The following is a 224459-nucleotide window of genomic DNA, read 5'->3' on the forward strand; positions in this document are numbered from 1 at the left end:
AATCGTGGCCTCAACCCGCATATTCGCGATGTCGCCCGCCGCATGGCGCTGGAAGGTTTCATTGTCCTGGCGCCGGACTTCCTGTCGCCGCTCGGCGGCACGCCGGAAGATGAGGACAAGGCGCGCGAGATGTTCGCCAAGCTCGACGCGGCGCTGACGGTTGCCAATGCCGAAGCGAGCCTGGCCTACCTCTCCAAGCTCGACGGCTCCAACGGCAAGGTCGGCGCAATCGGCTTCTGCTGGGGCGGTGGCGTCATCAACCGCTTCGCCACCAAATCACCGGAGCTGAAGGCCGGCGTCGCCTATTACGGCATGCAGCCAGCCGCTGCCGATGTACCCGATATCAAAGCCGCCCTGATGCTGCACTATGCCGGCCTCGACGACCGCACCAATGCGGGTATTGATGCCTATCGGAAAGAGCTGCAAGCCAGCGGCAAGACCTTCGAGATCTTCGTCTATGACGGTGCCAACCACGCCTTCAACAATGACACCTCGGCTGCCCGCTATGACAAGAAGGCTGCCGATCTTGCCTGGGGCCGGACGGTCGATTTCCTGAAAAAGCATCTGGCCTAGCGGCCGGCGGCAAGGGAGTGAACGAGACAGCGGCCGCAGCTATTCCTTCGGCCGTTGACGCCTGTCGCGGCCGTACCCAATACATGACACTTAAAATTGAACTTTTCCCATTTACGCGCATTGAATATGGCTGTGGCATAAAAGCTGGCGTACGTACCCGGCGTCGTTCCGAATTGACAATAAAATGGGAAATGCATGAGCCCGGACAAACCCGACCGCATCAAATTCCGCAAGGAACCCCAGCAGGAGCGCAGCATCCACCGCGTAGATGTCATCCTGTCGGCCGCCGCCCACCTGATTGCGGAAAAAGGGGTGAGCGCCATGAAGATGACGGAACTTGCTGCCGTCGCCGGCGTGCCGATCGGTTCCGTATACCAATATTTTCCCGAGAAGGCTGCGATCGTCACCGCACTGTTCGACCGCCATGCCGATCTCGTTCAGCAAAAGACGACGGAAGTCTTCGTCGCCGTGAAATCTCTTAGTCACGCCGTCGATCTCGTCTGCGGCGTGATCGACTGGTACTATCGCGAATTCCGCGGCGATCCGACCTATATGGGCGTGTGGCTGGGAACGGAGATGGACCAGGATCTCTTGAGGCTGAATATTCAGCACAGCAACCGCGTTGCCGAAATCTTCCTGAAGGGCATCGAACCCCACATTCCGGCTGGCAGTCAGATCGACCTGCAGGCTCGCGCCCAACTCTTCAGCCACTTGATCGGTGCCTCCGTTCGCCTCGCGATCATGAGCGACAGAAGCCTTGCCATCCGCATGCTGAGTGAATGGAAACAGGTGATCCGCGCGACGCTATTTGCCGAGCCGAGTGGTGAGCCGATGGGCAAGAGGCACTAGGCAAGCTATTCCTCGGAATACGACAACACGGCTTGCGCGGGTCTGCGTCCGAGGAATAAAATACCTTCATGGCTAAGCAGATCATCTTCGTTCAGGGAGCCGGCGAAGGCGTTCACGCTCGCTGGGACAGCAAGCTTGTGGCGAGCCTTGAGCGCGAACTCGGTGAAACCTATGCCGTCCGCTATCCCCAAATGCCTGGAGAGGACGATCCTGACTACGCGGCCTGGCGGGCTGAGCTGATAAGCGAATTCGACCTATTGGAGGACGGAGCAATTCTGGTGGGCCACTCGATCGGCGGGACGATCTTGATCCATGTGCTTGCCGAGCAGCCGCCGAAATTCAGGCCTGGCGGACTGTTTTTAATCGCAGCGCCCTTTATCGGTGAAGGAGGGTGGCCGAGCGATGACATGGACGATCGCAAGGATTTCTCAGAACGCCTCCCGCCCGGCATTCCCGTCTATCTCTATCACGGTGCGGACGACGACATCGTGCCAACCGCCCATGTTCATCTCTATGCGAAAGCACTTCCGCATGCTGTGGTCCGCGTGTTCGAGGGCAGGGATCACCAGCTCGACAACGATATGAGCGACGTCGCGCGGGACATCCGATTACTGGACTAAGCTCAGGGCACGCGGCCAGCTTCCAAAATCACCAGCCTGGCAGAATATGTCCGGCGCGCAGGCGCGGATAGTAGCGCGTGAAGGTCTTCACGTCGCCCTCGAGATCGTCATCGACCGCTGCCGGCGTAATGTTGTCGAGGCAGGCGGAGATGTGGGCGGTGATGGCGTTCATCAGCGACACCGAAAGGCCCGGCCGCTTCATGATGCCGATCTGCACCGGCGGCAGCGGCGGGAAGCCATCCGCCTGGCTCAGTACCTTCATGCCGGTGCGTAGAGCCGATTCTGGCATGACCGAGACCGCCATGCCGGCAAGCACGGCTGCGGCAACCACTGTGCAGGACCAGCTGGTGAACAGAATCTGATAGTCGCGGCCGCCGGCATCGAGCGCCGAGCAGGCAAGTTGACGCCATTGACAGTCGCGCCGCCCGACGGCGAGCGGAATCGGCGCATCGTCGCGCAGCGGATGGTTGGCCGAACCGACCCAGCAGAGCGGCTCGGTGCGCACGACATCGGACATTCTTTCGCGCGGATTGTGGGTCACCAGCGCAATATCGAGCTCGCCGCGATGCATGCGTTCGGCGAGATCGACCGAAGGTTCGCAGACAATATAGAGCTCGACATTCGGATGCGTCTTGGCGAAGCGGCCGATGATCTCGGGCATGTAGCGGTCGGCATAATCGTCCGGCGTGCCGATGCGCAGCGTGCCTTCGAGCCTGTTGTCGTCGAATGCGGCGATCGCCTCATTGTTCAGGCGGATGATGCGGCGCGCATAGTTGAGCAGCTTTTCGCCTTCCGCCGTCAGCCGGTTGCCGCGGCCGTCCTTGATGAAAAGCTGCTTGCCGACGCGCTCCTCCAGCCGGCGCATCTGCATGGAGACCGCCGACTGCGTCTTGAAGACCCGGTCAGCCGCTTTGGTGAAGCTGCCGGAATCCACGATGGCGATGAAGGTCTGCAACTGATCGATATCAAGCGGCGCGGCCATGATCTCACCTATAAAAGAGTTTGATAATTATCATTAGAAACATTCGTTGGACTGATCAATAGGGATTTGGCATCTTCCCAATGCAAATCAGCATACCAATCGACAGACCTCCTGCCGAATTCCTCCCAACCTCGCTCCTTCTCCGGGTCTCCGGGAAGGGGCTTGGCCAGCGTGTGCCTGAACGAAAGGACCATGGAAATGCGCACGACAGATCAGACATTACATCTCGGCCACGCAAGGCCGTCGCTGCCTTTGACGGCACGCCTGACGCTTGCTTTCCATAAGATGGCATCCGTCTGGCGCGCGCTCCGCAACCGCCGCGAGATCAATTATCTGAGTGAGCTGAACGACAGCCAATTGATGGACATCGGCTTGACGCGCCTTGACGTCACATTGGCGCTCAACACGTCGACCTTCTTTGAAGATCCGTCCAGCCATCTGACCAACTCCGCGCGTCGCCGGACGCGCTTCTTCGGCCTTACTCGCTGAGGCCGGTTAAACGTTTCCCCGCAGGGTGATAGCCAATAAGCCCTGCCTCTTACCCGGTGTTCGGTTCCCAACCGACACCGGGTTTTTTCTTTTTGGAGAATTGTTTCGCCCCGTCGAAAGATGATCGGGGAAATTGCCATGTCTTTCGAATGCCTTATGTTACGATCGAGCTAAAATGCGAGGCTGTGGTAATGGCAACGGTGATCCTCTTCCATTCCGTTTATGGTTTGCGCCCGCTCGAACTGGACGCTGTCGAGCGCCTACAGGCGGCAGGGCACAAAGCGTTCGCGCCCGATCTCTATGACGGCTGGGTCGCCAGCTCGATCGACGAAGGCTTCGAGCTGAAGGATGAGATCGGTTGGCCGACCATCTGCGAGCGGGCAGAATGGGCAATGGCCGGCCTGCCGCCATCAACGGTTCTGGGTGGATTCTCCATGGGTGCGGCGGTTGCGGCAAGCCTTTGGCCGAAGCGGCTCCAGACCGCCGGCGTGCTCTTCCTTCACAGCATCGCCCAAATCCCGGAAAACGCCCGCGAGGGCTCGCCCATACAGGTCCATCTTGCCGATCCGGATCGTTTCGAGCCTGCGGAAGATGTTGCCGCGTGGCGATCCGCAGCCGCGCGGTCAAAACTCGCGGCCGATGTCTTCACCTATCCCGGCGCAGGCCACCTTTATACCGACGCCAGCCTGCCCGATTACGATGCCAAGGCGGCCGACCTTACATGGAGCCGCGTTATTCATTTCCTCGACGCTCTCTAACGCTCCACCTTGAACCGGAAGCGGTTACTGCTTAGGTTATCTCCCGTCAGCCATACCAACAGGATGTGTGCCATAATGGATTTCAACCCGATCGCAACGTCATCTCGCCTTGCCATCGGGGAATATCCTATCCATGCCTGCATCCATCACTCTGTCCAATCTTTCATGGTCGACGCCTGACGGCCGGCCGCTTTTCTCCAATCTTGATCTGAGTTTCGGCGCCGAGCGTGCGGGCCTCATCGGCCGCAATGGCGTCGGCAAGACCACGCTTCTCAAGCTTATTGGCCGGGAATGGCAGCCTCAATCCGGGGCGATATCCTTCAGCGGTAGTCTCGGCATCCTGCGCCAAAGCGTCCAGGTCGAGGCCGGCGAAACCGTGGCAGATCTCTTCGGGGCGACCGAAGCGCTGGCGGTTCTTTGCCGTGCCGAAGCAGGCGAGGCGACTGCGGAGGAGCTTGCTGCGGCGGACTGGACGCTGGAGATGCGCATCGCTACCGCCCTCGATCGTGCCGGTCTCGCTGCCGCACCCGAGAGCCGCCTCGAGGCCTTGTCAGGCGGGCAGCGTACACGCGCCGGTCTTGCTGCGCTGATCTTCACCAATCCCGATTTTCTCATTCTGGACGAACCGACGAATAATCTGGATCGCGACAGCCGTAAGGCCGTGATCGAACTGCTCGCAAATTGGCGGGCGGGCGCGATCGTCGTCAGCCATGATCGGGAATTGCTCGACACGGTGGATGCCATTGTCGAGCTGACCTCGCTCGGCGCGACGCGCTATGGCGGCAACTGGAGCCAATATCGCGAGCGCAAAACCTTGGAGCTTGCGGCGGCCGAACACGACCTCGCCGATGCCGAGAAGCGGGTCGCCGAGGTTGCCCGCAGCGCGCAGGCAACCTTGGAACGGCAGGCGCGAAGGGACGGTGCCGGCAAGAGGAAGGCTGCCAAGGGCGGCATTCCGCGTATCATGCTGGGCGGACTGAAAGAACGGAGCGAGATGACGGGCGGTGAAAATGCCCGCCTCGCGGAACATCGGCGCGCACGGGCACTCGAAGACGCCGCCGCCGCTCGCGAGCGCATTGAAATCCTCCAGCCCCTGTCCGTCAGGCTTCCGCCGACCGGACTTCCCGCAAACAAGGTCGTTCTGAAGATGGACGGCGTGACCGCCGGCTATCGCCCAGGCCAGCCGATCATCAGCGATCTCTCTTTTGACATTACAGGCCCGGATCGCATCGCCGTCACCGGTCAGAACGGTTCGGGCAAGACGACATTGCTGGGGCTGATCTCGGGTGAGCTACAGCCATGGGCCGGGACGATTCGGGTCATGACCTCCGTTTCCATGCTCGACCAACGGGTAAGCCTTCTCGATCCGTCGTTGTCGATCCGCGACAATTTCCGGCGGATAAACGCGCAAGCGGATGAAAATGCCTGCCGCGCGGCGCTCGCCCGGTTCATGTTCAGGGCAGATGCCGCACTTCAGATCGTATCCACTCTGAGCGGCGGGCAGTTGCTACGCGCCGGGCTTGCCTGCGTCCTCGGCGGACCGGCGCCGCCGTCGTTGCTGATCCTCGACGAACCGACAAATCATCTCGATATCGATTCGATCGCCGCGGTCGAAGCCGGACTGCGCGCCTATGACGGCGCGCTTCTCGTGGTCAGTCACGATGAGGTTTTTTTGGAGGGCATTAAGATATCGCGGCGGCTGGAACTGCCTGCGGGACTGTCGAGGGAGATCTCGGTCGTAGAATGAGGAAGTGGGATTGGCGTAGGGACGCCCTTGTTCCGCCACGAGCGAGGGCGTCCCCAAACCATTTCCAATTGCCCGTTACGCGGCGCCGACGCTTGCGATCCGGTCCAGCTCCGCGATCTCATGATCCGGCAGCACGAGCTCGGCGGTGGCAAGGTTCTGCCGCAGGTGCTCGAGAGAGGAGGTGCCGGGGATCAAAAGGATGTTTGGCGCGCGTTGCAGCAGCCAGGCCAGCGCCACCTGCATGGGTGTGGCGCCGAGGCGGGCGGCAACATCCGAGAGGGTGGAGGATTGCAACGGGGTAAAGCCGCCGAGCGGAAAGAACGGCACATAGGCGATGCCGTCGCGGGCAAGTTCGTCTATGAAGGCGTCGTCGTCCCGATGCGCCAGATTATATTGGTTTTGCACGCAGACGATCTCGGTAATCCCTTGGCCTTCCGCCACCTGTTTGGCCGTGACGTGGCTCAGGCCGATATGACGTATCAGGCCCTGCCGCTGCAGGTCAGCCAGGATCGTCAATGGCGCTTCGATTGATCCTTCGGCTGGGTGATGAATATCGAACATGATGCGAAGGTTAACGACGTCGAGCACGTCCAGCCCCAAATTGCGGAGATTGTCGTGCACTGCCTGGGTCATTTCTTCGCGGGAAAAGGCCGGAAACCATGATGCATCGCTGCCGCGCAGGGCACCGATCTTGGTGACGATAACGAGATCGTCGCGGTAAGGATGGAGCGCCTCGCGGATCAGCCGGTTGGTGACATGCGGGCCATAGAAGTCGCTTGTGTCGATGTGGTTGACGCCGGAAGCAACCGCTTCCCGCAATACCGCCACCGCCATATCGTGATCCTTCGGCGGGCCGAACACGCCGGGGCCTGCAAGTTGCATGGCGCCATAGCCGAGCCGTTTGACGCGGCGGTCGCCGAGGGTAAAGCTGCCAGATCGTTCGATGTTTGACATGACTATCTCCTTTCAAGATGAAATAGAAATAGATGCCCTCGGAGTGTATGAAAACGGGGTGCAATCCGCACGGGTTGTGCGCAATTGCGAACAGTGGCGAACGGATCGCCTACGAATGGGTTTCGCTCTTCAGCCTTGTTTCGGTGCAGGCTTATCGTTCGCCGGCATATAGTGATCGAAGATCGCTTCCATGTTCTTCTGATAGCTCTTCTGCACTTCCAGGCCACTGTCGAACATGGCGTTGAACATCTCGGTATAGGCGGCCATGTCGACGCCGGGTGTGGCGGGCTTGGCCGGCTTGGCCTTTGGCGCTTCCTTCGGCGGCTCGGAGGGCATCGGGAAGTTGCGCATCATATCCTGGAATGCCTTGGCGAAGGGATTGTCGAGAAAAGGATTGGCGGCGGCGGGCTTTTCGCGCTCGACCTGCTGCGCGCCGAACATCAGTTCCATCGCCTGCGTGAACGGGTTGTCGAAGATGCTCGCCTGCGGCGTCGGCTGCTGCTTCGGTGCAAAGCCGATGGTCTGCAGCCAATTCTGCATCATATCGCCCATCGCCGTATTGAGGAAAGGATTGGCCATCTGAGGCATCTGGCCGCTGGTTTCCTTGAAGAGGCCGCCCATCAGCGTGTCGGCCATGGCGGGGAGCATGCGCTTGTAGATTTCCTGGCCGATGCCGGTCATCTGCGCAGCCTGCTCGGCGATGGCGCGGGACACGTCCTTGGAGCCGAACAGGCGGGCCAGCACGGTGTTGCCGTCGGCAACGCCCTCAGGCGTGAAGGCCTTGCTCATATCCTCGAAATATTTGGCGTAGCTGCCGGAGGTGATGTCCTGCATCACACCCATAAAATTATAGGGGTTCGTCGCGCTGCGCTTGAACCCCGAGGAAAAGGCGGGCATCAGCGCCGCCATGGCTTTCGCTGCCTGTTCCTGCGCGAGATTGAACTGCTTGGCCATCGCCTCCGTGGCGGCGCCGTTCTGTGCCTGCATCATCATGTCGAAGAGTGGCAGCATCGAAGTCCCTTTCCTCGCAATCATGCCGCTTCGGAATCAGAAGGCATGCAATCCTGATAGTATAGCGGGAAAAAAGACGGCGCATACCGGTTTCTGCCGGTGTGCGCCGCAACAATCCAAGCCGAATCCGGCTGTCAGTATTGATATTCCTCGAAGACCGGCTCGACCGATCCGTTCCAGCGGCCGTGATAGAGCATCAAAAGATCATCGGCGAGCGTGCCCTTCTTGGCGAGCACCTCGTCGAGCGGCGCCAGGAAGACCGTTTCGTCCTGGCCATCGCCGTTCACACGGGCGCGGTTCTTCAGGCCGGTGCGGGAAATGCCGACCACTTCGCGTGCCACATCCAGCAGGCTTTGGCCTTTGATGCCGGCCTTCAGGCCTTGCACCGGCACGACATCGCGCAATGCGTTGACCTCTTCGAAAGTCCAGTTCTTGGTGAGCTCATCGGCGGCGGCAAGGGCTGCATCGTCATAGAGCAGGCCGACCCAGAAGGCCGGCAATGCACAGATGCGGCGCCAGGGGCCGCCGTCCGCGCCGCGCATTTCCAGGAAGCGCTTGAGGCGTACGTCGGGGAAAAGGGTGGAGAGATGGTTGGTCCAGTCGCCCATCGTCGGCTCCCAGGCGGCGATCTCGCCCTTCAGCGCGCCGTTCATGAACTGGCGGAAGGTGACATGGGTGCAGTCGTGATAATGTCCGTCACGGACGACGAAATACATAGGAACGTCGAGCGCCCACTTTACGTAGTCTTCAAAGCCGAAATCGTCGCGGAAGGTGAAGTCGAGCAGGCCGCTGCGGCGGTTGTCGGTATCGCGCCAGATGTCGCCGCGCCAGGAGGAGAGGCCGTTCGGCTTGCCTTCGGTGAAGGGCGAGGAGGCAAACAACACTGTCGCCAGCGATTGCAGCTTCATCGATACGCGCATCTTGCGGCGCATGTCCTCTTCCGAAGAGAAGTCGAGGTTCACTTGGATCGTGCAAGTGCGGTACATCATGTCGAGACCCTTCGTGCCGACCTTCGGCATGTAGCGGCTCATAATGTCGTAGCGCGATTTCGGCATGCGCGGCGTCTCGGCCAACGTCCATTTCGGGCTGCCGCCAATGCCGAGGAAGCGGATGCCCATCGGCTCGGCGATTTCGCGCAATGTCGCCAGGTGCTGGTTCGATTCCTTGCAGGTCTGATGGATGGTTTCGAGCGGCGCGCCGGACAGTTCGAACTGGCCGCCGGGCTCTATCGAGATCGCACCCATGCCGGTCGGCTCGCCAAGCCCGATAATATTGTCGCCATCCATGATCGGATCCCAGCCGGACTTTTCCTGCAGGCCCTTCAAGAGCGCGGAAATGCTGGCATCGCCGAAATAAGGCACAGGGCTGTTGTCGGCACGGAAGAACACGAATTTTTCGTGTTCCGTGCCGATGCGGAATTGCTCCTTCGACTTGCTGCCGGCCGCCAAATAGGCCGTCATGTCCGAGACCGAAGAGAGCGGAGTCTGGTCGGTGGTATCGCGCGCCATGGTATTACCTTGATCTCGGAAGGAGGCCCGCGCAAGCCGCAGGCCAATAGGAAGGGTGATTGACGCGGAATGAGGTACGGTGCAAGTGAATTTCTTTCAAGAGCAGTTCAAAAAAATAGGATTTGGGGCCTGGAAGTGACGCTGGGGCGGTAGCCGATATCGGACACGCTTGCACAAGCGTTCAAGACGCCTAGCCACATCGGAAATAGTCTTGCCCCTCTATTGATGACTGAGGGCATACCGATGTTCGAGCTGACCAGCCTTTATCCGATCCTGACGCTGCTTCTGGCGTCCCTGGTCATCATGGGCAGTCCTGGCCCATCCACCATCAGCGCCACGGCAGTCGGCGCCGCCTATGGTTTCCGCCGGTCGATCGGTTACGTCAGTGGTCTCATTGCCGGCACGGTCGTCGTGCTGCTGGCTGTCGCGGTCGGCGTCGTCGCAATCCTGTTCTCGGTGCCGTATGGCGCGTCGGCGCTAACCGTCGTCTCCACCGTGTATATCGTCTATTTGGCCTTGAGGATCGCCATGGCTCCGCCGCTCGCCCGCCGCGGTGATCAGGCCGTCACGCCCGCTTTCACCGGCGGCTTTCTGCTGGCGGTCGCCAATCCCAAAGCCTATCTGGCGATTGCCGCCGTCTTTGCCGGCGTCAGCCTTTTCAAGGATCAGCGCACGCTCGACGTGGTGATCAAGATAACGCTGCTCAGCATGATGATTGTCGTCATTCATCTATGCTGGCTGCTGGTCGGGACCTCGCTGTCGCGGTTCCTTCAGAACCCCACCATTTCGCGCATCGTAAACATTTTCCTGGCGGCTACGCTGATCGTCACGACCGCGCTGGCGCTGGCCGGCTGAAAGGCCGATCTGGACCTGAAGAAGCCCTAGTTCCAGTCCCCGATCGCCGCCTGAATGACCGCCATGGCCGCTACCGCCGCCGTATCGGCGCGCAATATCCGCGGGCCCAAGGGAATGGCGGTGACAAAATCGAGGCTGCGCAGCAGCGCGCGCTCCTCTTCCGAAAATCCGCCCTCTGGGCCGACCAGCAGTGCGAGATGTTTCTCTTTGATCTCCGCCAGGAGCGGCAGCGGGTTCTGTCCGGCATCGCCTTCATCGCAATAGATGATGCGGCGCTCCCTGGGCCAGCGTGCCAGCAGATCGGCAAGCTTTAGGGGCTCCGCCACATCGGGAATGCCGAGAATGCCGCATTGCTCGGCCGCCTCGATGACATTGGCCTTGAGCTTGTCGAGATTGGTGATCTTGCCCTGCACATGCTGCGTCATCACCGGCTGCAGCAGGCCGGCGCCCATTTCCACCGCCTTCTGCACGAGATAATCGAGCCGTCCGACCTTCAGCGGCGCGAAGAGATAGTAGAGGTCGGAAGGGGCTGGCTGCGGCCGCGTTTCCTCGATCGGCGTCAGCAGGATGCGCTTGCGCGAGGGAAAGGAAACGCCGGCCTTCCATTCGCCGTCACGGCCGTTGAAGATCAACAGCTCGGCGCCGTCCTCCATGCGCAGCACATTGGCGAGATAGTTGAATTGATCCCGGTCGGCTTCGATGCCGGCATTCGCTTTGATATCCGAAACCACGTACAGCCGCTGCATGCGGAAATTGGCGCGCATGGGTAATCCCTTAAATGAAGAGCGCGACCATAGCCCAATATACCGCGGCTGCAAGCATGGCCGAGACCGGCACGGTGATGGCCCAGGCGGCGATGATGGTCATGAAATGCGAGCGGCGCACGAGGCGTCGGCGGTGGATTTCGTCTGGATTATGCTCGTCGGCTTCCACCATCTCGCCCCATGCGATGCCCGAGGTTTCCGCCTTCCTTCGCATATAGGCGAGGCGGCGCTTCGAGTGGCTGGTGTACCATTCGCGAAAGAAGCCGACGCCGAAGACCGCGCCGATGGCAATATGGGTGGAGCTGACGGGAAGGCCGAACCAAGAGGCGACGATGACGGTGAGAGCGGCCGACAGCGCGACGCAATAGGCCCGCATCGGGTTGAGTTTGGTGATCTGCTCACCGACGAGGCGGATCAGACGCGGACCGTAAAGCAGCACCCCGACGGAAATGCCGCAGCCACCGATCAGCACGACCCAATAGGGCGCGGTATATCCCGCAGCGCCCCCGACGACACTGAGACTGCCTCCCAGGCTGACGCTGCGTATGATCGCCGCCAGCGGCCCGATGGCGTTGGCGACGTCGTTTGCGCCATGCGCAAAGGACATCAGCGCCGCCGAACAGATCAGCGGCAGGCGGAACAGTTTGCGCAGCGAGCTATTCTTGTTTTCGCAACCGACGGACTGCGCCGCCACCAGCGGCCTTGCAGAAAACCAGATCGCCAAACCGACAACGACGCCGATCGTAATGGTCGAGAAGCCCGCGACGGTGTCTTTGGGCGCGAGCTGCAGTACCAGATAGGCGGTAAAGGCGCCGGCCATCAGGCCGATCAGAATGGGAATCCAGTATTTGGCGGCCGCGATCTTGTCGTCGCGATAGATGATGAAGGTCTTGATGAAAAACAGAATGCCGGCGGCGATCGTGCCACCGAGGAAAGGGGTGACGACCCAGCCGGCGGAGATGGCTCCCAACACGCGCCAATTGACCATCTCCGGCCCGACGGCGGCCGCTCCTGCGCCGACAACGGCGCCGACGATCGTGTGGGTGGTCGAAACCGGTGCTTTCAGCCAGGTGGCGAAGTTGATCCAGAGCGCGGCGGCCAGCAGCGCTGCCATCATCAGCCAGGCGAGCTTGCCGCTGGTGATGATGCGGTCGGTATCGATGATATGCGAGGAGATGGTCTTGATGACCGGTCCACCCGCGATGACGGCGCCGAGAATTTCGAAGATCGCCGCCATGATCAGGGCCTGCGTCATGGTGATGGCACGCGCGCCCACCGCCGCGCCGACATTGTTGGCGACGTCCTTGGCACCGATATTCATGGCCATGTAGCCGGCGAGTGCCACGGCGGCGATGGCCAGCGTCGCGCCTGGCTGGTTCAGCATGTGAATGCCGGCGAAGATCATGGCGAGACCGAGGAAGATCAGGCCGATACCGGGAGCGACCAGCCGTTTCGTGACATGATAGGCCGCATCCTCGACATAGGTGAGTTTGTCGAGGTCCTTGTCTAGCGTCCTTTTTGTCAGTTTCGCCGGTCGGTCGGGCATGCCATTCTCTGAGTCGAAATATATAGTTTTACGCTGCCCGGCAGGCCGCGCAATGTCTGGTAATTATTTCAGTATAGTGTGATGGGAGTATGTTACGGCTTATTGGGCCGCTGCTGTGACAAGTCTTGCCGTCATTCGCCGCTCGAAGGCGAGGATGATGTCGCGCAACTCCGGCTCGCGCACGCGCTGGGCCGCCTCGCTGCAGGAAACCCACTCGATCGTGCGCTCGCCCTTTTCCTTGAAATTCTTGGCGAGATCGCTGACATCGAGCGCATAGACCTGAACCCGGCAGGGCACCTGGATGCCGTCCTTCAGCACCTTGTCATAGCTGAAGGCGCCCAGCGGCTCGGTTTCCACAGTGCCGCGCACGCCCGCTTCTTCGAAGGCTTCGCGAGCCGCGACTTCATGCGACAGCTTGCCCGGCATCGGCCAGCCCTTCGGAATCACCCAGCGACCGGTATCGCGGCTGGTCAGCAGCAGCAGTTCCAACTCACCCGTCTTTTTTCTCACTCGATAGCAGAGCGCGGCATATTGCTGTCGCGGCGGACGCCGGAACATGAGCTGCACATCATTTGCGATACGGGCGAGAATGGCCAAGGGTCGGGTCACCTTTAAAAGTTCGAGTTTAGAATCATCTGCATATTAGCATTACATGGAAAAATTGTGCATTCCATATGACTTTATATGGTATTTCCACACACTTTCGTTGAGTGCTCAATAGATAAAAATATGAGGAATCGGTCCCTGATATTCGCCAGTGATTATGCTGTAAACGACATCGAATGCTATTCCCATGCCGCAGATGGCGTAATCGCTCTATAACTCTTCCTATCATACCGGCAAATAAGCTAAATCTCCGTTATGTCCGAACGTTCTCCGCCGCAACGTCTCCCGCCGATGAACGCACTGCGCGCCTTCGATGCCGTTGCTCGTCGCGGTAGCATTCTGAAGGCCGCTGACGAACTCGGTGTCGCGCGCGGCGCTGTACGCCAGCAACTTGCCGTACTTCAAACATTTTTTGGTATTGATTTGTTCCAGCGTGATGGCCGCCGCCTGGTGCTGACGGAGAAGGGCAGGGCCTTTGCCGACTCCGTCGGCATCGCCTTTGGCATTTTGGCGCGAGCGTCAGCCGAGTTTGCGGCCGGTGAGCGCCGGACCCTTCGCCTCGGCGTTCCCTCCGCCTTCGCCGTCTGGTGGTTGATGCCACGCATTGCCGACCTGCAAGCCGCTCTTCCCGACGTCGATGTCGATATCATCCCCATGGCGACAGTCGAATCGCTGGCGCTCCATCCGGATTTCGACGCCGTGATCATGGGCGGCGAATATCGGCCGGCGCGGGACATCACTGCAATCCGCTTCATGGAAGATGAATTCGGCCCGGTGGCGACGCCGGACCTTGCCGCCCGCCTCGGCCTTGCCGTCGGCGTGGAAGCTCTCGCCGGAGCCGTCGCCCTGACCAGCCGTTCCGCGTCCCGCCTTTGGGACGATTGGTTTGCCGAGAGCGGCCATGTGCCAGCTCGCTTCGCCCGCACTCGCGAATTCGAAGATCTGCTTTTGGCGATCGGCGCCGCCCGCTCCGGCGTTGGTGTCGCCATCGCCCCGCGCACGGCCGTTGTTGACGATATCGATCGCCGCGCGCTGGTGGCGCCCTATGGCTTCATTCGAAGACCCGCCGGATACAGCCTCAGCATCCGCAGTAGCGACGCCAAGGGCGCGGCTTTTGTCAGGCTGGCGGACTGGTTGGTTGGAGCAGGGGCGAGATAAACCTCGTGCATATGGCACTTTTTCTGCCCTATCGCGCATTCCAATGTCCATAGACAGCCTGTCATTTCCCATGAGAGATCGAGGCACGACAGACCGCCGTCAGGAGTGCGTTATGAACCAACCTTCCTCTCTTTCCCGTATCGATTGGGTTACCCGAAGCTGCGGCCTGCTTGCGGCGACGGCGGCGGAATTCCGAGAGACTAGGCCCTTTGCCGGCCTGACGATCGGAACCGGCATCCATCTTGAGCCGAAGACGGTGGCGCTGTTGATGACGCTGCATGCCGGCGGTGCCCGCCTCGTCTGCACCGGCAATCTCAACAGCACCCAGCCGGAAACCGTGGATTATCTGCGTGCGCAGGGAACCACCGTTTTCGCCACCCAGACCACCGATGCCGCCGAGCACGGCGCCAGCCTTGATGCCATCCTGGCGGAAGAGCCGGACCTGCTGCTTGACAATGGCGGCGATCTCTTTGCGCGGGCCGCTGAGCGCCCCTATGCCAAGCTCGTGGGCGGTACGGAGGAGACGACGTCAGGTCGCACCCGCTTGCTGCCGATGCGCGACAGGCTGGCCATGCCGATCCTCGTCATCAATGATAGTCCGATTAAGCAGTTCGCCGAAAACAAGCATGCGGTCGGCCAAAGCCTGTTTGAAAGCTATCTGCGCTTCACCAACCGCTCGACCAATGGCAAGCGTGTCACCGTCTTCGGCTATGGCGCCTGCGGTAAGGGCACGGCCGCCTGTTTCCGCAACGCCTATGCCACCGTCAGCGTGGTCGATATCGATCCGGTGACGACGCTTGAAGCGCATCTGGACGGCTTCGTCACGCCCCTGCGCGCCGAAGCCATTCGCTCCGCCGATATCCTCATCACTGTCACCGGCTATCCCGGCATCGTCACCGCTGCGGACCTGCCACTGATCAAGGATGGCGCGATCCTGATGAACGGTGGTCACTTCCCGCACGAGATCGATGTTGAAGCCTTCCGCACCAGTCCCGATGTCGCCGGCATCGATCGTTACGAAGCCGAGCATATCGAGACCGTCCGCATGCGGGACGGGCGCGCCTTCCACATCCTCGGTGCAGGCCACATGGCCAACCTCGCCGGCCCGCGCCCCCCTTGGCAATACAGTCGAATCCATGGATCTCGGCTTCGCGCTGCAGGCCCGTTGCCTGGAACGCGTGGCAAAGGGCGGTCTCGGCAAGGAAGCCTGCGTCATTCCCGTGCCGACCGATATCGACGCCATGGTGGCATCTGCCTATCTCGATCTGGCGCGATGAGTGCCGAGCCTGTCCGGAATGGGTAAAATAAAAGGATAGAGCGGGAAACCGATTCTATGAAACGCTGAACCGCTCTAAGTCTTCGCCAGCGCATCAGGCAGTAGCCGGTCGTAGAGCTCAGCCATTTCGTCGCCAAAGCAGCAGAAGATAATCTCATCGAAATCGCCGCTCATGCTCTCGGCAACAGCGCTGCGCGTCGCGATCATGGCTGCGGGCTCGGCGGGAAAACGGTAGACGCCGGTCGAGATGGCCGGAAAGGCGATGGTCTTGAGACCGTGATCGGTGGCAAGGCGTAGGCTGTTGCGATAGCAGCTTGCCAGCAAATCGTCTTCGCCGCGCCCGCCGCCGTTCCAGACCGGGCCGACAGTGTGGATCACATGCTTTGCCGGCAGGCGATATCCCCTGGTGATCTTTGCCTGTCCGGTCTTGCAACCGTTCAGCATCCGACACTCCGCCACCAGTTCCGGTCCCGCGGCACGATGGATCGCGCCATCCACGCCGCCGCCGCCAAGCAGGCTGCTGTTTGCCGCGTTGACGATGGCATCGATGTCGAGCTTGGTGATGTCGCCGAGAATGATGGTGAAGCGTGTATTCGAAGCGGCGGAAAGATCGGAGCGGATGGTTTCAAAGGCAGACATGATGACGCTCTCCAAGGGGATGAGGTAGTGGCCGTCTATCGCTCCCAATAGGGAACCGGCCCATAAAGTTCCGCCAGGAAATCGATAAAGACACGCACTTTTGCCGGCAGGAACTGACGGCTGGGATAGACGGCCGAGAGCGTGACGCTGTGCGAGCCTTCATAAGCCGGCAGCACCTGTACCAGACGGCCGTCTTTAAGCTCGGGGCCGACATCCCAGGTGGAGCGCAGCGCAATGCCGAGGCCGGCAATGACGGCTTCGCGGATCACTTCGCTGGAATTGGTGATCAGCTTGCCTTCGGGCCTGAAGGTCAGCGCGCCCTTCGGCCCATCCAGCCGCCAGGGATCGTTATTGTGCGGCGGCAGGCAGGTGTGGCGCCGCAAATCCTCGATATCCTCCGGCATGCCGTGGGCAGCGATATAGGCTGGCGAGGCGCAGAGCACGCGGCGCACCAGCGCCAGGCGCCGTGCCACGAGACTGGAATCGGTGAGCTCCGCAATGCGGATCGCGAGATCGAAGCCGCCGCCGACGATATCGGTGAACTCGTCGGTCAGCACCAGATTGATCGCGAGATCTGGATACGCCTGCATGAATGCCTTGAGATGCGGAGCGATATGCAGCCGGCCGAACGAGGTAGGGGCGGAAATCTTCAGTGTGCCCTGCATCTGCGCGGAACGGCCGGCAATATAGGCCTCCGCTTCCTCCAGTCCGGCGAGGATGGCAAGCACCCGGTCGTAAAAGCCCTGGCCGGCCTCTGTCAGCGAAATCTGCCGCGTCGTGCGCTGCAAAAGCCGTGTGCCGAGCCGATCCTCCAGCCGTTTGATTCGCTTGGAAATCACGGCCGGCGAAAAGCCAAGGACGCGACCGGCGAGCGACATGCTGCCGGTCGTGACGACACTGGCAAAGATTTCAAGATCGCCAAGATTGGTCATCGCGCTATTTGTTCCTATTTTGGCATAAATGCTTATCATTTACGCCAATTTCGGGTAAGTGGTAAGCGTGATATGGCGTTAAAAAGAGGGGCGTCCATATTCGGGTGCAAGAGGAGAACGCCATGGCAGAGGCCATTTCATTTCTGGCGCCGCGCGCCGATGTCCTTGCCCGTCGCCGCGAGATCGTCGCAGACCTCGCTGATCTCCTGCCCCCGGAATGTCTGGTCCATGAGCCGCGCGAGCTCATGCCCTTCGAAACGGACGCTTTCATTTCCTATCGCCGCATGCCGCTCGCCGTCGCTCTGCCGCGCTCGACGACCGAGGTCGCGGCCGTGATGAAATATTGTCATCGCTATGGTATTCCGGTGGTGCCGCGTGGCGCCGGCACGTCGCTCTCCGGCGGGGCTATTCCGCAGGAAGATGCCGTCGTGCTCGGCCTTTCCAAGATGAACCGCATTCTTAACGTGGATCTCGCCAACCGCACGGCGACGGTGCAGGCCGGCGTTACCAATTTGCATATTTCCGAAAGCGTCTCGGCGGATGGTTTCTTCTATGCACCTGATCCGAGCTCGCAGCTCGCTTGCACCATCGGCGGTAATATCGGAATGAATTCCGGTGGGGCCCACTGCCTGAAATACGGCGTCACCACCAACAATCTATTGGGCGTCAAACTGGTATTGACCGACGCCACGGTGATCGATCTTGGCGGCAAGGCCCTAGATGCCGCGGGTTATGATCTGCTGGGACTGGTCTGCGGCTCGGAAGGTCAGCTCGGCATCGTCACCGAAGCGACGGTGCGGTTGATTGCCAAGCCGGAAGGCGCGCGGCCGGTTCTGTTCGGTTTCGACACCTCGGAGCAGGCGGGCGCCTGCGTTGCCGACGTCATTGCTGCCGGCATCATTCCTGTCGCCATCGAGTTCATGGATAAGCCGGCGATCGAGATCTGCGAGGCTTTTGCCCATGCCGGCTATCCGCTGGATGTCGGCGCGCTGCTGATCGTCGAGGTCGAGGGTTCGGAAGCGGAGATGGACGATATGCTGAAAAGCATCGTCGAGATCGCCCGCGCGCATGAGGTGAAGACGGTACGCGAGTGCCAGTCGGCGACCGAGGCTGCGCTGATCTGGAAGGGGCGCAAATCCGCCTTCGGCGCCACCGGCCGCATTGCCGACTATATCTGCATGGATGGCACGGTGCCGCTCAGCCAGCTCTCTTATGTCCTGAAGAAGACGTCTGAAATCATCGATCACTATGGCCTGCGGGTCGCCAACGTCTTCCATGCCGGCGATGGCAACATGCATCCGCTGATCCTCTTCAACGCCAATGATCCCGAGGACGCCGCCAGGGCGGAAGCAGCCGGCAACGATATTCTCCGGCTCTGCGTCGATGCCGGCGGCTGCCTGACAGGCGAGCATGGCGTCGGTATCGAGAAGCGTGACCTGATGCGACACCAATATGCGGAGGCCGATCTCGCCCAGATGATGTCCGTGCGCGCGGCGTTCGATCCCGGCTGGATCCTCAATCCCTCTAAAGTCTTCCCGCTGGATGGGCGCAACGCCGTATGAGAGAATTTCTGCCGAAGACGGAAGGCGAGGCTGCAGCCATCATCCGCGATCAAGCCGCACGTGGCGCAGCATTGGCCATTGTCGGCGGCAACACCCGTGCCGGTTTCGGCAACGCCTTCGCCGCAGAGGCTACGCTACGTTCGTCTGAGCTTACCGGTATCGTTGCCTATAATCCGGGTGAGATGGTGATGACCGCACGAGCGGGGACGCCGGTTGCCGAAATCGAGGCGGCGCTGGTGCAAAACGGCCAGATGATGGCCTTCGAACCGATGGACCACCGGCCATTGATGGCGACCGATGGCGAGCCGACGATCGGCGGCGTCTTCGCCGCAAATGTCTCAGGTCCGCGGCGTTTCGTAAGCGGAGCCGCACGCGATAGCCTGCTCGGCGTCCGCTTCGTCAATGGCAAAGGCGAGATCGTCAAGGCCGGCGGGCGGGTGATGAAAAACGTCACCGGCCTCGATCTCGTCAAGCTCATGGCCGGCTCGCACGGCACGCTTGGCCTGCTGACGGAAGTCACCTTCCGCGTGCCGCCGCGCCCGAAGACGGAAGAGACGATCATCGTTTCCGGCCTCAACGATGCCGAGGCGGCAAATGTAATGGCGGCGGCCATGGCGCTGCCGGTCGACGTATCCGGTGCGGCGCATCTGCCGCTGACCGTCTCCTGGACGTTTCTGGACAACCAATTGCCGGAAGGGGCGGCGACGGTATTGCGCGTGGAAGGTTTGGCTGGCTCCGTCTCGGTGAGGGCAGAGAAACTGGCCTCTGCCATGCGTCGGCTTGGCCCCGTGACGCGGCTTGCCGAAGCGGAGAGCCACCGTCTGTGGCGAGAGATCCGCAATGTGAAGCCCTACGCCGACGACACGATGCGCCCTGTCTGGCGCGTTTCGGTCGCTCCAAGCATCGGCCATCAGCTCGTCGCGGCGCTGCGCCTCGAAGCGGGCGTCGACGCCTATTACGATTGGCAAGGCGGCTTGGTCTGGATGCGCATGGAGGCAGAGCCGGAGGGTGAATTGGTGCGTCGCTATATCCACGCGCTCGGCGGCGGCCATGCCACGCTGCTGCGCGCAACACCGGCCGCTCGGGCGACAACGCCGTCTTTTCAGCCGCAGCCCGAGGCCGTGGCCTTGCTGTCGGCGCGTGTGAAGGAGAAGTTCGATCCTGCGGGGATTTTCAATCCGGGGAAGATGGGATGATGTGGATGGAATCTTTTGCTCGGCACCGCCTCACTTTGACCCTCTCTCCGCGGGGGAGAGGGGATGACCTTGTTTGCAGCGGTTCCTCGATTCTCTCGCCGGCAAAAACGAGGGAGGAAGGCACGTTTCCCCTTCTCCCCGCTGGGGCGAAGGTAGGGACAGCCTGATGCAAACCAACTTCACCCCCGCCCAGCTTGCCGATCCACATGTCGCCGAATCCGAGGCGATCCTGCGCAAATGCGTCCATTGCGGCTTCTGCACCGCCACCTGTCCGACCTATGTGACGCTCGGCAATGAACTCGACAGCCCGCGCGGCCGGATCTACCTCATCAAGGACATGCTGGAAAACGGCAGGCCTGCCGACGCCGAGGTCGTAACGCATATCGACCGCTGTCTCTCCTGCCTTGCCTGCGTGACCACCTGTCCCTCCGGCGTCGACTATATGCATCTGGTCGATCACGCCCGCATCCATATCGAAAAGACCTACAAGCGACCGGTGATGAACCGGTTGACACGCAGCGTGCTGGCCGCGGTCCTGCCGTATCCCGGCCGGTTCCGCCTGGCGCTCAAGCTTGCTCGTATGGGCCAACCCTTCAAGGGATTGATGAAGCGCATTCCGGGGTTGAACCCCTTTGTTGCCATGCTTGATCTTGCACCACGCTCCATCCCGGCGCCGTCACCTCTTGCCAAGCCCGGACGGCACCAGCCGCAGGCGGAGCGGCGTGGGCGGGTGGCGATCCTGACCGGTTGCGCCCAGCCGGTGCTCGATCCCGCCATCAATGAGGCGACCATACGGCTTCTCGCCCGTCTCGGTGTCGAAGTGGTGGTGCCGGAGGGCGAGGTCTGCTGCGGTTCGCTGGTGCATCACATGGGCCGGGAAGAACAGGCGCTGGCCGGTGCCCGCGCCAATATCGATGTCTGGATGCGCGAGATCGAAGCCGGTGGGCTCGATGCGATTATTATCACGGCGTCAGGTTGCGGCACGACGATCAAGGACTATGGCCATATGCTGCGACTCGATCCGGCCTATGCGGACAAGGCCGCACGAATCTCCGCACTCGCCAAGGACATCACCGAATATCTCGCAAGCCTCGATCTGCCCTCGCATATGCCGCGCGGCATCACCGTCGCCTATCATTCCGCCTGCTCGATGCAGCACGGCCAGAGGATCACCATGGCGCCGAAACTGCTGCTGAAGGCAGCGGGGTTTACCGTGCGCGATCCGGCGGAAGGGCATCTCTGCTGCGGCTCGGCCGGCACCTACAACATCATGCAACCGGAAATCTCCGGCGAGCTGAAGGCGCGCAAGGTCAGGAACCTCGAGGCGACAAAGGCTGATATCATCGCCACCGGCAATATCGGCTGCATCACGCAGATCGCGACGGGAACGGACATGCCGATCCTGCACACGGTCGAATTGCTGGATTGGGCCTATGGCGGCGAGATGCCGGCAAAGCTGAAAGGGTTCAAGCTGGCGGCCGCTTAGGACAACAACAGGAAAAGTGGGAAGCGGCCTGCCGACCGATCGGTGAAAAGCCGAAGCGCTTAGTGCAGCCGCCTCGACGGCGATGGCCGATGTGCCCGCCATTCCATCTCGAATTTGTCGGCGCCGATAAGCGTCAGGCTTATCCGGTCCTGCCCTTCCTCAATAAAGACACCGTCGACCAATCCGGCAACGCCGTCATAGAATGAACCTTCAACGAGACTGCTGAGACCCGCCCTGTCGCACATCCGGCCGGAGAGATCGGCAATGGAGAGACATTCCCTGCTGCCGTCGGCAAACACGTCGATAAGCCGAGGAACGTCTCCCTCGGTGTCGACTTCGTAATAGACAATGACCGGCTCCGCGCTTTCCGGATGGATCCAGTCACATCGGTAATAGGAAAAGCTCATGCCCCTATTGTCTACTACAAAAACCCCTAAATCGGAACAGATTTAGGGGTTTCGGCAACTATAGTGGCCACGTTATTTAGAAGTTGAATGACACACCGAAATCGATGGCATGGGTGAAGACATCGGTCTTCAGGTTGGCGCCGCTGTCGATCGGGACGTTCACGAAGTTGTAGTTGCCCTTGTATTCGACGAAGGTCGCCCAATGCTGGCTGAGCTGGTAGCTGATGCCAGCCTGCGCCTGCAGCGATGCGCCGCCGAACTCGTAATCGAAGGTGCGGCCGGAGGCGCGGGTCACTTCGACATGCGGCACGTTGATGCCGGCGCCGAGGCCGACATAGGGCGTCCACTTGCGGCTCGGATCCTGGAAGCGATAGAGCGCATTCAGCGTCAGCATATTGAGGCCGTCGGTGAACTCGAAATGCGACCAGCCGGGCGTATTGCCAAGATCGCCATAGACCTTGGCATGGGTGTAGTCGAGCGAGACACCCCAGTTCGACTGATTGAATTCGTCCAGCCACCAGATGCCGCGGACACCGAAATAGGGCGGCATCTTGAAGGATTTGCCGGACCAGTTGGGATCGAAATCAGCCCCGTCAGACGTCTTGACGTTGTTGCCGGTTGCGCCCTGGAAGCCGCCGTAAGCCGAAAACTGCATCTCTGCCGAAGCCGAGCCGGCGGCAAAGACGAAAGCTGAAATCGCAAGCGCGGCCACAGCCGGCTGCCTGATGCGAAATGCGCGATGCATGTAAAATCCCCAACTGGCAAAGTGTCGCTATCTAAACGTGCTTATGTGACAGTTCTATTGCAACGTCGCCTGATCGGAGTGGCTTAGGCGGGAAAGCTGACACCAAACTGAACCAAAAGGGCAGTTTGCCGGGCGCCGGACGCGATAAGTTTGGGGATGTTACACCTGCGCCACAGTGCGTGTTGTCGGACGAGTACGTTTCGGTCAAAAGGGAGCGACATACGTCACCATCTCCCCCCGAGGTGGGGGAGATGTCACGATAGTGATAGAGGGGGATCAGACGTCCCGCCATGCCGAAACGTCGTGATTGGGAAGTGCGCGCTGCTCAGCCGCCGAATATCGTCCGCAACAGGTCTATGCCGCGATCGTCGTAGCTGACCTCGCCCTGCTTGTTGCCGGGGCCGACGACGATGACCTTGGTGCCGACGGGAGCGCGGTCGTAGAGATCCACCACATCCTTGTTCATCATGCGGATGCAGCCGGACGACATGTTGAGCCCGATGCTCCAGGGCTGGTTGGTGCCGTGGATGCGGAAGGCGGTGTCGTTGCCGTTGCGATAGAGATACATGGCGCGGGCGCCGAGCGGGTTGCCTTCGCCGCCTTCCTGATAGGCGGGCAGCTTATGGCCCTTCTTGGCTTCGCGAACGATCATCTCCGGCGGCGGCGTCCAGCCTGGCCACTCAGCCTTGCGGCCGATTTTGACGACGCCGGACCAGCCGAAGCCGTCGCGGCCGACACCGATGCCATAGCGCCGCGCCCGGTCGTCGCCTTCAACGAGGTAGAGATATTTATTGTTGGTATCGATGATGATCGTGCCCGGTGCCTCATTGGTTACAAGCCGCACGATCCGCCGCTGAAATTGCGGCTTGACCTGTCCCTGCGGCTGCATTGCCACGCGGATCACATCGGTTCGCGTTACCTGTGCGACATGCGGTGCAGAGGCGCTAAAAGCTGCCGCATCCGATGCCGCCATAAGGCACGACATAACCATGCCCGCCGCCGCCACGACCGGTAGTATTGATTTCATCCGTCATTCCCCTCTCGAGTTAGCCGGCAGGAAACTAACGAAACTTGCGATAGGATCAAGATGAAATCGCGGATGACAAAGATCGCGCCGATGGAGCGGCTGCCCGTTCCAGCATCCGAAAGAGCGTTATTGTCGAGTTATATCAATGCTTACAACAGGGTTGCTGCGCCGATCGCGCCGTGCGCAGCAATCTTGGTAGCAATCACATCACTATAACGCGTGTCCCGACTTTTACACGATCGTAGAGGTCGATCACGTCTTCATTGCGTAGACGGATGCAGCCGGATGACACGGCATTGCCGATCGTCCAGGGCGCATTGGTGCCGTGGATGCGGTAGAGGGTCGAGCCGAGATACATGGCGCGGGCGCCGAGCGGATTGGCTTCGCCGCCTTCCATATGGGCCGGCAGATAGTGGCCCTTTGCGGCTTCGCGCGCCAACATTTCCGATGGCGGCGTCCAATCGGGCCATTCCTGCTTGCGGGTGATGGTATGGGCACCGGCCCATTCGAAGCCGGGTTTGCCAACGCCGACGCCGTAGCGCCGCGCCTTGCCGCCGTCCATCACCAGATAGAGGAAGCGATCGTTGGTGTCGATGACGATGGTGCCCGGCCTTTCCTTGGTCGGGTAGTCGACGATCTGCGGCAGGAACTGCGGGTCGATTTGGCCGCGGACCGCCGGATATTGCGGCCGCACGACCGCGACTTGCTGCACGACGGGACGCGAAAACAGGCCGCGCGGCTGGATTACCCGCCGTACCTGCGGATTGACGGCCTGGTCTTCCGCCGGATTGTTCATGGGATTGACGGCCTGGCGCACCATGCGGCGAGAGGGATAGACCGCCGGCTGCACATCGGCGCCGCCGAGCTGCATCACCCAGGGGGCGGTCAGATCGGGGCTGACGATGACAGGCGGGCGCGACTGGTAACGGTCGTCGGCGAAAGCGCCGGAGGCGAGCAGGCTCAAAGCGCCGGCGGCAAATAAAATGCATTGTTTCATCATCGGACAAACTCTCTACAAACGGGCCGAGGATGGGCGTAATTGCGCCCGGTCAGGAACATGGTGCCACTTGCGCGCCAGCGAATGGTAAACATCTATTCATCAAAATGCCGCGAAGCCGATAAACCTTTGTCAGGGTTACCGCTTGGTTTGGAAAGACGGTTTGCAAGTGGTAAACCGTGAATCGGGATGACTTGCCTTCGAATCGTTCTCTCGATCTTAAGTATTTGATTGGCATGATCTTATCCGAGAGCTGCCCGCCAGTTTTCGGGATCGGGTTCTGAAATAGGGGACGAACTGCAACAATGGCCGGAACAGGCATCATCACCGGTGAGGATGGCAAGGACCGTTGCTTCTGGCACGGCAATCTGCCGGAGTATCAGCGTTATCATGATCAGGAATGGGGCCGGCCCGTCATCGACGACATCAGGCTTTTCGAAAAGATCTGCCTGGAGGGGTTTCAATCCGGCCTGTCATGGCTGACGATCCTGCGCAAGCGCGAGAATTTCCGCGCCGCATTTGCCGGTTTCGATTTCGAGAAGGTGGCCGATTTCGGTGAGGCCGATATCGAACGCTGCCTCGGCGATGCCGGCATCATTCGCCATCGCGGCAAGATCGTCTCCACCATCAACAACGCCCGCCGTGCGATTGAGCTGCGCCAGGAATTCGGCTCGCTCGCCCGATATTTCTGGAGCCACGAGCCATCAGCCGAAGAGCGGCCGGCCTTCGTCGATTATCCGACCCTCGTCGCCAATCCGACGACGCCGGTGTCGGTGCGCATCTCGAAGGATCTGAAGAAACGCGGCTGGACTTTCGTCGGCCCCACCACAGTCTATGCCTTCATGCAGGCCATGGGCCTTGTCAACGATCACATCGAAGGCTGCTATTGCCGGAAAGAGGTGGAGGCGATGCGCAGTGCATTGGTACGGCCATGAAACGCGTGATGCTTGCCTTTTCCTTGCTCGCGTTCGCCCTGCTCGGCGGTCAAGCCGCTTATGCGCAGGATACTCAGGACGATGACAGCACCCAGGGCGCTGAGCAGACACCGCTTCCGCAACTCGATCGCGGCGAAACCGTGGAAAAGCTCGGTTTCCCTGCCGTCGTGGAGAAATTGACGGGCTGGACGAAGTTTGGCAAAGGTAAGGTCTACACGCTGCCGCTCAAGAAGGGCCAGCACGTCCGCATCACCTTCAGCTCGAAGAGCAAATACGCCTATATGGCGATCTTCGATCTCTCCTCGAATGATGACGAATCCTTCTTCGGCACCGATGAGGATGGCATGGTCGCCGATGTTACCGTCAACGAGGACACGACCTGGCTGATCAAGCCCTATTACTCCCGCGTTACCCGCCGCCGCGGCCTCGGCGCACCCTACGAAATCCTCATCGATCCCAACCCGCCGGCCACACAACAATCGAACAAGCCGGCTGATCAGGCGCCCGTGTTGTTTCCACCGAAGGCAAAATAAGGGGTGGTGAAGGATGATTAGGACAGCCCCTCGATCACTCCATGTAATTCCCCAAGATGTCCGATCTTCCGAAATCTCGGCGCCTCGGTCGGTTCGTCGATGTGTTCGAAGGCCCAGGTAAGTTCGTGCGGCACGAAGACGCCGTAGCTGCCGGCGGCGAGCGCGGGCACGATGTCTGACTTCAGCGAATTGCCGACCATCATCGCCCGCTCCGGCCCGTCACCGACCTTGGAGAAAATACGGCGATAGGTGGAGGCATTCTTGTCGGAGACAATTTCGATGGCATCGAAGAGATCGCCGAGGCCCGATTGCGCAAGCTTGCGCTCCTGATCAAAAAGATCGCCTTTGGTGATCAGCACCAGCAGGTAATTGCCCGTCAGGGCTTCCAATGTCTCCCGCACATTGGGAAGTGTTTCGACGGGATGGGCGAGCAGAATGCGGCCGATGTCGAGAATTTGCGCGATCACTGCCGTCGGCACTTCGCCCTTGGTGATCTCGATCGCCGTCTCGATCATCGACAGCGTGAAACCTTTGATGCCGAAGCCGTAACGGTGCAGGTTGCGCTTTTCGGCTTCCAGCAGTTTTTGGGAAATATTCTCGCTCTCGGCATAGTCGGCAAGCAGTTCGATGAACTGCCGTTCCGTCAGACGATAGAATTGTTCGTTTTGCCAGAGCGTGTCGTCGGCATCGAAGCCGATCGTGGTCAAGGGTCGTTGCGTCATCGAAATTCTTGCTCTTGCCGATTAAATGGATGTGAGAGTCTATCGCGCGTCGAAATGGAGGCAAGAGTGAAGCGCTGGTAACTGCATCGTGATCGGTGCCGGGTATCGCGTTGAAATCGGATTCCGGTGCATTATGTCGATGTTGTCTTGATGACGGCGGCGCCAAGACCGCTCCTCGATGACCTTCTCCGGACCTCCCCAAGGCAGCGCGAATGAGCGGCTGTCATGCCGAGGTCAATAGCCAAGAGACAAGAATTCACCGGCCGGAAGCCGCCTTCCGGCGGATCACAAGGGATTTCTTCAAATGCGTTATAATCAACTCGGCAATACCGGCATGTTCGTCTCAGAACTTTGCCTGGGTACGATGACCTTCGGCGAAGCCAATCCTAACAGCACCTGGGGTGCCATCGCCGATGTCGATCAGGCGACGGCCGATAAGATCGTCGAAAGCTCGCTCGCTGCCGGCGTCAACTTCATCGACACCGCTGATGTCTATTCCGTCGGGAATTCGGAAAAGCTGCTCGGCCAGGCCCTGAAGAATGTCGGCGTGCCGCGCAAGGACGTCATCATCGCCACCAAGGTCTACGGTGTCATGGGTGACATGCCCAACGATCGCGGCGCGTCGCGCGGCCATATCATGGATTCGGTCCAAGCCAGCCTAGAGCGGCTGCAGACCGATCATATCGACCTCTACCAGATCCATGCCACGGATTCGGTGACGCCGATCGATGAGACCTTGCGTGCGCTCGATGATCTCGTTTCTCGCGGATTGGTGCGCTATGTCGGCGTATCCAACTGGCAGGCTTGGCGTATCGCCAAGGCGCTCGGCATTTCCGAACGCCGCGGCTTTGCCCGCTTCGAAACGGTGCAGGCCTATTACTCCATCGCCGGCCGCGATCTTGAGCGCGAAATCGTGCCGCTGATGGCTGAGGAGAAGCTTGGGCTGATGGTCTGGTCGCCGCTTGCCGGCGGTCTTCTTTCCGGAAAATATGGTCCGGGTGCACCCGGCAACGGCGAAGGACGCCGCGCCAGCTTCGACTTCCCGCCCGTCGATAAGGATCGCGCCTGGGCCTGCGTTGCCGCCATGCGCGAAGTGGCCGAAAAACACGGCGCGAGCGTCGCGACCGTGGCACTCGCCTGGATCCTGGCGAAACCCTTCGTCACCAGCATCATCATCGGCGCCAAGCGTCTCGACCAGCTCGACCAGAATCTGGCAGCGGTCAAGCTGAAGCTCGATGCAGACGATCTCGCCAAGCTGGACGAGGTCAGCGCGCTGGCTGCGGAATATCCCGGCTGGATGATCCCCCGCCAAGGCGCCGCCCGCCGGCCGCAGCCTTTTGAACCGAAGGCTTGATATCCTGCGAAGGCCGTGCCGCCCTTCGCGGCGGCCCGGCTGCTATCAAAGCTCGATGACGATCTTGCCGAAGGCACCGCGATCGAGATGATCGAAGGCCTCCGGAACCTCGCCGAAAGCATAGCGGTGGGCGATGACGGGCTTCAGGCCGATGCTGTCCACCGCACGTACGAAATCTTCAAGCGAGCGGCGATGGCCGACGCTGATGCCTTGCACGACGGGAGACTTCAAAAGCAGCGGCGCCGCCGGACCGGAAATGTCGAAGCCCTCCAGAACACCTATGACGGAAATACGGCCATGAGGCGTCACCGCCTTCAGCGACTGAGCGAAGTTCGGTCCGCCGGCGATTTCAATGATATGGTCGATGCCGCGATCGTCGGTAATGCGATAGACCTCCTCCACCCAATCGCTGGTATTGCGGTCGATGCCGTGATGGGCACCGAGCGCCTTTGCCCGTGCCAGCTTCTCCGGCCCTGATGAGGTCACGAACACCTCGGCTCCCTGGGCGGCGGCGATCTGCAGGCCGAACAGCGCCACGCCACCGGTTCCCTGCACCAGCACGCGATCGCCAGGCTTGATCTTGCCGCGTTCCACCAAGGCGAACCATGCCGTCAGACCGGCGCAAGGCAGTGTGCTTGCCTCGGCGTCATTGAGGCTCTTGGGCGCCGAGACGAGCCAGTCCTGCGGCACGGCGATATATTCGGAGAGAACGCCGGGATAGAAGCCGCCAAGCGTCTTATAAGGAGGATTGCGGGCATCGCCGAGCGGCTTGTCGTCGATCCAGCCCGGGTGGAAGGTCGAAATGACACGATCGCCGGTCGAAAATCTGGTGACATCGTCTCCCACCGCTTCGACGACGCCCGTCATGTCGGAAGCCGGCACGAAGGGAAATTGGATCGGCAGGCCCATGCCGGTCTCGCGAACGAGCTTGTCGCGATAGTTCAGCGAAACCGCCTTGACCCGCACGAGGACTTCGCCGCGGGCAGGCGTGGGAACCGCTGTTTCCGTGAGGTTCAAGGGGGCGCCGACGGCGATTGTCTCGAGGGTCCAGCGCTTCATAATCTTCGTCATCATGATCTCCTGTGAGGAATTGGAAGCAATGGAGCCACTATATCGTTGCCTCTTGATCGTCAGTGGCGATATAAATTCCGCTAACTGGTTCCTATGAGGAAGCAATCGTCATGAATGACATGCTCAACGGCATTCCGGAATTCGTGGAGGCAGTCGAAGCCGGCGGCTTTTCGGCGGCGGCGGCGCGCATGAATCTGTCGCGCTCGGCGATCGGCAAGGCCATCGCAAGACTGGAGAGGCGCCTGAACACTCGCCTGTTTCATCGCACCACGCGCATGCAGAGCCTGACAGATGAAGGCCAGGCTTTTTACGAGCGCTGCCGCCGGGCACTGGACGAGATACAGTCGGGCGAGGCCATGCTGGAATCGGGAAAGCGCGAGGTCACGGGGCGCCTGCGCATCTCCATGCCCGTCCTCTTCGGCCGCCGCTGTGCCGCGCCGCTGCTGCTGGAACTAGCCCGCATGCATCCCAAGCTCGAACTGGATCTCTCCTTCAGTGATCGGGTGGTCGATCTCTTTGAGGAGGGGTTCGATCTGGCCATTCGCAACGGCGTGCTGCGCGATGAAGCCGGCCTTGCCGCCCGCAAGGTCGCCCTTCATCGCATGACGCTCTGCGCGTCGCCGGATTATCTTGCCGCAAGAGGCGCGCCGCAGGCCATCGACGACCTCGCCGGCCATGACCTCATCGTCTATGCGAGATCGGGCGAAACGAAGAAATGGACCTTCCTGCAGGAGAACGGCACGGCCGTTGATTATTTTCCCGAAACGCGTCTGCGCTTCGATGATCTGGAGGTCCTTGCCGACGCGGCGGCGTCCGGGATGGGGATCGCGTGGCTGCCTTGCTGGCTGGTGCGTGACTACGTGGCTGCCGGCACGCTCACGCCGGCGCTGAAGAATGTTTCCAGTCGAGCCGTCAATGTCTACGCGGTTTGGCCGCAGGTGCCGCAGCTCTCGTTGAAGATGCGTGCGGTCATAGACCTCCTGGCGGCACGCCTGCCTGATATTATGAATTGAGTGCAGGCGGAAAAATCCGGCCGTTCCAGTCCGCTTGCGGTCAACGATGCCGAAGCTCTGCTTCAGGCTGCTGTTGCAGGATTAGGGCGCGCGCTCCTGCCGAAAATTCTGGCCGACAATGTCGATGGGCTTTGTCGCGTCGATAGCGGCGACAGAAACCCGCCGACGCGTGGGATATGGCTGCTCATACACGCCGAGCTTCGCCACCTCGTTCGCATCCGAGCCGTTTCCGATTGGTTGGATACTGTATTTCGCCGTACGCATCTCGAACAATGAAAGAAGCGGCATAGAGCCGCCTCCACTCTCTGACTTACTTGCCGTACTTGATTGGGCTCAAGGGCCCCCGGCAGCATAGCGAGGCGCCAGTTTGACCGCGCTCAGGATCTCGACGGGAGGATATCTCACGCAATCGGCAACATCGAACGTCACGGTAAACCTGGCCGGCGTTTCCGCAGCCCAGGTCAGCGCTGTTTCGGCCGATGCCATCGGGATTTTCATCGCGATCGTGCAATGAGGTTGCCAATGGTCGGGACGATAATGCTCATCACATAGGATAGGATCGATTTCTCGGTGAACAGCCTCGTGGGCGTGTCGCAAGGCGCTATCATCGACGGGACGCGCCCAAAGTACCAGCACGTCATGCCTGAAGTGCCGGATGCCTGAGAATTCCACGGACATTGCCGGAATCTCGTGAAAAGCCTTGCGAACGGCCTCGCAGAGACGGTCTGGCGAGATATCTTCGTAGATGGCAAAGGTCAGATGCGGAGGATAGTTCAGCCCTTGCATCGACGGCACGGTTTCAAAGGCGCTGGCCTGCCGCCAGAGATCGAGGACAGGCAACGCCGTATTGTTGGTGGATTTCAGGCTGATCGCATAGGGCATGGTTTCCACGTCCGGGTCGTCCGCTCAAATTCCCACGCACACCGCAGTAAGGGGCGCTCAACGATAGATGTCGCGACGGTTGCCGATTTCGACGACTAACACGACCAGCCGGCTATCCTGCAGATCGCAAATGATCCGATAGTCGCCAACCCGATAACGCCAATAGTTTCCGAGTTTTGCACCTTGCAAAGCGTCGCCGACCTGGCGCGGATCGTGCAGGCTCGGAAGACGCTCTTCCAGAAAGTCCCTTATTCTCCTGCGTGTCTTTGGGTCGAGTTTTTCAACGAATTTGCGAGCAGATCGGGCGTACTCAATCGTCCAGACCACGCCAGAACTCCTCGGAGCTTACGATCTCGTCTTCGCCCTTCTTAATCCGCTCCATGGCCCGCTCAGCCAAATACACGTCCTCCAGGTCCTGCAGATGTGCTTCAATCGCCTGCCGGATATAGTAGGTTGCTGTACGACCGGTGCGTTCGGCCAGAGCCTGTAGGCGCTCATAGGTCTCATCTGGCAAACGGATAGCTGTCTGCTTGCTCATTAAAGTTGGTCCCTGTAACAGTCGGGATGCGTGTATCCCAAATATAGATGCTTCAGGTCCGTCTGTCACTGTCAGTTTTGTCAGATGAGAACATACACAATCCTTGCCGCATCCCGCGCTATCCGCTAGTTAACCGCCACTGTTCCCGTACCGGATTATCCTGCAAATGAGCGATAAACAAAAGAAACCGCAGAAGCTCAAGGCCCGCTTGCCGCGTGGCTTTGTCGATCGTTCGGCGAGCGATATTCGCGCCGTCAACGAAATGACCGCCAAGATCCGGGCCGTGTATGAGCATTATGGTTTCGATCCCGTCGAAACGCCGCTGTTCGAATATACCGATGCGCTCGGCAAGTTCCTGCCCGATAGCGATCGTCCGAACGAGGGCGTATTCTCGCTTCAGGATGACGACGAGCAGTGGATGTCGCTGCGCTACGACCTGACGGCGCCGCTCGCCCGTCATGTCGCGGAGAATTTCAACGAAATCCAGCTTCCCTACCGCACCTATCGTGCCGGCTATGTCTTCCGCAACGAGAAGCCAGGCCCGGGCCGCTTCCGCCAGTTCATGCAGTTCGACGCCGATACGGTCGGCGCGCCGGGCGTGCAGGCCGATGCCGAAATGTGCATGATGATGGCCGACACGCTGGAGTCGCTTGGCATTAAGCGCGGCGACTATGTCGTCCGCGTCAACAACCGCAAGGTTCTGGATGGCGTGCTCGAGGCGATCGGTCTCGGCGGCGACGACAAGGCGGGCCAGCGGCTGAACGTGCTGCGCGCCATCGATAAGCTCGACAAGTTCGGGCCGGAAGGTGTTGCGCTGCTGCTCGGGCCGGGCCGCAAGGACGAGTCCGGCGATTTCACCAAGGGTGCCGGGCTGAACGCCGACCAAATCGAGAAGGTGCTCTTCTTCGTCGGTATCAAGGATTATGCCGAAAGTGCCGTCCGGCTTGCTGAGCTTGTCGCCGGCACGTCCAACGGCAGCGAAGGCGTCGAGGAGCTGAACCTGATCGGCTCGCTCGTCACCAGCGCCGGCTATCATTCCGATCGCATCAAGATCGATCCGTCCGTCGTGCGCGGCCTCGAATATTATACCGGCCCGGTCTACGAAGCCGAGCTCCTGTTCGACGTTACCAATGAAAAGGGCGAAAAGGTCGTCTTCGGCTCGGTTGGCGGCGGTGGCCGTTATGACGGACTCGTCTCACGTTTCATGGGGCAGCCGGTTCCGGCCACGGGCTTCTCCATCGGCGTCTCGCGCCTGATGACGGCCTTGAAGAATCTTGGCAAGCTCGGTCAGGACGAGGTGATCGCCCCCGTCCTGGTCACCGTCATGGACGGCGATGTCGAGGCGATGGGCCGCTATCAGCGGATGACGCAGCAATTGCGCGCCGCCGGTATCCGCGCCGAGATGTTTCAGGGCAATTGGAAGAAGTTCGGCAATCAGCTCAAATATGCCGATCGCCGCGGCTGCCCGATCGCCATCATTCAGGGCGGCGACGAGCGCGCGCAAGGTGTCGTGCAACTCAAGGATCTGATCGAGGGCAAGCGCCTCTCCGGCGAGATCGAGGACAATGCGAGCTGGCGCGAGGCCCGCGTCGCGCAGGAAACCGCGCCGGAAGCCGATCTGGTGACCAAGGTGCAGGAGATTTTGGCGGCGCAGGCGGAAGACCGCAAGAGGGCGGCCGGCAATGTCTGAGTGTGCGGCCTTGCCCCTCACCCTAGCCCTCTCCCCGCAGGCGGGGCGAGGGGACGACCTCTTGTGTCGCGCCCTGTCGATCTTCACGAGGTTGAAGGGCGATGGAAGATGCGTCTATTCCCTTCTCCCCGCCGGGGAGAAGGAGGAGGTACTCCCATGCCCCTGATCAACCTCCCAGATTTTGCCGGCGATCTCCTAGCCGAGTTCGGTGCCCGCGGAACGGAGCGGGTGGATACGCCGATCATCCAGCCGGCCGAGCCCTTTCTCGACATGGCGGGCGAAGACCTGCGCCGCCGTATCTTCATGACGGAGAACGAGACCGGTGCCAGCCTCTGCCTGCGTCCCGAATTCACCATTCCTGTCTGCCTGCGTCATATCGAGACCGCGACCGGTACGCCGAAGCGCTATTCCTATCTTGGCGAGATCTTCCGCCAGCGCCGCGAAGGCGGCAATGAATTCTATCAGGCGGGAATAGAAGATCTTGGCGACCGCGATATCGCCGGCGCCGACGCCCGCCTCATCGGTGATGCCATCGGCATTCTCAATCGGCTGGTGCCGGGCAGGGCGCTATCGGTGACGCTCGGCGATCAAGCCGTTTTCGAGGCCGTCGTGCAGGCGCTCGGTCTGCCCTCCGGCTGGCAGAAGCGCCTGGTGCATGCCTTCGGCAATATGACGCAGCTCCAAACGCTGCTGGCACGGCTCGCAAGCCCGCAGCCGGTCACTGGCCTTGATCCGCATGTGTTTGATTTTCTGACGCGCGGCGACGAGCAGGGGCTGGTCAAGCATATCGACAGCACCATGAAGGCGACCGGCTATTCCACCAATGCCAGCCGCTCGCCGCAGGAGATCGCCCGCCGTCTTCGCGAAAAGCTGGTTCTCTCGGAAACGCGGCTCGATGATGCCGCTTTCGGTGTCCTGGAGGAATTCCTGTCGCTCCGCCTGCCGCTCGCCGAGGCATCTTCCGCGCTGGCCGGCTTTGCCGATGCGGCCGGGCTGAAGCTCGGAACTGCGCTTGAGCGTTTCGATGCCCGCGTTGCGGCCCTTGCCAAGGCCGGCGTCAACGCTGCCCAGATCGAGTATCGCGCCGCCTTCGGCCGTCCGCTCGACTATTACACCGGCCTCGTCTTCGAGGTGATGGTGGAAGGATCGCCGGCAGTGCTCGCCGGCGGCGGCCGTTTTGACCGGCTGCTGACACTGCTCGGCGCCAAGGACCACATTCCGGCCGTCGGCTTCGCGCTCTGGCTCGACCGCATCGAAACCGCGAGGGCCGCCTGATGACCATCACCATAGCGCTTCCCTCCAAGGGCCGCATGAAGGACGATTGCTCGGCGGTCTTCGAGCGCGCCGGCATGCCCATCGTCGCCGTCGGCAATGATCGCTCCTATCGCGGCCGTGTCGAAGGCTGGGACGGCGTCGAGATCGCTTTCCTGTCGGCCTCGGAAATCTCGCGCGAGATCGGCAACGGCAGCGTCGATTTCGGCATTACCGGCGAAGATCTCGTGCGCGAAGGCATGGCGGAGGCCGATCGCCGTGTCGAATTCTGCGCAAGGCTTGGTTTTGGTCATGCCGATGTCGTCGTCGCGGTGCCGGATATCTGGCTCGATGTCGATACCATGGCTGATCTCGGCGACGTCGCCGCCGATTTCCGCGCCCGTCATGGTCGCAGGCTGACGGTCGCGACGAAATATTGGCGGCTGACGCAGCAGTTCTTCTCCAGCCAGCACGGCATCCAGCTCTATCGCATCGTCGAAAGCCTCGGCGCCACCGAAGGAGCACCCGCTTCCGGCTCGGCCGACATCATCGTCGACATCACCTCCACCGGCTCGACCTTGCGGGCGAACCATCTGAAGGTTCTGTCTGATGGGATCATCTTGCGCTCCGAGGCCTGCCTCGTCCGGGCGCGCAAGGAAAGCCATGAGAGCGATCCCTTGGTTCAGCGCATCATCGTCGCCGTACGCGGCGCGCTTTGATATTTGCCGATCTGTTTGACGATACAAAAAACCCGCCGGAAATTCCGGCGGGTTTTTGATGCTTGGGAGGCCTTGAGCGATCAGGCGGCTGCGTAGGCGCCGCGGCGTGCGTCGAGCGAATAGGCGCCCGGGCCATTGGTGGCGAGCATGATGTAGGCGCCAGCGAGCGTGACGTTCTTCAGGAAGTTGACGAAGTTCAGGCCGTTGATCCAGCCATTGGCGGCAGCCGGAAAGTCAGGAACGTTGACGGTCGGCAGGTGGAAGACAATGCCGGTGAAGACGCAGAACAGGGCGAGCAGCCAGCCGACGATGCGGATCTGGAAGCCGACGAGAACGCAGACGCCGGTCACGAATTCGAAGGCACCAGCGAGATAGGTGAGAAGCGTGGCGGCAGGCATGCCGGCGCCGGCAATCATGCCTGCGGTGCTTGACGGATCGGCAAGCTTGCCGAAGCCGGCGAAGATAAACATGAAGGCGAGCAGGATGCGCGCCACAAGGATGATGATGTTATTGGTGTTGGACATGACGGTCTCCTGTAAAGGTGGTGAGTGCCGCGAGCGACAATTTCTGAGACCCGTTATTCGCGATTTTAGTGCGATTGGAAAGATAAACAAGTGCGCACGATTAGTTCACAATTGTTGAACAATCTCCCTGCGGTCGACATCTTCCCATATGCTCCATATCGATTATGTTGGCGCGAATTCATTCGCCAAATCATGATTTTCAGAAGGAAGCCCCATGGCCGATCTGTCTTCATTTCCAATTACCAAGCGCTGGCCTGCCAGCAATTCGGATATTATCCAGCTCTACTCACTGCCGACGCCGAACGGCGTCAAGGTATCGATTGCGCTCGAAGAACTTGGCCTTCCCTATGAGCCACATCTGATTTCCTTTAGCACCAACGACCAGAAGTCGCCGGAATTCGTCTCGCTCAATCCCAACGGCCGCATTCCCGCGATCATCGATCCCAACGGCCCTGACGGTAAGCCGATCGGCCTGTTCGAATCGGGTGCCATCCTCGTCTATCTCGCCGAAAAGACAGGTAAGCTGATGCCCCGGGATGCGGCCGGGCGCTATGAAACATTGCAATGGGTGTTCTTCCAGATGGCCGGCATTGGCCCGATGTTCGGACAGTTCGGCCACTTCTTCAAATTCGCCGCCGACAAGGTCGCCAACAACGCCTATCCGGTCGAGCGATATCGTGATGAAAGCAAGCGCCTGTTGAGCGTCTTGGAAAGCCGCCTGCAGGGCCGCCAGTGGATCATGGGCGACGAATATACCATCGCCGACATTGCCACTTTTCCGTGGGTCCGGGGCGTCGATGTCTTTTACGGCGGCCGGGAAGTTCTCGATTTCGCAAGTTTCCCGGCGGTCACGGATTGGCTTGAACGCGCTATCGCTCGCCCGGCGAGCCAACGCGGGCTGAACATCCCGAAACGGGATTGATCGCGAGTATTTCCGCGCAAGATGCAAGGCCGGTCCGAAAGGATCGGCCTTTTGCGTTTAGGATCTACTGCCGGCTCGCCAACTGGCTGCCCGGCTCGAGCTTGAAACGCGGAAACAGGAAGACGCCCACCATGCTGCCGGCGTGTTTTCCTTCCGTGCCGATGGATTCGCCGACGCAGAAGATCGGTTGGCGGTGGCCCCCGACGCCGAGTGCGGTGGTGGAGTAGCAGAAGCTGGACGAGGCGGTTGCTGCCTGCTCGAACAGGTCGAGGATGCGGGCACGGTCATGGGCGTCGTAGCAATGCATCAGGCTCAACAGGCCGCATTCGGACGAAGTCAACCCGTGCAGCATCGTGCCCCATTGACCGAGCTTGATGATGCCGCTCGATAAATCACCGGTCCATCCCTCGGAGACACAGAACTGCGCCAGAAGATCAGGGTCATGTCCACTGAACTCCAATGACCCCGGAGCGAAAGGTGCAGCAAGATTGGCTTTGGCGATCTTGAACAAGATATTCCCCAGCTTGAGGCGCGGGTTCCCCTGCGCGCGCTTCAATCGAATTCCATGCCTTATTGATCAGAGCGTGGCTCCGTATATTGCACAGCTATGGATCGCGAAGGCATCCTCGCTGAACCCATCCCCCCGGGCGTGCTTCCGGATCGTCAATTGAATGCTTCAAGTCACTTCAAGTAATGATTCTACCTGAACTATCTATCCAAAAGGTTATGACGGTGCTTGCCCGCGGATAAGGTGGGCCGAAATCAAGTAAAATTTGTGTGCTCTGCAACAGTCCCCCCGAACGTCATTGCGCTGCGATTTATAGGAGCTTTTATAAAAACGGCAATGGGGCAATTTGCGTAAATTTGCGCAGTTACAAAATCTGTCGAACCTTGCGCGGCGGCAGGTTCATCATAAATGAAAAGGGCGACCCGAGGGCCGCCCTTCGTCAATTCCGGATGCCGGAACGAACAGTCGCAATAAGGCTGACGCCCTATCACATCATGTCCATGCCGCCACTTCAGGCCGCTTGGCGGCCTGAAGCATCAAAGATGCATGGGCGAAGCTTTATGGACATTCCTGTGATCGGGCTGACGCCCTATCACATCATGTCCATGCCGCCCATGCCGCCCATGCCGCCTGGCATGCCAGCCGGAGCGTCCTTCTTCGGCAGCTCGGCGATCATGGCTTCGGTGGTGATCAGCAGCGAAGCAACCGAAGCTGCGTCCTGCAGAGCCGTGCGAACGACCTTGACCGGGTCGACGATGCCCATGGAGATCATGTCGCCATAGACGCCCGTCTGAGCGTTGTAGCCCCAGTTGTCTTCGTTCTTGTCGAGGATCTTGCCGACAACGATGGAGGCTTCATCACCAGCGTTTTCAGCGATCTGGCGGCAAGGAGCCTGCAGAGCACGGCGGATGATGTTGATGCCGGCTTCCTGGTCGTCGTTTTCACCCTTTGCGGTGATCTTGACGGAGGAGCGCAGCAGAGCCGTGCCGCCGCCCGGTACGATGCCTTCCTGAACAGCAGCGCGCGTCGCGTTCAGAGCGTCGTCGATGCGGTCCTTCTTTTCCTTGACTTCGACTTCCGTCGAGCCGCCGACGCGGATGACGGCAACGCCGCCAGCGAGCTTGGCAAGACGTTCCTGCAGCTTTTCGCGGTCGTAGTCGGAGGTGGTTTCTTCGATCTGGGCCTTGATCTGGGCAACGCGGCCTTCGATGTCGGACTTAGCGCCCGAACCGTCGACGATCGTGGTGTTTTCCTTGGAGATCGAAACCTTCTTGGCGCGGCCGAGCATGTCGAGGGTGACAGATTCGAGCTTGATGCCGAGGTCTTCGGAGATGACAGTGCCGCCCGTCAGGATGGCGATGTCTTCCAGCATGGCCTTGCGGCGATCGCCGAAGCCCGGAGCCTTGACGGCAGCGATCTTCAGACCACCGCGCAGCTTGTTGACGACGAGCGTAGCAAGAGCTTCGCCTTCGACGTCTTCAGCGATGATGAGGAGCGGCTTGCCGGTCTGCACGACAGCTTCGAGAACCGGAAGCATGGCCTGCAGGTTCGAGAGCTTCTTCTCGTGCAGGAGGATGAACGCGTCTTCGAGGTCGGCGATCATCTTTTCCGGGTTGGTCACGAAGTAGGGGCTGAGGTAGCCGCGGTCGAACTGCATGCCTTCGACGACTTCGAGTTCGGTTTCGGCGGTCTTGGCTTCTTCAACCGTGATGACGCCTTCGTTGCCGACCTTCTGCATGGCTTCAGCAATATCGAGACCGATCTGCTTTTCGCCGTTTGCGGAGATCGTGCCGACCTGTGCGACTTCTTCCGAGGTGTTGATCTTCTTGGCCTTGGCCTGGAGATCCTTGACGACTTCAGCAACGGCGAGATCGATGCCGCGCTTCAGGTCCATCGGGTTCATGCCGGCTGCAACGGCCTTGGCGCCTTCGCGAACGATGGCCTGGGCGAGAACGGTTGCGGTCGTGGTGCCGTCGCCGGCGATGTCGTTGGTCTTCGAAGCAACTTCGCGGACCATCTGTGCGCCCATGTTTTCGAACTTGTCTTCGAGTTCGATTTCCTTGGCGACGGTGACGCCGTCCTTGGTGATGCGCGGAGCGCCGAAGGACTTGTCGATAACGACGTTACGACCCTTCGGGCCGAGCGTGACCTTCACTGCGTCAGCGAGGATGTCGACGCCACGAAGCATCTTTTCGCGGGCGCTGCGGCCGAATTTTACTTCTTTAGCTGCCATGTTTGAAACTCCTGAATTCGCGTTGTCCGGGTTTATGGCCCGTCAGCTTTATCGGAAAAGGGGAAATCGGCTGGATTAGCCGATGATGCCCATGATGTCGGCTTCCTTCATGATCAGAAGGTCTTCGCCGTTGAGCTTGACTTCGGTGCCGGACCACTTGCCGAACAGAACGCGATCGCCAACCTTGACGTCGAGTGCTACGACCTTGCCGGATTCATCACGGGCGCCAGAACCGACGGCGACGATTTCGCCTTCCTGCGGCTTTTCCTTGGCGGTGTCCGGAATGATGATGCCACCCTTGGTCTTTTCTTCCGACTCGACGCGACGAACGACGACACGGTCATGAAGGGGGCGGAAATTGGTGCTTGCCATTGTCTAATCCCTCGATCAAATGACATTCACGGATCAGCGGGGATCCGTATGGGGCTTTGTTAGCACTCTGCCTCAGCGAGTGCTAGCGGACGGTGATTTAGGATTGGGCGCTAAACGAGTCAAGAATGTGTCCGTGAATTTTTTCGGACAGCTCTTCGTTGACTCGCCGCAGCTTTTGCCGGAAAATCTTCAATATGGGGTTTGCGAATACCCCACGAGGCGTCATGCCGGAGTTTCGCGTCCATCTCTTTTGGAAGGGACGTAACATGACTTCGTTCAACGCCATCACTCCCGAAAAGCTTCTTCGTCTGCTGGGTACGCCGAAAGCGCCCGCAATACTCGATGTTCGAGACGCCGATGATTTTGAGGCCGATCCTTATCTGCTGCCGGCCTCGCGACGTCGGGATCATGAGAACGTTCAGGCTTGGGCCGCCGAATTTCGCGGCCGCAATGTTGTCTGCCTCTGTCAGCATGGCGGCAAGCTCAGCGAAGGCGTCGCCGCCTGGCTGCGGCTGGCCGGTGCTGCGGCGGAAATCCTCGATGGTGGCCTCGATGCCTGGCGGGCGGCGGGATTGCCGCTGATCCCGGTTTCGATTCTGCCTGGAGCCAATGCGTCGGGTGCGACCGTGTGGGTGACCCGCGCCCGGCCGAAGATCGATCGCATCGCCTGCCCCTGGCTGATCCGCCGCTTCGTCGATCCCGGCGCGTCGTTTCTCTTTGTCACGCCTCAGGAAGTCGACGGCGTCGCCCAACGTTTCGGCGCGACGCCCTTCGACGTGGAAGGGGTATTTTGGAGCCATCGCGACGAGGAATGCACTTTCGATACGATGGTAAAGGAATTCCGGCTCGAACTCCCGGCGCTTCATCATCTTTCCCGCATCGTCAGGGGCGCCGATACCAACAGGCTCGACCTCGAACCGCAGGCGGCCGGCTTGCTTGCCGTCTCGCTCGGATTGTCGCGCATGTATGCTGACGATATTGAACAGTTGGATGCAGGGATGTTGTGTTATGACGCGCTTTATCGCTGGGCGCGCGACGCGACGCAGGAAAAGCATGACTGGGTATCGCATGGAGCAAAAAAATCGTGAGTGAAACCGTTTTGGTTGACGATCTCGCCGCGACCCCATCCCTTAGTGAGGCCACGCGTGTATGGGCGCGCGTTGGCGTATTAAGCTTCGGAGGCCCGGCCGGGCAAATCGCGTTGATGCATCGCATTCTGGTCGATGAGAAGCGTTGGATCGATGAAGAGCGCTTTCTGCATGCACTGAGCTATTGCATGCTGCTGCCGGGACCGGAGGCGCAGCAGCTCGCCACCTATATCGGCTGGCTGCTGCATGGCATCCGTGGCGGCCTGATCGCGGGGCTTCTGTTCATCGTGCCGGGCTTCGCCGTTATCCTGGCGCTATCGGCCTTCTACGCCCTGTTTCACGATACCACCCTGCTTGCGACGGTCTTTTTTGGCATTAAGGCCGGTGTGCTGGCGATCGTGCTGCAGGCGCTGATCCGGCTGAGCGGCCGGGCGCTGAGAACCCGCTTTCATATTGCAGTCGCGATCGCAAGCTTCACTCTGCTTTTCGTCTTCGATCTGCCATTTCCGCTGGTGGTGCTTTTGGCCGGCCTCTCGGGTTATGGCCGGGTTCTCTATCGCGCTTATCATGATGATCACTGGCGGCCGCGACTGCCTCGGCTTGCCATTACCAATATCGGCATCGGAGCGCTGCGAAGTGGCCGCCTGCGGACCGCTGCGGTCACGCTCTTATGCTGGCTGGCGATCTGGCAGGCGCCGCTGTTGCTGATCCATGTCATAAATGGACCCAAGGATATTGTCGCCGAAACGCTAAGTGGCGGCACAAATGTCTTCGGCGCCATCTTCTCCTTCTTCTCCCGCATGGCAGTGGTTACCTTTGGCGGCGCCTATGCCGTGCTTGCCTATGTCGCGCAGACCGCTGTCCAGCATTACGCCTGGCTGCGGCCGGGCGAGATGCTGGATGGTCTGGCGCTGGCGGAGACGACGCCAGGACCGCTAGTATTGGTCCTCTGTTTCGTCGGCTTCATGGCCGGCTTCCGCAATCCCTTCGGCTTCGATCCGTTGACGGCAGGGTTCCTCGGCGCCAGCCTCGCGGCGTGGGCGACGTTCGCACCGAGCTTTCTTTTCATTTTCGCCGGCGCCCCTTTCATCGAGCGTCTGCGCGGTCACGCCGGTCTGTCGGCGGCTCTTGCCGCGATAACGGCTGCGATCGTCGGCGTCATGGCCAATCTGTCGGTTTGGTTTGGCCTGCATGTGCTCTTCGCCGATACCGGGCGGCTCGTTCTTTTGAGCCACCGCGTCAAGATTCAGGGTGGGGACTATGCCAACGTTCCGATCGCCGGCATTGCCTGGCCGGTCTGGACTACGCTTGATGTTTCCGCGCTGCTGCTTTTCATTCTCGCCACTGTGCTCGTCTTCCGTCATCGGGCAGGGGTGGCAACCGTACTCGGCATATCTGCCTTGGCCGGTTGCCTGCTGCGCTTCGCCGGATGAATCGGAAGCGGTCTATGTGCGGTGCAAAAACCTGCGCTCCGCTCTTGTAATTTGCCGGCCGGTTTGCAATGTCAGCCCGTGATTTCTTTGACCACGAGGACTGCATGGGCAAGCGTATCGAAAGCTTCCGCGAGATCGGCAAACTTTATGATGTCGCGCTCTGTGATGTCTGGGGCGTGCTGCACAACGGCGTGTCGGTATATGAGGACGCGCCGGTTGCGCTGGAAGCTGCGCGCGGCGAAGGGCTGACCGTCGTCCTCATCACCAATTCTCCCCGCGTGGCGCCGAAAGTGGTCGAGCAATTGCGCCAGATCGGCGTTCCCGACAGCGCCTATGACCGCATCGTTACCTCCGGCGACGTGACCCGCCGCCTGATTGCCGAGGGTCCAAAAAAGGTATTTCTGCTCGGTCCCGAGCGCGATATCGCCATTATCGAAGGGCTGGATGTAGAACGCGTCGAAGCCGATGAGGCCGAATGCATCGTCTGCACCGGCTTCTTCGATGACGAAACCGAGACCCCCGACGATTATACCGACATGCTGAAAGCCTGGTCGGCCCGCAACGTGCCGCTGATCTGCGCCAATCCCGATCTCGTCGTTGAGCGTGGCCACCGCATGATCCCCTGCGCCGGCGCCATGGCCGCTTATTACGATCGGCTCGGCGGCGAGACGCGTATTGCCGGCAAGCCGCATCAGCCGATCTACGATGCCTCGATCGCAGCGGCCCGCGAAGCGCGCGGCGAATTCCCGATGTCGCGTGTTGTCGCGATCGGTGACGGCATGCCGACCGATGTGCGCGGCGCGCTCGATTACGGCCTCGATCTTCTTTATATAAGCCATGGTATCCATGCCCGCGAATATGTCGTCGACGGTCACACCGACGAGGCAGCGCTTGGCGCCTTCCTGGCGCGCGAACAGGCGTCGCCGAAGTGGTGGATGCCGCGCCTTGTCTGAGGAGAGTGGTAGCCGATGACCGTCTTCCATCGCAATGAGACCCGCGAACCGCTGCCGGACAATCTGAAAGGCGGCGTCATTGCCATCGGTAATTTCGACGGCGTGCATCGCGGCCATCAATCCGTGCTCGATCGCGCGCTGGAGATCGCCCGGGAGCGCGGCGTGCCGGCGCTGGTCCTGACCTTCGAGCCGCATCCGCGGACCGTCTTCAGGCCCGATCAGCCGGTTTTCCGCCTGACGCCGGCGCCGCTGAAGGCGCGACTCCTCGAGGCGATCGGCTTCAACGCCGTCATTGAATATCCTTTCGACCGGGCCTTTTCGCAGCGTTCCGCCGATGAATTCGTCCATTCGATTCTGATCGACTGGCTGCATGCTTCCGAAGTGGTCACCGGCTTCGATTTCCATTTCGGCCATGATCGCCAGGGCGGTCCGGCCTTCCTGATGAATGCCGGCAGCAAGAACGGCTTCGGCGTGACGCTGATCGACGCCTTTCGCGATGAAAATGCCGAAGTGGTGTCATCAAGCCGCATCCGGACGTTGCTGGTGGAAGGCGAGGTCGCGGAGGCTGCAGGTCTGCTCGGCTATCGCTATACGGTCGAGGCAGAGGTCATTGGCGGCGAAAAACTCGGCCGCTCGCTGGGCTTCCCAACCGCCAATATGCGGCTGCCACCGGAAGCGGAGCTGAAGGCTGGTATCTATGCCGTGCGCTTTCGCGCCGCCGATGGCGTCATTCGCGATGGTGTCGCCAGCTATGGCCGGCGCCCGACGGTGACCGACAACGGGGCGCCGCTGCTCGAAACCTTCGTTTTCGACTTCAGCGGCGATCTCTATGGTCAGATCTGTTCCGTCTCTTTCTTCGGTTATCTCCGGCCCGAACTGAAGTTCGACGGCCTCGACCCGCTGGTGGCGCAGATCAGGAAGGATGAGGAGGAGGCGAGGGCGCTGCTCGCCGGCGTCCGCCCGCTCGGGGATATCGACCGGTTCATCGCCTTTTCTTGATTGTCACGCGGCACGGGCCTGATTGGGCGGGCTCCGATTGGCCGCGGGTGGAAGCATCAGCGGCTTTCTATGCCCTGCGGCGGCTGATCCCTCTTTCTTTCCATGCAAAAAACGCCTATGAACCGCCAACCATGACCCAATTTCGGCTGAGCCTATCGATACGAATTATTGGCCCGGCCTTCCGCGCGCTTTAAGCGGCCGGAAGGTCCGGGTTTTGGGCGCCTGTTCCCGAGGCGCTTTCCGCCGCCGAAAAATCCCCATATGGCTGCGCCTTTCCGGCGCGAAACGCCCGAGACGCCGAGGCAATTGTCAGAACAATGACCGATACCGCTGAAAAGATCGACTATTCGAAAACCCTTTACCTGCCCGAGACCGACTTCCCGATGCGCGCCGGCCTGCCGCAGAAGGAGCCGGAGCTCGTCAAGCGCTGGCAGGAAATGAACCTCTACAAGAAGCTGCGCGCTTCCGCCGCCGGCCGCGAAAAATTCGTGCTGCATGACGGTCCGCCCTATGCCAACGGCAACATCCATATCGGCCACGCGCTGAACAAGATCCTTAAGGACGTCATCACCCGCTCGTTCCAGATGCGCGGCTATGATAGCAATTATGTTCCGGGTTGGGACTGCCACGGTCTGCCGATCGAATGGAAGATCGAGGAAAAATACCGCGAGAAGGGCAAGAACAAGGACGAAGTCCCGGTCAACGAATTCCGCCAGGAATGCCGTGACTTCGCCTCAGGCTGGATCAAGATCCAGTCCGAGGAATTCCGCCGTCTCGGCATCGTCGGTGATTTCGACAATCCCTATCTGACGATGAACTTCCACGCCGAATCCCGCATCGCCGGCGAGCTCTTGAAGATCGCCCGCAGCGGTCAGCTCTATCGCGGCTCCAAGCCGATCATGTGGTCGGTGGTCGAGCGTACGGCACTGGCGGAAGCCGAAGTCGAATATGCCGATGTCGAGAGCGATACGATCTGGGTGAAGTTCCCGGTCGTCGAAGGTCCGGCGGCGCTCGCCGATGCCTTCGTCGTCATCTGGACCACGACGCCCTGGACGATCCCCGGCAACCGGGCGATCTCCTATTCGTCGCGGGTTTCCTACGGCCTGTACGAGGTGACGGAAGCCGCCAATGATTTCGGTCCGCGCCCAGGCGAAAAGCTGATCTTTGCCGACAAGCTTGCCGAGGAATCCTTCGCCAAGGCGAAGCTGCAGTTCAAGCGCCTGCGCGATGTGACCGCTGATGAGCTTGGTGCGAGCATCTGCGCCCATCCGTTGGCGTCGCTCGGCTACGACTTCAAGGTTCCGTTGCTCGATGGCGATCATGTGACCGACGATGCCGGTACCGGCTTCGTGCACACCGCCCCAAGCCATGGCCGCGAGGACTTCGACGCCTGGACGAGCCATGCCCGCCAGATTGAAGCGCGTGGGATCTCCTCCCGCATCCCGTTCCCGGTCGATGATGCCGGCTTCTACACGGCCGACGCCCCCGGCTTCGACGGCGGCCGCGTCATGGACGACAACGGCAAGAAGGGCAATGCCAACGATCTGGTCATCAAGGCACTGATCGAGACGAACACGCTCTTTGCGCGCGGACGGCTGAAGCATTCCTATCCGCATTCCTGGCGCTCGAAGAAGCCGGTCATCTTCCGCAACACGCCGCAATGGTTCGTCTATATGGACAAGGACCTTGCTGACGGCACGACGCTGCGTTCGCGCGCCCTGAAAGCGATCGACGATACGCGTTTCGTGCCCGCCGCGGGCCAGAACCGCTTGCGCGCCATGATCGAGCAGCGGCCGGACTGGGTTCTGTCGCGCCAGCGCGCCTGGGGCGTGCCGATCTGCATCTTCGTCGATGACGAGGGCCAAATCCTGCAAGACGAGGGCGTCGATGCCCGCATCCTCGATGCTTTCGAAAAGGAAGGCGCCGATGCCTGGTTCGCCGAAGGCGCGCGCGAGCGCTTCCTCGGCGAAAAGGCCAACGAGCCCTGGACGCAGGTCATGGACATCCTCGACGTCTGGTTCGACTCGGGCTCGACCCATACCTTCACGCTGGAAGACCGTCCGGACCTGAAATGGCCGGCGGACCTTTATCTGGAAGGCTCGGACCAGCATCGCGGCTGGTTCCATTCGTCGCTGCTCGAAAGCGCCGCGACGCGCGGCCGCGCGCCTTACGATACCGTTCTTACCCATGGTTTCACCATGGACGAGAAGGGCGAGAAGATGTCGAAGTCCAAGGGCAATGTCACCTCGCCGCAGGAGGTGATGAAGGACGCCGGCGCCGACATCCTGCGTCTATGGGTCATGACGTCGGATTATGCCGAGGATCTGCGCGTCGGCAAGACGATCATCCAGACCAATATTGATGCCTATCGCAAGCTGCGCAACACCATCCGCTGGATGCTCGGCACGCTCGCGCATGACAAGGGCGAGGTGATCGCCCGTGCCGAGATGCCGGAGCTCGAGCAGCTCATGCTGCACCGTCTTGCGGAACTCGATGAGCTCGTGCGCGAAAGCTATGATGCCTTCGACTTCAAGCGGATCGCCCGCGCCCTCATCGATTTCTCGAATGTCGAGCTTTCGGCTTTCTATTTCGATGTCCGCAAGGATGCGCTTTATTGCGATGCGCCGTCGAGCCTGCGCCGCCGCGCAGCGCTTGCCGTCATCCGCACGATCTTCGATTGCATGGTGACTTGGCTGGCGCCGATGCTGCCGTTCACGACGGAAGAAGCATGGCTGTCGCGTAATCCACAGGCGGTCTCGGTGCATCTCGAACAGTTCGTCACCGTTCCCGGCGAATGGAAGAACGAGGCGCTGGCCGAGAAGTGGAGAAAGATCCGCGCAGTGCGCAGCGTCGTCACCGGAGCTCTCGAAATCGAGCGCAAGGACAAGCGCATCGGCTCCTCGCTGGAAGCCGCGCCCGTCGTCTATATCGCCGATCCGGAGCTACTGAAGGTGCTGGAAGGACAGGATTTCTCGGAAATCTGCATCACCTCCGATATCGCCATCAATGGCGGCGAAGGCCCCGCCGATGCCTTCCGCCTGGATGATGCCGCCAAGGTAAGTGTCGTGCCGAAGCTGGCCGAAGGCCGCAAGTGCGCCCGCTCCTGGCGCATCACCACCGATGTCGGTTCCGATCCGGAATATCCCGACGTCTCTGCGCGTGATGCGGCCGCTCTGCGCGAATTGATGGCTGTCAACTGAAGAAAATTACCGGGTGAATTGCCTTTGAGGCGTTCATCCGGTAAAAGCTGCCTGAAAATGGCCCGATTTTTGCGGCAGTTGCCGTGAAATGGGGTTCTGCGATAGTTGCACCGGCGTAGCTGGGAAGGGTATTCATGAGAGCGATACATAGGATTCGTGTCGGCGTCAGCTTGGCGGCACTCGTGATTGGCTGCGGTCTGATGTCCGGCTGCATGAGCGGCCCGCGCTACGGCACGGACAAGACCGCCGGCGAACAGCTCTTCGATGATATCAGCGACATCGCATCCGTTTCGGCGGCCACGCCGAAGGACAAGGGCGTAAAATATCCGAACCGCCCGGGCCTGGTGCTTCCGGCCCAGAACGACAGGGAAAACCTGACCTCGCCGCAGCAGTCGCTGGCCAGCAAGGATAATCCGGCCTGGCTGGAATCGCCGGAAGATTCGCGCAAGCGCCTGGCGGAGGAAGCCGATCAGAACAAGAACAATGTTAACTATCGCTCTCCGCTCGCTCAGGCCGACAGTGGCCGCAACCGCGTGAGCGAAGCGCAGCAGACCGCCGCCTATCGGGCCGCGCGCCAGGATCAGGACGGCACCTATATCGATCAGCGCCGCTACCTGATCGATCCGCCGCAGCAATACCGCCAGGTCTCCGACGAGGCTGCTCTCAACGATCTCGGCACCCCCGAGAGCAAGAAGGAAAAGCAGCGCAAGAAGGACGCCGAGGCCGCTCAGCAGTCCAGCAACAGCAGTTGGTGGAAGCCTTTCCAATAAGTCTTTCTAGCTGAAGCGGCGGTTAAATCAGCCGCTTTTTAGTCTTCCACGCGTTTTTGTTGGAAGAATTCCCTGAGAATATCGGCCGCATCCCGCTCGGCCATGCCCGAATAGACTTCCGGCGCGTGATGACAGGTTGGCTGGCGATAGAAGCGCACGCCGTTGTCGACGCCGCCGCCTTTCGGATCTTCCGCGCCGTAATAAAGGCGGCGGATGCGGGCAAACGAGATGGCGGCCGCGCACATGGTACACGGCTCCAGCGTTACATAGAGATCTGCACCCGTCAGCCGCTCTTGGCCGAGTGCCTCGCAGGCCATGCGGATCACGGCGATTTCGGCATGCGCGGTGACGTCGTTGAGCTCTCGGGTGCGGTTGCCGGCCTTGGCGACAACGGCATTGTCGACCACGAGGACGGCTCCGATAGGCACTTCACCGCGCGCGCCGGCGCTTCGCGCTTCGGCGAGCGCCAGCTCCATGAAGTGATTTGTATTCACCATTTAAGATTTTCCACTTAACCGCGGGGGCGTGACCTGATAGGAACACGCCTTAAAAATTCAGGCAAACAACAAATGACAATGAATGACAAGCCCAAGCGGCCTGGGTCCAAACCCTTTACCCGCGACAAGCAGACGAAGACGCGCGATGACGCCAAGCCGACGAAGGCTGTGTCCGCCAAAGTGGCGGCAGAGGCAGAAGGCGGGGATGGAAAAGCGGAACGCATTTCCAAGGTAATGGCGCGCGCCGGCGTGGCGTCGCGCCGTGACATCGAGCGCATGATCATGGACGGCCGTGTGAAGCTGAACGGCGTGCTGCTGGATACGCCGGTGGTCAACGTGACGCTCGCCGACAAGATCGAAGTTGATGGCGTGCCGATCCGCGGCATCGAGCGCACGCGCCTGTGGCTCTATCACAAGCCGGCGGGCCTCGTGACCACCAATGCCGATCCGGAAGGACGTCCGACCGTCTTCGACAACCTGCCGGAAGAGCTGCCGCGCGTCATGTCGATCGGCCGCCTCGACATCAACACCGAAGGCCTGCTGCTGCTGACCAACGACGGCGGCCTTGCCCGCGTGCTGGAACTGCCGACCACCGGCTGGTTGCGTCGCTATCGCGTGCGCGCCCACGGCGAGATCGATCAGGAAGCGCTGGACAAGCTGCGGGAAGGCATCGCCGTCGACGGCGTGCTCTACGGCTCGATCGAGGCGACGCTCGACCGCACGCAAGGGTCCAACGTCTGGATCACGATGGGCTTGCGCGAAGGCAAGAACCGCGAAATCAAGAATGTGCTCGGCGCGCTCGGCCTCGAGGTCAACCGCCTGATCCGTATCTCCTACGGCCCTTTCCAGCTCGGCGAGCTTCCGGAAGGCCGGGTGTTGGAAGTGCGTGGCCGCACGCTGCGCGATCAGCTCGGTCCCCGCCTGGTGGAAGACGCCAAGGCGAATTTCGACGCGCCGCTTTACAATAGCTCGGCCGTTGCCGCCGAGGATGAGCCGGAGGCGAAGCCTGCTCGCGCGGCCAAGGAAGAGCGCCCGCGTCGCGAGCGCCCCGAGGATAAGCGCGAGCGCGCCCTGAGCCGTCTCGACACCAAGCGCGATGACCGCCGGGATGAGGGGCGCCGCGAAGCCGGCCACAAGGACGACGACCGGCCGAAGCGCCAGCCGCTGGGTCCGCGTCGGAGCGCGAATGTCTGGATGGCGCCTGGTGCCCGTCCGCTCGGCGAAAAGGCTGCTGCAAAGGCTGCCAAGAATGCAAGGACCGCCGCAAAGCGCGGCGAAGTGGAACGCCCGCAGCGTAGCGGCTTCGATCGCCCGGACGAAGGCCCACGCGTTCGGATCAACCGCGTCGACGAGGGGGATGGCGAGTGGATCCGTTCGAGCGAGGTCGCACCACGCAAGTCGCGCGACGACGAGGGCTTTGATCGCAAGCGCTCCCGGGATGACCGAACCTTTGGTGATCGTCCCCGAGGTGATCGGCCGCAGGGCGACCGTCCCGCCCGCGGGGATCGTTCGTTTGGCGACCGTCCTCGCGGCGAGCGCCCGTTTAGCGATCGTCCGCGCGGTGAACGCGGCTCGCGTCCCGAGGGCGGTGATCGCCCCCGTACGAAATCCTTCCAGGGAGAAGGCCGTTCCGAACGCTCCTTCGGAGATCGTCCGCCCCGTGGAGAGCGTTCTTTCGGCGACAAACCGCGTGGCGATCGTCCATATGGCGATAAACCCCGCGGCGACCGGCGGCCGCGTGCTGAGGGAGACGAGCGTCCGCGGGCCAAGTCTTTCGGCGGCGAACAGCGCTCCGAACGTCCTCGCGGCGATCGCCCGCCGCGTGGTGATCGGCCCACGCGCGGTGATCGGCCCATGGGTGACCGTCCGCAGGGCGAGCGTTCCTACGGGGACCGGCCGGCCGGCAAGCCCTTCGGCAAGAAGCCGGGCGGCGGCAAGTCCTTTGGCGGCAAACCGGGTGGAAAAGGCGGCTCGCGCGGCTTTGGCGGTAAACCCGGTGGCACAGGCCGTCCGTCTGGCGGCCCGGGTCGCGGCGGTCCCGGTCGTGGCGGCCCCGGCAGGGGTGGCCCCAAGGGCGGAAGAGGTTGACGCGCGGTGCGGATCGTCGGCGGTGAATTTCGCGGTCGGTCGCTTGCGGTGCCGAAGTCGAACGACATTCGTCCGACGGCGGACCGCACGCGCGAGAGCCTTTTCAATATCTTGAGCCATGCCTATCCCGAGGCCATCGATGGCACGCGGATGATGGATGTCTTTGCCGGCACCGGCGCGGTCGGGCTCGAAGCCGCTTCGCGCGGTTGCCGCCATGTGCTTTTCGTCGAAAGCAGCGTCGAAGGCCGTGGCCTGCTTTGGGAAAATATCGACGCGCTTGGCCTGCACGGCCGCACGCGCATGCTGCGGCGGGACGCCACCGATCTCGGCAGCGTCGGCAATCTGGAGCCTTTCGATTTTCTCTTCGCCGACCCGCCCTATGGCAAGGGTCTGGGCGAGAAGGCCTTCGCCGCTGCCGCTGCCGGCGGCTGGCTGGTACCGGGAGCCTTGGCAATCCTCGAGGAACGCGCCGACGTCACGGTTTCCGTCGCGCCGGATTTTCTCTTCCTGGAAGAGCGGACCTTCGGCGACAGCAAGATGCATTTCTTCCGTTATCAGCCTCGACAGGCCTAGTGGCGGAAGGAGAGGATCATGGGCGACTATGCCGATTTTGTTGGGAGCGATTATACGCTCGCGACATCCAGCACGCCGAGCGTCGCGGTCGCCTTTGGCTGCGGCGGTGCCCGTGGCCTTGCCCATATTCATATCATCGAGGCGCTAGATGAACTCGGCATCCGACCGGTCGCGATCGCCGGCGCCTCTATCGGCTCGATCATGGGCGCTGCCATGGCGGCTGGCATGAGCGGTGCGGAAATCCGCGACTATACGCTCGCCACGGTGGGCAACCGCCCGGCTGTGCTGAACAAGATGTGGAGTCTGCGGCCCCCGAACATGCGTAGCTTCCGGATCGGCCAGTTCAATCTCGAACGCATCCTGCGCGCTTTCTTGCCTTCAACCTTTCCGGAAGATTTCTCCGAGCTGCATATCCCGCTAAAGGTGGTGACGACGGATTATTATGATCAGACCGAGGTGGTGACCGAAAAAGGCGAGCTTTTCCCGGTCCTGGCTGCCTCCGCCGCCATTCCCGCCGTCTTCATGCCGGTCAAGGTCGGCGACCGCGTCATGATCGATGGCGGCATCATGAATCCGGTGCCCTACGAGCATCTGGCCGGACTTGCCGACATCATCATCGGCATCGACGTTGTAGGCGGGCCGGATGGCGACGGCACCCATATTCCGAACCGTATCGAGAGCCTGTTCGGTGCCGGGCAACTGACGATGCAGTCCAATATCGCGCTGAAGCTGCGGCTGCTTTCACCGCAGATATTCCTGCGCCCGCCAATCGGCCGCACCGGCGTGCTCGATTTTTTGAAGGCCCGCGATATCCTCGCCATGTCCGCCAGCGTCAAGGAAGAGCTCAAATTCGCCCTCGATCGGGTGATCACTGCAAAGAACTAAGCTCGTTCCGGCTCCTCCGCCGGCATGGAGAGATCGTCGTCGTCGCTGAAAACATCGGCGCTGCGTTTTGGTTTGACCAGCGGTTCCGGCCTGACCGGCCGTGAATAGAGCATGTCGCGCCCGGCCTGCAATCCTTCGCTGACCTGCAGCACCAGCCGCTGTTCGTCACGCTTGCGGATATCCTCACCGATCTCGAAGGCGTCGGCTTCGCTGACACCGAGGGCTTCCAGCGTGCGGCGGCCGAAGAGCAGGCCGGATTCCAGCGTTTCGCGCAGCTCGAAATCGACGCCCTTGTTGCGCAGCGCGATCGAGTGAATACGGTCGTAGGAACGGACGAAGATGCGGGCATGCGGATAATCCGTCTGCACGAGTTCGACGATCTTGTCGGTGATTTCGCGCTGATGCGTGCTGACGACGACCAGCTTGGCGCGGTCGATGCCGGCCGAACGCAACACGTCCTTGCGGGTGCCGTCGCCGAAATAGATGCGGAAGCCGAAGTTGGAGGCCTGGCGGATGCGATCGGCGGAAAAGTCGATGACGGTGACATCGCGGCCGCCGGCCAGCAGGATCTGCGCGGCGATTTGGCCGAAACGCGAGAAGCCGATCATCAGCACGTCGGAGCCGGCACCCTCGAAATCCTCGTCCAGCTCCTCATGCCCATCGCCGGTCAGCATGCGCTTCGAAAGCGCTGCACCGAGCGGCGTCAGCGCCATGGAGAGCGTTACGATCGCGATTAGCAATGAGGCCGTGCTGGCGGAGAAGAGCCCGCCGCCAACGCTGGCTGCACTAAACAGCACGAAACCGAATTCACCCCCCTGGGGAAGCAGGCAGGCGATGCGGATGGCATCGTCATGCGACGAACCGGTCACACGGCAGAGCGCATAGATGATCACGCCCTTGATGACCATGACGACCGGCACGGCAAGCACGATCAGCGCCCAATTGTCGGCGATGACATCCAGTTTGAGCGACAGGCCGACGGCGATGAAGAAGATGGCGAGCAGCACGCCGCGGAAAGGCTCGATATCGGCCTCCAGCTCATGGCGATAGGAGGATTCGGCGAGCATCACGCCGGAGAGAAAGGCCCCCATCGCCATGGAGAGGCCGGCAAGCTGCATCAGCGTCGCCGATCCCATGACGACGAGCAGGGCGGCGGCAATCATCGCCTCGCGTGCGCCGGTGCGGGCAATGACCTGGAACAGCGGCGTCAGCAGGTAACGTCCGGCAATGATCATTGCCGCGACGGCGCCGACGGCGATGGCAAGGTCCAGGACCGGATTGGAAGCCTGCGTCGGCCCGCCAAGAACCGTGACCAGGGCAAGCAGCGGCACGATCGCCAGATCCTGCAGCAACAGCATGGAAAAGGAACGCTGGCCGTATTTGGTGTTGACGTCGCCTTCCTGCTCGAGGATCTGCATGGCAAAGGCCGTGGAGGAGAGCGCCAAGCCGAAGCCGACGATGATGCTGCCGCGCCAGCCGGCAATGTGAGCGAGATAAGCGGCGAGCGTCAGCGCCAGTCCGCTCAGGACCACCTGCGCCGTGCCGAGGCCAAAAATGTCGCGCCGCATCTGCCACAGGCGCGATGGTTTCAACTCCAGGCCGATGATGAACAGTAGGAAGACGACGCCGAGTTCGGCGACGGCAAACACGGATTCGCCATCGCCGATGCCGTGCAGCACTGGCCCGATGACGACGCCGGCGGCGAGATAGCCGAGTACGGTGCCAAGCCCCAATTTCTTGAAGATCGGCGCCGTGACGACGGCGCCTCCGAGCAGCATCAGGGTTTCGGTAAAGAGGGCATTCGGCGCGGACATCGTCTGTTTCTTCCTGTGGGCAGGCGGTGTTGCAGCGCATAGTCATCAGAAACAACCATGCGTGAAGACATTCGGACAAGAATCGGCGTGGCCGCCCTTGATGCTTTATGTAGTGCACAATAAATGGAACGCGAAGGAAAGGCCAAATCATGTCTTCAGAAATCGATTCCGCCACTCTGCTTTCCCGCGCCAGCCAGTTGATCGACCTCGCCCGGAAAGCCGGTGCGGATGCGGCCGATGCCGTCGTCGTGCGCTCGCGGGCGCAATCCGTCAGCGTCCGCCTCGGCAAGGTCGAAGGCACCGAATCCTCCGAAAGCGACGATTTTTCACTGAGGGTGTTTGTCGGCAACCGTGTCGCCAACGTCTCGGCCAATCCCGGCTTCGACCTCCAGGCGCTGGCTGAACGCGCCGTCGCCATGGCAAAGGTCTCGCCGGAAGATCCGTTCGCCTGCCTTGCCGATGAAGCCGATCTTGCCAAGACCTATCCCGATCTCGAACTTTTCGATCCGACCGAGGTCTCGTCGGTTCAACTGCGCGAGGCAGCCCTTGCGATGGAAGAGGCAGCGCTCGCCGTTCCCGGCGTGAGCAATTCCTCGGGCGCAGGCGCATCCGCCGGCATGGGCGGCATGGTGCTTGCCACGTCCCATGGTTTCGCCGGCCATTATATGGGTTCGCGCTTCAGCCGCTCCGTCAGTGTCATCGCCGGTGAAGGCACCGGCATGGAGCGTGATTACGATTTCGACAGCCGCCTTTATTTCGCCGAGTTGGACGCAGCCGAGGATATCGGTCGCCGCGCCGGCGAGCGGGTGGTCAAGCGCATCAATCCGCGCCAGGTGCCGACCGGCAAGGATGTGACGGTCGTTTTCGATCCGCGCGTGGCGCGCGGCTTCGTCGGTCATATCGCCGGCGCGATCAACGGCGCATCCGTCGCACGCAAGACCAGTTTCCTGCGCGACAAGATGGGCGAGCAGGTGCTGAAGGCCGGCCTGTCGATTACGGACGATCCCTTGATCGTGCGCGGCCCGGCCTCGCGTCCCTTCGATGGCGAAGGCGTTTCGGGCAAGCGCCTGGTGATGATCGAAGATGGCGTGCTGAAGCATTGGTTCCTGTCCACGTCGGCTGCACGCGAGATCGGCGGTCTCAGAACGAATGGGCGCGGTGCCCGTGGCGGCACGGCCGTTTCTCCGTCCTCCACCAATCTGGCGCTGGAGCCTGGTGATATTTCGCCGGAAGAGCTGATCCGCAATGTCGGCAATGGTTTCTACGTCACCGAACTGATCGGCCACGGCGTCAATATGATCACTGGCGAATACAGCCGGGGCGCTACCGGTTTCTGGATCGAGAATGGCGAATTGACGTTTCCGGTGTCGGAGGTGACGATCGCCTCCAACCTCAAGGACATGTTCATGCGCCTGACGCCGGCAAACGATATTGACCGCGATTTCGGCGTCGCGGCTCCGACGCTCGCCATCGAGGGCATGACGCTGGCTGGGCGCTGAGGCGGAGATTGGAATTCGGAATGAGCGATAGAGACGCAGTCGGCCAATTGAGCGATCTCGATCTGATCGTTGAAGCGGCACGCCAGGCAGGCAATATCGCTCTCAGCTTCTTCCGCCAATCGCCTGAGGTCTGGTGGAAGAACGAGGGGCGCTCCCCCGTCAGCGCCGCCGATTTCGCGGCCAACGAGAAGCTTGCCTCCATCCTGCGTCCCGCGCGACCGGACTATGGCTGGCTTTCGGAAGAGACCGACGACGATGCCGAGCGGCTGTCGCATTCGACCGTCTTCGTTGTCGATCCGATCGACGGCACACGCGGGTTTCTGTCGGGGCTTGAGCTTTGGTGCATCAGTGTTGCCGTGGTGACCGCCGGGCGCCCGACCGCGGGCGTCCTCTACGCGCCGGCATTGGAGGAGCTGTTCGTTGCAACGGCCGATGGCCCGGCGCTGAAGAACGGCGAACCGATCGCGGTTTCCGTCAGGCCGGAACACGATATCCACAGGCTCGCCGCCGGTGAGGATATGTTGAGCGGCTTCGATCCGGATTTCCGCAAGACGATCGAACGGGCAAAGCATGTGCCGTCGCTCGCCTATCGCCTCGCCATGGTGGCCGACGGCCGGCTGGAAGGGACGATCGTCAAACGCAACTCCCATGATTGGGATCTCGCAGCCGCCGACCTCATTTTGGAGCGGGCAGGCGGGGCGCTGGTCGATCTCTTCGGCCATCCGCTCAACTACAATCGCGCGGAGGTCTCGCATGACGAACTCTGCGGCGCTCCGGCGGCACGGCTGCCGCAATTCCTACGCCAGCTCTCCCACAGACGAAACGGTTGACCTTTTGGTCAAAATCCCGCACAGGAAGAGTGGAGGGGGACGACAGCAGAAAGAGACGAAAATGACTGATACCAGCGACAAAAAGCAGCTCTTGCACCTCGTCTTCGGCGGGGAATTGGAAAACCTCGAGGAAGTACAATTCCGCAATCTGAACGAACTCGACATTGTCGGCATGTATCCCGATTATGCGAGTGCGCTGACCGCTTGGAAGTCGAAGGCGCAGCAGACCGTCGACAACGCTCACATGCGTTATTTCATCGTCCATCTGCATCGTTTGCTCGATCCGCAGGACAAGGCTTCCTCCTGAGGTCGCATTTAATATTTGATATTCCCGTCCGGACGGGCATCGTCGTTTTTTAATCCGGCTATGGCGTAGTATTTTTGACGCAATCAGAACGAAGAATCGGCCGAACATTCGGCCGTGAAATAATTGGGATTTGGCATCGATGACGATCACCTTGGATCGGAGGCAATCGAGATGAGTAGCGCTAGGGCGCGCCTCGCTTTGGGTGCCTACCGCTTTGGCGGGATTGCGGTCTATCCCCTTGTCGGGACTTACCTTACCGTCCGCGCCGCCAAGGGCAAGGAAGACCGCTCCCGTCGGCTGGAGCGTTTCGGCTATGCCAGCGCCAATCGTCCACAAGGGCCGCTCGTCTGGTTTCATGCCGCAAGCGTCGGCGAGACCTCGGCGGTCGTTCCGCTGATCCGCGAAATTCGCCGTCGCGACATCCACGTTATTCTGACCACGGGAACCATCACCTCGGCCAAGGTGACCCAGGAGCGCCTTGGCGACGAGGTCATCCACCAATATGTGCCGCTCGACCTGAAGCCGTCCGTCAGCCGCTTCCTCGATTATTGGCAGCCTGATTGCACCATCATCGCCGAATCCGAGATCTGGCCGATGACCATCATGGAGCTCGGCCGCCGGCGCATCCCGCAGATCCTCGTGAATGCCCGCTTGTCGGATCGCTCTTTTGCCCGCTGGAGCCAGCATCCGTCGCTCTCGGAAGCGCTGTTCGAAAACCTGGCGCTGGTCGTCGCGCAATCCGATCTTGATGCCGAGCGTTATCGCGATCTCGGTGCGCGGCAGGTGCTCAAGTCCGGCAATCTCAAGGTGGATACCGACGCCCCGCCCTACGACGCGCCGACCCTTGCCCGCTACATGAAGCAGATCGGCGGGCGCAAGACCTGGGCTGCCGTCTCCACCTTCGAGGGCGAAGAGAATGCTGCCGCCATCGTCCATAAGACGCTGAAGGAGCATAACGGCCAATTGACCATCATAGTGCCGCGCCATCCCGAACGTTGCGACGCGATCGAAGCAATGCTCGTCGAGCAGGGACTGAAAGTGGCGCGCCGCACCCGCAACGATGTGCTGTCGCCCGATGTCGATGTCTTCCTCGGCGACACGATCGGCGAAATGGGCCTCTATCTGCGCATGACCGAAGTCGCCTTCATGGGCAAGTCGCTGTACAATGAGGGCGGACAAAACCCTCTGGAACCGGCCATGCTGGGTTGCGCTATCCTGACCGGCGGTCATGTCCAGAATTTCCGCGACTCCTATCAATTGCTCGCCCGCCGCGGCAGCGCCCGCATGGTGCGCGACACCGAAATGCTGGCGAGGGGCGTGCATTACCTGCTGACCAACGATCCGGCGCGGCGCGGCATGATCGACGCCGGTTACGCCGCCGTGCACGAGATGCGCGGGGCGCTGGCGGCGACCATCAAGGGATTGGAACCCTACATCAACCCACTGACGGTAAAGGCACGGTTGCTGCCGAAGACGATGGCGCAGGGATAAGGGCACTACATGACGTCACTCAAACTAGACGCGATCGAGGGCATTCTCTTTGACAAGGACGGCACGCTGCTCGACTATGACGCGAGCTGGTTGCCGGTTAATCGCGAACTTGCCAGCATTGCGGCCCAGGGTGACCTCCTACTTGCCGATCATTTGCTTTTGGCCTGCGGCATGGACCCGGTCACCGGCCATATCGTGCCTGACAGCCTGCTTGCCGCCGGCAATACTCGCCAGATTTCGGAAGGCCTTGTCGCCGCCGGCTCTGCGATGGACGTGGTGGAGCTGACGGAAAAACTCGATGCGCTGTTTTCGCACGCCGCCGACTTCTCCGCGCCGGTCACCGATCTCGCCGGTTTCTTCCATCGCCTGCACGGGCGCGGCTACAGGCTCGGTGTTGCCTCCAGCGACAATGAGCGCTCTATTCGCCAGACGGCACGCCGCTTCGGCTTTCTCGATTATCTCGATTATATTGCTGGTTACGACAGCGGTTTCGGAACCAAGCCAGAGCCCGGCATGGTGCTCGGTTTCTGCGAGGCGACGGGGCTTTCCCCCGCGCAAATCGCCGTCGTCGGCGACAATAATCACGATCTGCACATGGGGCACAATGCCGGTGCGGGTTTGAGGATCGGGGTGTTGACCGGCACCGGTTCGCGTGAATCGCTTGCTGCCGCCTCCGATTATTGCCTCAATGACATTACCGAGCTGGAAAGCCTGTTGCCCGTTGCCCAGCCGGTCTAACCAAGGCGAAGGCTTGCTTTTTCATCCGATCTGCCTTTTCTTGCCGCCTTGCTGATATCGCATGGGCATAAGAGGCGCGAGGCGGGATTAGATTATGGTATCGGAAGCACCGCCGTTCTGGTGGCGGAAGCCGGATTGGCGCGCTTGGGGGCTTTCGCCCTTTTCCTTTGTATACGGCCGCATCGCCGGCTATCGCATGGCGCATGGTCGCCGCGCTTCCGTACCCGTACCCGTCATCTGCGTTGGCAATTTCACGGTGGGCGGCGCCGGCAAGACGCCGACAGCGCTGGCGATAGCCCGTGCCGCCAAGGCAAAGGGATTGAAGCCGGGCTTCCTCAGCCGTGGTTATGGCGGCTCGCTGGATGTCACGACGGTGGTCGATCCAGACCACCATCACGCCACCGCGGTCGGCGACGAGCCGCTGCTGCTTGCCCGTGAGGCATTGACGGTGATCTCCCGCCGCCGTTCGGACGGGGCGGAGCGGCTGGTGCGCGAAGGCGCCGATCTCATCATCATGGACGACGGTTTCCAGAGCGCGCAACTTGCCATCGACTATGCTCTGGTCGTCATCGACGCCACAAGAGGCATCGGCAATGGCCATCTCGTTCCCGGTGGGCCGGTGCGTGCGCCGTTGAGGACACAGTTGCGCTATGCCTCGGCGCTGCTGAAAGTCGGCCAAGGCAATGCCGCCGACCGGCTCGTGCGCATGGCGGCGAGGGCTGGAAAGCCGTTTTTCGCGGCATCGGTCAAGGTGCGCGGCCAGGAGGATCTGAGCGGGCGCAATGTCCTCGCCTTTGCCGGCATTGCCGACCCCACCAAGTTTTTCCGCACGGTCGAGTCGCTGGGGGGCAGCATCGCCGTTAGTCGCACCTTCGGCGATCATGAACATCTGGGCGAAGACGAGATAGCCGATATTCTCGATATCGCCGCCCGGGAAGGCCTGGAGATCGTCACCACCTCCAAGGATTATGTCCGCCTGATCGGCCATCACGGCCGGGCCGACGAGCTGTTACAGGCGAGCCGTGTCATCGAGATCGACATGGTCTTCGACGATCGCCGCGCGCCGGCTTTGATCATCGACCGCGCGATCGCAGCCGCCCGCGAACGGCGGTTACGGGAAGGACGGAAACTGAAATAGCGATCGTAGCGATCAGCGCTTCTGGTTCGGAAGCGCGCCAGCGCGCTTTTCGGCTTCCAGCGAAGATATCACGTCGGCATAGGGTTCCTGCCGGGCGACGCTCCAGTAGCGCAGCTCATCGAGCGCGATGTGCTTGCCGGTCATGGCGCAGACGACATAGGAGCCGGGCATGAGGATTTGGAAGTCGCCGTCGAGATAGCGAATCTTCGCCTCGCGGTTTCCATGTCCCTCAAAAAGATTCATCTGATGCCGTCCCCGATCTCTGTCATCTGTTTGCCATACCCCGGCAGGCTGGACTTTTCCAGCTCTTTCGATCGTATCTGCTCTCAGCTTCGTCCGAACAACCGTTCGATGTCCGAGAGCTTCAACTCTATATAGGTCGGCCGGCCGTGATTGCACTGCCCCGAGCCGGGCGTTGCCTCCATTTGACGGAGCAGCGCGTTCATTTCCTCCGGCCTCAGCCTTCGGCCGGAGCGCACCGAACCGTGGCAGGCCATGGTGGCGGCGACATATTCCAGCTTGGCGGCAAGGCCCGAGGCGGTCTCCCACTCGGCAATCTCATCAGCCAACTGTCGGATCAGCCCTTGAGCATCCACCTCGCCGAGCATCGCCGGCGTCTCACGCACCGCAATGGCTCCGGGACCAAACCGCTCTATGGCAAGGCCAAGTTCGCCAAGCTCGTCGGCAAACACCATCAGCCGGTCGCAATCCTCTTCCGGCAGATCGACGATCTCCGGGATCAGCAAGACCTGCGAAGACAGCCGCTTGGAATGCAGCGCTTTGCGCATTTCCTCGAACACCAGCCGCTCATGCGCTGCATGCTGGTCGACAATGACGAGGCCGTCGTCGGTCTGGGCGACGATGTAGTTCTCATGCAATTGCGCCCGGGCCGCACCGAGGGGGAACCGAGCCGGCTCCTCCGCCCGTGCAGGCTCGATGGGTGCGGCGGTTTCGGCGCGTGCGGTCGGCATGGCGAGGCCATCGAAGGCGGTCTGAGGTCGCTCGCCGAATCCATGTCCGTTCGTTGCCGCGGGCTGATAGGGCCGCGAAGGCGAAGCCTCTGGCGTCCATGGTGCTGATGGTGTCGACGGCCGCCATGCGGGCTGGAAGCCTGAACGACCGGGGCTGAAGGCTCGAAGCATGCCGTCGGCGCCCGTCGTTGCGGCCCGATCGCCTTCACGCGCCAAAGCCTCGCGGATGGCGCCGACGATCAGGCCGCGCACCAGGCCCGGATCGCGGAAGCGGACATCGGATTTCGCCGGATGCACGTTGACGTCGACCAGAGCCGGGTCGAGCCTGATGGAAAGAACGGCGACGGGATAGCGCCCGGAAGGTATTGTCTCGGCATAGGCGCCGCGGATCGCTGACAGGATCAGCTTGTCCTGCACCGGCCTGCCGTTGACGAAGGCATATTGATGCGCCGAGTTGCCGCGATTGAAGGTTGGCACGCCGATAAAGCCGGTCAAGCTCACATCTTCGCGCAGGGCGTCGAGCTCGATGGCGTTGTCCTTGAACTCGTGACCGAGCACCTGCGCCATGCGGGCGAGGTGATCGTCGCCGGTGGCCGGAAATTCCAGTGTCGAACGGTCGCTGCCGGAGAGCACGAAACGCACCTGCGGAAAGGCGATCGCCATACGTTTGACGACTTCGCTGATCGCGGCAGCCTCGGCCTTCTCCGTCTTCAGGAATTTCAACCGCGCCGGCGTTGCGAAAAACAGGTCGCGCACCTCGACGATCGTGCCGGGATTGGCCGCTACCGGACGCAGGTGCAGGACCCTGCCGCCGGCGACCGCAATCTCGGCGCCGCCATCGCTGCCGGGCTTCCGGCTGGCGATCGATAACTTCGCCACCGAGCCGATAGAGGGCAGGGCCTCGCCGCGGAAACCGAGCGTGCGGATATCCTCCAGCGTGTCCGATATCTTCGAGGTGCAGTGCCGCCTGACTGCCAGCTCCAGATCCGCCTGCTCCATGCCGGCGCCGTTGTCGCTGACCCGCAACAGCGCTTTGCCGCCGCCGGCGGTCGCAATCTCAATTCGTGTCGCGCCGGCGTCCAAAGCATTCTCGATCAGTTCCTTGGCAGCACTCGCCGGTCGCTCGATGACTTCGCCGGCGGCGATCTGGTTGATCAGGGTTTCGGAGAGTTGCTTGATGGCCATATCTGCATTTTCGTGGATTCGTGACCGGGTGGAAAGAGAAAACGCAGCCTGCCTTTCGTCATCCACCCGATTCAGCAGGACTTTGTTTAGAAATTTAATCAAAGCTTAAGGGAATGATGACAGGTTGCATTCACAAAACTTGAAATGATTGCAGGTGGCGCGCTCGGCGTACGTCTCGGCTTTTGGCGGCAGGCAGGCGGCCGTCATGTACAGGAGCCGGCTTCCGCCTGTTTCAAGTGTTCAGGCCAGCATGATATTTCCATAAATTTACCGCGAGAGCTGTCGCCGCTCTCAAGCCCCGTGTGCCGCAGCACCGGATAGATGTAGGAATCGGACGAATGACTGCCGAGATTGACAAGGCAGCTTTTGCAGCAATGACCGAAGATGTGCCGTCTGATGGCAATCTGCAGGCGGCGCTGTTCGATGCCGTCTGCGATGGGCTCTCCAGTGCCTTCCTTATCTATGACAAGAACGATCTGCTGCTGTTCGCCAGCCGCCAGGTCCTGAATTTCTATCCGATTCCGCCGCAATTTCTGCAGCCGTCGACACGGCTCCGCGATTTTCTCGGCGCTGTGTTCGACAGCGGCGTCCGGCATCACGATGTTCGTACGAAATCGGCATCAACACGCGACGATTGGATCTCGCAGCGGATTGCCTCGCATTGGCGCGAGCGTTTTGAGACGACGGAACATTTCGGCGCGGATCGTTGGGTCCGCTTCGTCAAGCGCCGGCTGCCGTCGGGTCTCGGCGTCTGCATCCTCTCGGATATTTCGGAGGTGAAGAAGCGGGAGGAGCAATGGCGCCTCGACATGGAGCGCGTGCAACTCACCGAGGATATTCTCGATAACCTGCCGTTTCCACTCTTCGTCAAAGACCGCAACATGGCATACGTCGCGGTCAACAAGGCGTTCTGCGATAAATACCAGACTTCGGCGGATGAAGTGCTGGGCCGCAAGGGTATCGATCTCTTCCCCACGGATATTGCCAACCGCTTCGAGGAGAACGACCGGCATGTCATTGACACCGGCGAAATATCGATCTCGCGCCAGCGGCAGGTCGCTCGCGATGGCATAGAGCGCGATGTGGTCACCAGGAAACAGCGTATCGGTAAGCCCGGCCGCTATTTCCTGGTCGCCACCATCCAGGACCTGCCGAAAGACGGCGCGGATTTCGACGAATTCGCTCTTGTCTCGGAGATCAAGGAAAACAGCAATCGGTCCTATCGGCGCGCCTACGTCCCGATGGCAGCACTTCAGACCGCCTCGCGTCGTGCACCGACAATGGAGACCTTCGTTCCCGAGAATTTCTCCGGCAGGAAAATTCTCGTGGTCACCAGCGATGTTGCCGCGGAATCGGCGGCGTTGAAGATGCTCGCCAAATACGGCTTCGAGGCATGTTCGGTCCACAATGAAAGCGAGGAGGCGGCATTTCTGGATGTCGCAAGCTCACTCGGCATAAAGATCGATCTTGTCATCATCGACAACCAGCTTGGAAACCGTGGCCTGGAATTGGCCGAGCGGCAGAATGTGCCGGCTCTGTCGCTGGACGGCTCGCAGCTTGCCACCGAACTCACCTTCCTGATCGCACGGCACTTCAACCGCAATATCCTCGGCAAGCCGGGCGAACCCCTCGAAGGCAGCGCGGAGGATTGGCAGATCGCGACCGGCGGTGAGGATCGCGGCTTCCAGATCCTAGTTGCCGAAGACAATGATATCAACCAGATCGTCTTCTCGCAGATCCTGGAAGGGCTCGGTTATCGCTATATGATCGCCACCAGCGGCGACGAGGCGGTGCGGCTGTGGAGCGAATACCGCCCGCAACTGATCCTGATGGATATTTCCCTGCCGGGCCTCAACGGCTTCGAAGCAGCAAGACTGATCCGCCGCACGGAGAAAGGGGGCGGATCGCACACCCCGATCATCGGCGTGCTCACCCAGGCTTTCGAGCGTGACCGCAACCAATGCTTCGATGCCGGTATGGACGATATCATCATGAAGCCTGTCAGCCCGGATATTCTTGAGACTGTGTTTCAGAAATACATGCGCGGCAGCCGCAAAGCTCAAATCAAATAAATTTCATACTTGTATAACTTCTAATGAATAGATTTTCCTCCCATCGAATGACTGTCGTCCCGCCATCCTTTGTTAAGACTTCGCCGTCATTCTCTTTCACGGGTGGAGGAAGGTGTCGGGACTGAATATGAAATCGGCTGAAATACCGCTTGCGCCAGTCAGTCACAATGAATTGCAGGCGATGGCCTATACCGATCCGCTGACCGGCTTGGGGAACCGCTATCGCATGCGCGACCGCGCGCGCGTGCTTTCCGCCGAGCGCGCGAGCGATCCTGCACCCTTCACCATCGGTATCGCCAATCTCGATTCCTTCAAGCCAATCAATGACCTCTTCGGCGTCGAAGCCGGCGACGAGATCCTTTGCCAGGTCGCACACCGCCTGAAGGCCTGCATTCCCGACGGCGCCACCGTCACCCGCCATGACGGTGACGAATTTGCCTTCGTGCTGCCGCTCGTCTTTGAGCGCGTCGGTGCGGAAAAGTTCGGGCAGATGATCCGCGAAGTGCTGTCGGCGCCCTATGATCTCGGCGACCGCAACGTCCGCCTTTCCGCCTCCTTCGGCTTCGCCATCTATCCCTTCGCCGGCGAGGAATTCGAAGATCTGCTGAAAAGCGCCGAGACGGCGCTTTATCGTTCCAAGCGGCGCGGGCGTGGCCAGATCACCGTCTATTCCAAGGAAATCGACCAGGAGATGAAGCGTGCGACGCAGCTTGAACAGGCGCTGCGCAATGCCATCATTTCCAATGCCATCGACGTGCATTTCCAGCCGATCGTCTCGCTCACCAGCAATGCGATCGTCGGTTTCGAAGCGTTGGCGCGCTGGAACGACGCCGATCTCGGCTTCGTCTCGCCCGCGGTCTTCGTGCCGCTCGCCGAGGAGCGCGGTTTCATCGATGCGCTCTCCGAGACCTTGCTGCGAAAGGCGGCGGAGGCCGCGCTCTCGTGGCCGCGCGAGCTTTTCCTCTCTTTCAATCTCTCATCCGTGCAATTGATGGATCCCGGCACGAGCAGCAGCATTCTCGCCATTCTCGGCCGCGTCGGCTTCGATCCGCATCGCCTGGAACTGGAAATCACCGAGACGGCGGTTATGAGTTCCGCCGACACGGCAAACCGCATCATCGCCGATCTCAGAGCGGCCGGCGTGCGCATCTCGCTGGATGATTTCGGCACCGGCCAATCCAGCCTCGGCCGCCTGCGCGATTTCATCTTCGACAAGGTGAAGATCGATCGCGCCTTCGTCTCGCGCATCAATTCCGACCGGGCCTCCGAACACATCATCAAGGCGATCCTTGCGATGTGCGAAGGGCTTGATCTGCAGGTGGTTGCCGAGGGGATCGAGGAGTATGCCGAGGCGGCGAAGCTTCGGTCGCTCGGTTGCGCCATGGGGCAGGGCTATTACTACGGCAAACCCGCCGACAGTCTCGCGACGCTGCGATATCTCCACGAGAACGACTATGAACTTGCCGGTGAGCGCGAACACGTCTGAACGTGACCGCCGCGACGGATACGAAAACGGCGGCCTGTAAAGACCGCCGTTTTTTTAAGGTTGCTCGATAAGCTTCGTTATTTGTTGGTCGTCGACGAGGTCGTCGTGGTGTCCGTTCCAGGCACCGCGGCCGTTGCCGGGGTCTTTGCGGCCTTCTCAGAAGCCTGCATAGCAAGCGTCTTGAACTCAGGCGCGGCCTTCAGCGAGTCAGCCGTTTCCGTGGTCGTCAGCTTCATGCTGCCGTCCTGGGCGTTCTGCGTCGCGGTGATCTTGTCGAAGGGAACGGCTACATTCTTCTGGCCGAGGCCAAGGAAACCGCCCACGCCAACGATCGCAGCGACAACACCGCCCTGCTTCTGCAGGATAAGGTCGTCGATGCTACCGATGCTTTTATTCTCACCGTTATAGACCGATTGGCCTATATAGGTCTTGGCACTCATCTGATCGGCCGACTGCTCGGTCAGATATCCGGCCTGAGCCGTATTTGTCGTTGGTGCCGGGGCCGGGGCCTTAGCTTCGTTTTCCGGCGTCTTGACAGCCGGCTTGGTGGTGTCAGGCGTTGCCGGAGCGGTCTTCGTCATCGGCGCAGTATTATTGTCGGTTGACGGCTGCTGTTGAGCGAAAGCCATCGGCGAAAGAACCGATGCTGTGGCAAAGATTGCGCCAACAGCAGCGGAAGTGAACAATTTGCCGGTCATCGTGAACCTACCTTCCATTCTGATGGGCATGTTCACCAGCCCGGGCGGCGCCACTCCTTTGGCTGACCATCACCGTGCCGGTTCGTTAAGGAAAATGGTCGAACGAGGGTTTAGTTCCGGCAAGAGTTGCGGGAAACGGCTGCATATCGCCTTTGGTCGGGCCAAAATAACGCGAAAAATTAAGGGAGGAGACGCCGCCTTGTGCAACCGAAGCCATTGATCCTGCAGATCGGTTACAGCGACGAACGGGCGGCATTCAACGCAGGACGACGGCGTGATCCCAAGCAGGCCGGCAGAGTTTTGCCGGCCGCATTATCTCCCTCGGAGCGGGAAGAAAATAAAATACAATCAGATCTTGTAGACCGGATCGAAGACGCCCTTGACCGTGGGGCCAAGTTCGAGAAGCGCACCGGCTTGCGGCTGCATCGAGCGGGCGTCTTCGTCGAGACCTTCCCAAGCCGTGGTCACGGCGAGGCGATCACCGTTCTGACCGATGAAGGCCGGGCAGGAGGGCTGCATGGCAGGCACACGGTAGCGCTCGATGCGCAAGCCGTCGGGGCTGTAGCGATCGACGAAACCGGAGCCCCAGCGGGCGTTCCAGATATAGCCGTCGGCATCGCAGACGGAGCCGTCGAGACCGCCTGGGTCGTCCATGCTGTCGACCATGACGATCGGTTCGCCGACCGGAAGTCCGGTCTGCGGATCGACCAGCACCCGCATCAACTGGCTGAGGCGGGTATCGGTGAAATAGCCGATCGTGCCGTCGGGTGAAAAGCAGATGGAGTTCGGAATGCTAAGCTGATCGAAGATCTTCGTCACCTTGCCGCCAGCGACGTGATAGATCGCGCCGGCCTGCAATTCGGCGCGCTTGCCCATCGTGCTGATCCATAACGAACCGGAGATATGCGTGCGCCCGTCATTGGAGCGGTTCTCCGGCTTGTCCGCCTCTATCGCAGCATAAAAGGTCAATTCTCCGGATTTGATATCGCGAAGAAACAACCCCTCTTCGGTGGCGATCAATTGCCGTTCTGCATCGACGCGGGCGAGCACGCTCGCCATCATCGGCAGAGGGTGAACTTCCTTCTTGCCCGACGACAAATGCAGTTCATGCAGCTCCTTGCCGAGGATATTGAACCACCAGACCGTATCCGTATCGGGATCATAGGTGGGCCCTTCGCCCAGGACAGATGCGGTGTTGCAGAGAATATTGCCCTGGAAATCATGAATGTCGGTCATATGGTCAGGCTCCTACGGCAGCATCATAGGCGTAAATGGTCACCTTGGCGCGTTCGGCAACCTCTGCTGTCGTCATTCCCGGCTTGTAAAGGCTGGTGCCGAGACCGAAAGCCAGGATGCCGGCTTTGGTGTAATCGGCGAAATTCTTGTCCGAAACGCCGCCGACCGCCGCGATGACGAGTTCGGGCGGCAAGACGGCGCGGATGGCGGTGATACCAGAGGCGCCAAGCACGCCGGCCGGGAAAAATTTAAGCCCCGTCGCACCGGCGCGCGCGGCCGAAAGCGCTTCCGTCGCGGTGAACACGCCCGGCATTGTCACCATGCCCTTGTCGCGGGCGCGGCTGATGACGGCGGGCTCGACATTCGGCGTCACAAGCAGCTTGCCGCCGGCGGCATCCAGCCGATCGACATCTTCAACGGTCAGCACCGTGCCGGCGCCGATCAGGCAGTCGGCGGGCGCCATTTTGGCGGCGATCTCGATGGAGCGGAAGGGTTCCGGCGAGTTCAGCGGGATTTCGATCGCCGTCAAACCGGCGTCGATCAGTGCGCCGACAATGTCAGCCGTCTCCTCGGGCTTGATGCCGCGGAGAATGGCGATGAGCGGGCGCTTCATGGCAGGGAAGGGGATGCGGGTCGTCATCAGCTTTTTCTTTCATCATTCGGCCAGATCGCCTTCGCGGCGGCGGAGAGTCCGCGGCGGACGGCGGCATCGGCATCAACAGTCGTATAGGTGAGGGAGAGGATCCGGAATGCGTCTTCATAAAGCGCCTGCAGGCGTCCGGAGGCGACCAGAGTGATCGCGGCCCCTTGCCCAGCAGACGACAAAGCGCCGGCGATTTCGGCGCCGATCAGCGTGCCCGAGATCAACGCTTGCGACCCGGCCGCCGTCAGGCCATGCAGAAGCTGGCCGGCGCGGGCGGTAAACAAAAGGTTCGTGGCGAGGGCCGGCTTGTCGAAGGCAGCTTTGATGGCGGAGGCGAAGGCGGCGCTGTCCGCGGGCATGTCGGTCGCACCGGCAACGGCGTGGGACAGGATGCTGTGTTTGGTGATGACGTCGAAGAGCTCGCCGGTCATGAAGGTCGAAAAACCGGTGACTTGGCCGTCGGCGACACGCACCCATTTCGAATGTGTGCCGGGCATGCAGGCGACTTGCTCGCCCTTGACGTCGGCAGCGATCGCGCCGAGCAATTGAGTCTCTTCGCCGCGCATGACGTCGGGCGCTTGCCTGTCGCGTTGCGCAAGGCCCGGCAGAATGCGGACGTCGCGCGATTGACCGGGTACGGAGACGGCGCCGGTCAGGATGGCGGAGAGTGATGTCGGCGTATCGATATAGCCGGCTTCCACCCAGCCCTGGCGCGCTCCGGCCATGCCGCAGACGATGACCGGAAGGTCTTCCGGCGCCGCAAGGGCATCGAGATGCGACTGCAGCACCTTGGCAAAGCCCGTCTGAGCCGCCGAAGTCATGCCTTCGCCGCTGCGGCGCTCGCCGAGAATGCTGTCATCTTCGCCGATCAGCCACAGCCGGAAACTGCTGGTGCCCCAATCGACTGCTATGTATGCGGGCCGCGCCATTTAAAAATTCCTCTGATTTTTCAATCGAAATACCCCTGGTTTTTCACTAGAGAATACCTCCGTCGACAATGATGGTCTGTGCGGTGATGCTGCCCGAGCAGTTGGATGCAAGAAAAAGCGTCGGGCCGACCAGATCGGCGGCCTTGAGAACATGCTTGAGGCATTGGCGCTCGACCGTTTTGGCGATGCCTTCTTCCGTCAGCCAAAGCTCCATCTGCCGTTCGGTGACGACCATGCCCGGCAAAACGGCGTTGACGCGGATGTTTTCCGGTCCAAAGCGGCCGGCAAGGCTCTTGGTCAGGCCGATGACACCTGCCTTTGCGGTCGCGTACGCGGAAAGAAGCGGCGGATTCATCTTGAAGACGATCGACGAGAAATTGATGATCGCCCCGCCACCGGCCGCGCGCATGCCCGGCGCTGCCGCCTGCGAGACGAAGAAAACCTGCTTGAGGTTGATCGCCTGGTTGTTGTCCCAATATTCCTCGGTCGTGGTGTCGATCTCGTGCCGGTCGTCCCAGGCAGCATTGTTGACGAGGACGCGAATGGCGCCGAGATCGGATTCGACGGCGGCGACCGTACTCTTGATGGCGCCGACGTCGCGCAGATCGGCATGATAGAAGGAGACGGGATGGGCCGATTGCACCGAAAGCCGGTCGGCAAGCGCCTTGCTCGGCTCCTCGGCTATGTCGATGAAGGCGACCTTGGCGCCCTGTTGCGCAAAACCTTCGACGAGTGCAGCGCCGATGCCGGAACCGCCGCCGGTGATGAGAACGGTGCGATCCCTAAGATCGGGAAATTGTGCCTGTGCCTCGGTCAAGTTCTTTCCCTCCCGGAATTGAAAAATGCCGTTTGTTCCATTATTTGGAACTTAATTTGACTATGTGGAATTATCCGATTACCCTGCGGTCGTGTCAAGGACGTGAGGGTACATCAATGGTGGGCGAGGCAGTCATGAATTCGAGACAGGGCGAGATGGGGGAAATCCGTCGCGGCCGGGAGACCGGCACGCTCGGCAAACTGATGGCGCTCATCGATCTCGTGGCGCTGGCCGATCGTCCAATGCGTTTCACCGACATCCTGTCTCTCTCCGATCAGCCGCGCGGTACGCTGCATAGGCAATTGTCTCACCTCGTCGAAGAAGGGCTGCTGGAGACCGATCGCGACGGATGCTATCTGCCCGGCATCAGGCTCCTGAGCCTGGCCTCGCGCAGTTGGGCGCGCAATGAATTTCGGACTGTCGCCGAACCGCATCTACGTCTGCTGCAGGCGCAGACCGGGGAAACGGTGCATCTCGGCGTCTTGCGCGGCACCGAAGTCATCTATCTCGACAAGGTCGAAGGCCGGCAGTCCGTGCGGATGTATTCGCAGATCGGCAATGCCTCGCCGGCTTATTGCACCGGCGTCGGCAAGGCGGCTTTGTCCGCGCTCGACGATGTCAGCTTCGAAGAACGGGTCGCCGGGCTCGAGTTTCACGCTTACACCGAGCATACCCATCGCAGCGTGGCAGATCTCCGGGCCGATATCGATGCCATCAGGAGGTGCGGTTGTGCTTTTGATCGAGAAGAGCACGAGAGCGGCATATGCTGCGTCGCCGCCCCGATTCACTCGGACGATTATGAAATGCTGGCTGGCGTCTCGGTGACCGGTCCGGCCTACCGCGTTACGCCGGAAAAATTGCAGGAATGGGCGCCCTTGGTAAAAGCAGCGGCGGCCGCGATCATGCAGGACATGCACAGTCGGCTCGGTCCAAGACGCTAAAAGCGCCTGTTTTTCTCGGCTGTCATGTGAAATTCACCAATTTGGCCTTTCGTGCGCTGGACCTTGGCCAACTTACACGTTTATTCTGAGAAGCTTGTGAGAATCGCGGACCAACTGCCGTTCTCCCTGGTACCTGCTGCTATGCCCGGAGGAGAATGGCGGCCCGATCACCCGGCGCCGTAGTAGATGGTGTCGCAGCAGGCGAGATTTTAAAAAATTATATTGATCAAACGCCGGTTTGTCGGCGTTCATGTGGTGACCCGGAGGCCTGGAGGCGGCGTTTTCGCGTTGTGCCCCTCCCTTATGTAAAGAAGACTAATGATGGCAGCATTGGTGCAGGCGGGAAAGCCCCCTCGGGGGGAAGATTACATTAATGAAATTAGCGGTCTGAAAACACAGTTTGATGTTTTTCGTTTCATGAAGCGGCTGACTGAAGCCTATCGCTGCCGGGCTTTCATGGTTTTGAACCTGCCGCCGGTGACATCCTTCGAACTGCAGAGCAATTCGGTCATCAACAACTGGCCTGCCGAACTCCTGGCGACCTACGACCAGGAAGGATTGATGGCGAACAGCCCTGTGCTGCGACGCCTGCGCAGCTCCACGCTGCCTTTCGTTCACGAGACAACGGTGGGCACCAATCGCGACGATAGCAGGGCGCAACTCATCGCGGCCCTGTTCGAACGCTTTCGTATGACGCGCTGCGTCTATCTGCCCACCCATGACGCATCCGGTCTTCGTGGCGCGATATCGCTCGCTGGCGACCGCGAGACATTTACCCAGGAAGAGATCAAGGATCTCAGCTATGTCGCAATCTACGTCTTCGATAGGCTCGCCGAAATCCGCAATATGGACGTGCGCGTCATCGACGCGCTGACCGACCGGGAGATCGATTGCCTGAACTGGACGGCGGCCGGCAAGACCAGCGCCGAAATCGCGGAAATCCTGAGCCTCTCCGAACATACGGTGAATCACTACCTGAACCGAGCCACCAAGAAGCTGGATACCGTCAACCGTACCCAGGCAGTCGCCAAGGCGCTGCGTGTCGGGCTGATAAAATAGACACCATCCCGGTCCGCAGCGGTCTTAGGCTGAGGTTCAGTCCAGGCAGCTGGTGCGAGCGAAATCCAGGCAATTTTCTGCGTGAATTTTGTGCGCTGCACATAAAATTTGCCGATATATCCCGCACTGACTTCAGGCTGTGACTGCGAAAACCTATAACGAACTGAAAAATAACAATTTTTCTAATTTCGCGAAACTGGCACGCTTTCTGCATTTCCATAGGAAGAGGTCCAGAGGGGACTTTGATAACAGCGCCGATAAACGCGCGCGGATCGGGCAGCCGCTGCTGATATTTTAGTCGTTGCTTCTCCCAGCGGCAATATCGGTGGCGGCTGTTGCTTATTTGGCACGTCCGCAAAATCAACGGGTTTTAAGGAGCGATTTTTCGTGCGCTCGCCCTACTCCTTTCAAAGCTTTGCGTTATGTGCGGCCGCTGACATTTTGGTCTCCAAGGGAGCGTTGCGGCTGGTAGGGCTATAAAGCCCGGCGGACCTGCCGGCCGCAACGGCAGTATCGTGTCGATATTCCCTTTAATTTCGTTTGGCGAAGTTCTCTCACTCCACTATTTAAGCCTCAAGAGATCCGGAGCGTTTGCTGCGTGGGCGTGCATGCGCCGCCATCCGGATGGAAATCGTGCAGTGAGGATGGAATGGCAGACATCACCAAGGAACAGGTTCTGGAGACGCTGAGGACCGTTCGCGGCCCCGACCTGGAGCACAATATCGTTGAGCTCGGCATGGTCTCGGATGTCTTCATTTCCGACAACAAGGTCTATTTCTCGATCACGGTTCCGGCAGAGCGCGCCAAGGAGCTGGAACCGATGCGACTTGCGGCCGAGCGCGTGATCAAGGAATTGCCCGGCGTCAAAGGCGCCCTAGTCGCGCTGACGGCGGACAAGAAGGCCAATGCCGCTGGTGCGCGTCCGGCACGCCCGGCTCCCGCTCAGCCGCATGCCCATTCCCACGCCCATGCGCCGCAGCAGCCGCCTCGCGCCGGCAAGATCGGCGTACCCGGCATCGGCGCCATCATTGCGGTTGCCTCTGGCAAGGGCGGTGTCGGCAAGTCGACGACGGCCGTCAATCTCGCGCTGGGTCTGCTCGCCAATGGCCTGCGCGTCGGTATTCTGGATGCCGATATCTACGGCCCCTCCATGCCGCGCCTGTTGAAGATTTCCGGCCGGCCGACCCAGATCGACGGCCGCATCATCAACCCCATGGAGAATTACGGCCTCAAGGTCATGTCCATGGGCTTCCTCGTCGAAGAAGAGACGGCGATGATCTGGCGCGGGCCGATGGTACAGTCGGCGCTGCTGCAGATGCTGCGAGAAGTCGCCTGGGGCGAGCTAGACGTTCTCGTCGTCGATATGCCGCCGGGTACCGGCGACGCGCAGCTTACCATGGCGCAGCAGGTGCCGCTCGCTGGCGCCATCATCGTTTCGACACCGCAGGATCTGGCGCTGATCGACGCGCGCAAAGGCCTCAACATGTTCCGGAAGGTGGAAGTGCCCGTTCTCGGCATTGTCGAGAACATGAGCTATTTCATCGCTCCGGACACCGGCACCCGTTATGATATCTTCGGTCATGGTGGGGCGCGCAAGGAGGCGGAGCGCATCAGTGTACCCTTCCTCGGCGAAGTGCCGCTGACCATGGGCATCCGCGAGACGTCCGATGCCGGCACGCCGCTGGTTGCTTCCGACCCCAATGGCACGATCGCCGGCATCTATCGCGATATCGCCGCCAAAGTCTGGGCGCAGGTCAGTAACACACCTCAGCGCGCCGCACCCTCCATCGTCTTCGAATAATTCACAATGGCGTGACCTGAGCGGCGATCGGCACGATTGCCTTGGCCGTGCCGTGTGCTATGACTTCGCGGGATTGTGAATCTGCGGTGAAAGCGCGCATTAGAGGGGTTGTGACTTGATTCTTTGCGAGCTTTGCTGCATATGCGCCGCCGGTGAGAATTTGGTCGGCCATATCCGATGACGGCCATCCGCCAAATGGTGACTTCGTCTCGCCTGAGCAATCGGCTTTGTCATGACGGACGAAGGATTGGTACAGCAGCGCAATGGAGCATGGACACGCATTCCCGGCCGGACCGGCGGGATACGGCCGGAGTTTTATGAATTTTTTTCAAGGGCCATCGGCAAAATTGCGGCGAGAGCGCACAAGGCGCCGTGGTTATAGCTTTGCCTGTGTGCCGAGGACGATCCGTTGATCACGGCCTATTGCTCCGATTGCAAGTCCTTCGAATTGGCAGATCTTTCGACCGTTGCCCAATTGCCGGACAACGCCATCTGGATCGATATGGTCGAACCGTCGCGTGAAGAAGAGACGAACATCGAGCGCCTGCTGGGGCTCGAGGTGCCGACGCGCGAGGATATGAAGGACATAGAGCCCTCAAGCAGGCTCTATGTCGACGACGGCGCAGTTTTCCTGACGGCTTCGCTGCTGTGGAAGGCCGATACCAACCTGCCGACGCTGACCGATGTCGCTTTCATTTTGACGGGTCATCGCCTCATCACCATCCGCTACGCGCGGCCGAAATCCTTTGCACTGTTCATTGCAGCGCTGCAGCGCATTCCGCAGGAGCGGCGCACCGGTGTCGCGCTTCTGGCGAAACTTCTGGAAACCATTGTCGACCGCACGGCCGAGGTCCTTGAACAGACGGTTTCCAGCATCGATATATTGTCAGTGCATGTGTTCGGCGACCGTGTGAAAAAAATCCGTCGTCCGTCGAACTATCTGGAAGAGAAGCTGAAAGACATTGCAGGCTATCACCGCGCGGTCAGCAAGGTGCGCGACAGCCTGAGTTCATTGTCGCGGGTTTTGACCTTCCTCCAAACCATCCCCGCCATGCAGCAGGACCGAGAGGCCAAGGAATTGTGCCGCAATGTCTCGCGGGATGTGCAATCTCTATCCGAACATGCGTCCTTCGTCGCCGGTAACATTACCTTCCTGCTGGATGCATCGCTCGGCCTGATCAATATCGAGCAGAACGCCATCATCAAGATTTTCTCGATTGCCTCCGTAGTCTTCTTGCCGCCGACGCTTGTTGCCTCGGTCTACGGCATGAACTTCGAGTTCATGCCGGAGTTGCATTTTGCCTACGGGTATCCGGCATCGTTGCTTTTGATGGTGGTGTCTGCCGTCGTTCCATTTTTCTTTTTTCGCTGGAAAGGCTGGCTCTGAGAGTCTAGTGATCCTGAATGTCTGACGAAACCCATCATTCTCCCGACGGGAAAATGAATCCACGCAAACTCTTCTACCTCGCCTTGGGGTCGGTTGGCGTAGTCTATGGTGATATCGGTACGAGCCCGCTTTACGCCTTTCGCGAGGCGCTGAAACCGGTAGCCGCCGATGGCCTGACGCGCGGCGAAGTCATCAGCCTCGTTTCGCTGATGTTCTGGGCGCTCACCATCATCGTCACCATCAAATATGTCCTTTTTCTGCTGCGAGCGGACAATGATGGCGAAGGCGGCACGCTGTCGCTCTTGGCGCTGCTGATGAAGACGGCGAACGGGCACACCGCCGTTCTGATGCTGCTCGGCCTGTTGGGCGCGGCGCTCTTCCTTGGCGACGCAATGATCACGCCGGCGCTGTCGGTTCTTTCGGCTGTCGAAGGTCTGAAATTGGTGACGCCGAGGCTGGCGGACTACATCGTGCCGATCTCGGTCGCGATCCTGGCGCTGCTCTTCGCGATCCAGTCGCATGGCACCGGCGCGGTCGCGCGCTTCTTCGGCCCGATCACGGCGCTCTGGTTCATCGTCATGGGCGCTGTCGGCATCATGCATATCTCGGATGATTTCGGCATTCTGGCCGCTTTGAATCCCTGGTATGCGATCAACTTCCTGATCAACGAGGGTTTTCTCGGTGTCGTCGTGCTTGGCGCGGTCTTCCTGACCGTCACCGGCGCGGAGGCACTTTACGCCGATCTAGGGCATTTCGGCCGCCGTCCGATCCAATGGGCCTGGTTTGCCCTGGTGTTTCCGTCATTGACGCTGAATTATCTGGGGCAGGGTGCCTTGGTGCTGCGCCAGCCGCTCGCCATGTCCGACCCGTTCTTCTTGATGTATCCGCATTGGGCGATCCTGCCAGTGGTCATTCTCGCCACCCTGGCGACGATCATCGCCAGTCAGGCTGTCATCACCGGCGCCTTCTCGCTCACGCGGCAGGCCATTCACCTCGGCTTCCTGCCGCGCATGGAAATCCTCATCACCTCCGAGACCAATACCGGCCAGATTTTCCTGCCTTCGGTTAACACGGTGCTGTTTTTCGGCGTCATCTTCCTGGTGTTGAGCTTCAAGACCTCGGATGCGCTGGCGACGGCCTATGGCATCTCGGTGACCGGTGCGATGGTCGTCACCTCGATCATGGCCTTCGAATTCGTGCGTGTTCGCTGGAACTGGACGCTGCCGATGGCAGTGGGTGTGCTGGCGCCGCTGCTGTTGCTGGAATTCGTCTTCCTGGGCGCCAACCTTTTGAAGATTCACGACGGCGGCTATGTTCCGGTGCTGATCGCGACCGCCTTCACAGTGATCATGTGGACTTGGCGTCGCGGTACGGCGATCCTGATGGAGAAGACGCGGCATACGGATATTCCGTTGTCGTCCTTCGTCAGTTCGATCGAGCGCAAGAGCGACCACTCGCCGGCGCATGTCCCGGGAACGGCGATCTTCCTCACCAGCGATCCGGAATCGGCACCGGCGGCGCTGCTGCACAATCTGAAGCACAATCACGTTCTGCACGACAAGAACGTCATCCTGACGATCCGGACGATCAACAAGCCGCGTGTCGTACAGGAGGACCGCTACTCGGTCGAGAAAGTCTCCGACCGCTTCTCGCGCGTCGAACTGCGCTTCGGCTTCATGGAATCGCAAAATGTTTCGCAGGCGCTGGCGACCCTGCGCAAGACCGGACTGAAGTTCGATATCATGTCGACCTCCTTCTATCTCGGCCGCCGCAAGCTGGTTCCGGACGCCAAGTCGGGCATGCCGCATTGGCAGGACCGGCTCTACATCGCCCTCGCCAATGCCGCGACCGACCCCTCGGACTATTTCCGCCTGCCGGCCAACCGCGTCGTCGAATTGGGCTCGCACGTCATCATCTGACGCGGATCAGTCAGCTTGCTTGCATCGAAGGCCCCGTGGATATCCGCGGGGCCTTTTGCTTGTAGGTTCATGAATAGATGCCGTACCGAGCGGCGGCCAGAATTAACCATCCATCAAGGTTAATGCGAGATTATTTCGGCTCCTATCCCGAGTGCCGTTTGGAGTCCGGTATTGTCTCGTCCGAGTCGTGTCCCCCGCAAGTATGGCCTCGTGCCGAAAAACTGGACTTCGCCAGCCGTCTTCGGGCTTTGCGCATGGCTGATCTTTCCGTCGACGGCGGCCTATGCCGATCTTGCCGGTCTGCTGGCGGGCATCGACAGGGGGAGCAGCAACTGGCGGATGGTCATTACCAATTCACCGGCAGGTTCGACTCATCAGGCCGAGCTTGCCTTCGGCGACGCCTCGACCGCTGCTGCCATTGGCGACGCCGGTCTCGTCCTGCCCGATGGCCGCCGCGTTGCGTTCCGGTCGGAAGAAAAGGGCAGCGATCCCAGGCCGGACGAAGACCGCATCAATCGCCAGGACAAGAAGGGCAGGATAGTCGCCGTCGCGCCGATGCAGCCGCCCAAGGATTTTTCCGCTGGTTCCGTGCTGCAGCGTGAAAGCATGCTGTTGCGGCCCGAACTGGATACCAAGGACAAGACCGCTTTCCTGAAGCCGAAGATCGGCGGCAAGGAAATTCAGATCGCGACGGCCTTCTATCGAAAGGAGCCGCAGAAGCCGGACCATAGCGTGCCGTCCTATCTTGCGAGCCTGGTAACAAGCCAGGATGCCGATGTGCTCGCTGCCGCCTATGCGTCGCCGCCACCGGACTACGCCCGTGTCTCGCCCTTTGATTCGATTCTTGCCAAGGATCAGGACAACGCAGGCCGTTTCGTACCGCAGATCGGTCCTCAGGATCACGCCTGGGCCGCGAATGTTCTGCCGCCCTCGGTCTTTTCCTCGGACGAACAGCAATGCCTTGCCACCGGCATCTATTTTGAAGCGCGTGGGGAATCGGTGAAGGGGCAGGCGGCCGTCGCGCAGGTCATCCTCAACCGCGTCCGCAACCCAGCCTATCCGAAAACCATTTGCGGCGTCGTCTATCAGAACGACGATTGGCGTAATGCATGCCAGTTCTCCTTTGCCTGCGACAACGTCAAGGATCGGGTCAATTCGCCCGAACATTGGAAAGTCGCCCGCCAGGTCGCCATGGCGGTGACCGCTGGCAAAATCTGGCTGCCGGAAGTCGGTTCCGCCACGCACTATCACGCCGTCTACGTCCGGCCGAAATGGGCGGCCGAGATGGTGAAAGTCGGCCGCATCGGCATGCACATCTTCTATCGGACCTATGGCGGCGGCTGGAGCTGACGGTCGATTGCGCGGCGGGACTGATCTGGCCCAGTGAGCGATAAAAAGGCCACAGAAAAACCCGGCCTGAAGAGGATTCTTCGGCTCAGTTTTACGCCGGCATCGCATATTCGCCCTAAGATTATGATTTAATTCGGCTAATTTATGGCTGGACAGATGACGTCTACGCCTTGACTATGCTTTTTCCTAAAACTATGTTGCGCGCGACTTCAAACGGGCCGAAAAGGTGGCGAAACCTGCCGTTCGTTTATGCGTTGACCGGGGTAATGGGATAGCGCGCAACGAAAATGGGAGGACATCACCATGGCGGATGACCGCGACGAAGGTCTGGAAAAGCGACGAGAGCAATTGGAAGCCGAGCTGGCGAACAAGCGTTCTGCGTTGGGAGAGGATGAACGAGGGGAGGTTCGCGCCGAGGAGAGCCGCAAAGGCTATGCCCAGGCGATGAAGCTTTCTAGTGAATTCATCGCTGCCATCATCGTTGGCGCTGTTCTGGGCTATTTCTTCGACCGTTTTGTCGGCACGACGCCGTGGGGCATGATTATTCTTCTGCTTCTCGGATTTTGTGCCGGCGTTCTGAATGTTTTGCGCTCTGCAGGCAAGGTGGCGACACCAATGCTTGAAAAGCACGGGCTAGATAAGAAATGAGGCGGAAGCGGCGCTACGGTGCAGTTTCCTGGTGAGAGGCATCCGCTTTGACGAGCGGGAAAATGAAAGAGAACAAGCGGTGGCAAACGGACCTACCCATCAGTTCCTGATCTTCAAGATTATCCCGATCGATATCGGCGGAATTGATTTTTCGTTCACCAATGCTTCGCTGTTCATGGTTGCCTCGGCAGTTATCTCTGCCGGCTTCCTCTATTTCGCCACCTCGCATCGCAGCGTCATTCCGAGCCGCGCCCAGTCGGTGGCGGAGATGTCTTATGAGTTCATCGCCTCGATGCTGAAAGAAGGGGCGGGAACCAAGGGGATGAAGTTCTTCCCGCTGGTCTTCTCACTCTTCATGTTCGTGCTGACGGCGAACCTGCTTGGCATGGTTCCCTATTTCTTCACCGTCACCAGCCAAATCATCGTCACGTTTGCACTGGCGCTTCTGGTCATCCTGACGGTCATTCTCTACGGCGTCATCAAGCATGGCTTCGGCTTTTTCAAGCTCTTCGTGCCGCAGGGCGTTCCCGGCATTCTTCTGCCGCTGGTGGTGATCATCGAAATCATCTCCTTCCTGTCGCGGCCCATTTCACTCTCCGTTCGTCTTTTCGCCAACATGCTGGCAGGCCATATCACGCTTAAGGTGTTCGCAGGCTTCGTTGCCTCGCTCGGAGCCCTTGGTGCGCTTGGCATCGGCGGCGCCATTCTTCCCCTGATCATGACCGTCGCCCTGACCGGTCTCGAGTTCCTCGTCGCCTTCCTCCAGGCTTACGTCTTTGCGGTGCTGACTTGCATGTACCTCAATGACGCAATCCATCCGGGTGGCCACTAAGGATTACCGACATTGACGTCTGCAGGGCGTCAGTCATTCGCCGCAACAACCATTTCAAAGGAGTTCAACATGGAAGCGGAAGCAGCAAAGTTCATCGGCGCAGGTCTGGCTTGCTTTGGTATGGCCGGTACGGCTCTCGGCCTCGGCAACATCTTCGGCAGCTACCTGTCCGGCGCACTTCGCAATCCGTCTGCCGCTGACAGCCAGTTCGGCCGTCTGGTATTCGGCTTCGCCGTTACGGAAGCTCTGGGCATCTTCTCGCTGCTCATCGCTCTCCTCCTGCTCTTCGCCGTCTGATATCAACGGCATGATAGATCACGGTTCGCGGGACAGCGGGCCGTGATTCTTTGTATTTGCAGACCACCTGGAGGTGAGCATGTTTGTGACCCCGGCATATGCTGAAGAAGCACCGCCGGCAGCCGGCGCGGTGCATACGGAGACGGGTGCGCCCGATCAGGGCCATCACGCAGGCGTATTCCCGCCGTTTGACCATACGACGTATCCGTCACAGCTCCTTTGGCTGGTGATCACCTTCGTCATCTTCTACGTGGCCATGCAGAAGATCGTTATTCCGCGCGTCGGCGGCATTCTGGAAAGCCGGCACGATCGCATCGCCCAGGATATCGACGAAGCCTCGCGTCTGAAGGCCGAAGCCGATGCTGCCGTTGCGACCTACGAAAGCGAATTGGCCGCAGCGCGCGCCAAGGCAAATTCGATCGGCGCCACCGCCCGCGACGCCGCCAAGGCAAAGGCTGAGGAAGATCGCAAGGCGATCGAAGCAAGCCTTTCGGAAAAGCTGAAGGCCGCTGAGGTCCGTATCAGCGAGATCAAGGCGAAAGCCTTCGGCGATGTCGGCGCCATTGCTGAAGAAACGGCCGCTGCCGTTGTCGAGCAGCTCGTCGGCAACGTCGCCGGCCAGGCAGACGTCGCTTCGGCTGTCGCCGAAGCATCCGCCAAGCGGGAGGGTTGATCCATGGAATTCGGTCTCGACGAAACTTTCTTTGCATTCGTCGCTCTCATCATCTTCCTCGGCCTCATCGTCTATCTGAAGGTGCCGGGCATGATGGCCAAGTCGCTGGACGACCGCGCCGATCAGATCCGTAACGATCTGGCTGAAGCCAAGCGCCTGCGTGAAGAAGCCCAGCATCTTCTGGCTGAATACCAGCGCAAGCGGAAGGAAGCCGAAGCCGAAGCAGCCCATATCGTTGCGGCCGCCGAACGCGAAGCTGAAATGCTGACGACGGAAGCTCGCAAGAAGACGGAGGAATTCGTCGCCAACCGTACGGCGCTTTCCGAGCAGAAGATCAAGCAGGCGGAAGCCGATGCGATGAAGGCGGTCCGTTCCGCCGCCGTCGATCTGGCCATCGCTGCCGCTGAATCCGTGCTCGCCAAGAAGGCCGACGGCCACGTTCAATCGGAACTCTTCAGCAACGCCGTTGGCGAAGTGAAGTCACGGTTGAACTGAGCGCGCAAGCAATCGATCTTTGGAAAAGCCCGGCTTCGGCTGGGCTTTTTGTTTTTAAAGGCATCGCTCGGCGACGGTGACATTTGACGGCGGCTCCGGATCTAAATTAGATTTCGACCTCGTTTTAGGGGAGAAATGGTGATACCGAACGGGGAGAGCGGCGAGGGACCATTTCGCCAGGGTGATCTCATCTATCGGCCCACCCGCCCGTGGACAGCGAGTGTTCACGCCCTGCTCACTGCACTTCAAATCCATGGCTTTACCAATGCGCCATTATCAGCCGGACATGACGCGGCGTGGGAGAGGGTGAGCTTTCTTCCGGGAGAGACGGGTGATCTGGACGACAATGAGAATATGAGGTCGATGGAAGCTCTGCTGTCGGCGGCGCGCCTGCTGCGGCGCTATCACGATTGCACCGCTCTGTTGATGCGGCCGATGCTGGAGGACCAGAAATGGCAATTGTCGCCGCGGCCGCCGTTCGAGGTGATCTGCCATGGCGATTTCGCGCCCTATAATGTTGTTCTCACCGGCAGCGAGGCGACGGGTATCATCGACTTCGAGACGGCCCATCCCGGCCCGCGTTGCTGGGATCTCGCTTACGCCATCTATCGCTGGGCGCCTCTGTCCGCCGGTGTCGCGGTCAAAGATCTCAGCGGGCTCGATACGCAAATCCTCCGCGCTTGCAGTTTTCTTGATGCCTACGGCTTGCCATCGGAGCAACGATCGGTCTTGCCGGGCATGATCATTGACCGTCTGAATGCCTTGGTCGGCTTCATGGAAAGCGAGGCGGCCAATGGTGTGGAAAGATATCGCCGCAACATTGAAGAGGGCCATGCTGATATCTACCGGCGCGATGTTGCCTATATCAGCGAGCACCGAAGCGAGATCATGGCCTGCCTCGCAGGATAACGAGAACTCGCGGCTGTCAGGCTTCATCCCGTCGGAGCGGCCGGAAACTCATGCGATGTAGCGAGCAGGGGCCGTGCTTCTCGATGCCGGCGCGGTGCTCAGGCGTCCCGTAGCCGACATGGGCGGCAAAGCCGTATGCGGGGAAGACATCTCCGGCGCGGGCCATCATCCGGTCGCGCGTCACCTTGGCCACGATCGAGGCTGCGGCAATGGAAAAGGAGCGGGCATCGCCCTTGACCACGGCTTTTCCCGGGCAAGCGAGGCCGCCGGGCACATCCAACCCATCCGTCAGCACGTAGCTTGCCGGCACGGCCAGGCTGCAGATGGCACGGCGCATGGCGTCGAGGCTCGCCTTGCGAATATCGGTGATATCGATACGCGCCGCGCTCGAAGAAGCAATGGAGACGGTCGCGGTCGAGAGGATTTCGACAAACAGCGCCTCGCGCCTGATGGCCGAAAGCTGCTTGGAATCGTTCAATCCCTCGGGAATGCGTTCCGGATCGAGAATGACTGCGGCCGCGACGACTGGACCTGCAAGAGGCCCGCGCCCGGCTTCATCGGCACCTGCGACAGGCCAGTGTCCAGCGCGGCGGGCAATCAGCTCCAACTCGAAGGTTGGAACGATCGGGCCCTCGTCGAAAAGCATGGGAGAATCGGATGGTGTGCTGCGTGGCATGCGGCAAGCTCGCACACCATCCGATCTCCTGCAAGCCCCCGGTGGATCAAGGCGGCGAACCAGGGGGCTCTTCCGGCGGGCAGGGAAACCCGCGGGAAAGGGTCAGAGCAATTCCGGGAAAAGTGCGTGAGCCGCTTTCCGTCCGGAATTGCGAAAAAACAAAAAGATAGAGCGGTTCTAAGATTCCGCGAAAGCTGAACCGCTCAGAGCAGCGAAAGCTGCACGCCGCTGCCATCCGGCGGCACAAACAGGTCGTCGCGCAATGCGATACTGCGGCGGGTGAGCTCCAGCCGCTTGGTTGCCATTTCGAAACGGCGGCTGATCTGCCAGGCATAGGGGCCTGCGCCCTTCATGCGTTTGCCGAACTCGGCATCGTAATCCTTGCCGCCGCGCATGGAGCGGATCAGCGACATGACATGGCGGTAGCGATCCGGATAGTTCTGCAGCAGCCAGTCGCGGAAGAGCGGGCTGACCTCCAGCGGCAGGCGCAGGATGACATAGGTTGCTTCCAGGGCGCCGGCGGCCTTGCTGGCGTCGAGGATGCGCTCGATTTCGTGGTCGTTGAGCGCCGGAATGATCGGCGCCACCATGACTGCCGTCTGGATACCGGCCTCGCTGAGCACCCGGATCGCCTCCAGCCGCCGCTGCGGCGTCGCCGCGCGCGGTTCCATGGTGCGCGCCAGCTTGCGGTCGAGCGTGGTCACGGAAATACCGACCCGAACCAGGTTCTTGGCGGCCATCTCTTGGAGAATATCGATATCGCGCATGATCAGCGCTGACTTGGTGACGATCGCAACCGGATGGTTTGCCTTGTTCAGCACTTCGAGAATCTGCCGCATGATGCGCCATTCCTTCTCGATCGGCTGATAGGGGTCGGTATTGGTGCCGATGGCGATGACGCGCGGCTTGTAGCCGGGCTTGGCCAGCTCCCGTTCCAGAAGCCGCGCCGCGTCCGGCTTGGCGAAGAGCTTTGATTCGAAATCGAGTCCCGCCGACAGGCCCATATAGGCATGCGTCGGCCGTGCGAAACAATAGATGCAGCCATGCTCGCAGCCACGATAGGGATTGATGGAACGATCGAAGGATATATCGGGCGATTCGTTGCGTGTGATTGCCGTACGCGGCTTCTCCACCTGGACTTCGGTTTTGAAAGGCGGCAGTTCTTCGAGTGTTTGCCAGCCGTCATCGAATGTCTCACGTCGCAGCGGTTCGAATCGGCCGCTCGGGTTCAGCCCGGCGCCGCGACCGCGCCGGCGGTCGATCTCGACTCTGAGACCGGTGTCGGCGATCAAAGCATTGGCAACATCTGCCGTATTGGCAGGCGCAAATGCGACCTGCCCTGCAAGGGACTGCTCGTTCATCGGTAACTCCGGGGCGGTTCATGGCATCGCATGCCGCGTCTAAGATGATTAAATTCCTATCCGACAAACGAGAACATTGCAAGAACAAAATGCGCGATTACGCTCCGCCGCGCAGCGTGTACATGCCGACGAGCAGAGGTCCCGGTGGCATTGTGAACCTGCACATAAGCCTTGTCTAAACCTTCGGGTTTAAAGGGTTATGTGCTGGCAATAAATTGTGCGGCGCTTTATAAATGGGCAATGTTGACAGTAATCATCGAATGCCAGGATCAGGAACCTGAGCTGGCGCAGACATTGGCGGCCCTGGTAGCGGGCGCGATCGAAGGTTTGGTGTGCGACGTCGTCGTGCTCGATCATGGCTCGCGTGATGGCACCTCGCATGTGGCCGACGCTGCCGGCTGCCGTTTCTATTCCCAGTGGGATATCAAAGACATACTGCATTCGGCGCGCGGCGAATGGCTGCTTTTCGTCGAGCCCGGCGCCCGCCCGCAAGCCGGCTGGATCGATGAGATTGCCGAATATGTCTCGCTGAATAAGGTGCCGGCGCGCTTCACCGCGTCGCGGGGTTATCGACGGCCTTTGTTCCAGCGCATCGGCCGCAGCCTGCCGCCTCTGGAACTGGGTTTGCTCCTCTCCAAGCGACAGGCCATCGCCGCCGCCAAAACGGGCATGCGGCTTGCCGAATTCGCCAGGGGGCAAAAGAGCCGCCAACTGTCGAGCGAGCTAATTCCCTCTTGGGTCGCACGCGCGGCAAGGTAGCGCATTGTAATCAATCCAGATTCCATTTGAAAATAAGAGAATTTCTGTCATAATTTTCATATGGCGGCACGTCTCGCGTGTCGCGTCAGGCGGCCGACCATGAAGATGCCGGTATGCGGCAGAGCAGGTCAGCGGAACTCTCCTCTTCCGCCGGATTTCCGGCGAAAGGAGGTGCGTCATGGGACGCACGATGCTCTGCCGCCTCATCGGAACGGCCCTTGTGGCAACGGCAATCCTTCATCCGAGTACTGCAGCTTCGCAAGCGATGTTCGCATGCGCTGAACGCGCCGATATGGTCGCTTTTCTGGAAGCGCACTATTCCGAAAAGCTCTCGGCCATTGGTCAGCTCGATCCGAGGAATATTATCGAGGTCTTTGCTGCTGAAAGCGGCAGTTGGACAATGATGATCACCGGTGTCTCCGGCCGAAGCTGCGTGATCCTCACGGGTCAGAATTGGGAATCAATTCCTGCCTTGCCTGGATCGAAGGCATAAAGCGCCAGCTTATTTTGAGCCGGCACCGCGCTTTAGATGTTCATCGAGCCGCGGCATGATCTCCACGAAATTGCAGGGCATATGGCGGTAGTCGAGTTGCGCCTTTAAAATGCCGTCCCAGGCATCCTTGCAGGCGCCAGGGGAGCCCGGCAGCACGAAGATGAAGGTGGCGTTGGCAACGCCGCCGGTTGCACGCGACTGGATCGTCGCCGTGCCGATCTTGTCGTAGGAGATGCGATGGAACACCTCGGAAAACCCGTCCATCCGCTTTTCGAACAAGGGCTCCAGCGCTTCGGGCGTGACATCGCGGCCGGTAAAGCCGGTGCCGCCGGTGGTGATGACGACGTCGATGGTTTCGTCCTGCGTCCAGGCCTCCACCTGGCTTCGAATACGCTTTTTGTCGTCGGGAACGATGGCGCGCGCAGCCAACCTATGACCGGCTTCCGCGATACGGGCAACCAGCGTATCGCCGGACTTGTCGTCGGCGAGCGTGCGCGTATCGGAAACGGTCAGCACCGCGATGCCGACGGGGATGAAGGACCTTGCTTCGCTTGAACCGGTCATCACGCGTCTCCCTTGATCGTTTCCGTCGCCTGGAAATACCAGTCCGGCCTTAAGCTGTGAAGCGATGCCGCCGCCGCTGTCGCCTGCTCAAGATTATCGAACAGACCGAAGCAGGTGGCGCCTGAGCCGGACATGCGTGTGGCGAGCGCCCCTTGGCTCTCGATCAATTGCGAGAGCGTGGCGATTTCGTTGCAGAGCATTCGTGCCGGCGGCTCCAGATCGTTGCGCAACCCCTCAATGGTCTCGATCCATTGCATGCGGCCATTTGTTGCCTGCAAGGGGAGTACGAATGGCGGATTGTCCTTTCGGGCCAGCATGCGAAACACCTCCGGCGTCGAAACGCCGACGAGGGGATTGCCGAGCACCATAGCAAAAGATGGAAAGTCCGGCAGAAGTTCGATCACTTCGCCGATGCCGCGTGCGATCAGCGGGCGGCTGGCCAGGCACATTGGCACATCGGCGCCGAGCTTCAGTGCAATCGCGTTCACCACATCGGAAGGCAAGGCGAGGTCCCAGAGCCGTGCCAGCCCACGCAGGGTCGCCGCCGCATCCGCCGAGCCGCCGCCGATGCCGGAGGCGACGGGAAGGTTCTTTTCGAGATGGATGTGGACGGGCGGCGCTTCGAAACCCTCGGCATGAGCCGCCCGTCGCAGCAGATCGCGTGCCTTCAGCACCAGATTGCCGCCTGTATCCTCCTCGGCAAGAAGAGGGGAGAAGCGTCCGGACAGGCTGAATTCGTCATGCTCGCTTGCGCGAAAACCTAAACGATCGCCATGCCGCGCAAAAGTAACGAGCATGTCGAGCAGATGATACCCATCGGCCCGCCGGCCCGTTACGTGCAGGGCCAGGTTGATCTTGGCGGGCGCCTCCTCCGTGACGTCGAAATCGTCAGCCGCAAAGATCGTCGTCATCGAGCGTCTTAGGACTTCTTATCGGCCGGTGGTGGCGTTGTCGTGTTGGGCGATGGGGTGACCGCCGGAGCCGGATCAGGCTGCTTGGTCTTGTCGACCGTCCTTGGATCATTGTCGAGCGCCGGCAGACCGTTGGCGATCTTTTCCTTGATCCTCGGAATATCTGCGTCTTCGGGCTTGGAAGCCAGTGCGCGGTTCCACTGGTAAACCGCCTCCAGCTTGCGGTTGACGCGCCAATAGGCATCGCCCAGGTGGTCGTTGATCGTGGGATCGCCGGCCTTCAACTGTGCGGCGCGCTCCAGCTCGTTCACCGCATCGTCGAAGCGGTTGAGGCGGAAATAGGCCCAGCCGAGCGAATCGACGATGTAGCCGTCATCCGGCTTCAGATCGACAGCCTTCTTGATCATATTCAGACCCTGGTCGAGGTTCATGTTCATATCGACCCAGGAGTAGCCGAGATAGTTCAGAACCTGCGGCTGGTCGGGGTTCAGCTCCAGCGCCTTCTTGAAATTCGGCTCGGCCTTGTCCCACTTCTTCAGCCGCTCATAGGCGATGCCGCGCTGGAAGAACACGGCCCAGTCGCCGCGATTCGGCACGGCGCCAATGACTTCCGCGGCCTTATCGTAATTATCCGCCATGCCCTGGAAGTCCTTGGCGTCCGAGAGAACGCTGCCATAGGCGAGATAGCTGCGGATATCGTTGGGGTCGGAATCGATCAGCGCCTTCAGATGCTTGCGCGCATCGTCGACCTTGCCGGACTGGGCGAGCGCAAGGCCGAGCTGCAGTTCGGAGATGCGGGCCATCGGCGAGGTATTGGGCACCTTCTTGTAGAAGGAGATGGCGCGGTCCATCTGCTCCTGCTTTTCCGCAAGTCCGCCAAGCAGAACCAGCGTGTCGGCACTCTTGGGATCGAGCGTATTGGCGATCTGCAGATAAAGCGAAACGACATCTTCAGCGCCGTCGCGGTTGAGCGCCGCGCCGACGGTAAAGAGAACCGAGGCTGCACCCTGCGTGCTGTCGGTCACTTGCTGGTCCGGCGTTTGGCCCTTGTTGATGCTGTCGCGCAGCGCGTTCAGTGGCGCGTAATTGTTGATGAGATTGTCGCCGACCGAAACGGCATCCAACGCCTTCTGCTTGTCGCCGGCTTCGGCTTCAAGCGCGGCAAGCGCCATCACGGCGCGCATGAATGTGTCGGGGGCCGTTGCGCCGCCCGCCTTGTCGAGAATGGCGTCGTTCAGGTGCGAGCGGGCGGACTTCGTATCGCCAATGGTGATGGCAATGGCACCGGCATGGTAGTTCTTGAAGATGTTGAACCAGTCCGGCCCCTTCATCTTGTCGACCATGGCAATCGCTTCCTTGCCATGGTTGGAACCGGCGCGGGCCCAGGCCAGCAGAAGACCGGCCATCATGCGGTCGAGATCGTTCGGGCCGTCATATTTGAGAATGTCCTGCGCAGCCTTGTAGTCATGCCGGCGGATGGCATCCATGCCGCGTACGATCGTGGTGACACGTTCGACTGAGGGATCGTTTTTCAGCTCGTTGGCGTACTTCACACCCTCTTCGAGATTGCCGTTGAGCAGCAGCGAGATCATCAGCCGCTGGCGAATCTCCGGGTTGCCCGGTTCGATCATCAGCGCCTTTTTATAAAGCGAAATCGCGGTCTCATAGTCATGGTCTACATCGGCGGTACGGGCAGCCAGGAAGGCGCCTGCGAAGGTATCGACATTTTCCGCATCGAAGGTCACCGGGGCGCTGGCCTCCGGCGTTGCCGGGGCATCCACCGCGCGCGCGCTATTCAGCGCGGCCATCGAGAGGATCGCCGCCAGGGCTGCGCCCGAGAGGAAACGAATGGCAAGTCTCTGCCGCATTAGTAAGCCTTTCATCAAGGGATTTGCCGGTGAGAGCGCCGGCGGCACGCGTTCGTGTCAATTGATTCACAACAGGATGGCTTTTTTGAAGCGCTCCTGCAAGAAATTCGGCCGGCGGCGATTAGTTCACGCGTTCGATGCAGAAATCGATCACTTCCATGAGCGCGGATTTCCACGGCGTTTCCGGTAGCGGCGCCAGTGCGTCGCGGGCGATGGTGCCGTAATGAACGGCACGGGCGATGGTGTCGGTGAGCGCACCATATTTGGTGATCAGACCCAACGCCTTTTCCAGGTTCTCGTCGCTGTTGTTGCCGGTCTCGATCGCGTCGCGCCAGAAAGCGCGCTCTTTTTCGGTGCCGCGGCGATAGGCGAGAATGACCGGAAGCGTGATCTTGCCCTCGCGGAAATCGTCGCCGACATTCTTGCCGAGATCGGCGGCCTTGCCGCCGTAGTCCAGCGCGTCGTCGACCAGTTGGAAGGCGAGGCCGAGATTGGTGCCGTAGGACTTCAGCGCATTGCGCTCGGCCTTGCCGGCATTGGCGACGATCGGTCCGACTTCGGCGGCGGCGGCAAACAGCGCCGCCGTCTTGGCGCGGATGACGGAGAGATAATCATCTTCCGTCGTTTCCATGTTCTTGGAGACGGAGAGCTGCAGCACTTCGCCTTCGGCGATGACGCAGGCAGCCGAGGACAAGACGTCGAGAGCATCGAGCGAGCCGACCTCGACCATCATGCGGAAAGCCTGGCCGAGCAGGAAGTCGCCGACAAGGACGCTCGCCTGGTTGCCCCAGATCATGCGGGCCGTGGACTTGCCGCGGCGCAGATCGCTTTCGTCCACCACGTCATCGTGCAACAATGTCGCCGTGTGCAGGAATTCGACTGAGGTGGCGAGCTTGATGTGATTGTCGCCCTGATAGCCATAGAGCGCGGCCGAGGCGATGGTCAGCATCGGGCGCAGGCGCTTGCCGCCGGAAGAGATCAGGTGCTCGGCAACTTCGGGGATCATCTGCACATCGGAGCCGGCTTTCGACAGGATGAGCTGGTTGACGCGTTCCATATCCGCCTTGGTCAGGTCCACCAATGGCTTGATGGAGGCCAGTTTATTCTTGCTTTCTTCAAGCGGTATCACGACGCCCAACGATCCGGACTCCTGTTCATTTTCTGCAAAGCACAATAAGAAGGGGCGAAAGAGGCGGCAAGAGGCGATTTGTCTCGTCTCGCAAATTTGACAGGAAACCCAAGGCTTATGCACGAGCTGATACGCACCAATGATCCCGTTTTACTCTCCTTCGCCGAGAGCCTGATGAAGGACGCCGGGATTCATTGCTTCGTCGCAGATCAGGCCATGAGTGTTCTCGAGGGCTCGCTCGGCATGCTGCCGCGTCGTTTCATGGTCGAGGATGAGCGCGCCGATCAGGCCCGGCGCATTCTCATCGATGCCGGCCTCGGCGACGAGCTGCGCCCAGCGCGCGGCTGAGGTTCGTCATGGCCGATGACCTTTCCGAAACCATCGACGCCTTCCATCGCGGCGGGTTCCATATCGTCCAGCCGAAGGGCAGGGGCCATCGCTCCGGCATGGACGCCATGTTGCTCGCTGCTCTCGTGGCCGATGACCGCAGCATAAGGGTGGCCGATCTCGGTGCGGGGGCGGGCGCAGCCGGCATGGCCGTGGCCTCCCGGCTTGAACGGGCGGAGGTGGTGCTGTTCGAGCGCTCGCCGGAAATGGCCGAGTTCGCCCGCAAGAGCCTGGCGCTTTCGGAAAATGCCCGCTTCGCCGGCCGTGTCGCTGTTGTCGAGGCCGATGTGACCCTGACCGCGAAGGCCCGCAACGACGCCGGCCTGATCGATGACAGCTTCCATCATGTCATTATGAACCCGCCCTTCAACGATGCCAGCGACAGGCTGACACCGGATGCGTTGAAAGCGCAGGCGCATGCCATGACCGATGGCCTGTTCGAAAGATGGGTGCGAACGGCAGGCGCGATCATGATTCCCGGCGGTCAACTGTCGTTGATCGCCCGGCCACAATCGATCGGCGAGATCATCGCCGCTTGCGGCCGTCGGTTCGGCGGTATCGAGATCACGCCCATCCATCCGCGGGACGGTGAAAATGCCGTCCGCATCCTAGTGACGGCAATCAAGGGCTCACGGGCGCGGCTGGCGCTGCGGGCGCCGCTGATCATGCATGGCGAGGGGACGCACAAATTCTCCGACTTCGTCGACGACCTCAACAATGGCCGCGCCGCCTATTCCCGAAAGTAGTGTGCCGTCCCGCAAGCATGACGCGGTTTTCGGCAAGATTATCCGAAATCAGGGCATGCCCCGGAACGCATCGAAGATCAGCTTGACGTTCAGCATGGCGATGGCGAAGGCGATGATATAGGCGACGGTGCTCAGCCAGCGCGGCGCGACGAGATCGCCCATTTTGGTCTTGTCGGCGGTGAACATGACCAACGGGAAGACGGCAAAGGAAAGTTGCAGGCTGAGCACGACCTGGGTCAAGATCAGCAGATCCGCCGTACCGGAATCGCCGTACCATATGGTGACGACCCCGGCCGGAGCGATCGCCAGTCCGCGTGTCACGATGCGGCGCAGCCACGGTTTCACCTTGAGCCGCAGAAAACCTTCCATGACGATCTGCCCGGCAAGCGTTGCCGTCACCGTGGAGTTGAGGCCGCAACAGAGAAGCGCGATCCCGAACAGTGTAGGCGCGATCGCCAGGCCGAGAAGCGGAGCCAGCAGCGATTCCGCCTGAGCGAGTTCCACGACATCGGTGTGGCCATGCGCGTGAAACGCCGCGCCGGCGAGAATGAGGATAGAAGCGTTGATGAGCAGGGCGAAGGTTAGTGCAACGGTCGAATCGATCGTGGCATAGGTCAGCGCCTCTTTCTTTTCCGGCAGCGTATGGCCGAAGGCACGCGTCTGCACGATGCCGGAATGCAGATAGAGATTGTGCGGCATGACCGTCGCGCCGAGGATGCCGAGCGCGAGATAGAGCATGTTCGGATCCCTGACGATCTCAGTCGTCGGGAAGAAGCCCTTGATGACCTCGCCCCAATTGGGATCGGCAAGGAAGAGCTGGATGCCGAAACAGAAGGCGATGACGCCGAGCAGGGTGATGATCAGCGCCTCTACCCAGCGAAAGCCCAGCCGCTGAAGGAAAAGAATGAGAAACACGTCGAAGGCGGTGACCAGCACGCCGAGTTCGAGCGGCAGGCCGAAAACGAGATTGAGGCCGATGGCGGTGCCGACGACTTCTGCGATATCCGTCGCGATGATGGCAATCTCCGCCATTGCCCACAGCGGCACTGAGACGTAGCGCGGATAGGCGTCCCGGCAGGCTTGAGCCAGATCGCGGCCGGTGGCGATTGCGAGACGCGCACAGAGCGCCTGCAGCACAACGGCCATGATGTTGGACAGCAATGCGACGGTCAGCAGGGCATAGCCGAATTTCGATCCGCCGGCGAGCGAGGTCGCCCAGTTGCCGGGGTCCATATAGCCGACCGCGACAAGATAGCCCGGACCTGCGAAAGCGGCGACGCGACGCAGCACCGAGCCGCCCTTGGCGGTTTCGACCGAGCGATAAACATCGGAAAGAGTGGCCTCTTGTCGGTCATGGCGCCAGCCGGCATCGGGCTTGGGTTTCATAAGATCCATGGGGCTTCCGCAGGCTTCGATACTGCGAGAGGTATGCGGTTTAGAATGATAATGCAATTCATTCGCAACAGGAAAAACCATTCCCGCTCGCATTCGCCTCGGCTGTGGCATTCCTGCAATCCGTAATAGCGGAGAAAAATCCGCGATAGTGACGATTGTTTCATATTGCGGCGGATGCATCTCCATTCTGTTGGAGGAAAGATAATAGGAACAATTTTTTATATTGAACGCTATTTTTGGTTCTTCTATCCAAACTCTCATCGAGAGCCGAAACGCGGCTGAGCACCGGAGATGACCGATATGAACCCCGCCATGAACATGATGCCGATGATGAATCCGATGATGGGTGGCATGATGAACCCGATGATGAACGGCATGATGATGCCGATGATGAACCCCATGATGGGCGGCATGCCGATGATGAATGGCATGATGATGCCCATGATGCAGATGATGATGAGCAAGATGACGTGCAAAATGACGCCGAAGGGCATGGTTTGCGAGATGATGCCGATGGAAGGCATGGACAAGGACATGTTCATGGAATGCTGCAAGCGCATGATGTCCATGATGTCGTCGGGCATGCCGATGATGATGATGTGCGGCAACATGATGATGTGCTGCACGATGGAAGCGGCCTGATTCATCCGGTCGCAACCAGGAATAACAAGCAGACCTCCATCTGCCTCCGGCCGTCCGCAAGGGCGGCCTCTTTTTATTCGCGGCATCTTAGCCCCGGACTTCCTCGACATAGGTGGTGACAAGATAGAGCACGGCTTCGCTGCTGGTCATATTGCGGTAGCTATGGGCGACATCGGCGTCGAAGATTGCGGCGTCGCCTTCGCCAAGGAGTTGCGGCGGGTGTTTGCCCGCGACGATTTCCACCGTGCCGCGCGAGACGACAAGGTTCTCGATCGTGCCATGATGATGCGCCTCGGCGGTCTCCGTATGATAGGGCGCGATACGCAGCTCGTAAAATTCGACCTTGCGTTCGCTTTCATAGGGAAAGAGCGCCCGCGTCTGGAATTTGCCTTCGGAGGCGGACAGGACCTTCGTCTTGGCGTGGGTCAGCACCTGCAGCGAGGTGGTGTCGTGCGGCTCAGCGATCAGGAAGCCGCAGGGGACATCCAGCGCTGCGGCAATCTTCCAGAGGATGCTGATCGTCGGGCTGCTTTTGCCGGTTTCGATCTGACCAAGCATGGCGCGGCTGACGCCGGAGATTTTTGCCAGCCGATCCAGCGAATAGCCGCGGCGCGTGCGCAACCGGCGAAGATTCTGGCCGGTCAATGCCGAGATTTCGTCGACTGTCTCGGCTCTTGAGACCACATGCAGGGGTTCGACCGATTCAAGCGCCATAGCTTGGATTACCAAGCGGCATCACCGGGACGAAACCCATGAAAGGAATCCACATCAGGAAAGGCTGCGCGGGCCATGCGGAAACGGGAACCTGCTGTATCGGCGCACTTTTGGCGCGGGCATCGCGATAAGCTTGGAAATCGATGACGTTGGCAGCCTGGCCGGACATACGGAACTCCTGATCACAGTCCCATAAATCTATTTTTTTGATCGACTAATGTAGAGGGAGCGGCGCCCAATCTTGACGGACACGGAGAAATGTTTTTCCCGGCTGCCGTTCTTGCAGCGAAAGCCCGTCCTCTCTTCCTTCGTCCCTCTGCTGATCGGCAAAAAAACATGGCGGCCAGGCAGGGAACCGGGCGCGAAATGCAATGATGGATGTTGCGTTTGCCGTTTCCATGCATACATCACCTGCAGCAAACATCATGAATCAGGGATGACGAATGGCTGGATTTTTTAGGCGCATGCTTCCGAAGCGGTTTCGCAAGGAAAAGGTGGTCATTCCTGTCGTCCGGCTGAGTGGTGTCATCGCCTCCGGCGGCCCCCTCCGGCAATCGCTCAATCTTGCGGGCGTGTCTCAGGCGCTGGAAAAGGCCTTCGGCATGAAGGCAGCCCCGGCCGTCGCGCTCGTCATCAATTCTCCCGGCGGTTCGCCGGTGCAATCGCGGATGATCTATAACCGCATCCGCGATCTTGCCCGCGAGAAAGAGAAGAAGGTGCTGGTTTTCGTCGAGGATGTGGCGGCATCCGGCGGCTATATGATCGCGCTCGCCGGCGATGAGATCATTGCCGATGCCACCTCCATCGTTGGTTCCATCGGCGTCGTCTCCGGCGGCTTCGGTTTTCCGGAGCTTTTGAAGAAGCTCGGTGTCGAGCGCCGCGTCTATACAGCCGGCGAAAACAAGGTGATCCTCGATCCGTTCCAGCCGGAGAAGGAAAAGGACATCGAGTATCTGAAGAGCCTGCAATTGGAGATTCACAAGGTCTTCATCGACATGGTGCGCGAACGCCGGGCAAGTAAGCTGGCGGCGGATGAGGTCGTATTCTCCGGCCTCTTCTGGACCGGCGGTCGCGGTCTGGAACTCGGCCTCATCGACGGGCTCGGTGATATGCGCCAGGAGCTGAAGAAGCGTTTCGGCGACAAGATCAAGCTCGAGCTGGTCACCACGCCTCGCAGCCTCTTCGGCCGTCGCGCACCGGGCATTTCCCTTTCAGGCATGGACGGCATCGGCGCCGGCCTTGCCTCCGGACTTGCAGAGGTGGCAGAGGAAAAGGCATTGTGGGGGCGGTACGGATTGTAATCGGGAGCGCTGCGTGATGCCGCAGATCATCTTCTTCATCGTTGCTGTCGGCGGTATTTGGCTTCTTTATCGACGCTTCCTGCGCGACGCCCGAAAACTCACCGAGAAATCACGCCGCGCCGAAAGCGAACGGCGCACGGGCGCCATCGGAACGCTGGTGAAGGACCCGAAGACGGGCGAGTATCGGGTGAAGCGGGAAGATGAATGATAGCGAAACCGAAATCATTCGGACGCAAACTTCCTATCGATACGTCATCTCTTGACCCTTGTCTTCCATCGTGGCACCTGTCGCGCCAACGTACACCAAGCAGATAGTAGCTGATCTCCATGACCGCGACCCCGCCCGATAACATGAATCCGAAGCGCTCGTTCCAGGCGTTGATCCTGACGCTGCACAATTATTGGGCCGACAAGGGTTGTGCGGTTCTGCAGCCCTACGACATGGAAGTCGGTGCCGGCACGTTTCATCCGGCGACTACCCTGCGCGCGCTCGGCCCGAAGCCGTGGAAAGCTGCCTATGTGCAGCCGTCGCGCCGTCCGTCCGATGGACGCTACGGCGAAAATCCCAACCGGATGCAGCACTATTACCAATATCAGGTCATCCTGAAGCCCAATCCGCCGAACCTGCAGGAGCTCTATCTCGGCTCGCTGGCGGCGATTGGTCTCGATCCGCTTCTGCATGACATCCGTTTCGTGGAAGACGATTGGGAAAGTCCGACGCTCGGTGCCTGGGGCCTCGGCTGGGAATGCTGGTGCGATGGCATGGAAGTGTCGCAGTTCACCTATTTCCAGCAGATTTGCGGGATCGAATGCGCGCCGGTTGCCGGCGAGCTGACCTATGGGCTTGAGCGTCTTGCCACTTATGTCCAGGGCGTCGACAGCGTCTACGACCTGAATTTCAACGGTCTCGAAGGTGACGAGAAGATCACCTATGGCGATGTCTTCCTGCAGGCCGAGCAGGAATACTCCCGGCATAACTTCGAATATGCCAACACGGAAATGCTGCACCGCCATTTCATCGACGCCGAGAAGGAATGCCAGGCGCTGCTCGCTGCCGGTGCGCCGGGCGACAATGCCAATCAGCTCCTGCACAAATGTGTCTTCCCGGCTTACGACCAGTGCATCAAGGCCAGCCACGTCTTCAATCTGCTCGATGCGCGCGGCGTGATCTCTGTCACCGAACGCCAGAGCTATATCCTGCGCGTCCGCACCTTGGCGAAAGCCTGTGGGGAAGCCTTCCTGCTCACGGATGCCGGCGGTGCGAACTGGGGCAAGCAGGCAGCGTAAGACATTGGCGGAATAGCGAAAGCGGATGACAACATCCGCGAAGCCGCATAGTGTACCCTCGATTGTAGTCCCAGCGGGGGTTCGCCATGTATATTATTTTGGCGGTCATCATACTGGCCGCACTTTACGCTATTTTCGTTTATAACGGCCTCGTTCGTGCCCGACAGGTGGCCGAGGAGGCGTGGTCTGGTATCGACGTGCAGTTGAAGCGCCGCGCCGATCTGATCCCCAATCTGATCGAAACCGTGAAGGGCTATGCCGCCCATGAGCGTCAGACGTTGGATGAGGTCGTGGAGCTGCGCAACAAGGCGCAGGCGGTGCCGTCGGGCGATATTGCAGCCCGCGGCCAGGTGGAAGGCCTGCTTTCACAGGCCCTTGGCCGTGTGATCGCGCTTGCCGAAGCCTATCCCGATCTGAAGGCCAACACGAATTTCCTCGAATTACAGCGCTCTCTCGAAGGTATCGAAGGCGAAATCCAGATGTCGCGGCGCTACTACAACGGTGCGGCCCGCGATCTCAACGTCAAGGTCGAGAGCTTTCCCAACAATCTGCTCGCCGGCCCCTTCGGTTTCAGCAAGCGCGCCTTCTTCGAAATCACCAACGAGGCGGATCGCGCCGTTCCGTCCGTCAAGTTCTAAAATTCCTCCTATCGGTTTTGCATTCCAGGCGGTAAAGGAAGCCGACCGCAGGCCGTTGGCCGCTTTCTGGACTGACCAAAGAGATTGATGATGGGTAGAGCCAAACTCACGATTATCCCGCCGGGCAAGCCTTTGACCGGACGTGCCATGCCTCCGGGATCGAAGTCGATCACCAACCGGGCGCTGCTGCTCGCCGGCCTCGCCAAGGGAACCAGCCGGCTGACCGGTGCGCTCAAGAGCGACGACACGCGCTATATGGCCGAAGCGCTTCGTGCCATGGGCGTGACGATCGATGAGCCCGACGACACGACTTTCATCGTCACCGGCAGCGGCAAGCTCCAGCCGCCGGCTGCACCGCTTTTCCTCGGCAATGCCGGCACGGCGACACGCTTCCTGACGGCTGCTGCTGCGTTGGTCGACGGCAAGGTTGTCGTCGATGGTGACGCCCACATGCGCAAACGACCGATCGGCCCGCTGGTCGATGCGCTCCGCTCTCTCGGTATCGATGCTTCGGCGGAAACCGGCTGCCCACCCGTGACCATCAACGGCACCGGCCGCTTCGAGGCGAGCCGTGTTGAGATCGATGGCGGCCTGTCCAGCCAATATGTCTCGGCGCTGCTGATGATGGCCGCCGGCGGCGACCGTCCGGTCGATGTCGAGCTGCTTGGCGAACATATCGGCGCTCTCGGCTATATCGATCTGACGGTTGCAGCCATGCGCGCCTTCGGCGCCAAGGTGGAGCGTGTCAGCCCGGTCGCCTGGCGCGTCGAGCCCACCGGCTATCATGCGGCCGATTTCCTGATCGAGCCGGATGCCTCCGCCGCAACCTATCTCTGGGCAGCCGAAGTGCTGAGCGGCGGCAAGATCGATCTCGGCACGCCGGCGACGGAGTTCTCGCAGCCGGATGCGCGTGCCTATGATCTGATTTCGAAGTTCCCGCATCTTCCTGCCGTCATCGACGGCTCGCAGATGCAGGACGCTATCCCGACGCTCGCCGTTCTCGCCGCCTTCAACGAGACGCCGGTGCGGTTCGTCGGCATCGAGAACCTGCGCGTCAAGGAATGCGACCGTATCCGGGCGCTGTCGAGCGGCCTGTCGCGTATCGTTCCGAATCTCGGCACGGAAGAGGGGGACGATCTTATCGTCGCTTCCGATCCAAGCCTGGTCGGTAAAGTCCTGCCGGCCGAGATCGACAGCTTCGCGGATCACCGCATCGCCATGAGCTTCGCCCTGGCCGGTCTGAAAATCGGCGGCATCACCATTCTCGACCCCGATTGCGTCGCCAAGACCTTCCCGTCCTATTGGAACGTGCTGGCTTCGCTGGGTGTTGCCTACGAAGACTGACGCTCTGCCATCTCAAGAGAGGCCTGGGCGCGGAAACATTCTTGACGCGAAGCGGCGCCGGTAACGGCGCTGCAGGTATCTCTTGGGGGAGTGATGACACGGCTTTGCGGGTTTTTCCTGGCTTTGTGCCTGCTGCTTTGCGCAACGACAGTAACGGCGGCCGAACTCATCACCAATTTCGATCAGGCAATCGCCCTGCACCGCGACGGCTCCATGCGGGTCGTCGAGACGATTTCGGTGAATGCGGAAGGCCGTGCCATCCGCCGTGGCATCTTCCGGGATTTTCCGCTGACATTCACCGATGCCAACGGTCGCGAGAACGAGGTGGATTTCAAGGTCGTTTCCGTCGAGCGCGACGGGCAGCCGGAGGATTGGCACAGCGAGCGCATCAAGGGCGGCGAGCGCATCTATATCGGCAAGGCCGACCAAAGCCTTAACCCAGGTCCGCACACGTTCCGCATCACGTATGATACCAATCGTCAGATGCGCTATTTTGACGATCATGACGAGCTTTATTGGAACGTCACCGGCAATGGCTGGCAGTTCCAGATCCTCAATGCCAAGGCGATCGTCACATTGCCCGATGGCGTGGAGCCTCAGCAGCTAGCCGTCTTCACCGGGCCGCTCGGCGCCAACGGCAAGAACGCCAGCACCAGCGCGCAGGCCAACATCGTCACCTTCGTCACGACCCGGCCGCTTGCCATAGCCGAAGGCCTGACGATCGCCATCAAGCTCGCGAAGGGGGCGATCGAGCCGCCGAGTGCCAGCCAGCAATGGGGCTGGTTCTTTCGGGATCATCTCGATACGACCATCGCCATTGGCGGGTTGATCCTGCTGTTTGCCTATTACATGCGGAGCTGGATTGCAGTCGGCCGCGACCCTCCACCCGGCGTCATGGTCCCGCGCTGGGATCCGCCCGAAGGTATTTCGCCGGCGCTGGTCAATTATATCGACAACCGGGGTTTCGTCCGCTCCGGATGGACGGCGCTGTCGGCGACGGCGATCGATCTTGCGGTGCGCGGCTATGTCATTCTCGACAACCTGAAGGAAAAAGTGGTCATCCGCCCAACCGGTAAGGCAGGCAGTGATCTCAGCGGCGGCGACAAAGTGCTCATGCAGGCCGTCGGGCCATTCTCCCCGCTTGTCATCGACAAGGAAAACGGCGAGGCGGTGCAGACACTCGGCTCGAAATTCCGTAGCGCGATCGAGCGCGACCATCGCGGTGAATATTACAAAGCGAATTCACTCTACGTCATTGCCGGCATCGCCTTGTCGATCCTGATCCTGGCTGCCATCGTCATCTTCGGGCGCCTGCATGAGAATGCCCTGCCGCTCATCATCGTGCCGGGATTGCTGTCGATTTTCGTGACGCTCTTCGCCAGTTCGATAGGTCGCAGGTTCCGCAGACGCGATGCCGGCCTCGCTCGGCGCATTCTTTCGGTCTTGATCTTCGCCTTTTTCGGCTTCGTCTTCGTATCCGTTGGCGTCAGCGGCTTTGCCGCCGCGGTCGTGCCACTATGGGAGGCGGGCTTGCTGCCGCTGGTGGCCGGCATCGTCGGCATCTTCGCCCTGAATGTTGTCTTCTTCTTCCTGATGGGCGCGCCGACGCCGCTCGGACGCAAGATGACGGATGGTATCGATGGCCTGCGGCAATATCTGACATTGGCCGAACGCGACCGGATGAACATGCAGGGCGCACCGCAGATGTCGCCGCAGCATTTCGAAAAGCTGCTGCCCTATGCAGTCGCGCTCGGCGTCGAAAAGCCCTGGTCGAGTGCCTTCGAGGCATGGCTTGCCACCGCTGCGGGCGCGGCAGCGGCAGCCTATGCGCCGGTCTGGTACTCCGGCGATTTCCACCCCGGCAATATCGGCGGAACGATCGGCGATTTCTCCTCCTCCATGGCATCCACCATCGCGTCCACGATTCCAGCACCCGTATCGAGTTCGTCCTCCGCCTTCGACGGCGGGGGAGGTGGGGGCGGCGGGTCCTCCGGCGGCGGCGGAGGCGGATGGTAGTTATCTAAAAATCGGCTTCACGGGGGTGAGCCGTCATTGTGGGGTGGGGCATGAGAATATCGTTTTCGGTCAGAAGCCTGCTCGTTGCATTTCTGTCGGTCTGTTGGTGGCACGCCGCTATAGCGGCCGAAACAATTGTCAGTTTTGATCAGACGATGACTGTCGCGTGAAACGGCGCGTTGCAGGTTGTCGAGACGATCACCGCCAACGCTGAGGGAAAAGCCATTCGGCGCGGCATTTTCGTGACTTTCCACTGGAGTTCGTTGATGCCGCCGGACGCAAAAGGCGAGTCGATTTCAGCGTGATATCCGTCGAGCGCGACGGTCAGCCGGAGGAGTGGCGTCAGGAAACGATCGACGGCGGCACGCGTATCTACATCGGACGTCCCGACAAGGATGGTAAGACTTTCTTGCTCGACCGTGGCAAGCACACATTCCGTGTCACCTATAAGACGGACCGGCAGTTCCGCTTCTTCGATGATTATGATGAGCTTTATTGGAACGTTACCGGCAATGGCTGGCAGTTTCCTATACTGCAGGCATCAGCAACGATCATCCTACCTGATGGCGTGAAGCCACAGAGGCTTGCCTATTTCACCGGCGTTGCCAATGCGACCGGCAAGAACGCAACGGCAGTTCAGCAGCCGGATAAGATTGTCTTCTCCACGACCCGTCCTCTGGCAAAAGGCGAGGGGTTGACGGTCTCGGTTATGCTGCCGAAAGGCTCTATTGTGGTGCCGGACGATGCACCGGCGCTGATTGCGGCTGCCGCGCTCGGCCTGCTTGTCCTCGTCGTATATCACCTCGTGGCCTGGCGCCGCGCCGGGCGAAAATCTTCTCCTAGAGTTCTCGTGCCGGGTTGGGACCCGCCCGAGAATGTTTCGCCTGCCGTCGCAAACTATATCGACAACAAGGGCTTCCCCAATGGCGTGGGAGCGGCGATGTCGGCCGCTCTTCTCGGCCTTGCCGTCAAGGGTTACGTAAAGCTCGATGATCTCGGCGAGAGGCTTTTGGTGCACTCCACCGGAAAGCCGTTGCCGGAAGCGCTTGATAACTCCGAATTCGTACTAATGAACGCTGTCGGACCGCGTGATCCGCTGGTGTTCGATCGCAAAAACGACGCCGAATTAAAGCGCGTCGCCTGGGCGTTTCGAAAGGTGATCGAGCGGGATCATGAGGGGCGATACTTCAAGTCCAACGCTTCGTATAGGGGAGGGAGCCTTCTATTGACGCTAGCGGCGCTTGGTGTCGTCTCGATGAGCGGCCGGGATAGCGGCGGTTTTGTAATGGCGCTAGTATTTGGCCTGTTTGCATTAACGATCGGAGGACTCACCACGTTTCTCCGCCGGCGCGGCGTCAGTCGGCAGACGCGCCTTTCCGCGATCTGGTGCCTTGTGGTCCTGTTCGGCTTTATCGCGTTGGTGTTTGTAGGCGCCATCGCGTCCGACCGGCCCGGGACGGTGCGCCCGGAAGGAATTCTGCTGGCCGGGTTGATCATGGCCATAGTCGGTGTCAATTTCGTCTTTGCTCCCTTCATCGAAACATGGACGAAGCTCGGTGCCAGGGCGATCGGGAAGATCGAGCGTTTGCGGCAGTATCTTTCTCTGGTCGATGAAGGGCGCATGGTGGTGCAGGACGATATCCGCACGTCGCCGGAGCATTTTGAGGAGCTATTGCCTTATGCGGTTGCCCTCGGCGTGGAAAAGAAGTGGTCGCAGGTGTTCGAGACGTGGATCACGAAGGCTGCCGGCGGTTCGGCGGGGCTGGAGCGGGCATCTTCCTACCAACCATCATGGTGCAGACGACACGAACACTATCACCATCACCATCATCATGGGTTGGGCTGGGTGAGCGATGTCGCCGCACTGCCGTCGGCCGTCGCGGCATTCATCCCATCCACCAGTTCCCCAACCCCGGTTTCGGCCACCGCTTCTGCCTTCTCTGGAAACGAATCGTCGGAGTCGACCAGCCGGAACGATTCTTCCGATGATCCACCGAACCAGCGCGGTGGTGCTGTCGGCGGTGGCGGAGGCGGCGGTGGCGGCGGCGGATGGTAATTTCGCCGTTTGGCGGGATGACTTTTGCCGCCGGGCTTGCTAAGTCCGCCCGGATCATTTTGCCTCAACGTAAAGACAGCTCCCATGCCCGATCTCCTTCTCGAACTCCGCTCCGAGGAAATTCCCGCCCGTATGCAGCGCAAGGCTGCCGGTGATCTGAAGAAGCTCGTCACCGACGCGCTGGTCGAAGCGGGTCTTTCCTATGAGGGTGCGCGCGAATATTGGACACCGCGGCGCCTGACGCTCGACATTCGCGGCTTGACGGCACGCTCCGCCGATGTGCGCGAGGAGCGCAAGGGTCCGCGCACCGACGCCAATGAAAAAGCGATCGAAGGCTTTTTGCGCGGCGCCGGCTTGTCTTCCGTGTCGGAAGCGCAAGTGCAGAGCGATCCGAAGAAGGGCGATTTCTACGTCGCGGTCATTTCCAAGCCCGGCCGCGCCGCCGAGGAAATCATTGCCGACGTCATGCCTGGGATCATCAAGGATTTTCCCTGGCCGAAATCCATGCGCTGGGGCAAGGCGTCGGCCAAGCCCGGCTCGCTGCGCTGGGTGCGCCCGCTGCAGTCGATCGTCTGCTTGTTCGGCACTGAGCACGAGGAGACCGCCGTCATTCCCTTCGAGATCGACGGCATCGTCGCTTCGAACGTGACTTATGGTCACCGTTTCCATGCGCCGCAGGCAATCATCGTCAAGCGCTTCGATGACTATGTGGCGAGCCTGGAGAGGGCGAAGGTCATTCTCGACGCCGAGCGCCGCAAGGACATCATCCTGCACGATGCCCGCGACGTCGCCTTTGCCAACGGCCTGGAACTGGTCGAGGACGAGGGCTTGCTCGAAGAGGTCTCTGGCCTGGTGGAGTGGCCGCAGGTGCTGATGGGCTCCTTCGAAGAGGATTACCTGTCGATCCCCTCGGAAATCATCCGGTTGACGATCAAGACCAATCAGAAATGCTTCGTCACTCGTCCGCAGGCCGGTGAGACGCTCTCCAACCGCTTCATTCTCGTGTCCAATATCCAGGCGACGGATGGCGGCAAGGAGATCATTCACGGCAACGGCAAGGTCGTGCGCGCCCGTCTTTCCGATGCGCTGCATTTCTGGAAGCGCGACCAGGGCGATTTGCCGGACCTTGAAACGCTGGAAGCCTCTGCCCAAAAATTCGGCCTCGACCTGAAGAAGCCGCTCGATCAGCGCATGGCGAAGCTCGATGCGCTGAACGTCACTTTCCATGCCAAGCTCGGCAGCCAGGGCGAGCGTGTCGCCCGCATCCGCGTGCTTGCGGCTGAACTCGCCAAGATCACCGGCGCCGATCCGGCCAAGGTCGACCGCGCCGCAGTTCTCGCCAAGGCTGACCTGCGCAGCGAAGCCGTCGGCGAATTCCCGGAGCTTCAGGGCCTCATGGGCCGCAAATATGCGGTGCTGCAGGGCGAAGACGCTTCCGTCGCCGCTGCGATCGAGGATCACTACAAGCCGCAAGGCCCATCCGACCGCGTGCCGGAAGACAAGGTGGCGATCACGGTCGCGCTGGCCGACAAGCTGGACACGCTGATCGGCTTCTGGGCGATCGATGAGAAGCCTACAGGCTCTAAGGACCCTTTCGCGCTGCGCCGCGCGGCTTTGGGCGTGGTGAGAATTCTTCTGGAGCGCAAGGTTCGGCTGCCGCTGCTGGCGACGACAAAAGACATCGATCTTCTCGCCTTCTTCCACGATCGCCTGAAGGTCTATCTCCGCGATCAGGGCGCCCGCTACGACCTTATCGACTCGGTGCTGACGCCGGAAGCCGACGACCTCCTGATGGTCGCCCGTCGTGTCGAGGCGCTGACCGCCTTCATCACCTCGGAAGACGGTAAGAACCTCCTCGCCGGCACCAAGCGCGCCACGCAGCTCCTCGCAGCCGAGGAGAAAAAGGGCACCGTCGTTGCCGACGGCGTTTCGGAAGCGTTGCTGAAGCTCGATGCCGAAAAGGACCTTTTCGCCGCCATCAAGGCAGCCTCCGCCGAAGCCTCCGACGCGATCGCCAAGGAAGATTTCCGCTCGGCCATGTCAGCCCTCTCCAAGCTGCGCGCGCCCGTCGACCGCTTCTTCGAAGATGTTCTCGTCAACGATGAAGATGCCGCCATCCGCGCCAATCGCCTGGCGCTGCTGCGCCTGATCCGCGAGGCGACGGGAACGGTGGCCGACTTCTCGAAGATCGCGGGATAAAGCATGGAGGCGCGATGACCGGAAAGATCCTCGTTAGCGCCTGCCTCATGGGCCATGCCGTCCGTTACGACGGCCGTTCCAAGCCGCTCGTGCATCCGGCCATCGAGCGTTGGCGCGAGGAGGGGCGGCTGGTGACGATCTGTCCGGAAATGTCCGCCGGCATGGTCGTGCCGCGACCGCCGGCCGAAATTGCCGATGGTGCGACCGGCGAGGATGTGCTTGCCGGCGCTGCACGCGTGATGGAGATCACCGGCGGCGATGTCACGGCGGAATTTCGTCAGGCGGCCGAAAATGCTCTGGCGCTCGCACAAGAAACCGGCTGCCGCTACGCTCTCCTGATCGACGGAAGCCCGTCCTGCGGCTCAGGCTTCATCTATGATGGCACCTTCTCCGGCGGCCGGCATGCGGGCAATGGCGTTACGGCTGCGCTACTGAAGCAAGCCGGTATCGAGGTTTATTCCGGCGGTGAGATTGACCGTCTGATCGAGCGGCTTGCTGCGGCCGACTGAAGCCTTCGACATCCCCATAAGAAAAACCGCCGGGTTTGTGCCCGGCGGTTCATGATGCTGTTACGTTATAGTTTAAGCGGCGCGGCGGTTTTGTTGTGCCAGCGGCCGGCCGTCGTTGACGCGGAAGCCGCGGATGAGGCCGAGCAGATCCTCGGTGTCGGCGGCGAGCGTTTCGGCCGATGCCGTCGTTTCTTCCGCCATGGCGGCGTTCTGCTGAGTGGCGGCATCGAGCTGGTTCATAGAAGACGAGATCGAGCGTAGCGTCGTATCCTGCTCGGAGGCGCTGTGGGCGATCTTCGAGACGATCTCGTTGGCGGCCTTGATCTGGTCGGAGATGCGTTTCAGCGCTTCGCCGGCCTCGCCGACAAGGCGGACACCCTGGTCGACCTGGCCGGAAGAGCGGGCGATCTGGTCCTTGATCTCCTTGGCGGCAGCGGCGGAGCGCTGCGCCAGTTCGCGCACTTCCTGGGCGACGACGGCAAAGCCCTTGCCGGATTCACCAGCGCGGGCCGCCTCGACGCCGGCATTCAGCGCCAGAAGGTTGGTCTGGAAGGCGATCTCGTCGATGACGCCGATGATCTTGCTGATCTCTTCGGATGATTTTTCGATACCGCTCATGGCATCGATCGCCTGGGCGACGACGGCGTCGCTGCGCGATGCCTCGGTCGAGACGGCATGCACGCGTTTGCTGGCCTCATGCGCGCCCTCGGCAGTCTGGCGCACGGCAACGGTAAGCTCGTCAAGGGCAGCCGAGGTTTCTTCCAGGCTGGCGGCCTGGCGTTCGGTGCGCTGCGAAAGCTCGTTGGAGGCGCGGCGGATCTCTTCCTTGCTGACGCCGATGTCGTTGCCCTTGGCATTGACGCGGCCCATGGCGGCTTCCAAATGCGACAGCGCCTCGTTGAAGTTGTTGCGCAGGCCGGCATAGCCGATGCCGATATCACCGCAGCGCACGGTCAGATCGCCCTGGGCAAGCTCTTCGAGCGCCCTGCCGATGGTGGCGACGACGCGGGCCTGTTCCTGGGCCTCGTCCTGCTGCTGGCGAAGGTTCTGTTCGCGCTCACTGCTGATTTCCAGCTCCTGCGCGGCCTGACGATCCGCCAGGGCGTGACGTTCGCGGACCTTCTCCTGCAGCGACCGGGTCGCCTGCGCCATCAGGCCGATTTCGTTGCGCATCTCGGCGTGAGGAATGATGATTTTCACGTCATCATCAGCCACGGCCTTGAGAGCGGTATGGACATCGGCCAATGGCTTGGTGATGCCGCGAATGAAGTAGAACGCAGCACCAATGCCGACGAGAAAGACGATGCCGCAGATCAGCAGCGCGCGCCACATTGCCGCGTGGATCTGGCCTTCGAGGTCGTCCATATAGACGCCGCAGCCGAGAACGATCTGCCATGGTGCAAAGGCGGCGGAATAGCTGCCCTTCAGGAAAAGCTCGCTGTCAGGATGACCGGGCTTGACCCAGTAATAAACGGTGCGGCCGCCGCCCTTGATGCCCTTTTCGACCATTTCCTTGCTGAAATGCGTGCCGTTCTTGTCGACCTGGCCGGACATATCCTTGCCGACATTGGCTGGGTTGGGATGAAAGCGCATAGTGGCGCTGTAGTCGAAGCCGAAGAGATAGCCCGCCGGTTGGAAGCTGACATGCGAGAGGAGCTTGAAGGCTTCGGCCTGGGCGGCCTCATGTGTCATCTCACCGGATTTTTCGCGCTGATAATATTGATTCAGAACCGAAATGCCGGACTCGACCTGCGTGCGGAGCATATCGAAACGGTCGTCATAGATCGAGTCCGCCTGCGACCGGATCTCGAAATAGGTCGCCACGGCAAAAGCTGCCATAAGCACGCCCAGAAGGGCGAAGAGTTGATGGGCGATCTTGAGATTCTTCATAATGCCTCGCAACAGGGTAGGATGAATACCGGCGCGGTATCCTACCGCCTGTGCGATCGCCTGGGAGAAACCCCAATACGCTTGCCGCTGCTCGAAATGACATGCTGCTGTCCGGTGCAAGCAAAGTGGCGCTTTATATCTAATAAAGATTTAATCAAAACAGCGTGATCGGAAATTAAAAAACTCTCGAGGTAAACTTTGTTGCCTCGCAATAAATAATACTAGGCTCGCTTTCAAGACTATCCGGAGCGGACGGGAAAAATTCTGTAGTTTGCTATGCAAAACAAATGCGCCCCTGCTTCTCTTCAGGGGCGCATTGGTCCGCCTTGCGGCAGACCCCGTCGACCGAAACTTTGGCCGGGGCGGGGCAGGGAACGGGGTCGAACAGCTATTGTTACTGGCGAAGTTCAAAGCCGGAGAGATCGAGTGGCGGGGGTGTCTTCGCTTTGGCGGATTGGGGCAAAGCAGCGGTTTTTGCGGTGAGGTCGATGCCGTCGATCGGAACATTGGCGGCCGCCAGCGCCTCGGGCGTCGGTTTCGAAATGAAGACGACCGGTGAGCCGCCCATCCAGGCCTCGGTGCGCACCACCTTCCTCTGGCCATCGATGTCGCGCACGACGACGGACTGCGTGCCCGGCGCCAGGTCCGGCACCACATAGTCCTTCTTGACCATTGGCGGCTTGATCGCCGGGCAATCTGCGCAGACCCTGTCGATGATGCTATCGCCGCCGGTTTCCGTCTTGCTGTCGATGGGCTGGATCGACGAAGCCATGGCCGAGCCGGCGGCCAGCACACATGCCAAAGTCAGGAAAAAGGGACGCATAACAAAACCACTCCGTCTTACATGTTGGAGAGATTAGCGTCCCTTTGTTTCCATCCTGTCAGGAGATTCGATAAAAGTTTAGCGGAACCGCAGAAATCGGCACAGGCTGGCGGTTTTCGCCTCAAATATTTTCGCGTTCGATCGCGCGCCAGCCAATGTCGCTGCGGTTAAAACCATTCTCCCATTGCACCTCGCCAGCAAGGGCATAGGCGCGCTTTTGCGCGTCGCTGACGGAGTTGCCGGTCGCTGTGATGTTCAGCACCCGACCGCCGGTCGCGACCAGCGCGCCATCCTTCAGCGCTGTGCCGGCATGGAACACCTTGGCGCCTTCGCTGTCGGCGGGCAGGGCAGCTATCGGCGTATTCTTCGCGTAGGAGCCGGGATAGCCTTTCGAGGCCATGACAACGGTCAGCGCCACATCGTCGCTCCACTCGGCGCTGACCTGATCCAGCGTGCCGTTGGCGCAGGCGAGAAGCAGCGGCAGCAGATCGCTCTTCAGCCGCATCATCAGCACCTGACACTCCGGATCGCCGAAGCGAACGTTGTATTCGATCAATTCCGGCCCCTTGGCGGTAATCATCAGCCCGGCGAAGAAGACGCCGGAGAAGGGATGGCCGCTTTCCGCCATGCCGCGGATCGTCGGTTCGATGATTTCCTTCATCGTGCGCTCGACCATTTCCGATGTCATGACCGGAGCGGGGGAATAGGCGCCCATGCCGCCGGTATTCGGGCCGGTATCGCCGTCGCCGACGCGCTTGTGGTCCTGGGCGGTAGCAAGAGCCAGCGCATGCTTGCCGTCGCAAAGGCAGAAGAAGCTCGCCTCCTCGCCGTCGAGATAGGCTTCGATCACGACCTCGGCTCCGGCCGCGCCGAATGCGCCTTCGAAGCAGTCGTCAATCGCGGCGAGCGCTTCCTCGACCGTCATGGCAACGGTGACACCCTTGCCGGCGGCGAGCCCATCTGCCTTGACGACGATCGGCGCGCCCTGCGCACGAATATAGGCTTTCGCCTTTGGCGCATTGTTGAAACGCTGATAGGCGCCGGTCGGGATATCGTAGCGGGCGCAGATATCCTTGGTGAACCCCTTGGAGCCTTCCAACTGCGCGGCTGCGGCGGATGGACCGAACACGGCGATGCCTTCTGCGTGCAAGCGGTCGGCAAGCCCGGCAACCAGCGGCGCTTCCGGGCCGACGACGACGAAGTCGATGGCTTTTTCCTTACAGAAGGCGACGATCGCACCATGGGCTTCGATATCGATGGCGGCAAGTGTGGCATGGTCGGCAATGCCGGGATTGCCCGGCGCGGCGTAGAATTCCGTCATCAGCGGCGATTGCGCCAGTTTCCAGGCGAGCGCATGCTCGCGTCCGCCCGATCCGATCAACAGAACTTTCATGGCTTGCCCTTTTCTTGCGTCCATTTGCGCGGTTAAGGGCCGCTGGACCAAAGGTCAAGCGGCAAATCCTGTGGAGGCGCAGGCTACAACATTGCAACGCCTTTTTATGTCGCTAATGCGAGACGTCGGTTTTCGAATCGTCGGTCCGCTTTCGTTGCTTGGATCGGCACTATCTGATCCGAAAACCGCTTCGTACTTTTCGGGATCATGCTTATGGTCTCCTCACCCTTGTTCAGTTCAGAGAATCCTATGGCCGCCGACATCCGCTCCCTTGCCGCAACCATCGCCACTGAAATCAATTCGCGTGCGGATCAGGCCAAGGCCGCGATCGAGCTTCTCGACGAAGGCGCCACGGTGCCCTTTATTGCTCGCTATCGCAAGGAGGTGACTGGCGGTCTTGATGACGGTCAGTTGCGCACGCTGGCGGAGCGCCTCGTCTATCTGCGCGAGCTGGAAGCCCGCCGGGCGGCTATCGTCGAGTCGATTACCGGTCAGGGCAAGATGACCGACGAGCTGATGCGCAAGATCGCCGTGGTCGCCACCAAGGCTGAGTTGGAAGATCTTTATCTGCCCTATAAGCCTAAGCGCCGCACCCGTGCCGAAATCGCCAGGGAGCGCGGCCTTGGCCCACTTGCCGATACCATTGTTGCCGATCGCTCCAGGGAGCCGGCTTCCCTTGCCGAGGGTTTCATCACCGCTGACGTACCCGACGTGAAGACGGCGCTCGAAGGGGCGCGCGACATCATCGCCGAAGGCATTGCCGAAAATGCCGATCTGCTCGGCAAGCTGCGCACCTATATGAAAACGAATGCATTGCTGAAAGCGAGGGTCGTTGACGGCAAGCAGGAGGCGGGTGCGAAATTCGCCGATTATTTCGATCATCAGGAACGTTGGGCAACCGCTCCCGGCCATCGCGCGCTTGCCATGCTGCGCGGCTGGAATGAGGAGATGCTGACGCTGACCATCGAGGTCGACGTCGATGCGGTCTCGCCGAACAAGCCGGTAGAGCGGATGATCGCGACGGCTTATGAGATCGGCACGAGCAAGCCCGGCGACCGCTGGCTGATGGAGGTGGCAAGCTGGACCTGGCGGGTCAAGCTCTCCATGTCGCTGTCGCTCGACCTGATGCGAGAGCTGCGTGAACGCGCCGAAGAGGAGGCCATCCACGTCTTCGCCCGCAATCTGAAGGATCTTTTGCTCGCGGCTCCGGCCGGATCGCGTGCGACCATGGGCCTCGATCCCGGCATCCGCACCGGCGTCAAGGTTGCCGTGGTCGACGGCACGGGCAAGCTGCTGGAAACGACGACGGTCTATCCCTTCCCGCCAAAAAACGATGTGCGCGGCACGCAGGCGACGTTGGCTGCGCTCGTGCGCAAGCACCAGGTCGAGCTGATCGCAATCGGCAACGGCACTGGCAGCCGCGAGACGGAGAAACTGGTGGCTGACATGCTGGCGGATCTGCCGGCACCGAAACCGACCAAGGTGATTGTTTCGGAGGCAGGCGCTTCCGTCTATTCGGCTTCCGAAACGGCGGCGCTGGAGTTTCCCGGTCTCGACGTATCGCTGCGCGGCGCCGTCTCCATCGCCCGCCGTCTTCAGGATCCGCTGGCCGAACTCGTCAAGATCGAGCCGAAATCGATCGGCGTCGGCCAGTATCAGCACGATGTCGACCAGCAGAAGCTGTCGCGCTCGCTCGATGCCGTCGTCGAAGATGCGGTGAACGCGGTCGGTGTCGATCTCAACACGGCCTCCGCGCCACTGCTCTCCCGCGTCTCGGGTCTAGGCCCGTCCATTGCCGACGCGATCGTCAAGCATCGCGACGGGGAGGGACGTTTCGAGACCCGCCGCGACCTCCTGAAGGTCGCACGTCTCGGCCAGCGCACCTTCGAGCAATGCGCTGGCTTCCTGCGCATTCCCGATGGCAAGGAGCCGCTCGACGCCTCATCGGTGCATCCGGAAGCCTATGGCGTGGCGAAGCGGATCGTGGCGGCATGCGGCCGTGATCTGCGCAATCTGATGGGTGATGCTGCTGCGCTGAAGGCGGTCGATCCGCGCCAGTTCATCGACGAAAAATTCGGTTTGCCGACAGTGCGCGACATTATCGCGGAACTGGAAAAGCCCGGCCGCGATCCGCGCCCGAGCTTCAAAACGGCGACCTTCGCCGAGGGGGTCAACGAGATAGGCGATCTCAAGCCCGGCATGCTGCTGGAGGGCACAGTAACCAACGTCGCCGCCTTCGGCGCCTTTGTCGATATCGGTGTCCACCAGGATGGCCTTGTCCACGTCTCGCAGCTCGCCGACCGTTTCGTCAAGGACCCACATGAAGTGGTCAAGGCCGGCGACGTCGTAAAAGTGAAAGTTGTGGAGGTAGACGTCAAGCGCAAACGAATCGGCCTCTCCATGCGCAAGGATGGCAGCACTGCGGCTGCGGCGCCTCAGCATCAATTGCGCGAAAAAAGTGGGGGGCACAACGCTGGCGGTAGGCGTGATAGCGGCCCGAAGCCGGAGCAGCACGGCAGCTTCGGTGCCGCTCTGGCGGATGCACTCAAGCGAAAATAAGGGCTTAGCGAGACTCAGTGCAAGAATGTCACACTCTGGCAGAGTGTTGCCGGAGTGCCAACGAGTGCGAAAAGGTGCGCTTGCCACATTGATGTGACGCGTTAAAGTCCGTGCTAATGTCATGTCATCATAGGCGAGGCGTCCATGGCGTCGGCACTCTTCTCGATTGTTAAAAAAATCGTCCGTAAAGGCTCCCTGAGACTTACGCTCGCATCCGGCGAGACGCATATGATCGGGGATGGGTCCGGCGAGACGGTTGCCGTCCGCGTCGCCGACCAACAGGCTGAGGACGCGATTGCCCGCGATCCGACCTTGAAGCTCGGCGAAATGTACATGGAAGGCCGCTTCATTCTGGAGCAAGGGGATATCTATGAATTCCTCTCGCTGGTGAAGCAGAATACGACCAACGAAATCTTTGATCTGCGCATGGCGGCGCTCTTGATCGGTCGCATTGCCTGGCAGCAGATCAAAAGCCGCTCGCCGATCAATCGCAACAGATACAATGTTGCGCATCACTATGATCTGTCGGCCAAGCTGTTTGATCTTTTCCTCGATGAGGACTGGCAATATTCCTGCGCCTATTTCGTGCCGCCTGGCATCAGCCTGGACGAAGCCCAAGTGGCCAAGAAGCGCCATATCGCCGCCAAGCTGCTGGTCGAACCAGGGCAGCGCGTTCTGGAGATTGGCTCCGGCTGGGGCGGCATGGGTATGTATCTAGCCGAAGCCAATCCGGGCCTCGATTTCACCGGGATCACGCTCAGCGAAGAGCAGCTCAAAGTTTCGCGCGATCGTGCCGCCAAGCGCGGCCTGTCCGACCGCATGCGGTTCGAGCTTCAGGACTACCGTTATATGACCGGCAGGAAATTCGACCGCATCGTCTCGGTCGGCATGTTCGAGCATGTCGGCATCGGCGACTATGGCAAGTTCTTCCGCAAGGTCCACGAATTGCTCGACGACAACGGCGTCATGGTGCTGCACTCCATCGCCCGTCCAAAGCCGAGTTTTGGAACGAACGCCTTCATCGAGAAGTATATTTTCCCTGGCGGCTATATTCCATCCGTCGGAGAGACCGTGGCACCGCTGGAAAAGGCCGGGTTGCTGGTCAAGGATGTCGAAATCCTGCCGATGCATTATGCCCATACGCTGCGGCATTGGCGCAATCGCTTCGTGGCGCGCAAGGCCGAGGCTGTCGCGCTCTATGACGAGAAGTTCTTCCGCATGTGGGAATTCTATCTGGCCGGCTCGGAAATGGGCTTCCGCTGGGATGAACTCTTCATCATGCAGATCCAGATTGCAAAGAACCAGTTCGCTGTTCCTGATAACCGCAACTACATTGCCGAGCGGGAAGCGAAGCTCAGGCTATTTGAGGCAACCCGTGCGCCGCTGGAAAAGGTGACGTTCTAAATATCGCCGTTGAGGTTGCGCCGAGCCGTGGATTGCCATGGCTCGGCGTTTTGATTTTGGCCCATCCGGACAGGGCGGCGTGTCCCTTATTTGACCACTTGAATAGTCAGATTCTCGTCGCTGACTTTATTTGCATACAACACGGTCATGCGCAGGGCGAACTGATCCGTGCCGGTGAAGCCAGGATCGGACGTGTAATATACCGTCGTACCTTCGACCGGCTTGCCGCTGCAGACATAGGCGTCACTGTCCTTATCGTATTTAACCCGAACCGGGCCGTGTTCGAAAGTGACCTTGCCGTGGCTAGGTTGCTTGATGATCCCCGTATAGGGGTAGGCGTCGAACGTACAATCCCGCTTCACGGACGCGACCATGCCAAGCGCGGTCTTTTTGCCGGAGATCGCTCTGTGGGAATATTGGTTCTGCTTGGTGCCATCGATTGGCGTGCCGACACAGCCTGAAAGCGTCAAGCCGATACCGAGAAATGCACTGAGAGAAATCAAAGATATAGTATTCATTCCGCTCTCTTTTTGAATTGCCGATATCGGAATCCCAATAGCGGCGTAGGCAATACCAATGATTGAGTAACCTGTGCCGGAATTAAATCACCGCGACACATCGGCGCAGGCTCGGAGCCGGTGAAATTGCCTTTTTAAGTTTCGCCTTATCCCCCGAATTCAGTCGCGTTTGGTTAAGAGAGCGGTAACGCGATCGGGATAATTTGCGGCAACTCTAAGGGCGTGTATGGCCCTTTGTATTGCGTATTATGGAGTTGATTGTGTTTGTGAAATCGCGTTTGTTTTTCACCTTCGGCCTGTTCGCTGTTTCTGCGGGCGCCGCTTCGGCCGGGGACGGTCAGCACTTTTGGTCGGGCGATTGGTATCTAAGCGTCGGTGCAGCCGGTTTCACCGCGCCGAAATTCGAAGGCAGCAAACACAACAAGCTGCAATGGGCGCCGTTGATCTCCGTCGGCAAGCAAGGCCCAGGCCCGCGTTTCTCCTCGCGCAACGATAATCCCTCTTTCGCGTTCATCGACAATGACGGCATCCGCGCCGGTATCGTAGGCAAATTCGTGCCGAGCCGGGATTCCAGCGACGGTCACGAGCTGAAGGGCCTGAAGAAGGTCAAGTGGGGCGCCGAAGTGGGCGGCTTCGTCGAAGCCTATCCGACCGACTGGCTGCGCGCCCGTGTCGAAGTCCGCCAGGGCATTCGCGCGCATAGCGGCGTCGTCGCCGACGCTGCCATTGACGCCTTCACCGACATCACGCCGGAACTGCGCCTTTCCGGCGGCCCGCGCATGACGCTCGCTTCCCCAGATTATTTCGACACCTACTATGGCGTTAACGCCAAGCAGTCCGCAGCCTCCGGCCTCAGCCGCTATAATCCGGGTGGCGGCGTGAAGTCCGTCGGCGCTGGCGGTGCGCTGACCTGGAAGGCCAGCCAAAACTGGACCACGAGCGCCTTCGTCGAATATTCCCGCCTGACCGGTCCGGCTGCCGACAGCAGCCTCGTGCGCGAGCGCGGCGATCGTAACCAATTGCTGGTCGGCGTCTCCGCCAGCTACAAGTTCAATTTCACGCTGAATTGAAAAGAGCGGGGCGTCAGCCCTGCCGCTTGACCGCGCCCGCCAGATGTCACTACTAGTCGTCTATGCAAAAGACAGGCGACATTAACGGGCGCGTCGCAGACGCATCATCCGGCAACTGGGTTTATCGCATCCTGCCTGCGGCGCTTTGGCCCTATGCGCAGCTCGCGCGCTGGGACAGGCCGATCGGCTGGCAGCTCCTGATGTGGCCCTGCTTTTGGTCGGCCGCGTTGGCGGCCAATGCCGCCGTGGCGGCGGGCCAGCCTTCGCCCGGCTTTCTGCTGATCTACCACCTCATCCTCTATTTCATCGGCGCCGTCGCCATGCGCGGCGCCGGTTGCACCTATAATGATCTGGTCGATCATGAGATCGACATGGAAGTGGCCCGCACGCGCTCACGTCCGCTGCCGTCCGGCCGGGTGACGCGCTGGCAGGCCAAGATGTTCATTGCGCTGCAGGCTCTGGTCGGCCTGCTGGTGCTGCTGCAATTCAATTGGTTCGCCGTCGTTCTCGGCATCCTGTCGCTAGCCGTCGTCGCGCTTTATCCCTTTGCAAAGCGTTTTACCGATTGGCCGCAATTCTTCCTCGGCCTCGCCTTCTCCTGGGGCGCTCTCATGGGGTGGGCCGGCCTCTTCGGCAGCCTGTCCTTTGCCCCGATCATGCTCTATGCCGCCTCCATCCTCTGGACGATCGGTTATGACACGATCTACGCGCATCAGGACAAGGAGGATGACGAGCTGATCGGCGTGCGCTCCACCGCGCGGCTTTTCGGTGATCAGACCCGCCTCTGGCTGATCGGCCTTTATGGCGCGACATTGTTTCTGATGCTGGTGTCCTTCGCCTTGGCGGGAGCAGGCTGGCTTGCCTATCTCGGCCTGATCGTCGCCGGCTGCATGTTCGCCTATCAAATCGCCGTGCTTGATATCAACGATGGCGCGCAGTGCCTTGCCCTGTTCAAGTCCAACAATCGGGTCGGCCTGATCGTCTTTGCTGGTCTTTTCCTGTCGTTCTTGTTCCTCGTCCCGTGAAAACGACAAAGCCCGGCGCTGAGAGGCCGGGCTTCGATGCGAGAGGTTATCGATAGAAGATTTACTTTCGCGCGATAATCTCGCGGCCTTCGATCTTCATCTTGACGCCGAGCTTGCCGGTCGAGCGGCGCACGAGGAAGCGCGGGCGGCGATTGGCGAAATAGGAGTGGCGGCGACGGGGCTGGATGTCGCGGGTGGCGACGCCGCCCAGATGCTCTTCCAGCGGACGGGCGACGCCGTCGGCTTCGATCATCATCATCGGAATGCGGAAGGCTTCCGACCAGGAGCGCCAGTCGGCGGCGATGTCGCTCAAATCATGGGCGACGAGGAGGGGGATGCAGAGATCGGGATCCTCATGATGCAATTCCAGCGTCACCGTGACTTCGCCGTCGCCATGGTCGATGGCGCGGGCGGCAACGCCCTTGAAGGCACGCTTCGGCAATGCGACCGACAGCGGCAGGCCACTGGACGGCAAGATCTTGCGCAGCACCGCGCCGCGTTCGTCGATCGTGATGGTGACATCACCCGCGGCACCCCGCATGGCATAGCTGACCTGTTGCGGAAAGCGCGTCGGATCCAGCCGCAGTGTGGTTCCAGCCCAATCGGGCTTCAGGACGGTATTTGTCATCTAATCTCTACCCTTGCTTTACCTGAGAGCCGGTTTTCCGGTCTTCTTACGGAGAACGTCATGTCCTCTCGTTGGGTGCAGATTAGGCGGCCCCCCTTCCAGACAGCTTAAAAATCGCGGTTAAGAAAACTTTGCGTCCTCAAATGGTTAGCAAAGTCGAATGCATCAGGGTTTCCATAACGTGAATGGGAGCGCGCAACCGGTCGTGCCGATTTGGTGCACGCGGCGGCCGAAGTATTGTAAGTCTCAGGTAAGGTTTATCTGCGAGAATGCCGATAGATTCGCCGCTATATATTAGAGATTTATTGGACGCCCGCTGATGATATCCACCTATCTTGGCTATTCGATCGCGACCCGAAGCATGGCGACGACCCTCAATCAGGTGGCATCGCAGACGCAGAACAAGCGTGCGATCGACTATTACAATGCCAATATTGGCAAAGTCACCAGCGTCGACGATTTCATGAACGACTATCAGCTCTATAGCTACGCTATGGAAGCTTACGGCCTTTCGGACATGACCTATGCCAAGGCCTTTATGAAACAGGTGCTGACCAGCGACCTCAGCGACTCCACTAGTTTCGCGAACAAGCTGACGGATTCGCGCTACAAGGAATTCGCCGCCGCGTTCAATTTCGGCACGAGCAGCGATACGACGGCGCAAACCAGTGAACAGGAAGGCGATCTGGTCGGTCTTTATCAGCAGTCCTTTACGACTGAGGAAACCAACGCCGAGACTGAAACCAATTATTACAGCCAGAACATTAGCAGCGTTAAAACCGTCGACGATCTCCTTAGCAATACGCGCTTGCGCAATTACGTGCTGCAGGCCTACGGGATCGATCCGACCTACGTGTCGAATTCAACTCTGAAAAAGATGCTGACGAGTGATGTCAGCGATTCGACCAGCTTTGTGAATCAGAACGGCAGCGCTGCCGACAAGGCGCTCGTCGCGGAATTCAATTTCAATTCCGACGGAAGCGTGAAGACGTCGACGGCGGACGCCGATACGACCTACTATCAGAACCAGATCAGCTCGATCACCTCCGTCGACCAGCTTACCTCCAATCCCAAGCTGTTCGACTATGTCAAAATCGCTTTCGACATCCCAACCTACATCACCGCTGACCAATTCAATGCCTCGGCCGAGGATGCGGGTGTTGCCAAGACGAACGGGCTCACCGATGTGATGGCGCAGTTCAATTTCCAGGCCGACGGCACGGTTGCCAGCGGTTCGCAAGCGCAGTCCTCCACTCAGCTCAGCACGACGACGGCCGCCTACGCAACCAACTATCCGGGCGGTCCGCAGACGCTCGGCCAGACGGCCGAGGTCATGAGCGCCTACAATTCCACCGTTCCCTCATACACGACCGAGGTCGGCGCTACCGATAACGATCTTTATTACAAGGATCACATCGGTTCCATCACTTCGGTCGATGAACTGACCTCGGACACCCGGCTTTTCGATTACGTCAAGACAGCCTACGGGATCGATGCGAGCACCCCCGCTATCGTATTCAAAAACGCGTTCGCCGACTCCAAGACGGCCTCCATTTTTGGCCTCACCGACGTTGTTGCGGCGTTCAACTTTCAGTCGGATGGTACGCTGGCGTCCGGCGACGTGGCGCAGTCTCAGGCCGAGATCAATGCGGCATCGACCGGCTATATGAGTAATTACGCGACGTCGCAGACGTCGCTCACCACGGATGCGGTCAACAATTACAAGACCCGCATCGCCAGCGTGAAGGATATTGACGACTTCTTCGCCACCAATGCGACCGCCGACAGCGACGATTCCAATGACGATCTTCCCGAGCTCTACCAAATGGCGCTGCGCGCTTACGGCATCAGCTCGGACGAGATGTCGAAGACGCAGATGAAGAAGGTTCTTGAAAGCGATCCCTATGATTCGAAGAGCTATGTCAACTCGCTCAAGGACACGCGTTTCACCGATCTCGCCAAGGCCTTCAACTTCGGCAGCGATGGCAAGCTGAAGCAGCCGGTCCAGGCTCTGTCGGAGACGCAGATTAATAATTACATTTCCGAATATTCCAGCGACAAGCGGGCCGGACTGACGGGCGCTCAGCTCACGAAGGCCACCAGCGACGCCAAGGATGCCGCTACCTATTTCGCGACCAATATCGTTAAGATCACCAGTGTCAGTGACCTTCTCGCTGACAGCAAGCTTACCGATTTCATCCTGACTGCCAATGGCATCGACCCGAAGAAGGTCACCACCGCCACGCTGAAGAAGGCCTTCGCCTCCGATACGACTGACTCCAAGAGCTTCGTCAACACGGATGATGGCGCTCAGTTCAAGAGCATTGTCGAGGCGTTCAACTTCGACACGGATGGAAACCTGACGGACGCGAAACAGGGTACGGCGCAAAACCAAGGCGCGATCTCTCAGACGAACGACCTCTTCCTGCATCAGACCCTCGAGGATCAACAGGGAGAGACCAATCCTGGTGTTCGCCTGGCGCTTTATTTCCAGCGTAAGGCGCCCGACATCCATTCCATCTACGACATCATGGGCGATAGCGCGCTCTATTCGGTCATGACGACGACCTTTAACCTGCCGAGCTCGATCTCCTCGATGGATGTCGATCAGCAGGCCAAGGTGTTGGGCAGCTATCTTGATGTCACCGACCTGCAGGACCCGGACAAGGTCAACAAGCTTCTGCAGCGGTTCTCCGCCATGTACGATATCGAGAACAACACCACTTCGTCGACATCGCCCGCCCTATCGATTCTGTCGGGTTCCTCGAGCGTCGGCATCAGTGCCGATACGCTGCTTTCGATCGCCCAGCTTTCCAATAAATAACGAACAGCGCCAAAATTGATGCCTCGCGCCGCTTCGATGTGCGGCGCGAAAGCCGTCGGCATACCTGTTGCAGCCGTGCCGGTATGGGTCGCCCTCGGGTTCTGGAGACGCGGAATAAGTGCGTTCGAGGCCGATAAGAAGGAACTTATTAACCGTCCTTGCCCTATTCGATTTGAGAAGCCATCGGCAATATCAATGACTGGGTTGCAGGTCTCATGCGTCTTTCTCGAACGAACATTTCGAATGCGGCAACCGGCTTCCAGCAGGAGGGTGAGCCGGACCCGGAGCAGGTCGCAGAAGAGGCCCGCCGGGCCGAGCAGATCGCTGCCCGCCGCGCATTCCTGGAAGAAAAGATCCGCAATGCGCGCGAAGCAAAGCGGCGCGCGGAAGAACAGCGCCGTGCCGAGGAATTGCGGCATGCCGAAGAAGCTCGCCTGCGAATCGCCGCCGCGCCAAAACCTGTCGTGGAGGCCTTGCAAGCCAGCACGGCGGCAAGCGGCCCCATCATGCCTGTCACGCCGCACGGGATCTCCGCAGAGGAGCTTGCCTCGCCCGGCTGGCAAAACGCCTTCCTGATGGGACCGAACGTCCGTTTCACCCGCACGCGCGAGACCGAGATCATCAGCCGGCGTCCGCCCGTGGAACCTGCGCCCACCTCGGCGCCCGCGGCCGTCAACCACGCCGCAATGCGCGTCATTGAGCCGCCGGTGCCCGAATCACATGGCTCTATCGATCGTCCGCAGATGGACCAGTCGGCAGAATTCCAACTGCCGCCATGGGAAGACATGCCGTTCGTGGGTGAGACCTTCAAGCCTACCGTAATTCAGAAATCTCCGGCGATGCAGCCGGACGCATTGGAGATGACCGTCATCGCTACCGCATTCCATAGAGCTCCCGCGATCGCGCTGGATGCCTCCTCGTCGCTGCCGAAAGTTGAAGAATCAGTCGCCGCGCCTGTGGTCGAATCGCGGCTTGCCCATCTCTCGGATTTCGCCTTCTGGGACGCCATGCCCTTCGATGGTGAATTCCTCTCCGCCATCAAGGGCAAGCCGGTCCAGCCGATGCTCGTTCCTGAGATCCAATCTGAGGTCGAATCGATCGTCGCGAAATTCCGCGTCGTCGAATGCCGCCGCCCGTCGCCTGCCGTAGACTCACCGCTACAGACCGAAATTTTAACGGCCGTTGCCTCCGCCGCACCTGCTCCGGCTATGGAGCCGGCCCCGGTCGGCGCATTCGTGATGGACGAGCTTGCCGCGCTCGAAGCTGCGGTACTGGCGCCCTTTGTGCCGGCCTCGATCGAGGCCGCAGCGCCGGTCGAAGCGGACGCAAAGGTGACGGAACCTGTCGCGTTCATCCCGCCCGCCTTCGTCACCGCAGTATTTGCCGGTGAGGCAGAGGCCATTGTCGAGGTTCAGCCGGCTGCGGCTCCGAGCCTGCCTTCTCCGGCTCCGGTCATGGTCGTCGCGCCGATACCGGTTCGCACGCCGGCGCCGGCTGCGGCCGCTCCCATGGTTGAAGCAAAGCCGGTCATTCCCGCCGTCGAAGCTGCCAAACAGCGTCTGATCGATCCGCCGCCGCCGCAGATTACACCGCGCAGGGCTAATGCCTTGGCTCTTCCGGAATGGCGGCCGATCGCCCGCAGCGGTGAGGGTGAATATGAGCTCCCGCCCCGCGAACTGCTGCAGGAGCCTGCCGCCCGGACCGGCGTGATCATGACGCAGGAAACGCTGGAGCAGAATGCCGGCCTTCTAGAAAGCGTGCTCGAAGACTTCGGCGTCAAGGGCGAGATCATCCATGTCCGTCCAGGTCCTGTGGTAACGCTCTATGAATTCGAGCCGGCCCCCGGCGTCAAATCCTCGCGCGTCATCAATCTCGCCGACGATATCGCTCGCTCGATGTCGGCTCTGTCAGCCCGCGTCGCCGTCGTTCCCGGTCGCAATGTCATCGGCATCGAACTGCCGAACGTCACCCGGGAGACCGTCTATTTCCGCGAAATGATTGAGTCCGCGGATTTCGAGAGGAGTGGCTACAAGCTGGCGCTTGGCCTCGGCAAGACGATCGGCGGCGAGCCTGTCATTGCCGAACTCGCCAAGATGCCGCATCTGCTCGTCGCCGGCACCACCGGTTCGGGCAAGTCGGTCGCCATCAACACGATGATCCTGTCGCTGCTCTATCGTATGACGCCGGAGCAATGCCGCCTGATCATGGTCGATCCGAAGATGCTCGAACTCTCCGTCTATGACGGCATCCCGCATCTGCTGACCCCGGTCGTTACCGATCCCAAGAAGGCCGTCATGGCGCTGAAATGGGCTGTGCGCGAGATGGAGGATCGCTATCGCAAGATGTCGCGCCTCGGCGTGCGCAATATCGACGGCTATAACAGCCGCGTCGCTTCCGCCCGTGAAAAGGGCGAGACGATCCATGTCATGGTCCAGACCGGCTTCGACAAGGGCACGGGTGCCCCGATCGAAGAACAGCAGGAAATGGACCTGACGCCGATGCCCTATATCGTCGTCATCGTCGACGAAATGGCCGACCTGATGATGGTTGCCGGCAAGGAAATCGAAGGCGCGATCCAGCGTCTGGCGCAGATGGCGCGCGCCGCAGGCATCCACCTAATCATGGCGACGCAACGTCCCTCGGTCGATGTCATCACCGGTACGATCAAGGCAAACTTCCCGACCCGCATCTCCTTCCAGGTGACCTCGAAGATCGACAGCCGCACCATCCTCGGCGAGCAGGGCGCTGAGCAGCTCCTCGGCCAGGGCGACATGCTGCATATGGCCGGCGGCGGGCGCATCTCGCGCGTCCATGGTCCCTTCGTTTCGGATGAAGAGGTCGAAAAGGTCGTCGCACATCTGAAGACTCAAGGGCGGCCGGAATATCTCGATACGGTCACCGCCGACGAGGAAGAAGACGACGAGGAAGAAGACACGGCTGTCTTCGACAAGGGCGCCATCGCCTCGGAAGACGGCGACGATCTCTACGAACAGGCGATCAAGGTGGTCATGCGCGACAAGAAGTGCTCGACCTCCTACATCCAGCGCCGCCTCGGCATCGGCTATAACCGCGCTGCCTCGCTCGTCGAGCGCATGGAAAAGGACGGTCTGGTCGGCCCCGCCAACCATGTCGGCAAGCGTGAGATCATCTCGGGCAACCGCAATGGCGGCGGCAATTCGGGCCAAGACGATTTCGATTGATCAAGCAGGCTGCAAGGCTAGCGCGACATGAGAGCGGCATAACGAGGCGGCTTTCCAACGGAAGGCCGCTTCTTTTTTATCAGACGCGCTCGAGCTTGATATGCGGCAGCGGCGGCAGCTCGACGCGGATGGCGTCATCGGGTTGCACGCGGCCACCCTGCGAGACGATACCCATGATGCCAGCCTTGCGGATCAGACCTCCATCGGCATCTTTATCGAGCACCGCATGCAGCAGGCCCTTCTGGAAATCGTCGATTTGCTTGCACGGGTTGCGAAGCCCAGTCACTTCCACGATCGCTTCCTCGCCGATATGCAGGCGCGCCCCTTGAGGCAGGGAAAGTAGGTCGATCCCTCGGGTCGCTATATTCTCGCCCATGTCGCCCGGAGCAACAGAGAATCCCTTTTCTGTGAGTTCGTCGAACAGCTCCTCGTGGATAATATGCACTTGACGCAGATTGGGTTGCGTCGGATCGACCGCGACGCGCGAGCGATGCTTTACCGTCACCCCCATATGCGCGTCGCCTTCCACGCCGAGCCCCGTCAGCAGTTGAATGTGATCCTTGTTCTGCTTGCTGAAACTATGCACGCCGCTGCTGCTGACTGACGTCACATATACGCGTTTGTCGCCCATGCCGAACCCTTCCATAGCGTGTTGCTACCCGTTTAAGGCAGCCAACCGGCTCTCAGATCTTGAGGACTTTTCCCGGATTCATGATCCCTGCCGGGTCGAACGCCGTCTTAATCCGGCGCATCAGATCCATCTCGATTTCAGGGCGGATCGAAGCCAGTTCGTCGCGCTTCAATTGCCCGATGCCGTGTTCGGCGGAGATCGAGCCGCCATGTTGCAGCACCAGCCCGTGCACGATCTTGTTCATTTCGCGCCAGCGGCCGATGAACTCCGCCTTGTCCGCTCCCACGGGCTGCGAGATGTTGTAGTGGATATTGCCGTCGCCCATATGGCCGAAAGCGCAGATGCGGGCGCCGGGCATGGCGGCCATCACTGCCTTCTCCGCCTCGTGCATGAATTTCGGGATCTGCGCGACCGGCACGGAGACGTCGTGTTTGATCGAGCCGCCCTCCGGCTTCTGCGCGTCCGACATGCTCTCGCGCATGTGCCACAGCGCCTTTCGCTGCGCCTCGGAATTGGCGATGGTCGCATCCTGAATCAGGCCGGCCTCGTAACCTTGCTCCAGCAGCGTCGTCATCATCCTCTCGGCGGTCTCGGCCGAATCCGATGTGGAGATATCGATCAGCACATACCAGGGATGCACTGTTTCCAGCGGATCGCGCACGCCCGGAATATGGCGAGCGGTGAACTCGACGCCGATGCGCGGCATCAGCTCGAAGCCGGTCAGCGCCGGGCCGCAGAGGCTGGCCGCATTCTTGAACAGTGTCAGTGCGTCTTCGGTCGATTGGATACCGGCAAAAGCCACCTGATGGCCAAGCGGTTGCGGGAAAAGCTTCAGCACCGCGCCGGTGATAACGCCGAGCGTTCCCTCGGCGCCGATGAAGAGGTCGCGCAGGTCGTAACCGGTATTGTCCTTCTTCAGCCGCCGAAGACCGTTCCAGATTTCGCCGGTCGGCAGCACCACTTCAAGGCCGAGGCAGAGCTGGCGCATATTGCCGTAGGCAAGAACGGCCGTGCCGCCGGCATTGGTGGAGAGATTGCCGGCGATGCGGCAGGAGCCCTCGGAGCCGAGCGACAGCGGAAACATGCGGCCATGCTCTTCCGCCGCTTTCTGCACATCAGCCAGGATGCAACCACCATCGACGATCATGGTATTGCCGACCGGATCGATGTCGCGGATGCGGTTCATGCGCTCCAATGAGAGGATGATGTCAGAGCCGCCCTCGCGTGGTGTCTGGCCACCGACAAGGCCGGTATTACCGGTCTGCGGCACGATGGCCGTGCCGGTCTCGCTGGCGAGCTTCAGGATTGCCGAAACCTCTTCTACCGAGCCCGGCTTCAGGAGCAGGGGCGATGCGCCGCGATAGAGCCCGCGATTTTCGATAAGATGCGGTGCGATCTCCGCAGGGTCCTGCACGGCATGCTTTTCGCCGACGATCGCGGCAAAGCGATCCAGAAGGGCGGAGGAGGGGGCGGAGCTGCTCATGGCGTGTCCTTTGCCGATGTGTCTTTGACCGGATTTACTCTCTGGGCGCGGCCGCGCGGCGCAGGCGGTCGTTGATGGCTTCGCCGAGGCCTTCGTCGGGAATGCTGGAAAAGGCGATCATTGCCGCGCCGCTGCCATCGGCGCGTTTCATGAAATCGAACAGATTGGCGGCGGCTTCCGCAAGATCGCCGGATGGGCTGAGATCGAGCACCATGGCCGCGTTCTCCGCACCGGCAATGTCCGGTCGCCCAAAACGGATCAACGCCTCGCCCGGTAAAACAGCAGTCGCATCGAGCCGCACCGCAGCACCTGGCGCATAGTGCGAGGCAAGCATGCCTGGCGCTTCAATGGCCGGCGAGGCGCCGTTCTTGCGCTTGAGCGGCTGACCTGCGATCCGCTCGATCTCCTCAGCCGCGAGGCCCCCCGGCCTCAGCAGGCGCATCTCCCCGTCCTCAACCTTGACGATCGTCGATTCAACGCCGACAACCGAAGCGCCGGCATCGAGGATGAGTGTAATCCGTTCGCCGAGATCGTCATGAACATGATCGGCGCTGGTGGCGCTGATCTTGCCGGACGTATTGGCGCTGGGGGCGGCGAGCGGCCGGCCGAAGGCGCGGATCAGCTCGCCAGCAAAACCCTGCGGCACACGGATGCCGATCGTATCAAGCCCCGCGGTCGCCAGCGGATGGATATCGCTTTCCGGCCGCAGCGGCAGCACAAGGGTCAACGGACCGGGCCAGAAGGCTTCGGCCAGCTTCCGCGAGATCGGGTCGAAGATCGCATGGCGTTCCGCCATGGCGAGATCGCTCATGTGGCAGATCAGCGGATTGAAGCGGGGCCGCCCCTTGGTCTCATAGATGCGGGTGATAGCAGCGGGATTGGTGGCATCGGCGGCAAGCCCATAGACCGTCTCGGTCGGCAACCCGATCGGCAGCCCCTCGGCAAGCGTTTCCGACGCCGCAGCTATAGCCGTTTCGGGATCCTGGAGAATGTCTATGTGTCGCGCCATGGCCTGACCGTTGTAGTTCAGGCCGTTCTTATGCTTTTCAAGTTTGGGGATCAATGATCAAAGCTGGCGAATGATGTCGCGGAGCTGTTCGTTGCGCGCGCCAAGCAGCAACACGTTGCGGATGGCGATCTGCGGATCGTGTGTGTGGAAGAGTACGCCGTTGCCTCGGACCTCGCGGTTGATCGTCAGTTTCTTTTCCGGCGATTCCTGATCCGGCAAGACGGCGACGGCAAAATACATCCGCGAATATTTCAGGCTGATATTTTCGAAGAAATTGTCGTTCTGCCCGATGCGGGCAAAGAAGTTGGCGATGTAGAAGGCCCAGCTCACCTCTTCATACTGCGCAAATTGCGTTCGCGCCGCAGTGACATGGCAATAACCGAGATGCGGCGTGTCCTTCAGCGTGTGATGGAAGATCAGCTTCGGAAAACGAATCGATTGGTGAAAGCTGTTCAGCCGATCGTGGGTCTTTTCGCCAGCATTCCGCAGCTTATTCGCCGTGCGCTCGGCCACTTCCTCATAGCTGAGATAGCGCCGCTCTTCGGCCAGCCAATGCGCCCTGTCGCGGGTGATGCGGCCGGTGCGCAGGAATTCGCTATGGGAGGCCGCCGGCAATTCCGGTTCCGGTTCGGCGGGCTTCTTGGCGTCGAAATATCTGAGCTTGGCCATGGCGGCACTCTCGGTATGGGTATGGATAGCAGTTAATAGATCGCCTAGCTTGAGCCGGGCTTAAGCGCGCCACGCTGGGATGTTTGGAAGGATCAGAGCCATGCCGGGTATCACCGAACTCAAACTGCTGATTGCGAGCATGAAGCCAAATCTCATTGAAGGCGAATTCGTCTTTTGCTGCGTGCCGCCTTCAATGCTGACAGACTATATCCATTTGAAGCCGATCGGAATGTTCCACGAAAAAGAGGGAATGACGCTGATCCTTCCGATCGAGGCCGCCCGGCAGGCGGGGCTTCCGGCTGAACCCGCCATGCGAATGATTAGCCTAGACGTCCATTCCTCGCTGGAGGCCGTGGGCTTGACGGCGGCCTTTGCTATGGCACTCGGAAGCGAGGGCATCAGCGCCAATGTCGTTGCGGCCTATTATCATGACCATATCTTCGTGCCGATCGCCGATGCCGAGCGTGCCATGGCGGCATTGAAGGCGCTCTCCGCCGGACAAGATCGTCCCTAAAATTCATCGCCCATCGCTCTGTCGCAATCAAGATAAAGCGTCATGGAGCGCAGAATGGTTCACACGGACGATCGTCTTGCCGGGACCGAGCTAATAGTTTGAATTGGTTCGTATTATCGCGACAAAATTCGCGTCATTTCCAAGCTTCATCTCACCTGTCGCCAATTTCGAAGCCGATGTCGCATTGCAGCAGAGCGACGCGTGAGGCGGGAGCTATGATGACCTCAATCTCAAGGTGCCGTCTATTAGGGAGGCGGAGAATTGGGAAGCCGGTCAAAATCCGGCGCTGCCCCCGCAACGGTGGTGGAGTGAGGCATGGCAGATAAAGCCACTGGGTCGAGAACAACCTGGGAAGGCGCCATGGGGTCCTCTTGAGGACCGCTCCAGAGCCCGGAAACCAGCCTTGGGGACGACAGATTTCACTGACCGCGGCGGGCAGTCGGGGGGTAATGCGTTGGGCTGTTTAAGGCCGGCCGGTGCATGTCCTCTGCCTACTGCCTGGTATTGCACGAGGATAGGCACATGGATATCGGCACCGACGTTTTGCGACAATTGAAGAACCGCCGCCAGGGTTTCAGCCTGGAGCAGGCCTTCTACACCGACCCCGATTATTTCAAGCTCGACATGGAGATGATCTACTATCGCGACTGGCTGTTCATCGGCCATGATTGCGAAGTGCCGCGGGCCGGCAATTATTTCACGGTCCAGGTCGGCGATTATCCCGTCGTTATCGTCCGCGGCCGGGATCAGGTCATCCGCGCCTTCCACAATAGTTGTCGCCACCGCGGCTCGCGTGTCTGCGCATCCGAGCGCGGTTCTTCGGCCAAGCTTGTCTGCCCTTACCATCAGTGGACCTACGAACTCGACGGTTCGCTGCTCTTCGCCCGGCAGATGGCGGAGGATTTCGACAAGAGCCAGTTCTCCCTGAAGCCGGTTCACTGCGAGAGCGTCGGCGGCTACATCTTCATCTGTCTGGCGAAAAACGCCCCGGATTTCTCCCCGGTCCGCGCCGCGATCGAGCCTTACATGGCGCCGCATCGCATCGGCGAGACGAAGGTCGCCTTCCAGAGCACCATTATCGAAAAGGGCAATTGGAAGCTGGTATGGGAGAACAATCGCGAGTGCTATCACTGCGCCGCCAATCATCCGGAGCTCTGCCGTACCTACCCGGAAGCGCCGACCATCACGGGTGTACAAGGTGCGATGAACGATCCCCTCATCACTGAGCACTGGCAGCGCTGCGAAGCCGCCGGCTTGCCGAGCCAATTCAAGATCGCACCCGATGGTCAGTTCCGCGCCGCCCGCATGCCGCTGATCGAAGGGGCTGAAAGCTACACCATGTCCGGCAGGCGCGCCGTCAAGCGGCCGCTATCGCCTGACGTCACCATCAACAATATCGGTGCGATGATCCTGTTCCATTACCCGACAACGTGGAACCATCTTCTCGGCGACCACGCCATTTCCTTCCGCGTGCTGCCGATCAGCGCCGAGGAAACCGCGGTCACCACCAAATGGCTGGTGCATAAGGATGCGGTAGAGGGCGTCGACTATGACCTCGAGGAACTGACCCATGTCTGGACGGAAACCAACGATCAGGACCGTCGCATCGTCGAGGAAAATGCCTTCGGTATACGCTCGCCGGCCTATGAGCCCGGCCCCTATTCGGAACTCCACGAGGGCGGCGTCATGCAGTTCGTCGAGTGGTACTCGAATTTCATGATCAACCGGCTGCAGGGCGATCAGGCCAAGCTGTCGGCGGTTGCCTGAGTATGAACATGACCATCTCTCTCCGTCATCAGCACCTGGATCAGATGCAGCCATGGAGCGACAGGCAGCATCTGCTCGAATGCCTGTCGGCAACGCCGGAAGCGCCCGATGTGATGACCTTCACATTCCGCTCCGACAAGGATAATTGGTTCCGCTATCTGCCGGGCCAGTTCGTAACCCTGGAACTGCCGACGGCGCCCGAGCCGGTCATGCGCACCTACACGCTTTCCTCGACACCGTCGCGGCCCTTTTCCGTGGCCGTCACGGTGAAGGCGCAGAAGGACAGCATCGGCACGCGCTGGATGTTCGAGAACCTGAAGCCCGGTATGCGCATCAAGGCTTTCGGCCCGCTCGGCGATTTCAGCCACATCCGTCATCCCGGCGAAAAATATCTCTTCGTTTCGGCCGGCTCCGGCATCACGCCGATGATGGCGATGACGCGCTACATGGCCGACACAGGGCCCTTGTCGGACATCACCTTCGTCAATTGCTCGCGCAGCCCCGCCGACATCATCTTCCGCTCGGAGCTGGAATATCTCGCCCGCTTCATGCCGAACCTCGATCTCGGCTTCATCGTCGAAGGCTGCGGCCGCACCGATCTCTGGTCGGGGCTGAAGGGCCGCATCGACAAGGCAAAGATCGGACTGCTCGCGCCAGATTTCATGGAACGCACCATCTTCTGCTGCGGCCCTGAAGTCTTCATGGATGCCGTCCGCTCCATGCTGGAAGCCCACGGCTTCGACATGGCGCGCTACCATCAGGAAAGCTTCCAGCCGGCGCAGGCGGCAACGCCGCTGGCCGAAGTCAGCGATGACGCGTCGATGGACGCGGCGACCTCGATCCGCTTCACCATGGCCGGCAGGGATGTCGCCTGCGCCCCAGGCCAGACGATCCTGCAGGCCGCGCGCGGCGCCGGCGTACGCATCGGTGCTGCCTGCGAATCCGGTCTCTGCGGCACCTGCAGGGTGATGAAACTGTCGGGCGAGGTCGAGATGAACCATAATGGCGGCATCCTCGACGACGAAATCGACGAAGGCTACATTCTGGCCTGCTGTTCGCGGCCTAAAACGGATGTGCAGATAGAAGCCTAAGCCTTTTGAATCGAGACTACTTATCCGCTATCGGGCGGCTCCCGCCCGATAGCGGATGCGCTAGAAATCCTGATAATTCAACTCGTTGATCTCGACCGTCTTCGGCTGCGTTGCGGCGGTGACGATTGGGTCGACCATCAGCGAGACGAGCGTCTGCAACGGCGCGGTACAGCTTGGTCCCTTGGCAATGATCATGGGTGCAGGTTCCGGCTTTGCGGGCAGCAGATCGCCCTGCGGCCAGATCTTGGCGAGCTGCACCTTCGTCATCGCCACGACATTGACATCGATATCGGTAAGCGTCCCCGGCACGCGGTAAGGACAGGCCTTCTCCGAGCAATTGTCGGATGAGGAGAATTGCCAGAGCGCATAATTGTCCCAATTGCCGAGCGGGAAGGTGCCTTTTACATCCGGCTTGTAGCGCGCATACCACAGCGGCAGCCGCGACAGGATCGGATAGTCCTCGCGATGATCGGCAATATACCGGGCGGTGTTGTGATTGGTATAGAGAATGGGATAGCGGCCGGTTCTCACCTTGATGTGACCGACGAAGATCTGCGCGTCATCGAGCGACATGAACTGGGTCGCGTCCAAGCCGTCGATATCGAGCACCATCAATTCGTCCGGTTTCGGATCGGCATAATCCAGAAAGTGATTGGCCTGGTCGACCGGGTTGCCGGGCCGTCCAAGGTGGTAGGCGCCCCAGAGCAGGCCATTCATTTTGGCCAGTATGCGGCGCGTCTGATACAGCTCGCGGCTGACGGCATATTTGCGCCACATCGTCTTGCAGTGCGCAAAGGTGTCGCCGGCATGATCGCCCGTGCAGCTAAAGCTCTCTGGCAGGCCGTCGGAAGCCTTGGAGATGAAAGCGGCTATGCGCTTGTCTTGCAGAAGCTGATCCCAATCGATGGTATTCAACTCATAGGCATCGACGATAAGGGCGTTCTGGGGGTCGTTCCAGGGTGGGTTCTCAGCGGCCGCAAGCCGGGAAGCCGGTCCGAGCAGCGCCAGAACCATCAGGAAACTGCAAATCAGAGGGTGAGTCTGCCGGTATCCCTTCATGAAACAATGGTAAGGATCGGTGGTTAATCCCTGGTTAAGGATGGGATCGCTAAAAATTTACCGTTGGGTCCGCATAACCCCTTAAATTTGTACCGATTTAAGGGAAACACTATGCGCCGCTACGTCCCGCCGCGTCATATTGGACGCGCGGCGCAGCAGGTATTCGAACCCTGTTTGGGGAACCTTCCCCAATTAGGAACGTTCATTGCCTTAAGCACAATGTAAGCCAGGGAATGGAGATATAAATGCTTGGTTTCCGTGCAAGAATTGCGACTATCGCTGTTTCGGCCGCTGTGGCTCTGACGAGCTTCACCCCGTCCTTCGCAATGCAGATGCCTGCCGCGCCCGTTGCGGCGGCAGACAAGGCCGCCCCTGCCGACGTTCAGCAGGTTCAGTGGCGCCGCTATGGCGGTTATCACGGCGGGTACTATCCGTATTATCGCCGTGGTTGGTATGGCGGCTACCGCGGTTATCCGGGCTATCGTTATGGCTATCGCTATTATGATGGCTATTGGTACCCGCTGGCGGCCTTCGGCGCCGGAGCCATCATTGGCGGCGCGATTGCCAGCCAGCCGCGTTATGTTGCCCCGGCCGGAGGCATCAACCCGCGCCACGTCGAATGGTGCGAGGCGCGCTATCGCTCCTACCGGGCTTATGACAATACGTTCCAGCCCAATCGCGGTCCCCGGCAGCAGTGCTACTCGCCCTTCTATTGAGCGAGAGATTTGAACCTATCAGCCCCAGCCGCCCGGTCACTCGCCGGGCGGTTTTTCATGGTTGAACGCCCTGCCGTCAGAGAATGTTGACCCGCTTCAGCAGCCACCAGGCGAGTACCATCGAAGCGATGATGAGGGCCACGGCATATTCCGTGCCGGCACCGCCGCCTGAAAACGGCAGATTTGACGTGTTCATGCCGAAAAAGCCGGTGACCAGCGTCGGCGGCAGCAGGAAGGCCGTCATGATCGACAGAATATAGAGATGGCGGTTGATCTCGGAGGAAAGCTTCGAGTCGATTTCTTCATGCAGCAGCCTGGCGCGCTCCTGCAGCGCGTAGACATCGTGATCGACCGCCTCCAGCCGGCCCGTCAATCGGCCGGCGACATCCTCGAACCCGAGCGGCATCTCTTCGTCGTCAGATGCTGCAGCGCGCCGCATCAGTGTCAAAACGGTGCGCAGATGCCGGTGCAGGCGCACAATCGTCCGGCGCACGGGCGCCAATCGCCGGCGTTCGTCCCGCGGCGCGTTCTCGTAGACGAAATCCTCGATGAGATTGAGCTCCTCGGTCATCTCGATAACAAGCGAGATGAGGGTGCGCTGGAACTCGACGACCAGCAGCTCGAATATATCGAGCGGCCGGGTGAATTTGGCTGCGTTTTTTTCGATCAGCATGCGCGCCCGCTCAACACTGCGTAGCGGCTGCAGCCGGGTGGTGATGAGCATGCGGTCGGTCAGCACGAAATGCAGCCAGCCGATGTCGCGCGTATCCTGATCGAATTCGCGCTGGAAATCGACCAGCGTGCCGAACAGCATCTGCTCGTCGACGGTGATGGTCGCATGCGTCTCATGCGTCGTCAGCGCCACACGGGCAGGTTCGTTCAGACCTGGCGCATCCTCAAGAAAAGCGGGTACGCGGGCATCGACAAGGCTCAGATGCAGCCACAGGAAACCATCGTCCGCAAACAGCGTGGCGCGATCGGTATCATCGGACAGCCGCTCCGGCTTATTCGCGCCGGGACGCAGGCGATAGGCCCAGATGAGGCCAGGTATCGTGGTGGCTGATGTGATCGTGTTCATGGCCGAGTTGTTCGCATCGTCAAGGGAGTTGCCATACTCATTGTTCATGACGATTGTTTATGCAAGTCCCGGCTATGGCGCGACAATCGCGCAGGAAGGCGGATATGCCGCAGGTGGGGCAAGGCCGATTGGAGGATCGCCAGTTAGTTTTCGACGTAACTTAGGTCTCGGGAAACAAAATTGCTTCGAAATCCTGGGCGCCATTCAAGATATGCAGAATTTCTACGGCGTCTTCGCTGACATGATAGAAAACGAGATAGGCACCATGCGGGAAGCGGCGGACGCCTGTGTGTTCATAGCGCGGTACCAGCGGAAAGCGGTACGGCATGTCCGCTAGATGCCTACACCGCTTGACAAGCTCCATGATGAAGCTTGCCGCGCGTTGGGGATTATCCTGAGCAATGTAGTCGCCAATATGTTCAACATCGGCTTGAGCTCTGGCGGAGAAAACGACGATCACGAGCGGCGGTCTTTTGCCATATTTTCGTATTTTGCAGTCAGTCTGGCAGCAACCTCTTCAAGAGGCTCCACTCGCCCTGCTTTAACATCCGCAAGGCCTTGTGCAATCGCGGTATCGAGCGCAGCGAGGCGTTTTTCTCGCTCTTCGACCAAGCGAACGCCTTCGCGCAGGACTTCGCTGCGGGAGTTGTAACGTCCACTTGTTACGAGTTCATCCACATAGCTTTCGAGCCGCTTGCCAAGATTTGCGCTGCTAGCCATGTTCATTCCTCTTCCAGCGTATAACCAAGGTGATAATTGTTAGCACAAATCATTCAGGGAAGTGAATGCGGATTTGTCTCGATACATTGAGGTGCCTGCCCAAAATTGACGTTTACGTAAAAATCAATTAGCTATAAACATCATGCGGCCGATAGCTTGGGTGAGGTAGACTGTCGGCATCGTCATCACGGAGGAAGACACCATGTACAAGGCGCCGGTCGAGGAAATCGCGTTTACGCTGAAGCATGTCGCTGGCATGGGGCAAGCGATGGAGGAGGGGCGCCTCGGCGATCTCAGCGGCGATGTCGTCGACGCCATTCTGACCGAGGCCGGCCGTTTTGCCGGGGACGTGATGGAACCGCTGGCGGAGATCGGCGATAGGCAGGGCTCCAAACTCATCGATGGCAAGGTGGTGTTGCCCGATGGCTGGGAGAAGCTCTATCGCGACTGGATTGCCGGCGGTTGGAACGGGTTGACGGCACCGGAGGAGTTCGGCGGCCAGGGCCTGCCGCATATGCTGAACGTTGCGGCGCTGGAAATGTGGAATTCCGCTTCCATGGCCTTTGGTCTCGCGCCGACGCTGACCATGGGTGCGGTCGAGGCGCTGATCGCTCACGGCAGCGAGGACCTTAAGCGCAAATATCTGGCAAAACTCGTTTCGGGCGAATGGGCCGGCACGATGAATCTGACAGAGCCGCATGCCGGCTCCGATGTCGGGGCGCTGCGCACCCGCGCCGAACGCCGCGATGACGGCACCTATCGCCTATACGGCCAGAAGATTTTCATCACCTGGGGCGATCATGAGGCGGCGGAGAATATCGTCCATTTCGTGCTTGCGCGCCTTCCGGATGCGCCTGTAGGCACGCGCGGTATCTCCCTGTTCCTGGTGCCGAAATTCCTGGTCAACGATGACGGCTCGCTCGGTGCGCGCAACGATTATTTCGCCCATTCGCTGGAGCATAAACTCGGCATCCACGGCTCACCCACCTGCACGATGATCTATGGCGACGGCAAATACGGAACCGAGAAGGGGGCCGTTGCCTGGCTCGTCGGCGAAGAGAACAAGGGCCTCGCCTGCATGTTCACGATGATGAATAATGCGCGGCTCGCCGTCGGCATTCAGGGTGTGGCGATCGCCGAGGCCGCGACACAAAAAGCCATCGCTTACGCAAAAGAGCGCACGCAAGGGCGGGCTCCAGGTACGACAGCGACAGGCATGAGCCCGATCATCGAACATCCCGATATCGCCCGCATGCTGCTGACGATGAAGGCGCTGACGCAGGGGTCGCGCGCCATCTGCTATGCCTGCGCCGAGGCGATCGACATGTCGCATCGCGATCCCAGCAGAGCACGGCACTGGCAGGAGCGCGCCGCCCTGCTGACGCCGATCGCCAAATCCTTTTCCACCGATGCCGGCGTCGATGTCGCTTCGCTCGGCATCCAGGTGCATGGCGGTATGGGCTTTATCGAAGAGACGGGTGCGGCCCGCCTGCTGCGCGACGCCCGTATCGCGCCGATCTATGAAGGCACGAACGGCATCCAGGCGATCGATCTCGTAACACGTAAGCTGACAATTACCAATGGTGATCATATGCGTGGCTTCACCCACGAACTACGCGAGGTTGCCGATACCGTTGCCAAATCCAATCTGGACGGTTTCGGCGACACGGCGACACGGCTCTATGCCGCCATCACCGATCTCGAGGCGGCAAGCGAATGGCTTCTCGCGCGCCAGGCGGAGGGCCGTATCGCGGAGGCACTGGCGGGGGCCACACCCTATCAGCGGCTCTTCGGCCTTGTGCTGACAGGCTCCTATCTGGCCAAAGGTGCTCTGGCGGAAGCTACGGATGGCGAGGGGGAAAAGCGCATTGCTCTCTGCCGCTTCGCTGCGGAAAACATGCTGGCCGAAACCACCGCACTCACCGATCGCATCGTCGCCGGCGCTTCCAGCCTCGAAGCTGCGCGCATCGCTCTTGCTTAAGGACATACACTTGACCGACCACATCCTGATCGAACGCCCTGAGACTGCCCCCCATGTGCAGGTGATCCGCTTCAACCGGCCGGAAAAGAAAAATGCCTTCACCCGCGCCATGTATCAGACGATGACCGACGCTTTGCGGGCAGCGGATGAGGCCTCGGATATCCGCGTCACCGCCTTCCTTGGCAGCGAAGGCTGCTTTTCCGCCGGCAATGATCTTGCCGATTTCCTCGCCTTCGCCATGAGCGGCAGCATGGGCCGCGAGGTGCTGGACTTCCTGGGCGTGCTGGCCACGGCGAAGAAGCCCGTCATCTCTGGTGTCGACGGCCTGGCGATCGGCATCGGCGCGACGATCCATCTCCATTGCGACCTGACGATCGCCTCCGACCGCAGCCTGTTCAAGACGCCTTTCGTCGATCTCGCCCTTGTCCCCGAAGCCGCCTCCAGCCTGATTGCGCCGCGGGTCATGGGCCATCAGCGCGCCTTCGCTCTGCTCGCCCTCGGCGAGGGCTTTTCCGCCCCGGAAGCAAAGGATGCCGGTCTGATCTGGAAGGTCACCACGCCGGAGGCATTGGAAGCCGAAACCCTGGCACTCGCCGCCAAACTTGCGGCCAAGCCACCCGAAGCACTGCGGATCGCGCGTGACCTGATACGCGGCTCGGCCGAAGACGTTCTCGCCCGCATCGACGAAGAGGCAAGGCACTTTGCGGCGCAGTTGAAGAGCGCGGAGGCTCGGGCGGCGTTTGAGGCGTTCATGAAGCGGTGAGAGATATTCTTTCTCTCACCCGCCCTCGCCCTTCGAGGGTCGCTGCGCTCCCGCCTCAGGGTGAGGGCTGATCTGCTCGCTTAACCACGAGGCTGCTCCGATCGCATCTGTTTCTCATAGCGTCCCCCGAAAACCTTACCTGCTTTCGGCCGAGAACTGTGGATTTGACTATGACCTGCCTCTGTGTTGCAGAGGAACTCGCCGATCCAGAAGAGAAGCCATTTTCTGGCTTTGCCGCGACCATAGCACTCTCTCCGCCTCACCCTGAGGCGGGAGCGCAGCGACCCTCGAAGGGCGAGGTGGCCCGGAGAGTTGACGTTATCGCTATTTCGTTGCGGGTCCCCGTCGCGACAAGGCAGGTAAGGCTTCGTAATTCAAGGCAATCAAGGCTTCCTTCTTCCGGCGCGACCAACCCTTGATCTGTCGTTCTCGCGCAATCGCATCGATGATCCGATCATAGACTTCATGAAACACCAATTCGACCGGCCGGCGTTTGGCGGTATAGCCATCGTAGATGCCCGCATTGTGCTCCCATACCCGCGCTTCGATCTCCTGTTTGGTGAGACCGGTATAATAGGAGCCATCACTGCAGCGAAGGATGTAGACGGTAGCTTCCATGACGAGCTTTCAAGCAGGGATGAATTTCTCTACCATTAAGTGTACTGAATGATCAATTCTTTTCCCTCATCCGCCCTCGTGGTTCGAGGGTCGCTTCGCTCCCGCCTCACCATGAGGGCTAATCTTTCCTGGCCTTCCAAAACTCGGCACAGAATCCCAAACTCGTTCCGATTTTGTCGAAGAAAGAGAAGGTTGAGATGAAGACTATGCGATCTCACTCCGCCCTCATGGTGAGGAGGCCCGCAGGGCGGTCTCGAACCACGAGGGTCGGCCCCAAGCTCGTGTCGTCACTTCTCCAGCGCCGCCACCACTTCAACGTGTGAGCTCCACAGGAATTGGTCGATCGGCGTGACCCTTGTGATGCGGTAGCCGCTTTCGACCAGCAGGGCCAGATCGCGCGCGAGCGTCAGCGGGTTGCAGGAGACGGCGACGATTTTTTTGACGGCGGAGCGAGCCAGTTCCTTGCTCTGGAACTCCGCACCGGCGCGCGGCGGATCGAAGACGACGGCGTCGTAGGCTTTCAGTTCCTGCGCCATCAGCGGCCGGCGGAAAAGGTCGCGGCGTTCGATGGTTACGGGTTTCAGCCCCTGCGTGTTGCGCGCTGCGTAGTCGAGGGCAGCCAAAGGCTTGTCTTCGCCTTCGACGGCATGCACGCGGCCGATGCGCGCCAGACGCAGCGAGAATGTGCCGCTGCCGGCGAAGAGATCGGCGATGCGCTTCGCCTTGCCGACATGGGCAGCAACCAGCTCGGCCATAGCCTCTTCGGCCGGCTTTGTCGCCTGGGTGAAGGCGCCCGGCGGCGGCGAAACCTGCACGCCACCGAAATCGACCATCGGCTTCATCGGCTCAACCAGGATCTCGCCGTTCAGGGAGACGCGGGCGATACCGCGAAGGGCAAGCACGGTTTCGATGGCGCTGCGCCGCTGTTTGTCGGAGAGTTTCTTGACCTCATCGACAGCGATATCGAGGCCGGAGAGCGTCTCCAGGACGGAGATGCGAAATGCTTCCGCGCTGACAGCGAGAGCCGCGCCGACAGCCCTGATCGCCGGCAGTCGCGACATGATCCCGGCCGAGGCGATCGGACACTCCTGAACGGCGACGATATGGTGGCTTTCGGCCTGATTGAAGCCGATCAGCATGTCCTTCTCGGTCTTGCGTGCGGCAAAGACCACGCGCCGGCGCTCGCCCGGATGGGCGGCGATGAGCTCGTCCACCTCTGGCGTCAGCCCTTTGGAGCGCAATGCATCGATCACGAGCTGGCGCTTGAAGGCGCGATAGGGCGCATCGGCATAGTGCTGCAGCGTACAGCCGCCGCAGGTGCCATTGACGCCGTCGGGGCCGAAATGCCGACAGTGTGGCTCCTGCCGTTCGGGCGAGGCCGCCGCGATCGACATCAACGTTCCATGGCTCTTCACCCGCGCGATGGCAACGGTCTCGCCGGGCAGCGTGAAGGGTACGTAGATCGGCCCGTCGGCGCCTTGCGCAATGCCGTCGCCCTGGGCGCCGAGCTTCTGGATGGTCACGGTTTCGGTGCTCATGGCTTGATCCCTGCGAGAAGAAATTCCTGATTGCCGTCGCCACCCGCGATCGGCGAGGGGATGAGGCCGAGGCTACGCCAGCCCATGTCCTCGATGAGCCAGCGTTCCAGCTCCGCCGCAACCGTTGGCGCGGAGGAGGGGTCCTTCAACAGACCGGCCTTGCCGATCGCCTCGCGTCCGGCCTCGAATTGCGGCTTCACCAGCAACGCGCAACGCGAGCCCGGCTCGGCAAGCCCGAGGGCCGGTGCCAGCGCCAGCTTCAGCGAGATGAAGGAAACGTCGGAGGCGATGAAGGTTACGGGCTCGCCAATGTCTTCGGCCGTCAGATAGCGGGCGTTCAGTCCCTCGATATTGGTCACGCGCGGATCGGCTGATATGCGCGGATGCACCTGCCCATGGCCGACATCGATAGCGGTGACATGCGCCGCACCCCGCTGCAGCAGCACTTCGGTGAAACCGCCGGTCGAGGCGCCGACGTCGAGACAGTGCTGCCCCTTCGGATCGAGTTGGAAATGATCCAGCGCGGCCACCAGCTTCAGCGCGGCCCGCGAAACGTAATCCTGAGCGGGATCGTCGATCGCGATCTCCGCATCTTCGGTAAACAATGCGCCCGGCTTGCTCACTACTTTGCCGTCAACCGTCACCGTGCCGCGCTGAATGGCGTCGCGCGCCCGCGAGCGGCTGGCGAAAAGCGAGAGGGAGACGAGAAGCTGGTCGAGGCGTTGCGGTTCGGACATGGGCTGTCCATGCCGGGCAATGGTCTGCGTTGCAAGCGTTTTGTGTTGATGGCGGCCAATGTCGGCGTTGACGCTATGCGGTATCTCGCCATAATCGCCGCAAACCGGCAGTAGATGGGGGCTCGGATGCGCGGGATTTGCGGCTATGCGACGGCTCTGGCGATGCTTGCCACGCCGGCCCTGGCGAACGATAGCATGGCGGAGCTGAAGACCGGCGGCCTCGCTTATGTCCGCACCGGCGATATCAGCATGGATGACGAAAAGCTCTTCATTTCTCCGACGGAGGTGAAGGTCGATTACCTCTTTGAGAACACATCGGATAAGGATGTCGAAAGCGTCGTCGCCTTCCCCATGCCGGATATCGAGGGCGTCCTCGACAGCACGGTCGCCATCGAGGACGCCGATGCCGACAATTTCCTCGATTTCACCGTCACGCAGGACGGCAAACCGATCACGCCGACTTTGCAGCAGAGCGTGACAGTCTCCGGTATCGATCTGACGGCCGAGCTGAAGGCGCACAATATTCCGCTGCGACCGCTCGGCGCAGCCGCGTTCAACGCGGTTGCGAAGCTGCCGCCTGATGTGCTCCAGGACTGGAAGGCGCGCGGTCTCATTGCCGATGACGAATACGACAGTGACGGCCAGGGCATGAAGCATCACCCGACGCCGATGTGGATCCTGCACACGACCTATTGGTGGCGCACCAAATTTCCGGCCCGCGCCAAAATCAGTGTGCAGCACCGCTATAAGCCGAGTGTCGGCGGCACGGTCGCCATCACCTTTGCTGGCAACGAGGACTACGAGAAGGAGCAGCTCAAGATCTATCAGACCAAATATTGCGTGGACGACGCTTTCCTTAAAACCGCTACCAAACTATCCGCAGCCTCCGACAAGGGCGGCCGCGCCTATACCGAAAGCTGGATTTCCTACGTTTTGAGCACGGGCGCCAACTGGTCCGGTCCGATCAAGCATTTCCAGCTAACGGTCGATAAGGGCAGCCCGGATAACTACGTCAGCTTCTGCGGCAGCGGTGTCAAGAAGATCGGCCCCACGAGTTTTCAGATGACCGCAGAGGATTTTTCTCCTGAGCACGATCTCGATATTCTGATCCTCAATGCCGGATCTCAGAATTAGAGTATTGTTGCGCCTCTTGCACTGAGCAGAGTTAAATAATTTTAAAGCTGTAGCATCTAGTTATGCATGCGATTGCGATTGTCCTTTTCGGGGATAATCGCCTGCCATGACGGCTCCGCGCCTCTCGCGCCCAATCATGCCTCTTCCCAGAATTTTGGAGCATCCGGCTGCGCTCTCCCAGCGGGTTCGTCGATGTTCGCCAGGACCGGCGCTCAGGAGGCGCTTGCCCATGTTTGCGAAGAACCTTTCCTTGAATGGCAAACTCGCCATCACCTTTGCCGCACTTATCGCTATCTTCGCCTGCGTTTCCGCATTCGTTTACGCCAAGGAAGAAATATCGACCGCGGCCGCCGCCGAACAGGTCAAGTCACAGCAGCTCGTCAATCTGATCGACGATTCCCTGCAGGCCATGCTGGAACAGGCGGTCAACTTGCGCGGCTTCCTGCTGCTGCGCAGCAATAGCACCTATGGCGACGTTGGCACCAATCGCGATCGCATGCTGAAGAGCATGGCGGCCGCCAAGACGGTTGCCGCCGACGAGCCGGACCTGCTTGCCGCGATCGACGGCATGCAGAAGGCCGCGGATCTCTATTTCCATCAGCTCGCCGAGCCGCAGATGAAGGCGCGCAAGGAAACCGAGATGCCGCTCGACCAGATCGTCAAGATCGGCCAGAACGAGACGAAGGGTCAGCTCGACGGTTTCCGTGAGGCTGCAGCCAAGATCAAACAGGCTGCCCGCGCCAAGGCAGATGCCCAGTCGGCCATCCAGGATGATGCCAACAGCGAACTGCGTCTGACATTGATTGCCGGCGGTATCATTGCCTCGCTGGCCGCAGCCGTGCTTGCCTGGCTGCTCGCACGCACCATCGTTCGCCCGATCGTCGGCATGACTGCCGCCATGGCCCGCCTTGCCGGCGGTGAGCATAATATCGACGTGCCGGCCATCGGCCGGGGCGATGAAGTCGGCCGCATGGCTGACGCCGTCGTCGTCTTCAAGGAAGCGGCGATCGAGAAACTGCGTCTTGCCGGCGAGACCGACCGCATGCGCGGCGATGCCGAGCGTCAACGTCAGATGAACGACGAGCAGAAGGCGCGGGAAGAGGGCGAGATCCGCTTCGCGATGGAGGCGTTGGCCGGCGGGCTTGCCGCCCTGGCCTCCGGCAATGTCGCCGCGCGCCTCGAGCGTACCTTCGCACCGCAGCTCGACGGCGTCCGCGTCGACTTCAACAATGCCGTCGAAAAGCTGGAAGCCGCCCTGCAGTCGGTCGGCCACAATGCTTCGGCGATCAATGCCGGTGCCGGCGAAATTCGTTCGGCCGCCGACGATCTTGCCCGCCGCACCGAGCAGCAGGCGGCCGCCGTCGAAGAGACCGCAGCAGCCCTCGAAGAGGTGACGACGACGGTTCGCGATTCCGCCAAGCGCGCTGAAGATGTCGGCCATCTCGTCGAACGTGCCCGTCAGGGCGCTGAGAAGTCCGGCGATGTCGTGCGCAAGGCGGTCTCCGCCATGCAGCAGATCGAAAAGTCCTCGGGTGAGATCAGCAACATCATCAGCGTCATCGATGATATCGCCTTCCAGACCAACCTCCTGGCTCTGAATGCCGGTGTCGAAGCTGCCCGCGCCGGTGATGCCGGCAAGGGTTTCGCGGTCGTCGCCCAGGAAGTCCGCGAGCTGGCCCAGCGTTCCGCCAGCGCCGCCAAGGAGATCAAGGCACTGATCACCACCTCGAGCGATCAGGTCAACACCGGCGTGTCGCTGGTCGGCGAAACCGGCAAGGCGCTGGAACTGATCGTTTCCGAAGTGCAGGAGATCAACCGCCACGTCGGCGCCATCGTCATCGCCACCCGCGAACAGTCGACCGGCTTGCAGGAAATCAACACTGCCGTCAACAATATGGACCAGGGCACGCAGCAGAATGCCGCCATGGTCGAGGAACAGACGGCGGCGAGCCATGCACTCGCCCGCGAGGCAGCCTCCCTCAATGAGCTCCTGCACCAGTTCCGTCTGAGTGACATGCCCCGCGAATCCAAACGTCCTGCGGCCGTTACCGCCCAGTCACGACCGGCTGCTTCGCCTGCGAGGGCATTGGGCCGCACGGTTGCCAAGGCGTTTGGCGGCAAGGCCACCGCGGCGGCTGTTGCCCAGGATGAGTGGGAGGAGTTCTGAGGCTGGCGTCTTGATGACGCCGAACCTCTGATGCTCTTTCTGACGGGCATCGGAGGTCGGGGAGATCTGTCTCGCCTGTTTCGAGGCGAGACAGATATCAGTTAGCGGTAGCTGCCGAGGGTGGCTATGACCCTTGGCCAGTGCTACCGCGAAAGCGTTCCCTAGTACTTGGACGGAACGTAAAGCTCCGGCGGCAGCACCTTGCGCTCATAGTTGGGGTTGAAGACGCGCTCCGGCAGGGTGATGTCCTCGTGAGGCACGTCCTCATAGGGAATCTGCCTGAGCAGATGGTCGATGCAGTTCAGGCGGGCGCGCTTCTTGTCATTGCCTTCGACGATGTGCCAGGGCGCTTCCGGAATGTTCGTGCGCGCGAAGGTTTCTTCTTTCGCCTTCGTATAGGCTTCCCACCGCACGCGGGACTGCAGATCCATCGGCGAGAGCTTCCACTGCTTCAAGGGATCGTGGATGCGCACGAGGAAGCGAAGCTGCTGCTCCTCGTCGGTGATCGAAAACCAGTATTTGACAAGCCGAATCCCGGAGCGAACCAGCATGCGTTCGAACTCGGGTACGTCGTGAAAGAACTGTTCGACCTGATCTTCCGTCGCAAAGCCCATCACACGCTCGACACCGGAGCGATTGTACCAGGACCGGTCGAAGAGAACGATCTCGCCGCCCGCCGGCAGATGGGGCACATAGCGCTGGAAATACCATTGGGACTTTTCGCGGTCGGATGGCGCTGGCAGCGCCACGACCCTGGCAACGCGCGGGTTGAGCCTTTGGGTGATCCTCTTGATTGCCCCGCCTTTGCCCGCCGAGTCTCGGCCCTCGAAGATCACGACGACCTTCTCCTTGTGATAGGTCACCCAATCCTGGAGCTTGATCAGTTCGGCCTGTAGCGACAGCAGGGTGCGGAAGTAGTCGATACGCGGCATCGCAGCCGGATGTGCCTTCTGGTAAATCTTTCGGATCTCTTCGGAAAGAGCCGGTTCCGAGAGTTCCAACTCATAGTCTTCGTCTAGCGTATCGGCCAGTTCCGCTTCAAGCCAGTCGGAATACTGGTGCTCTTTGTCTGAATTGTTCAAGGTTCTCTCCGCTTCTCGATGGCAGCTAACGACAGCAGTCGATGCATGATCGCTCTTAAAAACGCGAACATGCCCGTTCCTGCATTGCTGCAAGTTCCGCTTTGTTCATGACAGTTAGATGACTGATTGCCGCAGGGCGAAGAGACGAAGCACGCCGCACTCAATTCTAATCAGCAAAAGCGGACTAGATGCCGTGGAGGCAAAGCCAGCGACCTTTCCACATTCAAATCAACGCGCTTCGCCCACAGGGCGACCACGCCTCAGGGCGCGCCTGTTAAAGTGCCGGAAGATCGACATCCGAACAAACGGTAGATCGATGGCGGGCCAAGCCGGATTTACCCGACGACCTCGATAATCCGGCTGCGGCCCAGCGCCTTGAACACCGTCTGCACGATGCCGGCCCGGTCGAGACCGGCTTTGGCATTCATGACTTCGGGCTTGGCTTGCTCCATCCAGATGTCGGGCATGACCAGCGTGCGGATCTTCAAACCATTGTCGAGCAGGCCTTCCGTGGCGAGGAATTGCATGACCTGGCTGCCGAAGCCGCCGACCGAGCCTTCCTCGATGGTGATCAGCACCTCATGATGGCTGGCAAGCTGGCGGATCAGATCGTGGTCGAGCGGTTTGGCGAAACGAGCATCGGCAACCGTTGTCGGCAGTCCGGCCGCATCGAGATCTTCGGCGGCGGCAAGGCTGTCGGCGAGCCGGGTGCCAAAGGATAGCAGCGCCACTTTCGAACCCTGCTTGACGATGCGGCCCTTGCCGATCTGAAGAATTTCGCCGCGTTCCGGCAAATCGACGCCAACGCCTTCGCCGCGCGGATAGCGGAAGGAGATCGGGCCAAGATCGTAGGCAGCAGCCGTGCGCACCATATGCTTCAGCTCCGCCTCGTCGGCGGCGGCCATGACCACGAAGCCGGGCAGGCTGGCGAGAAAGGCCGTGTCGAAGGAGCCGGCATGCGTCGGCCCGTCGGCGCCGACGAAGCCGGCGCGGTCGATCGGGAAGCGCACTGGTAGCCCCTGGATCGCGACATCGTGCACCACTTGGTCATAGGCGCGCTGCAGGAAGGTCGAATAGAGCGCCGCGAAGGGCTTAAAACCCTCGGCGGCCAGGCCGGCCGCAAACGTGACGGCATGCTGCTCGGCAATACCGACGTCGAAACAGCGGGCCGGGAAAAATTCCTGCAGCTTGTCGAGACCGGTGCCGTTCGGCATGGCGGCGGTGATGCCGACGATCTTTTCGTCCAGCATCGCTTCCTGCACGAGCGCATCGGCGAAGACGCTGGTATAGCTCGGTGCATTCGGCTTCACCTTGGCTTGCGCGCCGGTGATGACGTCGAACTTGTTGACGCCGTGATATTTGTCCGCCGCCGCTTCGGCAGGGGGATAGCCCTTGCCCTTTTGCGTCACGACATGGATCAGCACCGGGCCCTGAGCATGGTCCCGCACATTGCGCAGGACCGGAAGAAGATGGTCGAAGGAGTGACCGTCGATCGGGCCGATGTGGTAGAAACCCATCTCCTCGAACATCGTCCCGCCGGTGACATAGCCCCGCGCATGTTCGACGGCGCGGGTAATGGCGCGGTCGACATTCTTGCCCAGATAGGCGGTGAGCTTCTTGCCGAAATCACGAAAGCCCATATAGGTGCGGCCGGAGGCGAGGCGCGCGAGATAGGCGCTCATGGCTCCGGTCGGCGGGGCAATCGACATGTCGTTGTCGTTGAGAATGACGATCAGCCGCGCGTCGAGCGCGCCGGCATTGTTCAGTGCCTCATAGGCCATGCCGGCCGACATCGCGCCGTCGCCAATGACGGCAATGACGCGGCGGTCGGTATTGTCGAGTTCGGCGGCGACCGCCATGCCGAGACCGGCGGAAATCGATGTGGAGGAATGCGCTGCGCCGAAGGGATCATATTCGCTCTCTGCGCGGCGGGTGAAGCCGGAAAGTCCGTCCTCCTGGCGCAGCGTGCGGATGCGGTCGCGCCGGCCGGTCAGGATCTTGTGCGGATAACATTGATGACCAACGTCGAAAATCAGACGGTCGTTCGGCGTGTCGAAGACATTGTGGATGGCGATGGTGAGTTCCACGACGCCGAGGCCGGCGCCAAGATGTCCACCCGTGCGCGATACCGCATCGATCATCTCGTCGCGGAGCTCGCGGGCGAGTTGCGGCAAATCCCGGTCCTCCAGCTTTCGCAGGTCGGAAGGATAGTGGACCTGGTCCAGCAGGGGCGTCTCTGGCATATGTGTCAAGGCTGAAGCCTCTTTCTTACTATTCTTGGGCAGCGGCCCGCCTTTATCTCAAAAAAGATTGCGACAAAAGGCGACGAATTCAAGGAGTGCCTGAACAAGAAACATTTGGCATTGTTATGAACTCGTTAGCTTTCCGGCAAAGGAATAAACTCTTCCTCGTCTCCCGGCACGATATCGAAACGGCCGGTGCGCCATTCTTCCTTGGCTTTTTCGATGCGTTCCTTAGAAGAAGACACGAAATTCCACCAGATATAGCGCTTTGAATTGAGTGCCGCACCACCAAAAAGCATCAAATGACAGCCTTTTTCAGCCGCCTCCAGGGCAATCGCATCGCCGGGGCGGAAGACAAGGAGTTGATCCTGTTCGAAACGGTCGCCCGCAACAATGAGCGAGCCGGAGAGAATATAGACCGCACGTTCCTCATGCCCGGCGCCGAACGGAAACTTTGCGCCGGGCTGAAGCTGAAGATCGACATAGAGCGTGTCGGAAAAGACTTTGACCGGCGAGGTCACGCCCTCGAAGCTGCCGATGACCACGCGGCCCGTCGCTCCGCCGTCGTCGATCAGCGGCATGTCGCTCTTTTCGGTATGGGTAAAGGCCGGATCGATCTCTTCCTTGTCGTCCGGCAGGGCTAGCCACGTCTGCAGGCCGGACATCGCCAGCGGATGGCCGCGCAGATTGTCTGGCGTGCGCTCGGAATGCACGATACCGCGCCCGGCTGTCATCAGGTTGATATCGCCGGGGCGAATGACCTTTTCCGTCCCGAGGCTGTCCCTATGACGGATTTCGCCGTCGAAAAGATAGGTGACGGTCGAGAGGCCGATATGCGGATGCGGCCTGACATCCAGTGCTTCGCCCGGCCGCAGCACTGCGGGACCCATGCGGTCGAAAAAGATGAACGGTCCCACTAGCCGCCGCCGGCTGCTCGGAAGCGCACGACGGACGAAGAAGCCGCCGAGATCGCTGGTGCGGGGAATGATGAGATGCTCGATCGCGTCGCAGGCGAAGGCATCGCCGGGCAGCGGATCTTTTCCAGGGAAGAAGGACATGACGAGCGCTCCATTCGGTTGAAAGCCAACCTAACGGCAATAGGTCGGAAACTCAAATCTTGCGCGCGCGGGCCTCACTGTCCGTCCAGCGGCTCCGTGCCTTGGGGCTTGCCGGCGCGGTCGAGCCTGATCTTCTCGATGCGGTTCTCCGCTGCCGAGAGCAGAGCCTCGCAATGCTTCTTCAGCGCTTCGCCGCGCTCATAGATGGCGATGGATTCGTCGAGCGCGACGTCGCCGCGTTCCAGCCGCGCGACGATGCTTTCGAGCTCCGCCACAGCCTTTTCAAAGGAATAGCCGGACACATCCACTTTGGCGCTTTCGCTCATCATCAACCCTTCATCATGCGCAGAATATGCAGGCCTGCCGATTCGGCGAGGCCTTCCAGATCATAGCCGCCTTCGAGCAGGCTGACGACCCGGTTCTTGGCGCTGCGGTCGGCGGCTTCCAGAATGCGCCCGGTCGCCCAGTCGAAATCCTCGCCGGTGAGATTCAATTGTGCCAGGGGATCGCGATGATGGGCATCGAAGCCGGCCGAGATGAGGATGAGGTCGGGGCGAAAATCGTCGAGTGCCGGCAGCACGCGCGATTTGAAGGCCTCGCGGAAATGGTCGCCGCCGGTATTGGGCGAAAGCGGCGCGTTGACGATGGTATTATGCGTGCCGCGCTCGTCCTTCTTGCCGGTGCCGGGGTAAAGCGGCATTTGATGCGTGGAGCAGAAGAGCACCGAGGGATCGTCCCAGAAGATGTCCTGCGTGCCGTTGCCGTGATGCACGTCCCAGTCAACGATGGCGACGCGCTCGGCTCCATGGGCCTTCTGCGCATGGCGGGCGGCGATTGCCACGTTGTTGAAGAAGCAGAAGCCCATGGCCTTGGACTTCTCTGCGTGGTGGCCAGGGGGGCGGGCCGCGACAAAGACGTTGTCGGCCGCGCCGGAGAATACGTCGTCGACTGCCGCCATTGCGCCGCCGACGCCACGCAGGATCGCCTGCAGCGTCTTCGGGCTGGCATAGGTGTCGGCTTCGAGCTGGTTGATCTCGTCCTCGTCACCCCCGTCGGGGATCGAGCGCATCACAAAGGTGAGGTGCTCTTCCGGATGGGCAAGCAACACGGCGTCTTCATTGGCGATTGGCGCCTGGCGCCGGTCCAGTCGCTCGAAGTTCGGATGCTCCAGCGCGATATTCAAAGACCGCAACCGGTCAGGCCTCTCCGGATGACCCGGGGGGGTAAGATGTTCCAGAAAAATCGGGTGCTCGTAAAGACGTGTGCTCATGAAACCAATCTACAGACGGGATATGACATCTGCTACCGGACATGGGCAGTATCACCATAATGTCAACAATCCATCTTAACCACGTTGGGCTACCAACCGTTTACTTCTTGAGGCGCGATGTTAAGCTTTCATTAAGGTGCGAGCCGTCGGCCAGGGTTTTGCGTGATGATGAGTCTAGAACGATCCGATGTCATCGAAATGCGGGTACCGCCTCGCGATGTCGACAGGCAAGGGCAGATGTTCATCGCCTCCTACATCTCCCAGGCGGAAACGGCGCTGTCGAATTTTTGGCGCGCCCGGCCGCTGGTGAGCGACGAGCCGGTCTACATCGCCACTAAGGCTTCGTGCGCGCTGCACCGGGCGCTGCGTTATGACGATCTCGCCCGCTTTTCGGTCAGCGTCAACAAGATCGGCGGCAAGTCGATCGGCTTCATGGTCCTGGTCGAAACCGGCAATGAGGTGGCGGCGGAGGTGGAAATTCTCTGGCTCGCCGTGCGCGGCGAGGAACACGATCCTGTGCCGCTTCCGGAAGATACCCGCGACTGGCTCTACAAATACCTCGATTGACTTTTGGCTCAGCTTCGCTGCGGCAGCAGGGGGTAGCCAACCATGACGGCGCGGCCGACGAGGGCGGCGACGACAGCTTTGACGAGGTCACCCGGAACGAAGCCCATCGACCCCTTGAACGCGTTGGTGAAGCCGAGATTGGCCCCGATCGCGAGCCAGGCAATGCCGAAGGCGTAGAGAACCACGACGCCGCCGATCACTGAAGCGATGAAGAAGCCGATGCCCTGGGCAAGGGCCGTTTGCTCGGCCTTCACCAGCCGCTCGGAGAGATAGCCGGTGACATAGGCGGCGAAGATCCAGCCGATGAAGAAACCGGCCGTCGGACCGGCGAAGACGGCAAGGCCGCCGCGGCCGCCCGACAGCACCGGCAGGCCGATCGCCACCAGCACGACGACGATCAACACCGCGACGGCGCCGCGCTTTGCGCCGAGCACCACGCCCGCAAGCATCACGCCGAGCGACTGTGCCGTGATCGGCACCGGAATGATGCCGATCGAGATCGGCGGCAGCAGGCCGAGCGCTACGATGATGGCGGCAAAAAGCGCGGAGAGAACGAGGTCGCGGGTGGTCATGACGGCTCCAGTCGAAAACAGTGTCTTTTCAATGCCGCCGAATGCCCCTGGCGTCAATCGCGGCTGCGATATTATCGGCATCGCGCAGCGTCAGGATGATCAGCGGCACCAGCGCTGTTGTCATGCGGATTTTGATCCCGCGAGCTTCATGCGCCTCGCGGATGGCACGGTAACGGTCGAGAATTTCCGGAACGAAGCGCACGACGAGGCCGACCGAAAGACCGATATCGGCCGCCTTCAGGAGGCCGACCTTTTCCAATGGCACGGCAAGCGCCGTGATCTCGTCAATGAAAGCAGCGATCGACGTCGTCGCCGTCACCACGGCCGCGAAAAGCGTGAGCGCGGTCAGCCGCAACACGGTGACAGCAGCGACATGGACGGGATTGAAGATCAGGCTGAACAGCGCCACGACGATAATGGTGAGAACGACCGGCCGCAGCCGTTTCAACGCTTCGCTCACGGGCAAGCCAGTGCTGAAATAGAGGAGGGCGCCGATGGCAACGGCGAGGCCAAGCAGTGCGAGGTTGTCCGTCAGGAACAACAGGATGCCGAGGGCCGCCAGCGCGCCAAGCTTCAGACGCGGCGTCAGCCGGTGCATCCAGGTACTGGCGTCGACGTGCAGCGTCTGCATCAGGCAGCCAACTCCCTGTAGCGGGCGATTGCCTCCGTCGGTGGCGCATCCGCGATTAATCGACCTTGATCGAACAGCAGCACCCGATCGAAATCCTCTATCAGTGGCAGGTCATGGCTGATGACGATGACATGTTCCGGCAGCCCGGCAATGGTTTCCTGAACCAGCGCCCTGTTCCGGAGGTCGAGCTGATTGGTCGGTTCGTCGAGAATGAGGATGTCGGGTCCGGTGACGAGCACGGAGCAGAGAGCGGCCATCTGCAGCTCGCCGCCGGAAAGTTCATGTGCGCGCCGCTCCGCCAGATGGCGGACGCTGAACCGGTCGAGAATGCCGTCCACCGCCGCCTCGATCTCGCTCTTGCCGAGGCCGCGCGCCTTGAGGCCGAAGGCGATATCGTCGCGGATGATCGGCAGGATGATCTGATTCTGCGGCGACTGGAAGATATAGCCGACCTTGCCGAGCACGGACTTGGCGTCGGTCACGGTGTCGAGCCCATTGACGGTGACCCGGCCGGTCGTAGGCTTGGCAAGCCCGTTGATCAGCCGCGCAAATGTCGTCTTGCCGGAACCGTTGAGCCCGATCACACCGACGCGCCGCTCGCTCAGCGTCAAGCTGAGCGGCGAAAGCGCAAGCCGCGGGCCGAAATTGACGCCGGCATTGTCGAAACGGATATCCAAGCTGCTGGCCCTGTTCCATCGTGATATCGCGGTCCTATAGCCCATCATAACGAATTATCAAATCAACGCCGTTTGAAAGCATGGGAATTAATGCCTATGATCTGAGCATGACGAATCTGCTTTCAAACCGAGATGCCCGCCGCGTCTTCCTCGCCAAGCAGGGGCTTTCCAATCCGCCGAACCGTGCCCTGACCAAGGCCGGGCTGCTGCAGTTGATCCACGATATCGGCTTCGTGCAGGTCGATAGCATCTCGACGGTCGAGCGGGCGCATCACCAGATTCTGTTTTCCCGCAACCAGACCTATCGGCGCGAACATCTGACGGAACTGCTCGAAAAGGACGGCGCGCTGTTCGAAAACTGGACGCATGATGCCTCCATCCTGCCCAGCGCCTTCTTCGTCTATTGGAAGCACCGGTTTCGCCGCGAGGAGCTGGCGATCGTCGAGCGCTGGCGCAAATGGCGGGGCGAGGGGTTCGAAGCCGCCTTCGAGGAGACCTACGAGCGCGTCCTGAAAAACGGCGCCATTACCGCCCGTGAGATCAAGGACGAGAACCATACCTCCGGCGGCTGGTGGAACTGGCATCCGAACAAGACCGCGCTCGAATATTTCTGGCGTACCGGCAAATTCGCCATCGCCGGCCGCACCAATTTCCAAAAGGTCTACGATCTCGTCGAGCGCGTACTGCCGGAAAATTTCCACACGCCCGAAGTCGGCCACGACGAATTCGTCGACTGGGCTTGCCGCAGCGCTTTGCAACGCCTTGGGTTTGCCACGTCAGGCGAAATCGCCGCCTTCTGGGACTTGGTGACGCCGCAGGAAGCGAAGACCTGGGTCGACACGCATCGCGCGGAACTCGCCGAAATATTGATCGAGCCCGCCATGGACGGCAAACCGCGCCCTTCCTTCGGCTTTGCCGATTTCCCAGCTACGCTCGACAGCTTCCCCGAAGCTCCCGCCCGGATGCGCGTCCTCAGCCCCTTCGATCCGACGATACGCGACCGCAACCGCACCGAACGCCTGTTCGGCTTCTTCTACCGGATCGAGGTCTTCGTGCCGGAGCCGAAGCGTGAATATGGCTATTACGTTTTCCCGCTCCTGGAAGGAGACCGGCTGATCGGCCGGATCGATATGAAAGCCGACCGCAAGGCGGGCACGCTGGACGTCAAACGCCTGTGGCTGGAACCAAGTGTCCGGGCATCCGCCGGACGGCTGGAAAAGTTGGAAGCGGAATTGGAGCGGGTGGCGCGTTTTGCCGGGGTGGAGAAGGTGGTGTTTCTGGAGGGGTGGCGGGGATAAATTGCCTGTTCTTCCGTCCTGATTTCCCGCTGGTTTCCGAGAGGACTGCGTAGGCCAAACTGCACTTGAACCTTGGGGCAGAGATCACATGAGCAGCATTTATGTATTCGATGGGCATAATGATGCGGTTCAGTTCATGGTGGATTATAAATCTACCGGCCGGGATTTTATGGTCCGATCGGAGATGGGGCATCTTGATCTTCCGCGAGCGCGTGAAGGCCGCTTGGCTGGCGGATTGTTTGCAATGCATGCCTCTCCAGAACACGAGCCGGTGGATGACCTTACTATCACTCGTGATGGATACGAAGTTCGTTATGCCGATGCCGTCCATCCGGACTATGCCCGTGGACAAATCGATGGCCAGCTTTCCGCGATGAGGGGTTTGATCGAACGCTCCAACGGCCAGATCCGCCTCGCCACAAGCGTGAATGATATTCGGACTGCCCAGATGGACGCCGCCTTTGCCGTCGTGCTTCATATAGAGGGGGCAGAGGCCATCGGCCCTGATTTCGGATATCTGGATGCCCTATATGACGCGGGCCTCCGATCTCTCGGCATCGTTTGGAGCCGTCCGAATATTTTTGGCTATGGCGTCCCGTTCGCTTATCCGAGGTCTCCCGATACTGGGCCGGGGCTTACGGATTTAGGCAAGAGCCTGGTCAAAAGATGCAATGCTCTCGGAATAATGATCGATGTTTCCCATCTGAACGAGCGTGGGTTTTGGGACGTGGCCGCCCTGAGCACCGCTCCGCTTGTCGCCACGCATGCCTGCGCTCACGCCCTATGCCCATCGACCCGAAACCTAACCGATCGGCAGTTAGATGCCATTCGCGATACTGACGGGGTCATCGGATTGAACCTGGCCGTCAACGACATTCGCCCCGATGGCCACCTTGAAGACGACACGCCTCTCGACCTTGTTGTTCGTCATTTCGACTATCTCATAGGTCGCGTCGGAGCGGATAGGGTCGCTCTCGGATCAGATTTTGATGGCGCGGTCATGCCCCGCCAAATCAAGGATGCAAGCGGCCTGCCACATCTCATAGACGCCATGCGCAAAAATGAATTCGATGAGTTGACCCTGCGAAAATTCGCCTATGACAATTGGCTTCGCGTGTTCGGCCTGACTTGGAGATAGCTGACTACGGTTATTCAAGAATGCTGACCCATTAACAAGATCAGCAAATCTCCGTCCGGGCGATCTCGATGCCGAACCCTTCCAGGCCGACATAGTGCCGTTCGCGGCTGGTGAGCAGTTTGATCGAGCTGACGCCGAGATCTTTCAGAATCTGCGCGCCGAGGCCGATTTCCAGCCATTCGCTGTCGCGGGCCTGGGCCTCGGCATGGGTCTCGTGGCCGGCCTGGCGGGATTTGCGACCATTGTCGATATGGCCGACGCCAACGGAACCTTCGCGGAGATAAACGATGATGCCGCGGCCTTCATCAGCGATCTTCTTCATGTAGAAATCGACCGGACGGCGCTTTCCGAACAGGTCTTCGGCCACATTTTCCGGATGCAGGCGCACCGGAATGTCGATGCCGTCGCGGATGTCGCCAAAGACGACTGCGAGATGCTGCATCGGGTCCCAGGGTAGCGAATAGGTGTGAGCGCGCGCCTTGCCGAACGGCGTTTCGATATCGAAGCTGGCGCCGAGTTCGATCAGCGTTTCCTTGCGCTGGCGATAGGCGATGAGGTCGGCGACGGAGATGAGCTTCAGCTCGTTCCGCTCGGCAAATTCCACCACCTGCTGGCCGCGCGTCACCGTGCCGTCGTCATTGACGAGCTCGCTGATGACGCCGATCGGCGGCAGGCCGGCGAGCTTGCAGAGGTCTACGGCGGCTTCCGTATGGCCAGAGCGCATCAGCACCCCACCTTCCCGCGAGACCAGCGGGAAGATATGGCCGGGTCGGAGGAAATCGGTCGGGCCGACATTCGGATTGGCGAGATTGCGCACCGTCAGCGTGCGGTCGTCGGCGGAAATGCCCGTCGTCGTGCCGTGCTTGAAGTCGACGGAAACGGTAAATGCGGTTGTATGCGCGGAATCGTTTTCCGCCACCATGGCATTGAGGTTCAGGCGCTTGGCCTCCTCGCGCGGCATCGGCGTGCAGACGATCCCCGACGTATGGCGGACGATGAAGGCCATCTTCTCGGGCGTGCAATGGACGGCGGCAACGATCAGGTCGCCTTCATTCTCGCGGTCGTTATCGTCCATGACGACGACGATCTCGCCGGCCTCGAAGGCTCGGAGGGCTTCCACCACGCGCTTCTGATCATAGGGCATGAAAACGTCCTTATTTCAGCCGGCCGGTCTGGCCGCGATCCCTAAGGTAATGATCGGCTATGGCGCAGGCAACCATCGCCTCGCCGATCGGCACGGCGCGAATGCCGACGCAAGGGTCATGGCGGCCCTTGGTGCGGACATCGACATTGTTGCCGTCGGCATCGATCGATCGGCGCTCGGTCAGGATCGACGAGGTCGGCTTGATGGCGAAGCGGGCGATGACCGGCTCGCCGGTGGAAATGCCGCCCAATATGCCGCCGGCATGGTTGGATAGGAAGATGCGGTTGCCGTCATTGCCCATGCGCATTTCGTCGGCGTTTTCCTCGCCGCTCATTTCGGCAGCAGCAAAGCCATTGCCGATCTCGACGCCCTTGACGGCGTTGATCGACATCAGCAGCGAGGCGATATCCTGATCGAGCTTGCTGTAGATCGGTGCGCCAAGACCGGCGGGCACGCCTTCGGCAATGACTTCGACAACGGCGCCGATCGAGGAGCCGGCCTTGCGGATGCCGTCGAGATATTCCTCCCAGACCGGCACGATTTCCGGATCCGGCGAGAAGAACGGGTTCTGATCGACCTGTGCCCAGTCCCAATTGGCGCGATTTATCTTGTGCTTTCCGATTTGTACCAGCGCGCCGCGCACGGTAACGCCGGGCACGACGAGGCGGGCAATACCGCCGGCGGCGACACGCGCCGCGGTCTCGCGGGCCGACGAACGGCCGCCACCGCGATAGTCGCGAATGCCGTATTTGACGTCATAGGTATAGTCGGCATGGCCGGGGCGATAACGCCGCGCGATCTCGCCGTAATCCTTGGAACGCTGGTCGGTGTTTTCGATCAGCATCGAGATCGGCGTGCCCGTCGAAATCATCGTCTCGCCGTCTTCATCCAGCATCACGCCGGACAGTACCTTGACGAGATCATCTTCGCGGCGCTGCGTCACGAAGCGCGACTGTCCCGGCTTGCGCTTGTCGAGCCAGACCTGAATGTCCTCAAGCTTGAAACGGAGCCCCGGGGGGCAGCCGTCGACGACGCAGCCAAGCGCCGGCCCGTGGCTTTCGCCCCAGGTGGTGACGCGGAAGAGATGACCGAATGTATTGTGCGACATGGGAAACGACCGGATTACTGTGGCCCGGCGGCGGCCGCGCCTTTGTCTCTTGGAATTGCGGCACACTCATAGGCCAAAAAGCTGCCGAGGCAAATCTTTCTTTCCGTGATGGATCCCGCACGGCGAGAACCCGCAAACGCTCGATATGGTAAACGAAGATTAATCCATGCTGTGGATCGTGAAAACACATTCATCAATTAGGCGACGAAAGCCATTGTTGCGGGCAACTTCCGCCATATTCAAAGCGTTACCTTGGAACAATCAAATTTAGCACTGATAATGAATCAAAAGGGTACTCCCGATGCGCTTCTTTGTTGCGACGCTCCTGGCCACGGCAAGTCTCCTCGCCCCCGTCGCCGGCTTTGCCGAAAGCGCTGATGTCGAGGCCACGATCAAGAAGGTCGATGAGAAGAATTTCAGCATTACGCTGGACGACGGCAAGAATTATCAGGCGCCGCAGGATTTCGATTTCACGGGTCTAAAGGCCGGCGTCAAAGTGGTCGTCTTTTATACCGAGGTCGACGGCAAGCGCGTCATCAACGATCTCGATATCGTGCAGTAGGGAACGGGGATTATTCCTTTAGCAGGCGGCTTTAGATCCAGCCGATGATGTTCATCTGCGTATCGACCTTCAAGATACGATCCTGCGGGATTTCCGCTTCAGCGGCATCTTCTTTCGAGACATCGGCGATCAACCGGAACAGCGAGCGGATGACGCCGCCATGGGTGACGCAGACGGTCGGCCGATCGACCGAAGTCAGCCAGGAGCCGACGCGCCAGGAGAGGATTTCGTAGCTCTCTGCATCATCGCCGGGCGGGATGAAGTCCCACTTGCCGGCGTTGCGCTCGGCAAGACGTTCGGCCTCGGTCGCCTTCAGCTCCTTGAGGGTGAAACCTTCCCAAGCACCGAAAGAGACTTCGACCAGCCGTTCGTCCGTGCGATAGTCCTTGGGTGGCAGGCCCATGGCTTCGCGCGCGATTTCCATGGTTTCGCGGGTGCGCCTGAGCGGACTTGCGACAAAGTCGAAAGGCTGGTTTTCAAAGGTGAGGATTTCGCCGAGCTCAACACCATTCTGCCGCGCCTGCGCGCGACCGATGGCGTTGAGATCGATATCCTTCTGTCCCTGCAACCGGCGCTCGGCATTCCAGTCCGTCTGACCGTGGCGTATCACATAAAGAGGCGGCACGGTCAGGTTTCCTGTTGATCAATCCTTGATGACGGCGATGTCAGGCGCATCGACGGCCTTCATGCCGATGGCGTGATAGCCCGAATCGACATGGTGCACTTCGCCGGTGACGGCGGTGGAAAGATCGGAGAGCAGATAAAGCGCGGAGTTGCCGACTTCGTCGATCGAAACCGTGCGCTTTAGCGGCGCGTTATATTCGTTCCATTTCAGAATATAGCGGAAGTCGCCGATGCCGGCGGCGGCCAGCGTCTTGATCGGGCCGGCCGAAATGGCGTTGACGCGAATGCCGCGACCGCCGAGGTCGACGGCAAGGTAGCGCACGCTTGCTTCGAGCGCAGCCTTGGCGACGCCCATGACGTTGTAATTCGGCATGACCTTTTCCGCGCCGTAATAGGTCAGCGTGATGATCGAGCCGCCATCGTTCATGATGCGCTCGGCGCGCTGGGCGACGGCGAGCAGCGAATAGACGGAGATGTCCATGGTGCGCGCGAAATTATCGCGGCTGGTGTCGACATAGCGGCCGGTCAGCTCATCCTTGTCGGAGAAGGCAATGGCATGCACGACGAAATCGATCTTGCCCCATTTGGCTTCCAGCGAGTCGATGACGGCGTCGATCGTCGCGGGTTCCGTAACGTCGCAATGGCCTGCCATGAAGGCGCCGAGTTCCTGGGCGAGCGGCTCGACGCGCTTCTTCAGAGCGTCGCCCTGCCACGTCAACGCGATTTCGGCACCGGCTTCGGAACAGGCCTTGGCAATACCCCACGCTATGGAACGGTTGTTTGCAACGCCGAGGATGACGCCGCGCTTGCCTGCCATGAGGCCAGTGGCTTGAGCCATATTCTGCTCCCTTGAACTTTCGAATGATCCTGCCTATGGCATAGGCCGATCCCCTGTTCAAGCATCGGAAAGATCATCAACTGTTAGGGATCGTAACAAAGGGTGCGGTTGTCACTGAAATTTCACAAAAAAAGCCCCTCGCGCATGCTGCGCATCAAATCGGTAACTTTGTCGTCCGGTTTTTCCCACAGCATCAGGCGCAATTCCACCACGAGATTGCCTTTTCCGCCATGCCCGTCCGGTAGTCCCTGGTCAGAGATTCGGATGACCTGATCCGAACCGGACCAGGGGGGGACTGTCAGCCTGACCGGCCCGCTCAATCCCTCGACCGTTGTCTCATAACCGAGCACCGCATTTTCGATGGTCACGGGAAGGGTCGTGTGGACGTCGAGGCCATTAAGCGTGAAGCGGCTGTCGGTGGAGAGATGGATGGTGATCGCGACATCGCCGCGCAGCATCCCCTGCAATTTCATCCCCTGGCCCTTCAGATGCACCACCTGGCCGTTGCTGATATCCGTCGTCGCCTGAAAGCGCGCCTCCCGTCCGTCGGACAGCGGTACGGCAATCCAGTTTCCCTTCAACATGTCATCGAGGGTGACGGTCGCTTCGGCAGCGATCTCCGGTGTTTTCTCCGGCACTTTGTCCTGAACGCTGCCGCCCGTAAAGCGGCGCACGAGCGAGCCAAGAATGCCGAAGCGCGAGCGGAAGACGGTTGAGCCGGTGCCCGTCGCAAGCTGCTCCTCTTCGGCAAAGTTTTCTTCCGTCTCGCCGCTCTCCGGTTCGCGTGGCTTTTCCGTCTCCGCGGCACTGGCGGCGGTCTCTGCCTGGTTGGGTGCGGCACGGGCGGCCTTGGCGCCGAAAATGCGCTCGACCATATCCTCGGGTGACTCGGCGCCGGCCGCCTGCGGGTTGGCGGCCGACGCAGCCTTCTGCGCCTTCTGGGCATTGGCGCGGGCGAGTTCTTCCATGATCTTTTCGGCGTTGGCGCGTGCGGCCTTGGCACGCTCCGCTGCTTCGCGGGCAGCCTGACGCTGCTGCATGATGGTCTGCTCTGTGCTTTGGCCCTTCGCCTCGGCCATGCGCGCCACTTGATCGTAACGGCTGCGCTTCTGCGGGTCCTTCAGCGTTTCATAGGCGCGGCCGATCTCGGCAAAGCGCTCCGTTGCCGTGGGATCGCCGATGTTGTGATCGGGATGTACGGCCTTGGCCAGGTTGCGCCATGCCGCCTTGATTTCGTCCGCCCCGGCATCCCGCTTTACGCCAAGCACCTTGTAAGGATCGCGCATCATTATAACCACCGTTTTGAAGGGTGTGCCCGGCCTCGTTGCGGCACCCCAAAAGGAAGAAAACATATGGATCGCGCCGTATCCTCACTCCCCCGGAAGCAAGAAGGTTGACGCGCATATGGTGTGATCCTGCGCGAGCAGTTGCTAATCAGTTGTTACGCCCGGCTGGCGGCAACGGTTCGATCTGCCGCAATGGTTAGCCGTTCGCTAAGGAAGCCAAGCCCTGCTTAAGACTGAAGGCACGGCTTTCGCACCGGATTTGCCTTGACAATAAGTATAGACAACTCATTTCATGATGAGGCGAGCATAGCGACAAGCGGAAGGGTCAGGGCATCCCATGCAGGAAATTTGGATCGACTATCTGAACGCCATCGATACCAAGGCGCTGGCGCTGACCAACGACGAAATCCTCGATGCCGTCAGCAAAGCTTTGGATGCGCAGGGACGTGGCGAAACGGTGATCGAACCGCGCGTGCATCTCGTGCCCGAAAGTTCCGACAAGGGCCATTTCAATGTGCTGCGCGGCTATGTGAAGCCTCTCGACTATGCTGGTGTCAAAGTGGTCGGCGATTTCGTCGATAACTACAAACAGGGTCTTCCTTCTGAAATGGCTGTGCTCAACCTTTTCGATCCGCGCACCGGCATGCCGAAGGCGATCATCGACGCCACCGCGATCACCGATATGCGCACGGGCGCGGTCACCGCGATCGGTGCCCGCCATCTCGCCCGCAAGGATAGCAAGGTGCTCGGCCATATCGGCGCGCGCGGCACTTCCTATTGGAATGTCCGCCTGCTCGACCATCTGTTCGATTTCGAGGAAATCCGCGTCCATTCCCGCCGGCCGGAAAGCCGCGATGCCTTCGCCGCCCGATTGGAAAAGGATCTCGGCAAGAAGATCATCGTCACCGACAATTGGGAAGACTGCCTGAAGGACGCCGACATCATGGTCGAGGCCAGCCGCCTGCCTGAGCCGACGCCGCTCTTCAAGACCGCCTGGGTCAAGAAGGGAGCTTTCGTCGTTCCTTATGGCACGATGAGCGCGCTGGAATTCGATCTGACCGACATCATGGACAAAGTCGTCGTCGACGATTGGGGTCAATGCGGCCCCGGTCGTCCCTTTGGCGCATTGCGCCGGCATGTCGATGAGGGCAAGGTGACGGCGGAGACACTGCATGCCGAAATCGGCCAGATCGTCTGCGGTGCGCGGCCTGGCCGCGAAAGCGACGACGAGACCATTCTCTTCTGGCATCGCGGTCTCAGTACCACGGACGTTGCGCTGGGGGCTGCCATGGTCGACAAGGCGAAGCGGATGAATATCGGCCAGCGCCTGCGCTTTGCTTGAAACGGACGGTTTGAGAAACGGACAGACGGATGGGTGCTGACGCCAAAAGCGTGATCTTCGATGCGTCCGGCGCGGATATCGACGCGATCTGCGCCGTGGCTCGCAATGGCGCCGAGGTCGCGATCGGCGCCGATGCGATCGCCGGCATCGAAGCCGCCTATGCCTGTCTCCTCCGCCATGCGGGCGCGGGCAAGGCGATCTATGGAGTCAGCACCGGTTTGGGTGCCGCTGTCGATACGCGCCTCGATCCCGCGAAGGATTCCGGGCAACATCGCATTCCGCGCCCCCGCGCCGTTGGTGTTGGGCGTTTTGCCGAAGCGGATGAGGTCCGCGCCATGATGGCGGCGCGCCTAGCCCGCTTTTGCCTCGGCTATTCGGGTGTATCGCCAGAGGTGGCGCAAGCGCTTGCCGGTATGCTCAATTGTTCCGTCCATCCGAAGGTGCCGATGACCGGCTCGATCGGCGAGGCGGATCTCCCGCCGCTTGCGCATATCGCCTTGGTATTGGTGGGCGAGGGGAGGGCCATTCTTCCGGATGGGCGTGAGGTCTCCGGCGCCGATGCCTTGGCGGCGGCCAGCCTTGTGCAGCCGTCCTTCGGCATAAAGGATGGACTGTCGCTGATCTCGTCCAACGCCGCATCCGTCGGCCTTGCCTGCCTGATGCTGCAGGATATCAGGCGTATTTTCGATGCGCATATCGGTGCGGCAGCGCTGTCCTATGAAGGATTTCGCGCCAGCCTTGATCCGCTCGATCCGCTGGCAAGTCGCTTGCGGCCCGGCCCCGGCCAGGGCGAAGTCGCGGCAGCGGTCCGTTCGCTGCTCGAAGGCGGCGATCTGATGAAACCGGGGGCAGCCCGGCGCCTTCAAGACCCGCTCAGCCTTCGCTGCGTGCCATCGGTCTCAGGCGCCGCATTGCATGCGCTGAGAGCGGCGTGGACTGCTACCGAACTGGAACTGCGCTCCAGTGACGACAACCCATCGGTTCTTGCCGATGAGGATGTCGTGCTGCCGACCGGCAATTTCGATCCCACCCATATGGTGCTGGCCTTCGACACGCTGGGGCTGGCGCTCGCCCGCCTTGCGGCTATGGCGGCCGAGCGAATCATGAAGCTGCTGTCGCCGGGCTTCTCCGATCTGCCGCGTTTTCTGGCGCCGGAAGGTGTCGGCGCCAACGGCTTTGGCGCCCTGCAAAAGACCGTCGCCGCGCTGACGGCGGAGATCGGCCACCTGGCGATACCCATGCCCTTTGCCGTGACGCCCGTCGCCGATCGCGTCGAGGATTATGCATCGCTTGCCATGTCGGTGATCGACAAGACCGGACGGCTGGCGGTGAAGCTGCGATATCTGACGGCGATCGAACTGATCGTAGCCGCGCGGGCCATCGATCTGCGAGGCGCAATCAAGTTGGGTGAGGGAACCGGGATGCTGTTTACCGTTGTCCGCTCGATGGTCCCACCGCTGGAGATGGACCGTTCGCCCAGCAACGATATCTACGCGCTTGCGGATTGCATTGCGGCGGGCACGCCGATCGGCCCGCTTCTGAGTATGAAATAAGAAAGAGAGGAGGCGATCAGCCGTCCTGCTGGAAACTCAGCAATTGCCATTCGCCTTGGCCGATAAGGCAGGTCTTGCCGAAGAAATTGGCGATGCCGTCATAGGAGTGGCGGGTGGTGCGGAACTGGCGGCAGACCTGTCCCGAGGCGTTGTTTTCGACGATGGTGTCGATGACGCCGGCGCTTCCCGTCGACGCATTCGCCCAGGGGACGGGCTGTCCGTTCAGCTTGTTGAGATCTGCCGAAGTCACCGCGTTACGCACGGTTGTCTCGTCGGAAACGCTGTCGGTCGTCACAGGAGCAGTCGGGATGGTACCGGTTGAAACGCTCCGATCCACCTTCGTCGAACTCAGCATGTCCATGCCGCCGCCGACGCAGCCGCCAAGGGAGAAAAGGGAGAAAATGGCAATCGCCATCGTCGCGCCTTTTGCAAGCTTGCGCTTTGTATGAACCGTCGACTTTGCTATGACTTCCACCCGAGTATCTTGGCCAGTGTTGGGGCTGGCGATTTTAGGAAATGCGGAGAATTTGAGCTAATATGTCGGAAAACGAGTTAACAAGCGGTGACTTCACCGAGCAGAACGAGCCCTTCGCGCTTTTCGCTTCCTGGCTGCGCGACGCTGAAGCCAATGAGCCGAATGATCCGAATGCGGTTGCCTTGGCAACGGTTGATAAGGATGGATTGCCAAATGTCCGCATGGTTCTTCTGAAAGGTTTCGATAGTCAGGGATTCGTATTCTATACAAATTTCGAAAGCCAGAAAGGCCAAGAAATTCTTTCCCAAAAGAAAGCGGCCATGTGCTTCCACTGGAAGTCGCTCCGGCGTCAGGTAAGGCTGCGCGGCCTGGTTGAAGTGGTCAGCGACAACGAAGCTGATGAATATTTCAAGACGCGTGCCCGCGGCAGCCGCATCGGCGCCTGGGCGTCGAAGCAGTCGCGTCCGCTCGAGGGCCGCTTCGCCCTGGAAAAGGCGGTCGCCGAATATACGGCCCGCTACGCCATTGGCGAAATTCCACGCCCTGCCTATTGGTCCGGCTTCCGCATCCGGCCGCTGTCGATCGAGTTCTGGCACGATCGCCAGTTCCGCTTGCACGACCGCGTCGAATTCCGCCGCGACGTGCCGGAGGGCGCCTGGGAAAAGGTGCGGATGTATCCGTAACGGAACTATGGTGAGGCCCGGCGCCCCATCAGCCTCATGGGGATGCCGGAGGCAAGTGCCGATGCATATCGAGCCTTCTGGTAGTGACCGTTCAACGACAGCCGCGGCAAATGGGTGATCGTGGCGGCACTTGCCTTTCCGATCGTCCCAGGCCGGGTCGTAACGCCGACGGAAAAGCCGAGTTCCGCTGCAAGCCGAGCTTCGCGAGGAGAGACCGCATTGGCCGTGCCGTAGGGATAAGCGATCGCCGCCGGCCGCCTTCCGATGATGTCAGCGACATAATCCGCCGACAACGCCATTTCCGCCGCCGCTTCCGCTTCCGGCAGACGGGCGAGCGCCCGGTGGCTGACCGTGTGGGCGCCGAGCGAGGCAAGCGGATGACGGACAAGCTGCCTCAATTCCCCGCGGTCCATGATTGTCGCGCGCACGAGATCCAGTGGCTCCATGCCGTTCCTTCGGGCGAGCTCGTCGATCCGGGCAACGGCCTCCATCTCGTCATGGGCATGAACATAGGCGGCAAAGCGGGCAAACACGGCTTGCCGTTGGCCGGCCCTGTTGAGATCGAAACTCTCTGTGCCCATGCCAAAGTCGAACGTTAGGCGATCCCATTGGGCAAGCAGGTCGGCCAGCGTTTCCCACCATATGCTGTGCGTCCTCTCCGACAGGCCTTGGGTGACGAAGATCGTGAAGGGCGTGCCGTGGCGGGCAAAGACCGGCAGCGCATAATCGAAATTGTCGCGATTACCGTCGTCGAGTGTGAAAGCAGCAAAGGGTGGCTTGTTGCGATCACTTGCGATACGGTCCGGCAACGCATCAAGAGAAATGAATTCATAACCATCCCGTTTCAGTCGCGTGATCGCGCTGTCGAGGAATTCGGGCGAAATTTCTAGATGCGCATTCGGGGCAAAGGTTCGGGGCAAGGGAGGGCGGACATGATGCAGGGTGAAGATGGCACCGAGGCCGGCGACGTCGCGCATCAGGCCGAGGTTTTTCAGAATTGCGGCGGTTTCCAGACCGCCGGAGATCGCCGCGCGCTTGAGACGAATTCTGATGCCCTGTTCCATAGGGATTGACCCGGTTGAAGAATGCCCATGATCTAGCCTATCCGCCGTTAAGTCTTGCTGAATCTGCACCATCTTTTCAATGTGTTAACCGTTATTTTACCAGCAAAGGCAAAATTGGAATTCTGTCGAGGGTGTTGCCTCAATATCGCACCGAAATCAGGCTCTTGTCGCAAATGCGCACAACAGGTTGATGCGGTGTATTGGCATTTGTTTCAGTTGGGGACGAATATGAAAAAACTTTTGATGGCCCTTTCTGCGGCCGTCTTGCTGTTGAGCGCACCGGTAGCGAGCTTTGCGGGCAGCGCCTATTTCATCATGGACGCGAAATCCGGCAGGGTGCTGGCTTCGGATAATGCCGATGATCTCAACCACCCTGCTTCGCTGACCAAGATGATGACGCTGTACCTGACGTTTGAGGCTATTCATCGTGGTAAGCTGGGTTGGAACACGGCGATTCCGGTCTCGAGCAACGCCTCCGGCAAGAGCCCGACCAAGCTCGGCCTGAAGCCGGGCAGCACCATCACCGTCCGCGATGCCGTCAATGGCATGATCATCAAGTCCGCCAACGATGCCGCCACTGCCATGGGCGAAGCGCTGGGCGGTAGCGAAAGCGGCTTTGCCCGCATCATGACGCAGAAGGCGCGCGAACTCGGCATGCGCCGCACCGTCTTCACCAATCCATCGGGCTTGCCGAGCATGGAGCAGGTGACGACCGCGCGCGACATGTCGACGCTCGCCGTTGCGCTCATCAACAATTATCCTCAGGAATATCGGCTGTTTTCGCAGTCGAGCTTCACCTATCGCGGCAGCCGCGTCCGTGGCCATAACAATCTGATGTATCGCTACGAAGGCATGGACGGCATCAAGACCGGCTACACCAATGCCTCCGGCTTCAACATAGTCAGCGCCGTGCGCCAGGGCAACCGCCGCGTTATCGGCGTCGTCATGGGCGGCGCGACTGCCCGTGGCCGCGATGCCTTCATGGCTTCCCTTCTCAATCGCTATGTGCCGAAAGCGACCTCCGCCACTTCATCGCGCCTCATGGCAAGTGTTGGCGGTGCAAAGCAGGTCGAAGTTGCTTCGGCGACGGATGATGTTGCTGCCGATGTCGATGCGCAAACCACGGCCACGACGACGCGCAAGCGCGCCGAGTTCACGCCGGCTCAGGCCCCGCTCGCTTATGCCGCCACGACAAATGTGACCGTGCCGATGGATCGCCCGATGGCGATGGATGAAATCCAAAATGCCGGCAAACCGGCGACCGGCGGTTGGCAGGTGCAGATCGCAGCTACTCCGACGGCGCAGGCCGCCAAGGACCTGCTGTCCGAGGCTCAATCCAAGGCGGGCGGCGCTCTTGCCAACGCTTCGCCCTATACCGAAGCCGTCGGCAAGGGCAGCAACACGGTCTATCGCGCCCGTTTCGTTGGCTTCGGCAGCCGCGATGATGCGAATTCCGCCTGCGCCGCGCTGAAACGCAAGGATTTCAACTGCATGCTGTTGCCGACCAAGGGCTGAGCGGAAATCAAGTTTTGAAACTATCAAGACGGCGGGGCACAAGCTCCGCCGTCTTGCTATTTCCGGCAGAATCGTTCACTTCTGTTGAGAACATACGGGGAACAATATTGATGTTATCCGATCTGATCCAGCAGTTCGAAAAGGCTTCCGCCACCTATGCCGCCGCCAACGGATTGGAGCGCGATGCCGACTGGTTTGTTTTGAAATTGCAGGAGGAGATGGGCGAACTCACCCAGATCTGGAACAAAACGACCGGCCGCGGAAGACGCAAGGGCATGTCGGACGAGGATCTGGCTACTGCGTTGGCCGACGAAACCGCCGATGTGCTTGGCCATATCCTTCTCTTCGCCCACCGCAACAGCCTCGATCTCGCCGCTGCCGTCGAGCGGAAATGGCGGTTCCGGCCGGAGGAGGGGTGAGAGCGGCCACTGGGTTGCCACGTTCAAGAATGAGAGAAGTCGACCTGTGCTTCCGGGCGTGCAAGCCGAAAGGCTTCGAGTTCGTTGCAGCGTTCTTCGACTGCCAGGAGTGTGGAATAACGGGATAGATCTACGCCAAGACGGCGGGAGGCGCTTAGTTGCGGCACAAGATGCAGGTCCGCCCATCCCGCTTCTGCGCTGAAGCAATACGGCCATTGGACCGGTCGGCGCCGTAGGGTTTCCTCCAGGGCGTCAAGGCCTAGAGCCAGCCAGTGGCTGACCCAGGCCGAAACTTGATGATCGTCGGCACCTATGTCCGATTTCAAAAAGCGTCTGACACGCAGAACGGTCAGAGAATGCATTTCCGATGTGATGAGGCCGGCAAACGCTTTTGCCTCCGCGCGGACGACGGGATCGGAAGGTAGCAGACATGGCGCTGGATACGCTTCCTCAAGATAATCCAGGATAGCAGACGATTGCGCGATGATACGTCCACCGATGTCGAGAGCAGGTAGAAGACCTTGAGGGTTCAATCGCTCATATTCGCCGGGCGCCAATGAGCTTACCGGTGTATAAGTGAACGGAATACCTTTGAGGTAAAGTGCTATACGCACCCTTTCGCCTGCGGAATTCTGCCAGCGTGACAGCAAGCGCATGGAGGTCCTCTTCGGTCAAAAGCTATCAACAGCATCAGCCTCCGTCGAAGGCTGATGGCCACTGCTATGGGCATAGCTTTAGGCAGACTTCAAGCCTTCGTCCCGCCGACCGTCACCTGATCCATCCGCAGATGCGGCTGGCCGACGCCGACGGGGACCCATTGGCCGCCTTTGCCGCAATTGCCGATGCCGGTGTCGAGTTTCATGTCGTTGCCGATCATGGAGACGCGCTTCATCGCTTCTGGGCCGTTGCCGATGAGCATGGCGCCCTTGATCGGTGCGCCGACCTTGCCGTCTTCGATCAGATAGGCTTCGGTGCAGCCGAAGACGAATTTGCCGGAAGTGATGTCGACCTGGCCACCGCCGAAGGAAACGGCATAGATGCCCTTCTTCACCGAGGCGATGATCTCTTCCGGTGTCTTGTCGCCGCCAAGCATATAAGTGTTGGTCATACGCGGCATTGGCGTGTGGGCATAGCCTTGGCGGCGGCCGTTGCCGGTTGCCTTCATGCCCATCAGGCGGGCATTCTGCCGGTCCTGCATGTAGCCGACCAGCTTGCCGTTCTCGATCAGCACATTGTAGGCCGAAGGCGTGCCCTCATCGTCGACGGTGATCGAGCCGCGGCGGTTTTCGATCGTGCCGTCATCGACGACGGTCACGCCGGGAGCGGCGACCATCTGGCCGAGCAGCCCTGCGAAAGCCGAGGTCTTCTTGCGGTTGAAATCGCCTTCCAGCCCGTGGCCGACGGCTTCGTGCAGCATGACGCCCGGCCAGCCGGAGCCGAGAACGACGTCCATCGTGCCGGCCGGCGCATCGATCGCCTCGAGATTGACCAATGCCTGGCGCAAAGCTTCGTCAGCGCCGCGGCGCCAGTTCTCTTCCGTGACGAAATCGCCGAAGCCGACGCGGCCACCGGTTCCGAAGGAACCTGATTCCTGCCGGTCGCCTTCGCCGACCATCACCGAGATATTGACGCGCGTCATCGGCCTGACGTCGCGAACGCGATGGCCGTCGGCGCGCAGGATATCGACCACCTGCCAGCTCGCGGCAATGGAGGCCGTGACCTGACGCACCTTGCCATCCTTGTCGCGCAGATAGCTGTCGATCTCCTGCAGCAGCCTCGCCTTGTCCTCGAAGCTTGGGCTCCCAATCGGGTTTTCGTCGCTATAGAGTACTTTATTGGTGCGCTGAGGCGCGGCGGCGTAGGAACCCGCATAGCCGCTCGTGACCGCGCGCACCGCATCGGCGGCGCGCTTCAGCGCGGCTTCGGAGAGATCGCCCGCATGCGCATAACCCACCGCTTCGCCGGCGACGGCGCGCAGGCCGAAACCCTGTTCGGTGTTGAAGCTGCCGCCCTTCATGCGTCCGTTGTCGAAGGTCAGCGATTCCGCCTGGACATGCTCGACGAAAAGCTCGCCATCGTCAGCGCCGGCCAGTGCTTCGGCAACGATGCCGCGCAGCTTGGTTTCGTCGGTATCGAACAAGGTAAGAAGATCGGTATTCATGGATCAAGTGCTCCGTTCAGAGCCGATGTAGGTTTCGGACGGCGAGAGAGCAAGCCCTGTCGATTTACGGAAGCGCGTCGTAGCCTTCGGCAAAGCCCTTGAGGTCGACAGGAATGCCGATGCCTTCTTCCGGCGACTGGAAGACGATGAAGGTGGCCGTCGCGCCGCTGCGCAGCGTTTTCAGCAACTCGTCCTCAAGCACCACTTCGGCATAGCAGCCGTCCGAGAAGCAGCGCACGAAATAGGCGCGGCCGATATCCTTGCCGTCGACATTAAGGCCGAGCCCGTTCGGCAGCAGCACGCCGAGCGGCGCCAGCACGCGAAGAATCTTCGACTTGCGATCGGCGGTCTTCAGCACGACGACCGAAAGACCGACTTCCGGCCGGTCCTCGGCAATGACGTTCTGCATCAGCGCGCATTGTTCGGTCGATGCGCCGGCCGGCTTGTCGCAGACCACGGACCATGCACCATGGCTGGAGCGCACCGTACCCGGTGGTTGTGGAACCTGGTTGGTCGGAAGCTGCTGGGTATGGGCTGGCGGCTGTTGGCCTGACTGCGGCGGTTGCTGGGTTTGCAGTTGCTGAGCCTGCGGCGCCGGCTGTGTTTGCTGTGCCTGCTGCGCCAGAACGGGTGCTGCAGCCGCAGCAGCGATGCTGGCGGTGACAAGCCAAAGCCGGGCGAGGGAACGAAAACCCATGAAAACCTCTAGATTCGAATCAGTGCTGCTATTGTTGAAGCCCATGCCGGCAAATGAAAAGCCCCGCATGCTGAATTCCAACCGACTGCGGCGGAAATACGACCTCTATCTCATTTTGCCCCGGCAATGCGATGGACCACGATGCAATTTTTCGTATGATGATGAAATGCTTGCCATGTTTCGGCGGGCCGGGGGAATATACTTCGCGCAAAAATGCCGCACGGACAACGCTTGTGAGTTGTTGCGGAGTGCTCCAAACTGTGGTTTGAAGCGCAATGGAATGTAGGGATACTGCGTTTGAGTGATCTGGGATCAAACGCTGGAGGGAGAGACATCGTGATTAAGAGGGCTTACGCAGCTCTGGCGGCTATCGCCTGTCTGCTTTTTGCGACCGGCAGCTATGCCGATCAGCCAAAACCATGGGAAACCGGCCTGCAAGAGGCAGCAACCGGCAACATGCATCAAATACGCTGGTTCGAAGCATACACGCTTTGGTTTATCGTTCCCATTACGCTGCTGGTGCTCGTCCTTTTGATCGTCGTCATGGTCAAGTTCCGGGCATCGCGAAATCCGGTGCCCTCCAGAACGAGCCATAACACGCTGATCGAGGTCATCTGGACCGTGGGACCGGTCCTCATTCTTCTGTTCCTGGCTGTTCCGTCCTTCGATCTTCTGACCGCGCAGCTAACGTTCCCGCAGAATCCTGACGTGACCGTCAAGGCGACGGCGACGCAGTGGCAGTGGAACTATGAATATGAAAACAGCGGCAACACGCCTCTGGCTTTTGATTCCTTCCTGCTGAAGGATCAGGACCGCGCTGCGGCCGGCAAGGAAGACAAATCGAAATATCCGCGGCTTCTCGCCGTCGACAACGAGCTGGTGCTGCCCGTGGGCAAGGTCGTGCGCGTCCTTGTTACCGCCGCACCGACGGATGTCATCCATTCCTTCGCGATGCCGTCCTTCGGCGTCAAGATTGACGCCGTTCCGGGCCGTTTGAACGAAACCTGGTTCAAGGCCGACAATGAGGGCCTGTACTACGGTCAGTGTTCCGAGCTCTGCGGCAAGGACCATGCATTCATGCCGATCGCCATCCGCATCGTCTCTCAGGATCAATACCAGCAGTGGCTGACCACTGCTGCCGGCGACCTGAGCAAGGCCAACAAGGCCCTGATGGCCGCCGTCGATCAGCCGGCTACTGTCAACGTTGCTGCGAACACGGCTGAGTAAGAGGGATAGGGATAATGGCTGGATCTACGGCACACGACGATCATTCGCACGCTCTTCATGACGCTCACGCGCATGACGACCATCACGCTCACAAGCCCAGTTTCGCGAACCGCTGGCTCTTCTCGACGAATCACAAGGACATCGGCACCCTCTATCTGATCTTTGCGATCTTTGCCGGTATCATTGGCTTCCTGCTGTCCGTTGCGATCCGCATGGAATTGCAGGAGCCGGGCATCCAGATCTTCAGCGGTCTGGCTTCCATGGTCTACGGCTATTCGGGCGACGCCTCCATCGATGGCGGCAAGCAGATGTACAACGTCTTCGTCACCGCCCATGCGCTGATCATGATCTTCTTCATGGTCATGCCTGCGATGATCGGCGGTTTCGCCAACTGGATGGTGCCGATCATGATCGGCGCGCCGGACATGGCTTTCCCGCGCCTGAACAACATTTCCTTCTGGCTGATCGTTCCCGCCTTCCTGCTGCTGATCCTGTCGATGTTCGTCGAAGGTCCGGCCGGTGCCTACGGCGCGGGTGGCGGCTGGACGCTGTATCCGCCGCTGTCAGGCCTCGTCGGTCATCCCGGCCCGGCGGTCGACCTGGTGATCTTCGCACTGCATATTGCCGGCGCCTCGTCGATCCTCGGTGCGATCAACTTCATCACCACCATCCTCAACATGCGCGCCCCGGGCATGACGCTGCACAAGATGCCGCTGTTTGCCTGGTCGGTGCTGATCACGGCCTTCCTGCTGCTTCTGTCGCTGCCGGTTCTCGCCGGTGCCATCACCATGGTGCTGACCGACCGCAACTTCGGCACGACCTTCTTCGCGCCGGAAGGTGGCGGTGACCCGATCCTTTACCAGCATCTGTTCTGGTTCTTCGGTCACCCCGAAGTCTACATCCTGATCCTGCCGGGCTTCGGCATGATCAGCCACATCATCTCGACCTTCTCGCGCAAGCCGATCTTCGGCTATCTCGGCATGGCCTACGCCATGGTCGCGATCGGCGCCGTTGGCTTCGTCGTCTGGGCTCACCACATGTATACGGTCGGCCTGTCGCTCGATACGCAGCGTTATTTCGTCTTCGCGACGATGGTCATCGCCGTTCCGACTGGCGTGAAGATCTTCTCCTGGATCGCGACGATGTGGGGCGGCTCGATCGAGTTCCGCACGCCGATGATCTGGGCGATCGGCTTCATATTCCTGTTCACGGTGGGCGGCGTCACCGGCGTGCAGCTCGCCAATGCCGGTCTCGACCGCGTATGGCAGGATACCTATTACGTCGTCGCGCACTTCCACTACGTTTTGTCGCTCGGCGCCGTCTTCGCCATCTTCGCTGCCTGGTACTACTGGTTCCCGAAGATGACCGGCTACATGTACAACGAGAAGATCGGCAACTGGCATTTCTGGATCACCTTCATCGGTGTCAACATGATATTCTTCCCGCAGCACTTCCTCGGTCGTGCTGGCATGCCACGCCGTTACATCGACTATCCGGACGCCTTCGCCGGCTGGAACTTCGTTTCCTCGATCGGCTCCTATGTTGCAGCCGTCGGCCTCTGCTTCTTCTTCTGGGGTGTCATCGATGCGTTCGTGAAGAAGCGCGTCGCCGGCAACAATCCCTGGGGCGAGGGTGCGACCACTCTGGAATGGCAGCTTCCTTCGCCGCCGCCTTACCACCAGTGGGAAGAGCTGCCGCGCATCAAGTAGCTTATTTCCGGACGCCGTGATAAACGGCGTCCGGCTTAACGGACATTGGATGAAAGAATGACGGTGATCGACAATCACGAAGTACTCGCGAAGAAAGGCGAAACCGGCCTGTCTGAAGCGAGTGCGCGCGATTATTTCGAGCTTTTGAAGCCGCGGGTCATGTCGCTAGTCGTCTTCACCGCTTTTGCCGGCCTGGTGCTGGCGCCGGGCCACATCAACCCCATTCTCGGCTTGATCGCCATTCTCTGCATCGCAGTCGGCGCCGGCGCTTCCGGCGCGCTGAACATGTGGTACGACGCCGATATCGACGCGGTCATGAGCCGTACGGCACGCCGTCCGATTCCCGCCGGCCGCGTCAAGGCTTCCGAGGCGCTTGCCTTCGGCTTGGTGCTGTCGGGCTTTTCGGTGACGATCCTTGGCCTCGCCGTCAACTGGCTTTCGGCCGCGATCCTCGCCTTCACCATTTTCTTCTACGTCGTCATCTATACGATGTGGCTGAAGCGCTCGACGCCGCAGAACATCGTCATTGGCGGCGCTGCCGGCGCTTTCCCGCCGGTCATCGGCTGGGCCTGTGTCACCGGAAACGTGACGATCGAGAGCATCGTGCTCTTCCTGATCATCTTCCTGTGGACGCCGGCCCATTTCTGGGCGCTGGCGCTGTTCAAGATGCGTGACTACGAAGCCGTCGGCGTCCCCATGCTGCCGAATGTCGCCGGCGTGCCGGCCACCAAGAATCAGATCGTCGCCTATGCGGTGCTGACGGCCATCATCGGTGTTGTGCCGGCATTCATGGGCTTTGCGAGCTTCGGCTATGGTGCCGTCGCCGCCGCGCTCGGCGCAATCTTCATATACTGTTCCATCGCCGTCCGGCGCATGCCGGATGGCGATGTTAAGATGATCCCGGCGAAGAAACTTTTCGCCTTCTCGATCTTCTATCTCTTCGCAATCTTTTCCGCACTGCTGATCGACCGGCTCGTGATAGTGCTGATATCAGGCGGTGCGGGAGGCTGGCTGTGATCGAACTCGTCAAGCTCACGGAAGCCCAAAAGAAATCACGGCGAGGGCGCAACATCGCGCTCGGTTTGGTGCTCGCCGGCCTGGTGATCCTGTTCTACGCGATCACCATCATCAAGGTCGGCACCGGACACGTTTGAGGAGGCGTGATGGAGGAGGGGACAACAAACAAGGCAAGAAACGCCGGCCGCAATAACGGCCTGGTGGTTGCCATGTGCCTGAGCTTCGTGGTCGGCATGAGCGCCATGTGCGCCGCCGCCGTGCCGCTCTACCGCATCTTCTGCGAGGTAACCGGCTTCAACGGCACGACGCAGCGCGTCGATCAGGCCTCCAGCATCATTCTTGACAAGCCGATCAAGGTCTCCTTCGACGCCAATGTTGCCCCGGGGATACCCTGGGACTTCAAGCCGATGCAGAAGGAAGTCTCCCCAAAGATCGGCAAAACGGTCGAGATCAAGTTCCTGGTCGAGAACAAGTCCGACCAGCCGACGCGTGGACAGGCTATTTTCAACGTCTCGCCGGTGGAAGCGGGCGCCTATTTCAACAAGGTGCAATGCTTCTGCTTTAACGAGACCGATCTGGCACCGGGGGAAAAGCGCGAGATGCCGGTGGTTTTCTACGTCGATCCTGAGATCACCAAGGCGGAAGAAACCAAGACGATCACGGCGCTGACACTATCCTACACCTTCTATCCGCGCGACGGCGCGAAACCTGTGGCTTCCAACGAGGGCGCAGCGAAGGTGGTGGAAAAGAAACTTTGATGGAGAGTGCTTTCGGCTCAGCCGGAGGCGATATGGGAAAAGTCATTCGGGGATTGCTGACATGGCAGAGGCGCATACCAAGAAACACGATTACCACATTATCGATCCCAGCCCGTGGCCGATCATCGCGGCCTTCGGGGCCTTTGTCATTACCTTTGGCGGCGTCTGCTTCATGCGCTACCTGAACGGCGGCGCGGTGCATCTGTTCGGGATCAACTTCGCACAGCCCTGGCTGTTCTTCATCGGCCTGGCCGTGATCCTCTACGTCATGTACGGCTGGTGGTCGGATACGGTGAAGGAAGCGCATGAGGGCGCGCATACCCGCGTCGTCTCGCTGCATCTGCGCTATGGCATGATCATGTTCATTGCCTCCGAGGTGATGTTCTTCGTCGCTTGGTTCTGGGCCTATTTTGACGTCAGCCTCTTCCCGAACGAAGCCATACAGGCTTCGCGGACGGCCTTCCTCGGCGGCCAGTTCCCGCCCAAGGGCATCGAAGTCCTCAATCCTTGGCATTTGCCGATCTACAACACCATCATCCTGCTGCTCTCGGGCACGACGGTTACCTGGGCGCACCACGCGCTGCTGCACAATGACCGCAAGGGCCTGATCCAGGGCTTGGTTTTGACCGTGCTGCTCGGTGCGCTGTTCTCCTGCGTGCAGGCCTATGAATATGCGCATGCGCCCTTCGAGTTCAAAAACTCGATCTATGGCGCTACCTTCTTCATGGCGACCGGTTTCCATGGTTTCCACGTGCTGATCGGCACGATCTTCCTGCTGGTCTGCCTCATCCGCTCGATCGGCGGCGATTTCACGCCAAAGCAGCATTTCGGCTTCGAAGCGGCCGCCTGGTATTGGCACTTCGTCGACGTCGTCTGGCTGTTCCTGTTCTTCTGCATCTATATCTGGGGAAGCTGGGGCGCGCCGGTCGCGGCTGGCTAAGCCAAGGCAGAATTGAGATAGAAGGCGGGTGCTTCGGCGCCCGCCTTTTTCATTGCGGGGCCTCTCAGGCGCCGACGGCAAGCCGCTCGAAGGCTGTTGGGCGCGGAACCCCTCGATCCAACAATTGCCGCATCTGTTCGGCGCAGGCCTGTGGACTTTGCACGGATGTATCCACTTCCAGATCGTAGATGCCCGGTTGATGCACTTGCGCCTGCCACGCAAGGATCGGCGCGGGAACCGGGGCATCGGCAGAGACGCTGACGTAGTCATTGCGCCTTTCAGGGCCTTCCGCCAAACGTCGCTGCATGATGGTCTCGATCGGACAGTGCACCCCGACGAAAAGGACGGGTAGGCCGGCAAGTTGGCGGGCGCAATCCGAAAGGATTCCGAGCGGCTTTGAATAGGCGTCATGATGGCCGAATTCGGCAATGACACTGAGCCCAAGGCGGCTATGGGCGGCAATCGAGGCATAGAGCGCCGAATAGAATATCGGAACCAGCGGTTCCAGGTCAGGCCGTTCGCCGCCCGGCCGTACACCGATCCCCGGCCGGTAACGCGGTGGCGTGATATGCCGCACATAGGCGTCGACGCCCAGATTCATCCATGGGTCGTCGAAACCTGCCTGGATGGCCTCGACAATGCTCGATTTTCCGGATCGCGGCGCGCCGTTCAGAATGATGATCTGGCCGGCCTTCGTGTCTTGCTTATTGTCCATACCCTCTTTCTATGGCCGCAATGGTGTTTTTCAAGCGGCCAGGAAAAGGCGGCCGCGACATCATGATGCGGGATTGGGGCCTTGTTTGGCTGCTGCGCAGACGTCACCATGCTTTTGAATTGGACGGATGGCCGCGTCGCGGTTACTGATGATGACAGGACGAGACCCGGATGCTCGTCGTGAATGGCAATCGATCGAGATCAAACCTTGAGCCCAGAGCAAGACACAGCCCCAGGTCACGGGACAGACCCAAATCAAGGGGCAAATGGTGACAGCGCCCTCTTTCCACCCGTCGATCCGTTCCGGGTCGGCATTCAAGGATGCTGTCCGCGTTGCGGTCATGGCAAGCTCTTCGACGGTCTGCTCTCGCTGAAGCCGCGTTGCGCAGCTTGTGGGCTCGACTATGCCTTTGCCGATGCGGGCGATGGCCCGGCGGTCTTCGTCATCCTCATCGTCGGCTTCATCGTCATCGGCTCGGTGCTATGGCTGCAGGTCAACTATGCGCCGCCGATCTGGGTGCATATCCTGCTGTTCGGCCCCTTGACCATCATCCTGTCGCTTCTGTCGCTACGCTGGTGCAAGGGCATCCTGATCGCGCTGCAATATCGCAACAATGCCAGCGAAGGGCGCATTCATCGTGACTGAGGCCGCCATGCCCGCTCGCCGCGCCAACCCTTTCTGGCAGTTTGGCAAGGTGCTGATCCTGCTCGTGGCGCTTGGCATCCTGCTGGCTCTCGGCACCTGGCAGGTCGAGCGGCTGCACTGGAAGGAAGGCCTGCTCGCCGACATTGCCGAGCGCCAGGCCGCGGCCCCTGTGCCGCTATCGACGATCGAGGCCATGGCCGCATCCGGCGGCGATATCGAATATCGCGTCGTCACAGCGACCGGCCGTTACCTCAACAACAAGGAACGGCATTTCTTCGCAACCTTCGGCGGCGCTTCCGGCTTTGATATTTATACGCCGCTGCAGCTTGCGGACGGGCGCTACCTCTTCGTCAACAGAGGTTTCGTGCCCTACGACGCCAAGGAGCCGGAAATGCGCATGCAGGGGCAGTTGACGGACGAACAGACCGTCACCGGCCTCGCCCGCGCCAAGCTCGCCGGCCAGCCCTCGGGCATGCCGGACAATGATCTGGCGAAGAACATATTCTATTGGAAAGACCTGGATGCCATGGCCGATAGCGATGGGCTTCCGCGGGATAAAGTACTGCCCTTCTTCGTCGATGCCGACAAGACCCCCAATCCTCAGGGCCTGCCGATCGGCGGCGTCACCATCGTCGATTTGCCGAACAATCACCTGCAATATGCCGTGACCTGGTATGGCCTGGCGGCGGCGCTGGTCGCCATCGTCGCCATCTCCTGGTGGCGCAAACGCCATCCGGGCACCCCCACGCAATAGTTTCGCGCAATAGAATAGCTTCATTTCGATGGAATATTCGGCTAGAGCATGATCCCAAAAAGTGCGCAGTGGTTTTTGGATAAGATCATGCGGACTACATGAGTAAGCGGCAAGGCGAACCTATCTATAGCCTTGCCATCGTCCCGGATTTCGGAAGAGACATGAATATAGCGGTTTCCAAACCTGACCTGACCATCCGGCTCTGCGGTCCGCGTGGCTTCTGTGCCGGTGTCGATCGTGCCATCCAGATCGTCGTGCTGGCGCTGAAGGCCTATGGCGCGCCGGTCTATGTCCGTCATGAGATCGTGCATAATCGCTATGTCGTCGAAGGGCTGGAGGCCAAGGGCGCCGTCTTCGTGGAGGAGCTGGACGAAATCCCCACCGAGCATCGCGCCCAGCCCGTCGTCTTTTCCGCCCATGGCGTTCCGAAGTCCGTGCCGGCGGATGCGGACGCGCGCAATCTCTTTTATCTCGATGCCACTTGCCCGCTGGTGTCGAAGGTGCACAAGCAGGCCATGCGGCATAACCGCCTCGGCCGCCATGTCATCCTCATCGGTCATGCCGGCCACCCGGAAGTGATCGGCACCATGGGCCAGCTTCCCGAGGGTTCCGTGTCGCTGATCGAGACGGTGGAGGATGCCGACGCCTATCAGCCTGCCGACCCCGACAATCTCGGTTTCGTCACGCAGACGACGCTCTCGGTCGACGACACCGCCGGCGTCATCGCACGGCTGCAGCAGCGTTTTCCGAATCTCACCGCGCCGGCCGCCGATTCGATCTGCTATGCTACGACCAACCGCCAGGAAGTGGTGAAGGAAGCCGCTCCAGGCTGCGATCTCTTCATCGTCGTCGGTGCACCGAATTCGTCCAATTCCAAGCGTCTCGTGGAAGTCGCGCTCCGGGCAGGGGCTAAGAAATCCGTGCTTGTCCAGCGCGCCTCCGAAATCGATTGGGACGATATCGGCGATATCAAAACCGTCGGCCTCTCCGCCGGCGCATCGGCACCAGAGGTCATCGTCAACGAGATTATCGAGGCGTTTCGCACCCGCTTTAATGCCGTGGTGGAGCTTGCCGAAACGGTCAAGGAGACCGAGAATTTCCTCGTCAATCGCGAGCTGCGCAATATCGAACTGACGGTGGCCGACATGGCCTTTGTCAATGGGGACTGAAGAACGGCCACCTCGTCCTTCGAGGACCTGCCGCTTGCGCTGACGCTGCATCGGCAAGGCATTTTAGGATGAGGTGAAGAGAGTTTCGCCGCCAGACGCCGAATCAGCCCTCATGGTGAGGAGGTCCGCAGGGGAGTCTCGAACCACGAGGGCGGGCGGCTAGGTGGCTAGCATGTATCAAAGGGAATAATTCGTGGCCGTTTATACCGATATTACTGAAGACGATCTGAAGTGGTTTCTGACGGAATATGATGTCGGCACGTTGCTCTCCTACAAGGGCATTGCCGAGGGCGTCGAAAACTCCAACTTCCTGCTGCATACGTCGCGCGAGCCGCTGATCCTGACGCTCTATGAGAAGCGCGTGGAGAAGAGCGACCTGCCGTTTTTCCTCGGTTTGATGCAGCATCTGGCAAGCCGCGGCCTGTCTTGCCCGTTGCCCTTGCCGCGCAAGGATGGCGCGTTGCTCGGCCATCTCTCGGGCCGCCCGGCCGCGCTGATCTCCTTTCTCGAAGGAATGTGGCTGCGCAAGCCCGAGGCAAAACATTGCCGCGAAGTCGGTAAGGCGTTGGCTGCGATGCATGTCGCCGGCGAAGGCTTCGCCATCAAGCGGCCGAATGCACTGTCGCTCGAAGGCTGGCAGGGGCTCTGGGAAAAATCCGAAGCCCGCGCCGATGAGGTCGAACCCGGCCTGCAAGACGAAATCCGCGGCGAACTCGATTTCCTGGCGGCGCATTGGCCGAAGGACCTGCCGGATGGCGTCATCCATGCGGATCTGTTTCCCGACAACGTCTTCTTCCTCGGCGACGAGCTTTCCGGCCTGATCGACTTCTATTTCGCCTGTAACGACCTGCTCGCCTACGACGTCTCGATCTGCCTCAACGCATGGTGCTTCGAGAAGAACGGCGCTTACAATATCACCAAGGGCATGGCGCTTTTGGAAGGCTACCAGAGCGTCCGGCCGCTGGATGATGCCGAAATCGCCGCCCTGCCGACGCTGTCGCGTGGCTCGGCGCTGCGCTTCTTCCTGACCCGCCTCTATGATTGGCTGACGACGCCGGCCGGCGCCTTGGTCACCAAGAAGGACCCGATCGAATATCTGCGCAAGCTGCGCTTCCATCGCCAGATCGCCTCCAGCGCCGAATATGGGCTGAAGGCATGAAACATGTCGATATCTTCACCGACGGCGCTTGCTCCGGCAATCCCGGTCCAGGCGGCTGGGGCGCGGTGCTGCGTTATGGCGATGTCGAAAAGGAGCTTTTCGGCGGCGAACAGGAGACGACCAACAACCGCATGGAGCTGATGGCGGCGATCTCCGCGCTTGGCGCGCTGAAAACGCCATGCGAGGTCGATCTCTACACGGACAGCGTCTATGTCAAAGACGGCATCTCCAAATGGATTTTCGGCTGGAAGAAAAACGGCTGGAAAACCGCCGACAAGAAGCCGGTGAAAAACGCCGAACTCTGGCAAGCGCTGGAGGAAGCCCGCAACCGGCATCAGGTGACATTGCATTGGGTCAAAGGCCATGCCGGGCATCCGGAAAACGAGCGCGCCGACGAACTGGCGCGCAAGGGCATGGAGCCGTTTAAGAAGAAGTAGGGTGGGCGGTGAGCCAATGCTTGGATGGTGGCTTTGCGGCATTAGCAGACTTTGGCTTGGCTTTCATGGACGACCGTTTTGGTGCCGGAAGCGGCATTTTCAGCTTTCGGGCTCGGTAGCGGGCGAAGCTGACTTCGCCCCTTACTTCCTGGTAGCGCCTCGGCGTCGTTCCAGAACATTATTCGGCGATGGCATCGATGATCGACCGTATTTCGCGGCTCTTGCTGGAAGTATCGTCTGCCAGAAATAACAGAAGACCATTTTGGCAGAATTCGATCACATGACTAAGATCTTTCCCAATATCAAGGTACGTTTCGAGGTCGCCTTCGCGAAGGACGAACATGCCGTCTGAAGCCGAGGTGTCTATATGACCTCCCCAATCTAAGTGTGACTGTTTGAATGCGGCGATTTGTTCAGCCGTTCGGAGGAGAACACCATTGTCGGCGGGATAATGCAAATTCACGACGTAATCGAAATCCGCGATTGCGTAAACGCGGAGGCCGAAGCTTGAAAACAGACTGTTCCACTTCGGCAGTTCTCTCTTTCCGCCGACATGGAGAACCGCAATTTCTTGTTCGAGCAGACGGTGGCGCTCCTGGAGCAGCGCCCTGAAGAAATAGCGGTCGGTGTCGCCCTCCACCAGAACCACTTTTTTCGAGAAAAAGGCATAAGTGGACCGGGAGTTGTCGAGAATGCGTATGAGGCTTTTTTCATCTGCGGAAAGTGTTGGCGAGAAGATTGACGTGTGACCGTTCGCATTAAGCGCAAACCGGCGTACAGAACTTATGGTGCTCGAATTGATGAGCGATTCCGAATGGGTAACGAGAATATATTGGCAGTTCTGCGTCCGGTTCAGCTCTCGAAGTACCTGCAGATACTCGTGCTGAAATTGATAATGCAAGTGGATTTCAGGTTCATCAATGATGACGACGCCACCCTTCAGCTCACCCCTCCCATACGCCTCGAGCACTAGGTGGATAATCGCTTTTTGACCCGCGCTCAGGCTGTTAATGTCGCCGATTGGCTTGTTGCGACGGGTGTCGTAGAATTCAAAGCTGTACTGCCATGTCCGCTGGTCCAGAAGCTTTATTTGACAGCGCAGATTTACCACGCGCAGTCGCTCATTGACCTTCCTCACAAAGCGAAGATCGTTCGCTTCTTGCTCACACTGCGCAAGATCTTTTGCTTCTGAAATGAGGTTGAAATGGCGCTCAGCAACCTGCAGCCGCACGAGCGCGAACACAGGCGGTTCATTGCTGTCGGTGGCATTTAGGCTACGATTGAAATCTTGATTCCGTATGTCCTGAATCTGCTGCGACGCCGACGCGCTGCTGAGGGAAATTGAGGGCTGAAACGCGTGGTAGTTGCGATAGCTACCGATAAGCGTGAAGCTCTCATAGAGCGGTGGGATCGGCTCACCGCGCGTAAGGGCATTGTGAAGTGAAATGGCTTCTCTGAAAAGGTGATAGTCGGTTAGATATGTGAAGCCAAAGTCATGTTCTCCATCCTGTAGCTGAATTGAGAAACTATTCGCGGCACGGTTCAATATCACGTCAATAACGTAGGTGTCGCGCTCTTCGCCATTAGCGTTAACATTATAATTAGAGTATGATCCCAGCGTTTGGGTAAGCTCAACAAAGTAAGTCCTGATATTAGCAATGTTCTGCCGGTCGATGTCGTCGAGTCGCACTGCTATACGAATGCGCTGTTCTTCATCTTCGCTATCCCAATTTGCGTCTAGCCGAAAACCGTTGATGTTGGTGTGATTGGCTGGCTGCAGAACCTGCCGCCTATCATTTGTTGCAAGGGTTGAGCGGCGTCCGAACAGCTCACGATTGAAGCTGAACTGACGATATATGACCCTTCGGAAAAGGAAGTTGACAACTTCGAGGGCTGTCGATTTTCCGGAGCCATTCTCGCCGATAATAATATTTAGACCATCGTCAAATTCTATTTTATCGGCCTGGCGCACATCTGCGCGATAGGGAAAGCTGAGGACATTTGATATTTGAAGGTATTCGATTCGCATGCCTTAACCCTACACCCTTTACCGGAGTAGCATACCGAGGGCCGACCTTTTGCTCAAGCTACGGTTGAGGTTGGTTTGTGTTGTATGCCGCTGACCACCCCGCCCCGTGATCTTGGTTTGGCTGTAGAACCTCACCGTATGGCGGCTTTCAGGACCGGCGTTAGTACCTGCGAACAGCGACTATGAAGGCGCGAAGCCGTCCTTCTGTGACCGGACCATCTATGTCTGCTTCGAGCCAAAAGCGGTCATAGTCGGCACTCACCAAAAAGCCCAAACATCGCAACCCCGCATCTTGCCCCTCAGCCCTTTCCCTCTATGCTGCGCCAAAACAGCTAGGGAGATAAATATGATCCTGCATTGCGTTTTCCTGCGGCTCAAATCCGCCATGACACAGGATGAGAAAAAGGAGCTTTTCGAATCCGTCGCCGCCTTGCAGCAGGTCATTCCCGGCATTCTCGATGTCAAATATGGGCCGAATGTCTCGCCGGAGGGGCTGCATGGCGGCTTCGTTGATGGCTTTGTGGTGACGTTCGAGAGCCCTGAAGCGCGCGACGCCTATCTCGTGCATCCCGAACACGTTGCTGTCGGTGAGCGTCTCGTCTCCTCGACTGACGGCGGCCTCGCCGGCCTGTTGGTCTTTGATCTCAATATTTAACTAGAGCGACCGGCCCTGATCACGCTTACCGGCGGGGCGTGACGATGGTGAGATTCATCTCGGAACGCAGGCGAAAACCCATCGCCTTGTAAAGCGAGATGGCCGGCGCGTTCGTTGCATATGCATGCAGATAAGCGGTTTCGTTCCTCGCGGAGATCTCGCCGGCAACGAAGCGGAAGAGCAGGGTGCCGAGGCCGCGTCCCCGAAAATCGGGATGGGTGCAAAGGCCGCTGAGTTCGGCAAAACCGGGCTGGCGCATGCGCTGGCCGGCCATGGCGATGAGCCGGCCCTCAATCTTGATGCCCCAAAAGGTGCCGAGGCTTTGGGCGCGCAGGGTAAAGGGACCGGGCTTGGTCAGCGTGGCCAAGGCGAGCATCTCAGGTGCATCGGCTTCCGTTAGCGACTCGATCCTGCTGTCCGAGATCCGCTGATAAGGCCGTTCGGGGATCATCTGCACCAGCTTGCCTTCAGAGACGACCGTCAGTCTCGGCGGGATTGCGATGGGATTGGCTTCGACGAGCGCCATGGCCTCGTCAGCGGCCGGCAGATTTTCCAGAGCCTCGAGGCTTTCCGCCGTATCATCGGCGGGGGCTGCGAAGGGCACGATGGAGGGCGGATAGCGGCGGGCGCGCTCGTTGCCTTCCGCCAGTGTCGCATGGGCAGTTCGAAGGGCGTTCCAGGCCGGGCGGTCGAGAATATGGCTCATGGTTTCTGCTCCTTGTCGAGTTTGCCTCGACGGGCAAGCGGCGCTTCGGCAAGCCCGTTCTCGATTGCAGTAAGCTGTTCCAGGATCGGCCCGGAACTCTCGCCGCAGAGCTCGATGACAGCCTGTTCGATGCGCGGCCAGACTGATCGTTTCGAGTAATCGACGAGTTCCTGTCCTTCCGGTGTTAGGGAAACCAGTCTTCGGCGCTGATCCTCGGGTGAGGCCTGCATGTCGACGTAACCCAGTTCCAGAAGCTGCGAGACGGTCCGCGTGGCCCCTGGCTGGGTGATGCCGACAGCCTGGGCAAGCTCACCGATGGTAAGCGGGCCGGCGCGGTCGATCGCCGCGAGGAAAGGATATTGGGCGGATTGGAGGGAGACGCCGAGCTCTCCCATAATCTGCTGGGTATCGGCCTGAAGGCGCTCGCCGATGCGGCGAAAGCGGCTGCCGAGGCAGAGGAAACCCAGCGATTTCACGATATCTTCAGCCACGCCGCATTCCTGCTTCAATTTACATAACTGGTTATATAACTTCTTATGAAACAATGGTCAAGCGGCGCGTCCCCGACCTGCTGGTCTTCGCTCTCGATCTTTGAATGAAAAGGCCGCAGGCAAATGCCTGCAGCCATGCTCGTCCTGCTGTCTCAGCTCGATTTCGCCATCGCCGCGGCGAGTTGATCAACGTTATAACGGAACATTTTTTCATATGTCGGAGCCGGCCCATTGGCCTTGGAGAGGGCCTCGACGTAGAGTTCGCCGCCGGGCTGCGCGCCGGTGGCCTTGGCGACCTGCTTGACCAGGCGCGGATCATTCGAATTCTCGAAGAAATAGGTCATCACATGTTCGGTCCTGATCTGCTCGATCAGCTTGGCGACGCCGGCGGCCGAGGCTTCGGTCTCGGTCGAGACGCCGAGCGGCGACAGGAAGGTGACGTTGTATTCACGCCCGAAATAGCCGAACGCGTCGTGGCTGGTCAGGATCTTACGGCGATCCTCTGCAATCTTGTCGAACTTGCTGTGCGCATAGGCGTCGAGATCCGTCAGTGTCTTGGTATAGCGCTCAGCATTGGCCTTGAAATCGGCGGCGTCGGCCGGATCGGCGGCGGATAGCGCCTTTTCGATATTGGCGACCCAGATCTTCACATTGACCGGGCTGTTCCAGACATGCGGATCGGTGACGGTCTTGCCGTCGTCGACCATGGTGCGGGTATTGATGCCGTCAGAGGCGACGATCGGCGTGCCCTTGTAGCCGGAAGCCTTGATCAACCGATCCATCCAACCTTCCAGACCTTCGCCGCTGACGAAGGTGACCTTGGCGGCATTGAGCCTCTTGGCGTCGGTTGGTGAAGGCTCGAATTCATGGGGATCGCCGTTCGGGCCGACAAGGCTCGACACCTTCACATGCTCGCCGCCAACCTGCTTGACGACATCGGCAAGCACGGTGAAGGAGGCGACGACATCCAAGGTTTCCGCCGAAGCGGGCGCCGCTATGCCGAAGGCGATGAAGGCCGGCAGCGCAGCGGAGAGAAGCAGTCTGTGTCTGGTCACGATAATCTCCTTGATCGAAATTAGCCCCTGAGATGGGGACGGGGAATAAACCGGCGGGCGAGGCCCGAGGGTGCGAAGAGAATGGAAAAGCCGTAGATCAGGCTCGCCGTGATGATGATGGTCGGGCCGGAAGCGAATTCGAGGTGATAGGAGGCGATGAGCCCGATATAGCCCGACGCGGTCGCGGTTGCCGCTGCGATCGCCATCATCGCCGGCAGGCTGCGCGACCAAAGCTGCGCGATCGCCGCCGGCAGCATCATCAGCCCGACCGCCATCAGCGTGCCGAGTGCCTGGAAGCTGGCGACGAGATTGAGCACCACCAGCAGCAGAAAGAGGAAATGATAGACCGCTCCCCGGCCACCGACGGCGCGGAGAAAGCCGGGATCGAAGCATTCCACCACCAATGGCCGATAGATGACGGCGAGCGCCAGGAGCGTCACCGTGGTGATCGCGCCGATTTGGTAGAGGGCAGGGGCGTCGATCGCGAGGATGGTGCCGAAGAGCACATGCAGAAGATCGATATTGGAGCCGCGCAGCGATACGATGAGCACACCGAGCGCGAGCGACGTCAGATAGAAGCTGGCGAAACTCGCATCCTCCTGCAGCACCGTCATGCGGCTGACGAGCCCCGAGAGCAGCGCCACCGACAGGCCGGCAACAAGCCCCCCGAGACCCATGGCCGTCAGCGACAGCGAGCCGGCAATCAGATAGCCGATGGCCGCCCCCGGTAGTACGGCATGGCTCATGGCGTCGCCCATCAGGCTCATCCGCCGGAGCATCAGGAAGACGCCGATCGGTCCGGAGCCGAGCCCGAGGCAAAGGCAGGCGACGAGCGCGCGCCGCATGAAACCGTAATCGGCAAAGGGCGCGAGGAAGATGTCATAGGCCGTCATTCGGCCGGCTCCCGCTTCGCTAACCCCCGATGGGTAGGCGCCCGTTCCGGCAAGCAGTCTCCGGCGTCCTCGTCCCAACGCTCCGCCATGGCCCGCGCCTTGATGAGATTATCGGAGCTCATCACATCCTCTGTCCGGCCCCAACCGACGAGTTCACGGGCGATCAGCAGCGTCTCCGGAAAATGCGCGCGCACCTGATCGAAATCATGCAGCACCGCAATCACCGTGCGCCCGTCACTGTGCCAACGTAAGACAATATCGAGCAGGTCGCGTGTCGTGCGCTGGTCTATGGCGGTAAAGGGCTCGTCGAGAAGGATGACGCGGGCATCTTGCAGCAGCAGCCGCGCAAAAAGTACGCGCTGGAATTGCCCGGCCGAGAGTGAGCCGATGTGCCGACGCTCGAAGCCCGCCAGGCCCACGACCGCCAGCGCATCACGGGCACGCTCGGCATCCGCGTGTGAGAAACGCCTGAAGGCGCCGGAATTTTTCCAGGCGCCGAGCATGATGGTATCGGCCACCGAGATCGGAAAACGTCTGACGATATCGGCCGCCTGCGGCAGATAGCCGAAATCATTGCGCGTCAGCGCGCCGCGATCGATCGAGCCTTCCGCCGGTCTCAATTCGCCGATGATCGCCTTCAGGAGCGTCGACTTGCCCGCCCCGTTCGGTCCGGCAATCGCCGTCAGGCTGCCGGCCTGGAAGGCACCAGAAACGTGATGCACGGCTGGATGGCGTTCATAGGTGACGGTGAGGTTGTCGAGACGGATCTGAGCACTCATGCCAACGCCACCGCCCAGCCGATCGTGGCCCAGAGAATTGCGATGCCGATTGCAACGAAGGCGAGGCGCATCAAGGCCGACCGCCCGATCAGGGATGCGGCGAAGGGATTGTTGTTAAAGGGCATGGGTGGTTTCCATAATGTAATAACATTACGCTTGTAAAGGGCAGAATGCGGCGAAAAAGAGGCGGGTGGTGAGCATATGTCATTCATCGCTGGCAAACGTGTTGCGATTTGCACCGATGCAGCCGAATGCTATATACTGCGCATTATGTGTTATCTGGCTAAGGACCGAAACTGCAAGAAGGATGATCCCTATGAACGTCTCGATTGGTGATCGTTGGGAAAAGTTCATCGAAAAAACAGTCGAAGAAGGGCGCTACAGCTCTGCCAGCGAGGTCGTCCGTGAAGGTCTCCGTCTTGTAGAGGAGCGTGAGGCGAAAATCGCATCGTTGCGGCTCACCCTGGAGGCATCAATTGCGAGCGGGGGCGACATATCTGATGAGGAGCTGGATGCATCGCTGGATGCGGTGGAAGCCCAGCTAAAACAAGAAGGCTATTGATGTGCCGCGCATTCGGTATCTAGCGAGCGCCAGAGCCGATTTCGATAGTATCTATCGATATATCAGACAAGAAGGCGGGAGCGCAGAAAGCGCTCGAAATTTTATCGGCAGACTTCGTGGCAAATGTCGTAATTTGGCAGAGCTACCTGGTCAAATGGGTCGTGCAAGACCGGAATTGCTTACCGATGTTCGCAGTTTTGCATTTCGCGGCTATGTGATCTTCTTCCGCTACGTGGATGATGTTTTTGAAGTTGTGAACATCATCGAAGGTCATCGAGACCTTGAAAGTCATTTCGACGGGGATCGCTAGTGCGAACAAAGGGCGCCCGCATGGCGCCCTTTGTTTTTTCGTTTAAAGCTGCCCGATCATCGCTGCGGCACCCGACACGGTTGCCTGGCCGGGGCTTTCCTCGATGTTGAGCGTCTTCACCACGCCGTCTTCCACCAGCATAGAATAGCGCTTCGAGCGGACGCCGAGGCCGCCGGCGGAAAGGTCGATATCGAGGCCGAGCGCCTTGGCGAAAGAGGCGTTCCAGTCGGCGAGGAAGTGGATTTTCCCCATGCCGCCGGAGGATTGCGCCCACGCGCCCATGACATGCCAATCGTTAACGGCAACGACAGCGATGTCGTCGACGCCCTTTGCGAGGATAGCATCACGGTTTTCCAGATAGCCCGGCAGATGGTTCAGCGAGCAGGTCGGCGTAAAGGCACCGGGGACGGCGAAAAGCACGACACGCTTGCCGGCAAAAAGCTGTTCGGTGGTCAGTTCCACCGGGCCGTCGGCGGTCTTTTCCTTGAAGGTGGCGGCAGGCAGTTTATCGCCGATAGCGATGGTCATGGCACTCTCCTTGGGGTCGCAATTTAGGGCGGCTGAACCGCCGCCCTTTGAGTGAAAATGGTCGGGCGAAACTATAGATCCGCGCTATTCGAACGCAAGCGTGGTTTCCATGGCGCGTTCACCGTCGATGACGAGGATGCCCCAGCTTTTGCCTTTAATATCGTAATTCTTCGGAAGCTTGCCGATCGCGATGTCGGTCGCAAAAGTCCTGCCGTCGCGTGTGCCGTTGGCCTGTTTGAAAAAGACATACCCGGACGGGCCGGTGACATAGATCAATGGAGTGCTTCCTGTTGCCTCCGGCAGCGTCAGGCGCAGTGAAAGAGTTTTTGCATCGGGCGAAAGTTGGTGATTTTCGACGGCAAAATCCGAGGAAGGAGCCTGCGGCAGCGACGCATCGGCGGCATCCAACAGGGCTTGTTCGTGCGGCGTCGATTGGCCGGCAGCCGATAACGGCAGAGAGAATTGGGTCTGGAAGGGAATACAGATGTCCTTGCAGAGTCCGATGAAGGCGGTGAGGTTGAGTGTCACCGGCTGTTTGCCGTTGACACGGAAATCGAGCGGCAATGTCACCGGCTCATCATAGCCGATTTCCTGGATCTTGCCGACGACGATCGGTTTGGGCGTTGGGTAGCTGGTTTTTTCCAGCGCAATGCCGCCATCGGGCGCCGGGTTTACCTGCGGCGCAATTCCGCTTTCGCCGGGTTCGCGCCAATAGGTGATCCAGCCGGGTGCAGGCTCGATCTGCAGAGCAGCACGGATATGGCCCTGAGCATCCGGCGCCAGCGCCACCAACCGCATGCGCCCGCCCTCGTTGTTTGCCCAGTCGCTCATGGCGGCATGGGCGGTGCCGTCGGTCAGCGTTGCGGCGGTCAGCATTGTCAACAATGGGATAAAAGAGAGTTTTCCGGTCATGGAACAAGGATTTACCGGATGGCGCAGGCCTGTGCCAGAACGGCGCGAAAAAGAAATGATCATTTTCAGTTGATTGATTTATGACATTGCCCCATCTTCTTTTCGAGGGGCGCAGTTACAGACTGCAGTCAGGAGGTACGATGTCCCTATCGACGCTGAAGAATAGAAGCGAAAGAGGTTTTCTCGACGGCCAGTTCCTGATTGCCATGCCTGGTATGGAAGACCGGAATTTCAATCGCACAGTGATCTATATCTGTGCTCATTCCGCCGCCGGCGCCATGGGCTTCGTCATCAATCGTGCGCAGAACCTGACCTTTACCGACGTGCTGCTGCATCTCGAAATGATCAAGGATGACGACGCTATTCTTCTGCCGCCGGTCGCCCGTGATTTCCCGATCCAGACCGGGGGCCCGGTCGAAAGCGGCCGCGGCTTCGTCCTGCATTCTGATGACTATATCAGCGACAGCAGCATTCCGGTGAGCGACGATATCAGCCTGACGGCGACCTTGGACATCGTGCGCGCCATCTCCAAGGGTGGCGGGCCGCGGCGCGCTACCATGCTGCTCGGCTATGCCGGTTGGGGCGCGGGTCAGTTGGAAGCGGAAATCAGCAATAATGGCTGGCTCAACTGCCCGGCCAATGAGGAGCTGATCTTCGATCGCAGCCTTGACGATAAGTATGAACGCGCCCTGGCCTTGATGGGCATCAATGCCGCCATGTTGTCGCCGCATGCGGGGCATGCCTGAGCCGTCCACGCCCTTGTGGAACGAAATATTGTTAATGACGTTTCCTTGTCACCGCACCGACAACTCCGCCGGTGCTGAATGAGGAGGCGTTCGCTATGGGCAGCATGAGTGACAAGGTATCCGGCAAAGCCAACGAGGCGGCTGGTAAGGCCAAACAGGTTGCCGGCAAGGCTACGAAGAGCAAGAGCATGCGCGCCGAAGGCACGGCCCAGAAGGCCAAAGGTAAGGCCCAGGTAGCTGTTGGCAAGGCCAAGGATAAAGCCAAGGGCGCAGTAGACCGCATGTAATCCAGCGGTTCGGTATGCGACAAGTCAAGTGCTGCGCCCTTTCGCGTGCCGTCAAACGCGCGGCGCAGTAAAAGAGCCTGTCACGAATTCGCGACAGGCTCTTTTTATGCTCGTCTTTTATACCCGTCGTGGCCAAGTTTTGGAGAGCTTTCCATGAGGCTTTTCGCCTGCGACCATTGTGGCCAGCCAGTGCATTTCGATAACCGGCAATGCGTGCGCTGCGGCTATCAGCTCGGCTTTGTTCCCGAGCGTCTTGCGATGTATGCACTGGAGGCTGATGAGGTGCCGAATTGGCGTCTTGTTGCCGAGCCGACGCGTATTGTCCGCTTCTGCGCCAATGCCACGCTCGATATCTGCAACTGGATGGTCGAAGCCCAAGACCCCGACCCCTTTTGCATTGCCTGTCGTCATAACCGGCTGGTGCCGAATACGGATAGCCAGCAGGGTATAGACCGTTGGCGGCGCATCGGCCAGGCCGAGCGGCATCTGTTCTATTCACTGTTGCGCTGGAACCTGCCGCATCCCAATCGCCAACAGGATCCCGAGGGTGGGCTGGTCTTCGACTTCCTCGAGGACGAGGTGCAGGGCGGCACCGTTGTGCCGGCGACGACCGGCCACGAGGAGGGGCTCATCACCATCCGCGCCGCTGAGGCCGACGATGTGACACGCGAACAGGCACGCACGTCGATGAACGAGCCTTACCGCACGCTGCTCGGCCATTTTCGCCACGAGACCGGCCATTTCATCTGGAACAAATTGATCCGCGACCGCAATCGGTTCGACGCCTTCCGCGCCGTCTTCGGCGATGAGCGCGTAGATTACGGCGCGGCCCTGCAGCAACACTACGACCAAGGCCCGCCGCCGAATTGGCAGGAAAGTTTTATCAGCGCTTATGCCAGCGCCCACCCCTGGGAAGATTTTGCCGAATGTTTCGCGCATTATCTTCATATCGTCGACACGCTGGAGACCGCTCGCTCCTTCGGCTTGGTGGTCGATCCCCGTGGCTATCACGAAATGGCGGTGGAGGTGGATTTCAATCCTTACAAGGCTGAGAGTGCCGAACAGCTCGTCAGCGCCTGGATACCGCTGAGCGTCGCGATCAATTCCATCCAGCGCAGCATGGGGCAGCCGGATTCCTATCCCTTCATCCTGTCGCCCCCGGTCGTGACGAAGCTGGAATATATACGGCAAGTGATTGGCGAAGCATGATTTTGCCCTCTCTCCAAAGGAGGAGGGCGTCTGAAGCGCGAGCGCTGTACAAACCTTTCCCAGGCGTGGGAGGTTATCGGCTACGCGCGCTTCGTCAGCGGAAAGCGTTCCTTCAGCAGCCGCAGCACCGAGTCCGAGCCCATGGGCGGGCCGAAGATGAAGCTCTGGCCGTAGGCGCAGCCCATCTTGGCGAGTTCCAGCGCATCCTCTTCCGACTCGATGCCTTCGGCGACGACGCGCATGTTGAGCTCGCGGGCCATGGAGATCACCGAACGCAAAAGTACGGCTTTCTTGTCGCTTTCATCACGCACCATCGCCTTGTCGAGCTTGATCGTGTCGAACGGGAAGCGGGTGAGATAGGAGAGCGAGGAATAACCGGTGCCGAAATCGTCAAGCGCCAGGCCGATGCCGGCTTCGCGCAGCTTGCCGAGCACGAGGCGGGCCTGTTCCGGATTCTCCATCACCTGCGATTCCGTCAATTCGAGCTTGATGCGGTTCGGCTCGCAATGGGTTTTGGCGAGCAAGGCGCGGACATCATCGTAGAGCTCGTTGTTGAGGAGCTGCACGCTGGACAGATTGATGGAAACGAAGAGAGGCAGGTCGCCGGTCTGGCGCTGCCAGGCCATCAGGTCGTTGGTCGCCTGCTCCATCGCAAACATGCCGAGCGGGCCGATAATGTCGGAAGCCTCGGCGATCGGGATGAATTCCGACGGTGGAATATTGCCGCGTTTCGGATGCTCCCAGCGCATCAGCGCCTCGAAACCGGCGACTTCGGCATCTTCCAGCCGAACGATCGGCTGATAAACCAGCGACAGTTCCTTGCGTTCGACGGCGCGGCGAAGATCCGTTTCAAGCTGCAGACGGTCGGTGCCAAAGCTGCGGAATGCAGGCTGAAAAGGCTCGACGCGATTGCCGCCGGCGCGCTTGGCGCGGTACATAGCGAGTTCGGCATCGCTCAAGAGACCCATAGCGCTTTCCTGCTGGTCGACCCAGGACGTCAGTCCGATCGACGCCGTCAGGATGATTTCGCGGTTGGCGAAATTGATCGGCACCATGATCGCCTTGCTGATGGCGTCGGCGAAATCGGCGACCTTGGCCGGGTCGCGCTCGGAAACGAGGATCAGGCCGAACTGATCGCCGGAAAGCCGCGCCAGCGTGTCCTGCGGCTTCATCAGGCGGCGCAGGCGCCGCGTCAGCGCGATCAGGATATTGTCGCCGGCAGCAACGCCAAGCGTATCGTTGACCAGTTTGTAGCGGTCGATGTCGATCACCATCACCGTCGGACGCACCTGATTGCCTTCCGGCGCCAAGGTGAGAACGGCCTGCAGGCGGTCGATGAAGACCTGGCGGTTCGGTAGGCCGGTCAGATTATCGTGCAGCGCGTCATGCAACAGCCGCTCGATCGAGTTTTTCTGCTCGGTGACATCGACGACGGTACCGACGCAGCGGATGATTTCGCCGTTCGAGCCAAGCACCGGCCGGGCGCGGATCGACAGCCAGTGGAAATGCCCGTCTTCGGCGCGAATGCGGAATTCATGATTCAGCCGGCCGCGGCGGTGTTCGAGGAGCACGTCGAGCGTCGCGCGAAAACGATCACGGTCGTCGGGGTGCAAGCGCGGCAGCCAGTTGCGCGCCGCGCCATGCATGGTGCCGGGCGACAGGCCAAGTTTCATCGAGATATCCGGCGTCGTCACCACGCGGTCGCGTGCCACGTCCCAATCCCAAACGGTATCGCCGGAGCCGGTGAGCGCCAGGGATTGCCGCTCGAGATCGGAAAACAGACCCTGCTGAAATGCGCCGCCGGCAAAGGCATGCTGCATCACCGTGAAACCAATCAGGAGCACGATCAGAACGAGGCCGCCGCCAAGCGCCGGCTGGATGATGTCGTTGTCGAGCTTGCCCGTGATCGTCATCCAGGCGCCGAACAGCCAGACCAGGATCAGCGCCCAGGCGGGCACCAGCAGAATGGCGCGGTCATAGCGGCTGAAGCCGAGATAGATGATCAGCAGCAGGCCCGCCGTTGCCGTCAGTGCCAGCGATAGCCGCGCGACGCCGGCCGCGATCGACGGATCATAGATCGCGACGCCGAAGAGAAGCGCGAGACCGAGCACCCAGGCAAGGGTCACATAGCCCAGATGCGCATGCCAGCGATTGAGGTTCAGATAGGTGAACAGGAAGATCACCAGGCTCGATGCGAGCGCCACCTCCGCACAGGCGCGCCATATTCGCTGATCGCTGGAGGTGATGCTGATGAGTTTGCCGAGAAAACCAAAATCGACGCAAATATAGCCGAGCACCGCCCAGGCAAGCGCCGCTGTCGCTGGCAGCATCGAAGTGCCTTTGACAACAAAGAGAATGGTCAGGAACACCGCCAGCAGACCGGCAATGCCAAGCACGATGCCGCGATAGAGCGTGAAGGCGTTGACCGTGTCCTTGTAGGCGTTCGGCTCCCACAGATAGAGCTGCGGCAGGTTCGGCGAGGAGAGTTCGGCGACAAAGGTGACGACCGCGCCGGGGTTCAGTGTGATGCGGAAGACATCCGCCTCGTCGCTCGGCTGCCGGTCGAGAGCAAAGCCTTCGCTCGGAGTGATCGCGATGATGCGTTGCGAGCCGAGATCCGGCCAGAACAATTTCGAATTCACCAGACGGAAGTGGGGTGCGACGATGACGCGCTCGAGCTGCTCTTCCGAGACATTGGCGAGCGCAAAGACGGCCCAGTCGCCCTGATGGTTCGGCGACGAGGATCGTACCTCAATACGGCGGCGAATACCGTCGGCGCCAGCGGCGGTGGAGACCTGGAAGGCCTCGCCTTGATTGGTGTAGATCTCGGTCGTCGCCGTCAGGTCAAGCGCGGTATCGTCGCGCGAAATCTTCACGGGTTCGGCTGCATGCGCCATGCCTGCAAGAAGGAACAGCATAGCAGCCGCGAGCGTCGCGACGATCGCGGACAACCATTTCGTCAACGGCGGGGCAGGCGGGAGATCGGCCGTCATCGCTTGTCGGATTTTCTAATCGGGTCGGCGTCGGACGCCAACCGGGAAAACATCACGTGATCACGCCACTGACCGTTAATTTTTAGATAACCGCGCAAATGACCTTCTCGCTGGAAACCGGCCTTTTCCAAAAGCCGCATGCTACGCTCATTATCCGGAATACAGGCTGCTTCAATACGGTGCAACTCAAGTCCGGAAAAGATATAGGGTATAACCAACTGAAGTGCGGCGAACATATGGCCCTGGCCTGAATGCCGCTCACCCATCCAATAGCCAATCATGCAGCTTTGTGCAGCGCCACGACGGATGTAACCGATCGTAATGCCGCCGAGCAAGGTCATATTCTCTTTAAGGAAAATAAAAAGTGGAATCGCCTGACCGGAACTGTATTCCTGTTTTCCCCTGATAACACGGGCGCGGTAGGCGCCCTCGGTCAGTTCGTCATGTCGCCAGGTCGGCTCCCAGGGTTCCAGGAAGCGCCGGCTTTCGGCTCGCAACCGGTGCCATTGATTGAAATCGGAATAGCGTGGCAGACGCAGCAGATAGGTCGCGTTTTCGAGTTCAACCGCGTCCGGATGACGTGACAGAAACCGAAAGACCGATTTTTGCATTCCGCCCAGTACTCCCCGGAAGATTGAACCCATCGGCGCGCGATGCGGTTTTAGCCGCTCGCGCTTATGGAGGCTGGGGTCGACGATGATAAGGATGTCACGATATCTTCCATCGGCGCCAACTGCTCCAAAGGCCCGATCGCCGACAGCGTCGGCACCGTGTCGAAGAACAGGCGGCCGGCAAGATCCGTCAGCCGATCGATGGTAATGCCCTGCAACCGTTCCAGCATTTCCTGGTTCGGGATCGGTCGGCCGTAGAGCATCATCTGTCGCGCGATCTGGCCGGCGCGCGCCGCCGGGCTTTCCTGACCCATCAGCAACTGCGCGCGGATCTGGGCGCGGGCACGCTCGATTTCCTGCTGTTCGATCTTGTGGGAGGATTTGTGCAGCTCGTCGACGATGACCGGCAGCAGCTCCGGCAGGTTTTCGCCGCCGGTCGCGGCATGGATGCCGAAAATGCCGGTGTCGGAAAAGCCCCAATGGAAGGCATAGACGGAGTAACAGAGCCCGCGGAATTCGCGCACTTCTTGGAACAGCCGTGAGGACATGCCGCCGCCGAGGATGTTGGCAAGGATCTGCGAACAATAGAAATCGCGCGTGTGATAGGCGCGTCCCTCGAAGCCGAGCAGGATCTGCGCATCCATCAGGTCGCGCGTCTCGCGGATATTGCCGCCGATATAACGCGCAGGCTCGATGACGGGCGGCGCCGACGGCTGTGTCGGCAGGGTGGAGAAGCGCTCTTCGACCTGGCGCACGAAGCTTTCGTGATCGACAGCGCCCGCGGCCACCACGAACATGCGGTCGGTCGTGTAGTTGCGGCTGAGATAACCGCGGATTTGTCCCGGCGTGAAGGAGACGACGGTTTCCGGCGTGCCGAGAATCGCCCGGCCAAGCGTCTGGCCGCGATAGGCGACTTCGGAAAATTTGTCGAAGACCACATCGTCGGGCGTGTCGTTTGCAGCGTTGATTTCCTGCAGGATGACCTGCTTTTCGCGCTGCAATTCATCCTCGTCGAAAGCGGATTCGGTCAGGATATCGGCGAGGATATCGACGGCGAGCGGCACATGATCCTTCAGCACGCGGGCATAATAGGAGGTTGTCTCGGTCGACGTGGCGGCATTGACCTCGCCGCCGACATTCTCGATTTCCTCGGCGATCTCACGCGCCGTGCGACGGGCCGTGCCCTTGAACGCCATGTGTTCCAGCAGATGCGCGATGCCGTGTTCCGCTTCGGTTTCATTGCGCGAACCCGATTTGATCCAGACGCCGAGTGCCACGCTTTCGAGGTGTGGCATCGTCTGGGTCGCTACTGTCAGCCCGGACGCAAGCCGGGTGCACTCCACTGTCATCGTCTGTCTTTCTGCGTTTATCATTCCCCCGCCCGGGCATGTTTGCCGATGAAAGTTTCAACGGCTTTCAGCTCGGGATCGAGGACGTCGAAACGCTCCTCCCTGTTCATCAGTCCAGCAAGCCACGTCGGAAGCGCCGGGTCAATACCACACGCCGATTTTACTGCGGCGGGGAATTTTGCCGGATGTGCGGTCGCGAGCGTCACCATCGGGCTCGCCGGCTTCTCGTTTTTCTCCGCCACAAAGACGCCGATGGCGGTGTGCGGGTCGATCAGATAGCCGGTGTTGTCGAGTGTTTTGCGGATCGTCGCGGCGACCTGTTTTTCGCTGGCGCGGCCGGCGCGGAAGTCCTTCTTGATGGTCTTCAGAGCGCTTTCGCTGATCGAAAAGCCCTTCGATTGTTTCAGGCTTTCCATCGCGGCGCGCACCTTCGACGCGTCGCGGTCATGGGCTTCGAACAGCAGCCGTTCGAAGTTGGAGGAGATCTGGATGTCCATCGACGGCGCGGTGGTGGCCTTGACCTCGCGCATCTCGTAGCGCCCGGTTTTCAGCGTGCGAGCCAGGATGTCGTTCTCGTTGGTGGCGATCACCAGCCGGTCGATCGGCAGGCCCATGCGCTTTGCGACGTAGCCGGCGAAAATATCGCCGAAATTGCCGGTCGGAACGGTGAAGGAAATCTTCCGGTCGGGGCCGCCGAGCGCGACGGCAGTAGTGAAGTAGTAGACCACCTGCGCCATGATGCGCGCCCAATTGATCGAGTTGACGCCCGAAAGCTTGACGCAGTCGCGGAAGGCGGTGTCGTTGAACATGGCTTTGACCAGATTCTGGCAATCATCGAAATTGCCGTTGATCGCCAGCGCATGCACATTGGCCGCCGTCGAGGTGGTCATCTGCCGTTGCTGCACCGGCGAGACCTTGCCATGCGGGAAGAGGATGAAGATGTCGGTGCGTTCGCGTCCGGCAAAGGCATCGATCGCCGCTCCGCCGGTGTCGCCCGAGGTGGCGCCGACGATGGTTGCCCTTTGCCCGCGCTTTTCCAGGGCATAATCCATCAGCCGTGCGAGCAACTGCATGGCGACATCCTTGAAGGCAAGCGTCGTGCCGTGGAAAAGCTCCATCACGAAGCTGTTCGGACCTGTCTGCACCAGCGGCGTCACGGCGGGATGGCGGAAGGTGGCATAGGCTTCATCGATCATGCCGCGGAAGACGTCATCCGGAATTTCGCCGTTGGTGAAAGGCGACAGCACGGCGAAGGCGACGTCCTGATAGCTCTTGCCACGGAAAGCGCGAATCTCTTTTTTCTTAAGCGTCGGCCATTCACGGGGCACATAGAGCCCGCCATCACGAGCAAGGACGGCCAGAAGGGCGTCGCAGAAGCCAAGGGCAGGGGCTTCTCCCCGCGTTGAGATATAGTCCACGGTCTAGAATTCCTTTGGTCGCAAAATTGCCGGAGTGGTGAGGTGAGAGAGTAAAAGAACGAAGCGATGGCAGCCCGTCTTTTTGCGTCGGATCAGCCGCGTGGTTTTCGCGTTTGCGCAATGCCCGCACGGCTCCGTCCGGTGGGCGGCGGCTTGCGCCAATCTGTCGAGGTCGAAAAGTGAGCCAAAACGGTGCCTACCCAATCGATTTTTCGCTGCGCCGCTGGTATAGACCATCGCCAAGTGTCATAAAAGGCCCGTCGAACAGGCTGCAGGCCGATAATGTAAATTATTGCAGAGGGTGGAATATATAGTGTTTGGCAGGGTTTCGCGTCGTCTTTTTTCCGCTTCGCTTCTGGCATTGTTGGCTGGTTGTAGTTCTCTTGGTTTCGGCGGTAGCGACAAGCAGACCGGAACGGATGTGACGGTGGCGCCGCAGGCAGTGGCGGGCAATCCATCCGCCGCCAGCCCCGCGCCGCAGGTGACCGGCGGCCAATCCTATGTCGCCGGCAAATGCCCACAAGTCGTCATCCGCGATGAGGCGTCCAGCTACCGCACCTACGCCAAGGGCGCCAAGGACGATCCGAACCAGTTGACCTATCAGGCATCGCTCGCCCAGGCGACGCGCCAGTGCACGACCGACGGCACCAGCCTCAGCATCAATATCGTTGCGCAGGGCCGTCTTGTCGCCGGCCCGGTGGGCGGCCCCGGCAAGGTGACCATGCCGATCCATGTCGCCGTCATGGACAACAACACCGCGCTCTATAGCAAGACCGTCAATTTCACCGCCGAAATCCCGCCGGGCGAAACCACGACGCAGTTCCTCTTCACCGACAACGACATCAACGTCGCCGGCGGCTCCGGTGGCTTCACGGTTGTTCAGATCAGCTTCGATCAGGGGCCGCAGAAAGCCGAAAAGGGCCAGAAGCCCGTTCGCAAGAAGCATCAGTAGGGTTGGGATCAGGCAGTAGGCAGTAGGCAGTAGGCAATAGGCAGTAGGCAGTAGGCAGTAGGCAGTAGGCAGTAGTAAAAGGTCACCTTGTCCTTGCTACTGCCGGCAATATAGCTGCAACATCTATTGCCTATTGCCTATTGCCTATTGCCTATTGCCTATTGCCTATTGCCTCACAAAACCCCTTCCCACTCCGCCAGCGCCATGACCACGCCGGGCAGATCCATCATCCGGGCGATGACCGTTTCCGCACCCGCATCCGTCAGCCGGTCGGCATGCGAAGGGTAGGTGTGCGAAGCGCCGGTGAAGCCGATGACACGCATGCCGGCGGCACGCGCTGCTTGGACGCCATGGACCGAGTCTTCGACGACGATGACGTTGGCCGGCGGAACGTTCATCTGCTTGGCACCATGCAGGAAAATATCCGGCTTCGGCTTGACGCGATCGGCACCGAGATCCTTGGCGGAATAGATGTGCGGCGCAAACAGTTCCTTGTAGCCGACCTTGGAAAGCATCATGTCAATCCGCGCGGAGCTGGAATTCGAGCAGATGCAACGCGGCATTGGCAGGCGCGACAGGGCAAAAGGAACGCCCGGGATAGCCTTGACGTCATTGGCGAGCCGCAAGTCGAGTAGCTTCTCGGACTTGTCGAGCAGCGAAGCCGAGAGCGGAATGCTCGCCTCACGCTCGACTTCGAACAGAATGTTCTGCCAGGTCATGCCGGAAAAACGCTCGCCCATTTCTTCGGCGCTGATCGGGTAACCCGCTTCCGTCAGGAGCTTGGATTCAACATCCGCTGCGATGATTTCCGAATCGACCAGAACGCCGTCGCAGTCGAAGATGATGAGATCGAAGCCATTGCTCATGAGAATACACTGCCTTTGAAGGGGCTCTGGATTGGCATGGCCTTGTGCAAAACCGCTTCGCACTTTTTGGGGCCTGCTCTGAAATGGATCGTGCGGCTTTACACGATGCTCCGGCAAAGCTCAACCAATGAGCAGACATGGCAGTAATGCATTGGCGGAAAGGATGGCCGGGGTTCGGGCGTGATTTGAAGGGTCAGCCGTGGTGGGTCATGTTGAAAAAGTCGCTGCGCAGGCTTTTTGCGTGCAGTTGGCCAACCTGCGACTCATATTCCTCTTGAGCCGCCCGCCAGCAGGGCTCCGCCTCTGCAATCTTGCTTTCCCCGGCCGGCGATAGCTCCAACAGCAGCCGACGGCTCCCTTCCGTTTCGGGCGCGCTGATGATCAGCCCCTGTTGTTGCAGCGGCTTTACGGCCCGCAGCAGGGTCGTGCGGTCCATTAGCATTGCTGCCGCCAGTTCGTTCATGGTCATCCGCTCATTCTGGCGGAGGAAATTCAGGAGTGAAAACTGAGTGCTGGTTATGCCGGTTGGCGCCATATGGCGCTCGTAGAGTTTCGAGACGTGCCTCGCCAGTTGCCGAGTCGCCAGGCAATGGCACGCAAGGGGACCAAGATCGTCTTCGGTTTGCATGAACTTACTATGCTTGTGCATATGCACCAAGTCAAGTTGTCACCGCGCTTGATCAGGATGGCTCGACAAGGCCGATCGTCATCTTTAAGGATCGGCCATGGCCAAAGAGCGCGACGACACGATTGCCAGCCGTATCAGCCGGGTGCTTGCCGACCGCATCATCCGCGGCGAGATCGCACCCGATGCGCGGTTGCGGCAGGATCATATTGCCGAGGAGTTCGGTGCCAGCCATGTGCCGGTGCGCGAGGCATTCCGGCGGCTGGAGGCTCAAGGCCTGGCGATCAACGTGCCCCGCCGTGGTGTCCGCGTCGCCTCCTTCGATCTCAAGGAAGTTCGCGAAGTCGCGGAAATGCGGGCTGCCCTCGAGGGGCTGGCGCTGAAGCATGCCGCGCAGCACCTGACGCCGGCAATTCTCGATGCCGCCGAAGAGGCGACGCGGGAAGGGGATGCGGCTGCCGATGTCCGCGCCTGGGAGGAGGCGAACCGCCGCTTCCACCGCCTGATCCTCGCGCCCTGCGGCATGCCGCGGCTGCTCGCATCGATCGACGATCTGCATGCCGCCAGCGCTCGCTTCCTCTTCTCCGCCTGGCAATCGGGCTGGGAAAAACGCACAGACCACGACCATCGCGCCATCCTTGCGGCCCTGCGCCAGGGGCGGACGGAGGAGGCTGCGTCTATCCTGCAGAAACATGTGCAGTGGATCGGCCGATCCCCCGTACGGACGCCCTCGGGTTCGACGCGCGAAGCTTTTGCGATCGTTGGGTAAATCATAGTTTGGATGTTCTGGCGCCGATGATGTTGCGCCCTTCATTGGAGCGACGTCTCAACACTCAGGCGTCGACACCGTCGCGTTCTTGGTTCGTCGCATCCGCGTCGATGGGAAAAAGCGCCAGAAACCGGCGTTCGCCTTCTGATGTAAACAGGATCGAGCGGCTGTTTTCCGATCGCCGCGCCCAGCCCTTGTCGAAGAAGTTGGAAAGCAGCGCCTTGCCGAGGCTGCCGGCGAGGTGCGCCCGGCGTTCGCTCCAATCGAGGCAGGAGCGGCAGAGCGGGCGCCGCGTCGAGCGCAGCCCATTCACATCAATGCCGATCGAGGTGAGATGCTTTTCGCCGCGCTCCGTCAGGCTCAAGCCGTCATCGAGAGCCGAGATCGCACCGGCCGCAATCAGGCTGTCGAGCATGCGCACACCGTAATCACCGGCGAGATGGTCGTAGCAGATGCGTGCCTTGCGAAGGGCCGGCTCTTTCGGACCGGGGCGGTGGCGCAGGTGCCCTCGCGTAGCGGCGAAGCCCATGATACTTTCGAGCAGCTTGCCGACGCCGTCATCGGCCAGCGCGAAATAGCGGTGCCGGCCTTGTTTGCGTTGCGCGAGCAACCCGCCTGCTTCGAGCTTCGACAGATGCGTGCTCGCCGTCTGCAGCGTGATACCGCCGGCCGCCGCCAACTCCGTTGCAGTCAGGGCACGGCCGCCCATCAGCGCGGTCAGCATATTCGCCCGCGCCGGATCGCCAATGAGCGCACCTATCTGCGCGATGTCAGGACCTTCCTTCATACTTCGATCGTAACCGAAGCATAGACGTCGCGCAATGTGCGACAACATCTCCATCACCAAAGGAGACAACCATGATCACCTGTTTCATCCGCTATGAGATCGATCCCTTCAAAAAGGACGCCTTTGCCGAATATGCCAGGGCCTGGGGCCAGGTCATCCCACGCAACGGCGCGGACCTCATTGGCTATTTTGCCCCGCACGAGGGCTCGGCGACGACCGCTTATGGTGTCTACAATGTCGAGAGCCTGGCTGCCTATGAAGCCTATCGCGCCCGCCTCGCAGCCGATCCGCTCGGCAAGGCGAATTACGATTTCTCCCGCCACGAACGCTTCATCATCAGGGAAGATCGCATCTTCCTGAAAAACGTGTCTCTACCGCACGGCCCAAAGGTGACGCCATGATCGCCGTCATTTTCGAAGTCATTCCCTATCTCGGCGAGCGTCATCACTATCTTGATCTTGCCGGCAAGCTGCGCGCAGAACTCGAAACGATCGACGGTTTCATCTCCATCGAACGCTTCGAGAGCCTGACACAACGCGGTAAGCTTCTCTCGCTTTCCTTCTGGCGCGATGAGGCGGCGGTCAAGGAATGGCGCAATCGTGAAACGCACCGGGCGGCGCAAAAGGCCGGGCGAGGGGTGATATTTGCCGACTATCGGCTGCGCATAGCCCATGTGGTGCGTGATTACGGAATGAATGAGAGGGAAGAGGCACCGGCGGATAGCCGCGCGGTGCATGACGAGCTAATCAACACCGAACCGCAGGCAAAGGGCATCAATAGCAATTTCTAGGGCCGGTAGCTCGTCGACGACCACGCCCCAGATGATCTGGTCGGATAGGCCATGATATTGATGACGCAATATGTTTCCTATGGTCTTGACTTGTTGCCACGGAATCTCCGGCCTCAGAGCTTTGATATCGTCGGGCATGGCCCGACTTGCCTCCGAAATGATTTCTATGGCGCGCTGGACGGCGTGTTGAAACAGCCAATCGCTACGGTAGTCGTCCAGTGTTTTTCCCATGGCGGCTTTGCTGATACCGCGGAGTTCTGCGCGTATGTCCTCGAGCGCGTGTCTAAATTCCCGCGGCATCAAAATACCCGCGTCGCCGAGCGTTCGATCGCCGGTCTCAGGCGGGGATGTAGCCCATCTCTGGTCGTAATGTCGACGGGCGCATGAAGATCTTCTTCGAGCAAGAACTTGATACTGATCAGATCGAAAGCATTGAAACGACTAGCCGGGTCATAGTCGACAAAAATATCCACATCACTCGATGGTTGCGCCTCATTCCGGGAAACAGAGCCGAAAAGGTAAAGCGACGTTGCACCGAGCGCCCGGATGGCGTCCGCGTTGTTTTTAAGCCGCGTTATCGTTTCGTTTCGGTCCATGAGAATGTTCTATCGCATTCGCTGTTATTTTTCTATGCCGCGAATAATTTCTCAAATCGCCCGCCGCTTTAGCCTTTGGTAACCAACTTAGGTAACCATAACACTCAGTTAATCGTATCGAGTAAGTGTAACAGCGAGTATCACATGGCGTCAGTTTTCCCGCTTGCCGACCTCAGGACTTCCGCAACGCCGGGCTCTTGGGTCGACACGATCATCAAGGGCGATTGCGTAGCCGCTCTTGAAGCACTGCCCACCCATTCCGTCGACGTCATCTTCGCGGACCCGCCTTACAATTTGCAGCTCGGCGGTACGCTGCATCGCCCCGATCAATCGCTTGTCGACGCCGTTGACGACGAATGGGACCAGTTTGCCTCCTTCGAGGCTTATGATGCCTTTACCCGCGCCTGGCTTCTCGCCTGCCGTCGCGTGCTGAAGCCGACGGGCACCATCTGGGTCATCGGCTCCTATCACAATATTTTCCGCGTCGGCGCTACGATGCAGGATCTGAACTTCTGGATCCTCAACGACATCGTCTGGCGCAAGACCAATCCGATGCCGAATTTCAAGGGACGTCGTTTCCAGAACGCCCATGAAACGATGATCTGGGCGAGCCCGAACGCCAAGGCCAAGGGCTACACCTTCAACTACGACGCCATGAAGGCCGCCAATGACGATGTGCAGATGCGCTCCGATTGGCTGTTCCCGATCTGCAGCGGCGGCGAACGGTTGAAGGATCAGGATGGCAAAAAGGCGCATCCGACACAGAAGCCGGAAGCCCTGCTTGCCCGCGTCATCATGGCATCGTCCAAGCCCGGCGACATCATCCTCGATCCGTTCTTCGGCTCTGGGACCACCGGTGCCGTCGCCAAGCGTCTCGGCCGTCATTTCGTCGGCATCGAACGCGAGCAGGATTACATCGATGCGGCCAGCGCCCGCATCGCCGCCGTCGAGCCGCTCGGTAAGGCGGAACTGACCGTCATGACAGGCAAGAAGGCTGAAGTTCGCGTCGCCTTCAACGTTTTGATCGAAAGTGGTCTCATCAAGCCCGGCCAGGTGCTGACGGATGCGAGGCGTCGCTACAGTGCCATCGTGCGCGCCGATGGCACGGTCGCCTCCGGTGGCGAAGCGGGCTCCATTCATCGCCTCGGTGCGAAAGTCCAGGGCCTTGATGCATGCAACGGATGGACGTTTTGGCACTTCGACGATGGGCATTCCCTGCGCCCGATCGACGACCTGCGTTCGATCGTCCGCAATGATCTGGCCAAGGTGGAATAATTCCAACTATTTCAGCGGCATAATCTTCTCCGAGAGCCTTTCCCGACTATCGGGATCGTGCCGCGGCCGGATCCGCATATCCGCCTTCTTCCGTCGAGTACCTCCAGTTAGGGAGGAAGGCGAGACGCCCAGGATTCTCGAATCCTGGGCGCCATTTTTTTGCCTGACGGCTTAGAATTCCTGATAGTCCGTCACTTCGACCCGGACGACGCGTCCGTCTTCGTCGAAGGTGATCGTCTCTTCGCCCTCGCGGATCAGCGGCTTACCGGTTTTGCTGTTCGTTGCCCGGACGGACCAGACACTCCGGCCGGAAAGCGGCGTCAGCGTTTCCACCAATGAATTGACTGCGGTTTGATCCGGATAGGTATCGAAATAGCCATGGAAGGCCTCCATGATTGCCTCGCGACCTGCGAGGCTGCCGACGCCGTTCGAGACATAGGTGGCGTTCTCCGCGAAGAAATCCTCGATTGCTTCGAAATCGAGCCTGTTGATCGCGTCATGAAAGAGGGTGATGCGTTCTGCCGGATCGAAAATCATGGGCTCAAACCTGGATGCCGTAGGCGGCGAGATCGCTGCGCAGCTTCGCGGCGCCGGTGAAATGGACTGCATTCCAACCCGCAGCTTTCGCACCTTCGACGTTGGCAAGCGAATCGTCGATGAAGATGGTCGAGGCCGGATCGAGCTCGAAACTTTTCACATGCGCCTCATAGATTGCAACGTCCGGCTTGATCAGGCCGATGTCGCCGGACACGGTGACGCCGCGCGGCTTGGAGAGGAAATCGAAGCGCGTCTGCGCTTCACGAAACGTATCGGAGGCAAAGTTGGTCAGCATGGTGACGTCACGGCCCTCGGCAATCAGCTTCTCCATGATGGCGACGCTATCGTCATAGGCATGCGGCACCATATCGTGCCAATATTTGCGGAAGGCACGGATCTGTTCCTCGCGCTCGGGATGGTCGGCGATCAGCAGCGCTTCGGCTTCTTCCCACGTCCGGCCGCGATCCTGCTCGATGTTCCATTCATTTGTGCAGACATTGGCGAAGAACCAGGTTCGCTCTGCTTCATCGGGGATGAGGCGGCCATAAGGAATGCTCGGATCATAGTGAAGAAGCACTTTGCCGATGTCGAAGACAATGTGCCGGATTTCCGTCGTCATGAATTATGTCCTGCCTTTTCGAATGTCTTGGTCTTTGTGAATGCGCGTGGAATAGCCTGAATGATCGCTTTTTTCATGACGGTGGGCAGCGCCTGGGCTTCAAGATTTGTAACCGGCTCCCACCATCCGTCATTGTGGGTAGTGTTCGATGCCACTTGAGCGCGATAGATCGATAGCCGCAGTTCGAAGTGAGTAAAGACATGCGTCACGCTCCCCGCCGCCTGCCAGTCGGCCGGGAAGGGGGCGGCCGCAGCACTGGTCTCGCCGTCAAGCCGTGCTGTCCAGCCGGTGGTAGGCACTTCGGTCATGCCGCCGAGCAGGCCGCTGGCGATGCGCCGGCGCAGGTAAATTTCACCATCGTCATTCACCGCCACAAAAGCGGCACCCTGGCGCATCGGCTTTTCCTTCTTTGCCGCTTTGACCGGAAAATGTTCGGGATCATGCAGCCGCAATGCCTCGCAGGCATTGTTGAAGGGACAGAGCGAACAGGCCGGCCGTTTCGGCGTGCAGATCGTCGCCCCCAGATCCATCATCGCCTGCGCGAAATCGCCGGGACGATCGGCTGGCGTCAGCAATGCCACCTTCTGCTTCATCAATGGTTTCGCGGCCGGCAATGGCGTGGCGATGGCATATAGCCTGGAGATAACCCGCTCGACATTGCCGTCCATGACAGCCGCCTGCCGGTTGAATGCAATGGCCGCGACCGCCGCTGCGGTATAGTCGCCGATTCCGGGCAAGGCCCGCAGCCCGTCCTCGGTGTCGGGAAACCGACCGTCATGTTCCGCCGCCACAGCCTCCGCGCATTTCTTCAGGTTGCGGGCGCGGGCGTAATAGCCGAGCCCGGCCCAGGCGGCCATGACATCGTCGGTGGGCGCCGCCGCAAGATCATCAACCGTCGGCCAGCGCTCCAGGAATTTGGCGAAATAGGCTTTGACCGCCGGCACGGTGGTCTGCTGCAACATTACCTCGGAGAGCCAGATATGATAGGGATCGGGCCGGATGCCGCGCGCTGCCATCGGCGGCGAGACGCGCCAGGGCAGGTCGCGGTGATGGCGGTCGTACCAGGCAAGCAGCTTTCCAGACAGGGAGGATATTTGCGATGAAAGGTCCATAATTTCCTTCGATCAAGCGATTACATCCAACTCTCTAGACGCAACTATGCTGGAAACGGAAGTCGGAAAATATTGGGCTGCCTAGAAGTCAGCCATCAAGGAGAATTCATCATGCTTATCGAGCTTTTCGATCGTCTACTGAATGCGAGTCCCAACCTGGGGCTTCTGAATATCTGCGCAGCGGAAATTCTTTTCTTGTCGCTTGTCTACTACGCGATGTGGAAGTTGTTGCACACGCAGCCATTCAAATTTCTTACCGTCTATCTCAAGCAGGAATTTCAGCCGCAACGAACGAAGCGCTCTCGTCGTTCGCAGTTGATTTATCATGCGTTTGGTGTGTTTTTCTTCCTCATGATGGCGGTATGCGTATATGCCGCTTCCTCGGTCGTATTGCTCGTTGCTGCCTGGCATACCGGTCAGAAGGATGTGTTCCCTCTACAGCTATTGGCTCTGGGGTTTTTCCTTCTTGGTCTTGTTGTAGCGGGGCTGATGCGTAACAATGCAGTGCAGGAGTGGAGATCATTTCACGCTCTTTTACAGAACAGAAAAGGCGGTTCTCTTTGACATTCCTGCTGCGCCAATGCTTCGTTGAGACGCTGGGGAGCGGACTATAGCCTCAAAATGAGCGAATATCGCCTGTCAAAAATGCCGCGTCGTGGCGAAAAGCAGATTTCCGAGCTGACCAACGGCATCGTCGATCCCGTCTTGGCCAAGCGCGCTGGCATCAACACGGCGCTGCTTGGCTCCTGGGACGAGATCGCAGGCGAGGATTTTGCCGAATGCACGCGGCCGGAAAAGATTGCCTGGGCCAAACGCGGCGGTTCGGGCGAGGACGGCGGTTACCAGCCCGGCGTGCTGACCGTCGCCTGCGAGGGCGCCCGCGCCCTGTTCCTGACCCATGCGCAGGGCGAACTGATCCAGCGCATCAACGGCTTCTTCGGCTTCCATGCCGTCAGCCAGATCCGCATCGTCCAAAAGCCTGTTTCCATCACTTCAAAACGCTCCCGCACTCCCCCGCCGCTAAAGGGCGAGGCGGCGCGAAAGCTGGAAGACATGATGGACGGGATCGAGGACGACAAACTGCGTGCGGCAATTCAGAGATTGGGCACCGCGATGGTTTGGAAGCGGGGTAAAAGATAGCTCTATTTTGGGAGATAAGATGATGTTGGCCCTGCGGCTTCCGCCGGAAATTGAAGCAAGGCTCGATGCGCTTGCCAAGCGCACCGGGCGCAGCAAAAGCTTTTATGCTCGTGAGGCAATCCTCGAGCACCTGGACGATCTTGAGGATATCTATCTTGCGGAGAAACGCCTGGAAGAGTTTCGCCGGGGCGAGAGCGATACTGTTTCTTTGGCTGAGTTAATGGCGCGCTATGGCGTGGACGATTGAGTTTCAGCGATCTGCGGAGCGCGAACTCGAAAAGCTCGGACATGAGACTTCGCGACGCATTCTTAAATTTCTCCATGAGCGTGTTTCCAAGCTGGACAATCCGCGCTCCATCGGCGAGGCCTTGAAAGGTTCTGATCTTGGTGACTTTTGGAAATATCGGGTCTGAGACTGCCGGGTAATCGCGCATATCGAAGATAGCGCTATACGAATTCTGATTGTTCGAATCGGAAATCGCCGTGAGATTTATCGAAGATAGTGCCGCATAGTGGCTCATCTTCACGGCCGTCTGCCCATCCCTGCGAATTCTGACGATAATTTAACCTCTTTGTCTTCGGTAGGTCACAATTCTTTGAAGAAAGTTGGTCAACCGTGCCTTGTTCGCAGCAACTAGCCGTTATATCGCAGTGAACCATTCAAAGACCTCTTAAACGACGGGTGACTATATGCCGATGTCCGACATGCTCTTGACCAAACGCCACCTGCTGGGCGGCACCGCCGTTGCGGCCCTCTCTATGGCGTTCGCTGCCTTTGCCGACACCGCATCCGCCGCAAACGCCACCACGGTCGGTGGTGCGCAGGAGACCACCAACACCGCTGCCTCGCCGGAGGATGAAGTCCCGTCGTCGGAAGGCAATGTCGACATGAACGAGGTGCTGAAGCCCGGCCCCTTGCCGGAAATCGCACTCGGCAAGGAAGACGCGCCGGTCAAGATCGTCGAATACATGTCGCTGACCTGCCCGCACTGCGCGCATTTCGCCGTTACCACCTTCGACGCGATCAAGCAGAAATACGTCGACACCGGCAAGGTTCGCTTCATCATCCGCGAATTCCCCTTCGATCCGCGCGCTGCCGCCGCCTTCATGCTGGCCCGTTGCGCGCCGCAGGAACAGTACTTGCCGATGGTCGATATGCTGTTCAAACAGCAAATCGCCTGGGCTTCACCGGATGTCGATGGCCGTGCCGCGCTGCTGCAAATGTCGAAACTTGCCGGTTTTACTGAGGATAGCTTTACGAAATGCTTGACGAACCAGAAGCTTCTGGATGATGTCAACTCAGTTAGGGAACGCGCAGCCAAAGACTTCGGCGTCAATGCTACGCCGACCTTCTTGATCAACGGCAAGCGTTATGCAGGGGACATGTCGGTTGGTGCCATGTCGAAGCTCATCGATAGCCTTCTCTGATCCGTGCCTTTTCGAAACGGCGGGCGGCGGGGAAACCCGCGCGCCCGTTTTTTTGTGCCTCACTTCTGATGGGGTTTCTTCCTTCCCCCGCTGTCGCGGAGAGGGGGAGTGGCGCTTATGAAGTTCAACAGGCTTCGTCTCGTCGGCTTCAAATCCTTCGTGGAGCCGGCGGAATTCGTCATCGAACGCGGCTTGACCGGCGTCGTCGGCCCGAACGGTTGCGGCAAGTCCAACCTGGTCGAAGCGCTGCGCTGGGTGATGGGCGAGAACTCCTACAAGAACATGCGCGCTTCCGGCATGGACGACGTCATTTTCTCCGGTTCCGGCAATCGTCCCGCGCGCAATACCGCGGAAGTCGGCCTCTATCTCGACAATAGCGACCGCACGGCGCCGGCCGCCTTTAACGACAGCGACGAAATCCAGGTCACCCGCCGCATCGAGCGCGAGCAGGGCTCGCTTTATCGCATCAACGGCAAGGAAGCCCGTGCCAAGGATGTACAACTGCTATTCGCCGATGCCTCGACCGGCGCGCGTTCGCCGTCGATGGTTGGGCAGGGGCGCATTGGCGAGTTGATCCAGGCCAAGCCACAGGCCCGGCGCCAGCTTCTTGAAGAGGCCGCCGGCATTTCCGGCCTGCATTCGCGCCGGCATGAGGCGGAGCTTCGTCTGCGCGCCGCCGAAGGCAACCTCGAGCGTCTCGACGACGTGACCTCGCAGCTTGAGAGCCAGATCGAGAGCCTGAAGCGCCAGGCGCGGCAGGCCAACCGGTTCAAGATGTTGTCCGCCGACATCCGCGCCCGCGAGGCGATGCTCCTGCATATCCATTGGGTGCAGGCGAAGGAGGCGGAAGCGGAGGCCGACAACGCGCTCAAGCAGGCAACCGTTCTGGTCGCTGAAAAGGCGCAGATACAAATGGAGGCGGCGAAGGCGCAGGGCATTGCCAGCTTCAAGCTGCCGGACCTGCGCGAAGAAGAGGCAAAAGCCGCCGCCGCATTGCAGCGTCTGCAAATTGCTCGCACCCAGCTTGAAGAGGATGCCAACCGCATTCTGCGGCGTCGAGACGAGCTGACCCGGCGGCTGGCACAACTGGCCGAAGACATCAGCCGTGAAGAGCGCCTCGTTGCCGATAATGCCCAAATCCTGGCAAAGCTCGATGCGGAGGAGGCCGATATCGCCGATATTCTCGCCGATTCCGGCCGGCTTGCCGAGGAAACGCGCGAGGCTTTCGAGGAGGCTGCCGCGAAGCTGGCCGATAGCGAGCGTATCTTTACCGGGCTGACTGCCGAGCGCGCCGAGGCCGCCGCCGCCCGCAATCAGCTCGAGCGCGCCATCCGCGATCTTGCCGACCGGAAGATGCGGCTGGAACGGCAGATGGATGAGGCCAACGGGGAGCTCGCTGCGATCGATGAAAAGATAGCCGCCCTGCCGGATCCTGGCGAAAAGCGCGACGTGGTCGAAGCCGCTGAAAATGTCGTCGCCGACACCGAGGTGGCGATCCAGTTCGTTGAGGCGGCCCTCTCCAAGGCTCGCGAGACGGAGGCTTTATCGCGCGCGCCGGTCGATGAAGCCCGTTCGCGGCTGAATGCCTTGGAAACGGAAGCGCGCACGATCTCCAATATGCTCGCGGCGGGAGCCACCTCGGGCGCATTTGCACCCGTTGCGGAAGAGCTGCGCGTCGACCGTGGCTTCGAGACCGCGCTCGGCGCAGCTCTTGGCGACGATCTGGAATCGCCGCTGGATCCGCAAGCGCCCGCCCACTGGTCCGACAATGGCAGCGGCGCGGCCGATCCTGCCCTGCCGGACGGTGTCGTGCCACTGATTTCGTATGTGGGCGCACCGGCGGCATTGACGCGACGCTTGCGCCAGATCGGCCTTGTCACTGCCGCAGACGCTATGCGCCTCATGCCGGCATTGAAGCCAGGCCAGCGGCTGGTGACGAAGGACGGCGCCGTATTTCGTTGGGACGGGCATGTGACCGGGGCAGACGCTCCCAGCGCGGCGGCTCTGCGGCTGGCACAGAAGAATCGTCTTGCGGAGCTTGAGGCCGAAGCCGAGGTGGCGCGCGATATCCTGGCTGAGGCTGAGGAGCGTTTGGCGATTGCCGGCGACGCGATCCGGGCCGAGGAATCCCGTCTTGTCGTTGCGCGTGATACCAGCCGGCTCGCTGCCCGCCACCTTGCGGAAGCTCGCGAAGCATTGGCGATGGCCGAGCGCGCCTCCGGCGATCTGATCCGCCGTCGCGATGTCATCACGGAAGCTGCCAGCCATCTGCAGGCGCAGATGGAAGAGGTGGCGGTGCGAGATGAAAATGCCCGTATCGAACTAGAGGATGCGCCCGATCTGGCGGACATCGACTTGAAGCTGCGCGACCAGCAGGCGGAGGTCGCCACGGATCGCGGCGCGCTTGCCGAAGCGCGTGCCCGTTACGAAGGGCTGAATCGGGAAAATGAGGCCCGGCAGCGCCGCATCCTGGCGATTCGCCAGGAGCGTGACGGTTGGCGCCAGCGCGCCGCCAGCGCCGAAGAGCATATCCAGACCCTGCGCGACCGTGAGGAAGAGGCGCGCGATGAAGCTGCCGAGCTGGACCTTGCCCCGGATGAATTCGATGACAAGCGCCGCGCGCTGATGAATGAATTGCAGAAGGCGGAGGAGGCGCGCCGCACCGCGGCCGACCGCCTGGTCGAGGCGGAAATCGTTCAGCGCGAGGCCGATCGTCAGGCCGCCACGGCACTGTCGGAATTGGCGGAAAGCCGTGAAAAGCGTGGCCGTATCGAGGAGCGCCTGGTTTCCGCCCGCGAGCGCCGCCAGGAAAGCGAGTTGCGTATCCGCCAGACGCTGAATGTCGAACTGCATGAGGTGCTGCGGCTTGCCGGCCTGTCGGCGGGGCAGAATATTCCCGATTTGCGCGAGGTCGAGCGCGAGCTGGAGCGGCTTAAGATCGAGCGCGAGCGCCTTGGTGCCGTCAACCTGCGCGCCGAGGAGGAAAGCAGGGAACTGACAGAACGGCTGCGGGCCTTGATCAAGGAGCGTGATGATGTCATCGACGCCATCCGCAAGCTGCGCGGTGCGATCCAGAGCCTCAACCGCGAAGGCCGCGAGCGGCTGATCGCCGCTTTCGATGTTGTCAATGTGCAGTTCCAGCGGCTGTTTACCCGTCTCTTCGGCGGCGGCACGGCCGAGTTGCAACTGATCGAATCCGACGATCCGCTGGAGGCGGGCCTCGAAATTCTCGCCCGTCCGCCGGGTAAGAAGCCGCAGACCATGACGCTGCTTTCCGGCGGCGAACAGGCGCTGACAGCGATGGCGCTGATCTTTGCCGTCTTTCTCACCAATCCGGCCCCCATCTGCGTGCTGGACGAGGTGGACGCGCCGCTCGACGACCATAATGTCGAGCGCTATTGCAATCTCATGGACGAGATGGCGGCCTCGACCGAGACGCGTTTCGTGGTCATCACCCACAATCCCATCACCATGGCCCGCATGGACCGGCTCTTCGGCGTGACCATGGCCGAACAGGGTGTCTCACAGCTTGTGTCCGTCGACCTGCAGACCGCGGAGCAACTGCGGGAAATAGCTTGAGGCGCCTCTTTCCGATTGGAAAAAGGAAAAGCTATTCCCATATCGACAAGAAATTGCCGCCTCGGCTGCCGCACAGCCAAAAAGCGTGTTAGATTTGTTCTCGATCAATAATACGTGGCGCTAATCCGCCCGGAAGGGAAGTATGTCTGGATTTGATGGCGGTATTTTCGATTTCCTCGGAATACTCGCCGTATTGCTGCTCGTCGCTGCGAATGGTTTCTTCGTTGCGGCCGAATTTTCGCTTGTCTCCGTTCGGCGCAGTCGTGTGGCCGAACTAGTCTCCGAGGGGCGGATGAACGCGACCGCCTTGCAAAGGGCAGTCGACAATCTCGACGCCAATCTCGCGGCCACTCAGCTCGGCATCACCATATCTTCGCTCGCTCTCGGTTGGGTGGGCGAACCGGCGCTTGCGCACCTCCTGGAGCCTCTTCTCGATTTTCTGCCTGGCTCCTGGGCTGCTGCCGGATCGCATGCCGTGGCTGTCGTGATTTCCTTCATCATCATTACGGCCCTGCACATCGTCCTTGGCGAACTTGCGCCGAAGAGCCTGGCATTGCAGCGCAGCGAAGGCACCGCCCTCGGCGTGGTGCGGCCGCTGGGCCTGTTTCTGTTCTTGCTCCGCCCGGCGATCTTGGTGTTGAACGGTCTCGGCAATATGGTTTTGCGCCTCTTTGGCCTGCGGCCGGGCGCCGGTGAAGGCTCGCTGCATTCGCCTGCGGAAATCAAAATGCTGGTCGCCGAAAGCCAGGAAGCAGGCCTGTTGGAACAGGCGCAGCAGGAATTGGTCGAACGCGTCTTCAACATCGGCGACCGCGATGTCTCCGATATCATGACGCCGAGGTTGGAGGTCGATTGGATCGATGCCGAGGACTCGCCAGAGGAGATGCTGAAGGCTATTCGCGAAAGCCGTTTCGACCAACTTCTCGTCGGTCGCGGGACGATCGACGAACCGATCGGCATGATCCTGAAGAAGGATCTTCTCGACCAACTCCTCAACGGCCAATCGCTCGATCCGATAGCGGTTATGCGGCAGCCTCTTATCGTTCATGAAGCAACTGCCGTTTTCAAGGTTCTCGAGAGCTTCAAGCGCGCGCCTGTCCGTCTCGCCATGGTCATCGATGAATATGGTAGCCTGGAGGGCATCGTCACGCAGACCGACCTGCTGGAAGCCATCGCCGGCGACTTGCCGGATATGGAGAACGAAGGACCGGATATCGTCGAGCGGGCCGACGGCTCCTTGCTGATCGAAGGCATGATGCCGGCCTATGACGCTTTCCAGCGGCTCGGCCTGCGCGAGCGTTCCGAAGACAATTTCCACACCTTCGCGGGCTTCGCGCTCTACCAACTCGGTCATATCCCCGAGGTCGGCGAGAGCTTTACATTCGACGGCTGGCTCTTCGAAATCGTCGATTTGGACGGTATGCGGATCGACAAGATTCTGGCGCGGCGGGAGGTGTGAGCCTAGTCGCCTGTTGGCGGTCTTTAGGTTGCGGTCGATGGCGGGTCGTTTGGCTTGCCTTTGAATGGTGCCACCTTGATGTCTCCCTCCCGCTTGCGGGCTTGAGCAATGTCGTAGCTATTCTGCATCCGCATCAGCGTATCCATAGACACGCCAAATGCCTTCTCGATTCTGAGAGCCATTTCTGGCGATAGGTGGGCTCGTTCATTGAGAAGCGCGGACAAGGCCGGGCGCGTAACGCCCAGCGCCTTGGCTGCGTCGGTGACGGAAAGCTCAAGAGCTTCAATGATCTCGCTTTTGACGAACCCGCCCGGATGGGCTGGGTTTTTCATACGGATGCCCTGCAAAGCGTTCATGGCCATCTCCTAGTGATAATCTTCATAATCGAGGTCGATGATCTCAATTTCTGTCCGGTCTATCCGAAACGTCAGTCGCCAGTTTTTCGTGACAAAGAGGCTCCAAGTGCCTTTGCGGTCGCCGGTGAGTAGATGGGCTTTCCAACTCGGCACCGTCCGCAATTCCTCCTCTTGTTCCATATCCTGGAGGAAGGAAATAATTCGCCGTAGTTTTGGCACGAGGGCCGGCTGCAAGCCGGAGGCATCATCCCCCTTATGAATCACGTTTCTGATCTTCATGATTTTAACTAGTTGGGCACGCGTCATGCGTCAAGTGACGCTTTACACACCTGCTATATTGGACACGATTTTTAACACTGCGATTTTATATTTATTGTGCAGCGCAACATTTCGCCGCATTTGTCGATTTTCATTTCCACCTCAATGAATTAAGTTCAACCTTAGGAGTTGGACGGGGGAAAATGACGAAGTGGGTTTATACATTCGGCGACGGGAAGGCCGAGGGGCGCGCCAAGGACTATGAGCGGCTCGGGGGGAAGGGCGCCAATCTTGCCGAAATGTGCAGCCTTGGCCTGCCGGTTCCCCCTGGCTTGACGATCATCAGCGAAGTCTGCGCTTTCTATTACAAAAACGGCCGCAACGTTCCGGAAGACCTGAAGCTGCAGGTGATGCAGGGGCTGAAGCAGATGGAGGCGATCACCGGGCGCAAGTTCGGCGATACCATTCGCCCGCTGCTCGTTTCCGTACGCTCTGGCGGTCGCGCCTCCATGCCTGGCATGATGGATACCGTCCTCAATCTCGGCCTCAACGACGACACGGTGCAGGCGCTCGGCCATGATGCCGGCGACGCCCGCTTCGCCTGGGACAGCTATCGGCGCTTCATCCAGATGTATGCCGATGTCGTCATGGGTCTCGACAACGAGATTTTCGAGGAAATCCTGGAGGATGAGAAGGCTCGCCTCGGCCATGAGTTCGATACCGATCTTTCTGCCGTTGAGTGGCAGCATGTTGTCTCGCTTTATAAGGCCGTCATAGAAGAGGAACTGGACGAGGCTTTCCCGCAGGAGCCCGAGGTGCAGCTATGGGGTGCCGTCGGCGCGGTGTTTTCCAGTTGGATGAACCCGCGTGCGATCACCTATCGTCATTTGCATAATATTCCCGAAGCCTGGGGCACGGCGGTCAATATCCAGGCCATGGTCTTCGGCAATCTCGGCAATTCTTCCGCCACGGGTGTTGCCTTCACCCGCAATCCCTCGACGGGTGAAAAGGAGCTCTACGGCGAATTCCTGGTCAATGCGCAGGGCGAGGATGTCGTCGCCGGTATTCGCACCCCGCAGAGCATCACCGAGGCGGCCCGTATCGCCTCCGGCTACGACCGGCCGTCGATGGAAAAGCTGATGCCGGAAGCCTTTGCCGAATTCCGTCGCATCTGCGCCGAGCTCGAAGCGCATTACCGTGACATGCAGGATCTGGAATTCACCATTGAGCGCGGCAAGCTCTGGATGCTGCAGACCCGCGCCGGCAAGCGCACCACCAAGGCGGCAATGAAGGTCGCTGTCGATATGGTCGACGAAGGTCTGATCACCGAGGATGAGGCCGTTTCGCGCATCGAGCCCTCGACCCTTGATCAGCTCCTTCACCCAACGATCGATCCGCGCGTGCATCGGGAGATCATCGGCTCCGGCTTGCCGGCTTCGCCGGGGGCCGCGACCGGCGAGGTTGTCTTCACCGCCGAGGAGGCGATTGTCGCAGAAGAGGAGGGCCGCAAGGTCATTCTCGTGCGCATCGAGACCAGCCCGGAGGATATTCACGGCATGCATGCCGCCGAGGGGATTCTCACCACGCGCGGCGGCATGACCAGCCACGCGGCGGTGGTTGCCCGTGGCATGGGCATTCCCTGCGTGGTCGGCGCCGGCACCATGCGCATCGACATGCGCAACGAAAAGCTGATCGGCATCGGCGTCACCCTGAAAAAGGGCGACATTGTCACCATCGATGGTTCCACCGGTCAGGTGCTGAAGGGCGAGGTGGCGATGATCCAGCCGGAACTGTCAGGCGATTTCGGGCGTATCATGGAGTGGGCCGACCGCTCGCGCCGCATGACGGTGCGCACAAATGCGGACACACCGGCGGACGCCCGCGCCGCTCGTTCCTTCGGTGCCGAAGGCATCGGCCTTTGCCGCACCGAACACATGTTCTTCGAGGGCGACCGCATCCATGTCATGCGCGAGATGATCCTTGCGGAAGGCGAGGAGGGCCGCCGCGCCGCGCTCGCCAAGCTCTTGCCGATGCAGCGGCTCGATTTCACCGGCATGTTCACCATCATGCACGGCTTGCCGGTGACCATCCGCCTGCTGGACCCGCCATTGCACGAGTTCCTGCCGAAGACGGACGAGGAGATCGCGGAGGTCGCCGGCATCATGGGCATGGAGCCGGCCATATTGCGCCAGCGCGTCGATGCGCTGCATGAGTTCAATCCGATGCTCGGCCATCGCGGTTGCCGCCTGGCGATTTCCTATCCTGAAATCGTCGAGATGCAGGCCCGCGCCATCTTCGAGGCGGCGGTCTCTGCCGCAAAGGAAACGGGTGCCGCGGTCGTGCCGGAGATCATGGTGCCGCTGGTCGGCCTGCGCTCGGAGCTCGATTACGTCAAGGCACGTATCGAAGAGGTGGCCCGCGCGGTCATGACGGAAGCCAAGATGAAGATCGATTATCTCGTTGGCACGATGATCGAGCTGCCGCGCGCGGCCCTCCGCGCGCACATCATCGCGGAAGCGGCCGAATTCTTCTCGTTTGGCACGAATGACCTCACGCAGACCACCTTCGGCATGTCGCGCGACGATGCCGCCGCCTTCATCCCCACCTATCAGCGCAAGGGGATCATAGAGCATGATCCCTTCATCTCACTCGATTTCGACGGCGTGGGAGAACTGATTCGCATCGCTGCCGAGCGCGGCCGTCGCACGCGCAACGATATGAAGCTCGGCATCTGCGGCGAACATGGCGGCGATCCGGCTTCGATCCACTTTTGCGAGGAAATCGGGCTGGATTACGTGTCCTGCTCGCCCTTCCGCGTGCCGATCGCAAGGCTTGCGGCGGCGCAGGCGGCCATCAGAGGCAAGGCTTGAGCTTTCGTCACGGGAGAGGCGAAACGATCAATGCCAACGGCGATGATAATATCCCGGTCCGACCACGATGGACGGCCCCCAGAAGAAATCATCATTGCTTTCCATGAAAGCACGCTGATCCGCGCGCCGGCTCAGATCCTGATTCATCAGGCAATTGGCGAAATTCTCGGTGCCGCGGCGGAAGCCGTAGCTGCTGCATCTCGCTTCATCGGCCGCGCGAATCTCCTCTGCCGTCTGACAGGCCGACAGCACCGTAGCGATGACGATGAGGGAAAGTGCGGGAAAAATACGCATGACTCGATATCCTCGGCACAAATATGCACGCGGGAACTATAGTCTCCCTCAGTGGGGTGCGAAAGTCGTATTGCTGCCCGCTCATCACGAACGGTTGAATGGCATGCCAGGGTGTGAGTCGTTCAAGCGTCGTCACGCGGCCTTTGCGGCAGGCGTTGCAGCAGATCGACGAAGGCATCGGCGAAGCGGAGCAGGGGTTCGGTTTCCTCATCCGGCTGCAGCAGGCGGATTTCCGCATCGTCTTCGTCGAGCACTGCGAAGATGACGCGCATGGCCTCGCTATCCTCGGGAATCCGCAGGACCGCAATCCGGCGGCAATCCGATATCAATCCCGTGGCGGGGAGATCGAAGAGGAATTCGCCATGTGCAGCCCGGGCCGCATCGCGCACGGCTTCGCAAAAGGCCGCTTCGCCACCGGAAAAACCTTCGAGCGATAATTCCAGCTCCACAAGTTCGAGCGGCAGGGTAGGATCGGCAGCATTGGCGACCGTGCCGGCCGCCGCAGGCAACGGCTTGGCGGCGATGTCCGGCGATTGCATCGTTTCCATCTCCTCAAGTCCTTTCATGGCCTAAGTAAACCCCGAAAAGCATGGCTCTTTTTCAGAATTTAAGCAAGTACTCACATTTTGGGCCGACGGTCCGGGCAGCCGGCTTACGGTCGCGCGTTAATCATGCGTTCCGACATCCGATTTATTTTCGCCATTTCTTGTTCTAAACATGAGGTCGACCTTCGGAATTGGGTAGCATCCGCCTTCCGATCCGACGTGCCGACGAGTTCTTCATGACCATTCGCTTCGACCGTCCCGTTTCGCATGCCGCGCGCGCCTCGCGCCTGATTGCGTCCTTTGCGCTGGTGCTGTGCGGGGTGATTTTGGTTGGCCATCGATTCGGGCCGCTGGAAACGCCCTATTTCGTCCTGCTGCTGCTGATTTCCGCCGGCTTTGCCGGGCTGGCGGTGCTGCTTGCCATCATCGGCCTGACGCAGCTCTGGCGGTTTGCTGCCATCGGGGGCGTTTCGGCTTTTAAGGCGCTGATCTACGCCGCTCTGCCGCTGGCGATCGTCGGCATCGGCGTGGAGCGTTATTGGACACGGCCAGCAATCTACGATGTCTCTACCGATCTCGTCGATGCGCCGGAATGGCTGGCGCCGCCGCAGGCCAAGCAGATCTGGCTGCCGCCGAGGCATTTTGTGACGCCGCAGGACCGCGAGGCCCAATATGCCGCCTATCCGGTGCTGACCGGGCGTCGCTACGAAGGCGCTGCCGACCGCGTGCTCGAGGCTGTGCGCAAGGTCGCGAAGGACAATCATATCACCATCGTCAAGGCCGAAGGCGCCGATGTTGTCGATCCGAACAGCCATGAAAAGCCGAAGCGCCCTGCACGCCGGCAGAACCAGAGCCAGACACCGGACGACAGCGCCGTCACCGACATGCCCGATGTCGTCCCCGTGCCGACGCCGCGGCCTTATCGCGACAGCGTGGCCGATCTGATCCGCCAGAATTCCGACGTCGTCCTGCAGGGCGAGACCCGCACCCGCATTCTCGGCCTGAATTTCGATGTGCTGATCCGCCTGCGTGAAGAGGCGGAGACGACGCTGGTCGATGTGCGCGTTGCCTCGCGCTATGGCCAGGACGATCTCGGCATCAGCGCCAACATAGCCGAAAGCTATCTGAAGGCGCTGGACGCTGAACTCCTGGGCATTGCCGGAAGCTGAAGCCGCTCAGGCCAGCCTATAGGTCCCGAACAGCGCCGGCGGCCCGTCCGTTTCGACCTGACCTTTGCCGACGAGATCCTCCAGATGCGCCAGCACCGAGAGTGCAGCCGCGCCATGCAGGCGTGGGTCGGTTTCGCGATAAATGGCCTTCACCATGTCGGGGATCAGGCGGTCGCCGGCCCTGATCCGCTCCAATACGGCGCGTTCGCGCATGCGCCGATGGGTCCTGAGACCGCGCATGAAGGAGGCGGGTTCCTTCACCGACCCACCATGGCCGGGAAAGAAGAGGCGGTCGTCGCGGGCAAGCAGCCGGTCGAGCGACGCCATGTAATCGGCCATGGAACCATCCGGCGGCGCGACGATCGTCGTCGCCCAGGCCATGACATGATCGGCGGAAAAGACAATGCCGCTGCCTTCCAGCGCAAAGCAGGCGTGATTGGCCGTATGGCCGGGCGTCAGCAATGCGGTCAATTCCCAGCCGTCTCCGGAGACGCTTTCGCCGTCGCCAAGCGCAATATCCGGCCGAAAATCCGTATCCGAGCTTTCGGCGAAGGGATTGACCTCGCCCTCATGCAGCGGCCGCGCGGCGCGGTGCGGCCCTTCGCCAACCGTCAACGCGCCCGTCGCCTCTTTCAGCCGCTTGGCAAGCGGCGAGTGGTCGCGGTGGGTATGGCTGACGAAAATATGCGTCACCTCGCGCCCCTTCAGCGCCGCCATCAGGGCCGCGAAATGCGCGTCATTCTCCGGGCCGGGGTCGATCACCGCCACGGACGAGCCGCCGACGATATAGCTGTTGGTGCCGTGAAAGGTGAAAGCGCTGGGATTGTTGACCGTCATCCGCTCCACGCCGGGCGCAATGGGCACCGCGCGGCCATAGGCTGGCTCAAAGGCAAGATCGAATTCGGGAACGCTCATCTCTTGTATTCAATTTCAATGAAGGACATCGGTTCGGACCCAGCATTGACCACATTATGCTCGACGCCGGCGTCACGCCGGTAGGCCGCGCCCTTGGCAAGATCGACACGGCGGCTTTCGGCCCCTTCCTCGATCAGAAACTGGCAATCCGTCATCGGCACCACGACATAGCCGAGGCCATGGACATGATGGCCGGTATCGGCGCCCGGCTCGAAATCCCAGCGGATAATGCGCACCACGGCGTCGTCGACTAACACCGACGGGACGGCCGGAGGGCGGGCGCGAAACTGGCTCATCAGATCTCCTAAAGTGGATTTTGGAACAGCAAGCCCTATCATAGCCCTGCCGAAAGCACACAGAAATATGCGTTCAGGCATAACTTAGTGATTGTGACCGGAAGCGACCTTTGCTAATCAGACGCCGATTTGGCGCGAACAGTCGCCATGTCGCATTGTTGGGGCGTAGCCAAGCGGTAAGGCAGCGGTTTTTGGTACCGCCATCCCCTGGTTCGAATCCAGGCGCCCCAGCCAACGCGATTTGTGAATAAAATCACGCGACAACGTAATGGAAAGTTCCGAAATCGAAACGCTTTTTCGGTCCATAATTCCGTTCAGAGGCGGCTTTTAAGTATCTGATATCCGCATCCATTCGGTTGGCTATTTGTCCTTGCCCCCACCAACATCGACTTTGAACCACCCGCGTGTGTCCAATTTTATACTCATGCGGTCAATTAACTTGAACAGCAGGCCCTCACGCGGGCGGAATTTAACAGTTGCCCTCATTTCTTGACCGGCCTCAGTGATTGTAAAACCCATTTCACCTTCAACTATCAGATTTCTATCATGTAGCTGGTCAACAATATTCCGAACGTCAGATGGACCCTTCACAATTTCCATTTTACCGATGGGATGGCCAATTCGTTCGGATAGCTCAGCAACGTTCGCGAGGGTCTTTAGTTCGGCAATACCCCGATCGATGAGACCAAGAGCGGCGTGGTCGAGCGGGGGGAAGAAATATTGCGACAGTCCAAGCGAGCCAAGACGTTCCTTAATGTCGTCTTTCCTAATGTTGGTTGAAAATAAGTCCCAATCGCGTTGGTCCAGCTCAAAAAGTGGAACCGGGCACAGACCTCGGCCTCTATCAGCCGCTTGGCTGTCGACCTCAAGCATAGGTGCAAACGAAATCGTTTGATTGTTGCTTTCATTCTTTACAAAGACGCGATTGAGATCAATCGCTGCCATCTGGCGGATAAAAAGAACTAACTGTTCGGATACACCTAATCCGGATATTATAGATCCACGCAAAACAGGCATAATAAACGAAGATACACCAGCTAAATCCAGTATTTTCTGAGCATTTGTTAATGTAGATCCAACATCATTACCTTGGGGCAGTGGATTGGCTTTTAGCGCATTAGTGAATGACTCTGCTGCGGTTTGGAATGCAGTCAGATCGAGTTCAGTTCCGCCGATGAGACCGGAAACGACACTCGCAATATGATAGGTGTCGAGGGTAACAGGTCGGGCAGTAAGAACGTTATACTCGGGATTTGCTAGGGCCATATCGCTATGGACGAGCGCCGCGAGCTTGGGATCCATTTCCTTAGAGATCAGCAACAGCCGTTTGCGGTTTTCATCGATGCCAACTGTGAAAAATTCGTGCTCTAGTCCAGAGCGACCGTCCAAACGCGCTTTGGAGGCTACCTCAAAATCTAGTGCTTCGGCAAAAGCACGCCAGAAGTGATACTGCATGCAATTTGGTCCTTGCCTGGTCCTAAATTCATTGATTCGTTTGCTCGCCAGAGTACCGCTTAATTTGTTTGCAAGCGATTCTTTAGCAGCCGCTCAAGAGCAACCAAATCGACCTAACGCGCTAAAAGAAGTGAGCCGCGGTCGGTCCTATTGTGGCGAAGCAGGTTCTGCGTGGTGATGCAGGCAGTAATGCCGATTTAAGCGCCTTGGCAGTCCCTCTTCGTGATCTCGCCGACAAGAATCGACCGCCCCGCCAAGCGCCGAGCACACCCCAAAACAAAAACAGGCGACTCTTTCGAGCCGCCTGCGATAGTTCGTCCCCGATAATCCGAGAAACTCAGCTCGCCTTTTCCGGCGGCGCCAGCAGTTCGGCGCAATAGGAGGAGCCGTTGGTGCCGGGCTGGTCGCCGAGGATGTGGACCGAGCGGATGACATAGCTCTGGTTGGTGACGATATCGGCTTTGCAGCTATAAAACCGCTTGCCGCCCTTCTTTTCGCCCTTCTTGCCGGCGACGGTGACCGTCTTGTAGCCGCCGCGCCACGTATAGACGCGGTTGCCGCCTTCGTCGCGATCGGAGAGCGGCGGGCCGTAGGAGGCGAAGAAGCGGCCGGCCGACTGGCCTTCCCAGCGGTCCTGAACCGGGTTGCTCGCAATCGACGGGAGCGCTGTGGTTGTAGTTGTGCAGCTTGCCAGGGCCAGCAACAGCCCCGCCGCGGTGATCATGCGGATATTCATCGTAACGTCCTTGAGCTTCTGTCTCGCATTCGGTTGCGCAAACGCCGCTGTCCCACGACATTTCCGCCTGTCCCGCTAAGGCTTTAGCGCCAAAGCCGGCAAAAGAAAATTCCAATCCGCGTGTACAAGTGGGATTTTGCCAAATGTGTTGCGCCTTACGCACTTCGGCCGGTTCGACGCCCATTTTCCTGCCGATTTTCTGAGCAATTGCCTCTGTAATCTTTTCGTCAAAAATCGAATGGTTTTTTTGATTTTGGTGCTTGTGCATCAAAAATGGCTGGTCTATAGAAGCGCCGCTGGTCACGGAGTGTAGCGCAGTCTGGTAGCGCACCACGTTCGGGACGTGGGGGTCGAGTGTTCGAATCACTCCACTCCGACCAGCTTGAAAAGCCCGCATTCGCGGGCTTTTTTCGTTTTGGGCTTCGGTGCCGATTTCTTCCGCGCCTCCGGTTTATCAAGGCTGCCCAATGTTCGCCCGTTGCTGCTGCGCATGGTGTTGCAACCGGTGCTGACGGCGGATGGGCGGAGTATTTGGGATCGGACTCAACGAAAAGCTAATTTAATTAATTCAAAAGTTTGGTTGAAATTAAAAAATTTAATTGATAATATCTAATTGTTAGGCGACTTTCCGCCTACGTGGCTGCACCCGTAGCCACAGCTGGGCCGCCACATCGTCCCCGACAGGCGGCCCAATTTTTGTCTGTATCCACAAATTGGGATTTGCGGAGGTGGACGGGGAGGGCGAAGGAATCTTGCGACGGGCGATGACCACTTTGAGGTCGTGCCGATCAACGCATTTTCCCCATGGCGGCCATTGACTGGAACTAACTCCGCTCTTTCTCCGTTGAAAGTCCAGAGTCCCAAGATGAGCGACGCCCGTAGGCGCGAACGAGATGGTAAGGGTACTCCCGAGGAGATGTACATGGATCTCACCACACTTCTCATAATAGTCGTGATACTTCTTGTGCTGGGTGGCGGCTGGTACGGTCGCGGACGCTGGTATTAAACCGACGATCATCGGGCTGCATCGCTGGATCACAAGCACTGCGAGGCGCTGTTGTGTCCCTAGATCACTGTGCTGATGGGCGAAGCCAATGGATCTCGAGCGGATAAGGGCTTCTATTCGCAGGAGTAATTTTCGATTCCGCCGCGCCAATCAACTCCGCTAAAGCCTCCACAACATCCTTATTGACAAAAACTAAGTCTATCTTACTATTAGCCTGCTAGATTAGATTGACCTCCAATCTGCACCCATGGTGGCCTGGCCGTTTCCCTTGGCTAGGCCACTTTTCTTTTGCTGCGTGCTTTGCTCCCGTCGGCCCCGCCAGTGCCTTGCGCTCGGGCGCGGCATTGGTCTCGGATTTTCCGGTTCTGTTTTTCCTCCGCTCGCTGCCTTCTATCGCTGCAACAAACTGCCGGTAGGGCTCGCCGTGTGATATGCTTTTGCGGCGTGGTCGCTTTTTCGTTGCAGGAAACACTATATACAGAATTGGAGCGGGACGGCTGACTCGATGCTGAGGAGGGGCGCCCGCGTGGTGAAGCGAAGCGAGGGTTAGGGATGCAGTCTTGGCGGGGACGAAATGCCGGCGGCGCGGCTTTGAATTGGGTTGCCGCGATGAACAGGCCGGTTGCTGCCGCTCTGTCCGGGCTGGCGCTGGCCGTGACGATGCTGCTCGCATCCGGCACCCACAATTCGGCACGGGCCGGTGATTGCGGCGATGTGGCTTCGCCTGGTCTCGATTGGAGCGAATGCAGCAAAAACAATATCATGCTGCAGGGTAGTGATCTTCAAAAAGCCAACCTCGTCGGCGCTCATTTCGACGGCACCGATCTCAGCAATGCCAATCTCACATTGGCAAATCTGGAGAAGGCGACGCTGGTGCGCACTTGGTTGAAGAATGCGCGGGCCGATGCGGCGAATTTCTCGAGGATCGAAGCATACCGATCCGATTTCAGCAACATCATGGCCAACGGCGCCAGATTTGCCAGTGCCGAGCTGCAGCGGGCCGAATTCGGCGGCGCGCAGCTTACCAACGCGGATTTTCAGAAGGCCGAGCTTGGCCGTGCCGATTTCGACAAGGCGGTGCTGACGGGGACGAATTTTTCTCTGGCCAATCTTTCCCGCGCTGCTCTGAGCGGCGCGACGATCAAAGGCCCGGTCGCCTTTAGCGGCGCCTTCATGTTTCTGACCCGTATCGAAGGGCTCGATCTCTCGACCGCCACCGGCCTGGAACAGCAGCAAATCAATCTTGCCTGCGGCGATAAGGCGACCAAGTTGCCCGCAGGGCTAAAAACGCCGGAAAGCTGGCCCTGTCCGCCTGACGACAAGGACTGAGTACGATCCGGCCGGCA

Annotated in this window: 222 protein-coding genes, 2 tRNA genes, 1 pseudogene and 1 riboswitch (1 of these 226 cut by a window edge); of the genes and pseudogenes, 121 read left to right on the plus strand and 104 right to left on the minus strand. The window is 60.2% G+C overall.

What is annotated here, in order from left to right:
- From N2601_RS01650 to N2601_RS01660, 3 genes are all read left to right on the plus strand, one after another.
- Positions 1–573, plus strand: partial view of a dienelactone hydrolase family protein gene (locus N2601_RS01650; RefSeq protein ID WP_104824992.1) — the 3' portion only. Its footprint begins 303 nt before the window's first position; only the last 573 of its 876 coding nucleotides appear in the window; its start codon lies off the left edge, out of view; it ends in the stop codon at positions 571–573.
- A 195-nt stretch (positions 574–768) separates the two neighbouring features.
- On the plus strand, positions 769–1422 hold the full coding sequence (locus N2601_RS01655) for a TetR/AcrR family transcriptional regulator (protein WP_104822088.1): 654 nt from the start codon (positions 769–771) through the stop codon (positions 1420–1422).
- A 68-nt stretch (positions 1423–1490) separates the two neighbouring features.
- A complete protein-coding gene (locus tag N2601_RS01660; RefSeq protein ID WP_104822089.1) occupies positions 1491–2042 on the plus strand; it encodes an alpha/beta fold hydrolase in 552 nt (183 codons plus the stop codon).
- A gap of 28 nt (positions 2043–2070) precedes the next feature.
- Here the strand turns inward: N2601_RS01660 and N2601_RS01665 are convergent, their stop codons facing one another.
- The gene (locus tag N2601_RS01665) at positions 2071–3024 is read right to left on the minus strand and encodes a LysR substrate-binding domain-containing protein (RefSeq protein ID WP_104822090.1); all 954 of its coding nucleotides are present in this window, start codon (positions 3022–3024) and stop codon (positions 2071–2073) included.
- Between the two features lie 198 nt (positions 3025–3222).
- Here N2601_RS01665 and N2601_RS01670 point away from each other — a divergent pair, with 198 nt between their 5' ends.
- From N2601_RS01670 to N2601_RS01680, 3 genes are all read left to right on the plus strand, one after another.
- Entirely contained in the window at positions 3223–3513 is a 291-nt protein-coding gene (locus N2601_RS01670; RefSeq protein ID WP_104824993.1) for a DUF1127 domain-containing protein, read from the plus strand.
- 191 nt (positions 3514–3704) lie between these two features.
- Positions 3705–4271, plus strand: a complete 567-nt coding sequence (locus tag N2601_RS01675) for a dienelactone hydrolase family protein (protein ID WP_104824994.1) — start codon at positions 3705–3707, stop codon at positions 4269–4271.
- A gap of 133 nt (positions 4272–4404) precedes the next feature.
- On the plus strand, positions 4405–6018 hold the full coding sequence (locus N2601_RS01680) for an ABC-F family ATP-binding cassette domain-containing protein (RefSeq protein WP_104822091.1): 1614 nt from the start codon (positions 4405–4407) through the stop codon (positions 6016–6018).
- A gap of 75 nt (positions 6019–6093) precedes the next feature.
- Here N2601_RS01680 and N2601_RS01685 read toward each other — a convergent pair whose 3' ends face one another.
- The 3 genes from N2601_RS01685 to N2601_RS01695 form a co-directional block, all read right to left on the minus strand.
- Positions 6094–6972 (minus strand): aldo/keto reductase family oxidoreductase, encoded by an 879-nt coding sequence (locus N2601_RS01685; protein WP_104822092.1) that lies wholly within the window; start codon positions 6970–6972, stop codon positions 6094–6096.
- A 129-nt stretch (positions 6973–7101) separates the two neighbouring features.
- Entirely contained in the window at positions 7102–7983 is an 882-nt protein-coding gene (locus tag N2601_RS01690) for a DUF937 domain-containing protein (RefSeq protein ID WP_104822093.1), read from the minus strand.
- 134 nt (positions 7984–8117) lie between these two features.
- Complete coding sequence (locus tag N2601_RS01695; RefSeq protein ID WP_104822094.1) at positions 8118–9491, minus strand: glutamate--cysteine ligase; 1374 nt, start codon at positions 9489–9491, stop codon at positions 8118–8120.
- Positions 9492–9734: 243 nt separating this feature from the next.
- Between N2601_RS01695 and N2601_RS01700 the strand changes: the two genes are divergently transcribed.
- The gene (locus N2601_RS01700; RefSeq protein WP_245463926.1) at positions 9735–10346 is read left to right on the plus strand and encodes a LysE family translocator; all 612 of its coding nucleotides are present in this window, start codon (positions 9735–9737) and stop codon (positions 10344–10346) included.
- A gap of 26 nt (positions 10347–10372) precedes the next feature.
- Here the strand turns inward: N2601_RS01700 and N2601_RS01705 are convergent, their stop codons facing one another.
- From N2601_RS01705 to N2601_RS01715, 3 genes are all read right to left on the minus strand, one after another.
- Complete coding sequence (locus N2601_RS01705) at positions 10373–11110, minus strand: 16S rRNA (uracil(1498)-N(3))-methyltransferase (RefSeq protein ID WP_104822096.1); 738 nt, start codon at positions 11108–11110, stop codon at positions 10373–10375.
- A gap of 10 nt (positions 11111–11120) precedes the next feature.
- On the minus strand, positions 11121–12656 hold the full coding sequence (locus N2601_RS01710) for an inorganic phosphate transporter (RefSeq protein ID WP_104822097.1): 1536 nt from the start codon (positions 12654–12656) through the stop codon (positions 11121–11123).
- A 99-nt stretch (positions 12657–12755) separates the two neighbouring features.
- Complete coding sequence (locus tag N2601_RS01715) at positions 12756–13253, minus strand: NUDIX hydrolase (RefSeq protein WP_199773561.1); 498 nt, start codon at positions 13251–13253, stop codon at positions 12756–12758.
- Positions 13254–13517: 264 nt separating this feature from the next.
- Here N2601_RS01715 and N2601_RS01720 point away from each other — a divergent pair, with 264 nt between their 5' ends.
- Both N2601_RS01720 and N2601_RS01725 read left to right on the plus strand, forming a co-directional pair.
- The gene (locus N2601_RS01720) at positions 13518–14420 is read left to right on the plus strand and encodes a LysR substrate-binding domain-containing protein (RefSeq protein ID WP_104822098.1); all 903 of its coding nucleotides are present in this window, start codon (positions 13518–13520) and stop codon (positions 14418–14420) included.
- 112 nt (positions 14421–14532) lie between these two features.
- Positions 14533–15697: pseudogene (locus N2601_RS01725) on the plus strand (adenosylhomocysteinase).
- A gap of 74 nt (positions 15698–15771) precedes the next feature.
- On the opposite strand, the gene N2601_RS01730 reads toward N2601_RS01725, so the two are convergent.
- Together N2601_RS01730 and N2601_RS01735 are read right to left on the minus strand one after the other, a co-directional pair.
- On the minus strand, positions 15772–16335 hold the full coding sequence (locus N2601_RS01730; protein WP_104822099.1) for an O-acetyl-ADP-ribose deacetylase: 564 nt from the start codon (positions 16333–16335) through the stop codon (positions 15772–15774).
- Positions 16336–16370: 35 nt separating this feature from the next.
- On the minus strand, positions 16371–17267 hold the full coding sequence (locus N2601_RS01735) for a LysR family transcriptional regulator (protein WP_104822100.1): 897 nt from the start codon (positions 17265–17267) through the stop codon (positions 16371–16373).
- Between the two features lie 122 nt (positions 17268–17389).
- On the opposite strand from N2601_RS01735, the gene N2601_RS01740 reads away from it, so the two are divergent.
- From N2601_RS01740 to glcF, 3 genes are all read left to right on the plus strand, one after another.
- The gene (locus N2601_RS01740; protein WP_260303366.1) at positions 17390–18829 is read left to right on the plus strand and encodes an FAD-linked oxidase C-terminal domain-containing protein; all 1440 of its coding nucleotides are present in this window, start codon (positions 17390–17392) and stop codon (positions 18827–18829) included.
- Positions 18826–20025 carry an FAD-binding protein gene (locus N2601_RS01745; protein ID WP_104822102.1) on the plus strand — a complete coding sequence of 400 codons (1200 nt, stop codon included), beginning with the start codon at positions 18826–18828 and terminating at the stop codon, positions 20023–20025. Before N2601_RS01740 ends, N2601_RS01745 begins: the two co-directional genes overlap by 4 nt.
- 166 nt (positions 20026–20191) lie before the next feature.
- A complete protein-coding gene (gene glcF / locus N2601_RS01750) occupies positions 20192–21511 on the plus strand; it encodes a glycolate oxidase subunit GlcF (protein ID WP_104822103.1) in 1320 nt (439 codons plus the stop codon).
- A 59-nt stretch (positions 21512–21570) separates the two neighbouring features.
- Here glcF and N2601_RS01755 read toward each other — a convergent pair whose 3' ends face one another.
- From N2601_RS01755 to N2601_RS01770, 4 genes are all read right to left on the minus strand, one after another.
- The gene (locus N2601_RS01755) at positions 21571–21918 is read right to left on the minus strand and encodes a DUF6881 domain-containing protein (protein WP_104822104.1); all 348 of its coding nucleotides are present in this window, start codon (positions 21916–21918) and stop codon (positions 21571–21573) included.
- Between the two features lie 76 nt (positions 21919–21994).
- A complete protein-coding gene (locus tag N2601_RS01760; protein WP_104822105.1) occupies positions 21995–22663 on the minus strand; it encodes an outer membrane protein in 669 nt (222 codons plus the stop codon).
- 325 nt (positions 22664–22988) lie between these two features.
- Complete coding sequence (locus N2601_RS01765) at positions 22989–23690, minus strand: L,D-transpeptidase (RefSeq protein WP_104822106.1); 702 nt, start codon at positions 23688–23690, stop codon at positions 22989–22991.
- Positions 23691–23892: 202 nt separating this feature from the next.
- The gene (locus N2601_RS01770) at positions 23893–24690 is read right to left on the minus strand and encodes a L,D-transpeptidase (RefSeq protein WP_104822107.1); all 798 of its coding nucleotides are present in this window, start codon (positions 24688–24690) and stop codon (positions 23893–23895) included.
- A 302-nt stretch (positions 24691–24992) separates the two neighbouring features.
- Here N2601_RS01770 and N2601_RS01775 point away from each other — a divergent pair, with 302 nt between their 5' ends.
- Together N2601_RS01775 and N2601_RS01780 are read left to right on the plus strand one after the other, a co-directional pair.
- On the plus strand, positions 24993–25622 hold the full coding sequence (locus N2601_RS01775) for a DNA-3-methyladenine glycosylase I (protein ID WP_104822108.1): 630 nt from the start codon (positions 24993–24995) through the stop codon (positions 25620–25622).
- Positions 25623–25630: 8 nt separating this feature from the next.
- Positions 25631–26155, plus strand: a complete 525-nt coding sequence (locus N2601_RS01780) for a hypothetical protein (RefSeq protein WP_445944976.1) — start codon at positions 25631–25633, stop codon at positions 26153–26155.
- A 17-nt stretch (positions 26156–26172) separates the two neighbouring features.
- On the opposite strand, the gene N2601_RS01785 is transcribed toward N2601_RS01780, so the two are convergent.
- A complete protein-coding gene (locus N2601_RS01785) occupies positions 26173–26877 on the minus strand; it encodes an HAD family hydrolase (protein ID WP_104822110.1) in 705 nt (234 codons plus the stop codon).
- A gap of 304 nt (positions 26878–27181) precedes the next feature.
- On the opposite strand from N2601_RS01785, the gene N2601_RS01790 reads away from it, so the two are divergent.
- Positions 27182–28231: an aldo/keto reductase gene (locus tag N2601_RS01790; RefSeq protein WP_104822111.1), complete on the plus strand. Its 1050-nt coding sequence runs from the start codon at positions 27182–27184 to the stop codon at positions 28229–28231.
- Between the two features lie 45 nt (positions 28232–28276).
- On the opposite strand, the gene N2601_RS01795 is transcribed toward N2601_RS01790, so the two are convergent.
- Positions 28277–29302 (minus strand): zinc-dependent alcohol dehydrogenase family protein, encoded by a 1026-nt coding sequence (locus tag N2601_RS01795; protein ID WP_104822112.1) that lies wholly within the window; start codon positions 29300–29302, stop codon positions 28277–28279.
- Between the two features lie 110 nt (positions 29303–29412).
- Here N2601_RS01795 and N2601_RS01800 point away from each other — a divergent pair, with 110 nt between their 5' ends.
- Positions 29413–30315: a LysR family transcriptional regulator gene (locus N2601_RS01800; RefSeq protein WP_104822113.1), complete on the plus strand. Its 903-nt coding sequence runs from the start codon at positions 29413–29415 to the stop codon at positions 30313–30315.
- Entirely contained in the window at positions 30316–30591 is a 276-nt protein-coding gene (locus N2601_RS01805; protein ID WP_104822114.1) for a LysR substrate-binding domain-containing protein, read from the plus strand.
- A 57-nt stretch (positions 30592–30648) separates the two neighbouring features.
- On the opposite strand, the gene N2601_RS01810 is transcribed toward N2601_RS01805, so the two are convergent.
- Genes N2601_RS01810 through relB (N2601_RS01820) form a run of 3 tightly spaced genes read right to left on the minus strand, consistent with a single transcriptional unit; the run spans position 30649 to position 31735 of the window.
- The gene (locus N2601_RS01810; RefSeq protein ID WP_104822115.1) at positions 30649–31197 is read right to left on the minus strand and encodes a 2'-5' RNA ligase family protein; all 549 of its coding nucleotides are present in this window, start codon (positions 31195–31197) and stop codon (positions 30649–30651) included.
- Between the two features lie 57 nt (positions 31198–31254).
- Positions 31255–31524, minus strand: coding sequence for a type II toxin-antitoxin system RelE family toxin (locus N2601_RS01815; RefSeq protein WP_104822116.1), 270 nt, complete (start codon positions 31522–31524; stop codon positions 31255–31257).
- Positions 31508–31735 (minus strand): type II toxin-antitoxin system RelB family antitoxin, encoded by a 228-nt coding sequence (gene relB, locus N2601_RS01820; RefSeq protein ID WP_104822117.1) that lies wholly within the window; start codon positions 31733–31735, stop codon positions 31508–31510. Before relB (N2601_RS01820) ends, N2601_RS01815 begins: the two co-directional genes overlap by 17 nt.
- Before the next feature lie 166 nt (positions 31736–31901).
- On the opposite strand from relB (N2601_RS01820), the gene hisS reads away from it, so the two are divergent.
- The 3 genes from hisS to hisG all read left to right on the plus strand — a co-directional run bounded on the left by hisS (position 31902) and on the right by hisG (position 35395).
- Positions 31902–33425 (plus strand): histidine--tRNA ligase, encoded by a 1524-nt coding sequence (hisS, locus tag N2601_RS01825; protein WP_104822118.1) that lies wholly within the window; start codon positions 31902–31904, stop codon positions 33423–33425.
- Positions 33426–33581: 156 nt separating this feature from the next.
- The gene (locus N2601_RS01830) at positions 33582–34700 is read left to right on the plus strand and encodes an ATP phosphoribosyltransferase regulatory subunit (protein WP_104822119.1); all 1119 of its coding nucleotides are present in this window, start codon (positions 33582–33584) and stop codon (positions 34698–34700) included.
- Positions 34700–35395 (plus strand): ATP phosphoribosyltransferase, encoded by a 696-nt coding sequence (gene hisG, locus N2601_RS01835; protein WP_104822120.1) that lies wholly within the window; start codon positions 34700–34702, stop codon positions 35393–35395. Before N2601_RS01830 ends, hisG begins: the two co-directional genes overlap by 1 nt.
- A gap of 80 nt (positions 35396–35475) precedes the next feature.
- On the opposite strand, the gene N2601_RS01840 is transcribed toward hisG, so the two are convergent.
- Entirely contained in the window at positions 35476–35919 is a 444-nt protein-coding gene (locus N2601_RS01840; protein ID WP_104822121.1) for a DoxX family protein, read from the minus strand.
- A gap of 214 nt (positions 35920–36133) precedes the next feature.
- Between N2601_RS01840 and N2601_RS01845 the strand changes: the two genes are divergently transcribed.
- Positions 36134–36841, plus strand: a complete 708-nt coding sequence (locus N2601_RS01845; protein WP_104822122.1) for a glutathione binding-like protein — start codon at positions 36134–36136, stop codon at positions 36839–36841.
- A gap of 64 nt (positions 36842–36905) precedes the next feature.
- Here N2601_RS01845 and N2601_RS01850 read toward each other — a convergent pair whose 3' ends face one another.
- The 3 genes from N2601_RS01850 to groES form a co-directional block, all read right to left on the minus strand.
- Positions 36906–37352 (minus strand): hypothetical protein, encoded by a 447-nt coding sequence (locus N2601_RS01850; protein ID WP_199773562.1) that lies wholly within the window; start codon positions 37350–37352, stop codon positions 36906–36908.
- 589 nt (positions 37353–37941) lie between these two features.
- A complete protein-coding gene (gene groL / locus N2601_RS01855) occupies positions 37942–39582 on the minus strand; it encodes a chaperonin GroEL (protein ID WP_104822124.1) in 1641 nt (546 codons plus the stop codon).
- Positions 39583–39657: 75 nt separating this feature from the next.
- Positions 39658–39954, minus strand: a complete 297-nt coding sequence (groES, locus tag N2601_RS01860; protein ID WP_004109735.1) for a co-chaperone GroES — start codon at positions 39952–39954, stop codon at positions 39658–39660.
- A gap of 266 nt (positions 39955–40220) precedes the next feature.
- On the opposite strand from groES, the gene N2601_RS01865 reads away from it, so the two are divergent.
- The 6 genes from N2601_RS01865 to N2601_RS01890 all read left to right on the plus strand — a co-directional run bounded on the left by N2601_RS01865 (position 40221) and on the right by N2601_RS01890 (position 48397).
- Positions 40221–41042 carry a chromate resistance protein ChrB domain-containing protein gene (locus N2601_RS01865; protein ID WP_104822125.1) on the plus strand — a complete coding sequence of 274 codons (822 nt, stop codon included), beginning with the start codon at positions 40221–40223 and terminating at the stop codon, positions 41040–41042.
- Complete coding sequence (gene chrA / locus N2601_RS01870; RefSeq protein WP_199773520.1) at positions 41039–42475, plus strand: chromate efflux transporter; 1437 nt, start codon at positions 41039–41041, stop codon at positions 42473–42475. Before N2601_RS01865 ends, chrA begins: the two co-directional genes overlap by 4 nt.
- 104 nt (positions 42476–42579) lie before the next feature.
- Complete coding sequence (locus tag N2601_RS01875) at positions 42580–43428, plus strand: TIGR01459 family HAD-type hydrolase (protein ID WP_104822127.1); 849 nt, start codon at positions 42580–42582, stop codon at positions 43426–43428.
- A gap of 15 nt (positions 43429–43443) precedes the next feature.
- Entirely contained in the window at positions 43444–44427 is a 984-nt protein-coding gene (locus tag N2601_RS01880) for a bifunctional riboflavin kinase/FAD synthetase (protein WP_104822128.1), read from the plus strand.
- A gap of 317 nt (positions 44428–44744) precedes the next feature.
- Positions 44745–47627, plus strand: a complete 2883-nt coding sequence (gene ileS, locus N2601_RS01885; protein ID WP_104822129.1) for an isoleucine--tRNA ligase — start codon at positions 44745–44747, stop codon at positions 47625–47627.
- 134 nt (positions 47628–47761) lie between these two features.
- Complete coding sequence (locus N2601_RS01890; protein WP_104822130.1) at positions 47762–48397, plus strand: hypothetical protein; 636 nt, start codon at positions 47762–47764, stop codon at positions 48395–48397.
- Positions 48398–48435: 38 nt separating this feature from the next.
- Here N2601_RS01890 and N2601_RS01895 read toward each other — a convergent pair whose 3' ends face one another.
- The gene (locus tag N2601_RS01895; RefSeq protein WP_104822131.1) at positions 48436–48894 is read right to left on the minus strand and encodes a nucleoside deaminase; all 459 of its coding nucleotides are present in this window, start codon (positions 48892–48894) and stop codon (positions 48436–48438) included.
- A gap of 72 nt (positions 48895–48966) precedes the next feature.
- Between N2601_RS01895 and N2601_RS01900 the strand changes: the two genes are divergently transcribed.
- Genes N2601_RS01900 through N2601_RS01910 form a run of 3 tightly spaced genes read left to right on the plus strand, consistent with a single transcriptional unit; the run spans position 48967 to position 52440 of the window.
- Positions 48967–50982: a pseudouridine synthase gene (locus N2601_RS01900; protein WP_104822132.1), complete on the plus strand. Its 2016-nt coding sequence runs from the start codon at positions 48967–48969 to the stop codon at positions 50980–50982.
- A 6-nt stretch (positions 50983–50988) separates the two neighbouring features.
- Positions 50989–51555, plus strand: coding sequence for a 16S rRNA (guanine(966)-N(2))-methyltransferase RsmD (gene rsmD, locus N2601_RS01905; RefSeq protein ID WP_104822133.1), 567 nt, complete (start codon positions 50989–50991; stop codon positions 51553–51555).
- An 18-nt stretch (positions 51556–51573) separates the two neighbouring features.
- The gene (locus N2601_RS01910; RefSeq protein ID WP_104822134.1) at positions 51574–52440 is read left to right on the plus strand and encodes a patatin-like phospholipase family protein; all 867 of its coding nucleotides are present in this window, start codon (positions 51574–51576) and stop codon (positions 52438–52440) included.
- Here the strand turns inward: N2601_RS01910 and N2601_RS01915 are convergent.
- Positions 52437–54254 carry a monovalent cation:proton antiporter-2 (CPA2) family protein gene (locus N2601_RS01915; protein ID WP_104822135.1) on the minus strand — a complete coding sequence of 606 codons (1818 nt, stop codon included), beginning with the start codon at positions 54252–54254 and terminating at the stop codon, positions 52437–52439. The genes N2601_RS01910 and N2601_RS01915 overlap by 4 nt on opposite strands.
- Positions 54255–54403: 149 nt before the next feature.
- Here N2601_RS01915 and N2601_RS01920 point away from each other — a divergent pair, with 149 nt between their 5' ends.
- From N2601_RS01920 to lpxK, 6 genes are all read left to right on the plus strand, one after another.
- Positions 54404–55753 (plus strand): TldD/PmbA family protein, encoded by a 1350-nt coding sequence (locus N2601_RS01920; protein ID WP_104822136.1) that lies wholly within the window; start codon positions 54404–54406, stop codon positions 55751–55753.
- A 20-nt stretch (positions 55754–55773) separates the two neighbouring features.
- Positions 55774–56583: a 3'(2'),5'-bisphosphate nucleotidase CysQ gene (locus tag N2601_RS01925; protein ID WP_104822137.1), complete on the plus strand. Its 810-nt coding sequence runs from the start codon at positions 55774–55776 to the stop codon at positions 56581–56583.
- 61 nt (positions 56584–56644) lie between these two features.
- Complete coding sequence (locus N2601_RS01930) at positions 56645–56890, plus strand: DUF4170 domain-containing protein (RefSeq protein ID WP_104822138.1); 246 nt, start codon at positions 56645–56647, stop codon at positions 56888–56890.
- A gap of 171 nt (positions 56891–57061) precedes the next feature.
- Complete coding sequence (gene waaA / locus N2601_RS01935) at positions 57062–58381, plus strand: lipid IV(A) 3-deoxy-D-manno-octulosonic acid transferase (RefSeq protein ID WP_104824996.1); 1320 nt, start codon at positions 57062–57064, stop codon at positions 58379–58381.
- A gap of 9 nt (positions 58382–58390) precedes the next feature.
- Positions 58391–59119, plus strand: coding sequence for an HAD family hydrolase (locus tag N2601_RS01940; RefSeq protein WP_104822139.1), 729 nt, complete (start codon positions 58391–58393; stop codon positions 59117–59119).
- A gap of 94 nt (positions 59120–59213) precedes the next feature.
- A complete protein-coding gene (gene lpxK, locus N2601_RS01945) occupies positions 59214–60257 on the plus strand; it encodes a tetraacyldisaccharide 4'-kinase (RefSeq protein ID WP_104822140.1) in 1044 nt (347 codons plus the stop codon).
- Positions 60258–60269: 12 nt separating this feature from the next.
- On the opposite strand, the gene N2601_RS01950 is transcribed toward lpxK, so the two are convergent.
- Positions 60270–60500 (minus strand): DUF2093 domain-containing protein, encoded by a 231-nt coding sequence (locus N2601_RS01950; protein WP_104822141.1) that lies wholly within the window; start codon positions 60498–60500, stop codon positions 60270–60272.
- A gap of 83 nt (positions 60501–60583) precedes the next feature.
- Positions 60584–62413: a DNA mismatch repair endonuclease MutL gene (mutL, locus tag N2601_RS01955; RefSeq protein WP_104822142.1), complete on the minus strand. Its 1830-nt coding sequence runs from the start codon at positions 62411–62413 to the stop codon at positions 60584–60586.
- Between the two features lie 338 nt (positions 62414–62751).
- Here mutL and N2601_RS01960 point away from each other — a divergent pair, with 338 nt between their 5' ends.
- Positions 62752–64485 (plus strand): response regulator, encoded by a 1734-nt coding sequence (locus N2601_RS01960; protein ID WP_104822143.1) that lies wholly within the window; start codon positions 62752–62754, stop codon positions 64483–64485.
- Between the two features lie 127 nt (positions 64486–64612).
- Complete coding sequence (locus N2601_RS01965; protein ID WP_104822144.1) at positions 64613–65971, plus strand: putative bifunctional diguanylate cyclase/phosphodiesterase; 1359 nt, start codon at positions 64613–64615, stop codon at positions 65969–65971.
- 77 nt (positions 65972–66048) lie between these two features.
- Here the strand turns inward: N2601_RS01965 and N2601_RS01970 are convergent, their stop codons facing one another.
- From N2601_RS01970 to N2601_RS01990, 5 genes are all read right to left on the minus strand, one after another.
- Positions 66049–66669, minus strand: a complete 621-nt coding sequence (locus N2601_RS01970; RefSeq protein ID WP_104822145.1) for a PRC-barrel domain-containing protein — start codon at positions 66667–66669, stop codon at positions 66049–66051.
- A 348-nt stretch (positions 66670–67017) separates the two neighbouring features.
- A complete protein-coding gene (locus tag N2601_RS01975; protein ID WP_104822146.1) occupies positions 67018–67905 on the minus strand; it encodes an SMP-30/gluconolactonase/LRE family protein in 888 nt (295 codons plus the stop codon).
- A 4-nt stretch (positions 67906–67909) separates the two neighbouring features.
- Entirely contained in the window at positions 67910–68545 is a 636-nt protein-coding gene (locus N2601_RS01980; RefSeq protein WP_104822147.1) for a 2-dehydro-3-deoxy-6-phosphogalactonate aldolase, read from the minus strand.
- A complete protein-coding gene (locus N2601_RS01985) occupies positions 68545–69477 on the minus strand; it encodes a 2-dehydro-3-deoxygalactonokinase (RefSeq protein ID WP_104822148.1) in 933 nt (310 codons plus the stop codon). Before N2601_RS01985 ends, N2601_RS01980 begins: the two co-directional genes overlap by 1 nt.
- Positions 69478–69523: 46 nt before the next feature.
- Positions 69524–70294 (minus strand): SDR family NAD(P)-dependent oxidoreductase, encoded by a 771-nt coding sequence (locus tag N2601_RS01990; RefSeq protein WP_104822149.1) that lies wholly within the window; start codon positions 70292–70294, stop codon positions 69524–69526.
- 134 nt (positions 70295–70428) lie between these two features.
- Here N2601_RS01990 and N2601_RS01995 point away from each other — a divergent pair, with 134 nt between their 5' ends.
- From N2601_RS01995 to N2601_RS02050, 12 genes are all read left to right on the plus strand, one after another.
- Entirely contained in the window at positions 70429–71235 is an 807-nt protein-coding gene (locus N2601_RS01995) for an IclR family transcriptional regulator (RefSeq protein WP_104824997.1), read from the plus strand.
- Positions 71236–71553: 318 nt separating this feature from the next.
- Positions 71554–72294 (plus strand): helix-turn-helix transcriptional regulator, encoded by a 741-nt coding sequence (locus tag N2601_RS02000; protein ID WP_445944977.1) that lies wholly within the window; start codon positions 71554–71556, stop codon positions 72292–72294.
- 649 nt (positions 72295–72943) lie between these two features.
- Positions 72944–74095 carry an iron-sulfur cluster carrier protein ApbC gene (gene apbC / locus N2601_RS02005; protein ID WP_104822150.1) on the plus strand — a complete coding sequence of 384 codons (1152 nt, stop codon included), beginning with the start codon at positions 72944–72946 and terminating at the stop codon, positions 74093–74095.
- Positions 74096–74504: 409 nt separating this feature from the next.
- Positions 74505–75482: a magnesium/cobalt transporter CorA gene (corA, locus tag N2601_RS02010; protein ID WP_104822151.1), complete on the plus strand. Its 978-nt coding sequence runs from the start codon at positions 74505–74507 to the stop codon at positions 75480–75482.
- A gap of 17 nt (positions 75483–75499) precedes the next feature.
- Entirely contained in the window at positions 75500–77401 is a 1902-nt protein-coding gene (locus N2601_RS02015; protein ID WP_104822152.1) for a potassium transporter Kup, read from the plus strand.
- A 171-nt stretch (positions 77402–77572) separates the two neighbouring features.
- Positions 77573–78751: a cell wall hydrolase gene (locus N2601_RS02020; RefSeq protein ID WP_260303373.1), complete on the plus strand. Its 1179-nt coding sequence runs from the start codon at positions 77573–77575 to the stop codon at positions 78749–78751.
- Positions 78752–79054: 303 nt separating this feature from the next.
- Positions 79055–79399 carry an AtpZ/AtpI family protein gene (locus N2601_RS02025; RefSeq protein WP_104822154.1) on the plus strand — a complete coding sequence of 115 codons (345 nt, stop codon included), beginning with the start codon at positions 79055–79057 and terminating at the stop codon, positions 79397–79399.
- A 79-nt stretch (positions 79400–79478) separates the two neighbouring features.
- Positions 79479–80231 (plus strand): F0F1 ATP synthase subunit A, encoded by a 753-nt coding sequence (locus N2601_RS02030; RefSeq protein ID WP_104822155.1) that lies wholly within the window; start codon positions 79479–79481, stop codon positions 80229–80231.
- A 69-nt stretch (positions 80232–80300) separates the two neighbouring features.
- Positions 80301–80528: a F0F1 ATP synthase subunit C gene (locus N2601_RS02035; protein ID WP_028750571.1), complete on the plus strand. Its 228-nt coding sequence runs from the start codon at positions 80301–80303 to the stop codon at positions 80526–80528.
- Positions 80529–80607: 79 nt separating this feature from the next.
- A complete protein-coding gene (locus N2601_RS02040) occupies positions 80608–81201 on the plus strand; it encodes a F0F1 ATP synthase subunit B (RefSeq protein ID WP_104822156.1) in 594 nt (197 codons plus the stop codon).
- Between the two features lie 3 nt (positions 81202–81204).
- Positions 81205–81696: a F0F1 ATP synthase subunit B gene (locus N2601_RS02045; RefSeq protein ID WP_104822157.1), complete on the plus strand. Its 492-nt coding sequence runs from the start codon at positions 81205–81207 to the stop codon at positions 81694–81696.
- 135 nt (positions 81697–81831) lie between these two features.
- The gene (locus tag N2601_RS02050; RefSeq protein WP_104822158.1) at positions 81832–82605 is read left to right on the plus strand and encodes a phosphotransferase enzyme family protein; all 774 of its coding nucleotides are present in this window, start codon (positions 81832–81834) and stop codon (positions 82603–82605) included.
- A 16-nt stretch (positions 82606–82621) separates the two neighbouring features.
- Here N2601_RS02050 and N2601_RS02055 read toward each other — a convergent pair whose 3' ends face one another.
- Together N2601_RS02055 and N2601_RS02060 are read right to left on the minus strand one after the other, a co-directional pair.
- The gene (locus N2601_RS02055; protein ID WP_104822159.1) at positions 82622–83281 is read right to left on the minus strand and encodes a ribonuclease HII; all 660 of its coding nucleotides are present in this window, start codon (positions 83279–83281) and stop codon (positions 82622–82624) included.
- Between the two features lie 203 nt (positions 83282–83484).
- Positions 83485–84642: a PA0069 family radical SAM protein gene (locus tag N2601_RS02060; protein ID WP_104822160.1), complete on the minus strand. Its 1158-nt coding sequence runs from the start codon at positions 84640–84642 to the stop codon at positions 83485–83487.
- 240 nt (positions 84643–84882) lie between these two features.
- Between N2601_RS02060 and N2601_RS02065 the strand changes: the two genes are divergently transcribed.
- Together N2601_RS02065 and N2601_RS02070 are read left to right on the plus strand one after the other, a co-directional pair.
- On the plus strand, positions 84883–85401 hold the full coding sequence (locus N2601_RS02065; protein WP_104822161.1) for a glycosyl transferase: 519 nt from the start codon (positions 84883–84885) through the stop codon (positions 85399–85401).
- Between the two features lie 178 nt (positions 85402–85579).
- Complete coding sequence (locus N2601_RS02070; RefSeq protein ID WP_104822162.1) at positions 85580–85894, plus strand: hypothetical protein; 315 nt, start codon at positions 85580–85582, stop codon at positions 85892–85894.
- A gap of 9 nt (positions 85895–85903) precedes the next feature.
- Here the strand turns inward: N2601_RS02070 and moaB are convergent, their stop codons facing one another.
- The 4 genes from moaB to N2601_RS02090 all read right to left on the minus strand — a co-directional run bounded on the left by moaB (position 85904) and on the right by N2601_RS02090 (position 90375).
- Positions 85904–86458, minus strand: a complete 555-nt coding sequence (moaB, locus tag N2601_RS02075) for a molybdenum cofactor biosynthesis protein B (protein WP_104822163.1) — start codon at positions 86456–86458, stop codon at positions 85904–85906.
- Positions 86458–87369 carry a 4-(cytidine 5'-diphospho)-2-C-methyl-D-erythritol kinase gene (locus N2601_RS02080; RefSeq protein ID WP_104822164.1) on the minus strand — a complete coding sequence of 304 codons (912 nt, stop codon included), beginning with the start codon at positions 87367–87369 and terminating at the stop codon, positions 86458–86460. Before N2601_RS02080 ends, moaB begins: the two co-directional genes overlap by 1 nt.
- Before the next feature lie 8 nt (positions 87370–87377).
- Positions 87378–89237, minus strand: coding sequence for a tetratricopeptide repeat protein (locus N2601_RS02085; protein WP_260303376.1), 1860 nt, complete (start codon positions 89235–89237; stop codon positions 87378–87380).
- A 121-nt stretch (positions 89238–89358) separates the two neighbouring features.
- The gene (locus N2601_RS02090; RefSeq protein WP_028750582.1) at positions 89359–90375 is read right to left on the minus strand and encodes a polyprenyl synthetase family protein; all 1017 of its coding nucleotides are present in this window, start codon (positions 90373–90375) and stop codon (positions 89359–89361) included.
- A 108-nt stretch (positions 90376–90483) separates the two neighbouring features.
- On the opposite strand from N2601_RS02090, the gene N2601_RS02095 reads away from it, so the two are divergent.
- Positions 90484–90714 carry a putative signal transducing protein gene (locus N2601_RS02095; protein WP_104822166.1) on the plus strand — a complete coding sequence of 77 codons (231 nt, stop codon included), beginning with the start codon at positions 90484–90486 and terminating at the stop codon, positions 90712–90714.
- Between the two features lie 8 nt (positions 90715–90722).
- Positions 90723–91499 (plus strand): tRNA1(Val) (adenine(37)-N6)-methyltransferase, encoded by a 777-nt coding sequence (locus N2601_RS02100; protein WP_104822167.1) that lies wholly within the window; start codon positions 90723–90725, stop codon positions 91497–91499.
- A gap of 48 nt (positions 91500–91547) precedes the next feature.
- Here N2601_RS02100 and N2601_RS02105 read toward each other — a convergent pair whose 3' ends face one another.
- Positions 91548–92894 carry an Nramp family divalent metal transporter gene (locus N2601_RS02105; RefSeq protein ID WP_104822168.1) on the minus strand — a complete coding sequence of 449 codons (1347 nt, stop codon included), beginning with the start codon at positions 92892–92894 and terminating at the stop codon, positions 91548–91550.
- A 291-nt stretch (positions 92895–93185) separates the two neighbouring features.
- Between N2601_RS02105 and N2601_RS02110 the strand changes: the two genes are divergently transcribed.
- Entirely contained in the window at positions 93186–93536 is a 351-nt protein-coding gene (locus N2601_RS02110; RefSeq protein ID WP_260303379.1) for a hypothetical protein, read from the plus strand.
- An 87-nt stretch (positions 93537–93623) separates the two neighbouring features.
- On the opposite strand, the gene N2601_RS02115 is transcribed toward N2601_RS02110, so the two are convergent.
- Both N2601_RS02115 and N2601_RS02120 read right to left on the minus strand, forming a co-directional pair.
- On the minus strand, positions 93624–94250 hold the full coding sequence (locus N2601_RS02115; RefSeq protein ID WP_104822170.1) for a helix-turn-helix domain-containing protein: 627 nt from the start codon (positions 94248–94250) through the stop codon (positions 93624–93626).
- The gene (locus tag N2601_RS02120; RefSeq protein WP_104822171.1) at positions 94240–94419 is read right to left on the minus strand and encodes a hypothetical protein; all 180 of its coding nucleotides are present in this window, start codon (positions 94417–94419) and stop codon (positions 94240–94242) included. The genes N2601_RS02115 and N2601_RS02120 overlap by 11 nt, the downstream gene beginning before the upstream one ends.
- A 274-nt stretch (positions 94420–94693) precedes the next feature.
- On the opposite strand from N2601_RS02120, the gene N2601_RS02125 reads away from it, so the two are divergent.
- The 9 genes from N2601_RS02125 (at position 94694) to N2601_RS02165 (ending at position 105600) form a co-directional block, all read left to right on the plus strand.
- Positions 94694–95551: a S49 family peptidase gene (locus N2601_RS02125; protein ID WP_104822172.1), complete on the plus strand. Its 858-nt coding sequence runs from the start codon at positions 94694–94696 to the stop codon at positions 95549–95551.
- A gap of 16 nt (positions 95552–95567) precedes the next feature.
- Complete coding sequence (locus tag N2601_RS02130; protein ID WP_104822173.1) at positions 95568–95759, plus strand: hypothetical protein; 192 nt, start codon at positions 95568–95570, stop codon at positions 95757–95759.
- A 119-nt stretch (positions 95760–95878) separates the two neighbouring features.
- The gene (locus N2601_RS02135; protein ID WP_104822174.1) at positions 95879–96838 is read left to right on the plus strand and encodes a glycine--tRNA ligase subunit alpha; all 960 of its coding nucleotides are present in this window, start codon (positions 95879–95881) and stop codon (positions 96836–96838) included.
- 86 nt (positions 96839–96924) lie between these two features.
- On the plus strand, positions 96925–97476 hold the full coding sequence (locus N2601_RS02140; protein WP_104822175.1) for a LemA family protein: 552 nt from the start codon (positions 96925–96927) through the stop codon (positions 97474–97476).
- A gap of 87 nt (positions 97477–97563) precedes the next feature.
- Positions 97564–98820 carry a 3-phosphoshikimate 1-carboxyvinyltransferase gene (locus tag N2601_RS02145; protein ID WP_104822176.1) on the plus strand — a complete coding sequence of 419 codons (1257 nt, stop codon included), beginning with the start codon at positions 97564–97566 and terminating at the stop codon, positions 98818–98820.
- Positions 98821–98913: 93 nt separating this feature from the next.
- Entirely contained in the window at positions 98914–100836 is a 1923-nt protein-coding gene (locus N2601_RS02150) for a DUF2207 domain-containing protein (RefSeq protein ID WP_104822177.1), read from the plus strand.
- 301 nt (positions 100837–101137) lie between these two features.
- On the plus strand, positions 101138–102892 hold the full coding sequence (locus N2601_RS02155; protein WP_341850722.1) for a DUF2207 domain-containing protein: 1755 nt from the start codon (positions 101138–101140) through the stop codon (positions 102890–102892).
- 84 nt (positions 102893–102976) lie between these two features.
- The gene (gene glyS / locus N2601_RS02160) at positions 102977–105091 is read left to right on the plus strand and encodes a glycine--tRNA ligase subunit beta (RefSeq protein ID WP_104822179.1); all 2115 of its coding nucleotides are present in this window, start codon (positions 102977–102979) and stop codon (positions 105089–105091) included.
- Positions 105092–105105: 14 nt separating this feature from the next.
- The gene (locus tag N2601_RS02165; protein WP_104822180.1) at positions 105106–105600 is read left to right on the plus strand and encodes a DUF523 domain-containing protein; all 495 of its coding nucleotides are present in this window, start codon (positions 105106–105108) and stop codon (positions 105598–105600) included.
- 72 nt (positions 105601–105672) lie between these two features.
- On the opposite strand, the gene N2601_RS02170 is transcribed toward N2601_RS02165, so the two are convergent.
- From N2601_RS02170 to purD, 3 genes are all read right to left on the minus strand, one after another.
- Positions 105673–107490 (minus strand): methyl-accepting chemotaxis protein, encoded by a 1818-nt coding sequence (locus N2601_RS02170; protein ID WP_104822181.1) that lies wholly within the window; start codon positions 107488–107490, stop codon positions 105673–105675.
- Positions 107491–107884: 394 nt separating this feature from the next.
- Positions 107885–108313, minus strand: coding sequence for a plant virulence effector HPE1-like domain-containing protein (locus tag N2601_RS02175; protein ID WP_104822182.1), 429 nt, complete (start codon positions 108311–108313; stop codon positions 107885–107887).
- Positions 108314–108434: 121 nt separating this feature from the next.
- Positions 108435–109706, minus strand: a complete 1272-nt coding sequence (purD, locus tag N2601_RS02180) for a phosphoribosylamine--glycine ligase (protein WP_104822183.1) — start codon at positions 109704–109706, stop codon at positions 108435–108437.
- A gap of 249 nt (positions 109707–109955) precedes the next feature.
- Here purD and N2601_RS02185 point away from each other — a divergent pair, with 249 nt between their 5' ends.
- Both N2601_RS02185 and N2601_RS02190 read left to right on the plus strand, forming a co-directional pair.
- Positions 109956–112265 carry a Tex family protein gene (locus tag N2601_RS02185; RefSeq protein ID WP_104822184.1) on the plus strand — a complete coding sequence of 770 codons (2310 nt, stop codon included), beginning with the start codon at positions 109956–109958 and terminating at the stop codon, positions 112263–112265.
- 144 nt (positions 112266–112409) lie between these two features.
- Positions 112410–113669, plus strand: a complete 1260-nt coding sequence (locus tag N2601_RS02190; RefSeq protein ID WP_104822185.1) for an SAM-dependent methyltransferase — start codon at positions 112410–112412, stop codon at positions 113667–113669.
- Positions 113670–113755: 86 nt separating this feature from the next.
- Here N2601_RS02190 and N2601_RS02195 read toward each other — a convergent pair whose 3' ends face one another.
- Positions 113756–114187 carry a hypothetical protein gene (locus N2601_RS02195; RefSeq protein WP_104822186.1) on the minus strand — a complete coding sequence of 144 codons (432 nt, stop codon included), beginning with the start codon at positions 114185–114187 and terminating at the stop codon, positions 113756–113758.
- A gap of 260 nt (positions 114188–114447) precedes the next feature.
- Between N2601_RS02195 and N2601_RS02200 the strand changes: the two genes are divergently transcribed.
- Complete coding sequence (locus tag N2601_RS02200; RefSeq protein ID WP_445944978.1) at positions 114448–115257, plus strand: MipA/OmpV family protein; 810 nt, start codon at positions 114448–114450, stop codon at positions 115255–115257.
- A gap of 62 nt (positions 115258–115319) precedes the next feature.
- Positions 115320–116282, plus strand: coding sequence for a 4-hydroxybenzoate octaprenyltransferase (gene ubiA, locus N2601_RS02205; RefSeq protein WP_104822188.1), 963 nt, complete (start codon positions 115320–115322; stop codon positions 116280–116282).
- Positions 116283–116343: 61 nt separating this feature from the next.
- On the opposite strand, the gene N2601_RS02210 is transcribed toward ubiA, so the two are convergent.
- Positions 116344–116910, minus strand: a complete 567-nt coding sequence (locus tag N2601_RS02210) for a DUF6101 family protein (protein WP_104822189.1) — start codon at positions 116908–116910, stop codon at positions 116344–116346.
- 319 nt (positions 116911–117229) lie between these two features.
- On the opposite strand from N2601_RS02210, the gene N2601_RS02215 reads away from it, so the two are divergent.
- Together N2601_RS02215 and N2601_RS02220 are read left to right on the plus strand one after the other, a co-directional pair.
- Positions 117230–119734 carry a DUF1217 domain-containing protein gene (locus tag N2601_RS02215; RefSeq protein WP_260303385.1) on the plus strand — a complete coding sequence of 835 codons (2505 nt, stop codon included), beginning with the start codon at positions 117230–117232 and terminating at the stop codon, positions 119732–119734.
- Positions 119735–119949: 215 nt separating this feature from the next.
- Positions 119950–122934, plus strand: coding sequence for a DNA translocase FtsK (locus N2601_RS02220; protein ID WP_104822191.1), 2985 nt, complete (start codon positions 119950–119952; stop codon positions 122932–122934).
- Positions 122935–123013: 79 nt separating this feature from the next.
- Here the strand turns inward: N2601_RS02220 and N2601_RS02225 are convergent, their stop codons facing one another.
- The 4 genes from N2601_RS02225 to N2601_RS02240 are packed head-to-tail and all read right to left on the minus strand — an operon-like array spanning position 123014 to position 126726.
- Positions 123014–123565: an MOSC domain-containing protein gene (locus N2601_RS02225; RefSeq protein ID WP_104822192.1), complete on the minus strand. Its 552-nt coding sequence runs from the start codon at positions 123563–123565 to the stop codon at positions 123014–123016.
- 52 nt (positions 123566–123617) lie between these two features.
- A complete protein-coding gene (locus tag N2601_RS02230) occupies positions 123618–125048 on the minus strand; it encodes an FAD-binding oxidoreductase (protein ID WP_104822193.1) in 1431 nt (476 codons plus the stop codon).
- 34 nt (positions 125049–125082) lie between these two features.
- Positions 125083–126057: an L-threonylcarbamoyladenylate synthase gene (locus tag N2601_RS02235; protein ID WP_104824999.1), complete on the minus strand. Its 975-nt coding sequence runs from the start codon at positions 126055–126057 to the stop codon at positions 125083–125085.
- A 57-nt stretch (positions 126058–126114) separates the two neighbouring features.
- Positions 126115–126726, minus strand: a complete 612-nt coding sequence (locus tag N2601_RS02240; protein WP_104822194.1) for a DUF6656 family protein — start codon at positions 126724–126726, stop codon at positions 126115–126117.
- Between the two features lie 100 nt (positions 126727–126826).
- Here N2601_RS02240 and N2601_RS02245 point away from each other — a divergent pair, with 100 nt between their 5' ends.
- From N2601_RS02245 to N2601_RS02255, 3 genes are all read left to right on the plus strand, one after another.
- On the plus strand, positions 126827–127240 hold the full coding sequence (locus N2601_RS02245; RefSeq protein WP_104822195.1) for an ACT domain-containing protein: 414 nt from the start codon (positions 126827–126829) through the stop codon (positions 127238–127240).
- Between the two features lie 216 nt (positions 127241–127456).
- A riboswitch (cobalamin riboswitch) is annotated at positions 127457–127660 on the plus strand.
- A 102-nt stretch (positions 127661–127762) separates the two neighbouring features.
- The gene (locus N2601_RS02250; RefSeq protein ID WP_104822196.1) at positions 127763–129007 is read left to right on the plus strand and encodes an aromatic ring-hydroxylating oxygenase subunit alpha; all 1245 of its coding nucleotides are present in this window, start codon (positions 127763–127765) and stop codon (positions 129005–129007) included.
- A gap of 2 nt (positions 129008–129009) precedes the next feature.
- Positions 129010–130098: a hybrid-cluster NAD(P)-dependent oxidoreductase gene (locus N2601_RS02255; RefSeq protein ID WP_104822197.1), complete on the plus strand. Its 1089-nt coding sequence runs from the start codon at positions 129010–129012 to the stop codon at positions 130096–130098.
- Between the two features lie 60 nt (positions 130099–130158).
- On the opposite strand, the gene N2601_RS02260 is transcribed toward N2601_RS02255, so the two are convergent.
- Positions 130159–131112, minus strand: a complete 954-nt coding sequence (locus tag N2601_RS02260; RefSeq protein ID WP_245463927.1) for a glycoside hydrolase family 25 protein — start codon at positions 131110–131112, stop codon at positions 130159–130161.
- A gap of 290 nt (positions 131113–131402) precedes the next feature.
- Here N2601_RS02260 and N2601_RS02265 point away from each other — a divergent pair, with 290 nt between their 5' ends.
- Positions 131403–131873 carry a BA14K family protein gene (locus N2601_RS02265; RefSeq protein WP_104822199.1) on the plus strand — a complete coding sequence of 157 codons (471 nt, stop codon included), beginning with the start codon at positions 131403–131405 and terminating at the stop codon, positions 131871–131873.
- A 76-nt stretch (positions 131874–131949) separates the two neighbouring features.
- On the opposite strand, the gene N2601_RS02270 is transcribed toward N2601_RS02265, so the two are convergent.
- From N2601_RS02270 to N2601_RS02280, 3 genes are all read right to left on the minus strand, one after another.
- Positions 131950–132951, minus strand: coding sequence for a transporter (locus N2601_RS02270; RefSeq protein ID WP_104825000.1), 1002 nt, complete (start codon positions 132949–132951; stop codon positions 131950–131952).
- Positions 132952–133111: 160 nt separating this feature from the next.
- Positions 133112–133411 carry a type II toxin-antitoxin system RelE/ParE family toxin gene (locus N2601_RS02275; protein ID WP_104822200.1) on the minus strand — a complete coding sequence of 100 codons (300 nt, stop codon included), beginning with the start codon at positions 133409–133411 and terminating at the stop codon, positions 133112–133114.
- On the minus strand, positions 133408–133671 hold the full coding sequence (locus N2601_RS02280; RefSeq protein WP_104825001.1) for a type II toxin-antitoxin system ParD family antitoxin: 264 nt from the start codon (positions 133669–133671) through the stop codon (positions 133408–133410). Before N2601_RS02280 ends, N2601_RS02275 begins: the two co-directional genes overlap by 4 nt.
- A 202-nt stretch (positions 133672–133873) precedes the next feature.
- Here N2601_RS02280 and N2601_RS02285 point away from each other — a divergent pair, with 202 nt between their 5' ends.
- Complete coding sequence (locus N2601_RS02285; protein WP_104822201.1) at positions 133874–135652, plus strand: acyl-CoA dehydrogenase; 1779 nt, start codon at positions 133874–133876, stop codon at positions 135650–135652.
- Between the two features lie 10 nt (positions 135653–135662).
- Entirely contained in the window at positions 135663–136415 is a 753-nt protein-coding gene (locus tag N2601_RS02290) for a crotonase/enoyl-CoA hydratase family protein (protein ID WP_104822202.1), read from the plus strand.
- A gap of 324 nt (positions 136416–136739) precedes the next feature.
- Here N2601_RS02290 and N2601_RS02295 read toward each other — a convergent pair whose 3' ends face one another.
- The 3 genes from N2601_RS02295 to N2601_RS02305 form a co-directional block, all read right to left on the minus strand.
- Entirely contained in the window at positions 136740–137033 is a 294-nt protein-coding gene (locus N2601_RS02295; protein WP_104822203.1) for a GIY-YIG nuclease family protein, read from the minus strand.
- Positions 137034–137320: 287 nt separating this feature from the next.
- The gene (locus N2601_RS02300) at positions 137321–138571 is read right to left on the minus strand and encodes a class I SAM-dependent RNA methyltransferase (protein ID WP_104822204.1); all 1251 of its coding nucleotides are present in this window, start codon (positions 138569–138571) and stop codon (positions 137321–137323) included.
- Positions 138568–139308 (minus strand): TlyA family RNA methyltransferase, encoded by a 741-nt coding sequence (locus N2601_RS02305; RefSeq protein ID WP_104822205.1) that lies wholly within the window; start codon positions 139306–139308, stop codon positions 138568–138570. The genes N2601_RS02300 and N2601_RS02305 overlap by 4 nt, the downstream gene beginning before the upstream one ends.
- Before the next feature lie 126 nt (positions 139309–139434).
- On the opposite strand from N2601_RS02305, the gene N2601_RS02310 reads away from it, so the two are divergent.
- On the plus strand, positions 139435–140442 hold the full coding sequence (locus tag N2601_RS02310) for a DUF4424 domain-containing protein (protein WP_104825002.1): 1008 nt from the start codon (positions 139435–139437) through the stop codon (positions 140440–140442).
- Between the two features lie 229 nt (positions 140443–140671).
- Positions 140672–142609 carry a methyl-accepting chemotaxis protein gene (locus tag N2601_RS02315; protein WP_104822206.1) on the plus strand — a complete coding sequence of 646 codons (1938 nt, stop codon included), beginning with the start codon at positions 140672–140674 and terminating at the stop codon, positions 142607–142609.
- A 161-nt stretch (positions 142610–142770) separates the two neighbouring features.
- Here the strand turns inward: N2601_RS02315 and ppk2 are convergent, their stop codons facing one another.
- The 5 genes from ppk2 to N2601_RS02340 all read right to left on the minus strand — a co-directional run bounded on the left by ppk2 (position 142771) and on the right by N2601_RS02340 (position 148262).
- Complete coding sequence (gene ppk2 / locus N2601_RS02320; protein WP_104822207.1) at positions 142771–143691, minus strand: polyphosphate kinase 2; 921 nt, start codon at positions 143689–143691, stop codon at positions 142771–142773.
- A gap of 335 nt (positions 143692–144026) precedes the next feature.
- Positions 144027–145943 carry a 1-deoxy-D-xylulose-5-phosphate synthase gene (gene dxs, locus N2601_RS02325; protein ID WP_104822208.1) on the minus strand — a complete coding sequence of 639 codons (1917 nt, stop codon included), beginning with the start codon at positions 145941–145943 and terminating at the stop codon, positions 144027–144029.
- A gap of 125 nt (positions 145944–146068) precedes the next feature.
- Complete coding sequence (locus N2601_RS02330) at positions 146069–146992, minus strand: pirin family protein (RefSeq protein ID WP_104822209.1); 924 nt, start codon at positions 146990–146992, stop codon at positions 146069–146071.
- A gap of 74 nt (positions 146993–147066) precedes the next feature.
- On the minus strand, positions 147067–147318 hold the full coding sequence (locus N2601_RS02335; protein WP_104825003.1) for an exodeoxyribonuclease VII small subunit: 252 nt from the start codon (positions 147316–147318) through the stop codon (positions 147067–147069).
- Between the two features lie 2 nt (positions 147319–147320).
- The gene (locus N2601_RS02340) at positions 147321–148262 is read right to left on the minus strand and encodes a histone deacetylase family protein (RefSeq protein WP_104822210.1); all 942 of its coding nucleotides are present in this window, start codon (positions 148260–148262) and stop codon (positions 147321–147323) included.
- Between the two features lie 165 nt (positions 148263–148427).
- Between N2601_RS02340 and N2601_RS02345 the strand changes: the two genes are divergently transcribed.
- Positions 148428–148829 (plus strand): acyl-CoA thioesterase, encoded by a 402-nt coding sequence (locus N2601_RS02345; RefSeq protein WP_104822211.1) that lies wholly within the window; start codon positions 148428–148430, stop codon positions 148827–148829.
- An 8-nt stretch (positions 148830–148837) separates the two neighbouring features.
- On the opposite strand, the gene N2601_RS02350 is transcribed toward N2601_RS02345, so the two are convergent.
- From N2601_RS02350 to N2601_RS02360, 3 genes are read right to left on the minus strand one after another with little or no spacing between them, the layout of a single operon-like run.
- Positions 148838–149401, minus strand: coding sequence for a biotin transporter BioY (locus tag N2601_RS02350; RefSeq protein WP_104822212.1), 564 nt, complete (start codon positions 149399–149401; stop codon positions 148838–148840).
- Between the two features lie 28 nt (positions 149402–149429).
- Positions 149430–150032 carry an energy-coupling factor transporter transmembrane component T family protein gene (locus N2601_RS02355; protein ID WP_104822213.1) on the minus strand — a complete coding sequence of 201 codons (603 nt, stop codon included), beginning with the start codon at positions 150030–150032 and terminating at the stop codon, positions 149430–149432.
- A complete protein-coding gene (locus N2601_RS02360; protein ID WP_104822214.1) occupies positions 150032–150709 on the minus strand; it encodes an energy-coupling factor ABC transporter ATP-binding protein in 678 nt (225 codons plus the stop codon). The genes N2601_RS02355 and N2601_RS02360 overlap by 1 nt, the downstream gene beginning before the upstream one ends.
- 107 nt (positions 150710–150816) lie before the next feature.
- Here N2601_RS02360 and N2601_RS02365 point away from each other — a divergent pair, with 107 nt between their 5' ends.
- Complete coding sequence (locus N2601_RS02365; RefSeq protein WP_104825004.1) at positions 150817–152007, plus strand: winged helix-turn-helix domain-containing protein; 1191 nt, start codon at positions 150817–150819, stop codon at positions 152005–152007.
- 88 nt (positions 152008–152095) lie between these two features.
- Positions 152096–153145, plus strand: a complete 1050-nt coding sequence (locus N2601_RS02370) for a dipeptidase (protein ID WP_104822215.1) — start codon at positions 152096–152098, stop codon at positions 153143–153145.
- 40 nt (positions 153146–153185) lie between these two features.
- Here the strand turns inward: N2601_RS02370 and ribB are convergent, their stop codons facing one another.
- Positions 153186–154289: a 3,4-dihydroxy-2-butanone-4-phosphate synthase gene (gene ribB / locus N2601_RS02375; protein ID WP_104822216.1), complete on the minus strand. Its 1104-nt coding sequence runs from the start codon at positions 154287–154289 to the stop codon at positions 153186–153188.
- A gap of 10 nt (positions 154290–154299) precedes the next feature.
- Positions 154300–155397, minus strand: coding sequence for a chorismate synthase (aroC, locus tag N2601_RS02380; RefSeq protein ID WP_104822217.1), 1098 nt, complete (start codon positions 155395–155397; stop codon positions 154300–154302).
- A gap of 301 nt (positions 155398–155698) precedes the next feature.
- On the opposite strand from aroC, the gene N2601_RS02385 reads away from it, so the two are divergent.
- Entirely contained in the window at positions 155699–155959 is a 261-nt protein-coding gene (locus N2601_RS02385) for a DUF1344 domain-containing protein (protein WP_104822218.1), read from the plus strand.
- Positions 155960–155990: 31 nt separating this feature from the next.
- Here the strand turns inward: N2601_RS02385 and N2601_RS02390 are convergent, their stop codons facing one another.
- From N2601_RS02390 to N2601_RS02400, 3 genes are all read right to left on the minus strand, one after another.
- Entirely contained in the window at positions 155991–156584 is a 594-nt protein-coding gene (locus N2601_RS02390; RefSeq protein WP_104822219.1) for a histidine phosphatase family protein, read from the minus strand.
- A gap of 18 nt (positions 156585–156602) precedes the next feature.
- Positions 156603–157421 (minus strand): enoyl-ACP reductase FabI, encoded by an 819-nt coding sequence (fabI, locus tag N2601_RS02395; protein WP_104822220.1) that lies wholly within the window; start codon positions 157419–157421, stop codon positions 156603–156605.
- 122 nt (positions 157422–157543) lie between these two features.
- Complete coding sequence (locus tag N2601_RS02400) at positions 157544–158707, minus strand: DnaJ domain-containing protein (RefSeq protein WP_104825005.1); 1164 nt, start codon at positions 158705–158707, stop codon at positions 157544–157546.
- A gap of 337 nt (positions 158708–159044) precedes the next feature.
- Here N2601_RS02400 and N2601_RS02405 point away from each other — a divergent pair, with 337 nt between their 5' ends.
- Together N2601_RS02405 and N2601_RS02410 are read left to right on the plus strand one after the other, a co-directional pair.
- The gene (locus N2601_RS02405; RefSeq protein WP_104822221.1) at positions 159045–160049 is read left to right on the plus strand and encodes an ornithine cyclodeaminase family protein; all 1005 of its coding nucleotides are present in this window, start codon (positions 159045–159047) and stop codon (positions 160047–160049) included.
- A gap of 29 nt (positions 160050–160078) precedes the next feature.
- On the plus strand, positions 160079–161602 hold the full coding sequence (locus tag N2601_RS02410) for an HAL/PAL/TAL family ammonia-lyase (RefSeq protein ID WP_104822222.1): 1524 nt from the start codon (positions 160079–160081) through the stop codon (positions 161600–161602).
- 16 nt (positions 161603–161618) lie between these two features.
- Here the strand turns inward: N2601_RS02410 and N2601_RS02415 are convergent, their stop codons facing one another.
- Positions 161619–162077 carry an RT0821/Lpp0805 family surface protein gene (locus N2601_RS02415; RefSeq protein WP_104822223.1) on the minus strand — a complete coding sequence of 153 codons (459 nt, stop codon included), beginning with the start codon at positions 162075–162077 and terminating at the stop codon, positions 161619–161621.
- A 62-nt stretch (positions 162078–162139) separates the two neighbouring features.
- On the opposite strand from N2601_RS02415, the gene pdxH reads away from it, so the two are divergent.
- Positions 162140–162760, plus strand: a complete 621-nt coding sequence (pdxH, locus tag N2601_RS02420; RefSeq protein ID WP_104822224.1) for a pyridoxamine 5'-phosphate oxidase — start codon at positions 162140–162142, stop codon at positions 162758–162760.
- A gap of 5 nt (positions 162761–162765) precedes the next feature.
- Here pdxH and N2601_RS02425 read toward each other — a convergent pair whose 3' ends face one another.
- Complete coding sequence (locus tag N2601_RS02425) at positions 162766–163824, minus strand: polysaccharide deacetylase family protein (protein WP_104822225.1); 1059 nt, start codon at positions 163822–163824, stop codon at positions 162766–162768.
- Positions 163825–164052: 228 nt separating this feature from the next.
- Here N2601_RS02425 and N2601_RS02430 point away from each other — a divergent pair, with 228 nt between their 5' ends.
- Both N2601_RS02430 and N2601_RS02435 read left to right on the plus strand, forming a co-directional pair.
- Complete coding sequence (locus N2601_RS02430) at positions 164053–165339, plus strand: D-alanyl-D-alanine carboxypeptidase family protein (RefSeq protein WP_104822226.1); 1287 nt, start codon at positions 164053–164055, stop codon at positions 165337–165339.
- Between the two features lie 110 nt (positions 165340–165449).
- Entirely contained in the window at positions 165450–165758 is a 309-nt protein-coding gene (locus N2601_RS02435; RefSeq protein ID WP_104822227.1) for a pyrophosphatase, read from the plus strand.
- Between the two features lie 23 nt (positions 165759–165781).
- Here the strand turns inward: N2601_RS02435 and maiA are convergent, their stop codons facing one another.
- The 3 genes from maiA to N2601_RS02450 all read right to left on the minus strand — a co-directional run bounded on the left by maiA (position 165782) and on the right by N2601_RS02450 (position 168616).
- Entirely contained in the window at positions 165782–166414 is a 633-nt protein-coding gene (gene maiA / locus N2601_RS02440) for a maleylacetoacetate isomerase (RefSeq protein ID WP_104822228.1), read from the minus strand.
- 89 nt (positions 166415–166503) lie between these two features.
- Positions 166504–167919: a metalloprotease TldD gene (gene tldD / locus N2601_RS02445; RefSeq protein ID WP_104822229.1), complete on the minus strand. Its 1416-nt coding sequence runs from the start codon at positions 167917–167919 to the stop codon at positions 166504–166506.
- 64 nt (positions 167920–167983) lie between these two features.
- On the minus strand, positions 167984–168616 hold the full coding sequence (locus tag N2601_RS02450) for an invasion associated locus B family protein (protein WP_104825006.1): 633 nt from the start codon (positions 168614–168616) through the stop codon (positions 167984–167986).
- 336 nt (positions 168617–168952) lie between these two features.
- Between N2601_RS02450 and coxB the strand changes: the two genes are divergently transcribed.
- The 6 genes from coxB to N2601_RS02480 all read left to right on the plus strand — a co-directional run bounded on the left by coxB (position 168953) and on the right by N2601_RS02480 (position 174267).
- Positions 168953–169843 carry a cytochrome c oxidase subunit II gene (coxB, locus tag N2601_RS02455; protein WP_104822230.1) on the plus strand — a complete coding sequence of 297 codons (891 nt, stop codon included), beginning with the start codon at positions 168953–168955 and terminating at the stop codon, positions 169841–169843.
- Between the two features lie 14 nt (positions 169844–169857).
- Complete coding sequence (ctaD, locus tag N2601_RS02460) at positions 169858–171552, plus strand: cytochrome c oxidase subunit I (RefSeq protein ID WP_104822231.1); 1695 nt, start codon at positions 169858–169860, stop codon at positions 171550–171552.
- A 57-nt stretch (positions 171553–171609) separates the two neighbouring features.
- Entirely contained in the window at positions 171610–172569 is a 960-nt protein-coding gene (locus tag N2601_RS02465) for a heme o synthase (RefSeq protein ID WP_104822232.1), read from the plus strand.
- Positions 172566–172706: a hypothetical protein gene (locus tag N2601_RS02470; protein ID WP_034488087.1), complete on the plus strand. Its 141-nt coding sequence runs from the start codon at positions 172566–172568 to the stop codon at positions 172704–172706. The genes N2601_RS02465 and N2601_RS02470 overlap by 4 nt, the downstream gene beginning before the upstream one ends.
- A 9-nt stretch (positions 172707–172715) precedes the next feature.
- Positions 172716–173327: a cytochrome c oxidase assembly protein gene (locus N2601_RS02475; protein ID WP_104822233.1), complete on the plus strand. Its 612-nt coding sequence runs from the start codon at positions 172716–172718 to the stop codon at positions 173325–173327.
- Positions 173328–173388: 61 nt separating this feature from the next.
- Positions 173389–174267 (plus strand): cytochrome c oxidase subunit 3, encoded by an 879-nt coding sequence (locus N2601_RS02480; protein WP_104822234.1) that lies wholly within the window; start codon positions 173389–173391, stop codon positions 174265–174267.
- Positions 174268–174331: 64 nt separating this feature from the next.
- Here the strand turns inward: N2601_RS02480 and N2601_RS02485 are convergent, their stop codons facing one another.
- Positions 174332–174982, minus strand: coding sequence for a chloramphenicol phosphotransferase CPT family protein (locus N2601_RS02485; protein ID WP_260303393.1), 651 nt, complete (start codon positions 174980–174982; stop codon positions 174332–174334).
- A 207-nt stretch (positions 174983–175189) separates the two neighbouring features.
- Here N2601_RS02485 and N2601_RS02490 point away from each other — a divergent pair, with 207 nt between their 5' ends.
- The 5 genes from N2601_RS02490 to rnhA all read left to right on the plus strand — a co-directional run bounded on the left by N2601_RS02490 (position 175190) and on the right by rnhA (position 179146).
- Entirely contained in the window at positions 175190–175627 is a 438-nt protein-coding gene (locus tag N2601_RS02490; RefSeq protein WP_445944979.1) for a DUF983 domain-containing protein, read from the plus strand.
- A 7-nt stretch (positions 175628–175634) separates the two neighbouring features.
- Positions 175635–176381, plus strand: coding sequence for an SURF1 family protein (locus N2601_RS02495; protein ID WP_104822236.1), 747 nt, complete (start codon positions 175635–175637; stop codon positions 176379–176381).
- A 161-nt stretch (positions 176382–176542) separates the two neighbouring features.
- A complete protein-coding gene (ispH, locus tag N2601_RS02500; RefSeq protein ID WP_104822237.1) occupies positions 176543–177550 on the plus strand; it encodes a 4-hydroxy-3-methylbut-2-enyl diphosphate reductase in 1008 nt (335 codons plus the stop codon).
- A 193-nt stretch (positions 177551–177743) separates the two neighbouring features.
- Positions 177744–178709 (plus strand): homoserine kinase, encoded by a 966-nt coding sequence (locus N2601_RS02505; protein ID WP_104822238.1) that lies wholly within the window; start codon positions 177744–177746, stop codon positions 178707–178709.
- On the plus strand, positions 178706–179146 hold the full coding sequence (rnhA, locus tag N2601_RS02510; RefSeq protein ID WP_104822239.1) for a ribonuclease HI: 441 nt from the start codon (positions 178706–178708) through the stop codon (positions 179144–179146). Before N2601_RS02505 ends, rnhA begins: the two co-directional genes overlap by 4 nt.
- 178 nt (positions 179147–179324) lie before the next feature.
- Here rnhA and N2601_RS02515 read toward each other — a convergent pair whose 3' ends face one another.
- Positions 179325–181175 carry an AAA family ATPase gene (locus N2601_RS02515; RefSeq protein ID WP_104822240.1) on the minus strand — a complete coding sequence of 617 codons (1851 nt, stop codon included), beginning with the start codon at positions 181173–181175 and terminating at the stop codon, positions 179325–179327.
- A gap of 346 nt (positions 181176–181521) precedes the next feature.
- Here N2601_RS02515 and N2601_RS02520 point away from each other — a divergent pair, with 346 nt between their 5' ends.
- A complete protein-coding gene (locus tag N2601_RS02520; RefSeq protein WP_104822241.1) occupies positions 181522–181830 on the plus strand; it encodes a Dabb family protein in 309 nt (102 codons plus the stop codon).
- A gap of 25 nt (positions 181831–181855) precedes the next feature.
- Here N2601_RS02520 and N2601_RS02525 read toward each other — a convergent pair whose 3' ends face one another.
- The 6 genes from N2601_RS02525 to N2601_RS02550 form a co-directional block, all read right to left on the minus strand.
- Positions 181856–182536, minus strand: coding sequence for a GNAT family N-acetyltransferase (locus N2601_RS02525; RefSeq protein ID WP_104822242.1), 681 nt, complete (start codon positions 182534–182536; stop codon positions 181856–181858).
- Positions 182533–183027 carry a MarR family winged helix-turn-helix transcriptional regulator gene (locus N2601_RS02530; protein ID WP_104822243.1) on the minus strand — a complete coding sequence of 165 codons (495 nt, stop codon included), beginning with the start codon at positions 183025–183027 and terminating at the stop codon, positions 182533–182535. Before N2601_RS02530 ends, N2601_RS02525 begins: the two co-directional genes overlap by 4 nt.
- A 152-nt stretch (positions 183028–183179) precedes the next feature.
- Positions 183180–184082, minus strand: a complete 903-nt coding sequence (locus N2601_RS02535; RefSeq protein WP_104822244.1) for a metal ABC transporter solute-binding protein, Zn/Mn family — start codon at positions 184080–184082, stop codon at positions 183180–183182.
- A gap of 20 nt (positions 184083–184102) precedes the next feature.
- The gene (locus N2601_RS02540; protein WP_104822245.1) at positions 184103–184975 is read right to left on the minus strand and encodes a metal ABC transporter permease; all 873 of its coding nucleotides are present in this window, start codon (positions 184973–184975) and stop codon (positions 184103–184105) included.
- Positions 184972–185754, minus strand: a complete 783-nt coding sequence (locus N2601_RS02545) for a metal ABC transporter ATP-binding protein (RefSeq protein WP_104822246.1) — start codon at positions 185752–185754, stop codon at positions 184972–184974. Before N2601_RS02545 ends, N2601_RS02540 begins: the two co-directional genes overlap by 4 nt.
- A complete protein-coding gene (locus N2601_RS02550) occupies positions 185751–185879 on the minus strand; it encodes a hypothetical protein (protein ID WP_260303398.1) in 129 nt (42 codons plus the stop codon). The genes N2601_RS02545 and N2601_RS02550 overlap by 4 nt, the downstream gene beginning before the upstream one ends.
- 191 nt (positions 185880–186070) lie before the next feature.
- Here N2601_RS02550 and N2601_RS02555 point away from each other — a divergent pair, with 191 nt between their 5' ends.
- Together N2601_RS02555 and N2601_RS02560 are read left to right on the plus strand one after the other, a co-directional pair.
- Entirely contained in the window at positions 186071–186316 is a 246-nt protein-coding gene (locus N2601_RS02555; protein WP_104822247.1) for a type II toxin-antitoxin system ParD family antitoxin, read from the plus strand.
- Between the two features lies 1 nt (position 186317).
- Complete coding sequence (locus tag N2601_RS02560) at positions 186318–186626, plus strand: type II toxin-antitoxin system RelE/ParE family toxin (RefSeq protein WP_104822248.1); 309 nt, start codon at positions 186318–186320, stop codon at positions 186624–186626.
- Positions 186627–186668: 42 nt separating this feature from the next.
- On the opposite strand, the gene N2601_RS02565 is transcribed toward N2601_RS02560, so the two are convergent.
- Both N2601_RS02565 and N2601_RS02570 read right to left on the minus strand, forming a co-directional pair.
- Complete coding sequence (locus N2601_RS02565) at positions 186669–187154, minus strand: peroxiredoxin (protein ID WP_104822249.1); 486 nt, start codon at positions 187152–187154, stop codon at positions 186669–186671.
- Positions 187155–187238: 84 nt separating this feature from the next.
- Positions 187239–188066 (minus strand): protein-disulfide reductase DsbD domain-containing protein, encoded by an 828-nt coding sequence (locus N2601_RS02570; RefSeq protein WP_445944980.1) that lies wholly within the window; start codon positions 188064–188066, stop codon positions 187239–187241.
- A gap of 140 nt (positions 188067–188206) precedes the next feature.
- On the opposite strand from N2601_RS02570, the gene N2601_RS02575 reads away from it, so the two are divergent.
- The 3 genes from N2601_RS02575 (at position 188207) to N2601_RS02585 (ending at position 190308) form a co-directional block, all read left to right on the plus strand.
- Positions 188207–188812 carry a YqgE/AlgH family protein gene (locus N2601_RS02575; RefSeq protein WP_104822251.1) on the plus strand — a complete coding sequence of 202 codons (606 nt, stop codon included), beginning with the start codon at positions 188207–188209 and terminating at the stop codon, positions 188810–188812.
- 95 nt (positions 188813–188907) lie between these two features.
- Entirely contained in the window at positions 188908–189099 is a 192-nt protein-coding gene (locus N2601_RS02580; protein ID WP_104822252.1) for a CsbD family protein, read from the plus strand.
- Between the two features lie 153 nt (positions 189100–189252).
- Positions 189253–190308, plus strand: coding sequence for a zinc-binding metallopeptidase family protein (locus tag N2601_RS02585; RefSeq protein ID WP_104822253.1), 1056 nt, complete (start codon positions 189253–189255; stop codon positions 190306–190308).
- Positions 190309–190388: 80 nt separating this feature from the next.
- Here N2601_RS02585 and N2601_RS02590 read toward each other — a convergent pair whose 3' ends face one another.
- Genes N2601_RS02590 through thrC form a run of 4 tightly spaced genes read right to left on the minus strand, consistent with a single transcriptional unit; the run spans position 190389 to position 196679 of the window.
- A complete protein-coding gene (locus N2601_RS02590; protein ID WP_104822254.1) occupies positions 190389–193301 on the minus strand; it encodes a sensor domain-containing phosphodiesterase in 2913 nt (970 codons plus the stop codon).
- Positions 193298–193912: a GNAT family N-acetyltransferase gene (locus tag N2601_RS02595; protein WP_104822255.1), complete on the minus strand. Its 615-nt coding sequence runs from the start codon at positions 193910–193912 to the stop codon at positions 193298–193300. The genes N2601_RS02590 and N2601_RS02595 overlap by 4 nt, the downstream gene beginning before the upstream one ends.
- Before the next feature lie 50 nt (positions 193913–193962).
- The gene (locus tag N2601_RS02600) at positions 193963–195261 is read right to left on the minus strand and encodes a M16 family metallopeptidase (RefSeq protein ID WP_104825008.1); all 1299 of its coding nucleotides are present in this window, start codon (positions 195259–195261) and stop codon (positions 193963–193965) included.
- A gap of 20 nt (positions 195262–195281) precedes the next feature.
- The gene (gene thrC, locus N2601_RS02605; protein WP_260303401.1) at positions 195282–196679 is read right to left on the minus strand and encodes a threonine synthase; all 1398 of its coding nucleotides are present in this window, start codon (positions 196677–196679) and stop codon (positions 195282–195284) included.
- Between the two features lie 313 nt (positions 196680–196992).
- On the opposite strand from thrC, the gene N2601_RS02610 reads away from it, so the two are divergent.
- Complete coding sequence (locus tag N2601_RS02610) at positions 196993–197631, plus strand: hypothetical protein (protein WP_104822257.1); 639 nt, start codon at positions 196993–196995, stop codon at positions 197629–197631.
- A gap of 173 nt (positions 197632–197804) precedes the next feature.
- On the opposite strand, the gene N2601_RS02615 is transcribed toward N2601_RS02610, so the two are convergent.
- Positions 197805–198497 (minus strand): HAD family hydrolase, encoded by a 693-nt coding sequence (locus N2601_RS02615; RefSeq protein WP_104822258.1) that lies wholly within the window; start codon positions 198495–198497, stop codon positions 197805–197807.
- A gap of 193 nt (positions 198498–198690) precedes the next feature.
- Positions 198691–199125, minus strand: a complete 435-nt coding sequence (locus N2601_RS02620) for a MarR family winged helix-turn-helix transcriptional regulator (RefSeq protein WP_158704418.1) — start codon at positions 199123–199125, stop codon at positions 198691–198693.
- 97 nt (positions 199126–199222) lie between these two features.
- On the opposite strand from N2601_RS02620, the gene N2601_RS02625 reads away from it, so the two are divergent.
- On the plus strand, positions 199223–199891 hold the full coding sequence (locus N2601_RS02625; RefSeq protein WP_104822260.1) for a GntR family transcriptional regulator: 669 nt from the start codon (positions 199223–199225) through the stop codon (positions 199889–199891).
- A gap of 64 nt (positions 199892–199955) precedes the next feature.
- Here the strand turns inward: N2601_RS02625 and N2601_RS02630 are convergent, their stop codons facing one another.
- Positions 199956–200678, minus strand: coding sequence for an ArsR/SmtB family transcription factor (locus N2601_RS02630; protein ID WP_104822261.1), 723 nt, complete (start codon positions 200676–200678; stop codon positions 199956–199958).
- Between the two features lie 71 nt (positions 200679–200749).
- Between N2601_RS02630 and N2601_RS02635 the strand changes: the two genes are divergently transcribed.
- Positions 200750–201079 carry an NIPSNAP family protein gene (locus N2601_RS02635; protein WP_104822262.1) on the plus strand — a complete coding sequence of 110 codons (330 nt, stop codon included), beginning with the start codon at positions 200750–200752 and terminating at the stop codon, positions 201077–201079.
- Positions 201076–201468: an antibiotic biosynthesis monooxygenase family protein gene (locus tag N2601_RS02640; protein WP_104822263.1), complete on the plus strand. Its 393-nt coding sequence runs from the start codon at positions 201076–201078 to the stop codon at positions 201466–201468. Before N2601_RS02635 ends, N2601_RS02640 begins: the two co-directional genes overlap by 4 nt.
- Here N2601_RS02640 and N2601_RS02645 read toward each other — a convergent pair.
- Positions 201421–201699 (minus strand): HepT-like ribonuclease domain-containing protein, encoded by a 279-nt coding sequence (locus tag N2601_RS02645; RefSeq protein WP_260303403.1) that lies wholly within the window; start codon positions 201697–201699, stop codon positions 201421–201423. The two genes, N2601_RS02640 and N2601_RS02645, sit on opposite strands and share 48 nt — an antisense overlap.
- A 68-nt stretch (positions 201700–201767) precedes the next feature.
- Positions 201768–202064: a nucleotidyltransferase family protein gene (locus N2601_RS02650; RefSeq protein WP_104822265.1), complete on the minus strand. Its 297-nt coding sequence runs from the start codon at positions 202062–202064 to the stop codon at positions 201768–201770.
- Between the two features lie 144 nt (positions 202065–202208).
- Between N2601_RS02650 and N2601_RS02655 the strand changes: the two genes are divergently transcribed.
- Positions 202209–203339 carry a site-specific DNA-methyltransferase gene (locus N2601_RS02655; protein ID WP_104822266.1) on the plus strand — a complete coding sequence of 377 codons (1131 nt, stop codon included), beginning with the start codon at positions 202209–202211 and terminating at the stop codon, positions 203337–203339.
- 171 nt (positions 203340–203510) lie between these two features.
- Here the strand turns inward: N2601_RS02655 and N2601_RS02660 are convergent, their stop codons facing one another.
- The 3 genes from N2601_RS02660 to mutY are packed head-to-tail and all read right to left on the minus strand — an operon-like array spanning position 203511 to position 205607.
- Positions 203511–203876 (minus strand): nuclear transport factor 2 family protein, encoded by a 366-nt coding sequence (locus N2601_RS02660; RefSeq protein WP_104822267.1) that lies wholly within the window; start codon positions 203874–203876, stop codon positions 203511–203513.
- A 4-nt stretch (positions 203877–203880) separates the two neighbouring features.
- Positions 203881–204495: an HAD family hydrolase gene (locus tag N2601_RS02665; RefSeq protein ID WP_104822268.1), complete on the minus strand. Its 615-nt coding sequence runs from the start codon at positions 204493–204495 to the stop codon at positions 203881–203883.
- Positions 204492–205607 carry an A/G-specific adenine glycosylase gene (gene mutY / locus N2601_RS02670; RefSeq protein WP_104822269.1) on the minus strand — a complete coding sequence of 372 codons (1116 nt, stop codon included), beginning with the start codon at positions 205605–205607 and terminating at the stop codon, positions 204492–204494. Before mutY ends, N2601_RS02665 begins: the two co-directional genes overlap by 4 nt.
- A gap of 111 nt (positions 205608–205718) precedes the next feature.
- Here mutY and N2601_RS02675 point away from each other — a divergent pair, with 111 nt between their 5' ends.
- The 7 genes from N2601_RS02675 to N2601_RS02705 all read left to right on the plus strand — a co-directional run bounded on the left by N2601_RS02675 (position 205719) and on the right by N2601_RS02705 (position 213213).
- The gene (locus N2601_RS02675) at positions 205719–206171 is read left to right on the plus strand and encodes a hypothetical protein (RefSeq protein WP_104822270.1); all 453 of its coding nucleotides are present in this window, start codon (positions 205719–205721) and stop codon (positions 206169–206171) included.
- 57 nt (positions 206172–206228) lie between these two features.
- Positions 206229–206747 (plus strand): DUF721 domain-containing protein, encoded by a 519-nt coding sequence (locus N2601_RS02680; RefSeq protein WP_245463930.1) that lies wholly within the window; start codon positions 206229–206231, stop codon positions 206745–206747.
- A gap of 22 nt (positions 206748–206769) precedes the next feature.
- The gene (relB, locus tag N2601_RS02685) at positions 206770–206994 is read left to right on the plus strand and encodes a type II toxin-antitoxin system RelB family antitoxin (protein WP_104825010.1); all 225 of its coding nucleotides are present in this window, start codon (positions 206770–206772) and stop codon (positions 206992–206994) included.
- Positions 206978–207160 (plus strand): type II toxin-antitoxin system RelE family toxin, encoded by a 183-nt coding sequence (locus N2601_RS02690; protein WP_311319437.1) that lies wholly within the window; start codon positions 206978–206980, stop codon positions 207158–207160. The genes relB (N2601_RS02685) and N2601_RS02690 overlap by 17 nt, the downstream gene beginning before the upstream one ends.
- Before the next feature lie 277 nt (positions 207161–207437).
- Positions 207438–208175, plus strand: coding sequence for a DsbA family protein (locus N2601_RS02695; protein WP_104822271.1), 738 nt, complete (start codon positions 207438–207440; stop codon positions 208173–208175).
- Positions 208176–208292: 117 nt separating this feature from the next.
- Positions 208293–211754 (plus strand): chromosome segregation SMC family protein, encoded by a 3462-nt coding sequence (locus N2601_RS02700; protein WP_260303965.1) that lies wholly within the window; start codon positions 208293–208295, stop codon positions 211752–211754.
- Positions 211755–211896: 142 nt separating this feature from the next.
- On the plus strand, positions 211897–213213 hold the full coding sequence (locus N2601_RS02705; protein ID WP_104822273.1) for a hemolysin family protein: 1317 nt from the start codon (positions 211897–211899) through the stop codon (positions 213211–213213).
- A gap of 23 nt (positions 213214–213236) precedes the next feature.
- On the opposite strand, the gene N2601_RS02710 is transcribed toward N2601_RS02705, so the two are convergent.
- Both N2601_RS02710 and N2601_RS02715 read right to left on the minus strand, forming a co-directional pair.
- Positions 213237–213569 (minus strand): HigA family addiction module antitoxin, encoded by a 333-nt coding sequence (locus tag N2601_RS02710; protein ID WP_104822274.1) that lies wholly within the window; start codon positions 213567–213569, stop codon positions 213237–213239.
- A gap of 9 nt (positions 213570–213578) precedes the next feature.
- Complete coding sequence (locus N2601_RS02715; protein ID WP_104825011.1) at positions 213579–213848, minus strand: type II toxin-antitoxin system RelE/ParE family toxin; 270 nt, start codon at positions 213846–213848, stop codon at positions 213579–213581.
- Positions 213849–214030: 182 nt separating this feature from the next.
- Here N2601_RS02715 and ppdK point away from each other — a divergent pair, with 182 nt between their 5' ends.
- A complete protein-coding gene (gene ppdK, locus N2601_RS02720) occupies positions 214031–216697 on the plus strand; it encodes a pyruvate, phosphate dikinase (protein ID WP_104822275.1) in 2667 nt (888 codons plus the stop codon).
- A gap of 27 nt (positions 216698–216724) precedes the next feature.
- On the opposite strand, the gene N2601_RS02725 is transcribed toward ppdK, so the two are convergent.
- Both N2601_RS02725 and N2601_RS02730 read right to left on the minus strand, forming a co-directional pair.
- Positions 216725–216991, minus strand: a complete 267-nt coding sequence (locus N2601_RS02725) for a hypothetical protein (protein ID WP_104822276.1) — start codon at positions 216989–216991, stop codon at positions 216725–216727.
- A gap of 122 nt (positions 216992–217113) precedes the next feature.
- Positions 217114–217530 carry a hypothetical protein gene (locus N2601_RS02730; protein ID WP_199773523.1) on the minus strand — a complete coding sequence of 139 codons (417 nt, stop codon included), beginning with the start codon at positions 217528–217530 and terminating at the stop codon, positions 217114–217116.
- Positions 217531–217772: 242 nt separating this feature from the next.
- On the opposite strand from N2601_RS02730, the gene N2601_RS02735 reads away from it, so the two are divergent.
- Complete coding sequence (locus N2601_RS02735; protein WP_104825012.1) at positions 217773–218705, plus strand: DUF1499 domain-containing protein; 933 nt, start codon at positions 217773–217775, stop codon at positions 218703–218705.
- A gap of 6 nt (positions 218706–218711) precedes the next feature.
- Here N2601_RS02735 and N2601_RS02740 read toward each other — a convergent pair whose 3' ends face one another.
- Together N2601_RS02740 and N2601_RS02745 are read right to left on the minus strand one after the other, a co-directional pair.
- Positions 218712–219620: an MBL fold metallo-hydrolase gene (locus N2601_RS02740; protein ID WP_104822278.1), complete on the minus strand. Its 909-nt coding sequence runs from the start codon at positions 219618–219620 to the stop codon at positions 218712–218714.
- Positions 219617–219916, minus strand: a complete 300-nt coding sequence (locus N2601_RS02745; protein WP_104822279.1) for a cupin domain-containing protein — start codon at positions 219914–219916, stop codon at positions 219617–219619. Before N2601_RS02745 ends, N2601_RS02740 begins: the two co-directional genes overlap by 4 nt.
- Before the next feature lie 159 nt (positions 219917–220075).
- Here N2601_RS02745 and N2601_RS02750 point away from each other — a divergent pair.
- A tRNA-Gln gene (locus N2601_RS02750) sits at positions 220076–220150 on the plus strand.
- A 126-nt stretch (positions 220151–220276) separates the two neighbouring features.
- Here the strand turns inward: N2601_RS02750 and N2601_RS02755 are convergent.
- Positions 220277–221371 (minus strand): hypothetical protein, encoded by a 1095-nt coding sequence (locus N2601_RS02755; protein ID WP_104822280.1) that lies wholly within the window; start codon positions 221369–221371, stop codon positions 220277–220279.
- A 337-nt stretch (positions 221372–221708) separates the two neighbouring features.
- On the minus strand, positions 221709–222107 hold the full coding sequence (locus N2601_RS02760; protein ID WP_104822281.1) for a hypothetical protein: 399 nt from the start codon (positions 222105–222107) through the stop codon (positions 221709–221711).
- A gap of 303 nt (positions 222108–222410) precedes the next feature.
- Between N2601_RS02760 and N2601_RS02765 the strand changes: the two genes are divergently transcribed.
- Positions 222411–222487: transfer RNA gene (locus N2601_RS02765), tRNA-Pro, on the plus strand.
- A 1235-nt stretch (positions 222488–223722) separates the two neighbouring features.
- Positions 223723–224442, plus strand: coding sequence for a pentapeptide repeat-containing protein (locus N2601_RS02770; protein ID WP_445945001.1), 720 nt, complete (start codon positions 223723–223725; stop codon positions 224440–224442).
- Positions 224443–224459: the final 17 nt, after the last annotated feature.

Origin of the sequence: Rhizobium sp. CB3060 (assembly GCF_025200735.1) — a bacterium.
Lineage (GTDB): Bacteria > Pseudomonadota > Alphaproteobacteria > Rhizobiales > Rhizobiaceae > Rhizobium.

Excerpts from the sequence above, each read along its gene's own strand:
- N2601_RS02625 (WP_104822260.1), top strand. The coding sequence starts at position 199,223 with ATGGCCAAAGAGCGCGACGACACGATTGCCAGCCGTATCAGCCGGGTG.
- N2601_RS02700 (WP_260303965.1), top strand. The coding sequence starts at position 208,293 with ATGAAGTTCAACAGGCTTCGTCTCGTCGGCTTCAAATCCTTCGTGGAG.
- N2601_RS02355 (WP_104822213.1), bottom strand. The coding sequence starts at position 150,032 with ATGCAGACGCTGCACGTCGACGCCAGTACCTGGATGCACCGGCTGACG.
- groL (WP_104822124.1), bottom strand. The coding sequence starts at position 39,582 with ATGGCAGCTAAAGAAGTAAAATTCGGCCGCAGCGCCCGCGAAAAGATG.
- N2601_RS02770 (WP_445945001.1), top strand. The coding sequence starts at position 223,723 with ATGAACAGGCCGGTTGCTGCCGCTCTGTCCGGGCTGGCGCTGGCCGTG.
- N2601_RS02175 (WP_104822182.1), bottom strand. The coding sequence starts at position 108,313 with ATGCGTCCCTTTTTCCTGACTTTGGCATGTGTGCTGGCCGCCGGCTCG.
- N2601_RS02465 (WP_104822232.1), top strand. The coding sequence starts at position 171,610 with ATGACGGTGATCGACAATCACGAAGTACTCGCGAAGAAAGGCGAAACC.
- maiA (WP_104822228.1), bottom strand. The coding sequence starts at position 166,414 with ATGCGCTTGCTGTCACGCTGGCAGAATTCCGCAGGCGAAAGGGTGCGT.
- N2601_RS02315 (WP_104822206.1), top strand. The coding sequence starts at position 140,672 with ATGTTTGCGAAGAACCTTTCCTTGAATGGCAAACTCGCCATCACCTTT.
- groES (WP_004109735.1), bottom strand. The coding sequence starts at position 39,954 with ATGGCAAGCACCAATTTCCGCCCCCTTCATGACCGTGTCGTCGTTCGT.
- waaA (WP_104824996.1), top strand. The coding sequence starts at position 57,062 with ATGAGTAGCGCTAGGGCGCGCCTCGCTTTGGGTGCCTACCGCTTTGGC.
- apbC (WP_104822150.1), top strand. The coding sequence starts at position 72,944 with ATGGCAGACATCACCAAGGAACAGGTTCTGGAGACGCTGAGGACCGTT.
- N2601_RS01830 (WP_104822119.1), top strand. The coding sequence starts at position 33,582 with ATGCCCCTGATCAACCTCCCAGATTTTGCCGGCGATCTCCTAGCCGAG.
- N2601_RS02760 (WP_104822281.1), bottom strand. The coding sequence starts at position 222,107 with ATGAATATCCGCATGATCACCGCGGCGGGGCTGTTGCTGGCCCTGGCA.
- N2601_RS02135 (WP_104822174.1), top strand. The coding sequence starts at position 95,879 with ATGACCGCGACCCCGCCCGATAACATGAATCCGAAGCGCTCGTTCCAG.
- N2601_RS02255 (WP_104822197.1), top strand. The coding sequence starts at position 129,010 with ATGAACATGACCATCTCTCTCCGTCATCAGCACCTGGATCAGATGCAG.
- N2601_RS02400 (WP_104825005.1), bottom strand. The coding sequence starts at position 158,707 with ATGCGCGATCCTTACAAGGTGCTTGGCGTAAAGCGGGATGCCGGGGCG.
- N2601_RS02115 (WP_104822170.1), bottom strand. The coding sequence starts at position 94,250 with ATGGCGCTTGAATCGGTCGAACCCCTGCATGTGGTCTCAAGAGCCGAG.
- N2601_RS01965 (WP_104822144.1), top strand. The coding sequence starts at position 64,613 with ATGAAATCGGCTGAAATACCGCTTGCGCCAGTCAGTCACAATGAATTG.
- N2601_RS01940 (WP_104822139.1), top strand. The coding sequence starts at position 58,391 with ATGACGTCACTCAAACTAGACGCGATCGAGGGCATTCTCTTTGACAAG.
- N2601_RS02585 (WP_104822253.1), top strand. The coding sequence starts at position 189,253 with ATGAGGCTTTTCGCCTGCGACCATTGTGGCCAGCCAGTGCATTTCGAT.
- ispH (WP_104822237.1), top strand. The coding sequence starts at position 176,543 with ATGAATATAGCGGTTTCCAAACCTGACCTGACCATCCGGCTCTGCGGT.
- N2601_RS02220 (WP_104822191.1), top strand. The coding sequence starts at position 119,950 with ATGCGTCTTTCTCGAACGAACATTTCGAATGCGGCAACCGGCTTCCAG.
- N2601_RS01800 (WP_104822113.1), top strand. The coding sequence starts at position 29,413 with ATGAATGACATGCTCAACGGCATTCCGGAATTCGTGGAGGCAGTCGAA.
- N2601_RS02725 (WP_104822276.1), bottom strand. The coding sequence starts at position 216,991 with ATGCGTATTTTTCCCGCACTTTCCCTCATCGTCATCGCTACGGTGCTG.
- moaB (WP_104822163.1), bottom strand. The coding sequence starts at position 86,458 with ATGACCGGTTCAAGCGAAGCAAGGTCCTTCATCCCCGTCGGCATCGCG.
- N2601_RS01790 (WP_104822111.1), top strand. The coding sequence starts at position 27,182 with ATGCGTTATAATCAACTCGGCAATACCGGCATGTTCGTCTCAGAACTT.
- N2601_RS02495 (WP_104822236.1), top strand. The coding sequence starts at position 175,635 with ATGCCCGCTCGCCGCGCCAACCCTTTCTGGCAGTTTGGCAAGGTGCTG.
- N2601_RS01910 (WP_104822134.1), top strand. The coding sequence starts at position 51,574 with ATGGGCGACTATGCCGATTTTGTTGGGAGCGATTATACGCTCGCGACA.
- N2601_RS01775 (WP_104822108.1), top strand. The coding sequence starts at position 24,993 with ATGGCCGGAACAGGCATCATCACCGGTGAGGATGGCAAGGACCGTTGC.
- N2601_RS02435 (WP_104822227.1), top strand. The coding sequence starts at position 165,450 with ATGTTATCCGATCTGATCCAGCAGTTCGAAAAGGCTTCCGCCACCTAT.
- N2601_RS02100 (WP_104822167.1), top strand. The coding sequence starts at position 90,723 with ATGGCCGATGACCTTTCCGAAACCATCGACGCCTTCCATCGCGGCGGG.
- N2601_RS02645 (WP_260303403.1), bottom strand. The coding sequence starts at position 201,699 with ATGGGAAAAACACTGGACGACTACCGTAGCGATTGGCTGTTTCAACAC.
- N2601_RS02210 (WP_104822189.1), bottom strand. The coding sequence starts at position 116,910 with ATGACAAATACCGTCCTGAAGCCCGATTGGGCTGGAACCACACTGCGG.
- N2601_RS02370 (WP_104822215.1), top strand. The coding sequence starts at position 152,096 with ATGAGCAGCATTTATGTATTCGATGGGCATAATGATGCGGTTCAGTTC.
- N2601_RS01770 (WP_104822107.1), bottom strand. The coding sequence starts at position 24,690 with ATGATGAAACAATGCATTTTATTTGCCGCCGGCGCTTTGAGCCTGCTC.
- N2601_RS02040 (WP_104822156.1), top strand. The coding sequence starts at position 80,608 with ATGTTTGTGACCCCGGCATATGCTGAAGAAGCACCGCCGGCAGCCGGC.
- N2601_RS02715 (WP_104825011.1), bottom strand. The coding sequence starts at position 213,848 with ATGAAGATCAGAAACGTGATTCATAAGGGGGATGATGCCTCCGGCTTG.
- N2601_RS02280 (WP_104825001.1), bottom strand. The coding sequence starts at position 133,671 with ATGGCTAGCAGCGCAAATCTTGGCAAGCGGCTCGAAAGCTATGTGGAT.
- N2601_RS02615 (WP_104822258.1), bottom strand. The coding sequence starts at position 198,497 with ATGAGCAATGGCTTCGATCTCATCATCTTCGACTGCGACGGCGTTCTG.
- N2601_RS01675 (WP_104824994.1), top strand. The coding sequence starts at position 3,705 with ATGGCAACGGTGATCCTCTTCCATTCCGTTTATGGTTTGCGCCCGCTC.
- glyS (WP_104822179.1), top strand. The coding sequence starts at position 102,977 with ATGCCCGATCTCCTTCTCGAACTCCGCTCCGAGGAAATTCCCGCCCGT.
- N2601_RS02525 (WP_104822242.1), bottom strand. The coding sequence starts at position 182,536 with ATGAGCCATATTCTCGACCGCCCGGCCTGGAACGCCCTTCGAACTGCC.
- N2601_RS02690 (WP_311319437.1), top strand. The coding sequence starts at position 206,978 with ATGGCGTGGACGATTGAGTTTCAGCGATCTGCGGAGCGCGAACTCGAA.
- N2601_RS01920 (WP_104822136.1), top strand. The coding sequence starts at position 54,404 with ATGTCTTCAGAAATCGATTCCGCCACTCTGCTTTCCCGCGCCAGCCAG.
- N2601_RS02305 (WP_104822205.1), bottom strand. The coding sequence starts at position 139,308 with ATGTCCGAACCGCAACGCCTCGACCAGCTTCTCGTCTCCCTCTCGCTT.
- N2601_RS02050 (WP_104822158.1), top strand. The coding sequence starts at position 81,832 with ATGGTGATACCGAACGGGGAGAGCGGCGAGGGACCATTTCGCCAGGGT.
- ileS (WP_104822129.1), top strand. The coding sequence starts at position 44,745 with ATGACCGATACCGCTGAAAAGATCGACTATTCGAAAACCCTTTACCTG.
- N2601_RS02365 (WP_104825004.1), top strand. The coding sequence starts at position 150,817 with ATGACGAATCTGCTTTCAAACCGAGATGCCCGCCGCGTCTTCCTCGCC.
- N2601_RS02410 (WP_104822222.1), top strand. The coding sequence starts at position 160,079 with ATGGGTGCTGACGCCAAAAGCGTGATCTTCGATGCGTCCGGCGCGGAT.
- hisS (WP_104822118.1), top strand. The coding sequence starts at position 31,902 with ATGAGCGATAAACAAAAGAAACCGCAGAAGCTCAAGGCCCGCTTGCCG.
- N2601_RS02540 (WP_104822245.1), bottom strand. The coding sequence starts at position 184,975 with ATGACGGCCTATGACATCTTCCTCGCGCCCTTTGCCGATTACGGTTTC.
- N2601_RS02520 (WP_104822241.1), top strand. The coding sequence starts at position 181,522 with ATGATCCTGCATTGCGTTTTCCTGCGGCTCAAATCCGCCATGACACAG.
- glcF (WP_104822103.1), top strand. The coding sequence starts at position 20,192 with ATGCAAACCAACTTCACCCCCGCCCAGCTTGCCGATCCACATGTCGCC.
- pdxH (WP_104822224.1), top strand. The coding sequence starts at position 162,140 with ATGTCGGAAAACGAGTTAACAAGCGGTGACTTCACCGAGCAGAACGAG.
- N2601_RS01795 (WP_104822112.1), bottom strand. The coding sequence starts at position 29,302 with ATGACGAAGATTATGAAGCGCTGGACCCTCGAGACAATCGCCGTCGGC.
- N2601_RS01895 (WP_104822131.1), bottom strand. The coding sequence starts at position 48,894 with ATGGTGAATACAAATCACTTCATGGAGCTGGCGCTCGCCGAAGCGCGA.
- N2601_RS01960 (WP_104822143.1), top strand. The coding sequence starts at position 62,752 with ATGACTGCCGAGATTGACAAGGCAGCTTTTGCAGCAATGACCGAAGAT.
- N2601_RS02295 (WP_104822203.1), bottom strand. The coding sequence starts at position 137,033 with ATGGAAGCTACCGTCTACATCCTTCGCTGCAGTGATGGCTCCTATTAT.
- N2601_RS02450 (WP_104825006.1), bottom strand. The coding sequence starts at position 168,616 with ATGGGTTTTCGTTCCCTCGCCCGGCTTTGGCTTGTCACCGCCAGCATC.
- N2601_RS01780 (WP_445944976.1), top strand. The coding sequence starts at position 25,631 with ATGCTTGCCTTTTCCTTGCTCGCGTTCGCCCTGCTCGGCGGTCAAGCC.
- N2601_RS02570 (WP_445944980.1), bottom strand. The coding sequence starts at position 188,066 with ATGACCGGAAAACTCTCTTTTATCCCATTGTTGACAATGCTGACCGCC.
- relB (WP_104822117.1), bottom strand. The coding sequence starts at position 31,735 with ATGAGCAAGCAGACAGCTATCCGTTTGCCAGATGAGACCTATGAGCGC.
- N2601_RS02080 (WP_104822164.1), bottom strand. The coding sequence starts at position 87,369 with ATGACGACGATCTTTGCGGCTGACGATTTCGACGTCACGGAGGAGGCG.
- N2601_RS02230 (WP_104822193.1), bottom strand. The coding sequence starts at position 125,048 with ATGAGCAGCTCCGCCCCCTCCTCCGCCCTTCTGGATCGCTTTGCCGCG.
- N2601_RS02300 (WP_104822204.1), bottom strand. The coding sequence starts at position 138,571 with ATGAGCACCGAAACCGTGACCATCCAGAAGCTCGGCGCCCAGGGCGAC.
- N2601_RS02150 (WP_104822177.1), top strand. The coding sequence starts at position 98,914 with ATGACACGGCTTTGCGGGTTTTTCCTGGCTTTGTGCCTGCTGCTTTGC.
- N2601_RS02640 (WP_104822263.1), top strand. The coding sequence starts at position 201,076 with ATGATCGCCGTCATTTTCGAAGTCATTCCCTATCTCGGCGAGCGTCAT.
- N2601_RS02745 (WP_104822279.1), bottom strand. The coding sequence starts at position 219,916 with ATGAGCCAGTTTCGCGCCCGCCCTCCGGCCGTCCCGTCGGTGTTAGTC.
- N2601_RS01705 (WP_104822096.1), bottom strand. The coding sequence starts at position 11,110 with ATGCGCGCCAATTTCCGCATGCAGCGGCTGTACGTGGTTTCGGATATC.
- N2601_RS02105 (WP_104822168.1), bottom strand. The coding sequence starts at position 92,894 with ATGGATCTTATGAAACCCAAGCCCGATGCCGGCTGGCGCCATGACCGA.
- N2601_RS01995 (WP_104824997.1), top strand. The coding sequence starts at position 70,429 with ATGAATTCGAGACAGGGCGAGATGGGGGAAATCCGTCGCGGCCGGGAG.
- N2601_RS02245 (WP_104822195.1), top strand. The coding sequence starts at position 126,827 with ATGCCGGGTATCACCGAACTCAAACTGCTGATTGCGAGCATGAAGCCA.
- N2601_RS01730 (WP_104822099.1), bottom strand. The coding sequence starts at position 16,335 with ATGTCTGCCTTTGAAACCATCCGCTCCGATCTTTCCGCCGCTTCGAAT.
- N2601_RS02630 (WP_104822261.1), bottom strand. The coding sequence starts at position 200,678 with ATGAAGGAAGGTCCTGACATCGCGCAGATAGGTGCGCTCATTGGCGAT.
- N2601_RS02250 (WP_104822196.1), top strand. The coding sequence starts at position 127,763 with ATGGATATCGGCACCGACGTTTTGCGACAATTGAAGAACCGCCGCCAG.
- N2601_RS02595 (WP_104822255.1), bottom strand. The coding sequence starts at position 193,912 with ATGCAAAAATCGGTCTTTCGGTTTCTGTCACGTCATCCGGACGCGGTT.
- N2601_RS01755 (WP_104822104.1), bottom strand. The coding sequence starts at position 21,918 with ATGAGCTTTTCCTATTACCGATGTGACTGGATCCATCCGGAAAGCGCG.
- N2601_RS02065 (WP_104822161.1), top strand. The coding sequence starts at position 84,883 with ATGTTGACAGTAATCATCGAATGCCAGGATCAGGAACCTGAGCTGGCG.
- N2601_RS02060 (WP_104822160.1), bottom strand. The coding sequence starts at position 84,642 with ATGAACGAGCAGTCCCTTGCAGGGCAGGTCGCATTTGCGCCTGCCAAT.
- N2601_RS02120 (WP_104822171.1), bottom strand. The coding sequence starts at position 94,419 with ATGTCCGGCCAGGCTGCCAACGTCATCGATTTCCAAGCTTATCGCGAT.
- N2601_RS01665 (WP_104822090.1), bottom strand. The coding sequence starts at position 3,024 with ATGGCCGCGCCGCTTGATATCGATCAGTTGCAGACCTTCATCGCCATC.
- N2601_RS02045 (WP_104822157.1), top strand. The coding sequence starts at position 81,205 with ATGGAATTCGGTCTCGACGAAACTTTCTTTGCATTCGTCGCTCTCATC.
- N2601_RS02190 (WP_104822185.1), top strand. The coding sequence starts at position 112,410 with ATGGCGTCGGCACTCTTCTCGATTGTTAAAAAAATCGTCCGTAAAGGC.
- N2601_RS02485 (WP_260303393.1), bottom strand. The coding sequence starts at position 174,982 with ATGGACAATAAGCAAGACACGAAGGCCGGCCAGATCATCATTCTGAAC.
- N2601_RS02475 (WP_104822233.1), top strand. The coding sequence starts at position 172,716 with ATGGAGGAGGGGACAACAAACAAGGCAAGAAACGCCGGCCGCAATAAC.
- N2601_RS01840 (WP_104822121.1), bottom strand. The coding sequence starts at position 35,919 with ATGTCCAACACCAATAACATCATCATCCTTGTGGCGCGCATCCTGCTC.
- mutL (WP_104822142.1), bottom strand. The coding sequence starts at position 62,413 with ATGGCCATCAAGCAACTCTCCGAAACCCTGATCAACCAGATCGCCGCC.
- N2601_RS02710 (WP_104822274.1), bottom strand. The coding sequence starts at position 213,569 with ATGAACGCTTTGCAGGGCATCCGTATGAAAAACCCAGCCCATCCGGGC.
- aroC (WP_104822217.1), bottom strand. The coding sequence starts at position 155,397 with ATGTCGCACAATACATTCGGTCATCTCTTCCGCGTCACCACCTGGGGC.
- N2601_RS01690 (WP_104822093.1), bottom strand. The coding sequence starts at position 7,983 with ATGCTGCCACTCTTCGACATGATGATGCAGGCACAGAACGGCGCCGCC.
- N2601_RS02545 (WP_104822246.1), bottom strand. The coding sequence starts at position 185,754 with ATGAGTGCTCAGATCCGTCTCGACAACCTCACCGTCACCTATGAACGC.
- N2601_RS02340 (WP_104822210.1), bottom strand. The coding sequence starts at position 148,262 with ATGAGCACACGTCTTTACGAGCACCCGATTTTTCTGGAACATCTTACC.
- N2601_RS02590 (WP_104822254.1), bottom strand. The coding sequence starts at position 193,301 with ATGACGGCCGATCTCCCGCCTGCCCCGCCGTTGACGAAATGGTTGTCC.
- N2601_RS02730 (WP_199773523.1), bottom strand. The coding sequence starts at position 217,530 with ATGCAATCGCCGGACATCGCCGCCAAGCCGTTGCCTGCGGCGGCCGGC.
- N2601_RS01880 (WP_104822128.1), top strand. The coding sequence starts at position 43,444 with ATGACCGTCTTCCATCGCAATGAGACCCGCGAACCGCTGCCGGACAAT.
- N2601_RS01760 (WP_104822105.1), bottom strand. The coding sequence starts at position 22,663 with ATGCATCGCGCATTTCGCATCAGGCAGCCGGCTGTGGCCGCGCTTGCG.
- N2601_RS01900 (WP_104822132.1), top strand. The coding sequence starts at position 48,967 with ATGACAATGAATGACAAGCCCAAGCGGCCTGGGTCCAAACCCTTTACC.
- N2601_RS01980 (WP_104822147.1), bottom strand. The coding sequence starts at position 68,545 with ATGACGACCCGCATCCCCTTCCCTGCCATGAAGCGCCCGCTCATCGCC.
- N2601_RS01975 (WP_104822146.1), bottom strand. The coding sequence starts at position 67,905 with ATGACCGACATTCATGATTTCCAGGGCAATATTCTCTGCAACACCGCA.
- N2601_RS02055 (WP_104822159.1), bottom strand. The coding sequence starts at position 83,281 with ATGCCACGCAGCACACCATCCGATTCTCCCATGCTTTTCGACGAGGGC.
- N2601_RS01745 (WP_104822102.1), top strand. The coding sequence starts at position 18,826 with ATGAGAGAATTTCTGCCGAAGACGGAAGGCGAGGCTGCAGCCATCATC.
- N2601_RS01970 (WP_104822145.1), bottom strand. The coding sequence starts at position 66,669 with ATGACCGGCAAATTGTTCACTTCCGCTGCTGTTGGCGCAATCTTTGCC.
- N2601_RS02240 (WP_104822194.1), bottom strand. The coding sequence starts at position 126,726 with ATGGCCAAGCTCAGATATTTCGACGCCAAGAAGCCCGCCGAACCGGAA.
- N2601_RS02580 (WP_104822252.1), top strand. The coding sequence starts at position 188,908 with ATGGGCAGCATGAGTGACAAGGTATCCGGCAAAGCCAACGAGGCGGCT.
- N2601_RS01720 (WP_104822098.1), top strand. The coding sequence starts at position 13,518 with ATGTCCGAACGTTCTCCGCCGCAACGTCTCCCGCCGATGAACGCACTG.
- N2601_RS01735 (WP_104822100.1), bottom strand. The coding sequence starts at position 17,267 with ATGACCAATCTTGGCGATCTTGAAATCTTTGCCAGTGTCGTCACGACC.
- N2601_RS02015 (WP_104822152.1), top strand. The coding sequence starts at position 75,500 with ATGTCTGACGAAACCCATCATTCTCCCGACGGGAAAATGAATCCACGC.
- N2601_RS02215 (WP_260303385.1), top strand. The coding sequence starts at position 117,230 with ATGATATCCACCTATCTTGGCTATTCGATCGCGACCCGAAGCATGGCG.
- N2601_RS02165 (WP_104822180.1), top strand. The coding sequence starts at position 105,106 with ATGACCGGAAAGATCCTCGTTAGCGCCTGCCTCATGGGCCATGCCGTC.
- N2601_RS01915 (WP_104822135.1), bottom strand. The coding sequence starts at position 54,254 with ATGTCCGCGCCGAATGCCCTCTTTACCGAAACCCTGATGCTGCTCGGA.
- N2601_RS01670 (WP_104824993.1), top strand. The coding sequence starts at position 3,223 with ATGCGCACGACAGATCAGACATTACATCTCGGCCACGCAAGGCCGTCG.
- N2601_RS01765 (WP_104822106.1), bottom strand. The coding sequence starts at position 23,690 with ATGAAATCAATACTACCGGTCGTGGCGGCGGCGGGCATGGTTATGTCG.
- N2601_RS02170 (WP_104822181.1), bottom strand. The coding sequence starts at position 107,490 with ATGAAGAATCTCAAGATCGCCCATCAACTCTTCGCCCTTCTGGGCGTG.
- N2601_RS02270 (WP_104825000.1), bottom strand. The coding sequence starts at position 132,951 with ATGAACACGATCACATCAGCCACCACGATACCTGGCCTCATCTGGGCC.
- N2601_RS02125 (WP_104822172.1), top strand. The coding sequence starts at position 94,694 with ATGGCTGGATTTTTTAGGCGCATGCTTCCGAAGCGGTTTCGCAAGGAA.
- rnhA (WP_104822239.1), top strand. The coding sequence starts at position 178,706 with ATGAAACATGTCGATATCTTCACCGACGGCGCTTGCTCCGGCAATCCC.
- N2601_RS02655 (WP_104822266.1), top strand. The coding sequence starts at position 202,209 with ATGGCGTCAGTTTTCCCGCTTGCCGACCTCAGGACTTCCGCAACGCCG.
- N2601_RS02635 (WP_104822262.1), top strand. The coding sequence starts at position 200,750 with ATGATCACCTGTTTCATCCGCTATGAGATCGATCCCTTCAAAAAGGAC.
- N2601_RS02735 (WP_104825012.1), top strand. The coding sequence starts at position 217,773 with ATGACCATTCGCTTCGACCGTCCCGTTTCGCATGCCGCGCGCGCCTCG.
- N2601_RS02565 (WP_104822249.1), bottom strand. The coding sequence starts at position 187,154 with ATGACCATCGCTATCGGCGATAAACTGCCTGCCGCCACCTTCAAGGAA.
- N2601_RS01875 (WP_104822127.1), top strand. The coding sequence starts at position 42,580 with ATGGGCAAGCGTATCGAAAGCTTCCGCGAGATCGGCAAACTTTATGAT.
- fabI (WP_104822220.1), bottom strand. The coding sequence starts at position 157,421 with ATGGCTCAAGCCACTGGCCTCATGGCAGGCAAGCGCGGCGTCATCCTC.
- N2601_RS02385 (WP_104822218.1), top strand. The coding sequence starts at position 155,699 with ATGCGCTTCTTTGTTGCGACGCTCCTGGCCACGGCAAGTCTCCTCGCC.
- N2601_RS01925 (WP_104822137.1), top strand. The coding sequence starts at position 55,774 with ATGAGCGATAGAGACGCAGTCGGCCAATTGAGCGATCTCGATCTGATC.
- purD (WP_104822183.1), bottom strand. The coding sequence starts at position 109,706 with ATGAAAGTTCTGTTGATCGGATCGGGCGGACGCGAGCATGCGCTCGCC.
- ubiA (WP_104822188.1), top strand. The coding sequence starts at position 115,320 with ATGCAAAAGACAGGCGACATTAACGGGCGCGTCGCAGACGCATCATCC.
- ribB (WP_104822216.1), bottom strand. The coding sequence starts at position 154,289 with ATGCCCTATGATCAGAAGCGCGTGGTGGAAGCCCTCCGAGCCTTCGAG.
- N2601_RS02310 (WP_104825002.1), top strand. The coding sequence starts at position 139,435 with ATGCGCGGGATTTGCGGCTATGCGACGGCTCTGGCGATGCTTGCCACG.
- tldD (WP_104822229.1), bottom strand. The coding sequence starts at position 167,919 with ATGAATACCGATCTTCTTACCTTGTTCGATACCGACGAAACCAAGCTG.
- N2601_RS02575 (WP_104822251.1), top strand. The coding sequence starts at position 188,207 with ATGTCCCTATCGACGCTGAAGAATAGAAGCGAAAGAGGTTTTCTCGAC.
- N2601_RS02550 (WP_260303398.1), bottom strand. The coding sequence starts at position 185,879 with ATGCCCTTTAACAACAATCCCTTCGCCGCATCCCTGATCGGGCGGTCG.
- ctaD (WP_104822231.1), top strand. The coding sequence starts at position 169,858 with ATGGCTGGATCTACGGCACACGACGATCATTCGCACGCTCTTCATGAC.
- lpxK (WP_104822140.1), top strand. The coding sequence starts at position 59,214 with ATGGTATCGGAAGCACCGCCGTTCTGGTGGCGGAAGCCGGATTGGCGC.
- N2601_RS02225 (WP_104822192.1), bottom strand. The coding sequence starts at position 123,565 with ATGGGCGACAAACGCGTATATGTGACGTCAGTCAGCAGCAGCGGCGTG.
- N2601_RS02335 (WP_104825003.1), bottom strand. The coding sequence starts at position 147,318 with ATGAGCGAAAGCGCCAAAGTGGATGTGTCCGGCTATTCCTTTGAAAAG.
- N2601_RS02070 (WP_104822162.1), top strand. The coding sequence starts at position 85,580 with ATGGGACGCACGATGCTCTGCCGCCTCATCGGAACGGCCCTTGTGGCA.
- relB (WP_104825010.1), top strand. The coding sequence starts at position 206,770 with ATGTTGGCCCTGCGGCTTCCGCCGGAAATTGAAGCAAGGCTCGATGCG.
- N2601_RS02665 (WP_104822268.1), bottom strand. The coding sequence starts at position 204,495 with ATGACGACGGAAATCCGGCACATTGTCTTCGACATCGGCAAAGTGCTT.
- N2601_RS02695 (WP_104822271.1), top strand. The coding sequence starts at position 207,438 with ATGCCGATGTCCGACATGCTCTTGACCAAACGCCACCTGCTGGGCGGC.
- N2601_RS02140 (WP_104822175.1), top strand. The coding sequence starts at position 96,925 with ATGTATATTATTTTGGCGGTCATCATACTGGCCGCACTTTACGCTATT.
- N2601_RS02515 (WP_104822240.1), bottom strand. The coding sequence starts at position 181,175 with ATGCGAATCGAATACCTTCAAATATCAAATGTCCTCAGCTTTCCCTAT.
- N2601_RS02000 (WP_445944977.1), top strand. The coding sequence starts at position 71,554 with ATGATGGCAGCATTGGTGCAGGCGGGAAAGCCCCCTCGGGGGGAAGAT.
- N2601_RS02130 (WP_104822173.1), top strand. The coding sequence starts at position 95,568 with ATGCCGCAGATCATCTTCTTCATCGTTGCTGTCGGCGGTATTTGGCTT.
- N2601_RS02145 (WP_104822176.1), top strand. The coding sequence starts at position 97,564 with ATGATGGGTAGAGCCAAACTCACGATTATCCCGCCGGGCAAGCCTTTG.
- N2601_RS02680 (WP_245463930.1), top strand. The coding sequence starts at position 206,229 with ATGAGCGAATATCGCCTGTCAAAAATGCCGCGTCGTGGCGAAAAGCAG.
- hisG (WP_104822120.1), top strand. The coding sequence starts at position 34,700 with ATGACCATCACCATAGCGCTTCCCTCCAAGGGCCGCATGAAGGACGAT.
- N2601_RS02285 (WP_104822201.1), top strand. The coding sequence starts at position 133,874 with ATGTACAAGGCGCCGGTCGAGGAAATCGCGTTTACGCTGAAGCATGTC.
- N2601_RS01985 (WP_104822148.1), bottom strand. The coding sequence starts at position 69,477 with ATGGCGCGGCCCGCATACATAGCAGTCGATTGGGGCACCAGCAGTTTC.
- N2601_RS02330 (WP_104822209.1), bottom strand. The coding sequence starts at position 146,992 with ATGTCCTTCTTCCCTGGAAAAGATCCGCTGCCCGGCGATGCCTTCGCC.
- N2601_RS01930 (WP_104822138.1), top strand. The coding sequence starts at position 56,645 with ATGACTGATACCAGCGACAAAAAGCAGCTCTTGCACCTCGTCTTCGGC.
- N2601_RS02260 (WP_245463927.1), bottom strand. The coding sequence starts at position 131,112 with ATGGTTCTGGCGCTGCTCGGACCGGCTTCCCGGCTTGCGGCCGCTGAG.
- N2601_RS02095 (WP_104822166.1), top strand. The coding sequence starts at position 90,484 with ATGCACGAGCTGATACGCACCAATGATCCCGTTTTACTCTCCTTCGCC.
- N2601_RS02345 (WP_104822211.1), top strand. The coding sequence starts at position 148,428 with ATGATGAGTCTAGAACGATCCGATGTCATCGAAATGCGGGTACCGCCT.
- N2601_RS02755 (WP_104822280.1), bottom strand. The coding sequence starts at position 221,371 with ATGCAGTATCACTTCTGGCGTGCTTTTGCCGAAGCACTAGATTTTGAG.
- N2601_RS02600 (WP_104825008.1), bottom strand. The coding sequence starts at position 195,261 with ATGACAGTGGAGTGCACCCGGCTTGCGTCCGGGCTGACAGTAGCGACC.
- N2601_RS01700 (WP_245463926.1), top strand. The coding sequence starts at position 9,735 with ATGTTCGAGCTGACCAGCCTTTATCCGATCCTGACGCTGCTTCTGGCG.
- N2601_RS02195 (WP_104822186.1), bottom strand. The coding sequence starts at position 114,187 with ATGAATACTATATCTTTGATTTCTCTCAGTGCATTTCTCGGTATCGGC.
- ppdK (WP_104822275.1), top strand. The coding sequence starts at position 214,031 with ATGACGAAGTGGGTTTATACATTCGGCGACGGGAAGGCCGAGGGGCGC.
- N2601_RS02265 (WP_104822199.1), top strand. The coding sequence starts at position 131,403 with ATGCTTGGTTTCCGTGCAAGAATTGCGACTATCGCTGTTTCGGCCGCT.
- N2601_RS01890 (WP_104822130.1), top strand. The coding sequence starts at position 47,762 with ATGAGAGCGATACATAGGATTCGTGTCGGCGTCAGCTTGGCGGCACTC.
- N2601_RS01810 (WP_104822115.1), bottom strand. The coding sequence starts at position 31,197 with ATGCCCTATGCGATCAGCCTGAAATCCACCAACAATACGGCGTTGCCT.
- N2601_RS01845 (WP_104822122.1), top strand. The coding sequence starts at position 36,134 with ATGGCCGATCTGTCTTCATTTCCAATTACCAAGCGCTGGCCTGCCAGC.
- N2601_RS02705 (WP_104822273.1), top strand. The coding sequence starts at position 211,897 with ATGTCTGGATTTGATGGCGGTATTTTCGATTTCCTCGGAATACTCGCC.
- N2601_RS02425 (WP_104822225.1), bottom strand. The coding sequence starts at position 163,824 with ATGGAACAGGGCATCAGAATTCGTCTCAAGCGCGCGGCGATCTCCGGC.
- N2601_RS01950 (WP_104822141.1), bottom strand. The coding sequence starts at position 60,500 with ATGAATCTTTTTGAGGGACATGGAAACCGCGAGGCGAAGATTCGCTAT.
- N2601_RS02675 (WP_104822270.1), top strand. The coding sequence starts at position 205,719 with ATGCTTATCGAGCTTTTCGATCGTCTACTGAATGCGAGTCCCAACCTG.
- N2601_RS02085 (WP_260303376.1), bottom strand. The coding sequence starts at position 89,237 with ATGCGGCAGAGACTTGCCATTCGTTTCCTCTCGGGCGCAGCCCTGGCG.
- N2601_RS02110 (WP_260303379.1), top strand. The coding sequence starts at position 93,186 with ATGACCGATATGAACCCCGCCATGAACATGATGCCGATGATGAATCCG.
- N2601_RS02405 (WP_104822221.1), top strand. The coding sequence starts at position 159,045 with ATGCAGGAAATTTGGATCGACTATCTGAACGCCATCGATACCAAGGCG.
- N2601_RS02235 (WP_104824999.1), bottom strand. The coding sequence starts at position 126,057 with ATGGCGCGACACATAGACATTCTCCAGGATCCCGAAACGGCTATAGCT.
- N2601_RS01785 (WP_104822110.1), bottom strand. The coding sequence starts at position 26,877 with ATGACGCAACGACCCTTGACCACGATCGGCTTCGATGCCGACGACACG.
- N2601_RS02555 (WP_104822247.1), top strand. The coding sequence starts at position 186,071 with ATGAACGTCTCGATTGGTGATCGTTGGGAAAAGTTCATCGAAAAAACA.
- N2601_RS01685 (WP_104822092.1), bottom strand. The coding sequence starts at position 6,972 with ATGTCAAACATCGAACGATCTGGCAGCTTTACCCTCGGCGACCGCCGC.
- N2601_RS02430 (WP_104822226.1), top strand. The coding sequence starts at position 164,053 with ATGAAAAAACTTTTGATGGCCCTTTCTGCGGCCGTCTTGCTGTTGAGC.
- N2601_RS02185 (WP_104822184.1), top strand. The coding sequence starts at position 109,956 with ATGGCCGCCGACATCCGCTCCCTTGCCGCAACCATCGCCACTGAAATC.
- N2601_RS01740 (WP_260303366.1), top strand. The coding sequence starts at position 17,390 with ATGGCAGAGGCCATTTCATTTCTGGCGCCGCGCGCCGATGTCCTTGCC.
- N2601_RS02035 (WP_028750571.1), top strand. The coding sequence starts at position 80,301 with ATGGAAGCGGAAGCAGCAAAGTTCATCGGCGCAGGTCTGGCTTGCTTT.
- N2601_RS02660 (WP_104822267.1), bottom strand. The coding sequence starts at position 203,876 with ATGATTTTCGATCCGGCAGAACGCATCACCCTCTTTCATGACGCGATC.
- N2601_RS01710 (WP_104822097.1), bottom strand. The coding sequence starts at position 12,656 with ATGCCCGACCGACCGGCGAAACTGACAAAAAGGACGCTAGACAAGGAC.
- N2601_RS02025 (WP_104822154.1), top strand. The coding sequence starts at position 79,055 with ATGGCGGATGACCGCGACGAAGGTCTGGAAAAGCGACGAGAGCAATTG.
- N2601_RS01660 (WP_104822089.1), top strand. The coding sequence starts at position 1,491 with ATGGCTAAGCAGATCATCTTCGTTCAGGGAGCCGGCGAAGGCGTTCAC.
- mutY (WP_104822269.1), bottom strand. The coding sequence starts at position 205,607 with ATGGACCTTTCATCGCAAATATCCTCCCTGTCTGGAAAGCTGCTTGCC.
- N2601_RS01680 (WP_104822091.1), top strand. The coding sequence starts at position 4,405 with ATGCCTGCATCCATCACTCTGTCCAATCTTTCATGGTCGACGCCTGAC.
- N2601_RS01865 (WP_104822125.1), top strand. The coding sequence starts at position 40,221 with ATGACTTCGTTCAACGCCATCACTCCCGAAAAGCTTCTTCGTCTGCTG.
- N2601_RS02620 (WP_158704418.1), bottom strand. The coding sequence starts at position 199,125 with ATGCAAACCGAAGACGATCTTGGTCCCCTTGCGTGCCATTGCCTGGCG.
- N2601_RS01695 (WP_104822094.1), bottom strand. The coding sequence starts at position 9,491 with ATGGCGCGCGATACCACCGACCAGACTCCGCTCTCTTCGGTCTCGGAC.
- N2601_RS02740 (WP_104822278.1), bottom strand. The coding sequence starts at position 219,620 with ATGAGCGTTCCCGAATTCGATCTTGCCTTTGAGCCAGCCTATGGCCGC.
- N2601_RS02350 (WP_104822212.1), bottom strand. The coding sequence starts at position 149,401 with ATGACCACCCGCGACCTCGTTCTCTCCGCGCTTTTTGCCGCCATCATC.
- N2601_RS02480 (WP_104822234.1), top strand. The coding sequence starts at position 173,389 with ATGGCAGAGGCGCATACCAAGAAACACGATTACCACATTATCGATCCC.
- N2601_RS01655 (WP_104822088.1), top strand. The coding sequence starts at position 769 with ATGAGCCCGGACAAACCCGACCGCATCAAATTCCGCAAGGAACCCCAG.
- N2601_RS02650 (WP_104822265.1), bottom strand. The coding sequence starts at position 202,064 with ATGGACCGAAACGAAACGATAACGCGGCTTAAAAACAACGCGGACGCC.